This window comes from Acetobacterium sp. K1/6 (assembly GCF_034438075.1).
GTDB lineage: Bacteria > Bacillota > Clostridia > Eubacteriales > Eubacteriaceae > Acetobacterium > Acetobacterium carbinolicum.
This window is the reverse complement of record NZ_JAXQGA010000002.1, coordinates 1-230,686: the sequence shown is the minus strand read 5'-3', so window position 1 is coordinate 230,686 and position 230,686 is coordinate 1. Positions and strand designations below refer to the sequence as shown.

At 40.7% G+C, this 230,686-nt stretch carries 209 protein-coding genes, 3 tRNA genes and 5 riboswitches (1 of these 217 cut by a window edge); of the genes, 38 read left to right on the top strand and 174 right to left on the bottom strand.

Features of this window, described 5'->3' with window-relative positions; genetic code table 11:
* The 3 genes from U2P91_RS02925 to U2P91_RS02915 all read right to left on the bottom strand — a co-directional run.
* Positions 1 to 1,057, bottom strand: the start of a protein-coding gene (locus U2P91_RS02925; protein ID WP_111886711.1) for a methyl-accepting chemotaxis protein. 1,253 nt of this gene lie to the left of the window's left edge; the window shows 1,057 of its 2,310 coding nt (coding positions 1–1,057); the start codon lies at positions 1,055 to 1,057; its stop codon lies off the left edge, out of view.
* Between the two features lie 304 nt (positions 1,058 to 1,361).
* Positions 1,362 to 3,692, bottom strand: coding sequence for a methyl-accepting chemotaxis protein (locus U2P91_RS02920; RefSeq protein WP_111886710.1), 2,331 nt, complete (start codon positions 3,690 to 3,692; stop codon positions 1,362 to 1,364).
* 383 nt (positions 3,693 to 4,075) lie between these two features.
* The gene (locus U2P91_RS02915; RefSeq protein ID WP_111886709.1) at positions 4,076 to 4,480 is read right to left on the bottom strand and encodes a hypothetical protein; all 405 of its coding nucleotides are present in this window, start codon (positions 4,478 to 4,480) and stop codon (positions 4,076 to 4,078) included.
* Positions 4,481 to 4,723: 243 nt separating this feature from the next.
* Here U2P91_RS02915 and U2P91_RS02910 point away from each other — a divergent pair, with 243 nt between their 5' ends.
* The gene (locus tag U2P91_RS02910) at positions 4,724 to 5,401 is read left to right on the top strand and encodes a LiaF transmembrane domain-containing protein (RefSeq protein ID WP_111886708.1); all 678 of its coding nucleotides are present in this window, start codon (positions 4,724 to 4,726) and stop codon (positions 5,399 to 5,401) included.
* The gene (locus tag U2P91_RS02905) at positions 5,398 to 6,243 is read left to right on the top strand and encodes a DUF4097 family beta strand repeat-containing protein (RefSeq protein WP_111886707.1); all 846 of its coding nucleotides are present in this window, start codon (positions 5,398 to 5,400) and stop codon (positions 6,241 to 6,243) included. Before U2P91_RS02910 ends, U2P91_RS02905 begins: the two co-directional genes overlap by 4 nt.
* 52 nt (positions 6,244 to 6,295) lie before the next feature.
* On the opposite strand, the gene U2P91_RS02900 is transcribed toward U2P91_RS02905, so the two are convergent.
* Entirely contained in the window at positions 6,296 to 6,931 is a 636-nt protein-coding gene (locus U2P91_RS02900) for a flavodoxin family protein (RefSeq protein ID WP_111886706.1), read from the bottom strand.
* 182 nt (positions 6,932 to 7,113) lie between these two features.
* Here U2P91_RS02900 and U2P91_RS02895 point away from each other — a divergent pair, with 182 nt between their 5' ends.
* Entirely contained in the window at positions 7,114 to 7,770 is a 657-nt protein-coding gene (locus U2P91_RS02895) for a YczE/YyaS/YitT family protein (protein ID WP_111886705.1), read from the top strand.
* A 46-nt stretch (positions 7,771 to 7,816) separates the two neighbouring features.
* Here the strand turns inward: U2P91_RS02895 and U2P91_RS02890 are convergent, their stop codons facing one another.
* The 14 genes from U2P91_RS02890 to U2P91_RS02825 all read right to left on the bottom strand — a co-directional run bounded on the left by U2P91_RS02890 (position 7,817) and on the right by U2P91_RS02825 (position 27,909).
* Complete coding sequence (locus U2P91_RS02890; protein WP_111886704.1) at positions 7,817 to 10,090, bottom strand: PAS domain S-box protein; 2,274 nt, start codon at positions 10,088 to 10,090, stop codon at positions 7,817 to 7,819.
* 211 nt (positions 10,091 to 10,301) lie between these two features.
* Complete coding sequence (locus tag U2P91_RS02885; protein WP_111886703.1) at positions 10,302 to 10,847, bottom strand: hypothetical protein; 546 nt, start codon at positions 10,845 to 10,847, stop codon at positions 10,302 to 10,304.
* Positions 10,848 to 10,872: 25 nt separating this feature from the next.
* Positions 10,873 to 11,709 (bottom strand): 4Fe-4S binding protein, encoded by an 837-nt coding sequence (locus U2P91_RS02880; protein ID WP_111886702.1) that lies wholly within the window; start codon positions 11,707 to 11,709, stop codon positions 10,873 to 10,875.
* A gap of 187 nt (positions 11,710 to 11,896) precedes the next feature.
* Positions 11,897 to 14,326: an EAL domain-containing protein gene (locus U2P91_RS02875; RefSeq protein WP_322518993.1), complete on the bottom strand. Its 2,430-nt coding sequence runs from the start codon at positions 14,324 to 14,326 to the stop codon at positions 11,897 to 11,899.
* Positions 14,327 to 14,509: 183 nt separating this feature from the next.
* Positions 14,510 to 16,105: an ABC-F family ATP-binding cassette domain-containing protein gene (locus U2P91_RS02870; protein WP_111886700.1), complete on the bottom strand. Its 1,596-nt coding sequence runs from the start codon at positions 16,103 to 16,105 to the stop codon at positions 14,510 to 14,512.
* Positions 16,106 to 16,447: 342 nt separating this feature from the next.
* Positions 16,448 to 17,131: a CpsD/CapB family tyrosine-protein kinase gene (locus U2P91_RS02865; RefSeq protein WP_111886699.1), complete on the bottom strand. Its 684-nt coding sequence runs from the start codon at positions 17,129 to 17,131 to the stop codon at positions 16,448 to 16,450.
* A gap of 1 nt (position 17,132) precedes the next feature.
* Positions 17,133 to 17,825: a YveK family protein gene (locus U2P91_RS02860; RefSeq protein ID WP_111886698.1), complete on the bottom strand. Its 693-nt coding sequence runs from the start codon at positions 17,823 to 17,825 to the stop codon at positions 17,133 to 17,135.
* Positions 17,826 to 17,860: 35 nt separating this feature from the next.
* Positions 17,861 to 18,817 carry an LCP family protein gene (locus U2P91_RS02855; protein WP_162624377.1) on the bottom strand — a complete coding sequence of 319 codons (957 nt, stop codon included), beginning with the start codon at positions 18,815 to 18,817 and terminating at the stop codon, positions 17,861 to 17,863.
* Between the two features lie 73 nt (positions 18,818 to 18,890).
* Entirely contained in the window at positions 18,891 to 20,762 is a 1,872-nt protein-coding gene (locus tag U2P91_RS02850) for a polysaccharide biosynthesis protein (protein WP_111886696.1), read from the bottom strand.
* Between the two features lie 79 nt (positions 20,763 to 20,841).
* The gene (locus U2P91_RS02845) at positions 20,842 to 21,585 is read right to left on the bottom strand and encodes a tyrosine-protein phosphatase (RefSeq protein WP_111886695.1); all 744 of its coding nucleotides are present in this window, start codon (positions 21,583 to 21,585) and stop codon (positions 20,842 to 20,844) included.
* Positions 21,586 to 21,640: 55 nt separating this feature from the next.
* Positions 21,641 to 22,807: a nucleotide sugar dehydrogenase gene (locus tag U2P91_RS02840; protein WP_111886694.1), complete on the bottom strand. Its 1,167-nt coding sequence runs from the start codon at positions 22,805 to 22,807 to the stop codon at positions 21,641 to 21,643.
* A 22-nt stretch (positions 22,808 to 22,829) separates the two neighbouring features.
* A complete protein-coding gene (locus U2P91_RS02835) occupies positions 22,830 to 23,843 on the bottom strand; it encodes an NAD-dependent epimerase (protein ID WP_322518998.1) in 1,014 nt (337 codons plus the stop codon).
* Between the two features lie 224 nt (positions 23,844 to 24,067).
* A complete protein-coding gene (locus U2P91_RS02830; protein WP_111886690.1) occupies positions 24,068 to 26,095 on the bottom strand; it encodes a glycosyl hydrolase family 28-related protein in 2,028 nt (675 codons plus the stop codon).
* Positions 26,096 to 26,107: 12 nt separating this feature from the next.
* Positions 26,108 to 26,190: riboswitch (cyclic di-GMP riboswitch) on the bottom strand.
* 123 nt (positions 26,191 to 26,313) lie between these two features.
* Positions 26,314 to 27,909, bottom strand: a complete 1,596-nt coding sequence (locus U2P91_RS02825) for a glycosyl hydrolase family 28-related protein (RefSeq protein WP_111886689.1) — start codon at positions 27,907 to 27,909, stop codon at positions 26,314 to 26,316.
* A gap of 12 nt (positions 27,910 to 27,921) precedes the next feature.
* A riboswitch (cyclic di-GMP riboswitch) is annotated at positions 27,922 to 27,996 on the bottom strand.
* 49 nt (positions 27,997 to 28,045) lie between these two features.
* Positions 28,046 to 28,121: riboswitch (cyclic di-GMP riboswitch) on the bottom strand.
* Positions 28,122 to 28,593: 472 nt separating this feature from the next.
* Between U2P91_RS02825 and U2P91_RS02820 the strand changes: the two genes are divergently transcribed.
* Complete coding sequence (locus U2P91_RS02820) at positions 28,594 to 29,457, top strand: leucyl/phenylalanyl-tRNA--protein transferase (RefSeq protein WP_111886688.1); 864 nt, start codon at positions 28,594 to 28,596, stop codon at positions 29,455 to 29,457.
* A 27-nt stretch (positions 29,458 to 29,484) separates the two neighbouring features.
* Here the strand turns inward: U2P91_RS02820 and U2P91_RS02815 are convergent, their stop codons facing one another.
* The 19 genes from U2P91_RS02815 to U2P91_RS02725 all read right to left on the bottom strand — a co-directional run bounded on the left by U2P91_RS02815 (position 29,485) and on the right by U2P91_RS02725 (position 49,924).
* Positions 29,485 to 30,204 (bottom strand): WbqC family protein, encoded by a 720-nt coding sequence (locus U2P91_RS02815; RefSeq protein WP_111886687.1) that lies wholly within the window; start codon positions 30,202 to 30,204, stop codon positions 29,485 to 29,487.
* A 72-nt stretch (positions 30,205 to 30,276) separates the two neighbouring features.
* Positions 30,277 to 31,737, bottom strand: coding sequence for a lipopolysaccharide biosynthesis protein (locus U2P91_RS02810; protein WP_111886686.1), 1,461 nt, complete (start codon positions 31,735 to 31,737; stop codon positions 30,277 to 30,279).
* Positions 31,738 to 31,753: 16 nt separating this feature from the next.
* Positions 31,754 to 33,247, bottom strand: a complete 1,494-nt coding sequence (locus U2P91_RS02805; RefSeq protein WP_111886685.1) for a lipopolysaccharide biosynthesis protein — start codon at positions 33,245 to 33,247, stop codon at positions 31,754 to 31,756.
* Positions 33,248 to 33,389: 142 nt separating this feature from the next.
* The gene (locus U2P91_RS02800; protein WP_111886684.1) at positions 33,390 to 34,490 is read right to left on the bottom strand and encodes a DegT/DnrJ/EryC1/StrS family aminotransferase; all 1,101 of its coding nucleotides are present in this window, start codon (positions 34,488 to 34,490) and stop codon (positions 33,390 to 33,392) included.
* 1 nt (position 34,491) lies between these two features.
* Positions 34,492 to 35,361, bottom strand: a complete 870-nt coding sequence (gene aat / locus U2P91_RS02795) for a leucyl/phenylalanyl-tRNA--protein transferase (RefSeq protein WP_162624375.1) — start codon at positions 35,359 to 35,361, stop codon at positions 34,492 to 34,494.
* Positions 35,362 to 35,422: 61 nt separating this feature from the next.
* Positions 35,423 to 36,388 carry a glycosyltransferase gene (locus U2P91_RS02790; RefSeq protein WP_111886682.1) on the bottom strand — a complete coding sequence of 322 codons (966 nt, stop codon included), beginning with the start codon at positions 36,386 to 36,388 and terminating at the stop codon, positions 35,423 to 35,425.
* A 63-nt stretch (positions 36,389 to 36,451) separates the two neighbouring features.
* The gene (locus U2P91_RS02785; protein ID WP_162624374.1) at positions 36,452 to 37,168 is read right to left on the bottom strand and encodes a hypothetical protein; all 717 of its coding nucleotides are present in this window, start codon (positions 37,166 to 37,168) and stop codon (positions 36,452 to 36,454) included.
* On the bottom strand, positions 37,158 to 38,057 hold the full coding sequence (locus U2P91_RS02780) for an O-antigen ligase family protein (RefSeq protein WP_162624373.1): 900 nt from the start codon (positions 38,055 to 38,057) through the stop codon (positions 37,158 to 37,160). Before U2P91_RS02780 ends, U2P91_RS02785 begins: the two co-directional genes overlap by 11 nt.
* A 412-nt stretch (positions 38,058 to 38,469) precedes the next feature.
* The gene (locus U2P91_RS02775) at positions 38,470 to 39,657 is read right to left on the bottom strand and encodes a glycosyltransferase family 4 protein (RefSeq protein ID WP_111886679.1); all 1,188 of its coding nucleotides are present in this window, start codon (positions 39,655 to 39,657) and stop codon (positions 38,470 to 38,472) included.
* Positions 39,654 to 40,784, bottom strand: coding sequence for a glycosyltransferase family 4 protein (locus U2P91_RS02770; protein ID WP_111886678.1), 1,131 nt, complete (start codon positions 40,782 to 40,784; stop codon positions 39,654 to 39,656). The genes U2P91_RS02775 and U2P91_RS02770 overlap by 4 nt, the downstream gene beginning before the upstream one ends.
* 12 nt (positions 40,785 to 40,796) lie before the next feature.
* The gene (locus U2P91_RS02765) at positions 40,797 to 41,918 is read right to left on the bottom strand and encodes a DegT/DnrJ/EryC1/StrS family aminotransferase (RefSeq protein ID WP_111886677.1); all 1,122 of its coding nucleotides are present in this window, start codon (positions 41,916 to 41,918) and stop codon (positions 40,797 to 40,799) included.
* A gap of 29 nt (positions 41,919 to 41,947) precedes the next feature.
* Complete coding sequence (locus U2P91_RS02760; protein ID WP_111886676.1) at positions 41,948 to 42,508, bottom strand: N-acetyltransferase; 561 nt, start codon at positions 42,506 to 42,508, stop codon at positions 41,948 to 41,950.
* Entirely contained in the window at positions 42,505 to 43,587 is a 1,083-nt protein-coding gene (locus tag U2P91_RS02755) for a Gfo/Idh/MocA family protein (protein WP_111886675.1), read from the bottom strand. The genes U2P91_RS02760 and U2P91_RS02755 overlap by 4 nt, the downstream gene beginning before the upstream one ends.
* A 12-nt stretch (positions 43,588 to 43,599) precedes the next feature.
* Positions 43,600 to 44,904, bottom strand: coding sequence for a nucleotide sugar dehydrogenase (locus U2P91_RS02750; RefSeq protein WP_111886674.1), 1,305 nt, complete (start codon positions 44,902 to 44,904; stop codon positions 43,600 to 43,602).
* A 13-nt stretch (positions 44,905 to 44,917) separates the two neighbouring features.
* On the bottom strand, positions 44,918 to 46,171 hold the full coding sequence (locus U2P91_RS02745; protein WP_111886673.1) for a glycosyltransferase family 4 protein: 1,254 nt from the start codon (positions 46,169 to 46,171) through the stop codon (positions 44,918 to 44,920).
* Entirely contained in the window at positions 46,171 to 46,791 is a 621-nt protein-coding gene (locus tag U2P91_RS02740; RefSeq protein WP_111886672.1) for an acetyltransferase, read from the bottom strand. The genes U2P91_RS02745 and U2P91_RS02740 overlap by 1 nt, the downstream gene beginning before the upstream one ends.
* Positions 46,792 to 46,840: 49 nt before the next feature.
* Entirely contained in the window at positions 46,841 to 47,458 is a 618-nt protein-coding gene (locus U2P91_RS02735; RefSeq protein WP_111886671.1) for a sugar transferase, read from the bottom strand.
* A gap of 6 nt (positions 47,459 to 47,464) precedes the next feature.
* A complete protein-coding gene (locus tag U2P91_RS02730; protein WP_111886670.1) occupies positions 47,465 to 48,571 on the bottom strand; it encodes a DegT/DnrJ/EryC1/StrS family aminotransferase in 1,107 nt (368 codons plus the stop codon).
* 105 nt (positions 48,572 to 48,676) lie between these two features.
* Complete coding sequence (locus U2P91_RS02725) at positions 48,677 to 49,924, bottom strand: glycosyl hydrolase family 28-related protein (RefSeq protein ID WP_111886669.1); 1,248 nt, start codon at positions 49,922 to 49,924, stop codon at positions 48,677 to 48,679.
* A gap of 420 nt (positions 49,925 to 50,344) precedes the next feature.
* Here U2P91_RS02725 and U2P91_RS02720 point away from each other — a divergent pair, with 420 nt between their 5' ends.
* Complete coding sequence (locus U2P91_RS02720) at positions 50,345 to 50,665, top strand: nucleoside triphosphate pyrophosphohydrolase (protein ID WP_111886668.1); 321 nt, start codon at positions 50,345 to 50,347, stop codon at positions 50,663 to 50,665.
* Positions 50,666 to 50,756: 91 nt separating this feature from the next.
* On the opposite strand, the gene U2P91_RS02715 is transcribed toward U2P91_RS02720, so the two are convergent.
* The 19 genes from U2P91_RS02715 to U2P91_RS02625 all read right to left on the bottom strand — a co-directional run bounded on the left by U2P91_RS02715 (position 50,757) and on the right by U2P91_RS02625 (position 66,259).
* Positions 50,757 to 51,122 (bottom strand): YraN family protein, encoded by a 366-nt coding sequence (locus U2P91_RS02715; protein WP_111886667.1) that lies wholly within the window; start codon positions 51,120 to 51,122, stop codon positions 50,757 to 50,759.
* Positions 51,122 to 51,898, bottom strand: coding sequence for a ribonuclease HII (locus U2P91_RS02710; RefSeq protein WP_111886666.1), 777 nt, complete (start codon positions 51,896 to 51,898; stop codon positions 51,122 to 51,124). Before U2P91_RS02710 ends, U2P91_RS02715 begins: the two co-directional genes overlap by 1 nt.
* A 124-nt stretch (positions 51,899 to 52,022) precedes the next feature.
* Complete coding sequence (gene ylqF / locus U2P91_RS02705; protein WP_111886665.1) at positions 52,023 to 52,871, bottom strand: ribosome biogenesis GTPase YlqF; 849 nt, start codon at positions 52,869 to 52,871, stop codon at positions 52,023 to 52,025.
* Between the two features lie 2 nt (positions 52,872 to 52,873).
* Positions 52,874 to 53,401, bottom strand: coding sequence for a signal peptidase I (gene lepB / locus U2P91_RS02700; protein ID WP_111886664.1), 528 nt, complete (start codon positions 53,399 to 53,401; stop codon positions 52,874 to 52,876).
* A gap of 76 nt (positions 53,402 to 53,477) precedes the next feature.
* Entirely contained in the window at positions 53,478 to 53,822 is a 345-nt protein-coding gene (rplS, locus tag U2P91_RS02695; protein ID WP_111886663.1) for a 50S ribosomal protein L19, read from the bottom strand.
* A 112-nt stretch (positions 53,823 to 53,934) separates the two neighbouring features.
* Positions 53,935 to 54,627: a tRNA (guanosine(37)-N1)-methyltransferase TrmD gene (gene trmD / locus U2P91_RS02690; protein WP_111886662.1), complete on the bottom strand. Its 693-nt coding sequence runs from the start codon at positions 54,625 to 54,627 to the stop codon at positions 53,935 to 53,937.
* A complete protein-coding gene (gene rimM, locus U2P91_RS02685) occupies positions 54,624 to 55,139 on the bottom strand; it encodes a ribosome maturation factor RimM (protein ID WP_111886661.1) in 516 nt (171 codons plus the stop codon). The genes trmD and rimM overlap by 4 nt, the downstream gene beginning before the upstream one ends.
* A gap of 69 nt (positions 55,140 to 55,208) precedes the next feature.
* Positions 55,209 to 55,439 carry a KH domain-containing protein gene (locus U2P91_RS02680; protein ID WP_111886660.1) on the bottom strand — a complete coding sequence of 77 codons (231 nt, stop codon included), beginning with the start codon at positions 55,437 to 55,439 and terminating at the stop codon, positions 55,209 to 55,211.
* A gap of 16 nt (positions 55,440 to 55,455) precedes the next feature.
* The gene (gene rpsP, locus U2P91_RS02675) at positions 55,456 to 55,701 is read right to left on the bottom strand and encodes a 30S ribosomal protein S16 (protein WP_026394772.1); all 246 of its coding nucleotides are present in this window, start codon (positions 55,699 to 55,701) and stop codon (positions 55,456 to 55,458) included.
* 61 nt (positions 55,702 to 55,762) lie between these two features.
* The gene (gene ffh / locus U2P91_RS02670) at positions 55,763 to 57,100 is read right to left on the bottom strand and encodes a signal recognition particle protein (protein ID WP_111886659.1); all 1,338 of its coding nucleotides are present in this window, start codon (positions 57,098 to 57,100) and stop codon (positions 55,763 to 55,765) included.
* A gap of 9 nt (positions 57,101 to 57,109) precedes the next feature.
* Positions 57,110 to 57,466: a YlxM family DNA-binding protein gene (ylxM, locus tag U2P91_RS02665; RefSeq protein WP_111886658.1), complete on the bottom strand. Its 357-nt coding sequence runs from the start codon at positions 57,464 to 57,466 to the stop codon at positions 57,110 to 57,112.
* 126 nt (positions 57,467 to 57,592) lie between these two features.
* Positions 57,593 to 58,495 (bottom strand): signal recognition particle-docking protein FtsY, encoded by a 903-nt coding sequence (ftsY, locus tag U2P91_RS02660; RefSeq protein ID WP_111886657.1) that lies wholly within the window; start codon positions 58,493 to 58,495, stop codon positions 57,593 to 57,595.
* Between the two features lie 85 nt (positions 58,496 to 58,580).
* Complete coding sequence (smc, locus tag U2P91_RS02655) at positions 58,581 to 62,153, bottom strand: chromosome segregation protein SMC (protein WP_111886656.1); 3,573 nt, start codon at positions 62,151 to 62,153, stop codon at positions 58,581 to 58,583.
* 9 nt (positions 62,154 to 62,162) lie between these two features.
* Positions 62,163 to 62,828 (bottom strand): ribonuclease III, encoded by a 666-nt coding sequence (gene rnc, locus U2P91_RS02650; RefSeq protein ID WP_111886655.1) that lies wholly within the window; start codon positions 62,826 to 62,828, stop codon positions 62,163 to 62,165.
* A 150-nt stretch (positions 62,829 to 62,978) separates the two neighbouring features.
* Complete coding sequence (gene acpP / locus U2P91_RS02645; RefSeq protein WP_111886654.1) at positions 62,979 to 63,203, bottom strand: acyl carrier protein; 225 nt, start codon at positions 63,201 to 63,203, stop codon at positions 62,979 to 62,981.
* Between the two features lie 3 nt (positions 63,204 to 63,206).
* Positions 63,207 to 64,202, bottom strand: coding sequence for a phosphate acyltransferase PlsX (gene plsX / locus U2P91_RS02640; protein ID WP_111886653.1), 996 nt, complete (start codon positions 64,200 to 64,202; stop codon positions 63,207 to 63,209).
* Between the two features lie 123 nt (positions 64,203 to 64,325).
* Positions 64,326 to 64,505, bottom strand: a complete 180-nt coding sequence (gene rpmF / locus U2P91_RS02635; protein ID WP_084504954.1) for a 50S ribosomal protein L32 — start codon at positions 64,503 to 64,505, stop codon at positions 64,326 to 64,328.
* Between the two features lie 34 nt (positions 64,506 to 64,539).
* The gene (locus tag U2P91_RS02630; RefSeq protein ID WP_111886652.1) at positions 64,540 to 64,998 is read right to left on the bottom strand and encodes a YceD family protein; all 459 of its coding nucleotides are present in this window, start codon (positions 64,996 to 64,998) and stop codon (positions 64,540 to 64,542) included.
* 70 nt (positions 64,999 to 65,068) lie between these two features.
* Positions 65,069 to 66,259, bottom strand: a complete 1,191-nt coding sequence (locus tag U2P91_RS02625; protein WP_111886651.1) for an acetate/propionate family kinase — start codon at positions 66,257 to 66,259, stop codon at positions 65,069 to 65,071.
* Between the two features lie 149 nt (positions 66,260 to 66,408).
* Between U2P91_RS02625 and U2P91_RS02620 the strand changes: the two genes are divergently transcribed.
* The 3 genes from U2P91_RS02620 (at position 66,409) to U2P91_RS02610 (ending at position 72,053) form a co-directional block, all read left to right on the top strand.
* Positions 66,409 to 67,653, top strand: a complete 1,245-nt coding sequence (locus tag U2P91_RS02620; protein ID WP_322518992.1) for a nucleotidyltransferase family protein — start codon at positions 66,409 to 66,411, stop codon at positions 67,651 to 67,653.
* 73 nt (positions 67,654 to 67,726) lie between these two features.
* A complete protein-coding gene (locus U2P91_RS02615) occupies positions 67,727 to 69,283 on the top strand; it encodes a carboxylesterase/lipase family protein (RefSeq protein WP_111886649.1) in 1,557 nt (518 codons plus the stop codon).
* A 199-nt stretch (positions 69,284 to 69,482) separates the two neighbouring features.
* Positions 69,483 to 72,053 carry a chemotaxis protein CheW gene (locus tag U2P91_RS02610; RefSeq protein ID WP_322518991.1) on the top strand — a complete coding sequence of 857 codons (2,571 nt, stop codon included), beginning with the start codon at positions 69,483 to 69,485 and terminating at the stop codon, positions 72,051 to 72,053.
* Between the two features lie 91 nt (positions 72,054 to 72,144).
* On the opposite strand, the gene U2P91_RS02605 is transcribed toward U2P91_RS02610, so the two are convergent.
* A complete protein-coding gene (locus U2P91_RS02605; RefSeq protein WP_322518990.1) occupies positions 72,145 to 72,474 on the bottom strand; it encodes a Rieske (2Fe-2S) protein in 330 nt (109 codons plus the stop codon).
* Between the two features lie 174 nt (positions 72,475 to 72,648).
* On the opposite strand from U2P91_RS02605, the gene U2P91_RS02600 reads away from it, so the two are divergent.
* Positions 72,649 to 72,921, top strand: a complete 273-nt coding sequence (locus U2P91_RS02600; RefSeq protein WP_111886647.1) for a DUF5661 family protein — start codon at positions 72,649 to 72,651, stop codon at positions 72,919 to 72,921.
* 150 nt (positions 72,922 to 73,071) lie between these two features.
* On the opposite strand, the gene U2P91_RS02595 is transcribed toward U2P91_RS02600, so the two are convergent.
* The 6 genes from U2P91_RS02595 to polA form a co-directional block, all read right to left on the bottom strand.
* Positions 73,072 to 73,758, bottom strand: a complete 687-nt coding sequence (locus tag U2P91_RS02595; RefSeq protein WP_111886646.1) for an adenylate kinase — start codon at positions 73,756 to 73,758, stop codon at positions 73,072 to 73,074.
* Positions 73,759 to 73,784: 26 nt separating this feature from the next.
* Complete coding sequence (locus U2P91_RS02590) at positions 73,785 to 74,855, bottom strand: HD-GYP domain-containing protein (RefSeq protein ID WP_111886645.1); 1,071 nt, start codon at positions 74,853 to 74,855, stop codon at positions 73,785 to 73,787.
* Positions 74,856 to 75,124: 269 nt separating this feature from the next.
* The gene (locus tag U2P91_RS02585; RefSeq protein ID WP_162624372.1) at positions 75,125 to 75,952 is read right to left on the bottom strand and encodes a DUF1002 domain-containing protein; all 828 of its coding nucleotides are present in this window, start codon (positions 75,950 to 75,952) and stop codon (positions 75,125 to 75,127) included.
* Positions 75,953 to 76,134: 182 nt separating this feature from the next.
* Positions 76,135 to 76,221: transfer RNA gene (locus U2P91_RS02580), tRNA-Leu, on the bottom strand.
* A gap of 103 nt (positions 76,222 to 76,324) precedes the next feature.
* A complete protein-coding gene (gene coaE, locus U2P91_RS02575) occupies positions 76,325 to 76,930 on the bottom strand; it encodes a dephospho-CoA kinase (protein ID WP_322518989.1) in 606 nt (201 codons plus the stop codon).
* Between the two features lie 12 nt (positions 76,931 to 76,942).
* Positions 76,943 to 79,585, bottom strand: a complete 2,643-nt coding sequence (gene polA / locus U2P91_RS02570) for a DNA polymerase I (RefSeq protein WP_111886642.1) — start codon at positions 79,583 to 79,585, stop codon at positions 76,943 to 76,945.
* 204 nt (positions 79,586 to 79,789) lie between these two features.
* On the opposite strand from polA, the gene U2P91_RS02565 reads away from it, so the two are divergent.
* Both U2P91_RS02565 and U2P91_RS02560 read left to right on the top strand, forming a co-directional pair.
* Positions 79,790 to 79,987 carry a helix-turn-helix transcriptional regulator gene (locus tag U2P91_RS02565; protein WP_371414202.1) on the top strand — a complete coding sequence of 66 codons (198 nt, stop codon included), beginning with the start codon at positions 79,790 to 79,792 and terminating at the stop codon, positions 79,985 to 79,987.
* 4 nt (positions 79,988 to 79,991) lie between these two features.
* Positions 79,992 to 80,735 carry a DUF3169 family protein gene (locus U2P91_RS02560; protein ID WP_111886640.1) on the top strand — a complete coding sequence of 248 codons (744 nt, stop codon included), beginning with the start codon at positions 79,992 to 79,994 and terminating at the stop codon, positions 80,733 to 80,735.
* Positions 80,736 to 81,039: 304 nt separating this feature from the next.
* On the opposite strand, the gene U2P91_RS02555 is transcribed toward U2P91_RS02560, so the two are convergent.
* The 14 genes from U2P91_RS02555 to U2P91_RS02490 form a co-directional block, all read right to left on the bottom strand.
* Entirely contained in the window at positions 81,040 to 84,546 is a 3,507-nt protein-coding gene (locus U2P91_RS02555) for an FAD-dependent oxidoreductase (protein ID WP_111886639.1), read from the bottom strand.
* Between the two features lie 14 nt (positions 84,547 to 84,560).
* Complete coding sequence (locus U2P91_RS02550; RefSeq protein WP_111886638.1) at positions 84,561 to 86,312, bottom strand: NADH-quinone oxidoreductase subunit NuoF; 1,752 nt, start codon at positions 86,310 to 86,312, stop codon at positions 84,561 to 84,563.
* A complete protein-coding gene (gene nuoE, locus U2P91_RS02545; RefSeq protein WP_111886637.1) occupies positions 86,309 to 86,875 on the bottom strand; it encodes an NADH-quinone oxidoreductase subunit NuoE in 567 nt (188 codons plus the stop codon). The genes U2P91_RS02550 and nuoE overlap by 4 nt, the downstream gene beginning before the upstream one ends.
* A gap of 365 nt (positions 86,876 to 87,240) precedes the next feature.
* On the bottom strand, positions 87,241 to 88,398 hold the full coding sequence (locus U2P91_RS02540) for an iron-containing alcohol dehydrogenase (RefSeq protein ID WP_322518988.1): 1,158 nt from the start codon (positions 88,396 to 88,398) through the stop codon (positions 87,241 to 87,243).
* Between the two features lie 571 nt (positions 88,399 to 88,969).
* Complete coding sequence (ilvN, locus tag U2P91_RS02535) at positions 88,970 to 89,467, bottom strand: acetolactate synthase small subunit (RefSeq protein ID WP_111886636.1); 498 nt, start codon at positions 89,465 to 89,467, stop codon at positions 88,970 to 88,972.
* Between the two features lie 11 nt (positions 89,468 to 89,478).
* Entirely contained in the window at positions 89,479 to 91,122 is a 1,644-nt protein-coding gene (gene ilvB, locus U2P91_RS02530) for a biosynthetic-type acetolactate synthase large subunit (protein ID WP_371414201.1), read from the bottom strand.
* Between the two features lie 105 nt (positions 91,123 to 91,227).
* Positions 91,228 to 92,400 (bottom strand): DUF362 domain-containing protein, encoded by a 1,173-nt coding sequence (locus tag U2P91_RS02525; protein WP_111886635.1) that lies wholly within the window; start codon positions 92,398 to 92,400, stop codon positions 91,228 to 91,230.
* Positions 92,390 to 93,229: a S1 RNA-binding domain-containing protein gene (locus tag U2P91_RS02520; protein WP_111886634.1), complete on the bottom strand. Its 840-nt coding sequence runs from the start codon at positions 93,227 to 93,229 to the stop codon at positions 92,390 to 92,392. Before U2P91_RS02520 ends, U2P91_RS02525 begins: the two co-directional genes overlap by 11 nt.
* Positions 93,230 to 93,302: 73 nt before the next feature.
* Positions 93,303 to 93,749, bottom strand: coding sequence for a hypothetical protein (locus tag U2P91_RS02515; protein WP_111889651.1), 447 nt, complete (start codon positions 93,747 to 93,749; stop codon positions 93,303 to 93,305).
* Positions 93,746 to 94,243 (bottom strand): pantetheine-phosphate adenylyltransferase, encoded by a 498-nt coding sequence (coaD, locus tag U2P91_RS02510; RefSeq protein ID WP_111886633.1) that lies wholly within the window; start codon positions 94,241 to 94,243, stop codon positions 93,746 to 93,748. The genes U2P91_RS02515 and coaD overlap by 4 nt, the downstream gene beginning before the upstream one ends.
* Positions 94,206 to 94,802, bottom strand: a complete 597-nt coding sequence (gene rsmD / locus U2P91_RS02505) for a 16S rRNA (guanine(966)-N(2))-methyltransferase RsmD (protein ID WP_111886632.1) — start codon at positions 94,800 to 94,802, stop codon at positions 94,206 to 94,208. The genes coaD and rsmD overlap by 38 nt, the downstream gene beginning before the upstream one ends.
* Positions 94,803 to 94,810: 8 nt before the next feature.
* Positions 94,811 to 96,853, bottom strand: a complete 2,043-nt coding sequence (recG, locus tag U2P91_RS02500) for an ATP-dependent DNA helicase RecG (RefSeq protein ID WP_242988568.1) — start codon at positions 96,851 to 96,853, stop codon at positions 94,811 to 94,813.
* Positions 96,854 to 96,891: 38 nt separating this feature from the next.
* A complete protein-coding gene (locus U2P91_RS02495) occupies positions 96,892 to 98,505 on the bottom strand; it encodes a DAK2 domain-containing protein (protein ID WP_111886630.1) in 1,614 nt (537 codons plus the stop codon).
* Positions 98,506 to 98,517: 12 nt separating this feature from the next.
* Positions 98,518 to 98,862, bottom strand: coding sequence for an Asp23/Gls24 family envelope stress response protein (locus U2P91_RS02490; protein ID WP_111886629.1), 345 nt, complete (start codon positions 98,860 to 98,862; stop codon positions 98,518 to 98,520).
* A 138-nt stretch (positions 98,863 to 99,000) separates the two neighbouring features.
* Between U2P91_RS02490 and rpmB the strand changes: the two genes are divergently transcribed.
* Positions 99,001 to 99,189 carry a 50S ribosomal protein L28 gene (rpmB, locus tag U2P91_RS02485; RefSeq protein ID WP_111886628.1) on the top strand — a complete coding sequence of 63 codons (189 nt, stop codon included), beginning with the start codon at positions 99,001 to 99,003 and terminating at the stop codon, positions 99,187 to 99,189.
* A 167-nt stretch (positions 99,190 to 99,356) separates the two neighbouring features.
* Here the strand turns inward: rpmB and U2P91_RS02480 are convergent, their stop codons facing one another.
* The 13 genes from U2P91_RS02480 to U2P91_RS02420 all read right to left on the bottom strand — a co-directional run bounded on the left by U2P91_RS02480 (position 99,357) and on the right by U2P91_RS02420 (position 112,634).
* On the bottom strand, positions 99,357 to 99,992 hold the full coding sequence (locus U2P91_RS02480; RefSeq protein ID WP_111886627.1) for a thiamine diphosphokinase: 636 nt from the start codon (positions 99,990 to 99,992) through the stop codon (positions 99,357 to 99,359).
* Complete coding sequence (gene rsgA, locus U2P91_RS02475) at positions 99,992 to 100,879, bottom strand: ribosome small subunit-dependent GTPase A (RefSeq protein ID WP_111886626.1); 888 nt, start codon at positions 100,877 to 100,879, stop codon at positions 99,992 to 99,994. Before rsgA ends, U2P91_RS02480 begins: the two co-directional genes overlap by 1 nt.
* Positions 100,880 to 101,065: 186 nt before the next feature.
* A complete protein-coding gene (pknB, locus tag U2P91_RS02470; RefSeq protein WP_111886625.1) occupies positions 101,066 to 102,985 on the bottom strand; it encodes a Stk1 family PASTA domain-containing Ser/Thr kinase in 1,920 nt (639 codons plus the stop codon).
* Positions 102,975 to 103,721, bottom strand: coding sequence for a Stp1/IreP family PP2C-type Ser/Thr phosphatase (locus U2P91_RS02465; RefSeq protein WP_111886624.1), 747 nt, complete (start codon positions 103,719 to 103,721; stop codon positions 102,975 to 102,977). The genes pknB and U2P91_RS02465 overlap by 11 nt, the downstream gene beginning before the upstream one ends.
* Positions 103,718 to 104,749 carry a 23S rRNA (adenine(2503)-C(2))-methyltransferase RlmN gene (rlmN, locus tag U2P91_RS02460; protein ID WP_111886623.1) on the bottom strand — a complete coding sequence of 344 codons (1,032 nt, stop codon included), beginning with the start codon at positions 104,747 to 104,749 and terminating at the stop codon, positions 103,718 to 103,720. The genes U2P91_RS02465 and rlmN overlap by 4 nt, the downstream gene beginning before the upstream one ends.
* A gap of 158 nt (positions 104,750 to 104,907) precedes the next feature.
* Positions 104,908 to 106,233, bottom strand: coding sequence for a 16S rRNA (cytosine(967)-C(5))-methyltransferase RsmB (rsmB, locus tag U2P91_RS02455; RefSeq protein ID WP_111886622.1), 1,326 nt, complete (start codon positions 106,231 to 106,233; stop codon positions 104,908 to 104,910).
* Positions 106,230 to 106,931 (bottom strand): zinc metallopeptidase, encoded by a 702-nt coding sequence (locus U2P91_RS02450; protein WP_111886621.1) that lies wholly within the window; start codon positions 106,929 to 106,931, stop codon positions 106,230 to 106,232. Before U2P91_RS02450 ends, rsmB begins: the two co-directional genes overlap by 4 nt.
* Positions 106,932 to 106,989: 58 nt before the next feature.
* Positions 106,990 to 107,931: a methionyl-tRNA formyltransferase gene (fmt, locus tag U2P91_RS02445; RefSeq protein WP_322518986.1), complete on the bottom strand. Its 942-nt coding sequence runs from the start codon at positions 107,929 to 107,931 to the stop codon at positions 106,990 to 106,992.
* On the bottom strand, positions 107,928 to 108,368 hold the full coding sequence (gene def / locus U2P91_RS02440; RefSeq protein WP_111886619.1) for a peptide deformylase: 441 nt from the start codon (positions 108,366 to 108,368) through the stop codon (positions 107,928 to 107,930). The genes fmt and def overlap by 4 nt, the downstream gene beginning before the upstream one ends.
* A gap of 26 nt (positions 108,369 to 108,394) precedes the next feature.
* Positions 108,395 to 110,788, bottom strand: coding sequence for a replication restart helicase PriA (gene priA, locus U2P91_RS02435; protein ID WP_111886618.1), 2,394 nt, complete (start codon positions 110,786 to 110,788; stop codon positions 108,395 to 108,397).
* A gap of 12 nt (positions 110,789 to 110,800) precedes the next feature.
* A complete protein-coding gene (rpoZ, locus tag U2P91_RS02430; RefSeq protein WP_111886617.1) occupies positions 110,801 to 111,064 on the bottom strand; it encodes a DNA-directed RNA polymerase subunit omega in 264 nt (87 codons plus the stop codon).
* A 2-nt stretch (positions 111,065 to 111,066) separates the two neighbouring features.
* Positions 111,067 to 111,738 (bottom strand): guanylate kinase, encoded by a 672-nt coding sequence (gene gmk / locus U2P91_RS02425; protein WP_204355449.1) that lies wholly within the window; start codon positions 111,736 to 111,738, stop codon positions 111,067 to 111,069.
* Between the two features lie 17 nt (positions 111,739 to 111,755).
* Entirely contained in the window at positions 111,756 to 112,634 is an 879-nt protein-coding gene (locus U2P91_RS02420; RefSeq protein WP_322518985.1) for a YicC/YloC family endoribonuclease, read from the bottom strand.
* Between the two features lie 336 nt (positions 112,635 to 112,970).
* Here U2P91_RS02420 and U2P91_RS02415 point away from each other — a divergent pair, with 336 nt between their 5' ends.
* Positions 112,971 to 114,740: an Rqc2 family fibronectin-binding protein gene (locus U2P91_RS02415; RefSeq protein ID WP_111886616.1), complete on the top strand. Its 1,770-nt coding sequence runs from the start codon at positions 112,971 to 112,973 to the stop codon at positions 114,738 to 114,740.
* A 1-nt stretch (position 114,741) separates the two neighbouring features.
* Here U2P91_RS02415 and U2P91_RS02410 read toward each other — a convergent pair whose 3' ends face one another.
* The 51 genes from U2P91_RS02410 to U2P91_RS02165 all read right to left on the bottom strand — a co-directional run bounded on the left by U2P91_RS02410 (position 114,742) and on the right by U2P91_RS02165 (position 173,822).
* Positions 114,742 to 115,659 (bottom strand): RluA family pseudouridine synthase, encoded by a 918-nt coding sequence (locus U2P91_RS02410; protein ID WP_111886615.1) that lies wholly within the window; start codon positions 115,657 to 115,659, stop codon positions 114,742 to 114,744.
* 21 nt (positions 115,660 to 115,680) lie between these two features.
* Positions 115,681 to 116,418 (bottom strand): RNA-binding protein, encoded by a 738-nt coding sequence (locus U2P91_RS02405; RefSeq protein WP_111886614.1) that lies wholly within the window; start codon positions 116,416 to 116,418, stop codon positions 115,681 to 115,683.
* Between the two features lie 35 nt (positions 116,419 to 116,453).
* Positions 116,454 to 116,723 (bottom strand): YggT family protein, encoded by a 270-nt coding sequence (locus U2P91_RS17940; RefSeq protein ID WP_162624371.1) that lies wholly within the window; start codon positions 116,721 to 116,723, stop codon positions 116,454 to 116,456.
* Between the two features lie 7 nt (positions 116,724 to 116,730).
* Positions 116,731 to 117,219 (bottom strand): cell division protein SepF, encoded by a 489-nt coding sequence (locus tag U2P91_RS02400; RefSeq protein ID WP_111886612.1) that lies wholly within the window; start codon positions 117,217 to 117,219, stop codon positions 116,731 to 116,733.
* 14 nt (positions 117,220 to 117,233) lie between these two features.
* Complete coding sequence (locus U2P91_RS02395; RefSeq protein ID WP_111886611.1) at positions 117,234 to 117,881, bottom strand: YggS family pyridoxal phosphate-dependent enzyme; 648 nt, start codon at positions 117,879 to 117,881, stop codon at positions 117,234 to 117,236.
* 13 nt (positions 117,882 to 117,894) lie between these two features.
* Positions 117,895 to 119,016 carry a hypothetical protein gene (locus U2P91_RS02390; RefSeq protein WP_111886610.1) on the bottom strand — a complete coding sequence of 374 codons (1,122 nt, stop codon included), beginning with the start codon at positions 119,014 to 119,016 and terminating at the stop codon, positions 117,895 to 117,897.
* Positions 119,017 to 119,152: 136 nt separating this feature from the next.
* A tRNA-Pro gene (locus U2P91_RS02385) sits at positions 119,153 to 119,229 on the bottom strand.
* Between the two features lie 128 nt (positions 119,230 to 119,357).
* Positions 119,358 to 119,828: a SoxR reducing system RseC family protein gene (locus U2P91_RS02380; RefSeq protein ID WP_111886609.1), complete on the bottom strand. Its 471-nt coding sequence runs from the start codon at positions 119,826 to 119,828 to the stop codon at positions 119,358 to 119,360.
* Positions 119,828 to 121,597: an aspartate--tRNA ligase gene (gene aspS, locus U2P91_RS02375; protein WP_111886608.1), complete on the bottom strand. Its 1,770-nt coding sequence runs from the start codon at positions 121,595 to 121,597 to the stop codon at positions 119,828 to 119,830. The genes U2P91_RS02380 and aspS overlap by 1 nt, the downstream gene beginning before the upstream one ends.
* 88 nt (positions 121,598 to 121,685) lie before the next feature.
* Complete coding sequence (locus U2P91_RS02370; RefSeq protein WP_162624370.1) at positions 121,686 to 122,744, bottom strand: glycosyl hydrolase family 18 protein; 1,059 nt, start codon at positions 122,742 to 122,744, stop codon at positions 121,686 to 121,688.
* A 15-nt stretch (positions 122,745 to 122,759) separates the two neighbouring features.
* Entirely contained in the window at positions 122,760 to 124,619 is a 1,860-nt protein-coding gene (locus U2P91_RS02365; RefSeq protein ID WP_111886606.1) for a glycoside hydrolase, read from the bottom strand.
* Between the two features lie 30 nt (positions 124,620 to 124,649).
* A complete protein-coding gene (locus U2P91_RS02360) occupies positions 124,650 to 126,551 on the bottom strand; it encodes a glycosyltransferase (RefSeq protein ID WP_322518984.1) in 1,902 nt (633 codons plus the stop codon).
* A 24-nt stretch (positions 126,552 to 126,575) separates the two neighbouring features.
* Entirely contained in the window at positions 126,576 to 129,257 is a 2,682-nt protein-coding gene (locus tag U2P91_RS02355; RefSeq protein ID WP_111886604.1) for a polysaccharide deacetylase family protein, read from the bottom strand.
* 16 nt (positions 129,258 to 129,273) lie between these two features.
* Positions 129,274 to 130,593, bottom strand: coding sequence for a nucleotide sugar dehydrogenase (locus tag U2P91_RS02350; protein WP_111886603.1), 1,320 nt, complete (start codon positions 130,591 to 130,593; stop codon positions 129,274 to 129,276).
* A gap of 79 nt (positions 130,594 to 130,672) precedes the next feature.
* Positions 130,673 to 130,767, bottom strand: a riboswitch (cyclic di-GMP riboswitch).
* Positions 130,768 to 130,943: 176 nt separating this feature from the next.
* Entirely contained in the window at positions 130,944 to 132,395 is a 1,452-nt protein-coding gene (gene hemZ / locus U2P91_RS02345) for a coproporphyrinogen dehydrogenase HemZ (protein ID WP_111886602.1), read from the bottom strand.
* A 7-nt stretch (positions 132,396 to 132,402) separates the two neighbouring features.
* Positions 132,403 to 133,032 carry an MBL fold metallo-hydrolase gene (locus U2P91_RS02340; RefSeq protein WP_111886601.1) on the bottom strand — a complete coding sequence of 210 codons (630 nt, stop codon included), beginning with the start codon at positions 133,030 to 133,032 and terminating at the stop codon, positions 132,403 to 132,405.
* 19 nt (positions 133,033 to 133,051) lie between these two features.
* Positions 133,052 to 133,504: a D-aminoacyl-tRNA deacylase gene (gene dtd, locus U2P91_RS02335; protein WP_111886600.1), complete on the bottom strand. Its 453-nt coding sequence runs from the start codon at positions 133,502 to 133,504 to the stop codon at positions 133,052 to 133,054.
* Positions 133,505 to 133,513: 9 nt separating this feature from the next.
* On the bottom strand, positions 133,514 to 135,685 hold the full coding sequence (locus tag U2P91_RS02330) for a bifunctional (p)ppGpp synthetase/guanosine-3',5'-bis(diphosphate) 3'-pyrophosphohydrolase (protein WP_322518983.1): 2,172 nt from the start codon (positions 135,683 to 135,685) through the stop codon (positions 133,514 to 133,516).
* Positions 135,686 to 135,717: 32 nt separating this feature from the next.
* Positions 135,718 to 136,236, bottom strand: a complete 519-nt coding sequence (locus U2P91_RS02325; RefSeq protein ID WP_111886598.1) for an adenine phosphoribosyltransferase — start codon at positions 136,234 to 136,236, stop codon at positions 135,718 to 135,720.
* 12 nt (positions 136,237 to 136,248) lie between these two features.
* A complete protein-coding gene (gene recJ, locus U2P91_RS02320; RefSeq protein WP_111886597.1) occupies positions 136,249 to 138,354 on the bottom strand; it encodes a single-stranded-DNA-specific exonuclease RecJ in 2,106 nt (701 codons plus the stop codon).
* Positions 138,355 to 138,481: 127 nt separating this feature from the next.
* Positions 138,482 to 139,375: a protein translocase subunit SecF gene (secF, locus tag U2P91_RS02315; RefSeq protein ID WP_111886596.1), complete on the bottom strand. Its 894-nt coding sequence runs from the start codon at positions 139,373 to 139,375 to the stop codon at positions 138,482 to 138,484.
* Between the two features lie 13 nt (positions 139,376 to 139,388).
* Positions 139,389 to 140,657, bottom strand: coding sequence for a protein translocase subunit SecD (gene secD, locus U2P91_RS02310; protein ID WP_111886595.1), 1,269 nt, complete (start codon positions 140,655 to 140,657; stop codon positions 139,389 to 139,391).
* Positions 140,658 to 140,684: 27 nt separating this feature from the next.
* Positions 140,685 to 142,160 carry a glutamate--tRNA ligase gene (gltX, locus tag U2P91_RS02305; protein ID WP_111886594.1) on the bottom strand — a complete coding sequence of 492 codons (1,476 nt, stop codon included), beginning with the start codon at positions 142,158 to 142,160 and terminating at the stop codon, positions 140,685 to 140,687.
* A 76-nt stretch (positions 142,161 to 142,236) separates the two neighbouring features.
* Positions 142,237 to 143,169: a tRNA epoxyqueuosine(34) reductase QueG gene (queG, locus tag U2P91_RS02300; RefSeq protein WP_111886593.1), complete on the bottom strand. Its 933-nt coding sequence runs from the start codon at positions 143,167 to 143,169 to the stop codon at positions 142,237 to 142,239.
* Positions 143,170 to 143,313: 144 nt separating this feature from the next.
* A complete protein-coding gene (gene yihA / locus U2P91_RS02295) occupies positions 143,314 to 143,898 on the bottom strand; it encodes a ribosome biogenesis GTP-binding protein YihA/YsxC (protein ID WP_111886592.1) in 585 nt (194 codons plus the stop codon).
* A 36-nt stretch (positions 143,899 to 143,934) separates the two neighbouring features.
* Positions 143,935 to 146,319 carry an endopeptidase La gene (lon, locus tag U2P91_RS02290; RefSeq protein WP_111886591.1) on the bottom strand — a complete coding sequence of 795 codons (2,385 nt, stop codon included), beginning with the start codon at positions 146,317 to 146,319 and terminating at the stop codon, positions 143,935 to 143,937.
* Between the two features lie 145 nt (positions 146,320 to 146,464).
* Positions 146,465 to 147,736, bottom strand: a complete 1,272-nt coding sequence (gene clpX / locus U2P91_RS02285; protein WP_322518982.1) for an ATP-dependent Clp protease ATP-binding subunit ClpX — start codon at positions 147,734 to 147,736, stop codon at positions 146,465 to 146,467.
* 11 nt (positions 147,737 to 147,747) lie between these two features.
* Positions 147,748 to 148,365: an ATP-dependent Clp endopeptidase proteolytic subunit ClpP gene (clpP, locus tag U2P91_RS02280; protein WP_111886589.1), complete on the bottom strand. Its 618-nt coding sequence runs from the start codon at positions 148,363 to 148,365 to the stop codon at positions 147,748 to 147,750.
* A 27-nt stretch (positions 148,366 to 148,392) separates the two neighbouring features.
* A complete protein-coding gene (gene tig, locus U2P91_RS02275; protein ID WP_242988562.1) occupies positions 148,393 to 149,691 on the bottom strand; it encodes a trigger factor in 1,299 nt (432 codons plus the stop codon).
* 186 nt (positions 149,692 to 149,877) lie between these two features.
* Positions 149,878 to 150,582 carry an ABC transporter ATP-binding protein gene (locus U2P91_RS02270; protein ID WP_111886587.1) on the bottom strand — a complete coding sequence of 235 codons (705 nt, stop codon included), beginning with the start codon at positions 150,580 to 150,582 and terminating at the stop codon, positions 149,878 to 149,880.
* A 10-nt stretch (positions 150,583 to 150,592) separates the two neighbouring features.
* Complete coding sequence (locus U2P91_RS02265; protein WP_322518981.1) at positions 150,593 to 151,351, bottom strand: ABC transporter ATP-binding protein; 759 nt, start codon at positions 151,349 to 151,351, stop codon at positions 150,593 to 150,595.
* Positions 151,348 to 152,355 carry a branched-chain amino acid ABC transporter permease gene (locus tag U2P91_RS02260; protein ID WP_322518980.1) on the bottom strand — a complete coding sequence of 336 codons (1,008 nt, stop codon included), beginning with the start codon at positions 152,353 to 152,355 and terminating at the stop codon, positions 151,348 to 151,350. Before U2P91_RS02260 ends, U2P91_RS02265 begins: the two co-directional genes overlap by 4 nt.
* A 3-nt stretch (positions 152,356 to 152,358) precedes the next feature.
* Positions 152,359 to 153,264 (bottom strand): branched-chain amino acid ABC transporter permease, encoded by a 906-nt coding sequence (locus tag U2P91_RS02255; protein WP_111886584.1) that lies wholly within the window; start codon positions 153,262 to 153,264, stop codon positions 152,359 to 152,361.
* A gap of 71 nt (positions 153,265 to 153,335) precedes the next feature.
* Positions 153,336 to 154,487 carry an ABC transporter substrate-binding protein gene (locus tag U2P91_RS02250; RefSeq protein WP_242988561.1) on the bottom strand — a complete coding sequence of 384 codons (1,152 nt, stop codon included), beginning with the start codon at positions 154,485 to 154,487 and terminating at the stop codon, positions 153,336 to 153,338.
* An 88-nt stretch (positions 154,488 to 154,575) separates the two neighbouring features.
* Positions 154,576 to 155,217: an endonuclease III gene (nth, locus tag U2P91_RS02245; RefSeq protein ID WP_111886583.1), complete on the bottom strand. Its 642-nt coding sequence runs from the start codon at positions 155,215 to 155,217 to the stop codon at positions 154,576 to 154,578.
* Entirely contained in the window at positions 155,214 to 155,567 is a 354-nt protein-coding gene (locus U2P91_RS02240) for a cupin domain-containing protein (protein WP_322518979.1), read from the bottom strand. Before U2P91_RS02240 ends, nth begins: the two co-directional genes overlap by 4 nt.
* 12 nt (positions 155,568 to 155,579) lie before the next feature.
* Positions 155,580 to 157,775 (bottom strand): PBP1A family penicillin-binding protein, encoded by a 2,196-nt coding sequence (locus U2P91_RS02235; RefSeq protein WP_322518978.1) that lies wholly within the window; start codon positions 157,773 to 157,775, stop codon positions 155,580 to 155,582.
* On the bottom strand, positions 157,772 to 158,635 hold the full coding sequence (locus U2P91_RS02230; protein WP_322518997.1) for an RluA family pseudouridine synthase: 864 nt from the start codon (positions 158,633 to 158,635) through the stop codon (positions 157,772 to 157,774). The genes U2P91_RS02235 and U2P91_RS02230 overlap by 4 nt, the downstream gene beginning before the upstream one ends.
* A gap of 538 nt (positions 158,636 to 159,173) precedes the next feature.
* Positions 159,174 to 160,175: a 4Fe-4S binding protein gene (locus tag U2P91_RS02225; RefSeq protein WP_111886579.1), complete on the bottom strand. Its 1,002-nt coding sequence runs from the start codon at positions 160,173 to 160,175 to the stop codon at positions 159,174 to 159,176.
* A gap of 12 nt (positions 160,176 to 160,187) precedes the next feature.
* On the bottom strand, positions 160,188 to 160,766 hold the full coding sequence (gene rsxA / locus U2P91_RS02220; RefSeq protein WP_111886578.1) for an electron transport complex subunit RsxA: 579 nt from the start codon (positions 160,764 to 160,766) through the stop codon (positions 160,188 to 160,190).
* A gap of 12 nt (positions 160,767 to 160,778) precedes the next feature.
* The gene (locus tag U2P91_RS02215; RefSeq protein ID WP_111886577.1) at positions 160,779 to 161,369 is read right to left on the bottom strand and encodes an RnfABCDGE type electron transport complex subunit E; all 591 of its coding nucleotides are present in this window, start codon (positions 161,367 to 161,369) and stop codon (positions 160,779 to 160,781) included.
* A gap of 14 nt (positions 161,370 to 161,383) precedes the next feature.
* Positions 161,384 to 162,007 (bottom strand): RnfABCDGE type electron transport complex subunit G, encoded by a 624-nt coding sequence (locus U2P91_RS02210; protein ID WP_322518977.1) that lies wholly within the window; start codon positions 162,005 to 162,007, stop codon positions 161,384 to 161,386.
* On the bottom strand, positions 162,007 to 162,963 hold the full coding sequence (locus U2P91_RS02205) for an RnfABCDGE type electron transport complex subunit D (protein WP_111886575.1): 957 nt from the start codon (positions 162,961 to 162,963) through the stop codon (positions 162,007 to 162,009). Before U2P91_RS02205 ends, U2P91_RS02210 begins: the two co-directional genes overlap by 1 nt.
* 11 nt (positions 162,964 to 162,974) lie before the next feature.
* The gene (rsxC, locus tag U2P91_RS02200; protein WP_322518976.1) at positions 162,975 to 164,306 is read right to left on the bottom strand and encodes an electron transport complex subunit RsxC; all 1,332 of its coding nucleotides are present in this window, start codon (positions 164,304 to 164,306) and stop codon (positions 162,975 to 162,977) included.
* 325 nt (positions 164,307 to 164,631) lie between these two features.
* Positions 164,632 to 166,068 (bottom strand): aminopeptidase, encoded by a 1,437-nt coding sequence (locus tag U2P91_RS02195; protein WP_322518975.1) that lies wholly within the window; start codon positions 166,066 to 166,068, stop codon positions 164,632 to 164,634.
* 28 nt (positions 166,069 to 166,096) lie between these two features.
* Positions 166,097 to 166,270, bottom strand: coding sequence for a DUF896 domain-containing protein (locus tag U2P91_RS02190; protein ID WP_084633607.1), 174 nt, complete (start codon positions 166,268 to 166,270; stop codon positions 166,097 to 166,099).
* A gap of 30 nt (positions 166,271 to 166,300) precedes the next feature.
* Positions 166,301 to 167,623, bottom strand: a complete 1,323-nt coding sequence (locus U2P91_RS02185) for an aminotransferase class I/II-fold pyridoxal phosphate-dependent enzyme (protein WP_111886572.1) — start codon at positions 167,621 to 167,623, stop codon at positions 166,301 to 166,303.
* Positions 167,610 to 168,575 (bottom strand): tRNA (adenosine(37)-N6)-dimethylallyltransferase MiaA, encoded by a 966-nt coding sequence (miaA, locus tag U2P91_RS02180; RefSeq protein ID WP_111886571.1) that lies wholly within the window; start codon positions 168,573 to 168,575, stop codon positions 167,610 to 167,612. The genes U2P91_RS02185 and miaA overlap by 14 nt, the downstream gene beginning before the upstream one ends.
* A gap of 1 nt (position 168,576) precedes the next feature.
* Entirely contained in the window at positions 168,577 to 170,712 is a 2,136-nt protein-coding gene (gene mutL / locus U2P91_RS02175) for a DNA mismatch repair endonuclease MutL (protein WP_322518974.1), read from the bottom strand.
* 265 nt (positions 170,713 to 170,977) lie between these two features.
* Positions 170,978 to 173,365 carry an endopeptidase La gene (gene lon / locus U2P91_RS02170; protein ID WP_111886570.1) on the bottom strand — a complete coding sequence of 796 codons (2,388 nt, stop codon included), beginning with the start codon at positions 173,363 to 173,365 and terminating at the stop codon, positions 170,978 to 170,980.
* 37 nt (positions 173,366 to 173,402) lie between these two features.
* The gene (locus U2P91_RS02165; RefSeq protein ID WP_242988559.1) at positions 173,403 to 173,822 is read right to left on the bottom strand and encodes a MarR family winged helix-turn-helix transcriptional regulator; all 420 of its coding nucleotides are present in this window, start codon (positions 173,820 to 173,822) and stop codon (positions 173,403 to 173,405) included.
* A 295-nt stretch (positions 173,823 to 174,117) separates the two neighbouring features.
* Between U2P91_RS02165 and U2P91_RS02160 the strand changes: the two genes are divergently transcribed.
* Positions 174,118 to 174,876, top strand: coding sequence for a peptidylprolyl isomerase (locus U2P91_RS02160; RefSeq protein ID WP_322518973.1), 759 nt, complete (start codon positions 174,118 to 174,120; stop codon positions 174,874 to 174,876).
* 67 nt (positions 174,877 to 174,943) lie between these two features.
* On the opposite strand, the gene U2P91_RS02155 is transcribed toward U2P91_RS02160, so the two are convergent.
* The 3 genes from U2P91_RS02155 to U2P91_RS02145 form a co-directional block, all read right to left on the bottom strand.
* Positions 174,944 to 175,111 (bottom strand): hypothetical protein, encoded by a 168-nt coding sequence (locus U2P91_RS02155; RefSeq protein WP_162624369.1) that lies wholly within the window; start codon positions 175,109 to 175,111, stop codon positions 174,944 to 174,946.
* 178 nt (positions 175,112 to 175,289) lie between these two features.
* Complete coding sequence (locus tag U2P91_RS02150; protein WP_111886567.1) at positions 175,290 to 175,496, bottom strand: YjfB family protein; 207 nt, start codon at positions 175,494 to 175,496, stop codon at positions 175,290 to 175,292.
* Positions 175,497 to 175,693: 197 nt separating this feature from the next.
* Positions 175,694 to 177,070 (bottom strand): GntP family permease, encoded by a 1,377-nt coding sequence (locus U2P91_RS02145; RefSeq protein WP_111886566.1) that lies wholly within the window; start codon positions 177,068 to 177,070, stop codon positions 175,694 to 175,696.
* Between the two features lie 155 nt (positions 177,071 to 177,225).
* On the opposite strand from U2P91_RS02145, the gene U2P91_RS02140 reads away from it, so the two are divergent.
* A complete protein-coding gene (locus U2P91_RS02140; protein ID WP_111886565.1) occupies positions 177,226 to 177,642 on the top strand; it encodes a hypothetical protein in 417 nt (138 codons plus the stop codon).
* A gap of 53 nt (positions 177,643 to 177,695) precedes the next feature.
* On the opposite strand, the gene U2P91_RS02135 is transcribed toward U2P91_RS02140, so the two are convergent.
* Together U2P91_RS02135 and U2P91_RS02130 are read right to left on the bottom strand one after the other, a co-directional pair.
* A complete protein-coding gene (locus U2P91_RS02135; RefSeq protein ID WP_242988558.1) occupies positions 177,696 to 178,340 on the bottom strand; it encodes an HAD hydrolase-like protein in 645 nt (214 codons plus the stop codon).
* Positions 178,341 to 178,356: 16 nt separating this feature from the next.
* A complete protein-coding gene (locus U2P91_RS02130; protein WP_322518972.1) occupies positions 178,357 to 180,177 on the bottom strand; it encodes a PAS domain S-box protein in 1,821 nt (606 codons plus the stop codon).
* 372 nt (positions 180,178 to 180,549) lie between these two features.
* On the opposite strand from U2P91_RS02130, the gene U2P91_RS02125 reads away from it, so the two are divergent.
* From U2P91_RS02125 to hisIE, 9 genes are read left to right on the top strand one after another with little or no spacing between them, the layout of a single operon-like run.
* Complete coding sequence (locus tag U2P91_RS02125; RefSeq protein WP_322518971.1) at positions 180,550 to 181,806, top strand: ATP phosphoribosyltransferase regulatory subunit; 1,257 nt, start codon at positions 180,550 to 180,552, stop codon at positions 181,804 to 181,806.
* On the top strand, positions 181,807 to 182,427 hold the full coding sequence (gene hisG, locus U2P91_RS02120) for an ATP phosphoribosyltransferase (protein ID WP_322518970.1): 621 nt from the start codon (positions 181,807 to 181,809) through the stop codon (positions 182,425 to 182,427). It begins immediately after the preceding gene.
* Positions 182,428 to 182,482: 55 nt separating this feature from the next.
* On the top strand, positions 182,483 to 183,763 hold the full coding sequence (hisD, locus tag U2P91_RS02115; protein WP_322518969.1) for a histidinol dehydrogenase: 1,281 nt from the start codon (positions 182,483 to 182,485) through the stop codon (positions 183,761 to 183,763).
* Positions 183,763 to 184,827 carry a histidinol-phosphate transaminase gene (gene hisC / locus U2P91_RS02110; protein ID WP_322518968.1) on the top strand — a complete coding sequence of 355 codons (1,065 nt, stop codon included), beginning with the start codon at positions 183,763 to 183,765 and terminating at the stop codon, positions 184,825 to 184,827. The genes hisD and hisC overlap by 1 nt, the downstream gene beginning before the upstream one ends.
* Positions 184,817 to 185,404: an imidazoleglycerol-phosphate dehydratase HisB gene (gene hisB, locus U2P91_RS02105; RefSeq protein WP_322518967.1), complete on the top strand. Its 588-nt coding sequence runs from the start codon at positions 184,817 to 184,819 to the stop codon at positions 185,402 to 185,404. Before hisC ends, hisB begins: the two co-directional genes overlap by 11 nt.
* A gap of 14 nt (positions 185,405 to 185,418) precedes the next feature.
* Positions 185,419 to 186,027, top strand: a complete 609-nt coding sequence (hisH, locus tag U2P91_RS02100; RefSeq protein ID WP_111886559.1) for an imidazole glycerol phosphate synthase subunit HisH — start codon at positions 185,419 to 185,421, stop codon at positions 186,025 to 186,027.
* A complete protein-coding gene (gene hisA / locus U2P91_RS02095) occupies positions 186,024 to 186,746 on the top strand; it encodes a 1-(5-phosphoribosyl)-5-[(5-phosphoribosylamino)methylideneamino]imidazole-4-carboxamide isomerase (RefSeq protein WP_111886558.1) in 723 nt (240 codons plus the stop codon). Before hisH ends, hisA begins: the two co-directional genes overlap by 4 nt.
* Positions 186,740 to 187,498, top strand: coding sequence for an imidazole glycerol phosphate synthase subunit HisF (hisF, locus tag U2P91_RS02090; RefSeq protein ID WP_111886557.1), 759 nt, complete (start codon positions 186,740 to 186,742; stop codon positions 187,496 to 187,498). The genes hisA and hisF overlap by 7 nt, the downstream gene beginning before the upstream one ends.
* A gap of 11 nt (positions 187,499 to 187,509) precedes the next feature.
* Positions 187,510 to 188,130, top strand: coding sequence for a bifunctional phosphoribosyl-AMP cyclohydrolase/phosphoribosyl-ATP diphosphatase HisIE (gene hisIE / locus U2P91_RS02085; protein WP_111886556.1), 621 nt, complete (start codon positions 187,510 to 187,512; stop codon positions 188,128 to 188,130).
* 80 nt (positions 188,131 to 188,210) lie between these two features.
* Here hisIE and U2P91_RS02080 read toward each other — a convergent pair whose 3' ends face one another.
* From U2P91_RS02080 to gshAB, 4 genes are all read right to left on the bottom strand, one after another.
* A complete protein-coding gene (locus tag U2P91_RS02080) occupies positions 188,211 to 188,588 on the bottom strand; it encodes an arsenic metallochaperone ArsD family protein (protein WP_111886555.1) in 378 nt (125 codons plus the stop codon).
* A 220-nt stretch (positions 188,589 to 188,808) separates the two neighbouring features.
* A riboswitch (molybdenum cofactor riboswitch) is annotated at positions 188,809 to 188,932 on the top strand.
* A 249-nt stretch (positions 188,933 to 189,181) separates the two neighbouring features.
* Positions 189,182 to 189,418 carry a MoaD/ThiS family protein gene (locus U2P91_RS02075; protein ID WP_026395460.1) on the bottom strand — a complete coding sequence of 79 codons (237 nt, stop codon included), beginning with the start codon at positions 189,416 to 189,418 and terminating at the stop codon, positions 189,182 to 189,184.
* Positions 189,419 to 189,469: 51 nt separating this feature from the next.
* A complete protein-coding gene (locus U2P91_RS02070; RefSeq protein WP_111886553.1) occupies positions 189,470 to 191,269 on the bottom strand; it encodes an aldehyde ferredoxin oxidoreductase family protein in 1,800 nt (599 codons plus the stop codon).
* A 163-nt stretch (positions 191,270 to 191,432) separates the two neighbouring features.
* Positions 191,433 to 193,748 (bottom strand): bifunctional glutamate--cysteine ligase GshA/glutathione synthetase GshB, encoded by a 2,316-nt coding sequence (gshAB, locus tag U2P91_RS02065; RefSeq protein WP_322518966.1) that lies wholly within the window; start codon positions 193,746 to 193,748, stop codon positions 191,433 to 191,435.
* A 290-nt stretch (positions 193,749 to 194,038) separates the two neighbouring features.
* On the opposite strand from gshAB, the gene U2P91_RS02060 reads away from it, so the two are divergent.
* The 3 genes from U2P91_RS02060 (at position 194,039) to feoB (ending at position 196,742) form a co-directional block, all read left to right on the top strand.
* Positions 194,039 to 194,248 carry a FeoA family protein gene (locus U2P91_RS02060; protein WP_111886551.1) on the top strand — a complete coding sequence of 70 codons (210 nt, stop codon included), beginning with the start codon at positions 194,039 to 194,041 and terminating at the stop codon, positions 194,246 to 194,248.
* A gap of 10 nt (positions 194,249 to 194,258) precedes the next feature.
* Positions 194,259 to 194,480, top strand: coding sequence for a FeoA family protein (locus U2P91_RS02055; RefSeq protein WP_111886550.1), 222 nt, complete (start codon positions 194,259 to 194,261; stop codon positions 194,478 to 194,480).
* 117 nt (positions 194,481 to 194,597) lie between these two features.
* The gene (gene feoB / locus U2P91_RS02050) at positions 194,598 to 196,742 is read left to right on the top strand and encodes a ferrous iron transport protein B (RefSeq protein WP_322518965.1); all 2,145 of its coding nucleotides are present in this window, start codon (positions 194,598 to 194,600) and stop codon (positions 196,740 to 196,742) included.
* Positions 196,743 to 196,833: 91 nt separating this feature from the next.
* On the opposite strand, the gene U2P91_RS02045 is transcribed toward feoB, so the two are convergent.
* Positions 196,834 to 197,631: a TspO/MBR family protein gene (locus U2P91_RS02045; RefSeq protein WP_322518964.1), complete on the bottom strand. Its 798-nt coding sequence runs from the start codon at positions 197,629 to 197,631 to the stop codon at positions 196,834 to 196,836.
* Between the two features lie 388 nt (positions 197,632 to 198,019).
* Here U2P91_RS02045 and ahpC point away from each other — a divergent pair, with 388 nt between their 5' ends.
* From ahpC to ybaK, 3 genes are all read left to right on the top strand, one after another.
* The gene (gene ahpC / locus U2P91_RS02040) at positions 198,020 to 198,583 is read left to right on the top strand and encodes an alkyl hydroperoxide reductase subunit C (protein WP_322518963.1); all 564 of its coding nucleotides are present in this window, start codon (positions 198,020 to 198,022) and stop codon (positions 198,581 to 198,583) included.
* Between the two features lie 131 nt (positions 198,584 to 198,714).
* Positions 198,715 to 200,358: an FAD-dependent oxidoreductase gene (locus tag U2P91_RS02035; protein ID WP_322518962.1), complete on the top strand. Its 1,644-nt coding sequence runs from the start codon at positions 198,715 to 198,717 to the stop codon at positions 200,356 to 200,358.
* A gap of 324 nt (positions 200,359 to 200,682) precedes the next feature.
* Positions 200,683 to 201,180 (top strand): Cys-tRNA(Pro) deacylase, encoded by a 498-nt coding sequence (gene ybaK, locus U2P91_RS02030; RefSeq protein WP_322518961.1) that lies wholly within the window; start codon positions 200,683 to 200,685, stop codon positions 201,178 to 201,180.
* Positions 201,181 to 201,249: 69 nt separating this feature from the next.
* On the opposite strand, the gene U2P91_RS02025 is transcribed toward ybaK, so the two are convergent.
* Positions 201,250 to 201,326, bottom strand: a tRNA-Pro gene (locus U2P91_RS02025).
* A gap of 187 nt (positions 201,327 to 201,513) precedes the next feature.
* Between U2P91_RS02025 and rlmH the strand changes: the two genes are divergently transcribed.
* The 8 genes from rlmH to U2P91_RS01985 all read left to right on the top strand — a co-directional run bounded on the left by rlmH (position 201,514) and on the right by U2P91_RS01985 (position 209,558).
* Positions 201,514 to 201,993 (top strand): 23S rRNA (pseudouridine(1915)-N(3))-methyltransferase RlmH, encoded by a 480-nt coding sequence (gene rlmH, locus U2P91_RS02020; RefSeq protein WP_322518960.1) that lies wholly within the window; start codon positions 201,514 to 201,516, stop codon positions 201,991 to 201,993.
* A gap of 31 nt (positions 201,994 to 202,024) precedes the next feature.
* Entirely contained in the window at positions 202,025 to 202,918 is an 894-nt protein-coding gene (hslO, locus tag U2P91_RS02015) for an Hsp33 family molecular chaperone HslO (RefSeq protein ID WP_322518959.1), read from the top strand.
* Position 202,919: 1 nt separating this feature from the next.
* Positions 202,920 to 204,440, top strand: a complete 1,521-nt coding sequence (gene malQ, locus U2P91_RS02010) for a 4-alpha-glucanotransferase (protein ID WP_322518958.1) — start codon at positions 202,920 to 202,922, stop codon at positions 204,438 to 204,440.
* Positions 204,441 to 204,678: 238 nt separating this feature from the next.
* Entirely contained in the window at positions 204,679 to 205,845 is a 1,167-nt protein-coding gene (locus U2P91_RS02005) for an ABC transporter substrate-binding protein (RefSeq protein ID WP_111886542.1), read from the top strand.
* Positions 205,846 to 206,043: 198 nt separating this feature from the next.
* Positions 206,044 to 206,937, top strand: coding sequence for a branched-chain amino acid ABC transporter permease (locus U2P91_RS02000; RefSeq protein WP_111889645.1), 894 nt, complete (start codon positions 206,044 to 206,046; stop codon positions 206,935 to 206,937).
* Between the two features lie 14 nt (positions 206,938 to 206,951).
* The gene (locus tag U2P91_RS01995; RefSeq protein ID WP_322518957.1) at positions 206,952 to 208,055 is read left to right on the top strand and encodes a branched-chain amino acid ABC transporter permease; all 1,104 of its coding nucleotides are present in this window, start codon (positions 206,952 to 206,954) and stop codon (positions 208,053 to 208,055) included.
* Entirely contained in the window at positions 208,055 to 208,858 is an 804-nt protein-coding gene (locus U2P91_RS01990; protein ID WP_322518956.1) for an ABC transporter ATP-binding protein, read from the top strand. The genes U2P91_RS01995 and U2P91_RS01990 overlap by 1 nt, the downstream gene beginning before the upstream one ends.
* A complete protein-coding gene (locus U2P91_RS01985; RefSeq protein WP_111886539.1) occupies positions 208,845 to 209,558 on the top strand; it encodes an ABC transporter ATP-binding protein in 714 nt (237 codons plus the stop codon). The genes U2P91_RS01990 and U2P91_RS01985 overlap by 14 nt, the downstream gene beginning before the upstream one ends.
* Positions 209,559 to 209,611: 53 nt before the next feature.
* On the opposite strand, the gene U2P91_RS01980 is transcribed toward U2P91_RS01985, so the two are convergent.
* The 22 genes from U2P91_RS01980 to U2P91_RS01875 all read right to left on the bottom strand — a co-directional run bounded on the left by U2P91_RS01980 (position 209,612) and on the right by U2P91_RS01875 (position 230,607).
* Positions 209,612 to 211,147, bottom strand: a complete 1,536-nt coding sequence (locus tag U2P91_RS01980; protein WP_322518955.1) for a Ppx/GppA phosphatase family protein — start codon at positions 211,145 to 211,147, stop codon at positions 209,612 to 209,614.
* 2 nt (positions 211,148 to 211,149) lie between these two features.
* Positions 211,150 to 213,258 carry an RNA degradosome polyphosphate kinase gene (locus tag U2P91_RS01975; protein ID WP_322518954.1) on the bottom strand — a complete coding sequence of 703 codons (2,109 nt, stop codon included), beginning with the start codon at positions 213,256 to 213,258 and terminating at the stop codon, positions 211,150 to 211,152.
* Positions 213,255 to 214,805: an exopolyphosphatase gene (locus U2P91_RS01970; RefSeq protein ID WP_111886536.1), complete on the bottom strand. Its 1,551-nt coding sequence runs from the start codon at positions 214,803 to 214,805 to the stop codon at positions 213,255 to 213,257. Before U2P91_RS01970 ends, U2P91_RS01975 begins: the two co-directional genes overlap by 4 nt.
* A 210-nt stretch (positions 214,806 to 215,015) precedes the next feature.
* Positions 215,016 to 215,813, bottom strand: a complete 798-nt coding sequence (locus U2P91_RS01965) for a methyltetrahydrofolate cobalamin methyltransferase (RefSeq protein WP_322518996.1) — start codon at positions 215,811 to 215,813, stop codon at positions 215,016 to 215,018.
* A 24-nt stretch (positions 215,814 to 215,837) separates the two neighbouring features.
* The gene (locus tag U2P91_RS01960) at positions 215,838 to 216,491 is read right to left on the bottom strand and encodes a corrinoid protein (RefSeq protein WP_322518953.1); all 654 of its coding nucleotides are present in this window, start codon (positions 216,489 to 216,491) and stop codon (positions 215,838 to 215,840) included.
* Between the two features lie 77 nt (positions 216,492 to 216,568).
* A complete protein-coding gene (locus U2P91_RS01955; RefSeq protein ID WP_322518952.1) occupies positions 216,569 to 217,945 on the bottom strand; it encodes a methyltransferase MtaB domain-containing protein in 1,377 nt (458 codons plus the stop codon).
* Between the two features lie 32 nt (positions 217,946 to 217,977).
* Positions 217,978 to 218,373 carry a B12-binding domain-containing protein gene (locus U2P91_RS01950; protein WP_111886533.1) on the bottom strand — a complete coding sequence of 132 codons (396 nt, stop codon included), beginning with the start codon at positions 218,371 to 218,373 and terminating at the stop codon, positions 217,978 to 217,980.
* Between the two features lie 242 nt (positions 218,374 to 218,615).
* Complete coding sequence (locus U2P91_RS01945; protein WP_322518951.1) at positions 218,616 to 219,089, bottom strand: hypothetical protein; 474 nt, start codon at positions 219,087 to 219,089, stop codon at positions 218,616 to 218,618.
* Positions 219,090 to 219,105: 16 nt separating this feature from the next.
* Positions 219,106 to 219,726: a GTP-binding protein gene (locus U2P91_RS01940; RefSeq protein WP_322518950.1), complete on the bottom strand. Its 621-nt coding sequence runs from the start codon at positions 219,724 to 219,726 to the stop codon at positions 219,106 to 219,108.
* The gene (locus tag U2P91_RS01935) at positions 219,719 to 220,381 is read right to left on the bottom strand and encodes a cobalamin B12-binding domain-containing protein (RefSeq protein WP_111886530.1); all 663 of its coding nucleotides are present in this window, start codon (positions 220,379 to 220,381) and stop codon (positions 219,719 to 219,721) included. The genes U2P91_RS01940 and U2P91_RS01935 overlap by 8 nt, the downstream gene beginning before the upstream one ends.
* Before the next feature lie 13 nt (positions 220,382 to 220,394).
* The gene (locus U2P91_RS01930; protein ID WP_322518995.1) at positions 220,395 to 221,711 is read right to left on the bottom strand and encodes a PocR ligand-binding domain-containing protein; all 1,317 of its coding nucleotides are present in this window, start codon (positions 221,709 to 221,711) and stop codon (positions 220,395 to 220,397) included.
* 264 nt (positions 221,712 to 221,975) lie between these two features.
* Positions 221,976 to 222,134 (bottom strand): rubredoxin, encoded by a 159-nt coding sequence (gene rd, locus U2P91_RS01925; protein ID WP_111886528.1) that lies wholly within the window; start codon positions 222,132 to 222,134, stop codon positions 221,976 to 221,978.
* Positions 222,135 to 222,257: 123 nt separating this feature from the next.
* Complete coding sequence (locus tag U2P91_RS01920; RefSeq protein ID WP_322518949.1) at positions 222,258 to 223,178, bottom strand: ROK family protein; 921 nt, start codon at positions 223,176 to 223,178, stop codon at positions 222,258 to 222,260.
* Positions 223,179 to 223,196: 18 nt separating this feature from the next.
* On the bottom strand, positions 223,197 to 223,820 hold the full coding sequence (locus U2P91_RS01915; RefSeq protein ID WP_322518948.1) for a Yip1 family protein: 624 nt from the start codon (positions 223,818 to 223,820) through the stop codon (positions 223,197 to 223,199).
* A gap of 124 nt (positions 223,821 to 223,944) precedes the next feature.
* Positions 223,945 to 225,240 (bottom strand): ABC transporter permease, encoded by a 1,296-nt coding sequence (locus tag U2P91_RS01910; protein WP_322518947.1) that lies wholly within the window; start codon positions 225,238 to 225,240, stop codon positions 223,945 to 223,947.
* A gap of 12 nt (positions 225,241 to 225,252) precedes the next feature.
* On the bottom strand, positions 225,253 to 226,092 hold the full coding sequence (locus tag U2P91_RS01905) for a hypothetical protein (RefSeq protein WP_322518946.1): 840 nt from the start codon (positions 226,090 to 226,092) through the stop codon (positions 225,253 to 225,255).
* A gap of 68 nt (positions 226,093 to 226,160) precedes the next feature.
* Complete coding sequence (locus U2P91_RS01900) at positions 226,161 to 226,841, bottom strand: ABC transporter ATP-binding protein (RefSeq protein ID WP_111886523.1); 681 nt, start codon at positions 226,839 to 226,841, stop codon at positions 226,161 to 226,163.
* Positions 226,842 to 226,919: 78 nt separating this feature from the next.
* Entirely contained in the window at positions 226,920 to 227,744 is an 825-nt protein-coding gene (locus tag U2P91_RS01895) for an ABC transporter permease (RefSeq protein ID WP_322518945.1), read from the bottom strand.
* Positions 227,738 to 228,433 (bottom strand): ABC transporter ATP-binding protein, encoded by a 696-nt coding sequence (locus U2P91_RS01890; RefSeq protein ID WP_322518944.1) that lies wholly within the window; start codon positions 228,431 to 228,433, stop codon positions 227,738 to 227,740. Before U2P91_RS01890 ends, U2P91_RS01895 begins: the two co-directional genes overlap by 7 nt.
* Positions 228,414 to 228,803, bottom strand: a complete 390-nt coding sequence (locus tag U2P91_RS01885; protein ID WP_111886520.1) for a GntR family transcriptional regulator — start codon at positions 228,801 to 228,803, stop codon at positions 228,414 to 228,416. The genes U2P91_RS01890 and U2P91_RS01885 overlap by 20 nt, the downstream gene beginning before the upstream one ends.
* 127 nt (positions 228,804 to 228,930) lie before the next feature.
* Complete coding sequence (locus U2P91_RS01880) at positions 228,931 to 229,836, bottom strand: UbiA family prenyltransferase (RefSeq protein WP_322518943.1); 906 nt, start codon at positions 229,834 to 229,836, stop codon at positions 228,931 to 228,933.
* A 3-nt stretch (positions 229,837 to 229,839) separates the two neighbouring features.
* Positions 229,840 to 230,607: a polyprenyl synthetase family protein gene (locus U2P91_RS01875; RefSeq protein WP_322518942.1), complete on the bottom strand. Its 768-nt coding sequence runs from the start codon at positions 230,605 to 230,607 to the stop codon at positions 229,840 to 229,842.
* Between the last annotated feature and the right edge of the window lie 79 nt (positions 230,608 to 230,686).

The window sequence follows — 230,686 nt, the reverse complement described above, 5'->3', positions numbered from 1 at the left end:
GTTCCTGAACATCCAAATCAAAATCGAGATTTCCTTCTGATAAACGTCTTAAATTATCCGCCAGCCGAGTAATTTCGGTCTTCGAATAATTGTTAACACTCATCGTTCCGGTCGTATTAAACGAGGTTTCAACATAACCAATGGTGTCACCATGTTTATCAATAATTGGCGTCGTGTCCATACGATAATGACCACCACGATATGGAAACGGAAATTCAATTCGGCCTGTTTTTCGGTAAGCCTTGACGCCACAATCCTCATTTTTACACATGTCAAGGTTTGACTTGCAACAATCATCACCATAAAGTGTTTCCCGTTCGCCTTCTCTTCCGGTAGCTATTCTCAGGTCTTGAAGGGTTTTATTTATAAATGTCCACTTCAAATCTGTATCAACAACCGTAATGCGGTACGGCATCGCATCAAGAATTGCCTGAAAGTAATCGCGTTTGTCGGCCACCGTTTGGATGGCCTGGTTCACATGTTCGATCCCAGTTTTATAATCACCAATAATTTCGGGTTCCAGTTTATTTTCCAGGTCCGCTTCTTTTTTTACACGTTCAGGCAACTGCATCAGGTAATCATTCACCCTTTTTATGGATGACTGAATCTCTAGCAGATTGTTACCCAGCACATCCTTATCAGATAACGGCGAGATCATAACTGATAGATCACCCTTAGCTAATTTAACCGCCGCTTCAGACTGCAACTGCATATTCTTTGCCAAACCCGAAAGGGCATAAGCAACTTCACCTAACTGATCTTGAGGGGGGCCAGATTCGTAAACGACTTCAACGTCTCCCTCTGACAACCGATTGGCAGTCTCGGCCAGGCTGGTTAAGCGACTCGATATTCCCTTTATGCCAAGTACACTTACACCAACCATTACAACTAAACCAATGCCAAAAATCAGTACGATATTATTCTGGATCTCCCCAAACTGATTAAAATTTTGACTGACAACAGACATTGCAATGCCCGCCGTTGCGCAGAATATCAAGACTACCGGCAGCACAACTGTCAATAGAACTTTTGACAGCAAACTCTTTTTATGTTCCATTCTTTCCTCCTTGAGATTGAGATAATTTGAAGCTACTTCTTTTATTCTCCACCACTTTTCTTTGAAGGGTTATATCGCTAAACGATATTGCAATCAATACTGTTGCGTTTCACAGCTAGGGCGTTTCGCTACAATAATTTATATATGGACAACATTATATATGATATTTATAGTAAACTCAACTTCAAATTTTGTTTCACCTTAACTTTCTGGTGTTATTTCGATCCACTTATGAAAAAGAATAACATTAGGTAATTCCTAATGTTATTCAAAATGACTGAGGATAAAAGTTCTGATTCTATTTTTATCTCAGTTGAAACTGATCAATCATTTGTTTTAACAAAATTGATTGTCCTGAAAGTTCTTCGCTGGCAGCAGCACTCTGTTCAGCTGTCGCCGAATTCTGCTGCACGACCTGAGCAACCTGCTCAACACCCATATTAATCTGGGCGATGCCGGTGGCTTGTTCATTAGAGGCCGTGGCGATGTAGTCGACTAAGTCATTGACTTGGGTAATACCGCCTACAATTTCATCTAACGCACTGGCCGTTTCATCGGCAATTTTTGTACCGACCGCCACCTTGTTAATGGAACCTTCTATTAAAACGGTTGTTTCTTTGGCAGCGTCAGCACTACGGGCAGCCAGGGTGCGGACTTCTTCGGCTACCACAGCAAAGCCTTTGCCATGCTGACCGGCCCGGGCTGCTTCCACAGCCGCGTTAAGCGCTAAAATATTGGTCTGGAAGGCAATATCGTCAATTACCTTGATGATCTTGGAAATATCTTCGGATGACTTGTTAATTTCCACCATTGACTGCTGCATCTCGGTCATTTGATGGTTACCTTTATCAGCATTGCCCATCACATTTGTCGCCAATTCCCTGGCCTTGTTCGCATTGACGGCGTTGTTCTTCGTTTGGTCAGCTATTTCTGCTATGGATGCGGTTAGTTCCTGGATCGAGCTAGCCTGTTCGGTAGAACCCTGAGCCAGGGCCTGGCTGCTGTCGGACACCTGATTGGCTCCGGCGTTTACCTGCTCAGCGGCATGATTAATATCTCCAAGCAGTGAGTTCAGGGTTGCAATAATGGTATTAAGGGCATCAGAAATTTTATTAAAATCCCCTCCGAATGAGCTGACATTCTCTAAGTTGAGATTTCCATTACCAATTTCTTCTGTAACGGTGGAAATTTCTCCCACTATTTTTTCAAATCCGCTCCCCATTGAATTGACAGCTTGTTTTAACGTTTCAAAACTACCGCTGTAAGAACCATTTACACTCACATTTAGATTTCCGTTAGTTATTTCATCCATCACATCCGAAACTTCTTTGAGGGGTTTTGCTATTTCACCAAGAATGCTGTTCATCCCGCTGATCAGTTCCTGCCAAGAGCCTTCGAATTTTGTTTCATCGGCTCTGGCATCAAGTTGTCCCTCAATTGCTGCATGCGTTAGCATGCTGGCATCATCAATGAGATTACCGATAGTACTTTTAACCTCTGTTAAGCTGTCCCCAATTGCTTTAAACTGGTCATAGACTTCGTTAGTATATTGTCCCGGTTCATCTACATGCAAATCAAGATCAAGATTTCCCAATGATAATCGATGCAGGTTGTCAGCCAGTCGAACTACCGCTTCGCTCCGATAATTATTGACACTCATTACCGGTGTTGTATCATGAGATACTTCAACATAACCGATCTTTTCACCGTATTTGTTTATGAGGTTCATGGTATCCATCCGGTAGTATCGATCCATAAATTCAAAGCGATACTCGGCATAGCCAAGTTCATTCAGTTGATCCCCACTGCCATTTAACATCGTTACGCCACAGTTTTCGGTATGACACATCTCCAGATTACAGCTATGGCAATCCGCGCCGCGAATATCTTCTCTCTTTTCAGCCGTACCGGTCAACTTCATCAGATCTTCAAGAATTTTATTGACAAAGACCATTTTCATATTTTTGTCCGTAGTAGTCACACGGTAAGGCAGGGCATCCAGAATGGCTAAATAGTATTCCATATTTGAGGTGACTGTCTCCATAGCCTGATTTGCCTGCGCAAGTGCTTTTTTATAATCACCCTTCATGTCATTTTCAATATTCCGATCAAAATACTCTTTGTTCTCAACCAAATCCGGCATCATATTAAGATAATCGAGTAGTTTTCCCACCGACTTTTGAACTGCTGATAAACTATTTCCCATCTGGTCCTTGTCTGACTGTGGGCTGATGATTGCTGAAAAATCACCAACTGCCAGCTTAGCGGCCATTTCTGATTGAATTTTAATATTTTCAGCAATCAATGATAACGCATAACTGATTTCACCCAACTGATCCTGAGGTTTCTCAGATCCAAGTCCACTTTCAAGATCACCTTCTGCCATTCGGTTAGCAACCACTGCCAGACTGGCGATTCTGTTTGAAACTTCTTTCATTCCTAAAGCGATCACACCAACAATAACAACTAAACCGATTACATAAACTAATAATAAGCTGTTTTGAATACCTGTAAACTGGTCATAACTTTGACTTGTAACCATCATTGCAATACCTGCTACGATACAAAATACAATTGCTACAGGCAAAACAACCGTTACCAGGATCTTTGACAACAAACTCTTCTCATGCTTCATCCTTTTTCTCCTCCTAAATTTTACTTCAATATAATATAACGCTTATATCCTAATTTATACCCATCTTTCATCGAATAATTAAACCGCAATCCTCAATAAAAAAAAGCGTTGCTACCTTTTTCTTTATCGGCATCGAATAAGGCAGCTAACTCATGATCAATCGTTTAGCGGATTAATTGTTGAATTACAATTGTCATTTCATTTTTCGTATACGGTTATTTTCATTTGCCACTTATATACTATCGTCATTAACCCGGCTTACTTTAGTTCTATTTAATTTTTTACGATAATTTTATTGTCGTGTTTAAAAAAAAGAATAGCCAGCTGATGAGAAATTCAGCCGGCCTGACAAAATTTGTAGCGGCACCTAAAATTCTACTAAATTAATGAGAACTACTATAGACCAAATCGTTATTATTAAAATCGAAGGTATTATTAATATGTCTTAAAATAATAAGCACCTTGCTGAGGTTCTCATAATAGACCTCATCATATTTAGCACTGCCAATATCAAATCCTTTTAAAGTAGGTAACAATTCTTCTGCCCGCTCAGGATTGCTATCCACCGTGGTACATAGCCTGTAAAGCTTTTTAAACTGGTATTCTTCCACCAGATAAAACCGCCCATCATCAACCCCATTTTGAATATTTTCTAAGAACCAGCGATGAATCTGGTTCGTTTTTTTAAACCGACCCATCACTTCAGAAGCTACCGCCCAGGGCTTTAGCCGTAATTGTTTAAGATCTACTCCCCGGTCGCATTTATATAAAACACTCTCTAACCCCATGTTACTATCCTCCATTGTCGATCTCACATAATCGACTGCTCTCTGTTTTAAATTCAAAAGATCCTCTTTCGATTATCATCTATTCTTAGATCCTCTTTCTACCATTTTACCTACCCTATTTCATTAAGTCAATTACTATAAGCCCTCTGACTGAATTATTTTCTCACTTGAATAAATCCAGGAAGAATGAAATTTTATCAGAAGCGTGCTATAATAAAGTAACTTTAAAAAAAGGAGAGAAAAATGAGAAATCGAGTAGGCAACTTGTTGTGGGGGCTATTATTAGTCGTTATCGGCCTTGGCTTTGCCGGAAACGTATTTGGTCTGTGGAATTTTGAGCTATTTTTTGACGGCTGGTGGACCTTATTCATCATTATTCCCTGTGCTATCAGTATGGTGCAAAATGGCGTACAACTCTGGAATACTATTGGCTTAGGTATTGGTGTGTTATTATTTATTTCTGCCAGAGGCTATTTTAACGGTGCATTGTTGGGGGACCTGATCTTTCCGATCATTATTATTGCCATTGGATTGAGCATCATGTTCAAGGATCGACTCAGTAAGAACGCTAAATTAATTCAGGGTATGACAAAGGATGGACTTCCTGAGTATTCGGCTATATTTGGCGGTCAGGAGATTAACTTTCCTGGGGAAGCGTTTAACGGCGCTACTATTACTGCAGTTTTTGGCAGTGTCGACCTTGATTTGAGACAAGCCATCATCAACGAAGATATTTATATTTCGGCTACTGCTGTCTTTGGCGGTATTGATTTGATGGTTCCCAGCAATGTCCGGGTAGAAATGGCAACCACACCGATTTTTGGTGGCGCATCAAATAAGACTAACAGACCGCTGGACGAAAATCCACCGACGATTTACATCAATAGCACAAATATCTTTGGAGGGACTGAAGTCAAATGAGTAGTAATCAAAGTTGGATTAAATACCTGGCCATCGCTTTTGGTCTGGTGCTGGCATTAGGAATCATCGCCAGCATTGTCAATGGGGGCGTCGCCATCATGCGGGGTTTTGGTCTGATTGAAAACAAAAACCAAATCATCGAACAAGGTGAATCCAATTTTCGACAGGATTTTACTGGTGACTTAAAATCTGTTTTTGTTACTTTTGATACCGGTAGTATCACGCTTCAAAGCGGAGATGCCTTTGTCGTTGAAGGAACCAATGTCCCACCAAGTCTTAATGCCACCCTTGACAACGGCAAGCTTATTATTGAGGATAAAAAGAGCACCCAAGTCTTTCCGAATCTGTTTGGTAAAGATCGCATGACCAACCTTATCGTTACCATTCCCCGCAACACCCAACTAAAAAAGCTGGAACTAGAAATTGGTGCCGGCCGCGGTGAATTGTCTCAACTAGTTACTGATGAACTGGTCATCAAGCAGGGAGCTGGAGAAGTCGTGGCCGATCAGCTACTGGCTAATTCCGGTAAACTCAGCGGTGGAGCTGGAGCCGTTCATTTTACTAACGTAAAACTCAATGACTTTGAGATCAACGGCGGGGTGGGACTTATTAGTATCCAGGGGATTGTCACTGGAGAATTTGAAGTCGACTGCGGCGTTGGCCAGACCAATCTGGATATCAATGGCAATGTTGATGACTATTTCATCACTGTCGACCAGGGTATTGGACCCATTACCATCAACGACCGGAGTATTTCAGAAACGGGCGTCGGCACGCAATCTGCCCCTCATCGCATCAATATTGACGGCGGAGTTGGGCCGGTTTACATGACATTTAAATAACCAATAAAAAAACACGTTTAACGTGTTTTTTTTATTGACATTAACAACTTCTTTATCTGACAAAGTGCATATAAACTTTTTTAAAGGGATTTGGTTCCGCAACCACACCCTTGCCGTTTTCGATGAGACGCATCAGCCAAATCATGTTGGCTGCCGTAACTTCAATGGTCTGGGCGCCTTCGGTATCCTGGGAAGCTTCTCCGGCAGTGCGACCATGAATAACATTCCAGTAATTGCCCGTTGCCATTACCATCTCCGAGTAGGTAATATAGTGATTCAATTGATCAATACTTGCCACTCCACCGGAACGTCTTACCGCTACTAGAGAAGCGCCGACCTTATGCCGAAATAATCCGCCATTGGCGCCAGCTACATAAAACGCCCGATCCATAAATGACTTCATATTTCCGCTGATGCCAGAAAAATGAACAGGACTGGCAAAAATAACACCATCAGCCTCTTTAATTTTTTGAATCCCTTCGTTGACGACATCTTTAGTAAAGATACACTGTTCATCTTTATTTTTACTACAAGCATTGCAACCAGTACACCCCTGTACCGCTTTCATACCAACATCGAAAACTTCAAAATCGATGCTCTCCTGAGCAAATATTTCACCAGCAATACTCAGTGCTGTAAATGTATTGCCTTCTCCATGAGGACTACCATTAATGCCTAATACTTTCATTTCTAACCTCCCGAAGCAGAGTGCTCCATCTGTTCTGTTTTATTGCTTTTAGTATACCACATTTTTAAGTAAGTAAAACCTCTATCGCGCAATTTAGCAAAATTCAAACGCTGTACACTTTGATCTTTAATCGCAAATAAATTTATGGTATACTTATACTATTACCCTTTAAGGAGGGCCTTATGGCAGAATACATTTTACGATTTTTAAAACTGAATTTTGGTCTTTTTCTTTATGGATTGGGAATTATTGTTACCATGCGGGCAAATATCGGTTATGCGCCCTGGGAAGTTCTTCATAGCGGTATCAGTCAAACTCTAGGCGTCAGCATTGGTTTAATAAACACAGCAGTGGGTGCGCTTATTGTCGCCCTTGTTTTTCTGCTTGGTGAAAAAATAGGACTGGGTACTATTTTTAACATGTTTATGATCGGTTTATTTATGGATCTCATCCTTTTTTTAGACTTTATCCCACTTTTTAATCATTTTTGGATTGGAACCCTAGTGCATATTTTGGGTCTCTTTATTATTTCCCTGGGGACCTATTTTTATATTTCTTCGGCCTTTGGCGCCGGTCCTCGGGACAGCCTGATGGTGGCGATAACCCGAAAAACCGGATTACCAGTCGGTCTGTGTCGCGGTATTGTGGAAATCAGTGTTGTCCTGATTGGCTGGCTACTCGGCGGGATGGTTGGTTTAGGAACGGTTATTTCAGCTTTTTCAATTGGTTTTTGTGTACAGATTACGTTTAGACTTCTGAGATTTGACCCTACTCAGGTAAAACACGAAACCTTTGGTGTGATGTTTCAGAACCTCCGCAAGCTAAAAAAAAATAATTAACCTGGTCTTAATGGATCGACCGGGTTAATTATCGGGCTGGATTATGTTATTTTTCATTTTCAATCATCTCAATAAAGACTCTGGCAATTTCCGGATCAAATTGGGTGCCGGAACAACGACTGATTTCTTCAATGGCTTCTTCAGCTGTTAAATCATTCCGATGCAAGCGCATCCTGGTCATGGCATCATAGGCGTCAGCGATAGCGATAATTCGGGCTTCCAGGGAGATCTCTTCGCCTTTTAGTCCTTTAGGATAGCCACCGCCATCCCAATGCTCATGATGCTCCAAAATATGTTCCGCAATTTCGGCAAATTCATTAGCTGAACTCAAAATCCGGTAACCGATTTCAGGATGTCGCCGAATCTCATCCCAATCTGTTTCATTTAGTTTTTCTATCTTATCAAGAATGCCCTCCGCAATTCCGATTTTGCCGATGTCGTTCATCAGCCCGGCGGTTTGAAGATCATGGGAATCTTTAGAATTAAAACCGATTTTATTTCCTATCTCTGCTGACAATTTGCCAACCCGCTCTGAATGAAACATTTCTTTCTGATATTTGTCGAATAGGGTTTCAATCATCATGCCCACCGTTTTGTTCCGCATTCCCAGGCTTTCGGTCAGTTTACGGCGATACATATAGTCTTCAGCTCGTTTAAAAATCCGCTGAATATCTTCTTCCTCGTTAAACTTTGTTTCAAAACCAAATGAAATTGAAAGTTCAACGGTACCGACTTTTTCAGCTTTAGCCAGTTCTTCAATCCGATTGATAATTTCTTCCGCTTCTAATTGATCTGTTTTTGGCAACAGTACCACAAATTCGTCGCCGCCTAATCTTGCCACCACATCATCTGCTCGACAGGCTTTGACAATTGTCTTAGCCGCTTTTTTTAATAACTCATCCCCCATTACATGTCCAAAACTGTCGTTTACCAATTTCAGGCCATTAACATCACCCATAATTAGCGAAAACGGTAAGTTTCTTGGCGTATCCATACGACTAAGCTCTTCTTCGTAAAAGCGCCGATTGTAAAGCCCAGTAAGCTGATCATGATAGCTTAAATACTCGATCTGATCCAGTTTCTGCTTTTTTTCGGTGTAATCTCTAAATACCAGAACAACCCCCAGAACATCGCCGTTTGCGTCAATAATGGGAGCGGCACTGTCTTCAATGGTTCGTTCTATACCATCCTTAGCAATCAGCAGGGTATGATTATCCAGCTCCCTGATTTCTTTTGTCTTAATCACTTCTGCGACAATATTTCCAGCTTTTTCCCGATTACTATCGTTTATAATACTAAAAACGGTTTCGATCGGCTTACCCAGGGCTTCCTTCTTTTGCCAGCCTGTCAATTCTTCTGCCACCCGATTAATAAACAAAACATGACCATTTTTATCGCATGAGATGACCCCATCCCCAACGGAAACCAAGGTTGTTTCGAGTAGTTTGCTTTCTTTTTTTAATTCACTTTCCAGACGTTTACTCTCAGTAATATCAATCCCCACGCCGGTGAAATATTTTTTTCCATCCAGGGTCATTACCACACCATTCGAACGAATAAGTAATTTTTTTCCGCTTTTGGTAATCAGATTGGCATCTACCTCTCCATACCCCTTACTAAACACCTCCTCTACTGCCGCCATCACTTTGACCAAATCATCGCCCTCAAACCACTGATCAAGCGTCATATGAGCCAATTCATCGGCCGAATAGCCTGTCATTTCTTCATGTTTTTTATTCCACTTTATCAGTTTTCCTGCTTCGTCATAAACATAAAGATAACCTGGAATGCTTTCAAACAAGGCTTCGATAAAAAGCATCTCGCGCTTTAATTCTGCCTGCGCGGCGATTAGCTGTTCATTAAGTTCCTTCAGCGCATAGGTGCGTTCAGCGACCACTTTCTCCAACATCATGTTTTCTTTTCGTAGTGCATCGCTATCGAGCTGCAAACCACTGATGTCTGTCACAATCGAGAGTAAATAATCTGTTCCATCCAAAGAAACGGGACTTGAACGCACCTCGACGTCTCTGATTTCGCCCTTACGACAACGATGCTTAAAATAAAACTGATTACGCTCTCTATTTTTTGCCAGTTCCGCTTCTTTTTTAATTTGATCTTTACTAAGGCAATTAAAATGGGTAATCTTAAACGTTATCATCTCACTATGGGTTTTCCCGTAGAACAAACAGGCAGAATGATTGCAGTCTTTAATTTCAAGCGTGTCAATATCGATCAGAAGCATAATTTCCTGATTATTTCGAAAAAGGTCTTCGAAAAATGATTCTTTGCCTTTTACCTGTCCTATTTTTTGATCGTTCATATCTCCACCCACTCACCTTCACTTAGATAAACGATAAATTAAAGCACTACACGTCACGACAAACTGCTAATCTATGATTGACTGATATTATCTATCTACCCCAAACGCAATCCGCCAATCAAGGCTGCTACTTTTTGGAGAACAAATTTTTCCAAACAAAAATCGCGAGATATCCTTACCAGGAGATTTCTCACGATCGGTTGACGATAGTTTAATCAGTGCCAAGCGGAAAATAATCGCCATCTTCAGACATCCCAACTGGATAATAGCATCGCTTAAGCCAACTCTGAGTAGAAAGCTCAGGAATGGGTGGAAGTTTTAGACAATGCTCAAATCCTTCTCTGACAATATCGACAAGCTTCTGATCCATGTCGGTGGCCACAGAGTCAAAGACCTCCCAACCTTTTGGGGGCAGATGGAGCAGGATAATCTGGGTTTTGTCTCCCCTTGTCCAGACATCTAGTACCTTGAAATGAGAACCCGCTTCCAAAACACATAAGCCCCAATGGGTATCGTGCTCATAGACCCGCATATTATCATAGTGGTTTGACAGGATCGCCAGACGATGGGTCGTAACCATACCACCGCGACGCAAACTGGCGTCGGTAAACCCCAGCTCTTTTAATACCATTCCCACCTGATATTTTGACCCCAGATCACCCAGATTGCAATCCCGAATCAATAGCGCAATACCCGGATAGGTAAACTCAATGACTTTTTCTAATTCTTCTCGTTTCTTATATTTTTCTGTTAACATTACACCATCCATTGTAGTTTTCTAATTATTTATTTCGGCCGGGAATGCCGCTTTCACAAGGCACATTAACCTGACATTTACCACAACCATATCGGGGTTTAAACTTTTGGGCAGTTTTATCAAGAAAAATGCCGCATAATCGATGATCCTTACCTTTTTCAATGGAGATGGCTTTGACCGGACACTGTTTAATGCAGGCACCACACTGGGTGCAATAGGCATTATAAATTTCATAAGGCCGCTGACTGGGCTCTAACTTAAGTTCAGTTACCAGACTACCAAATCTTCCCGCAATTCCTTTTTCAGTGATCAATCCCTTTGATAAACCAAAGGTTCCCAAACCGCAAAGATAGGCAATGTGCCGCTCTGACCAGTTGCTAGTAAACGCCAGGGGCTCACCGCAAAGTTCTTCAATCGGTTCGGTAATGCTAAAAAACTTATTATCCATGGTTGGCACCATTGTGGCGTAACCAGCACGATTGATACTATTTTGCAGATGCAATAGCAAAGAACGCAATAATTTGTGCCCTTCAACTCGGCCAACTAACCAACCCCAGGAGGGCCAAATTTTTTGTTCCCGATTACTCCCCTTTACGGCCTCACTAAAGGGCAGAAAAAACGAGATCACCGTTTGAGCTGTCGGCATCCACTCCTGCGGGTTTCTAAAGTGACAGCCAATCACCTCCGGTTCCTTAAGCACCTTAAAGACATCGTCACTCGCTTCACAAAATCCAAAAATAGGTGGATCATATATTTTTTCCCCAACTAACTCATGAGGTGCATTACTTTCTAACTTTATCTGATTATCCAAAGAATTCGCAATAAATTCTTTGGCAGTTTGGATTACATCTTTTTTGTCCATTTATAGCCTCTCGATCCGATTCATCTTATCACCTTAATTATAAACCAAGCTTCTGGCTTTGTAAATTTTTTAGTTGCTCAACGCAAGCATAATTGTTAAATATTCTACAAACAAACCTCATTCGGGCATTCAAATCTTTAATTACTCTCTAACTTACCGCATATTTTAAGTAAAGCTGATCCAACGGTTACCCCTGCCGTCTTAGAATTTCTTCAATCTCTAGCGCATCAAGTGGTTTATAATAGTAGTAGCCCTGAATCAGGTCACATTGGGACGTTCTTAAAAAGGCTACCTGTTTTTCCTTTTCCACACCTTCTGCTACCACCGCCAAACCTAAACTTTTCCCAAGTTGGATAATCGCATTGGCAATGGATTGATCCTTATGGTTATAGCCGATACCATCGACAAACTGCTTGTCCATTTTCAGTCGGTCTAAAGGCAGCATTTTTAAACGACTCAATGAAGAATACTCCGTTCCAAAGTCATCAATAGCTATCGAAACGCCAAGTTCTTTCAGGCTGTTAAGCTTACCGATAATTTCACCGAATTCTAAAATGGCGGTACTTTCAGTAATTTCCACTTCCAGATATGCTGGACTTAGGCCAGTCCGCTTTAGAATTCCTTCGATCTGACTGATCAGATTTGGGTTTTTTAACTGACTGGCCGAAATATTAACAGCCATTAATATCGGTTCCATTCCCATAACCTGCCAAGCCTTGTTTTGTCGACAAGCAGTTTCAAGAACCCATTCACCGATCGGATTAATCAAACTTGTCTTTTCAGCCAATGGGATGATGACAGCCGGAGAGATGAGCCCTAATTCTGGATGCTGCCAACGCAAGAGTGATTCGACCCCAGTCACTCGCCCCGTACTCAGACACACTTGCGGTTGGTAATTGACAATTAACTCACCTTTTTCCAGGGCCCGGTAGAGATGATTCGTAAGCTGATTCTGGCGATTTACTTCTTCTTTCATTTCGGAAGAACAGAGCAGATATTGATTTCGGCCTTTCTCTTTGGCCTTTATTTTGGCAATATCGGCATTCATGATCAATTCTTCAGGATCTTTCCCATCAATTGGATAGAGTGCAATCCCCGCACTGGCCGTCATGAAAAATTCCTGTCCTTTGAGAATAAAGGGTTCATAAAAAAGATTCATCAATTTTTCGGCAATCAAAGCCATTTCACCTTTGTTTTCAATATGACTGATCATAATCAAAAACTCGTCACCACTGAAGCGGGAAACTAAATCCGTCTTTTTCATTAAATGTTTGATCTTTTCACCAACCAGATAGAGCAGCTCATCTCCCATTCCGTGGCCGACTGTATTATTAACAACTTTAAATGAGTCGAGATCTAAAAAAACAACGCCCAGATGGGTCTGGGTAAACTCCTGTTTAACAATACTAAAATAGAGAAAATTTGTAAAAAGATTGCGGTTTGGCAGCTTCGTGATTTCATCATAATGCGCCATAAAATTCAGTTCTTTTTCAGCATCAATCCGGGTAAGCGTATCACCTAATATATTTGCGATAATTTTCATAAAATTCAAGTGATCTTCCTGCCACTCTAAACTTTTTGTTTCCTGATCAAGTCCCCAAAACCCAATAATTTTTTCTTTACTGGTAATCGGTGCAATGATCTGAGCTTTAATCGAACTAATACCCATATTAAAAATTTCTGCATTAACAAATTGAGGGAGTTTACTGATATCCGATGCGACAAACAGTTCATTCTCAAGAATTTTTTCCATCCGCCAGTGATTGCGATTAATCGGCAAGTTTTGAATGAACTCCTGACCAGATTTTATGCCTTGACGACAATAATCCTGGATGCATGAAAATGTTTCACGCTCCTGATCAAAAAGGCAGATATAGGCACGATCAATCAAAAAAAATTCACTACTGATTTTTAATAAATTGTTGATACTCGCTTCAAAATTATGCTGATTAATGCCGACACAATCGGATGAAATCTGGGTGATCAATTCTTGAAGTCTCATCTTTTCTGCCGTTTCATTGAGTCTTAGTAAAAATAACTGATTAATATAATAGCACAGCCATATCCCAATACAAAACAAGCCAATTCTGAGCAAGTAATCAACACCACTTAACTTCACATAAACGAGCGGCATCATTACCCAGACAATAATTTGAGTTAAAATAATAGAGACGGCCATCATTCCCAAATAAACGATTTCTCTAAAGACCAGAAAAGGAATAATTAAAATAAAAGGAAATGCCCAAATCGTAATTGCCCCAAATTCCAGAAATTGCATCGTAACGATGGGTACCAATATCGCAAGCAGTGAAACATTGACAAAATCTTTCCACCGATCCGGTAACGCTAGCCGCTGCACAACCTGAATGATTAATCCAAAACCAATCAAAACGGAACTTAAAACCAATACGTCGGTAAGATTGGATTCCTTGCTCATAAGATACCGGGTAACAAAATTCAGTATCCCACCAAAAACCATTGCAATCGTAAGATAAAAATAGACCTTCTTCGTTGAAATAACATGGGGTAATTTAAAAAAGACATAGAATCCTGATAATATATAAAAGATAAAAAAGACAAAAAAGACAATTGATAATAAGAATACCAAGTTTTCCATGGAGCACCTCTATGTATTCATTCGAATTAACTTTCTGAATTATATCATTTTTATGGCAATTATAACAGTCATTTTAAAAACCGGGACATCAACGACGTAAAATAGTGATTTTATTGAATAAAAAAAGCACTCCTCTAAATGGACGATCTCTTTTCCATCATTAGAGGTGTGCTTTTATAAATATTAAGACAACGTTTTTTTATAGTTGATGAATTCATCATAGGTCGATAATCGATCGATAATGCCTTCTTCTCTGATTTCAATAATTCGATTGGCCACAGTTTGCATAAACTGGTGATCATGACTGGCAAATAGCAAGATGCCCTTAAAATCAATCAGACCATTGTTGACGGCAGTGATCGACTCCAGATCAAGGTGATTGGTTGGCTGATCCAAAACCAGCACGTTTGAGCCAAACATCATGATTTTTGAAAGCATACAGCGAACTTTTTCTCCTCCGGAAAGAACCTGAACCTCTTTATAAATATCATCTCCGGAAAATAGCATTCGACCGAGGAACCCGCGGATATAGGTTTCCGTGATTTCTTCGGTGTATTGCTGAAGCCATTGGCAGATATTCAGGGTACAGCCATTAAAATAGTCACTATTATCTTTGGGGAAATAAGACTGGGTGGTACTGACGCCCCATTTGAAACTGCCTTCGTCCGGTTCAATTTCTTCCATAAGTATTCTAAATAAGGTCGTCATGGCAATCTCATTCTCCGCCACAAAAGCAATCTTATCATCCTTATTGACCCGAAAACTGACGTTGTTGAGAACTTTAACCCCATCGACAGTTTTTGATAAATGCTCAACCGTTAGAATTTCCTTGCCCGGCTCCCGATCAATCTGGAAACCGACCCATGGATATTTTCGGGATGATGAGGGCATGTCTTCGATGTCTAACTTATCCAACATTTTTTTACGGGAAGTGGCCTGTTTGGACTTGGATTTATTAGCCGAGAATCGGGCAATAAAGTTCTGCAGTTCTTTGGCCTTGTCCTCATTTTTCTTGTTTTGATCTTTTAATAAGCGCTGTATCAATTGACTAGACTCATACCAGAAATCATAGTTACCAACATAAACCTTAATCTTAGCAAAGTCAATATCGACAATATGGGTACAGACATTATTGAGGAAATAGCGGTCATGGGATACCACAATAACCGTTCCTTCATAATCCATTAAAAATTCTTCCAGCCATTCCACCGCTTGAATGTCAAGGTGATTAGTGGGCTCATCCAGTAAGATAATCTCGGGCTTGCCAAATAAAGCCTGGGCCAATAAGACCTTAACCTTTTCGTTACCACCAAGGCTATCCATACTGGCGTCGAGAATATCAACCCCCAGACCAAGGCCCTGAATAATTCGGGAAGCATCGGATTCGGCTTCCCAGCCGCCCATTTCAGCGAATTCACCTTCCAGTTCGCCCGCCCGGATGCCATCTGCATCGGAAAAATCTTCCTTCATATACAGCGCGTCTTTTTCTTTCATTACAGCGTAAAGATGCTGATTCCCCATCATTATGGTATCCAGAACCGAAAACGCATCAAAGGCGTAATGATCCTGCTTAAGCACTGACATCCGCATGTGTTCAGGAATAAAAACGTTACCGGTTGATGGCTCAATCTCACCAGATAGTATTTTTAAAAAGGTGGTCTTACCAGCGCCATTCGCCCCAATAACCCCATAACAATTCCCCGGGGTAAATTTTATATTTACATTGGAAAAAAGATTCGTTCCGCTAAAATTTAAACTTAGTTCTGATACTGTTATCATTAATCGTTAATCCTCCACTGATTTATTTAGTCGGCAATCCAAGTTAAGTAAGCTCTGCACAGTTTTTTTAACTATTTATTAGTCATTCCGATGCACATCGCCTAATTTACGGATGTGATCTCGTCTACTTACATTTCAACTGGTTTTCTATAATTTGGTCACCTTTCCGTAAAGAAGAGGCCTTCATCAGAACACTGACAAATAGCCTCTATCATAAGCTGTTTTATTATATCCTTTTTAACGTTTATTTTCCACTCTTTTTGCTAAATATTATCAGATTATTCTCGAATTTTCCAGAATACTTGAACTAATACCCGGTATCGCATTTTGTTTCATGCGTGGTTACTTTGCTTTGACAGAATTATATCTGTAGTAGTTCGCATTTTTCTTAAACTTCACTTTTGTCAGGATCGCACCGATGACGGTTGCGCCCACCTTATCCAGATTTTTTTTTGCTTCAATAATCGTTGATTTTTTTGTTTGATTGGCAGCGATAACCAATAAAACACCATCAACCACTTTTGAAATGATGCTAGCATCAGCAAAACTTAGTACTGGCGGTGTGTCAATGAGAATTACATCGTATTCTTCTCGACATTGTTTGATAAAGGTTTCAAATACTTCTGAATTCAGCAGCTCCGTTGGTGAAGCATGTTTATTGCCCGAGGTCAGAATTTCTAATTTATCAAGATTTTCCATTTTGTTAACAAGTGACTCTAATGCCAAGTCATCCATAAGCAGATTGGACAAACCGTTTTTTCTTTTATTAATATTAAAAATTGCACTTATATTGGGTAACCTTAAATCGGCATCAATTAACAATACCCGCTTGTCAGCCTGAGCAAATGTTACTGCCAGGTTTGCAATTGTCGTACTTTTCCCTTCTTCTTTCCCGGCACTGGTTATAAGCATCACCTGATATCGGTTATTTGAATTTTTAAAATTTATATTTGTCCGTAACAACTTATAACTCTCAGTTATAAGTGATGTGGGGTCGCTTAGTGTGATTAAATTTAATGTATCCATGTTATCGAACCTCCCCTTTAAATTCCGGAATGTCACCCAAAACTGATATGTTAATCAAATTTTCGATATCTTCGTCATTTCTGACCGTATCATTAATCAGGAACATCAAAATTATTACAAACAATGCTATAAAAAAACCTAACAAACCGCCAATAACAGCATTTAGAAGCGTATTAGGTGAAACAGGCGCTTGTGGTACCAAGGCCTGATCCAGGATTCGAATATTCTCTACTCCAACAATTTGTAAGACGGCAACTGTTAATTGTTTAGCCAGTTCATCGGCAATCTGTTTCGCGACTTGTGGATCAGAGTGTCTAAATCCAACTGTAAAAAGCCGCGAATCCGAAACACTTTCGATAATAACATTTTCTTTAAATTCATCATAGGAAATTGTCAACCCCAGGTTTTTTATTACTTCATTGACTACCAATCGGGTTGCTGCAATTTGCTTGTAATCGACGAGGAGTTGACTATTCGCATTTAATTGACCCAAAGAAACATCAATTGACCCCAAACTCCCCCCTTCCTGACCAATGTACAAAACCGTATTCGCCTCATAGACGGGAGTCACATATTTTATCGTATAAACATAAGCCGCCCCGAAACCAATAATTGTCAGCAACAGGATCAGCCACCATTTCTTAATGATGATTTCGAAAAGTTCTTTGAAATTTACTTCTTTTGTCGTTTCCATTTCGTTTTCCTTTCTTTTAAAGCCAACTAAGTACTTCAGTTCCAGTTTTCCTGATTGATGTCTTCATTAACATTAAACAAATTAATAATCACATCCAAATCTTCCTGATTGTATAACTCATACCATAACCCATCGATAATTTCCGAATAAGTTTTTAAGCGGTAATTTTCAAAAGTAAGATTTTCATCGCCGCCACTCATATTGAGATACTCTTTGAGTTTAGCTATATTAGCATCCGTCTCAATCCCATTGTTATAATAGGTTTCAACCAATTGTAATTTCTTTTTGAGACTCATCGTTGATAAATTCCTCATTAACGCCTTAACCACTTCTTGCTGTCTTGCAATCCGACCATAGTCGCCATCACCATCGCTGCGGAATCTCACATAAAAGAGTGCATCTTTTCCATTTAATAGCTGTTCTCCTTGACCAATAACTAACTGATTCTCATTTTTATAAAAGTCCTTTTGTGCTATTATATTCACACCGCCGGTCGCTTCAATGATACTGGCAAATGTATCAAAATCCAGTTTTACTGAAAAGTCCAGCTTAATACCCAACAATTCCTCAATCGTCTGATCAATTAATTCTCTTCCCCCATAAGCATAGGCATGATTGATTTTATCAAGTCCATACCCGGGGACATTAACCCTTAAATCTCTGGGCAGTGAAGCCATTACCATTTTTTCCTGAATCGGATCATACATTAACACCATGATAATATCACTTCTACCCGTTTCATCGGAGCGTTCATCTGTTCCATAAATTGCAAAAATAACGGTTTTTCTCGTATCAACCAATTCCAATAAATCTTCATTATTTTGATTTAAAACATCCTCGATCGAACCTAAATCTGTTTCATTTTCTGAGTTAGAGTTCTGGTTATTACCGATCGACGATCTGTCATTCATATTTAAAAAGATGAACAAACTGACAACCATTACCAGGATTAAAACACTCCATAGAAATATAATTGATTTTCGTTTTTTCATGGCGTTTGATTCCTTTCTCAGTTTAACTTGCATGAATTGAAGAACTAAAACAGTTAACCAGACAATTCGATGTCTATTTTAGGTAATCCCCATTGTTATGATTAACTTCAGAATTGTCTTTATAGGTAGGGACAATCGTTTTAACCCTATTGATCAGCGCTTTTTTGTTAGATAAGTTAAGCAAGGGTCTCAGTTCTTCAAGTGAATTTTTAAGCTTGGTATAGTCAATATCACCCGGTTTACCTACTCTGATTTTTTCAAATCGGGTTTCTGTTAAGCCTTCTTCATCCATCAGCAGCTCTTCGTATAGCTTTTCTCCTGGTCTTAGCCCGATGATCTCAATCTCTATATCTTCATTAAGCTTTAATCCTGAAAGCTTAATGAGGTCAACCGCCAGGTCAAATATTTTCACTGGTTGGCCCATATCCAACACAAAGATCTCTCCACCTTTTGCGATAGCACCGGATTGTATTACCAATTGCGCCGCTTCTGGTATGGTCATAAAAAAGCGGATGATCTCTTTATGTGTTACGGTGACAGGACCGCCTTCCTTAATTTGTTTTTTAAACAAGGGAACAACCGAGCCGTTACTACCAAGAACATTTCCAAAACGAACAGCGGTAAACTTTGTTTTACTTTGTCGGGCCAGTCCTTGAATGATCATTTCACAAATCCGCTTGCTAGCACCCATAATGTTAGTAGGATTGACCGCCTTATCTGTCGAAACCATCACCAGGCGATCGACACCAAACTCATGGGCAGCTTCGGCAATGTTTTTTGTCCCAAAAACGTTGTTTTTGATCGCTTCCCAGGGTGAACGTTCCATCAATGGTACATGTTTGTGGGCAGCGGCATGGAAAATAACATCCGGATGGTAGGTTTCAATAATTGAAAAAACATCATCACGATCGCGTACCGAGGCAATGATTACGTCCAAATTAATCTTATCTTCATAATCATTAATCAGTTCATTTTGTATTTCATAAGCACTATTCTCATAATTATCCAGAATAATTAATTTCCCCGGGTTGAATCTGGCAATTTGTCTACACAATTCAGACCCAATTGAACCGCCTCCGCCAGTCACCATGATAATCTTCCCTTCTAGATAACTGACAACTTCTCGTATATTAAGATTAACCGTTTCTCTACCCAGTAAATCTTCAATCTCAACATCTCGAATTTTACTAAGTGAAACCTGACCATCAATCATTTCACGAATCCCCGGTACAATTCGAACCTTGGCAGCCGTACGCTTACACTCACTGATTATCATGCGAAGTGTTGTTGGGTCTGCTGTTGGGGTGGCAATAATAATCTCATTAACATTATACTTGTGTGCAACGCTGCCGATATCATAGTTATTTCCCAGAACTTTCACCCCGGCAATTGTTTTATTGAGCTTTGTCGCATCATCATCAATAAATCCGATTACCTGACCATAGTTTGACGCATGATTTTTTATCTCTGTTGCGATCAGTGTTGCGGTAGCACCACTACCAATAATTAAAATTTTCTTTTCAAGATCCTGTTTCATAAAGATTTTTCTGTTTTTAAGACTTCGCATCAATCGATAACTAAAACGCCCACTGCTGACAAATGCAATCTCAAAAAGCATACTTGTTATATAGATTCCAAAATATAGTCTTTCTCCCATATAGATGAGATAAATAATGCCAAATACGTTCGCTACTACTACTGCCAGGAGAATTTTTAATAACTCTTCTACCGAAGCATAGGACCACAAACTGTTGTATAAATCAAAATACCTGTAAATCAACAGCTTTCCAACCGTAAAAACAAAAACACTATTTATATAAATGCTAATGATTTCAGACGGTATATTTCCCTCATAATGTAAAAATAAAGTCAATAAAAACGCCGCATTTACTGCCACTATATCAGCTACAATAAGAAATAATTGTCGGCTTAATTTTGTTTCCATGGGTTACCTCACTTTTGGCAGATTAATTATGACCTTTACTCCGATCATTTGAAAATTTCATTGATTTAAGTATTTTTTATCAATGAAACCAGAATCTTTTCCTTTTATTTAGAGCCGGCACCATCAATTCGCAATCTTGGATTATCATTCCCGGATTCTCCGTAAAGAGCATTTGTCCACATTCTTCACCAAAAGCTTTTATCACCGTTTCATAAGCCATTTTCATAAAAGGTGGGCGTTTGATCATATCATGTGCATCCGAAGCAACAATATGAATTAATCCGGTTTCGATCCACTTAAGTGCCTTTTTTCTGGTTTTGCTTTCCATAATATAACGCGATGTAAGTTGTCCATAAATACCGTTCTTACTCAAATACGCAAATTTTTCCGGTTTTTTTGAAAATATTTCATACCGTTCGACATGAGCTAGAACTATTTTATAACCTTTTTCCTGGAGCTCGAAAAGCATTGATTCGTGAAATGGATAATAATGATAATAGGGGAGTTCAATCAGTAAGTATCGACTGTCACCCATGGTATGGGCTTTTCCTTGATCGATCCCAGCCATGCTTTCTTCACTAAGATAAATCTCGTTACCTAAATGTAGCTTAAAATCAATCTTTTCTCTGACAATATATTCTTTTAGCAATTGATACTGCTTGTCCACCTTTTGATTATGATAGGCCGGCATATTAAAATGGGGTGTCAGGATCATCTCATTCACCCCTTCATTCATTGCCATATGCATCATCTGAACTGAAGTTTCTAAATCTTTCGCACCATCGTCTACTCCTGGTATCATATGTATGTGTGTATCAATCATTATCTCACGCTTTGAGCATTCCTTTCAATGGGATCTAGTACATTTCAAGCCCTTTTTAATCGCGACTAAACAAGTCCCGTGTATATACCTTATCGACAACATCTATTATCTCGTCCGAAAGGCGATTAGCAACAATGACATCAGCAATTTTTTTGAATTCATCCAAATCTCTTATCACTCTGGAATTAAAGAAATCACTTTCCTCAAGAGTTGGTTCAAACACAACCACTTCAATTCCCTTCGCTTTAATTCGTTTCATGACACCTTGAATAGCCGACTCACGAAAATTATCAGAATTCATCTTCATTGTTAACCGAAAAATGCCGACAATTTTAGGTTTTCTTTTTATGATCATATCTGCAACATGATCTTTTCTGGTACGATTTGCATCCACAATTGCCGACATAATGTTTTGAGGAATGTCGGCGTAATTTGCCAGCAATTGTTTGGTATCTTTCGGCAAACAATAGCCGCCATAACCAAAAGACGGGTTGTTATAATAATTGCCAATTCGAGGATCCAAACTTACACCCTGAATAATATCGTGAGTATTGAGACCTCTTACCTCTGCATATGAATCGAGCTCATTAAAATAAGCGACTCTTAAAGCCAGGTATGTATTGGCAAAAAGTTTGATTGCTTCTGCCTCCGTAGAATTCGTGTAAAGAATTTGAATATCTTTTTTTAACGCACCCTGAGCCAGTAATTCCGCAAAGACTTGTGCACGTTCTGAGCGCTCTCCAACCACAATTCTTGACGGATAAAGATTGTCATACAAAGCATGCCCTTCTCTTAAAAATTCTGGTGAAAAGATAATATTCTCTGCTTCAAATTTTTCTTTTATGGCCTCTGTATAACCAACTGGGATGGTAGATTTTATAATCATCACCGCATCTGGATTGATGGCCAAAACGTTTGCAATAACCGCTTCAACGGTTCTGGTATTAAAATGGTTTTTTTCCGGATCATAATTTGTTGGTGTTGAAATAATCACATACTCGGCATCTTTGTAAGCTTCATAGTTATCAGTTGTTGCACGTAAATTAAGTTGTCTGGTATTTAGATATTCTTCAATTTCACTGTCAATAATCGGAGATTTTTTATTGTTGATCATCGCAACTTTTTCTTTTATAATATCAAGTGCAATAACCTCGTTGTTCTGAGCCAATAAAATGGCATTTGACAACCCCACATAGCCGGTTCCGGCGATTGTTATCTTCATTTTAATATCCCCCGTCGTTATCTTATTTATTGATCTTGTAATATGATTTATACCATTTCACAAACTGAGCCAAACCCTTTTCAATACTTGTACTCGGTTTAAAACCAATATCTTTCTCAAGATCGCTGACATCCGCATAGGTTATCAACACATCACCTGGTTGCATCTCCATAAATATTTTTTCCGCTTTCATCCCCAGTTGATCTTCTAAGATCGTAATGAAGTGCATTAAATCTACCGGACTGTTATTTCCGATATTATAGATCTTATACGGTGCAAAACTTGTGCTTAAATCATCTACGCGTTCATCCCAATTCTCATTGGCAATGGGAATTTTATCAATTAATTGGCTGATACTCCGTACAATATCGTCTACATAAGTAAAGTCCCTTTTCATTTCACCGTGATTAAAAACCTTTATCGGTGTTCCTGACAAGATATCCTTAACGAAGGAAAAATAAGCCATGTCCGGTCTTCCATACGGTCCATAGACCGTGAAAAACCGCAATCCCGTTGTTGGAATATTATATAAATGGCTGTATGTATGTGCCATCAGTTCGTTCGCTTTTTTTGTTGCCGCATAAAGGGAAACCGGATGATCAACATTATGGTTCGTAGAAAATGGCACAACTTTATTTCCACCATAAACAGAACTTGACGAAGCATATATTAGATGCCTAACCGGGTAATTGCGACATGCTTCAAGTACATTCATAAATCCGATGAGATTTGAATCAAGATAGGCATAGGGATTGCTAATCGAAAAACGAACTCCCGCCTGGGCTGCCAAATTAATTACATACTCTGGACGATGTGTTTCAAAAATCTTATCAACTGAAGGCTTATCTTTTAAATCAGCCTTGTAAAATAAAAATTGTTTATGTGCTTCCAAAATTGCTAATCGATCTTTCTTTAACGATTGTTCATAATAATCGTTCAGATTATCAACGCCTACAATTTGATGATTCTGTCTAAGCATTAAATTCGCCAAATGAAAACCAATAAAGCCTGCTACCCCAGTAATTAGTATCTTCATTTTTACAACCGCCTTTATTATCGACTTGTTTTTTTTGATAGATAATTTATATTTTACCCTTTTTGCTCCCATCTTACCAGTTTTTTAATTAATATTCATTCCGATAAAATAGTTTTCCATTTTTATATTGTTTTATCATAACTTAAAAAAAGCCCTGTTTAAAACAAGACTTTTCAAAACTTTTATTTTTGAGATTGTGTGAAATGATTTTGATCGATCGTTCTCTAGTCAACTTTTGCTGTCAAAAGGTTAAAGTTGTTGGCAACTACCGAGAAATCAGAACTGGCATTCAACCGCTGAAATCCGCTATACGAATTATCAGATACTTGAATTGACGTTCCTTCCGGGTTGTAAATCAAATAAGAATACGCCGTACCACTGTTCGTAAAGGTATTATTTCGAAGGACTGCCTGCGATCCCACGCCTCTGAATCCGATGCCATATTTATCAATGCTTTTGTATTTAAAGTTTGAATTTTCAACAACGACGTTGGTCGTTTTTGATGCGCTGTTAGCACTTATTAAAGGAATTTTATCCACATTCGTTACGTCCATGCCAGAAATATTTGTATCCTTTACTTCTCCGATTAACCAGAATAGTGCTCCTGCCATACCGGTTGAGTCGACAGTAACATTTGAAATATTTGACTGCGAACTGTTACCAATGCTGAACGCTCCAATATCGGAGGTCGATGGTATGGCTCCGCTGATATTTACATCGTTTATGCTTAAGTTATTTGCATTTACAATTTTGAATCCCAGACTACTGCCTTCGATGCTTAATCCTCTGATGGTAACGTTATTCGCACCGGTATTGATGTGCATACCGACGACACTGTTTTTAATACGACAGTTCTCAAAAACGATATGATCAGGAGCGGTAGGGAATTTGTCATTGCCAGCCACCGCAATTCCTCCTCCAGAAGCATTGTTAAACTCGACATTTCCAAAGTAAAAATGACTGTTATCACCGCGGATGTATGCCGAATGTAACCATTTTGTTCCGCCCTCGCTCGAATTCAAAACACTGTCTGTCATCGTAAAGTTATTGGTTCCTGAAATTTGAATCGGCATGCCAGATTTATCAATTTTCAGATTGCTGATGGTAATTCCAGTATTTCGAGTACTTCCAGATTGCCCCATTTTTATGCCAACATACATACTGTCCATAGCGACATCTTTGATCGTCAGGTTACTGATCCCCTGAAAAAACATCCCCTGCACATTACTGATCATGCTGTTTGCATAATAATCGGTTCCAGCGATCGTGTTTTGAGATTTTAGTGTCAATCCTTCAATGGTTACGTTTGAAATATATGATGCGGGATTCGACCATAGAATATTTGCAACTGCTGACTGCTGGGGCGCCATGTATAAAGTCGCGCCATAGCCGCTAATTTTTGTATTATTCTTTAATTCCAGTTGACTCGTAACCATATAGGTTGCAGCAGGCATTGTTAAGGTTACATTTTTACTACTTGCCTCGTTAATGGCTTTTTGTATCGCTGATGTATCATCACTGACACCATCGCCTTTCGCACCAAAATCTCTGACGTTGACTTCCTGACTCACTGGTGGGGTTGGTTCTGTGACTCCTGGGTCTGTGACTCCTGGGTCTGTGACTCCTGGGTCTGTGACCACTGGGTCTGTAACCACTGGGTCTGTAACCACTGGGTCTGCGGGTTCGTTGGCTACTCCAGCTGACTGCTTTTCAATGATGATTTCAATTGCCTCTAAGCGCAGACTTTTTCCTTCCGAGCCTGAGAGTGCCCCGTCTGACACCCAACCTTGAACCCAACCTTCATTTTGAATATGGGTTCGGTATTTAACAGAATAATTTGCTGCATTCTCACCGGTTAATCTAATCTGGATTCCTTCCAGCCGAAATCCTTCGCCTTCAGATCCTGAAAATTCTCCGTTTGTAGCCCATTCCTGCTCCCATCCCTTATTTTGCACATGTGTCCGATATTCAATTTCTAACCCTGAGGGGACGCTTCCAGTCAGATTTATTTTTATTCCCTCGAGGCGATATCCCTTTCCTTCTGAACCGGAGAGTTCACCACTACTCATCCAGCCCTGTGACCAACCTTCATTTTGTATATGGGTCTGATAGGTGACTCCAGGTAATTCAGTCGCTTCGGTATCGATGGTTGCTGCTAAAACGTTCGAAGAAAAAACGCTACTTAACATCAATAGGATTACCACCACACTTACACAAATTTTCTTTGCGCGATGATCCAAACTATAACTCATTTTTTTGCTCCTTTCGGCAACCGGCTACCTTTCTCTTTGAGTTAAGGCCCTTAGTTTTGCGTCCCAACTTTTCAATTGGTTTGCCTTTATCGTGGACAAAATTGTTAATATTCGACCACTTTAATTTGTAAAATAAAGCCTTGTTCAAAAGAGCAAGGCTTTTAGTAATTGCTTTATTGAATTAATACGATAAACGATATGTCCATTTTTAAAATCGATTAGTCAACTTTTGCTGACAGAAGGTTGAAATTATTGGTAGCTACTGAAAAGTCCGAGCTGGAAGTCAAGCTTTGGAATCCGCTGTAAGAATTGTCAGATACCTGAATAGCTGTTCCTTCGGGATTGTAGATCAGATAAGAATATTCAGCACCGTTATTTACAAAGGTATTGTTTTGAAGCACTGCTTGTGAACCAACGCCTCTGAAACCAATTCCGTATTTATCGATATTGTTATATTCAAAACTGGAGTTTTCTACAACAACATTGGTCGTTTGAGACGCGCTGTTGGCACTAATCAAGGGAATCTTATCCACATTCGTTACATTCATTCCAGAAACGTTAGTATCTTTTACTTCACCAATTAGCCAGAATAAGGCTCCTGCCATACCATTGGCATCGACTGTAACATTTTCTATATTTGCTTGATAACTATTATTAATAATGAATGCACCAAGATCAGTAGTTGATGGCATCGCACCGCTAATGTTTACATCTTTGATATTCAGGTTGTTTGCATCCGTTATCTTAAACCCCAAACTGCTTCCTTCGATGGTTAAACCTGAGATACTCACATTGTTTGCACCAGTATTGACGTGCATACCGACAACACTGTTTTTAATACGACAATTCTCAAAGACAATATGATCGGGTGCAGTGGGGAATTTATCATTGCCAGCTACTGCAATACCGCCACCAGGGGCATTATTAAATTCAACATTGTTAAAAAGGAAATTACTGTTATCGCCTCGGATGTATGCTGCATGAAGCCACTTCGTTCCGCCAGAATTGGCATTCAGAATGCTATCTGTCATGATTAAATCGTTGGTACCAGAAACCTGAACAGGCATGCCAGTTCTATCGATATTGAGGTTGCTGACAGTAACTCCCTGATTCCGGTTGCTTCCAGATTGTCCCATTTTTAAGCCTACATACATACTATCCATCGAAACATCTTTGATCGTCAGGTTACTGATGCCCTGAAAAAACATCCCCTGAACGTTGCTGATCATGCTGTTTGCGTAATACTCGGCACCTGCAATCGTGTTTTGAGATTCTAGTTTCAATCCTTCGATCGTTACATTAGAAATATACGAATCTGGATTTGACCATAAAATATTGGCAACTGTTGACTGCTGGGGTGCCATGTACAAGGTTGCACCATAGCCGCTGATTTTTGTATTGTTCTTCATTTCCAATTGACTCGTAACCACATAGGTTGCCGCCGGAATTAACAAGGTGACATTTTTACTGCTTGCCTCGTTAATGGCTTTTTGAATGGCCAAGGTATCATCGCTGATACCATCCCCTTTCGCTCCAAAATCTTTGACGCTGACTTCCTGACTGACAGGTGTCGTTGGTTCTGTAACTTCTGGTTCTGTCACTATCGGTTCTGTGACTACCGGTTCTGTGACTACCGGTTCTGTCACTACCGGTTCTGTCACTACCGGTTCTGTCACTACCGGTTCTGTCACTACCGGTTGAGTAATTCTAATCGGTCTTCTTGGGGGTCTAACTCTGGCAGCAAACGCTGAATTTACTGGCATCGCACTGAATAATACAAATAGTGTGACTAAAAAAACAGATAACTTTTTCATGATGGTATTCCTTTCGGTAGCTGGCTGCCATTTTACAGGCCCTTAGCTTTGCGTCCCAACTTTTCAATTGGTTTGCCTTTATCGTTGGATAACGATGAATTCAGAACAAAAATAATTTCAAATAAAAAACTTCCCCTTCGGTAACTGGCTGCCATTTTACAGGCCCTTTAGTTTTGCGTCCCTGTTTTTCAACAGGTTTGCCTTTATCGTTGGAAAGTTATTCCACGATACTTATTAACTTAACTCTGTTTTTTTGTTGATACCTTCCTTTCGTTAGCTACCTACCGACTTATAGGCACTAAACTTTACGCCACTGAATTTTAACAGGTCCGTATTTACTCCTAGAAAATAAAACTGTAATTAATACAACTCAATCATTAGTTGTCATCTATTAAACGTCTCTTAAACCTATGCATTTGATAAATATGCGATCATTTTTTGTAACTATTAAAATGAAAGCAGGAGAATATTCGAATATTAAAGTATTTACTTTTACGAAGTCACTATATCACATATCCAGAGATTAGTCAATACCTGTTGGATGCTTTATATTAATAATATTTTAATACTTAATTGATTTTCCTAGATTCTTGCGTAATAATCAATTTTTGGGGCAAATAAAGAGTATATAAAAAATATCCAATAAATCCGAACTCAAAATATTAATTTATAGGAGTAAAATCAGTGCTAAAAAAAATAAAATTTCTACTCATTACAATGGATAAACGCTTTTTTAAAGGCATTTTCAAAGCATTTTATACACGTCATTTACAGTACCGAGGAAAAGCATACTGTCTAACCAATGAATTATACTTTCCTCCTCATACATCTTCAAACAAGAACATACGTATTGGACCTGCTGGAGAATTATTGGCTATCGGTGGCGATTTAACTCCAGAACGAATTATTTACGCTTTTAAAAACGGAATCTATCCATCATCACTCATTAATCAGCCAATTCTCTGGTGGACATCAGAAATTCGTTGTGTGCTGTTTCCTGATCAGGTTCATATTTCAAAAGTTATGTGGCGACTAATCAAGCATAATAGTTTTTATCTGACGGTAGACAGAGCTTTTATTGACGTTGTAAATGGGTGCACTGAATCAAGAGAAAACTACACTTGGCTAACACCTGAACGTAGAAAATCCTGCTGTGTTTTGCATGACTTAGGTTACAAACACTCCATCGAAGTTTGGTATAACAAAAAACTGGTTGCCGGTTTGTTTGGATTCGCCTTTGGCTCCTATTTCCATATTTCCTCAATGTTTACACGAATTAATCACGCTTCAAAATTTGCAATGATCGCTCTAGCCATTCGACTGGAAGAATTGAATTATGCAATCCTGGACTGCGGAACTTGGCCAACTGATCACCTGAAAAGTATGGGCGCTGTCATTATTGATCGTGATCAGTTTCTTGAGCTGTTGGACCAAAGTATTAAGGCTCCTGAAGTCATCGAAGATTGGGAAAGCTTGTTTGAAGATTGGGACTTTTGCCAAGCCGTAAAAAACCACTTTGTCAAAAATAAGCATGATACAATTTCATAAATCTGTATCAAACCTTGCCTAAAAGCGCTAGCCCCTGCCGTCAATTAGATCATATTCCGTTAGTAGCGCTTTAACCTGCGTCAATGAATTAAACATCAGCACATCTATGATCGATAAATTGGGAACAAATGTATTGTAATACTGCCGATAGTGTAGCGATTCTCGCGTTTTAATAAACTTTAAAAGAATTCCGTTTTTTTTAAATTGCTCTGCTGAATAAAGATCCATTCCACCAATTGAATTTATATAACGATTTGCTTTGAGTTCTTTGCATACGTAGATAACAGAATCCTGATAGTTCAGTTCAGGTGAAAGCTTGAAACTCGATTCGATGATCATCTCTGTCTTAATATCCAGATATGCACAAATTTCCGTAATGCTATTTATTAAATATTTTGCCACATTATTATCATCATAATTTATGATTGTTTCAATAAGTGGATAAACCGTTTTAAATTCCGGTGCCTTACGATAAGAATTCACAATCTTATTCAGAAAGGTAGACCTCCCCTTTGTTCCTTCCTGAATTGCGAAGCTGCGCTCATTGATTTTTAGGACGTAACTATCTTTATTTAATGGCAGCGTAATCATCGACGGCGCTCCATTTAATAATATCCGGTTTCTGTGAATCCATCCTTGTTTTATAAATTGCACATCATCAGCAATAACGAAACAATCCGAACAATTGATCATTTGATAATACCCAATGTAGGGGAATAGATAGGGTTGCATTATTGAAATATCCACTTTATTTCCTCACTTTTTTATTCAGACTGATTTTTTCCTAGCCGCTAAAGAAACTCCCTTTATATCGTCAGCTTATTTGCGCTTATTTCGATTAACCAGCAGTTCTTTTCCGGTTACTAATAAATATGTTAAGCATTCAAAATTTAATAATTTTGCCATCCCAAAATAAAAGCTAATCCCAATAGTTACCTGAATTATCAGGGTTAATCCAGGCGTCATATTGAACCATGAAACAAAGTAAATAATTATCCCCATTACCACCGACAATAGAAGTGAAGGCATCACGTCTTTCATCTGTTGCATATAACTATAATCCAACAGCATTTTGTTAGGATAAGCATTTATAAACGATGAGGCGACACTGCTAAAAAACATTCCGGCCGCAATGGCATAAATACCATAAAAAAGAGAGATCCCCAAAATCACCAGGCTGACTGCATTTTTAATAATTTCCAGTTTTAGGAATATATCACTTCGCCCTAAGGCATTAATTGCCTGAAGATTAGCCGTATGAATCGGGAGTAAAGCATAAGCAGCACAGGAGATCTGTAAGAACGGAACGCATGGCAACCATTTTTCAGTCAATAAAATGATTACCAGAGGTTCTGCAATCACCGCCAGCCCAACCATCATAGGAAAGATAAAAAACGCACTGGTAACGATCGCTCTTCTAACCATTTCTTTAACGCGATGCAAATTATCTTGTTTGAGGGCAAGGGCTGGGAACATAACCGATTGGATTGAGCCATTAATATTTGCGACAATTAGTGACGGAAATTGTTGCCCGCGGTTAAAATAGCCCAACATGGCCGGATTATATATTTTTGCGACGAATAAACTTTGGATATTGGTGTATAACATATTGATGAGCGCTGAAACTAATAACTTCCAACCATATGAAAAAAGCCCCTTTAAACTTGCTAAGGAGAAAATAAAACCTGGCCGCCACTTCACTGTAAACCATAGAATCAAAGCCACAATGAATTGATTAGTTAGCTGCTGAGCCACTAACGCCCATGCTCCAAAGCCATTGTAGGCCATTGCAATACCGACTATCCCAGAAACCACAACCGCCCCTAAACTGCTGTAAAACAGTTTTCTGAATGCCAGATTTCTGGCGACCACTGCATTTTGAATTGAATTCAAGCCGCCTAAAAACAGTGTAAGTGATAAGACCCGAAGTAGTGGTGTAAGCATTTTATTCTCAAAATATCCAGCCATCAGTGGCGCCCCAAAAAACAAGGCCACATAAAACACCCCGGCAACGGCTAGACTTAAGAAAAACACGGATGAGAAATCCGATTCATTTGCATCTTTCTTTTGTATCAACGCAGTGTTAAATCCGTATTGAACAAACACATTCGCAAATGAAATAAATATTGCAATTAAGGCAATTGTTCCATATTCTTCTGGCAAGATAAGACGGGCCAGGATAATTTGTACAATAAATTGTATTCCCTGAGTTCCCAGTCGCTCCAAAAATTTCCAGACTAAAGATGCAATCACTTTAGATTTTATTTGCTTATCATCCATAATCCCTCTTCCAGATTCATTTATTTGATCTGTTATTTTTAGCTACAAACTTTCTAATCATCTGATCTTTTACAATATTAATAAAATCTCTGAAATCTTCAGGCATGTATTTAAGTATAAAAAACTTAAACGCAACAAGATACATCAAGCCCACTGCTAGAGTCATGACAATCAGCCTTAACAGAGCAGATGGCAAATTTGCCACTGGGCTACTTATCATATAACTGATTGCGCCGATTAGTATGCTGACAAGAATAATCGGGGCCAGATATCCTAACAGTTCCCGCATTTTTAATGCGACTAAGTGTCCAATCAGCAACGTCATAATAAAATAGTTGATAATAATCGCAATTGTGGTTGTCACAGCAACACCTGCTATTCCCCATTGTTTACCGATATATGCACCTCCAATAATCAGGGTTGCATAAGCAATCTGTACCCATAACCGTTTGTAGATAGCACCTAAAGAACGTACCAATGCGTCACCAATTTTATAAGCCATTCTAAAAAACAGACTTATTATCAGTATCTTAAAGGGCATTATGGTCTGCTCCCATTTCGGCCCTAAAACCACTTGCACTAAATCGGCTCCCATCGTCAGCGACACAATCGTAATTGGAAAAGCCAGAATGGCAATCAGGGCTGTTAAATTCAATACCACATACCTGATTTTTTCATGTTCATCCTGATACCTCGCCAAAAGCGGAAACAAAACCCGTTCCATCACTGTTGCAATCAGATTTGTGGGCACTAATAACAATTGGTATGCCCGGTTGTAAAACCCTAAAGCCGCACTTCCAAGCGTTTGACTTACAACAAAATAGTCACCCTGATTTGCGATGTTATTAAAAACTTTTGAAAGAGCGAATCCGGTGCCAAAATTAAGCAGTTCTTTTGCCGATTCTTTTTCGATCCGCAAACGAAATTTGATAGGCTTATTGATTAGCGACAGGATTGTTTGTATCATTACACTAAGAATCTGTGCAAATACCAACGCCCAGGCGCCAAATCCATTAAAAGCAAGTGTTATCGCAACGATTCCATTGGTTAAAGCAGCAACCGTATTAATGATACTGATCACTTTAAATTGCATTTCTTTTTGAAGTAAAGCTTCTGACACCCCTGAAATACTGTGAATGACAAACACGATCGAAAGTACTCGCAGCATGATCACGTCATCTGATCCAACAATCCCGGCAATAAAGGATGCAAAAATGAAAATAGTCGCATAAATAATGAGACCCAGGATCAGGTTTAAAGTATTGCCAGTTGCAATATAATCGTTATTTAACTGTTTTTTTTGGACAATCGCACTTCCTACCCCCATCATCCAAAATATTTCCGCAAAACTGATGATAATCTGGATTGTTGCCACCTGCCCAAACGCTTCCGGTCGTAATAATCTGGATAAGGTCATTGTGATAAGCAACCGGATAACAACACTGGTCAGTCCCATAATTGTCATCCAATAAACGCCTAAAAATGCTTTATCTTTATTCGATTCCTTCATCGCTTATACCTGCCTTCACTTTTTGCTTATCGACTGCTTAATTATTCCTTGTTAATGCTATTTATGTTTTAATATCGATATTTTAAGGGAACTCAGAACCTATCAATCCATTAAAACTGTTCATCCATTAAAACGGCCTTGTTCATAATAAGCTCTTAATAATCCCACAAATTCGATCAACATCCTTTAACTCTAAATCCGCATAAAGCGGTAGCGTCAGAACGCGTTCAGCCGTTTTTTTTGCGACTGGCGTCAGACTCGAATCAAATTGGCTGGCATAGCATTCGTAGTCAGTGATCAGTGGATAAAAGTACTTCCGGGGAATAATATGATTATTTTCCAGCGCCTCGAAAATACAATCCCGTAAATTTTCTTTTCCATCGAACACGATTGGGAAGTATGCGTAATTGCTCTTAACACCTGATTGTGGTTTGATTAGCTTAAGCCCTTTTACATTTCCCAGATTCTCTTTATAGCGTTTATCCACTTGCTGACGTTTTCTGATTTCTTCGTCGATATGTAAAAGGTTACAAATCCCCATTGCGGCCTGAAATTCATTCATTTTAGCATTGCCGCCAACAAACTCCACGGATTCGGGTCCCGTTATGCCAAAATTCTTAAGAAAATACAGGATCTTCTTTAGTTCCTCATTGTTATAAGTTACGGCGCCACCTTCGATGGTGTTAAAAACCTTTGTGGCGTGAAAACTAAAAATTGATGCATCACCAAAATTTCCAATTCCGATATTATTTAGCGTTACCCCGAAAGCATGTGCTGCGTCATAGATTACCTTTAAATTATATTTTTTAGCAAGGCTATCAATCGCTTCCACATCACAGACATTTCCATATAAGTGAACGGGAACAATTGCACATGTTTTTTCAGTAATTAAAGCTTCGATCTTTTTCACATCAATATTATAGTCGTCCTCATTAATATCACAAAATACTGGCTTCAAGCCATTTCTGACGATTGCATGGGTTGTCGATGCAAAGGTAAAAGGCGTCGTAATCACCTCTCCTTGTAAATCAAAGGCAGCAATTGCACATTCAAGAGCAAGATGCCCATTTGCCAATAGTGTTACCATGTTTACATTTAAATAGTCTCTTAAACACTTTGCGAATTTCTTGTGCTTTTCGCCCATATTTGTCAGCCAATGCGTCTCCCATAGATCTTTTATTTCTTCCATGAACTCGTCAAATTCTGGCATTGATGATCGTGTTACGTTAATTAGGTCTTTCATGTCATACACCTTCCCTCTGTGAAGTCAAACCATCAAAATGATTTTGTACTGCTTGATTTAAATCCCAGTTGTCTAACAAATGATCCCAATCCTCTATTACATCAGGAACGTCCTTGCTTCTATCCAAAATCTCAAGAAACTCATCCCGCGAAATAACAACGGCGCCCAGGCTTTTCATATGTTCCGTTGGCCAGATACCACAATCCATAATGGCAAAGTTCATTTCTGCTAACCGAACAGACAATGCAATATAAGCCAGTTTTGAAGTATGACTCACCCGTGCAAACATTGACTCCCCATGAAAATAAGACCCAAATGAAATTCCGAATAATCCACCGACCAGTTTTTCATCTTGCCAGACCTCAACCGAATGTGCAAATCCCAACGCATGAAGTTTATGAAAAGCTTCTACCTGTTCATGAGTTAGCCAGGTATATTTTTGTCGCGTTTCTGAGCAAGCACTAACAACATCGTAAAAAGCTTTGTCAATGGTTAATCTAAATTTATTCTGGCGGATAAGCGCCCGCATATTTTTAGGGATATGAATGTCTTTCGGATACATGACACAGTGATTCTCTGCCGTCCACCAAAGAATCGGCTGGTCCTTAAATACAACTGGATATACGCCATTTTTATACGCAAAAATGATTCGTTCCGGCTCCCAATCGCCCCCAACTGCCAATAATTCACCCTCTGGTCCCATACGGATGTCTTTATTTGCCGTATTATGGGGCGGGAAATATAAATCCTGCGTTAAAACGTATGCTTTCCCTCGATATTTGATGCGATGACTGTAAAAAGCTTTAAGTCTTCCCTTAAGGATAATATCGTCGAGTTTCAATAGTCCCGACTTAAATTTTTGTAGCGTCACCTTCACTCCTCCACTTCCATTCACAACTTTTGCCAAACGACACAATCATCAGGTTTTTTAGTCACTTAAGTCGATACTTCTTTCTCAGACTTTTATATATTTTAACTGTATGTGGAAAGTATTGTTTAATTAATATTTTAGTTTTTTCTTTCTTCCCTAACTTCTTGAAAACAGATTTAAATTTTTCCTCTTTTAATTCTTCATATCTTTCTTGTGCGATCATAATTTTAAACCGATTTAGACTCTTTTTGTTATTTATAGCCTCATTATATTGGTATTTGGTATGTTCGTTTAGATCGTCCAACATTATGTCGGTATTGTCAACGTGTTTAATTATCTTTTCAAGGTTTGACTGTTCTGTCGTTGTCCAGGAACCGCTAACGCCCTTCCGATAAGCAGCCATGTACGCATCGATGTAATATACTTTTCCTTTAAGGGCAAGATAAATAGTCAGGGGATAATCCGTTACCGGTGCTTTTTTATAAAAATCTGGTTTGCCCGCATCCAAACAGCGGGGATACATTATCGTATTTGTCGCAAACAACCCACCGCCACCTTCAATTATTTCTTCAATCGTAAATATTTTATTGCCCACATTGGGTCTAACCGATTTTATTTTACGTCCCATCACGTTAACAATATATGCCGCATGAACACAAAGTGTGCAATCAGGATGACTCTCCAAATAATCAACTTGTCTCTGAAGTTTAAGTGGGTCGGTCCAATAATCATCACCTTCACACAAGGCGATGTACTTTCCTTCTGCTCTTTCGGTATTTAAATCATCCACATCCACATCTTTGGAGTATTGATTTTCTTTTTGATAGATCGGTTTTATTAAATCCGGATATTTTTTTTCATACTCACGAATAATATCCGCCGTTCTGTCAGTCGATGCATCATCATGGATTAATATTTCATAATTAAACCTTGTTTTCTGCATGATAAAACTTTCTAAAGCCTCGGCGATATATTTCTCATGATTAAAGGTGATACAACTTACACTGACCAATATTTCATTTTTCACTAGCTAACCCCCTTACTTAAGTAATTTCGCTTTTAAATCATCTTAAATGAGCCGCGAATTCCATTAAACATCTGGCTGTTTCATTCCCTTTATATAATTTTCAAGAAGCAATACGTTTGTCTCTATCGATCCTTGGGTATTAACGGTAATACTTTCCAAGTCAAGTTCTCTGATTATTTTTCTGATTTTATTAAAATTGTTCTGCTGCATTATCAGTGTATGCATAGCGGTATCTTTTTTTAGCTTCTGTATTCTTGAAATATTTCCTTCTCTTCTTGTTAAGCGCTCAAATGACTCATTGATATCAAGATCAATATTGACAATGAAGATGCCCATATCTTTTTTTTGTGTGTATCGAATTAGTTTTTTAACATATTTTTCCGCGATCAGTTCTGACTCGAAAAGCATGGAGACCATTTGTTGCACCATGCCCTGATCAACTAAGATCACTTCTTCATCATTAGCGAGACTCTTTTTTTGATAAAAATCGAAAAGTACGATTAATGAAATTACCCTTAACCCGTTTTCGTGATTGAGTTTTTTATTTGTAATGAGGTACATCAATGCCAAATATCCGATCTTGAAGCTTGAAAGTTTTATGCTAAAAAGATATCTTACCAAACGTTTCAAATTATTCCTTGTCGGTTTTTCAATTAGCTGATGATAGGACTCAACCGTATAACTAACACCTTTCATATTCTCAATCACCCGATCAGAAAGCGTTGTTTTTCCCGAACCGGGAATGCCGTTAAACTCCAGAAAAACTACTCTATTTTTCATTAATCGCTCCATTTCCAGGCCGCCTTAAATCTTTAGGGCTATCATAATCAGCCATAATCAAAGTGCAGATTATCAAATAAAAAATGAAATTATCTCTAAAAAATAGATTTATCCCAAACCCTCGAAAAATCAGAGCCGCTAAAGGCAAAAGACATAGCATTCGTCCTTTGATTTTTACTGAAAATGGTTTAAAGATTGAGTTTAGCACATTTAAGTAGATCATTGTTCCGACGATCCCCAGATGCACCAGGAGTTCAAGAAAATAATTATGTGCTTGTCTTAAATTGTAAGCCTCAACAGAGTAACCCACTCCAAAAATGAAAATTCGCCAGTCACTTAGATACAGCTTTAAATAATCTGACCAGATATCGGAACGACCCGTCGTAAGATCCGATAGACTTTGATCAACAAAACCACCAGCCCCTAATCGTTGGAAATAAATATCCATATAAGGTAGATTGCTAATTTGAGAAATTACAATTATTGTTAAAACGATAACTAAGGTCCCTCTCAAAACAACGTTTATGTCAAAGGATAGTCTGGTTAACCGGAATATTTTGTATATGAGATAGAGTAGAAAAACAAAGGCCATTGAAAGCATAAAAGACAGACTCAAAGAGAGTACACCAAAACCCAGTAAAACAATCACCAGAAGATAGTCAAACCATCGATGTTTTTTGCTACCAATGAAATATAAAAGCGCGGCGATTGCGATGGTTATATCCATCGTATAGAAGTTCGGATTTGTCTGAATGCCTGAAAACCGCCCCACTATATCACCATCATCTAATTTAATTCGGGTCGCTCGCATAAAACCACTTAAGCCAGGTACCCAGTCGCTAAACGTTCCTAAAACTGATGCAATTAAGATGCCGGCTACAAAAAACATCAGCAATTTCCTGACATTAATATTCTGCTTCGAGTTCATAACTAAATATGCCAACACAAAATAAATAATCAGATCTACTAATTTGATTAAATTTGAGCCACCAGTATTGAATAGGGAAAAAATAATAAACGCCAGAATCGAGAGGATTTGATAAAATGACAGTTTGGATTTTTCATTTAAAAAAATCATTCTCAGAATGTAAACGGCAACGAGAATATTAAAGAATGTGTTCCCACCCGGGGAAAACTTCATTATTGGGGAAAATGGCAGTATAAAAAACAAACCATAAATTCCATCCTCGCCACTGATGAAGATATAGCAACTCGCAATAATTATTCCAATTACTAAAAACAGATCATTCGAAAGGCCGAGAATAATAAATATTAGTGATAATACGAGTATCACGATGGAATTAGTTGATTTCCTGATTATCATTATGAACCTCTTTTTCGTCATCAATCATAGTGTTAATGAATCGTAAGATTCGATCAGTCCGATTGTTTATATGATACTCTTTTGACTGATCATAGGCGTTTTCTGCCATTTTTTTTCGCCGACTCACATCAGTTTTTAACGATTTAATTGCTTTGGCGATAGCAATAATATCCCTACTATCCACTCTTAGGGCATACTGGTCATTTAGAATATCGTCATTAAAGCTGAGGTCAGAAGAGATAATCGGCAACCCACAGGCCATTGCTTCAAGAATCGCGTTGCTGCATCCCTCTGCCAGGGTTGGCAGAACAAAGACATCTGAACTATTTAAATACTTACAAATCTGATCATGAGGAAGCTTTCCCATAAATAGAATTTCATCACCTTTAGGGATGAGGTCACCCGATCCAATATAGACTGCCTTTGCTTGATCTACCAGTTTTAAGGCATCTGATAGTCGCAAGATTCCTTTACGTTGATCAAATGAACCCATGAAAGATACGATAAAATCGTCTTTGGGTAATCCCAGATTTTTTCTCACTTCACCTTGGTCCAATTTATAAAACTTTTGGGGATCAATGGCGTTTGGAATCACGACCATCTTATCCAGTGGAGCAAGTTTCAACTCAACGCTTTCGTTCATATTTTTTGTCGACACACAGATCACACCGTCAATATCAATGAGAGCTTTATCAATCATCTTGCGGGTATAGAGACTTTCAACCCAAATCTTACTTTCACCTGTTGCAACGAAGAAAGGAATGCCATATTTTTTGCTGAGCAGACCAGCTGTTACACCCGAATGCCAAAAATGAGCATATAGAATATCGGGCTTTGGTATGATTTTTGAAAAAACCCTCATCACGGCCTTTTGGGCAAAATGTGCCGAAATATTTTTTCCGAAAATTCTAAGATTTGAAAATGACAGAACTCTGGGCTGATAAACATCCACCCACACCCCATCTTTAACGTAATCTTGCCAAAATTGTGGCCGGGCTGATTTTTTTTTCAGGAGCTTTCTTGTTATGCTTTGCGGGGCGATTACCGAACACCGATAGCCTTGCGTAGCAATTGAGCCGACAAGCTCTCTAACAAAGGTATATACCGGATCATTTTGTGTAGGATAGTTTGGTACAATAAAGCATATCTGTTTTTTTTGCATCATGGCCTACCCTCACCTTCTTTAAAATCTTTTTTTTTAATTGCCTCATATATCTTTTTATATTCCTGATTAATGTCTGACCAGCAGAATCGTCTGGCATTATTTATTGCATTTTGTGACAAATTATTGTAGTTCTTTTTTATTTGGATAATCTTATCGGCAATCTCTTCAGCATTGAAACAATCTACCGCAAATCCAACCTCACCATCTGTAAATTGACCATCAAAACCTTGTCCTTTTGTATAAATCACCGGCAATCCCTGACTCATCGCTTCGGGATAGACAAGACCAAAAGTTTCAGTGATAGAAGGCATCACAAATATATCATTGTTTCGATAAATCTCAATCAACTTTTCTTTAGAACAATGAGAAATGTATCGAATAAATTCTTCTTTTTCGATTTGATCATAAATTGCTTTGTCGGTGACTTTTCCGACAATCGTAAACGTCACATCATAGCCTTGCTGTATCAACCGCCTGATTGCTTTGATTGTTGATGGAATATTTTTTCTTTTATTGATCAGCCCAACAAATAGAAGGTTTAGTTTATCACTGGCTTGCTTTATTTTGGGAGCACCCAAATTATCCAGCCAATATTTATCGATACCATTTGGAATAACTGCACACTTGACAAACATTTCTTCATGTAAATGATCGGGCAGATATTCTTTTATCACTGCATCTCGATAGGTTGTCGATAAGAATATTATTTTTGAAGCCTCTTTCAAAATATTAATCCCCAATTTTCTCAGCCAGACCAGGCGTTTAAAAAATACGTTTACATCGGTATCTCTCACGGCAACGAGATAGGGAATGCCAACGTCTTTTTTTATCCGCATGGCTATATATCCATTGGAAAATAGTGAATGGGCGTGAACTACCGAATAATCATCAAGTTGATATGTTTTTTTTATATCTCGATAGATTTTTGTATGTTTTAAATGGAACAAATAACGATCATACCGTTTATGGTTAATCCTGATCGTGGTATAGTTTCCCAGATCGCGGGTTACCGGAATCGGTGTCGGTACATAGACATCGATTGCCATTCCCATTTTTATCTGTTCATCATATAAATGCTTATAAAAAGACCCTTGCGCATAATAGGAATTCACATGTAAAACTTTCATCTTTGCGATCCTCTAGACATTCAGAATTATCTTGCAAACTTGATCGATTTCTTCCTCTACAAGATAGGGGTGCATCGGCAACGATAACACCGTATCACAAAGCGCATTAGCGACCAGATAGTTGGATTCATCATATTCCCGGGAGCGAAAAGCTTCTTGTTTGTGCATGGGTTTCGAATAATAAATCATACTCGGTATCTTATGCTCACTTAATCTGGTTTTTAAGGTGTCTCTTTTTATTTTATTTTCAAGTTTGATGGTATACTGAGCGAAGCTGGAGTAATAACCCTCCGGTATTATCGGGACGCCGACAATGCCTTCTAATCTTTCATGATATCGTTTATAAATCTGGTTGATATCCGCAAGCTCATGTTCAATAAATGCTGTTAATTTAACATTTAAAACAGCTGCCTGAATTGTGTCCAACCGGGAATTGAGTCCAATCCTGACATTATCATATTTATTTGTTCCCTTACCATGAACCTTATACGAATTGAGCAGGTTGGCTAATTGATCACTATTTGTAAAAATTGCACCGCCATCTCCATAACAGCCGAGTGGTTTGGCCGGAAAAAATGATGTTGTGGCAGCATCACCAAAACTACCGGCCTTCTGTCCGTTAATATTTCCCCCAAAACCTTGGGCGGCATCTTCTAAAACCAGCAAATCATATTTTTGGGCAATCCTTGCAATTTCATGATGATCGGCAGGCAAACCAAATAGATCCACCGGAATGATCGCTTTTGGTTTTTGTTTACCTGCTTCAATCACGCTTTTGATGGCTTTTTCCAATTTGCTGGTATCAATATTAAATGTATTGGGATCAATGTCAACAAATATCGGTGTTGCCCCTCTTAAAGAAACAACTTCGCCAGTTGAAAAGAAAGTAAAATCAGGTACAAAGATCGCATCATCTTTTTCTATCCCCCAGGCCATTAACACCAATGTCATCGCTTCAGTACCATTGGCACAGGAAATACAATGTTTGACACCAACGTACTTCGCCAGTCGTTCTTCTAAAACATGAATTTCTGCTCCACTGATAAAGTCAGCCTTCATCAAAACTTTTTGAATGGCTCCGTCAATTTCATGTTTGTATTTTTGATACGGTATTTTTAAATCTCTGAACTCCATTGAAATCACTCTCCATTCGCAATATTTTCTTATTTCTCAATTAATTGATTATTCTCAAGCCTATATGTTCTTTCACAAATTTCACAGGATAGTCCTTCTTTTAATGGTGTTCCGCATTCGCAAACCCAGCCGATTTGTTTTGCCGGTATCCCCGCCATCAGAGCATAGTCTTTGACATCTTTGGTTACCACTGCACCAGAAGCAATCATTGCCCAACGACCGATGGTGTTGCCACAAACGATGGTTGCATTCGCACCGATTGATGCGCCATAGCTCACCAAAGTCTTTTTAAAGCCACCTGGACCTTTTGGATATTTACTTCTCGGGGTCAGGTCATTAGTAAAAACCATCGATGGTCCACAAAAAGCATAGTCTTCCAGTTCAACCCCTTCATATACTGAAACATTGTTTTGAATTTTTACCCCATTGCCAATTATTACACGACTGCCAATATTAACATTTTGTCCCAGTGAACAATTTGTGCCAATATGCGCTCCTTCTTGGATATGGCAAAAATGCCAGACCTTTGTTCCATCTCCAATTTTAACATCTTTATCGATATAACTGCTCTCATGGACAAAATAACTCATTTTTCAAATCTCCCTTTAAAGTCTGTGGTACTGCATTTTTCTAATGGCAACTTTATCCGCTGTCCTTCTGCGGCAGATTTGTAGATTGCTAAAACAAGCTCCACTGCTCTGCGACCGTCTTCTGCCGTGATGGATGGTTCCCGGTCATTTTTTATCGCGTCAATCACATCGGCATAATAGGGCGTATGGCCATAACCGTAGACACTAGGCGGGTTTTTACTAAACCGTTTTTTAACCTCCCCGGAGTCATTCAGGGCATCAGAAAATTGCCATTCTTCAATAATATTGACCGATTGACCGGCTGCTTTGACCGTTCCCTTTTCGCCAAACAGGTAAAGTGTCTCTTCCAAATTTTTGGGATAAATAGTCGTCGTTCCTTCAATAATACCATAACTGCCATTTGCAAAGCGGATTAAGGCAATTCCAAAGTCTTCCGCTTCAATATAGGGATGGTTGAGATTATCAGTCATCCCCACGACTTCGATGATATCATCTCCCATCATCCACCTCAGCAGATCAATATTGTGAATACATTGATTCATCAGGGCACCGCCATCGTGTTCCCAGGTCCCCCGCCATTTCGAACCAGCATAGTAGTCGCTTCCCCGGTTCCATCGAATATGCGCAGTTCCGTAAAATAGTTTTCCAAAACGTTTTTTGTCCAAGGCTTCTCTAATTTTAATAACTGACTGATTGAAACGGTTCTGATGACAAGCGCTGACCTTTATTCTTTTTTCTTTGGCTCGCTTGATGATCTCATCGGCTTCTTCAAGCGACAGGGCAATCGGTTTTTCAATAATTAAATTGCAACCAGCATCAATAAAATCCAATGCGATCGAACCATGCTTGCCATTTTCGGTGCAGATTGCAACCAGATCAAGTTTTTCATTTAGTATTAACGCTTGATGATCGGTATACTGATGGATTGTGTCCGACAGTTCAAATTTTTCCATTAGTGTGTTCATACTATCCGGGTAGACGTCACATAAAGCGACTATGTCAAGATCATTAGCCCTAGCAGCAGCAATATGATTGGCTGAAATCTTTCCGCATCCGATTATCGCATATTTTAAACCCAAGATGATACCTCCTTAAAGCAGTTCAATATTTTCTCGATCCACACTATTTTTCATGGCATTTTTTGTATCAAAAATTACTTTTGCATGTTTTTGAATCATATCATAATCAATATTCGTATGAGCAGTTGTAACGATGACCAGATCAGCCGATTCAATCAGTTCGATGGTTAGTTGTTCCTCACCTTTTCGTACTTTTCCATGTTCCTGAAATTCAGGTACAAATGAATCATAGTAACATACCTCTGCCCCTTCGTTTTCGATTTCATCCATTAATTTAATTGCCGGACTTTCTCTATAATCACCAATATCCTGTTTGTATGCGACACCAAGAAACAGGATTTTGGCGCCTTTTAATGTTTTTTTATGCCAATTCAAAATCTTACTGGCGCGCTCAGCACAATACTCGGGCATCCGGTCATTTACCATCATCGACGATTCAATCATTGATGTATGAAATCCGTACTCCCGGGCTTTCCAGGAAAGATAGTAAGGATCTAATGGAATACAGTGCCCACCAACCCCCGGGCCGGGATAAAAAGCCTGAAATCCATAGGGTTTTGATTTGGCGGCATCAATTACCTCCCAGATGCTGATCCCCATTTTATGGCACAACATGGCTAGCTCATTTACTAACCCAATATTAATATTACGATAGGTATTTTCAAGAATCTTTTCCATTTCTGCTACGGCTGGTGAGGAAACCCGATAAATGGGAGCCTGCAAAATACTCTCATACATAGCAGCGGCAACTTCGGTACACTGGGGGGTGATGCCTCCGGTCACCTTAGGTGTGTTTTTTGTTTTGTAGATCAGATTTCCGGGATCAACCCGTTCAGGTGAAAAAGCCAGAAAGAAATCCTCTCCGCATTTTAATCCGGACGATTCAAAAATTGGTTTAAGCAGTTCTTCTGTTGTCCCAGGATAGGTGGTCGATTCCAGAACAATCAGCATTTCTTTATGCATGTATGGAACAATGCTCTCCGCCGAGGATTTAACATAGCTAATATCCGGCTGCTGGTGTTCATCAAGGGGTGTTGGCACGCAAATGCATACGCAATCGGCTGCTGCTACCTTTGAAAAATCCGTTGTAGCCGAAAGCAGGCCTGACGTCACAATTTCTTCCAGATCTTCATTCACCACATCCCCAATATAATTATTACCAGCATTAACCATGTCAACTTTTTCTTTTTGGACGTCAAAACCAATGGTTTTAAAACCAGCTTTGGCTTTTTCCACTGCCAGTGGCAGCCCCACATAACCAAGACCGACTACACCTAAGATTGCTGTTTTAGAAATTAATTTCTCTTTGATCGTCATTTTATAACTCCCTTTAAATTAATTCGATAAGTTTTTCCGTTAACCGCTGATAATCATAGTCCTTCGCAGCCTTTAAGGCATTTTCACAGTATTGCTGATACTCGCTTCCCGGCATATTGCTAAAGTGGATAATCGTTTTGGCTAATTGTTTCGGATCGGCCTGATCAACCACCACTCCGCAATGGTACTTTTTTATAAGATCATAACCAAACTCACAGTCAGAAACCGTAGGTTTTCCACTGGCAAAATATTCAAACATTTTATTGAGACTGGCCCCGTACTTTTTTATTTGATTGTCTTCAAAGTGAATGATATTAAGATTTGATTTACTTAAGACATAGGGTATTTTATTTTTGCTGACATAACCTTTAAACACAACATTGTCAATGTTATTTTTTTTACAAAAATCTTCCAGGTTTTTTTTATCACTGCCATCACCATAAATAAGGAATATAATCTGATTGACCGTTTCATTTTTGACAACTCGAGCTGCATCAACAATGGTTTTTATGTTATTCACAAGGCGAATTGACCCGGTATAGATGACTTTAAAGGTTTGCTCATTGTCTAAATCCCGGTCTTCCAATTTATAAATTGTCTGATTTCTTTTAAAAGCAGCTAAATCAACGCCATTATTGATGTGATATACTTTTTTAAGATCAATAGAGCCACCATTTTGTTTACTCCACCCGCGTTCAATGATGTAATCAGTCCCACCTTCCATGGTAAAGATAAGTTTGTCTGCCTTTTCATAGATCCATTTTTCGCCGCGATAAAGCACTTTTGCAATCAGGCTGGTTCTTTTTAAACCGCTATAGGCCACAATACTTTCTGGCCATAAATCCCGCACTTCGCAAATACAGGGGACTTTAAACTTCTTTGCGATTTTTATGCCCGCAATCAGGGTGAGAGGATGAACACTTGACGCCAGAATGACATCCGGTTTTTTATTTTTTTTTGCATATTCTTTTGCAACCGGGAAGAGATTTTTATAAAAACGCATCATGTTATAGAGCCTTTTTCTTGCATTTCCAACATAATCAGGTGTTTTTATAATCACAAAAGGGATCTCATCGATTACATCCACCCGATAATTATTCTTTTCAATCTCAATATTTTCATTCGAAAAATGATTGGTTGAGGCACAGAAAATAACAGGATTGTAGCCTCTTTTCCTTAGATTTTGTGCAAAAGAGTAATGCCTCCCGGCACGATCCTTATACATACTTGTGGCATAATGGTTCCAAATCCAAACAGTCTTTTTCATCAACGAATACTCCTTGCCGGTACGCCCACGTAGGTTCCAGATTCGGTTATATCTTTTACTACAACCGCCCCAGCACCAATTTTACAGTTTGCTGTAACGGTCAAATTATTACTGACAACACTGCCAATGCCAATCCAGCTTTTTTCACCAATTTCAACCATCCCTGCCAAATGCGCCCCAGGCGATACATGAACATAGTCTGCTATTCGGTTATCATGATCTACCGTCGCCGCCGTATTGATAATACAGCCTCGTCCGATTCTTGTTGCACTATTGATTACAACCCCGGCCATAATAACAGAGCCAACCCCAATCTCAACTTCCGATCCAATAATCGCCGCTGGATGAATTAAAACCGGTAGCTTTGCCCCTGCTGATCCCAACGTTTTGTGAATATTCTCTCTTATCGCGTTGTTTCCAACCGCGACAAAAATATCAGCTTCATCGATATAGTTAACGGCATCGACTGTTTTTCCCACAACACGATATCCCATGCAAGTCGTAATCGATACATCATCATCCAAAAAAAAGATGTGCTTCCAAATATTCATTTTGATCGCAATATCGACAACTACCTTTCCATGGCCACTTGCCCCGATGATCATTAATTTCTCTTTCATAATGCCATGTCTCCCTCTGGTTAGTATGATGAAATTTCAAAGACAATTCTTAGTCTGTAAGTTTTGTTCCTTGAAACAACTCCATCGTTGTCGAATCATTTGCGTTTATTCCTTCTCTTTTGAAAACTTTTTTCATCGTGAGAAAAATAATTTTCCAGTCACCAATAAAACTGATCGTATCAACATACGCAACGTCCAAATTAAATTTTTCTTCCCAACTAATCGCATTACGACCATTGATCTGAGCTAAACCTGATAAGCCAGGTCTGACCTCGTGTCGTCTTTTTTGTTGCTCATTATAAAGTGGCAAGTATTGGACCAGCAAAGGTCGTGGACCAATGACAGACATATCTCCTTTTAACACATTGACCAGTTCCGGTAACTCATCCAGACTGGTCGACCTTAAAAAATTGCCAAACCTGGTCAACCGCTTATCATCAGGCAATAACGCGCCTTTTTCATCTCGTTGATCAGTCATAGTTCTAAATTTATACAGTGTAAAGATTTTTTCATTTAGACCAGGTCTTTTTTGTTTAAATAATACCGGACTGCCCAATTTTTTTTTGATTGTCAACACTAAAACAACATATAGTGGCGATAGTACAATGATCGCCGCCAAAGATAAACAAAAATCCATTGGTCTTTTTATAAATCTTTTGTAAAGCATTTATTATCACAATCCTTTAATAATTTTGCAGATGCGTTCCTGATCTGTATCTGTCATCTTGGTATCAGAAGGCAAACAAACCCCTGATTCAAAGAGTCTTTCGGACACGGTTGTGCCAATATAATCACACCAACTAAAATAAGGTTGTTGATGCATGGGTTTCCAGATCGGCCGGGATTCAATATTCTCTTCTTCCAGAGCATCCATTATCTCCAGCGGTTTTATTTTACTATCCAGGGTTATACAACTTAGCCAATAATTAGGTTCATTCCAGAGATTGACAGGCATAAATTGAATTCCTGGCAATTCACCTAATTCTCTTTTGTAAAACTCAAAGATCTTTTTTTTCTTTGCAACTCTCAGATCCAATACTTTTAGTTGACCTCTGCCAATCCCAGCTGAAATATTGCTCATGCGATAGTTAAAGCCTAATTCACTGTGCTGATAATGTCTCGCTGAATCTCTTGACTGCGTCGACCAGAATCTTACCTTTTGTATCTTCTCTTTATTGTTGGAAACAAGCATTCCACCGCCAGAAGTGGTTATAATCTTATTCCCATTAAAACTAAATACACCATACTCACCAAAGGTGCCCGTCTGTCTGCCTTTGTATAAGCTTCCCAGAGATTCAGCTGCATCTTCGATCACCGCAACGCCATGACGATTACAAATTGCCATGATTCTATCCATATCAGCCGATAAACCATAAAGATGAACGACAATCACAGCTTTCACATTGGGATATTTCTGGAAAGCTTCTTCTAATGCCAGTGGGCACATATTCCAGGTTTCCTCGTCACTGTCAATAAATACAGGAATCGCTTTTTCATAAATAATGGGATTTACAGTTGCCGAAAATGTGAGCGTCGGACAAAAGACAATATCACCTTCCCCTACACCAACCGCTCTCAAGGCCAGGTGAATAGCCGCAGTCCCGGTATTTAATGCCGCGGCGTATCTCACCCCCACTTTTGATGCAAACTCTTTTTCAAATTCATTAACATTTGGTCCAAGCGGTGCAATCCAATTGGTACTAAACGCTTCTTTAATATACGCCATTTCAAATCCTTCATCACTCATATGCGGCGATGCCAGATATATTTTCTCTCCCATTGCGGTCTGCCTCCTAAACAGTGTTGATTGATGTCATCTTAACTCATCGCTGAACAAATCTTAAGATGCCACTAAACGAATTTGCTTATTCTAGTCTTTATTAAATCACTCAATAATCAGGTTCTTTATTTTTGCCGCACTCTCAACGCTGTATAATGGAATATTTTTTACCTCACTTGATTTAAAAGATGACAATTTTAAATCCTCAATATCTCCAATTAATTGACATAATGACCCTGTCATATCGCTGGCGTCAATTGTAACACTTGAAATTGTCGATTGATTAACATTTTCAATACTGAATCCGCCATGGTCATTCTCTTGCTGTTTTGATCCACTGATGTTCACGCCATCAATGTTTAATTCGGATGCATCGTTTATTTTAAAGCCCAAGCTACTACCTTTTATAATCAAACCAGATATTGTAATGTTTGTAGCACCACTATTAATATGAACGCCTACTACACTATCCTTGATACGACAGTCTTTAAATACCATATTTTCTGGTGGATGACGATACTGAGGATTCCCTGCTATTGCGATACCGCCACCAGAGGCATTATTAAACTCAACATTCTGGAAATAAAAATTGCTGTTGTCTCCTCTCAGATAAGCAGAATGCAGCCATTTGGTACCGCCATCATTTGAATTCAGCACACTATCAACCATACTAAAGCCATTCGTGCCGGAGATCTGTATCGGCATCCCGGAGTTATCGATCCTTAAATTGCTTATTTTTATATCTTTATTTCTCAACTTACCGGCCTGAGATATTTTCAAACCAACATAGACATCCTCCATAAAAACATCACTTATTTTCATCGTGTCTACGCCTTGAAAATACATGCCTTGAACATTGCTAACCATACTATTTTCATAATAATCGATACCTATAATCTTATTTTCAGATTTCAAAGTCAGGCCTTCAATTGAAATATTTGAAACCATGTCGTCGGGACTTGACCATAGCATATTTCTGATTGTGTCTTCTTCCGGAGCCATAAATAATGTTGCACCATAGCCGCTTATATGCGTGTTTTCCTTCATGACAAGCTGTTTTGTTATCAGATATGATTCACTCGATTCTGGTATCACCAACAGTGCCTTTTCTTTGCTTGCATCATCAATTGCATTTTGCAAGGCCGTTGTGTCATCCGTTAAACCATCTCCTTTTGCCCCATAATCTTTTGCATTTATTTCTTTATCAAGCGGCACCAAGACTTCTTTTATTTGATCTGGATTTGATGATAGCTTTTCAGAGGTGTTCAAAATTTCGGGACTTATGTAGTTAAACGCAAAAACACCAAGGCTGATGACTGCCAGTATTACCACTGATATCGTTAACTTACTCATAAAAATCTTCCTTCCGATATTAAACTAAATAACTATCCATCTTTAAAGATCTGGTCGTCCTGGCCAAAACCAAACCTGTAAATCACTGCTTAAAATAGAACTATTCTAATTATAATAGTATTTCTTTAACAAAATTACAAGTATTAGTTTCATTTTAGTAAATGGTCAATCTTTTTAATTATTAATCGTGCGCTTCTTCAAGTTACTTAAGATATATACCCAAGATTCCTCAAATAACGCAGAGATTCACAGCGCCACATGCTGCTCTTCCACCTTAAATTGCGCCCCCCCTTTTTAACTCCTGGATGATTTATTATATCATAAAGCAAATTGGAATCAGCGGAGGTTTTCTTAAAAATATCTTATCCCTCTTGTTTTTAAATAGACTGATTGGGTATAATATGTTTGAGGTGATAGATTATGAAAGTTGAGTATAATAAAATTGTTCGGGATAAGATTCCAAAAATCATTAAAGACAGTGGACGTACCTGTGAGTACAAAATCTTAGGTGAATCAGAAGTTCGAGATGCATTAAAAGAAAAGCTTCTTGAAAAAGCTCAGATATTTTTGAAGCGACCCTCGGAAGATGAACTTTCGGATATCTACGAATTGCTGGATACAATTGTGGAGACCTTTGAATATGAGCCACTTCATATTGACTATTTAAAAATTCAGAATAAAGAGACTAAGGGTACCTATTCTGAAAAGGTGTTTCTGATCTCAGTGGATGACGGCCAATAGTATTTAAAAAACAGGACTGAGGTCAAATAAATCTGATCTTAGTCCTGTTCTTTCAGATTAATTGAATTCCTCTCACACTAAATCCATTGCATTAAAATGAAAATGCGTTTTCAAAGTGATTAATCACTTGCTCGCCATCTAAGCCGTAATATATTTCAATGACATCAAAGCGAACGCTTACGTCATCTAGCTGTTTCTCCTTTAAATACCAAAGCGCCGTTTTCGCAATGCGTTTTTGTTTAGCCCGATTCACCGCTTCCCGGGGATATCCGTAATCCAGATTCTTTCGATACTTCACTTCGACAAAAACCAGGGTATCACCATCCTGGGTAATAAGATCAATTTCACCAGACGGTTTTTTATAATTCATTTGACAAATCCGATGATTGATATTTTCTAAAAATGTTACCGCCAGTGCTTCCCCGGCCTTTCCTTTTTTGAGATTGTGTGTCTTCATTACAAACCGATATTTTTTATGAAGCTTCGACGGTGAATGGGCGTTGGTCCATGCTTATAAAGGGCTTTTATATGTTCGGCGGTACCATAACCCATATTGTGATCGAAACCATATTCGGGATACTCCTCGTGATAAATCTGCATCAGATTATCCCGGTAGACCTTGGCAACAATGCTCGCCGCGGCGATGGTATAACTGGTGGCATCGCCGTGGATAATCGATTTTTGGGAAATTTTGGAGTCAATTTGGAGGGCATCAATGAGTAGCAGATCCGGTTTTGTGGATAATGTACTTAACGAATCAGTCATGGCTTTTTTAGTGGCATTTAGAATGTTGAGACTGTCAATCCCATCATTATCGACCTGGCCGATGGCATAATCCAACGCGTCTTCAAGCAGCTGCTCGCATAAACTTTCCCGCATTTTTTTTGAAACCTTTTTTGAATCATTAACATACAAACGATTGGAATCCGGCTTTAAAACAATGACACAGGTTACCACTGGTCCCGCTAACGGACCCCGTCCAACCTCATCAATACCACCAATTTTTTTTATCCCATTGTTGTAATAGCTTGTCTCAATCGATTTCATCCTTTTAATCCGTTCTATTTCGATCATTCTAGCGTCAACCTTTTTTTCCAAAGATTTTGCGATTTTTTGAACTGCTTGACGTGTATCGCGCTTTAGATCGGGAATCAGGTCCTGGTACGCTTTTATATCCAGTGTTGAAATATAGTCTTTAAGTGACGTAATGGTCATGTTTTGAAATGAATTCATACTTACCTCTTTTTGTTTTTTTACGTATCTTTGGATATTATACTACAGAATTAAAATAAAAAAAACAACCATCTTCCTGACAAACAGAAAGTGATTGTTTTAAATAAGCTATCGCGTACTTTTTTTAAAAGTTATTATTTGGTCGTTCCAGAGTGATACGTCCAATCCGACCATTTTTAAAATCATTGAGTATCAGCACACTGGTACGCGCATAATCGTACTCGCCACCTTTAATCAGCAGTCCCCGACTCTTAGCAATAGCATCGAAAACCTCGGGAAGATTTTTTCCTTCAATCTCGATTTTATAAATCGCTTCCAGTTCATCAGGATAATATACCAACAAGTATTTGAGCAAATCAGCCGCAATATTTTCTTTTTCATAAATCGTATCTTTGATGGAACCTAACCAGGCTAAATGCAGCCCCACTAGTGGATCATCGAATTTTGGCCATAATATCCCCGGGGTATCCAAAAGCATCAGGTGATCCGGAGTACTAAGCCATTGCTGCCCCTTTGTAACGCCCGGCTTATTGCCAATCTGGGTTTTCTTTTTTCCAATGAGGCTGTTAATAACCGTCGATTTCCCGACGTTGGGAATTCCGCAAACCAGGCATTTTACCTGCGCTTTCTCTTTGATATTAAGTTCATGAATGGTTCTGACCAGGTCGGTTTTCATCCGCCGATCGAAGGCATCAAACAGTACAACCTTCTGAATGTCAGTATTTTTTTTAAACCAGTCCATCCATAAAAGACTGACTTCCGGATCCGCTAAATCCGACTTATTTAGCAACAAGATGTGCTGCTTATTCCAGGTATACTGGTTAATCTCGGGATTCTTGCTCGATAACGGCAGTCTGGCATCGACCACTTCGATCACCACATTGATGAGCTTGAGTTTTTCTTTTATTTCTCGATTGGCCTTCGCCATATGACCCGGATACCATTGTATGTATTCAATTTTCTCTTCTGACATTTTTATACCAGTCCAATTTCCGAAAGGGGCCAAATTCTAAAGATCACTTTGCCGTCAATGGCATCTCTTTCGACAAAACCCAGACTCGGATAACGACTGTCCGAACTATTTGCGCGGTTATCCCCCATCACAAAATAAGTACCAACTGGAACGGTGACTTCTGAAAAATCTTCGTACGCTTCAGTGTTGATATACGCTTCAGATAAGGGCTCACCGTTCCGATAAACAACCATATCTTTTATCTCAATGGTATCTCCGCCCTTTCCTATTACCCGTTTGACATACTCAACGCTATCACTATAACTGAGGATCACAATCTCGCCATAATCTGGCTCACCGATGGTATAGCCGATTTTATTGACAATCAGGCGATCACCCCCTACCAGGGTGGGAAACATCGAACTTCCCTGGACCATGACAAAGTCAAATAGAAACATTTTTATGATAAAAGCAAGAACAATGGCAATCACTGCGGATTGTATCCATTCTTTAAGTTCCAAATTACCCTTAGAGTCCTGATCTTCTTTCATTTCTTCACTTCCTTGCTAACAACTCGTTATTTTAAACAACCAAGTTAATCAAAAAAGAGGCTTGCCAGCCTCTGAATTATACTCTTTTTTCTTTGACTTTTGCTGCTTTACCGACGCGATCACGAAGATAGTTAAGTTTAGCTCGACGGACTTTACCATGTCGAACCACTTCAACTTTTTCGATCTTTGGTGAGTGGACCAGAAAGGTTCGTTCAACCCCAACACCCGAAGAAAGTTTACGTACTGTGAATGTTTCACCCACACCACCATTTTGTTTTTTAAGCACAATGCCTTCAAAAATCTGAATTCTTTCACGTTTACCTTCAATAACTTTAACATGAACTTTGACCGTGTCACCAACGCTAAACTTAGGTGGCTCTGCCTTCATATTTTCTAATTGAATCTTTTTAATAATGTCCATTTTTTTTCTCCTTAATATTCGATTTCCGACGTTCATGCATCATGTACAGAGGACCGTCTCCCTTGATAACATACTGACATATTATACACTTTGCTAACTCTTTATGCAAGTTTTATTTATTTATATTTTGATAGTGTTCAAATAAATCTGGTCGGATTAGCCGGGTGCGTGTCTCTGCCTGGCTTAAACGCCACTTTTTGATCTCGGCATGATTGCCTGAAAGTAGCACTTCCGGTACTTCCTGACCTTCAAAATCCCGCGGCTTGGTATAATGGGGATATTCGAGCAAATGACTTTCAAAAGATTCTTCCGCCAAACTATCACCATTGCCCAAAAAACCGGGAATATGGCGGGCCATCGCATCAGCCAGGGTCAGAGCCGGTAATTCTCCACCCGTTAAGACATAGTCCCCCACCGAAAATTCCAGATCCACGTAAGCATCGATAACGCGCTGATCAATGCCTTCATAATGGCCACAGATAAAAACAATTCCCGGATATTTAGAAAGTGTCATCCCATCTTTTTGTTTAAACGGTTTGCCCCCCGGCGTTAAATAAACGACTGGATAAGTACGAAAATCGGGAATACTTTTTAAGGCTGCAACAATCGGCGGAGCTGCCATCACCATACCAGCACCACCTCCATAGGGGGTATCATCAACCTTATGATGCTTATTACCGGAGAAGTCGCGGATATTGATCACAGCATAGTCAATCAAACCCGCCTTGACGCCGCGACCGATCATTCCGGTTTGAAAATACGTTTCAAAGATTTCCGGAAATAAGGTTAAAAAATAAAATTTCATAGATCCAATATTTCCTGTGGGATACTGGCATCAATTCGTCCAGTTTTGACATTGATTTCATTGAAATAGAGTTTTCTCGCGGGAACACAATAGACTTTCTTGCCTGCGGTGATAATATAAACATCCACCCCTCCGGCTTGCATCACATCGGTAATTTTTCCTAACAGTTGGCCGTCATTATAAACCGGTAAGCCCAATAATTCTTCGATAAAAAACTCATCTTCTTCCAATGTAACTGCCAGTTCTTTTGGGATACCGACTTCCCAACCCGTCAATGCTTCGGCATCATTACGGTTGGTGATACCTTCGAGAAACAACAACACGTTGTTTTTATGAAGGCGGCAATTGGTAATCTTATAGTCCACTTCACTTTTGCCATGGATCAGGGTGACCCCATCCAGGTCATAAAAACGGCCCGGATCATCGGTTAAAGGTAATACTTTTAATTCACCCTTGATGCCATGAACACCAAGAATACGGCCAACGATGATTAAACGATTATTATTTTCCATTGTTATCTCCTGTTTTTTTGCCCTGAAAAAGACACGAAAAAAAAGAGCTGTATACACAGCCCAATGCCTTTATTGGATGATTTCCAACATGACACGTTTGTCTTCTTTCGTGGCAGCGGCTTTTATGACGGTACGAATTGCTTTTGCGATACGCCCCTGTTTTCCAATGACCTTGCCCATATCATCGTCAGCGACTTTCAATTCCAAAACAATGGATTGTTCGCCTTCAACTTCTGAGACAGATACCGCATCGGGGTGTTCAACAAGAGCTTTGGCAATAATTTCCACAAGTTCTTTCATCATTTACCTCCTGGTACTACTCGATTACGTTTTCTCTTTTTAATAAATACTTAACGGTGTCCGTTGGTTTTGCGCCATTGGCCAACCATGTCTTGGCTTTGTCTGCATCTACTTTTACGAGTGCAGGGTCAACACAAGGGTTGTAGTATCCAATTTCTTCGATGAACTTACCATCACGTGGTGCCCGTGCATCAGCAACAACGATTCTATAAAAAGGTTTCTTCTTCTTACCCATTCTTTTTAATCTGATTTTTACTGCCATGTTCGTTCCCCCTTTCTTAACTTCTTTATCTAATGACATAATGTCCTTGATAACACTGATTTTACATAAACGGAAGCTTCATCCGTCCTTTTTTGGCCATGTTCGGATTTGACATTTGCTTCATCATCTTTTTGGACTGTTCAAAACCCTTTAATAACCGGTTAACATCCGCTACCATAGTACCGCTTCCCAACGCGATTCGTCTTCGTCGGCTGGCATTGATGATCCCGGGTTTATGGCGTTCTTCCTTGGTCATCGATAAGATGATGGCCTCGGTTTTTTTTGTATCCGCCCCCGATAAATCGACATTTTTCATGGCTTTCTTACTGGCTCCCGGCATCATTTCCAGCAAGCTGCTAATCGAGCCCATGCTTTCGATCTGCCTGATCTGATCCAAAAAGTCATTCAGATCAAAATCCTGATTTCTGAACTTTTCTTCCAGTTCTTTGGCTTTTTCATCATCCATCATACTTTGGGCTTTATCAATAAAGGATAGTACATCCCCCATTCCCAAAATCCGCGATGCCATCCGGTCCGGATAAAAAAGTTCAATATCGGTCAGTTTTTCACCGGTGCCGATATATTTGATCGCCTTGCCAATCGTATAGGTAATCGATAAGGCCGCCCCGCCACGGGTATCGCCATCCAACTTGGTCAGGATTACCCCTGAAATATCAAGCAGGCGATTAAACTCATTAGCTACATTGACCGATTCCTGTCCGGTCATCCCATCGACCGTTAATAAAATTTCGGTAGGATTAATGACTTCTTTAATATTAACCAATTCATCCATTAGCGCTTCATCGATTTGTAATCGACCGGCCGTATCCATAACCACCAGATCATAATGGCCTTCAACTGCTTTTTTAAGTCCCCGTTTGGCAATGCCGACCGGGTCTTTTATATCATGTTCAGAGTAAACGTCAATTTTTAATTCATCCCCGAGAATTTCAAGCTGCTTAATCGCTGCTGGACGATAGACGTCACAAGCAACCAGCAAGGGTTTGAATTTTTTCTCTTTGCGCAACAGGTTGGCAAGCTTAGCTGCTGTGGTTGTTTTACCAGCACCCTGGAGACCCACCATCATATAAACATTCTGGCGTCCCTGGATAAAGTCCATGCGCTCAATTTCACCGCCCAGAAGGGTTGTCATTTCATCTTTTACAATCTTGATAAACTGCTGTCCCGGAGTCAGGCTGCTAAGTACCTCTTGGCCGATGGCGCGCTCACCGATATTTTTGGTAAACTGTTTAACGACTTTGAAATTGACATCGGCTTCTAAAAGAGCCATTTTTATTTCCCGATTGACTTCCTGGATGTCTTTTTCGTTTAATTTTCCTTTGCGCTTAAGTTGGGAAAATATATTTTGAAATTTTTCATTTAATCCTTCAAAGATCATCTGTCACCTCTAGTTTTCTTCACTGACTTTTTTCAGTTTTTCAACCACCAGCATCAATTCAGATTGTAGCTGCTCGTCTTTTTCACGATCAACACAGTCCAATAGAACTTTCTCAATTTCTTCCAGAATAATTTGAGATTTTAAAAACTTGGCGATGAGTCCCAGTTTTTCTTCATAGGCTTCCATCATGGCTTTAGAGCGTTTAATCACATCAAAAATACCCTGACGGGTAACTGCCATTACCTCAGCAATTTCAGCCAGGCTATAGTCATCATCATAGTAATACTCTAAAATCTGCTTCTGCTTAGCGGTTAGCAGTTCGCCATAAAAATCAAATAAATATTGTTCCCCTACTTTTTTTTCCATATGCACCTTCGATATCGTCGTAAAGGAATTTTACTTGACGACTTAATTATTGTAAGTCCTGACAGTAAAAAAGTCAAGCTTTTATTCGCGCTCTTTGGGACATTTCGTTAAAATCTTTATAAACCTTTATTCAAAGAGCAAATCAACAAATTTCTTTGGATCAAAATCGATGAGATCTTCTGATTTTTCGCCAATACCAACGTATTCAATGGGAATCTGCATTTCATCGATAATCGAGATTGCGATACCGCCTTTGGCGGTTCCGTCGAGCTTAGTCAGCACAATTCCCTTAATTTCGACACACTCATGAAACACCTTTGCCTGGTTAATCGCATTTTGCCCAGTAGTAGCATCTAACACCAATAAATTATGAACCGTGAACCCTTCACCTTCCCGGTTAATCACCCGACTGATCTTTTCAAGTTCTTTCATCAGATTAACCTTATTATGCAGACGTCCCGCCGTATCACAAATCAGAATATCGGCTTTACGGGCCTTGGCTGCACCAATGGCATCAAAAACCACCGAGCTCGGATCGGCACCGGTAGTACTTTTGATAATATCCACGCCAACCCGTCTGGCCCATTCATCGAGTTGTTCCACCGCCGCCGCCCGAAAGGTATCCGCTGCTGCAATGACAACTTTTTTGCCTTCTTTTTTATAGCGCTCAGAGAGTTTGGCAATCGAGGTGGTTTTTCCGGCCCCGTTGACGCCAACAACCAGCATAATCGTGGGTAGCTGCGGCTTTTTTACTTCCACCAAAACCATATCGACCAGGATTTCTTTTAGAAAGCCCATCACTTCTTCCTTGCTTTTAGACCGGGTTTCTTTAATCTTTGCCCGCAGCGCCGCCGTGATTTTCACTGAGGTTTGAGCCCCTAAATCCGAGAGAATCAGAGTTTCCTCCAGCTCGTCAAAGAAATCATCATCAAAGCTCCCCATATACATGACATTTTCTATTTTTTCCTTGAAATTGTCAGCCGTTTTAACCAGCTTGTTACGCATCCGTTCATATAAACTTAATTCCATCGTTGCCTCCTTCGTTTTAACCCCTTAGAGCCTTGCCTAAGTGAGTTTATTTGGGGTCAGTTTGTAATTTCTCCTGACCATCATTTTAAGCGTAATCCGTCAGTCGAACCGACACCAATTGGGACACCCCATCCTTGGACATCGATACCCCATAGAGATTGTCGCACACTTCCAGGGTAGTACGACGATGAGTGATCGTGATGAACTGATTATGTTCCGCTACTTTTTTGAGGTAGCTGATGTAACGGTAAATATTATGATCATCCAAGGCAGCGTCTACCTCATCGATCACACAAAAAGGGGACGGGTTAATTTCCAGAAAGGAAAACAGCAGAGCAATGGCAACCATTGACTTTTCACCACCAGAAAGCAGAGAAATATGCCGCAGCCGTTTACCCGGTGGCTGAGCCACCAGTTCAATTCCCCCTTCCAGCACCCCAGTAGGGTCCGTAAACTCCAGATAAGCCCAACCGCCTTCAAATAGAATGCCAAAGATCCGCGTAAAATTCTCCTGTAGCTTGATAAAGTTTGCCTTAAACTGCTCGGTCATGGCGTCATACAAGGTATTAATAATATCTAACAGCTCACTTTTCCCAGCTTTTAAATCATCCATTTGTTCTTTCATAAAATCATGTCGGGCGATAATTTCTTCATACTCTTCAATGGCACCGAGGTTCACATTCCCCAGTGCGCTAATTTTTTCTCTCAAGGTACGCTGACGTTCTTCAGACAAATCAAGCTCATCAAGGCTGTGCTCCGCCTCCAACTGCTGATAGGCATCTTCAGCCATTAAATAGTTAATTTCATAGCTCTTATAGATATTCTCTTCCCAATGGTTCATCTGTAGCTGCAGACTGTTTAGTTGAGTCGAAATGGTATTTTTTCTGTCGTTGTCAATAATCAATTGGTGATTGTCATTTTTTATTTCTTCCTGTAGCGTCTCCAGCCGCTGGGCATTCGTTTTTTGCAGTTCCATCGCTTGTTTATTTTTGTCACGATGGGATTCAATTTTTTTGCTTAGCAGCTGATGATCCGCCCCCAGTTTTTCCTGAAGTCGGATCAATTCGCGGGATTCATTTAGGTAACCCGCCATTTCAGCTTCCAGAGTCGTTTTTCTGGCTGTCTGGTGGCTTAATTGTTCCTGCATCAAGACGATTTGCTGATCAAACCCAGCGATTTCTCCTTTGATCTGAGTGATAACCATTTGGCTTTCTGATATTTTTAACCGCAAATCGTCCAGTTGTTGTCTGATCATATGAGCCTGATCATCAGTTTCCTGACCTTTTGTGGCTTCCTTGGCCTGATTATATGATGCTTCGATTTTAGTCAGCTCAATATTTAACTGTTCCAGCTTCTGACTGAGTGCCTGAAGCTTTTGCTCCTGAGACGAAATCGACTGCGTACTTTCACGCTGTTTTCGGCTCAAGTCCTCAATTGTCTTGTTCTTCTCCCACAGCGCTTGTTTGCAGCGGTTATACCCCGTTTCCAGTTCCTTTAATTGATCGACTACCTGGGTCAGAGATTTTTGCACCGTCACATCCTGGTTTTTGATCGCATCCAGGGCTTTTTTTTGCTGATCCATTTCTTTTTGCAAATTCTGGATTTCAATCTTCTTAGAAAGCGGCGACTGCCGGTTGTCCTTGCTTTGTCCCCCGACAATGGCTCCGCCAGGGTAAAAGATTTCACCTCCCAGGGTTACAACGGTAAACTTAGAAGCCGTTTTCTTCTGGATATCTTTTCCCGAAGCAAAATCTCTGGCGACGATGATTCGTCCCAAAAGACTTTTAATGACCACTTCATAAGCCGCATCGGTTTTAACCAAGTCACTGGCAATCCCCTCGACTCCGGAAGTATTTTTAAGCACTGCCCGGGTTTTTTCATCAACTAAACTGTATTTTAAATTATCCAGGGGCAAAAATGTTGCCCGACCAAGACGCTCTTTCTTGAGCAAATTAATACAATCACTGGCAACCTTAACGCTGGCAACGACAATATTCTGACTTTTAGCACCTAAAGCAATATCAATGGCCTGAAGATATCTGGCCTCAGTCGAGATGAGTTCGCCAACCGGCCCAAAAACCTCATGGATCACCGGGCCGAGCAGCTTTTCTGATGTCATCAGTTTACGAATGGTTGGGAAGTAATCCTGATAATTTTTTTGAATATTTTTTAAATACTCTACCTTGGAAGCATTAACTTTCAAATTATTAGAAATCAGGTGAACCTGATTCTGGAGTTGCTTTTGTTCGTCCAAACTGTGTTGATACTGGATTTGCAACTTCTGGTACTGGTCTTTCCGTTGCTCTTTTTCTGCCAACAGACTACTCATCTCTTGTTTTTGCTGCTTTAGATCCGCAGCGACTTGATCCTGACTGGCTCCTGTTTCATCCAGGTACTTTTTGATAAAAGATGACTCCGTCTTTGCTTCCTGAATGGCCGTTTTAATTTCTAAACGCTTCATTTCGAGTTTTTCGCAAAGCGATTGCTGATTTAGAACGGCCTCTTGAGTTGCTTTGATCCGATCTTTTTCCTGCTGTTCTGCACAGAGTAAAAGATTAAGGGTATTTTCCAGTTCACCTCTGACTGCCTCTTTTGTCACGAGGTTCTCTAGCAAGACATTTTTCTCCAGTTCCAGTCCATCAATCCGCTTAAGTGTTGCCGCAATTCGGGAGGTCAAGCTTTCACCTTCGTTTTTTAAGCGTTCCTGGGTTATTTGATTCGCTTCCAACTGACTTTTACAACGGATATCTTCCCGCTGAACCCGATCGAAATCGGCTCTGAGCACCGATAGATTTTTCTTTTCCGAGTCCGCTAAAAGGTCCAATTCACGATTCTCAATGGTCAGTTTTTGATACAATTCATCCTTTTTTCTGATAATTGCTTCGATTTGTTCACAACTTTTTAGTTGTTCCTCAAGATTTTTTTTTAATACTTTCAGTTCCGTGACCGCGCCGCTCATTTTTCGATAGAAAATCACCAGATCGACAGTCTTTAACTCCTCATAGAGGGTTAAAAAGCTTTTAGCCTTCCGAGATTGGTTTTTTAAGGGGCCCACCTGTTTTTCTATTTCTGCCATAATGTCTCGCAGCCGATCCAAGTGTCCCTGAGTTTGCTCCAATTTTTTTTCGGCTTCGTTTTTTTTAGTTTTATAGGAAACAATACCTACAGCCTCTTCAAAGATATTCCGCAGCTCAGTGGGACTACTCGATAAAATATTTTCGATACTCCCTTGGCTGATTAATGAATAACCGTTTTTCCCCAAACCGGTATCCATAAAAATACTGTGGATCTCTTTTAGTTTACAGCTTTTTTTATTAATGGCATAGTCACTTTCGCCGGACCGAAATAGTTTCCGTGAGATCGCTATTTCCTGGGGATAGTTTTCCAACGAACCCTCTTTGTTGTCTAAAATCAAAACAACCTCGGCATAACCGGAGGCTTGTTTTTTTTCTGTTCCTGAGAAGATGACATCTTCCATTTTTTTACCCCGAAGGGATTTAATGCTTTGTTCACCCAAAACCCATTTGATGGCATCAGTGATATTACTCTTTCCGCTGCCGTTAGGGCCCACAATTGCAGAAATACCTTCTGAAAACTCAAGGCTTACAGGGTCTGCAAATGATTTAAACCCCGACAATCGCAATTTTTTTAAATACAAGCCCTCACCTCAATTTAGTCTTCTCGTCTTAAGCAAATAGTTTTTAGCGGCGTCCTGCTCCCCTTCTTTTTTGCTTTTACCGATGCCATGACTCACACAATCGCCATTAAAAATCAATTTAATATAAAAGGTTTTGTTGTGTTCCGGTCCTTCAGAACGGTCCAGGACATATTCAATAACATTGTCATTGTTCTTTTGAATATACTCCTGAAGTTCCGTTTTATAGTCTTTTACCAGCGCACCGGACAAAGCCAGAGCGATATTACTTTCCAACACTTTCAGAACAACTTTCCGGGTTATTTCAAAATTACTGTCTAAAAATACAGCCCCAATCAGGGCCTCAAAGGCATTGGCAAGGTTCGATTTCCGTTGCCTTCCCCCAGTTACAATTTCACCCTTTCCCAAGAAAATATGATCTCCCAACTGGAGTTCATAGGCAGCCTTGGAAAGAGACTCGGCACATACAATATTGGAACGGATTTTCGTCATTTTACCCTCAGATAATTTGTGAGACAAAAATAAATACTCACTGATAATCAGTTCCAATACTGCATCCCCCAAGAATTCAAGTCGTTCGTTGTTGGTCGAATTTCCTGAATGTGAACTATGCGTTAAGGCAACTTTTAATAACTCTTTTTTCTTGAAACGGTAATCGATTTTTTCTTCGATTGTCACTTAATATCCCCCCTTATCGATTACGAGAGTTCGCCTGAGCGTTTCTCGCTATTCCCCATGAAAAGAAGCAAACCAGAAAAGATAACGCACAGTCTCCTGAATAAGGAGAAGGTGGGTGCCATTGTTTCTCAGCGACACCCTTTAATCTTCTTAGGAAATTGCGTTGATGATATCTCCTACAGTTTGGATATTTTCTAATGCACTTTCGTCAATTTTAGTTCCAAATTCATCTTCAAACGCCATAATCAGCTCAACCACATCCAGTGAATCTGCTTCCAGATCGTCAATGAGTGAGGTTTCAAGGGTAATTTTTTCAATATCAACATCCAATTGCTCTGAAATAATTGCCGTAACTTTTAAAAATCGTTCATCCATGACTTAAGCCTCCCTGTTTTTTGCATTATCAGTAATTTTTTTCAACACATCATTCTCAATAAACTTAATACTCTGTCGCACCGCATTTTTAATCGCAAAAGCATCACTGCTACCGTGAGCTTTGATAATACCACCTTTTACACCTAAAAAGGGAGCACCGCCATACTCGGCATAGTCAAATTGTTTTTTGAAGCTTTTCAAATTATCTTTAATCAGCATTCCTCCAATTTTACCCTTGGTGTTACTCATGATTGACGTCTTCATTTTTTTAAGCAGATAAGCAGAAATACCTTCGGTTAATTTCAATACGATGTTGCCCGTAAATCCATCGCAGACTAACACATCAGCCTTCGTTTCGGGAATATCGCGTGCTTCAACATTGCCCAAAAAATTAAAATCCCCAGCTTCCAAAAGCTCATAGGCCGCTTTTACAAGACTGTTTCCTTTTTTTGCTTCAGCACCGATATTAATGAGTCCGATCCCCGGATCTGTTTTACCTAAAACATTTTCTGAATAAATTTTTCCTAATTGGGCAAACTGTTCCAAATACTCCGGTTTACAATCGGCATTGGCACCGGTATCAATAAGAACAAATACGCCGTCACTTTTGGGCAGCGTTGCTGCCAGAGCAGGACGTTTGATTCCCTTAATCCGGCCCAGTTTTAATAATCCCCCGGATAAAAGTGCCCCGGTACTTCCAGCTGAAATCAGCACTGCATTTTCTCGGTTCTTCATTTCATCAAGTGCCACAACTAAAGACGAATCCGGTTTTCGCCGAATCGCCATGGCGGGATCTTCGGTATTTTCTATGACGGTTTCGGCATGCAGAATTTCAATTTTGTCATCAGGGTAATCGTATTTTGAAAGCTCTTCTAAAATAGCCGGCCGGCGACCCACCAGGGTCAGCTTGACGTCATATTCCTTAACCGCATCAATGGCACCCTTTACGATTTGATAGGGCGCGTCATCGCCACCCATGGCGTCTAAAAAAATATTCAAACTAACGCCCTCCTTTGTATCTGTCTATTATCCCAGAAAAAACCGATTCAGTAAATACAATCAATAAAAATATCCGGGCCTAAAATAATCCCAGATAGAGAAAAAACAGAGTCTAGACTCTGTTTATTCGTTAAAGCTGATAACGCTAACGTCTTTGTATGTGCCACAAGACTTGCAAACTCGATGAGGCAATTTAATTTCACCACATTTTGGACAAGTACTCATTCCTGGAATATTTAATTTGTAATGTGTTCTTCTTTTGTCTCTTCTGGACTTAGAAGTTTTTCTCTTTGGTACAGCCATCACTCACACCTCCTAAATAGTAAAGTCATTTCACTTACAATAATTTTTTCAACGCTTCAAATCGCGGATCATAATCACCAAATTTGTCGCATTCGCATTGCTCGTGATTTAAATTGTTGCCGCATTTTGGACACAAACCCGCACATTCTTCACTGCACAGTACACGGAAAGGTTCATTAATATAAATGCATTCTTCAACGATGGGCAATAAATCAAGTATTGCTTCATCCTCTTCAACCGTTACCGTATCCGTATAGTCATAAAGACAATCAATGGGGGTTGGTTCTAGGCAACGCGCACAGGGAAAGATCATGGTCATCTCAAGGGTGAAATTCACCAGAAAATTACCTTTCGATACTTTTTCGATGGTTCCACGCACGAAAGCGCCATTTTCATCCAGTTCTCCCTCTATATCATTTAAATCCGTATTTTTTACAACAAATTCAAAAGGGATTATTTTTTCCTGCAATAGCTTATTGATTTCAAAATTCATTTTATCACTCCAAACGGGCAATCATCATTATATAGACGATTGCCCGTTTTGTCAAGTGAAATACTTTACATTATTTAGCTAACGCTAAGGTGTCTCTGGCAATCATTAATTCTTCATTGGTTGGTATAACCATAACGGTTGTTTTAGAGTCTTTATCAGAGATAACAGTCGCTTCGCCGCGCTTGCTGTTGGTAACAGGATCAAGCGTAATTCCCAAGTATTTTAAACCACCACAAATTGCAGCTCGCGAAGTTGTTGAGTTTTCACCTAAACCAGCGGTGAAGATAATGCCGTCTACCCCATCCATGGCCGCAACATAAGCGCCGATGGTAGTACGAACCCGATAGTGAAAAATATCCAGTGCTAACTGAGCCCGTTTATTACCACTGTTTGCGGCACCTTCAACATCGCGGAAATCTGAACTGATTCCAGAAACGCCAAGCACACCAGACTTTTTGTTCATGATATTATCAACTTCATCTACTGTATAGCCTTTATTAACCAGGAAAGGAATGATAGCAGGATCAATGTCACCGCAACGCGTTCCCATTTCCAATCCGGCCAGTGGAGTCAATCCCATTGAAGTGTCAACCGATTTTCCGTTTTTAATGGCACAAAGACTGGCACCATTACCTAAATGGCAAGAAATCAGTTTCAGGTCTTCAAGTTTTTTACCCATTAATTCAGCCGCAGCCTGGCTCACAAATTTATGGGATGTTCCATGGAAGCCATACTTTCTGATCTTGAATTTTTCATATAATTCATAAGGGAGTGGATACATGAAAGCTTCGCCCGGCAAGGTTTGATGGAAAGCGGTATCAAATACTGCTACCATTGGTACATTTGGCAGTAACTCCCGACAAGCATTAATTCCAATCAAGTTAGCAGGATTGTGAAGCGGTGCTAATTCTGAGCACTCTTCCAAACTTTTAATAACCGCATCATCAATAACGACTGAATCAGAGAAAGTTTCAGCACCATGCACAGCTCGATGACCGACAGCAGAAATTTCTTCCAAAGACTTCACTACTCCATGAGCAGGATCAACTAAAGCTGCCATGACAAGATTCAAAGCTTCTTTATGGGTCTTCATCGGTTGTACCAATTTCACCTTGTCTTGACCTGGCGCTTCGTGAACCAAAACAGATCCTTCAATACCGATTCTTTCAACTAAACCTTTAGCTAAAACCTCTTCAGTGGTCATATCAAGCAATTGATATTTTAGTGAAGAACTACCGCAGTTAATAACAAGTACATTCATTAATAATTACTCTCCTTTAGTTTTTAGATTGATTACACTTCATACGTTCTATATAATAACAGTAATATGCTAAGAATACCATTATTTTTTTGTCATATTTTGATAATAAGTGAAAAAATTGCTATTTTTTTAACAAGAGAGAGGCTAATATGAAAATTCTTGGTATTATCGCTGAATATAATCCATTTCACATGGGACATGCCTGGCAAATTGAAGCATCAAAAAAAGAGAGTCAGTGTGATGGTGTGATGGTTTTAATGAGCGGCAACCTGACCCAGCGTGGCGATTTTGCACTACTTAACAAATGGGAACGCGCCCGACTGGCCTTGTCTTCTGGTGTTGATCTGGTCTGCGAACTTCCCTTTGGTTACGCCTGCCAAAGTGCCGAAGCCTTTGCTTATGGGGGAATTAAAATTTTTAACGCCACTGGGGTTGTTGATGTTCTTTCTTTTGGTTCCGAATTTGGGCATATCCAGCCGCTAACCAGTCTGGCTGAAATACTCGTTCACGAACCCGCTGAATTTAAAAGCTTCCTTAAAGAGGCTTTATCATCCGGTGTTTCTTTTCCTCGAGCCAGAGAATTGGCCATCCGTTCCTATTTAGGTCACGAAGCTGGCGATCTCTTAAAAACTCCCAACAACATTCTGGCCCTGGAATATCTCAAAGCCCTTCATAAAACTCAAAGCAATATCCGTTCAATGACGGTTAAACGACAAGGTGCCGATTATCATAGTCTATTGCCGTCAAGCTTTCTCAGTGCCAGTGGGATACGAAAGATATTATTTGATGCGCTTGCCAACCCGGAGTCAGCGTCTGCTATTCTAAAAATGCTTGATCACAAACTTCCTTATTTAAGTGAAGATCTGATTCTGCCATTTAAAAAAAATTTTAACCCCAACGGCGACGACTTATTTCTTAATGCATTACGGCTGCTGATTCTTTCTCATGATGTAAAACATCTAAAAAACACCCCCTACGTCAGTGAAGGCCTGGAGCATAAAATTCGAGATACTCTAAAAGTTGCCACAACCCTGGACGAATGCGTCAATGGTATTATTTCTAAGCGTATCCCTAAAACCCGGGTTCGCCGGATCTTATGCAATCGGCTCCTGGAACTTGATAAAGAGCTCTTAAAACTTTTCCTAACTGAATCCTTTGTTCCTTATCTACGGGTACTGGGGTTTAATGAAAAAGGCAAAACTATCCTGAGAGCGATTAAAGCTCGCGGACAACTGCCTATTTTAACAAGTTTAAAAAAGAGTCGGTTTTCATTGACCCCCACCCAAAGAAAAATGTTATACTACGATTGTCGAGCGACGGACTTTCATAATCAATTTTACGAAATAAACTATTGCTATCATCGGGATTACATTCAAGGCCCCATTCAATTTTAAATCGCGCGTACCCGTTCACAATCATTGCGAACTGTTTCGCTACAACTTAAGTTTCACTAAAAAGGAGAACACCATGTCATTTTTCACCACTGATAAAACAGCCTTACCAAAACGACCAATCCTCAGGCCCCACTGCGGGCCTGTTCAAGGACAATTCCGCCGGGGACTGTCCTACTATAAAGGAATTCCCTACGCGATGCCGCCGATCGACAACCGGCGGTTTAAAGCGCCCGAACCAATGCCACCCTGGGAAGAGGTCCTTGACTGTTCAAAATACGGTAATTCCTCGCTTCAAATGGGGGGGATAACCCTTGATTCCCCCGGCACCTATCAAATGGACGGCAAAAGCGAAGACTGTCTGTTTTTAAACGTCTGGACGCCAGCGCTAACGCCAGAGGATCGCTATCCGGTTTATGTGTTTATCCACGGTGGTGCTTTTTCCTCGGGCTCCGGCTCTGAAATTGTTTATGACGGCGGACGAATGGCTCAGGAAGGGGTGGTGGTGGTCACCATTAACTACCGGCTCGGTGCTTTGGGATTCCTCGCTACCCGGGGGTTGCTTGAGGAAGCCGGGACCACTGGCAATTACGGATTACTGGATCAGATCCTGGCCCTGCAATGGATTCAGGAGAACATTGAAACCTTTGGCGGGGACCCCCATCAAGTCACCATCGGCGGTCAGTCAGCCGGTGCATATAGTGTCACGGCCCTGATGCTTTCCCCGCTGGCCAAAGGTCTTTTTCACCAGGCCATTGTTGAAAGCGGATCGATCTTCTCAATTTCAGCTTTTTCTGCGCTTAACCGGGGTGATTTGGAAAAAACGATGGATAACGGAAAACTCTTATGTAACTTATACGGCGTCGAGGATTCTTTAAATGGTCTGGATCAGCTAAGAGCCCTTCCCGGTGACGTTTTTGCCGCCCTCTCAATGGTCAAAGCAGACCAGTCGAGTGTTCCCAAAGCTTTCGGTTTCTGGCCGGTATATGATGGCGTAGTTCTCCCCAAAGATCCTGTTAAGGCGCTCAAAAGCGGTGACGTCAATACGGTTAAAATGCTGGTCGGGTACAATACTGATGAATCTTCCTTATTTATAAAGGGCCACACCAATCTGGGTATTTATCAGATGCTCTGCTATCATACCTTTGGTCCTGAACGTGCACCAAAAGCGCTGGACCATTTTTTTGTCGACGATGACCACTCACCTCTCGATCGAGCCCTGGAAATCTATACCTATTCGGCTTTCCTAATTGGAATGGTGATGATGGCTAAAGTATACGCACAGTTGGGAGAAGATGTCTATTTTTATAATTTTGATTTTGATCCGGCCATCCTCAAAATTGTCGGACTTAATACGGCCCATGGCATGGAATTGCCCTTTGTCTTTGGTAACGGAATCGGACAACGGCGAACAACTAAGGTCAGTAATTTATCGTGGATCATGCAACAATCCTGGGTCAATTTTATTAAATTTGGTAATCCCAATTTCAAAGAAGAATATAAGGGACAGATCGTCTGGCCAAAATTTGACCCGGAGAACAAATACATCATGGTTTTTGACGCCCGTCTTTCCAGTAAAAACCTCCCCAATCAGGATGATCTGGATTTCCTAGAGATGCTGATGTTTAGCTAGAACACGCTTTTCCCCATCGATTTGAGCGCAATCAGTTATTTGCCGAAATCGTATTGAGTTCCGCTATTCTTACCATAATTGACTTGCAAAAGAACCAAAAAAATGATACATTTAGCCGATACTAAGATTAAACGAATGATGCTTAACTCGGACTGATCATTTCAGAAGGTGTCATATTATTTTAACGAGGAGATTTATGATGATTATATATAAGCAAAAAGATTTTTTAAATTACATGCCCGACGTCCAGGAATGCAACAAGAGCATTTCTGATCTGAATGACCAGTGGGATAATATTAAACTACTTTCAGAGATCAATTGTCCCATCCAATCAAAAAGTGTTCTCCCCAATATGACTAAAATCCAAAGCGGTTTTATCGATTTACAAGAAGAACTGATTGATACCCTTGTTTCTGAGAAGTTAAAAAAAATGGAACAAAAAATCATTTCAAAAACCCAGGTAGCCATCGATATTCTGATCCGCAACCTTTTTGAACGAACTGCCGACATTGGTTTCCTGGCAACCGATGATGACATCCGCCGCTTCGTCGAAAATACTGACCGTAATGAAAACGACCGCAATATGATTTTATCGCGGATGCGGGAGTATGTAGCCAAGTATTCCGTTTATGAAGACATCATCGTTATGGATAATAATTATCGGGTGCTGGCAAATCTTGATGAACAAAACAATATTCTCGGCAAACAGATTAAAGGCCCCAATCTGGTCAAGACAATGGATGGCGAACAGAGTTTTGTGGAATACTTTAAAAACTCAAAACTGCAATACGGCAATAAGAACTCCCATATCTTTTCCAGTCGAATCTGTCGGGAAGGTACAACCCAAGCCATTGGCCTGATCTGCTTGTGTTTTCGCTTTGAAAATGAAATGACTCAGATCTTTGAAAAACTGACCAATGATTACGATGGTTCCGTTATGACCATCATCGACGATGACAATATGGTTATTGCTAGCAGTGATGAAAATCACGTGCCAATCGGGATCATTGTTGAACCGGTTGAGTCCGGGGTCAATGGTGTTGTCTATTATCGCGGTGCGGATTATATTTCTAAGACCATTGCCACCCAAGGGTACCAAAAATATTATGGGCTTGGTTGGAAGGGTCATGTTATGATCCCTCTTAGCCTAGCTTTTCGGGATAATCGCAATCTCAAAAGCATTGACTCCTCTGTCACAACCGGCCTGATGCATCAGGCCGATTCGTTCTCCACTGAACTCAATGAAATCATCAATAAAACCCAAACCATCAATGGCTCACTAAAACGGATCGTATATAACGGTCAGATCATTGCCCGAGATGACAGCATTGATGCTGAGTACTCCCGTCTAAAACCAATTCTTCGCGCAATCGGACGGATCGGTACCAACACCAGTAGCCTGTTTCAGAGCTCAGTTTCTAATTTATTTTCAACTGTCGTATCAACCAGCCTTGTAGACACCAGCTTTTTGGCCTCGCTTTCTGTTGATATCATGGATCGAAATCTCTATGAGCGAGCCAACGATTGTCGTTGGTGGGCACTTGATTCAAGCATTCGACGGATTCTCGCCAAAGATGATATAACCGCATCGGATAAAAAACAATTAACTGATATTTTAATTTATATCAATGAACTCTACACGGTTTATAGTAATTTATTTGTCTTTGATCAAACCGGCACCATTATCGCCGTGTCCAACCCCAAGCGCAGCGAAGATATTGGCAAGACCCTCACCGACCCCTATATCAATGAAATTTTATCAAATGCAAAACCAGAAAAATACTTTGTTTCCACTTTTGATAAAACCGAGTTATACGATCATCGTTACACCTATATCTATGGTGCCTCGATTACTGATTTTAGCAATCACAACCGCACAGTCGGAGGGATCGGGATTGTGTTTGACAGTGAATACCAATTTAAAACTATCCTTGAAGAATCCCTTCACTCTGATAACAACACCTTTGCGGTGTTTACCGATCGTAACAAAATGATCCTCTCAACAACTAATGATACCTATAAAGTAGGTGAAACCTTAACTTTACCAGACGAGCTGTTTACCGTACCGAACGGCAAAACCCGTTCCGAAATCTTAGTTTATGAAAACAGCTATTATTCGATCGGTTGTGCCTGTTCATCCTGTTATCGTGAATATAAAAATTCAGATGGCTATCATAATGATGTCCTTGCCTTTGTTTTTGAAAAAATGGCAGACTATGCAGAAATCACGGTAAGTAAGTCTAATGATAAAGAAATTGAACAATCTGATTTTGCCTTCTCAATGACTAATGAGTATAAAAAGCTGGCCACCTTTATTATCAATGGACAAGCCTATGGTCTGGAGCAATCCTATGTAGTTGAAGCCTTAGAAGCCAGTAAGGCCATTTCTGTCCCAGGTACCAATACGGTTATTCGGGGTGCTGTGGAATTTAATGATCGTTATTATGCCGTGGTGGATGCGCTAGCACTATTTGATAAGAATCAGCCCAGTCGCAACGCCTTACATGTATTGATGCTTCAACTGTCTGACGATGAAATGATCGCTATACAGGTTGAAAAACTGGTAAGTGTTCTTGAAGTTAATACAAATGACATTCAACCCGTAGAAATCTCATCAGCGATTACCGGCATTATCTGTTTAACCGATGGTTCCGAACGGACGATTTTGGAAATGGATCCTCAGATCATTCTTGAAAAGCTGGTTGAAAACCAGGTCGATGAAAATCTGGAAGCCGCACTTCCTTTACTGGAATCAATCGATAGCAATTAAAAATCATTCGTATTAATAAATCAGAACCCGGATCAAACAAAAAGTCCCAGGTGCAAAAAAGTTACAATGCAGCTGGGGCTTTTTAATTATTTTATGTTATATCAATCAGTATATTACGGTCCTCAATCTTAACCGGATAGCTACGATCATCTTCTAATTTAAATTCAAAAAATAAAATCTTCGGTTTCTTTAGACCTTTACCAGTCTTTGCATCATATTTGGCACCATGTCTTGGACAAGTGATGACCCCGTCCTGTAAGTCACCTTTAAATAACGATCCTCCCATATGCGGGCATTTGTTGGAAATAGCATAATATGCACCCGCCACTTTTGTCAGCAAAATGGCTTTGTCGTCCACTTCAACCAGTTTTTTTTCATTCTCTTCAAAATCTTTTATTTCTGCAACTTTTTGAAATCCCATTTTTTCCTCCATTTTTTCAAGTTTTGTTATTTTATTTACCCTTTTACTTAACTTCAAAACAAATCCCTCTGGTCCTTGATTGACAAATTTAAAAATTCTGCCTATAATGGGGTTAAATCATTATGAAACCAACCAGAATCGTCATATTTTGAAATTTTAAGAAGAGGTGATCTTATGTCTGCAAAAAAAGTATTTACGACCGAACAAGCAAAAGAAACGGGTAGAATGCTTGGAATTAGTTGGAACAAATTTGACATTGAACAGTTTCGAATGGGCATGGATGTTGAGCTTGAGCATGGCACGGATAATTCCCGCACAAATGTAACCGGCGATGATCCTTTCGTCACTGGTAAAATTGCCTTGGCTCATTTAAATGAGTTTCCCGATTATTATACCCGTCTTGAAAAAATGGAAGAAGAGGCTGAAGCTTTTTGGGAAGGTAAATAACTAGTTATCCTTCCTGTTGCCAGCACGTTAAAAAGAGCGTCCCAGAACTTAGGGATGCTCTTTTTATGAACTTTGCAACTTATTAAACAAGCCGTTTTGGGACATTTTTAAATCTGATTGTCAAACATACTGCTTAACCCGATCCGAAAATCAAAGTCTTGGAGGACTCATTTCCCAAGGTGCCTTTTTTTGCTCTTTTTCTATAATCTCACTGATTTGGGAAAATATTTCATGGATCCCGCTATCACCTTTTATTTTATGAAGAATCGCTTTCTTCTCATAAAATTCCAGAATCGGCTGTGTTGTTTGATTATAAATATCCAGGCGCTCCAAAATAATTTCTTCCTGGTCATCCGCCCGGTGAATCAATGCGGTTGAGCAAACATCGCAGGTTGCCGATATCTTTGGTGGATTATATTTAATGTGATAACTTTCTCCGCATTTTGGGCAGACCCGTCTCCCTAAGATACGATCGACAATAATTTCTTTGGGGACATCGATTAGAAAAACATAATTGATCTGTTCACTCTTTTTGTTCATAAAAAGATCTAGAGCCTGCGCTTGCTTTTTATCGCGCGGAAATCCATCCAGTAAAAAGCCCTCTTGGCAATCTTCTTTTTCTAATCGTTCCTCCACAAGCGCAATCGTGATACGATCTGGGACAAGCTGCCCTTTGCTGGTATAAGCACTTATTTCTCTTCCTTCTGGCGTTCCCGATGTTATTTTCCCACGGAAAATATCTCCGGTCGAGATATGCGGAATATTAAAACAATCACATATCAATTTCGCCTGCGTTCCTTTTCCACCGCCGGGTGTTCCTAATAAAATAATTTTCAAATAACCAACCTCCAAAATTTGTTGTACTACCTGATAAAATCGACAACGGTAATATTTAAGGCCCGACGATCGGCCAGGCAGATATCAAAGGGTTTTACATTCTCATCACCATTTTTAAATACCCGAATATTCGGGCGCATGCAGTAACTTTCAAAATTGTCAGTCACTACACCCGTCATACCATTGCTTAATTTAACCGAGGTTCCAATCGGGTATGGCGCGATTTTTCTGACAAACAGACTAACGAGATCTGGATCAAATAAGCTTTCAGTTCCGCCCATGATGTACTCGATCGCTTCTGATGGAAGTAACCCTTTTCGGTAAGGCCGATCCGATGTCAGGGCATCATAAACATCGGCGATTGAGATAATTCTTCCATAGAGTGAAATTTCCTCGCCTTTGGCATTATTGGGGTAACCACCACCTGAAAACTTTTCATGATGATCCAAAATACCGGTCTGAGCTCCAACACTTCCTACATATTCATTTGTCAGATATTCAAACCCTAGATAGGAATGCTTTTTCATTTCTGTAAATTCACTATCAGTCAATGGTCCTTGCTTATGGAGAATATACTTCGGAACAAAAACTTTTCCGATGTCATGCAGTAATGCACCAAATCCCAGATTACATAAATCTGTTTTATCAAGGCCTAAAGCAGTCCCAAGGCCAATCGATAAAACCGCTACATTGACCGAATGAAAATAGGTATAGTCATCAAATACTTTCAGATCAACCATATTGAGCATCATTTCTTTGCTTTTAAGAATTGCGTCCACAATCGTTTCAACCTGGTTCTCCATTTTTGTGAATTGTTCTTTTGGGACCGACACGTTATTCTCTTTGCAAATAAATATTTCTTTAATACCATTGACCGTCTTCATTCTCACATTGCTGTTGATCGTGTGTACGATGGGTATATTTACTACCTGTTCTTCTTCGACATACAGGCCACTACATTTATACTTACGAATTTTATTAATTAATGCTGCATCTAAAACAGTTTTTCTTGCCAGAATCAGCTCTCCTTGTTCCCCAAAAAAGTCTGAAACAATAACCATCCCTTCTCGCAAGCAAAATATTGGCACAAATCTCATGGTGTCTTCCTTCCACCGTAAACAATATAAACCACTCCGTTTTGAATGATTTGTTTTTTATTTAGGAACTATTAAAAAGCTAGTTTCTTATTGATTAAAGTTTGTTTCTTTAAATACGATGATAACTTTTTACTTAATCTTTGTCAATCTAAATTTGCAAACGTTTGTTGCCTGAGATAAAGCTAAAACGTCATCATAATCCACCGGACTACAATGACGTTTTAATTCTAATTCTTTCTTAGTTGATTAAATAATCCGACTCGCTGTCCTTAAAACAGGTTGCGAAAAAAGTTACCAATTTCCTCGAAGAAGGTCGATGCTTTCTGAAAAAAACCCTGAGTGCTCTGGCCGGCTTCGACCAATTTAAGAAATGTATCCGGGTCCATATTCAACTCATTAAATTTGTTGACAAGACTCAAAATCTCTTCAATTTGCTGGTCATCCAAAACAGTGTCATATTTGTCTGCGGTCTCAACAATCAGCTCCCGAATTTCATCATCATTCATTGTCTTCGTTTGGGCAATCTCGCTCTTTAAGCTATTAATAATGTTAACTGCATCATCGCCAATGGCATCCTGTAGTTCTCCAACGACCACCACTTCTTCAACTGCCGTCGTTTTTGCTGTTTCATCAAGACGGGTATCGGTTGCCACTTCATAGGCTTTATAAATGCCGGTTAAGGCACCTGTACCGGATACCGGGGTATAGGCTGCGACGATTACTTTCGCATTTTTGATACCGGCCGTTCCCAAAGCTGATTCATACATCTTATCGGTTACCCAATCAATATTATGGGTTTCCAGATCGATTCCTCCCGACGATTTTTCTTGAACATAAACACTGGAAAGGGCCAGCGTTCCAATTTTATCAAGGGATACCAAACCTTCTAAATACTCCCGTTCATCCGCATTGGTTACAACAGTTTCTTCAACATCGCCTCTTTTAATCTTGAAATAGTCATAAACTGTTTTTAGTTGCGCTTCAGTATTATCAGCTCCAATCGCGACACCGGCGCTTTTTGAATCTGCCAGTACGGGACTCACCATTACCATTGATAACACAATCGCTAAAATTCCTGTTATTATTTTCTTTTTCATTCTACACCTCATATCCTTACTGTTTTTTTATAAAGTCAACTTAAAACAGCGGTATAATCATAACAATTAATCCTATTTTTTAACTTAATTTTGTGAACGCACGAGACGAATTACCGAAGTCTCGCAGCTTCAAAAAAAAGAAAAGCCGACTGCTTGCGCAATCGACTTTTTGTTCTAAATAGTGGTGCGAGAAAAGGGATTTGAACCCTCACTGCATTGCTGCAACAGATCCCTCAAACCTGCGTGTCTGCCAGTTCCACCATCCTCGCATAAGTAACAGGTGTTTTGACCCTGTTTTCTTATTATAAAGGAATGAAAGAAAAATATCAACTATTTTTTTATTTTATTTACTAACCCATTCTGTTTTGATATTTATTTAACCAGAAGCTTTCGCCTGGTAAAATAAGCATTCGTTGTGATCAGAAGATCATCCAGACTACCATTGTTCTCAATGATCGTATCAGCCAGATTGATCTTATCCTCGTCAGACATTTGCATCTCAATACGTTTTGTAGCCTGTTCTCTGGTTAGTTTATCTCTTTTCATTATCCGGTTAATGCGAATCTCTTTATCGGACACGACCAGAATTGTTTCATCGACACAATTTTGCAGATTCGTTTCAAAAAGTAGCGGACAATCATAAAAAACTGTCGGGATCCCAGATTTTTTATAAAAAGCGATTTGCGAATCATACAATTTCTTTATTACTGGATGAACAATGGCATTTAGTTTTTTTCTGGCCTGTTCATCATTAGCAATCATTTCTCCTAACAGACTGCGGTTTAGTTCACCGTTTTCTTTGATGACTTCCTGTCCAAAGACTGCAGCTATTTTTATTAAACCGGGACTCCCTCTCTCTACGGCCTGTCTGGCTAATTGATCAGCGTCGATGACAATATAACTAAACCGTTTTTTTAGGATGTCTGTGACAGTGGATTTACCTGAAGCAATCCCACCGGTTACACCTATTACTCTCATCACCGGCTCCTGCTATTTCACATCATACCAGGACATCCCGGTGTTCACATCAACAGTCAGCGGCACAAAAAGCTTAGCCGCTCCTTCCATTTCTTCTTTAATCAGACGTTCTACCCGCTCATGTTCATTTTGAGGGGTATCGATGATTAACTCATCATGCACTTGCAAGATCAATTTGGCTTCCAGACGCTCCACTTTTAAACGGTTATACACCTTGATCATAGCAAGTTTGATAATGTCTGCCGCACTCCCCTGGATGGGCGTATTTAAGGCCATTCTTTCCCCAGCCTGAACCAGCATGGCATTTCTGGAGTTCATTTCCGGAATGTAACGTCTTCTTCCCCAGATGGTGGTGACATATCCTTCTTCTTTGGCTTGGCTCTTGACATTTTCCATATAGGCCTGTACCTTTGGATAGCGGGAAAAGTAACGGTCGATATAATCCTGGGCTTCGTTTCTTGAAATTCCCAAATCTTTCCCGAGACTAAAGGCCTGCTTGCCATAGATCAGGCCAAAATTGATGGCTTTGGCCTGGCCGCGTTGGGTTCTTGTGACCGCATCCAGGGAAACGTTAAAAATCTCCGACGCGGTTCGGGTGTGGATATCCTGTTCTTTTTTAAATGCATCAATCAGATTCTCATCACCGGAAAGATGGGCTAAGACCCGAAGTTCAATCTGAGAATAATCAGCATCCACCAGCATTCGATCGGTCGCCGATGGCACGAATACCCGTCTGATTTCTCGTCCCATTTCGGTTTTTACCGGAATATTCTGTAAATTGGGATTGGAACTGCTAAGTCGTCCGGTTGCTGCCACGGTCTGATTAAAGGTCGAATATATTTTATGGGTTTTGGGCTCAACAAAAGCCATCAAACCCCGACCGTAGGTTGAATCCAACTTCGACAGCATCCGATATTCGATGATTTTTTCAATGATTGGATGAAAGTGGATGAGTTGCTCCAAGACATCAATATTGGTGGAATAGCCTGTTTTAGTCTTCTTTATTACTGGTAGCTTTAATTGTTCAAAAAGAACGGTTCCTAATTGCTTGGGCGAATTAATGTTAAAATTTTCTGTTTCAGCTAACGTATAGATATCACTGGTGAGGCTGGTAAGCTTATTTTCAAATTCGCTGGATAAAACTTCCAGCTGGTCTAAATCAATTTTAAAGCCCAGCTCCTCCATCGACACCATCACTTCCAGCAAAGGCATCTCAATGGTTTTAAACAAGGTCATCATTTTTGTTTCATTGAGTTCTTTTTCCAGAACGGTTTTTAAATCTTTAATGGTTTCACAGTTTTTGATCATATAATCAGCCAGTAACTGCTCATTGAGTTCTTTGGCTTTTTGCATTTTTTTACCTTTTCCAAACATCTCCTCATCATCCCGAAGGGTCCGATTGAGATATTGATAAGCTGCCGATTTTAAATCATATCGCTGATCTCCGGGGCTTAAAAGATAGGTGGCGATATAAGTATCAAACGCTTCGGTGACTTCGAAAATGTCATTTTTATGAAAAATATGGATCAGATTCTTTAAATCCTGACTGATGATCGCCAATGTTTTAATCGTTGGAAGTTTTTTGAGTTTCTCAAAAAATTTCAAGTCATTAACGGCCAAACAATCCAGATAATAAAAACGGTCTGCAATTCCCAGGGCTAAATAAATCTGCGTCTCCTCCCGATGATAATAAATGATCACTTCTTTAGTGTTTTCGAGATCATTAAACAAACCATCCATATCTGAGTCAGTTTTAACCCAGCTAAACGCCACTGATTTTTCAATGGTATCCACTGTTTCGGCGACATCTATTTTTGACAACAACGTATTAAATTCCAATTCTTTGAGCAAGGTGATACTCTCCGGATTAAAAATATTATGAAAGGCCAGTTCTTCAAAATCGCCTTGCCAGGGAACATCCAATTTAATGGTTCCCAGCATTCGGCTCATAAACGCATCCTCTTTTCCGGCGATTATTTTTTCCTTTTGCTTACCTTTTTGCTCGTCGATATGCTCATAGATCCCTTCCAGATTTTTATATTGTTGAACCAGCTTAACTGCTGTTTTTTCGCCGATTCCGGCAATACCGGGAATATTGTCAGATTTGTCTCCCATCAGAGCTTTTAAATCAATCAAATCTTTAGGCGTCAATCCGTACTGGTCTTTGACCCAGGCTTCATCCACCTCTTCCAGTTGGGAGATCCCTTTTTTTGTATACAACACCTTAATTCTCGGTCCAACTAACTGAAAGGCATCCCGATCGCCTGTGATGATTTCTGTATCAATCCCTTTTTCTGACCCAATGCTTGCCAGGGTCCCTATAATATCATCGGCTTCAAAGCCTTCCAACTCGACAATGGCAATATCCATCTTTCTAAGCAACTCTTTTAGAATTGAAAACTGCTCGGCCAGAAGCTCAGGCATATTTAGGCGCCCACCCTTATAGTCGTCATAGGCTAAATGCCTGAAGGTTGGTCCTTTTAAGTCAAAGGCAACGCCTAAATAATCCGGTTGGTATTCCTCTTGAATTTTAACTAATATATTAACAAAGCCATATAAGGCATTTGTCGGTACGCCCTTCGAATTTGACATTTCCCGGATGGCATAAAAGGTCCGGTAAAAAAGACTGTTTCCGTCGATTAAGATACTTTTCATTTGATCTCTCTTTCTATCTTTTTCTGCTTAATTAAACAAATATTATTATACCAAAAGTATCGCGAATTGAACATTGAATAAATCCAAATTCCTCACTTGACAACTATCTTTGTCAGATGTATACTATTAATGACAACTTTATTTGTCGTTTTGACAATTTTATTTGCCAAATTTAAGTTTGGCTTAGGAGGTACAAGCATGGTATTGGAAAATCGTTTAAAAGAATATCGGGCCCGAAACAATCTAAATCAGTCTGATTTGGGAAAGCTGGTCGGTACATCCCGGCAAACCATTAGCCTGATTGAACGCGGCGATTATTCGCCATCTGTTATTTTAGCGTTAAAAATCGCCAAGGTTTTTGGTGCAACTGTTGAAGAACTATTTTTATACAAAGAGGAGTAAACTTATGAAAAAACTAAATTCGACGATCAAATTTTTTATTATCCTGGTTTTATCTGCTTTTATCGGCGGCCTATTGGGAGGTAGTATTGTTTATGGTGAGGCTGCAATCAACAGAAGTCTTAACAGTTTTCAAAATTTTATAATTACTAATAACTTGTTAATCCAGGCGATTCTTCTTGGACTCTGTGCGATTCTTATTTTAATTTTATATTTCTCGGCCAAACTTAAGGTGAAACAATTGGAAGAAAATAATGATATACTCTTTGATCAGATTGACCGTCAGCTGGGATTTCTTGTTCCTTTTATCTCGGTTACCATGATTACCGGATTCTGCCTTTTCGGTATTACCATTGCTAATACCCTTGAAGATTTTGAATTTTTAGGCTTCTTTATCTTTTTGGCAAATACTGCATTCACCTTGATTATGACAGTCCTTACCATAAAATTGACAAAGGTTTTATATCCTGGAAAAAAAGGAAACCCGCTCGACTTTAACTTTGACAAAGAATGGGTTAAAAGCTGTGATGAAGCTGAAAAATTCATTATCTACAAAGCGGCTTATCGATGCTATCAACTCATGAATATTGTTTATTGTGGTGCCGTGACACTTTGTATGCTTACTTCCATTGCTGTTAATATCGGTATCTTTCCCTATTTACTGATTGGATTTTTATGGATAACCCAGACCTTAATTTATGCGATATCAGCCAATCGATTTCAACACGGACAATTAGATAACGGACAATAATTATATTCCAATAGGAGTAATGAAAAAAAACAACCCATCCTTTGAAGTGCAAACTTGCATGTTAATGTCACCCGAGAAGTATTTTTGATAATCTGTAAAGAAGATTAGCAAACCCATCGTTGCTCTCTAATTTTATTACTATTCGATCTCAAAAAAAGTACCGTTCTGATATGTAAACGATCAAAACGGTACTTTTTGTATGAAAGAAAGCTCTGGTTATTCAGTTTATCTCAATTATATTGCAAGCAAATATTTAGTACTTGTAATTACTAAAACGATTCAGAATTTTAAAATGAATAAACTTTTAGTGTTTTATAACTTGATTCAACTTCCCTTGAATCTCATTCATCAGGTAATCAGTATAAGGAATCTCGGTAAAGAGCCGTCCTTTACTATAAGGCTTAAATTCCACCCTGACCGCATCCGGATCTTGGGTGTTTAGAATCTCACCAATGTCAACGTTTTTAAATGCTGGGGTTGTTTCCCCAATAGCCTTTAGAATTTTTCCTGGACAAACTGAGCCAAGATCCTCCGCCAAAATTTCAGCAATTGCCTGAACCATCTTAATATTGTTAATTCCCAACGGATTTTCTACTGACTTTTTCACCTTAAGGAGTCGGCCTTCTGTGTTCACAAAGGTACCGTTCACTTCCGCGAAAGCCAGTGCCGGCAATACCACATCGGCATTCTGGGCAGCCGAACTCAGGTGAGTATCCTGAACCATTAAAAATTCGTATCCGCTTAGATCTGCATTGGGTTCCTCACCGAAGAGCAGCAGCGCTTTCGCCGTTTTTAGAACCGTTGGTGTGTTAACAACCCCCAGCGCTTTTAAACCCCGGCTGTTGTTCTTAACGGCTACTCTGAAAATGCCACTACGTTTACCATCAAATTTGCCAAGGAGTCCGAGGATATCGCCAACCAGGGCCGAAGCTTCTGCGGTGATATACTTATCACCCATAACGACGACCAGGTTTTTAGCATTAACCAGGCCTTCACCAATAATTTGAGCTTCATCACCGATTTCAAAATCCGCAAGCGATGCTTTTAATGTGTCCAAATTTGTCACATCCGCTTTCAGTTTACCATTTTCAAGGACATACCTGGTGATTTCTCCCAGGAATTCAAGATCATCACATTCAGTAATAAACTCATCCGCGATATGATCATAACCACTTTCTAAGTGGTTAATGACAAAAATATTGGCGCCTTTTTTTGATGCCTGAGTCAGTTTATATTTGACAATGGGGTTGTTCACTGGTAACAATCCGAGCACCAGAATGGTATCCGCGGTCACAATTGCATTCATGTCGCCAATTGCATCGTTGCCAGGCAGAACCGTGTCTTCACCCTGTTCCCGATTGGAAAAACTAAAGGTCTCTGCTCGAAGCACCTTAGCCAGTTGAGTCATGTTAAAAATTTCTTCATTTGTATATTTAGGTGATATGCCCATTTTTACGGCATCACTTCCGTATCGAGCAGCAATGCTCTGGGATTTTTTTGCAATCATCACAAAGGCATCGTACCAACTGGATTCTTCCAGTTCACCCTGTTTATTGCGAATCAACGGGGTCGTCAGTCGATTTTCCCACTGCACCAGATTGGTACCGAATCGCCCCCGACCGCACATAACACCTTGATTGATATCCTGGTGGTTTTTCTGCGGAATGGCCTTGATAATGGTATCGCCCTTCGACTCAATGATAATTTGGCAACCGGCCGAACAATAACCGCAGGTCGATTCGGTTTTATCTGTATCCATGGGCACTTGTTTAATGCCAATAAGCCCTTCTCTTAAGGCGCCTGTGGGACAAACAGCAATACATTGTCCACAACTGACGCAGCTTGTATCTTTAAGAGGCTGGCGCAGGGCCGGTTCCACAATGGTCTCAAAACCACGATCCACCAGACCTAACGCTGAAACGCCGATAATATCCTCGCAGACCCGGACGCAAAGGCCGCAGGTAATGCACTTGCTGTTATCCCGAATTACAAAGGGGTGGTCATCCTGGATTTTTGCTTCCGGGTTCTTGCCTTTAAAGCGCTCTGGCTTAACCTCATATTCGTTGGCATAGGCGACCAGCTTACATTCGAAGTAATCCTGACAGCCACATTCAAGACAACGCTTTCCTTCTTCCACCGCTTGAAGCGGGCTGAATCCTTCCACCACTTCCAGAAAATTATCATTACGGGCATCTGGTGCCAGGTGAGTCATCACCGGTCGTTTGTTTTTCTTAATGCTTTCCAAATAGTCCTGATCCACCGATTCACGAATCACAAAGTAGGGTTCATGGTAAGCAATAGCTTCTCCACTTAAGTATCCTTCGATAAAAGGAACCGCTTTTTTGGCATCGCCGACGGCTTTAATGACAATGGAAGCACCGCTGTTAATACAATCTCCACCAGCAAAAACGCCGTCTAAATTCGTTCGGAAGGTTTGTTCATCGGCCAGAACGGTGTTCCATTTGGTCAGTTCCAGGTCATCTAGTCCTTTGGGATTGATCCCCTGGCCGATGGCCAGAATCAATGTATCGACATCAATGATCTCTTCTTCACCGTCGATAGGAACTGGCGATCGACGACCGCTGGCATCCGGTTCTCCCAGGGCCATTTTTTGAAGTCGAATTTTGACGATCTGTCCATCCGTCCCTTTAATAACTTCAATGGGGTTGGTCAAATTTTTAAAGATAACCCCTTCTTCTTCAGCTTCGATAATTTCAATTTCTTCCGCCGGCATTTCTGCTTTGGTTCGACGATAGATATTATAGACTTCTTTGGCACCAAGTCGCAGTGCGGTTCGGCAGGCATCCATGGCGGTGTTGCCACCACCGACGATGGCAACTTTTTCGCCAAGCACAATGGGTTCGTTATTGGCTACCTGTTGCAGCAATTCGATCCCACCGATGACCCCTTTGGCGTCAATGCCTTCACACCGTAGTCCGGAACTCGTCCAGGCACCTAATGCGACATAAACAGCATCGTGGTTTTTACGGATGGTTTCAAAGGGAATATCGACACCGACCCGGGTGTTATTTTTAAAGACAACGCCCATCTCTTTTATCAATTCCACTTCTTCATCCACCACCCCTTTGGGTAATCGATATTCAGGGATTCCATAGCGGAGCATCCCCCCCATTTTGGGCATAGCGTCATAGATGGTAACAGCGTGACCGGATTGAATCAGATAGTAGGCAGCGGTAAGTCCGCCCGGTCCACCACCGATGATCCCGATTGTCTTGCCACTCGCTTTTGCGATTTCGGGCATAAACATGTCATGAGTCATATCGAAGTCAGCGGCAAAACGTTTGAGCCAGGCGATGGCGATGGGTTCATCAACTTCGCCCCGGCGACAGGCCGTTTCGCAAGGATGTGGACAGACCCGGCCAATCGCCCCAGGCAATGGCAATTGTTCTTTGATCAGCTTTAAGGCTTCGGCAAATTCACCATTGGCGATTAAGCCAACATACCCCTGACAGTCAGTGGTGCCGGGACAAGCCCGTTTACAGGGTGCTACACAGTCCCCAATATGTTTTGAGAGCAACAGCTCCAGATTGGTTTTTCGGGATTCAATGACCCGGGGGGTCTTCGTGTTTACCACCATATTATCGGTGATTTCGGTGGCACAGGCTTTTAAAATTTTGGGGATGCCAGCAACCTCTACGACACAGAGTCCGCAGGACCCATAAATCTCCAGGCGTTCGTCATAGCATAGGGTGGGAATATCTATTGCATTTTCCCGGGCTACTTCTAAAATGGTTTGTCCCGGACGACCGGTTACTTCTTTTCCATCGATGTTCATTTTATATTGTTTCATTCTCCCACTCCTTTCTAGTCAATGATGACAGAATCAAATTTACAGACAGAGAAGCATTTGCCACACTTGATACAAATGTCCTGACTGATTTCATGCACTTTTTTCTTCTCGCCGGTAATCGCATCCACAGGGCAATTCTTCTTACAGGCCCCACAACCGACACATTTTTCTTTATCAATCGTATAGGTCAATAGCGGCTTGCAGCTTTTAGCGGTGCATTTTTTATGATAAATATGATCTTCATATTCGTTTCGGAAATATTTGATGGTGGTTAACACCGGGTTAGGCGCTGTCTGACCCAAACCACACATGGAACCATCCTTAATCTTATAACAAAGTTCTTCTAGCAGTTCGATGTCACCGTCCAGACCCTCGCCCTGAGTAATTCGATTGAGGATTTCCAGCATTCTTGTGGTACCAACCCGACAGTAAGTGCATTTACCACAGGACTCTTTACAGGTGAAGTCGAGGAAAAACCGGGCCATGTCGACCATACAGGTGTTTTCATCCATAACCACCATCCCACCGGAGCCCATGATCGCGCCGGTTTTAGTGATTTCAGCGTAGTCGATCTGGGTATCAAGGAGACTCGCCGGGATACATCCTCCGGATGGTCCTCCCATTTGAACGGCTTTAAAGGCGATATCTGCTTTAATCCCCCCACCAATCTCGTAAATAACATCTCTTAAGGTTAGTCCCATGGGAATCTCTACCAAGCCACCCCGTTTAACTTTGCCCGTTAAAGCAAAAACCTTAGTCCCTTTGCTCTCAGCAGTACCCAAAGCCGCGTAGGCTTCGCCACCGTTTCTAAAAATCCAGGGAACATTGGCAAAGGTTTCGACGTTATTGATATTGGTTGGCGCATTCCAGTAGCCTTTCTGGGCCGGGAAGGGCGGTTTTAATCGGGGCATGCCGCGTTCGCCTTCTAATGAAGCAATCAGCGCCGTTTCTTCACCACAGACAAAGGCACCGGCACCGGCTTTGATACGCAGATCAAAGTCGAATCCGGTTTCAAAGATGTCATTACCCAAAAAACCATTTTCCCGTGCCTGATCAATGGCTTTTTGTAAACGTACAATCGCCAGGGGATACTCAGCCCGGACGTAGATAACCCCTTCATTGGCGCCAATGGCTTTAGCACCGATTAGCATTCCTTCGATCAAAGCATGGGGATCACTTTCAAGAACAGATCGGTCCATGAAAGCACCGGGATCGCCTTCGTCGGCATTACAGACCATGTACTTGGTTTTTCCGGGTGATTTTCTAGCGGCGTCCCATTTGAACCAGGTCGGAAATCCGGCACCGCCCCGACCTTTTAAACCCGCTATTTTAACAGTTTCAATAATCTCTTCCGGGGATAGTTCAGTGAGACATTTTTTAGCAGCTAGGTAACCATCTACCGCCTGATAGTCTTCAATCCGCTCGGGATCGATGATGCCGGAGTTACGCAAAACAATCCGCTTTTGTTTTCCGATCATGGTAAGATCAGAATCCGAGATCTGCAAATCTTTCAGCTCATCCTCGCCCAGCACATAATCCTCAACAATTCGTCGGGCATCGGCAGTTGTAACATTAACAAAGGTTAGTTTTTTACCGTCCTCAGTAATCAGGTCAACAATTGGTTCCAAGTAACAAGTACCAATACACCCCGTTTGTTCAATGGTCAAGTCCAGGTTTTTTTCAGCAAGGATGGCTTCAAAAGCAGTCTGCACCTTGTGTGCTCCGGCAGCAATCCCGCAGCTACCAGCTCCAATTACAATTTTCATGCTGTCACCTCCTGCGCAAGCTGTTCTGCTCCGTTGGCACCGCTGCTGGCATTTTCTTTTAGCTCAGCCAGAATGCGGGTTACCTTTTCTTTGGTCAGTTGTCCATAGGTATCATCATTGATCATCATCACCGGAGATAAGCTGCAGCACCCCAGACAAGCGACGTTGTTGAGGGTAAACAGACCATCTGCTGTGGTCTCACCTTCATTGATCTCCAGGTAATCCATCACCGCTTCTTCTACCAGTTTGGACCCGTTGACATGACAGGCAGTTCCCTGGCATAGCATGATCAGGTATTTTCCTACCGGTTCAAACCTAAACTGGGTATAAAAAGTAGCTACCCCGTAAACTTTAGCAATGCTGGTATTGGTTTCCACCGCAATATGACGCATCAGAGCAACCGATAAAAAGCCGTACAGTTCCTGAGCTTTCTGCATGATGGTGATCAGACTTCCGGGGATGTCGGCGTAGTGGTCCAAAACCGGATCCAGTTCCTCAAAAGGCTTTGGTTGATCTCCATGACAACCACAGCTACATCCATGTTCATGTTTTTCTTGATTCATGTAAAACTCCTTTCGGGTTCAATTAATAATTGGCATCAGCAAACACTAATGCTAGTAATAAACGTTTTTTTTAACATACTCCCTACGGACTAAAAAAAATACAGATTTGAAGACGATTCGCCTTAAGGAGTGTCCATGGTTAGTTTACCATATTTACCAATAGTTAAAAGCAAAAAAGAAAATTTTCTATTAAATTAATTCTCTGGTTACGGTTTCATAATAAACAACTGGTTCGTGCGGTAAAAATTTCAAGCGGGTCACCCGTTCCCGAGCACAATTTTTTATCAGCTTGTGCATCGGTACGAATCACCCGCAATTGTAATTCTATCAGTATTATTTTGTTATCTTTAGTATTTTTTTGTTAACTAAATTTCTAAAGCCGATGTTCCATAAAAAGCGCATTCATAGATTTTTTTCACATCTTCCGGGGATGACTGTCTGGGGTTCGTCAATGTGCAGGGATCTCCAAAAGCATTTTTACTCATTCTGTCAATCACTTCAAGGTATTCTTTTTCATTGATTTCAACTTCATCAACTTCTTTTAGCGTCAATGGAATGTTTAAACGTTTATTTAAATCTTGAATAGCGACCGTTAAGTTTTCAATTCCTAATTGTTTTTCCAATTCTTCAACTTTATTGGTTGCTTTTCGATTGTAATCAATAATATATGGCATTAATATCGCATTTGCAAGGCCGTGGGTAATTCCAAATTCACCACCAATTTTATGTGCCAGACTATGAATAAGACCAAGTGAAGCATTTGTAAAGGCCATCCCGGCAAGTGCTGAGGCATTATGCATATCTTCTCTGGCTTTAATATCATTGGGTTGTTTAAACGCCACTGGCAATTGTTTTAATACCAGCCGAATCGCTTCATAAGCTAATGGATCTGTAAAACTTGTGGCTTCTGTTGAGACCCAAGCTTCCACAGCATGAGCCAATACGTCCATGCCCGTATTGGCTGTAATATGAGCTGGCATTTTCGAGGGAATGACAGCATCTAGTAAAGCGATGTCTGGCGTCATTTCATACGATACCAAGGGGTATTTTATATGGTTTTTAGTGTCGGTAATCACTGAAAAGGCGGTAATTTCTGAGGCCGTTCCGCTGGTTGAAGGCACTGCGATAAATTTTGCCTTTGTTCTAAGCTTTGGAAACTTTCCAGCAACCAGATCTTCAAAAACAGTGTCCGGATATTCATAGTATACCCACATGATTTTAGCCGCATCTAATGCTGATCCACCACCAATGGCAACGATCCAGTCCGGACCAAATTCTGCCATTTCCTGGCCCCCACGAACGACTGTTTCAATTGATGGATTTGGCTCAACGCCATCAACAATAGACACTTCCATGCCTGCTTTTTCGAGCTGTGCTTTTGCTTCATCCAGGAATCCATTCTTTCTCATTGAGCTGCCACCAGTGACAAGTGTCGCTCTTTTACCTTCAAGCCCCGCTAAATATGAAAGTGCTCCTTCCCCAAATACGATGTCTTTTGGAACTCTAAACCAATTTAATCCCATTTTGTTTCCTCCTTATAATTTTTTTAATCCATTATCCCTAAATCTTACCACTACTTTGTTGACATATTCTAATCGTCATTTTCGTTTAAACAATCATTGGCTAATCTAATCCAGGATTGGATACGTCTGTAAAGCACATTCCCTTTAGAATAACCACCTGCCAGCCTATTCGTATAATCGATTACATCTTTAAGTCTCGTCACATTTAAACTGTGCACCGCAAGTTCACCTCTTCCTCCTTAATTTCATGGTAACACCGATTTTATCATTTTTCAATGAAACCTTTACCATCAATACATATCTATTTTGTTGTTGTTCTATATCATATTTAATATCCCTCTTAACTCGGTCCTGAATAACTTACACTTACTTCTTCTTAATGACTTCTTCAGCTGCCTTTTCGTGTTCCTATACCTTATTAATGGGGCACACCAAAAACCGATGGCCGCCATCCACGTTTTAACGATTAAAATTTGCGCACTTAAAAAGACCCTTGAAAAAATGTCTTCAAAGGGTCTTTGTTTTATTAATAAGGTTTATGTTTTATTAAGATCTCACAAATGTTGACTATTTAGACCGAAAGAATCTTTCCGCCCCGCTGCAAACCAGTATCTCCAGATCGGACGAACTCTAAAATACCATAGGGTTCAACCATTTCAAAGAAGCCTTCAATTTTATATCGGGTACCGGTAATTTCAATGACCAGACTTTCTCTGGATACATCAACAATATTGGCCCGGAACATATTGGCAATCTCGACAATCTGAGAACGGGTGGTGTCATCTGCCTTCACCTTAATAAAAACCAACTCTCGAATAATGGAATCATCGGGTTTAAGTTCAATAACCGTAATCACATCAATGAGTTTATTTAATTGTTTCTTTATTTGGGTTAGAATTTGATCGTCTCCGGTAACAGTAATGGTAATCCGGGAAAGCTCGGCATTCTCGGTAGTACCTACTGTCAAGCTGTCAATATTATAACCGCGTCGTGCAAAAAGCCCTGAAATGCGGCTTAATACACCAAAATTATTTTCTACCAGTAATGATAAACAGGTTTTTTTCTCCATAACCATTCTCCCTATATTCTTATGAAATCCGGATGAACCTGGCATTGAATCAAGGTCGGGCCCTGGTGTTTAATCGCTTCCGGTAGCACCTTGTTAAAGTCGACGTTTTTATCAACCTTATAATTTTTTATACCATAGGCTTCAGCCAGCTTCATAAAATCAACGTCAAAATTAATATCCGTTCCGCTATAATGTCCTTTTCCATAGTTATCAAACTGTAGCTGCCGTACCATCCCCAGCTTGGAATTGGTAATCAGAATGATATTAACATTTAACTGATGTTCAGCAATGACTCCCAGTTCACCCATACTCATCTGGAAACTGCCATCACCGCAGACGATGAAAATTTCCTTAGGCTTGTCTAGGGTTGCGAAAGACGCACCGCAGGCTGCTGGAATACTGTAGCCCATCGTCCCTAATCCACCAGAAGTATAGTATTTTCGGTTTTTAATAATCTGGTAATACAAGGCCGACCAGATCTGATTTAATCCCACATCACCGACAACCGTCGCGTCATCCGCGGTCATTTCAGACATATCCTTAAATAGTATTTTTGGATTGATCAGATCGCTACAAGGAGGATCGGCATCATAAACGAGCGGATTTTCACTGCGAATGTTTTCGATTTCAGCAAGCCAGGCGTTATGTTCTACTAAGGTATCTTTTTGAATCAGCTCCGATAAAACAGTCTTTGCATCCCCAACAATCGGAATATTTGTTTCCATGTTTTTGCCAATTTCCGCTGGATCGATATCAATATGAACAAAATCGGTGTCTTTTTCAAATTTAGTCAGATGGGATGTGGCCCGGTTGGACATTCGGGCACCAATATTAATGATTAAATCGGCACCGTTCATTACAACATTGGAATACTTATAGCCGTGGCTACCGACAATACCACAGTATAGTGGATGATCTTCCGGAAACGCACCAATCCCCATCAGTGAGGTAATTACCGGAATCTTGTTTTTCTCAGCAAAAGCAAGCAGTTCCTTTTGAGCCTTTCCCAGCACAACGCCACCACCAGCATAAATAACTGGTTTTTCCGCTTCTTTAATCTTTTTGATGGCTCGTTTAATCTGTCCGCTGTGGCCGTTTAAATTGGGTTTATACCCCATAATGTCAACCTTGTCACAAGTCAGCCCGGTTTTAACATTTTCAAGCTGAACATCTCTGGGAATATCGATCAAAACTGGCCCGGGACGACCTGTTGACGCGATGTGAAAAGCTTCTCTAATAATTCTCGGAATGTCCGCCGCACTCTGAACAAGATAACTATGTTTTGTAAAGGGAGCGGTTGCACCAGTGATATCTGCCTCCTGAAAGGCGTCTGTTCCGATCAGCGCCCGATCCACCTGGCCGGTGATGGCGACAATTGGAATTGAATCAAGGTAAGCGGTTGCAATACCTGTTACCAGATTAGTTGCACCAGGTCCGGATGTTGCTAAACATACGCCAACACGCCCAGATTCTCTGGCATATCCACTCGCATAATGGGGTGCTGTCTGTTCGTTGCGCACTAAAATATGCTTTACCGGAGATGTTCTGAATGCTTCATAGAGAGGCAGCAAGGCACCTCCCGGATAACCAAACACATACTCAACATTTTCTCGTTCGAGACATTTTAAAATTAATTTTGATGCTAACAGTGGAATCACTCCCTTTTTAAGTATTTCAAAATATCATATTAAAATTTACGTATTTTGTCAATGCTTTTTTCTCTTTAAAGAGAAGATATTTTGGACAAAAGCAAATGAAAGTTAGTCTTTATAAATTGTTAATTTTCCCAGGAGTGGCGTTTTGACTGAAATAGCGCCGACCGGGCACATTTCCTGACAACAGTAACAGCGTATACAACGGCTGTAAAAATACAACGGATATTTTCTGCGCTTGCGATTAACAATGCGGATGGCTTTTTTCTCAACCGGACAGCTCGCTTCGCAGATGCCACAACCGATGCACTTTTCCTTATCAACCACCGGCTTTTGAATAATAAAATCCTGTATCGGTTTAAAAAACGAAAGGGTCGATGGTTCACCTTCATGGACAGGAATCCGAACCACATCAAAGTCAGGCTTATAAAATTTTTCGAGGGGTTCTCCCAACATTTCAATGTTTTCTTCGGTCCAGTAGCCCAGCTCCATTTCTTCACCATAGGTAATGGTTGGGATAAAGGTGGGATCCAGATTGATCATTCTGGCAAAAGTCGCATCTAAAGCAACGGGATCGTCAGATACAAGCAACACCTTCATGGGAACGGGTTTTCCCGATGCCGGCCCATTACCTTCCATGGCAACAATTCCATCCATCACAAAAAGCCTCAGCTTTGGGATCAGATAGCGATTCAAATCTACCAACATTTTTGAAAAAATTCTGACATTCGGATAATGGGCATGGGACATCCCTTTATTTAATCCGTAGACGCAACCGAATTGGTTTTTGATCGCCCCGGTGATCCGGGTCAGGCCATGGGTTTTCATTTTTGAAAGACTGATGATGGCATCGCTCTCTAAAACCCCCTGGGCGATATCAAATTTCTTGGTTCCGATGCCAAGCAGGAAATCCATCTGCTGACCGCTACTGAAATCTTTTAAGGGTACCTCATACTGCGCCGCAATGGCCGCGAGACCGCTTTCTTTCGCAGCTCCGGCGGGAGAACCAAAGCCAGGCGAATCGCCATAGAAAAGGCGGTTGTAATCTGCCTCTTGTAGCAATCGGATCATCGCTTCAAATACTGCTGGATGTGTGGTAACCGCAGCGTCTGGCGTTTTTCCTCTGAGTAGATTGGGTTTGAGCAAAATCCGCTCTTGCCTGTTTACGAATTGTTCAATCCCGCCAAGAAGTTCCACAGCTGACTTTAGTTTTTCATAAACCAGTTCATTGTCATAGGATTCACACCCCATAATAACGACCCGGGATTTTTTATTTTCCATTTTTCTCAATGCCTCTTTCTGTTATCCTGATTTTTTTCTCTTTTAATAATTTACCCACCGCACGCTTAAAAGAACTCTTACTCATATTAAATTCTTTTTTTATTATAAATGCATCGGTTTTATCATTATACGGCAAGAAACCTTGACTTTCGTTTAACTTTGTCAGAATAACAACAGCATCTTTAGGTATTTCTTTATAAGCTTTTTTATTGGGACTCAAGACCAGTTTTCCGTCGTTTCGGATTTCGGATACCCGGGCATGGATTTTTTCCCCGCAATGTATGTCTGAATTTGCATCTTTGATCAGAATTAAGCCGTGATACAGATTATCAATAGCCACAAAAGCACCAATTTCCGGATTAATCTGATACACATAGCCTTCAATCCAATCCCCCAATTTGTAGGGCCCACCGACTTTCAGTAGGGGATAGATTTTCATGGTCGCACATAAGCGGTCACTTTTATCGGCATACAGATTAACCAGGTAGTCTCGGCCTTTTTGCACCTTGACGGTTTGCTCATTGTAAGGAAGTAAAAGATCTTTCTCCAGTCCCCACTCCAAAAAAGCGCCTACTTTGGTAACATCTGCAACCTTAAGCACTGCAAATGAGCCTAATTGGATTTTCGGTTCTCGAGTCGTTGAAATCAGACGATCCTTAGAATCCCGGTAAATAAATACGTCGATTTGATCACCAGCTTTAGCATTCTTTTGCACTTCTTTTTCTGGCAACAAGACCACGTCGGTTGTATCAAATCCATCCGATAAATATGCTCCAATGGGCGTTATCCGTTCAATTGTCAATGTTTGTACTTTTCCTATTTCAATCATTTTTTCACCTCTTATACTTTAGTAGTTAGGCATAAAAAAGGCCGTGTTCATCACACAACCCCTGACATACCAATTATTTCATATTTTTTAATTCACGCCGATTCTGTTCAATTTGATCGTTTAATTCTTTTAACTGTATCTGAAAACTATAGAGTAGCTTATCAGCATAGTTTTGCGTGCCTGTTTTTAAAGCCTTCGCACTTGTGTTTGCGTTTCGCATAATCTCATTAGCATTAGCGGTCGCGGTTTTTGTTATTTCATTGGTGTCAATTAATTCTCTAAGTCGCTTTTCAGCCTCAGCTTTGATATGGTCAGCTTCACTTTGGGCTGCAAAAATAATTTTTTTCCGCTCGGCAACAATTTTTTTTGCTTCTGCCAGTTCTTCTGGCAGTGAATCCCTGATTTCATCAATAATTTCGATCACTTCTTCAGGATTTACTAACGCTTTTGATGAAAAAGGAAGCGTGTTTCCTTTTTCCACGACTTCTTCTAATTCTGCTAATAAGTCAAGTACCCTCATTTCATACATCCTTCCTCATACTTCTTTTGTATCGCTTTCTCTACACTTTTTGGTAAAAAATCAGATACGTCGCCCTGATATTTAACAAGTTCCTTTACCAACGTCGAGCTTAAATACGAATGTTTATTACTTGTTATCATAAAAAATGTTTCAATCTCATTATCAAGATGCTTATTGGTTAATGCCATTTGAAATTCATATTCAAAATCCAAAAAAGCCCGAAGCCCCTTGACAATGATATTGGTTTTTCTCATTCTGACATAATCGATCAGAAGTCCGTCATAAAAATCAACCTCAACGTTTTCGATTCCAGAAAGAACATTTTTAATCAACGCGACCCGTTCTTCACAGGTAAAAAGATAATTTTTGCTGCTGTTAACCATCACACAAACGATCACCTTATCGAATATTTTTGCTGCTCTTTCAATCATGTCAAGATGACCTTTGGTTATGGGATCAAAACTCCCGGGGTAAACTGCAATTTTTGTGTTCATAATTCTCCCTAGAATAATAACTAATTGTCGTGATACCATACTTTTTTGATTTGTAACACGTTAATTTATTTTTTACTAATGGCATTATAACAGATTTTTCTGTTTCTATCACTAATTTTCCATTTTCAGTCAGAATTTCTTTTTCAGAAATCATTTCAAGTAATTGGTAAATCTCATCGACCTGACAGTAAGGAGGATCCATAAAGATAATGTCACACTGGACCTGATCGCGGGTCAGCATTTCCACCCCACTGCGGGCAGACTGATTAAATACCCGGGACCGGTCTTCATAACCCAACAGATCAATGTTTTTTTTTGTTGTTTTTATACTTTCACTGGAGCAATCAAAAAAATACCCCAACGCCACGCCGCGACTCAACGCTTCCAGACCCATCGCCCCCGTACCCGAAAACAAGTCCACAAATACGGCTGCTTCTCTAATTTCATTCTGGAGACTATTGAAAATTGCCCCTTTGATTTTGTCTGCTGTTGGTCGGATCGTATCACCAGTGATCGTCACCAATTTTTTTCCACGCTTCTCCCCGGCAATTATTCGCATTTTTCCTCCTAGTTAAATGATATATCTGCTATCTCAATATAAAATGATTTTAATACGTCGTGTTGAAAGGTCATCATTTCCTGACTGGTAGATTCAAAAATAACCTCGGCGATCTCTTTTGTTCGTTTAATCAAGACCAGTTCCTGGGTGGGATCAAGTAAACCCAATTTGGGCAAGCCGTGCTGTTTAAACCCAAAATAATCTCCTGGTCCCCGCAATTTAAAATCCTCGTCGGCAATCTTTCGTCCGTCACGATTGTTTACAATCACCTTCATCCGGGCCAGGGTATCTTCGCTTTTAGAATTGGTGACCAGAAAGCAAAAAGACTGATGATTTCCCCGCCCCACCCGACCACGCAGCTGATGGAGTTGGGATAGCCCAAATCGTTCGGCACTGAGAATAATCATTGTACTAACGTTAGGCACGTCAATACCAACCTCAATAATACTGGTTGCCACCAGACAATCGATCTGACCCTGATTAAATGCCTGAATGATCGCTTCTTTAGTCTCACTTTTTAGACGACCATGAAGGCATGCCATTCGATATTTCGGATCAATTTTTTGTAGTAATTCCAAATACACCGATTCCGTATCGCGAACCTCTAGAAGCTCATCTGATGCCTCGATAAATGGACATATCACAAAGGTCTGCCGACCTTTTGACATTTGCTCCTCGACAAAGCCCAGAATTTTATACAGTGACGCTTCATTATAGCAGTAGGTTTTAATCGGTTTTCGGCCTTTGGGCAGTTCATCGATATAAGAAACCGACAAATCTCCGTACAGGATCAAAGCCAGGGTTCTCGGGATTGGCGTAGCACTCATAACCATGGTGTGGGGCTTTCTACCTTTTAATGCTAACTGACTCCGCTGCTTTACCCCAAAACGATGTTGTTCGTCGGTGATCACCAACCCCAGGTTATAGTATTCCACCGACTGTTGAATCAGCGCGTGGGTGCCGATAATTACCGATACTGCTCCCTTTGCTACCCGCTCAAGAATTTCGCGCTTCTCTTTGGCTTTGAGACTTCCGGTTACCACTTCCACAGTAATGCCGGCGTTTTTTAAAAGGTCAGCAAAGTTACGACCATGCTGCATAGCCAATATCTCAGTTGGAGCCATGTACGCTGTCTGATAGCCATTTTGTGCCATCAGACAGGCCGCAATCACCGCAATAACGGTTTTACCAGATCCCACATCACCTTGAACCAGCCGATTCATGACCTGGCCGCTTTTTAAATCAGCAATCATGTCACCAATTACTGAGCGCTGACTGGCAGTCAGATCATATGGCAAGCTGCCAATAAAGGGCTCTAAACCGGCAAACAGATTAATGTCAATATCCGAGTACCTTTTTTCCCGGGCCCCGGCCATGATCCCCATATTTATTTTTAGTGCTTCATTGAATTTGAGCCGGTCAATCCCCCGAACAACATCTTCAGGCTTTTTCGGAAAATGAATCGCCTTTAAAGCACTTTTCATATCCAGCAATTTTTCAGAGGAGCGGATTTCCGCCGGCATCGCGTCAGGCACCTCAAGTTCGGCCGTAAAGAGTTGACTCAAGGTTTTGGGTATAACGCTACCGGGAAGCCCCTGAATCTTGCGATACACTGGTGTCAACTCAAAGAAATTACCCGGATGATTGGCACTCACAAACTGCGGATTAGTGATCTTTATATCCCCATGGTTTTTTTTCACCTTGCCATAGAAATAATAATCCTGATTCTCCTGGAAGGACCCTTTTAAATAGGGTTGATTAAAAAACACCGCCGCGATTTTTTTTTCTTCCCATAGTAGCGGCACTGAAAAAATCGATAGATTTCCCCGTATTCGATTGAGCCGACCACGATCTAGAATAGTCGCTTTAATCGAAATTTCCTGATCCTCATAAACTTGTGCCGAACTCCCAAAGACGTTTCGATCAATGTATCTTCTGGGATAATATGACAGCAGATCACCCACTGATTTAATTCCGGCCTTCTCCAGGGCTTCACGCCGCTTGGGTCCGACTCCTTTTATTTTTTCCAGTGAATCTTCCCATTTCATCATTTTTCCTCATATTTATCTTGTACTGGCCCGATTTAAGACTACTCCACTGACACGATATAATAATACAGGGGTTGTCCACCGTAATGCATTTCTACATCGCATTCTTCAAAACGATCGGCCAGTTCCTCAGCCAGTGCATTCGCGTCGTCTTCGGAAACATCTTTTCCGTAATAAATCGAGATCAGCTCGCTATCCGCGTTTACCATATCACTGAGCAGTTCTTTGGTAACGTCCTCAATATTTTTCCCGGTGAACTTTATTTCGCCCCCGCTAATCCCGATAACATTGGATTTCTTGATTTTTAAGCCATTGATTTTTGTATCTCTGACGGCATAGGTTACTTCCCCAGTAGCGACTTGTTTAATCGCTTCTGACATGGCCGAAGCATTCGCTGCGGCGGCTGTTTCAGGAGAAAACGCCAACATCGCAGCGATACATTGGGGAATATTTTTTGATGTGATGACGTGAACCTGCTTATCCGATATTTCGCTGGCTTGCTTGGCGGCCATAATAATATTGCTGTTGTTGGGAAAAATAAAAATGGTTTGGGCATTCAGTTTATCCACTTCGTTCAAAAAATCCTGGGTGCTGGGGTTCATCGTCTGACCGCCGGCAATAACCCGAGTTACCCCAAGGTCTTTAAAGAGCTTGGTTAGTCCCTCTCCAGGTGAAACAGCAATAAACCCATAGGGTATTAAGGTGTCATCTGCTTTTTTTCCCTTGGCCGCAAATTGTTCCCGCATGTTGTCAATTTTAATTCGGATTAAGCCCCCGAGACTTCCAGCCCGCTCCAATGCCAGGCCTGGATTGTCGGTATGCAGATGGACCTTAACGATCGCATCATCCTTGACGACGACGACGCTGTCTCCAAGCGTATTTAAATACGTTCTTAATTCTCCTTCATCCACTTCTTCAGCTTCTTTAATAATAAACTCAGTACAATAGCCAAAGGTAATATCTTCTGGTTTCATATGCGAGTCATCGACAAACTTGTCCAGATTACTTGGCTTAATCTCCAGCTCCACACCCAATTCTTCGTTTAACAGGGCTTTTAATGCTCCTTCGACAATACAAATAAGGCCCTGTCCCCCTGCATCAACTACACCCGCTTCTTTTAACACCGGAAGTAAATCCGGAGTTTTTTTAAGGGTGACCTTACCGTGAGCAATGACATCCGTCATAAAGTTTTCCAGGTTGTCGTAAGTTGAGTATTTCGCCATGGCAAACTCGCCCATTTCCCGAGCAACGGTAAGAATTGTGCCTTCGGTGGGTTTCATGACGGCCTTATAAGCGACATCTGACGCCAGTTTTAAAGCACCAGCCAGTGATGGGATATCCAGGTCTTCCCGGGCTTTGCAGCCTTCTGCAAAGCCTCTTAACAATTGTGAAAGAATGACCCCCGAATTTCCTCGTGCACCAATCAAGGCCCCTGACGAGGCTGATTTGGCCACACTATAGACATTCAATTTTTCTATTTTATCAAATTCAGAAACCGAATGACTAAAGGTAAGCGACATATTTGTTCCAGTATCACCATCCGGCACCGGAAAAACATTGAGTTCATCCACTATTCGTTTATTGATTTCTAAATTTTTAGCCCCATAACGAAACATTTTTATGAGCATTTCACCGTCAATTGTCTGGGTTTTCATTCTGTCCTCCATCTACACACGCACGCTGACTACATTTACAGAAATACGTTTTACTTTTAGTGATGTTTCTTTTTCAACTCGATATTTTACATTGGATATGATATTTTCAGCGACAACTGAAATTTTAATCGCATACTCGACAATGACATACAAATCAATCACTAATCGATCATCTTCGATGATTACACCGACACCTTTATTGGCCTGATCACCTGAAAGAATTTCAATCAAGCCGTCTTTTCCCCGTTTATGTGCCATTCCGACCAGACCATAGCACTCCATCGCAGCGTTTCCGGCAATATCTGCAATTGCTTTTCGGGTAATATCAATATATCCTAATTCACTATTTACTTTCATAAAATTGCTCCTTCTTTTGTTATTTATCTATTTTACATAATAATTCCACTTAAGTCAAAATTTCTGTTGCTTTATTTTTTATTTTCATGATATAATACACCTTGTTTTATAAAAGGTAAGCGTAAGGGAGGTTATGTCATGGCTAAAGAATGTTTTGTATGTAAAAAAACCGTTGTTAGTGGCAACCAGGTTAGTCATTCAAATAAACACAATAAACGAGTTTGGAAACCCAATTTGCAAAGAATTAAAGTTGTAATTGAAGGTACACCACAACGAATTAGTGTTTGTACACGTTGTTTGAGATCCGGTAAAGTCGAAAGAGCTTAGGCTCTTTTATCTTCGGAACAATAGTTGAAGAGTCTTTAATGAGACTCTTTTTTCTTGTGTCAAAGCAAAATGCCAAACGAGCACACTGCTCGTCTGGCAGCTGTTTGACAGCGATCTAATTTCCACGCTGCTTAACATCTTACTGTTTGTACATTCTTCTCACTTTTTTAATCTTTCGGAATAACCATCAACAGCGTTCCCTTTTTTAAAATGATCTGCTGAGTGCTTTTATTTGTCACATTGCTGATGCCATACGGTTTGTCCATGACCATTTGTCCTGCAGTGATGGGATACTCAAATCCGGTAATCGTCAGCTCCTCGACATCGCCATCAATTGGCAATAACGAAATAATCGTACCGATCGGAAAGTGAAATTCTGTTGTTCTACCAATTAAGCGAATGCGATTATTTTCATTAACTATTTCAGCTTCAATTCCAACATCCATAAAGCGCTTCAGCAAATAGATATTGGCAAGGCTATGATCCATCCGGGAACCCAGGCCACCAAGGATAACAACCTCACTTGCCCCTTTTTCTATCGCATGAGAAATTGCCAACTCAGTATCTGTTTCATCTTTTTTAGGCGGATACGACGCATACCTGGTTTCTTTATAAAATGCTTTTGTTTCCGCCGTAATCGAATCCATATCCCCAATGATAATATCAGGGTAAATGTTTAGTTCTCTGGCGTAATTCGCTCCACCATCAGCACAGATCAGATAATCTGCCTTGATTTTATTTACATAATTCGCGTAAAAAACTTTATTATGATACTCACCATTTGTAAAAATGATCGCTTTCATCAGTATTGATCCTTTTTTATTTCATCCAATAAACTTAAATAATGTTCGTATCGAACGGCACTGATTTTTCCCGCCGCAACAGCTTCTTTTACATCACAGCCTGGCTCTTCTTTGTGGAGACAGCTTTTAAATCGGCATTCCCCGCGGGAGAATTCTGGAAAGTACTCCCGCAATTCTTCCGGTTTGATCATTTCCGAAATCTGGTAAGATGAAAACCCAGGGGTGTCTAACAAGAAACCACCGTTTTTAGTTTCTAACAATTCCACATGACGGGTCGTATGTTTCCCTCTTTTTAATTTCTGACTCAGGGTGCCGGTCTCCATGGTTTGGTCTGCACATAAGTAATTTGCCATGGTCGATTTACCAACTCCTGACGGGCCGGCCATAAAAGCTGTTTTACCGCCTATTTCGCCGATAATCTCATCCATGGTGCCGGTATCATTGTGACTGAAAAAAAACAGTTTATACGGCGTTTTTTCGTAGATTTCTTTAATCGCCGTTTCGTCCACAGAACTTGTCAAATCTCTTTTAGTAAAGCAGACAACCGGTGTAACATTTTGAATCTCCGAACTAATTAATAGCATATCAAGAAGTAATAAATTCGGTTTGGGATGTGTCATTGAAAACACAATCAGGCCAATATCAACATTGGCCACAGGGGGTCTGATAAAGATGTTTTTTCGCGGGAGAATCGATTCGATCATCCATTCTCCAGGGTTATCGGATTGAATCATCACTTCATCACCAACGGTTGGTATGATTTTCTGGTGCCTTAAGACACCTCTTGCCTTACACTCCAACACCTCATGGCCGTGATTTGTTTTAACATAATAGAATCCGCCAATGCCCTTAATAATTTTTCCCGTTACCTGTTCGTTTGATATCAATCTAATCCTCCTTGCGCAACTTTTCTCTCTTCTGATATCGCTACATCTGAAAATTAAATACGGGTCTGTATAATCAATTGAAACATTGTTCCAGTCGAACCTTTCATGGAAATGTACGAATTGAATGCTTAATTGTTATATAAACCCGTAGTATCAGTTCAGTTTTAATCAACCAATTATTTATCTTTAAAAATCAATATAGCCCGTTCCAACGCTGGATCCATCAATAAATACCTCATAGGTTTCGCGATCAATACCCTCGACATTGACTGAAAAGACGTCGTCAGACAGATTTGTTCCTTCATAAATTACCGTTTCGGTATTATCTGCCGCAGTTAAAACAACTCTAACCTTAACCGATTTTGCTGGAGTCGTTTGAATATACTCACTTAAATCAATGGTCAATTTCTGCGTCGATTTCTTCCCGCTGCTGATAACAATCGCTACATTTGATCCGTTAGCAACCTGATTCCCATCGGTGGGAGACTGTTTCATAACCATTCCTTTGGTATAATCACCACTGGTTTCATAGCTAATTGTTCCAACTGTCAACCCCGCCTTCGTAATGGTATTTTTAGCATCGGCTTCCGTTTGACCAATTACACTTGGTACAGTGACTAGATTTTCGCCCTTACTTACGTAAATCGTAACCTTCGTTCCTTCATTGGCCGTCGTATTTGCGTTGGGATTCATTTGAAAAACAATGTCCGCATTATAATCGCTGTTGAACTCTCTCTTTATCTCACCAACCACAAAATTAGCCGCTTCAATTGCTTTTATTGCCTCTGTTTCACTCATCCCGATAACGGTCGGGATATTTCCGGTCTTGACTCCTTTGCTGACTGTTACCTTGACTGTTTTCCCACTTTGCAATTCCTTGCCGCTTTCCGGATTCTGAGTAATGATCAATCCCGCTTCTACTTCTGCATTATAAACTTCTTTTTCAATTTCCAGAACCAGATTTAATTTCTCCAGCGTGGTTTTCGCTTCTGTGGTCGTTTTCCCCGTTATATTCGGGACATCAACAGTTTTTCCTGAAAAGAAGGCATATGCCATAGCACTTATAGCCAGAATGCCCACAACAGCCAACACTGAAAGAAGCACCATCTTACGCTTCTTTTTTCTAGCTGCCGTTTCTTTTGGTGTTTCATAATAATATTCGTCATCATCCTCATCATCATCCGGATTAATCGTCGCATGACTGCCAGTGTTCTCAACATGAAAAAGTCCTTCTCGAATGATGTGGGTGTCATTACTCAGATGATTGCCATCACCTGCCCCAACACTTAAGTTTTCTAACAGTGCTTCAAGATCTTCCATAAGTTCATCGGTATTCTGATAGCGCTCGTCCGGTTTTTTTTGAGTCAGCTTGATGACAATCTGATTAACGCGTTCTGGTATTTTGGGCTCCAGCAACTTGGGTGGGACAATCTCTTCCTGAATGTGTTTGATCGCAATGGTGACGGTATTTTCTTCGTCAAAAGGAAGCTTTCCCGTTAACAGCTCATAATATAAAATCCCCAATGAATAGAGATCCGATCGCTCATCCACAAATCCACCCTTGGCTTGTTCCGGCGAAATATAGTGAACCGAACCCATCGTTTGATTGGTCATGGTGACCGTTGAACTGGTAATCGCCCGGGCGATTCCAAAGTCTGCAACCTTGGGAACCAGATCCCGAGTCAAGAGAATATTATGTGGTTTAATATCCCGATGAATAATTTTGTTCTCATGAGCACACCGCAGAGCATTTGATATATCCATTACAAAGCGGGTGGCCTCAATATAATCAAGGCGTCCTTTTCTCATTAAGTATTGTTTCAGGGTAATCCCATCGACATATTCCATGATAATGTAGTAAATATTATCCTGAACGCCAACGTCATAGACGCCGACAATATTAGGATGAGATAGACAGGCGACAGCTTGAGATTCCCGATCAAATTTTTTAATAAACTGTTCATTTTCAGTATACTCTTCACGTAGCACTTTAACTGCCACATAACGATTCAGTTTTAAATCCCGAGCTTTATAAACATAGGCCATCCCACCTCGTCCAATTAATTCCACAATCTCATAACGTTTTCCTAAGGTTCTACTTAGCATTTGGCACCCCTTCCAGAGGCTTAAATAGGACAACGGTGATATTGTCCTTGCCTCCGTTTATGTTTGCCAGATCGATGAGTTTTTTTGCTGCATCTTCCAGACTATTTTCCAAAATAACGGTCTTCATATCCTGGTCGCAAACCATATTAAAAAGACCATCCGAACAGATCATATAGATTGCTTCCGGATTGATCTCATAACGATAAAAATCAACATTCACTGAGTTATCGGTTCCCAGAGCCCGGGTAATTACATTTTTCTGGGGATGTATTTCTGCTTCCTCTTGGGTTATTTTTCCTTCATCAACCAGGATTTGAACAAGTGAGTGGTCTTTCGTCAGGCGGATAATTGCATCCTCTGTAATACTGTAGGTTCGGCTGTCGCCGACATGACAAATACACAAATAATTTCCATCAACGATACACATGGTCAGGGTTGTTGCCATACCCAAACGTGCGGGCTCATCGTCACCATTTTTTTTAAGTTCTAAATTAATGGCTTTTACAAAAGACATCATCTCTTCGGGATCAAAATAATTTTTAATTCCCGATAAATTATTCTTAATAAAATCGACCGCTGTTTTACTTGCTATTTCACCGCTGCGATGCCCTCCCAGTCCATCTGCCACTGCAAAAACATAAGAAAGACGATCAACATTTTTTATGGTTGCTGCCAAGTAGGCATCTTGATTTACCTTTCTCAGTGATCCAACATTGGATCCATAGGCACATTTCATACACTCACCTTATCCTCATATCTTTTTTTTCGAAGCTGACCACATGCAGCGTCAATTTCTCTTCCCATTTTTCGCCTCAACGTAACATTAATGCCGTATTTTTCCAGCTCCCCAAGGAAGTATTTTAATCGGGGACTCTCTTTATAATCCGTTTCCTGGATCTCATTTAAACCAATCAGATTCAAATGGTTTTGACTTCCTTTTAACAGTTTGATCAATCCCACGATATCTTCATCACGATCATTATAACCGTCGACTAGGGCATACTCATAGGTAATGCGTCTTCCGGTTTTTTTGAAATATGATTTACAGGCCGCCATCAATGGCTCAAACTCATAGCGACTTGCGATTGGCATCAACACTTTTCGTTGCTCTGAAAAAACAGAATGCAGCGATATGGCAAGATTAATCTGCAAATTTTCATCCGCTAAAGCTTCGATCCCCGGAATAATTCCACAGGTGGAAAGACTGATCTTACGTTGACCGATTCCAAAGCCCGTATTGGCAATACGAATAAACTTGATCACTTCATCATAATTATCAAGCGGTTCGCCAATCCCCATGATGACAACATTAGAAATTCGCATATTTTCTTCTTTTTCTACTAAATAAATCTGATCCAATATTTCTCCGGCGCTTAAATCTCTGATTTTACCGCCCCTTGTGGAGGCACAGAATTTACACCCCATGTTACATCCAACCTGTGTTGACACACATAACGAAGCGCCATGTTCATAGTGCATTAACACAGCTTCAATGTATTGACCATCTTTTTGCTCAATTAAATATTTTTTTGTACCATCATGATGATCTTCCTGCTTGGTTTGAATGCTACCATGAAATAATTCATATTTTTTTGATAACTTTTCTCTTAAACCGCAGGAAAAATTGGTCATCTCACTAAAGTTTTCACATTTTTTCTCATAGAGCCATTGATACAATTGTTGCCCACGATACCTGGCTTCACCAAGGCCGATCATGAGTCCTTCACACTCACTGATGTCTTTGCCAAAAATATTTTCCTTCATGTTTTACTCCTATACTATCAGAGAAGCATTACACTAAACGGGATGCTTTACATAGATTGTATTATTATATCAAAACAATTGAACAAATTCAATTTTTTCAAAATTCTTTTTCTCTGGTTATTGTTTATCAAAGCCCGCCCGTTACAAAACCAGCCTTGCTATTTTTTTAATAAACACATAAAAAAACTGTCGCAGCCATCGATTAGAGGGCTGGTATAGGTATAGTCATTGCCTTTGTTATCGGGAATGATCTGCAGTCGGGGAAATTTAACCAAAAGCTTTTTTATTTGATTTTCATTTTCATCTTTGTTAACGGTGCAGGTTGAATAAAGCAGCTCACCACCGGGTTTTAGATAGCGGACGGCATTTTCAAGTAAGATCGCCTGCATCTTTACCAATGCTTTGCGGCCTTCTTTGGTACTATGATATTTTATCTCCGGTTTTCGTCTGATTACCCCAAGACCTGTACAGGGAGCGTCCAATAGAATTTTATCAAATGAGGCTTCATCGGCTTGCGAAAAATCACAGCCATCCTGATCTTCAAGACTGATATTTGTACAACCCAGCCGCTGCATGCTTTGTTTGATAAGCTCCAGACGACTGGCGTATACATCCCGACCAATGATCTGTCCCTGATTTTTTATCATCTGACTCAGATAGGTTGTTTTCCCGCCCGGTGCCGCACACATGTCCAAAACCCGATCCCCCGGTTTGGGATTTAACCGCTCGACCGTCAGCATCGCGGCCTGATCCTGAATTAGAAAATGGCCATCTCGGTATAAATGAAAATTTTCAATGTTACTCTCAAAAATCCCCAGGTTAGTCAGGTGGATGGCATTGGGCGACAAGGTTCCGGGTATTACATCGACCCCGGCACCCTGAAAGTCTTTAATCAATTGATCTTGTGATGTTTTCAAAGTGTTACAGCGCACCGTAAATGGCGGTTTTTCATTTAACAGGGGAATGATTGCCTCGGCTTTTTCCACACCAAAAACTTCATAATACTTATGGACAATCCACAGTGGCACCGAATAGCGTATTGACAATGCTTCCTTTTCATTTCCCCAGTTCTCAAATTTAAATTCTTTTCCATCACTTTCAATTTTTCGCATAATGTTTCGCAGTACACCATTAATGAATCCTTTAGCCTGCGGCTGAAGCTCTGCGGCCAAATTGACTGATTCATTGACAATCGCATAATTGGGAATCTTATCCAAAAAATAGAGTTGATAGATGGCTATTCTTAATATCTCACTAACCTCTTTGTGCAACTTATTTACGGGTCGACTACTTTGCTGTTTGATTAGATAATCCAAATAAATCTGATTTTGAAGACAGCCATAAACAATATTTAAGTAAAGGCGACGGTCTTCGTCTTTAATGACAAGGCATTGCAAGGTTCTTTTGATTTCCAGATTGGAGTAGGCTCCATCATAGTCAATTTTCAGTAGTGTTTCTAAGGCAATTTTTCGAATATTTTTCAATCTCTTGAACCTCTTAATACGAGTAACCGAATCAATGTTAACAAAGCCATTAGCGCAGCCGCAACATAAGTGAGCGCCGCTGCTCTTAAAACCTTTTTAACACCAACTTCTTCTCCCGGCTGCAAGAGATTATTGTCAACGAGTGCAGTAATGGCACGCTTGCTGGCATTAAATTCCACCGGTAAGGTAACGATTGTGAAAAAGAGACTAAATGAAAAGAGAATGATTCCCAGATTCATAAACGTCACTCCCCAACCAGAGGTTTGTCCAAATAAAAGCCCGATAAAAAAAAGTGGCCAGGCTAAATTTGAGGCAAAACCAGTGATGGGCACAATAAAACCTCTAAACCGCAACGGCCAATAGCCTTCCTTGTCTTGAATTGCATGACCCGTTTCGTGAGCGGCAATCCCGACTGCTGCGACGCTTGCCTGTTGTCCTACTCCGGAAGACAAGCGCATGATTTTATGCCTTGGGTCGTAGTGATCGGTTAAATTTCCTGCCACGTTTTCAATATTGATGCTATTTAATCCATTAGCGTTTAACAGTAGACGGGCTGCGTCTGCCCCAGTCATCCCATTTTTAGTTGGCACCCTGCTATAGGTTTTGTAAGCGCTGCTTACCTGGTGCTGAGCATAGGCCGCAAAAATGATTCCCGGAACAAGTATCAGCATCGTCCAATAATACTCTAAAAAAAACATTGCATATCCTCCTTTATTTTTTAAAATCTTAGCATCGTTTCCTAAAGAACTGCTTAGACTAGTTTAAAACTGTTCCAGTCTCCATTTTTTTCCCGCGTAAAAAAACAGTGGTTTCCATCCGCTTTTTACCTGGTGCTTGCACGGAACCAATCTTTAAAGCGCCATCCCGGGTTTTCACCGCTAGTCCGCTGCGATCACTGGCGATAACAATGGTTCCCGGTTTTTCTAGCCCTTCCCAGGCGATAATCTCAGGAAGAAAGCATTTTATTTTTTGATCCCGATAAACCGCATGTGCCCCTGGCACAGGATCCGTACCGTTAATCAAAAATAGTATCTCTCGACTGCTTTTTGTCCAATTGATATGACCGGTATCTTTAAGTATTTTCTGGGCATAGGTGGCCAAGGCATCATTTTGGGGCTCCGGCGTCAGCGATCCTTCAATCAGATTTTTTACCGTTTCAATAAGTAAAGCTGCGCCTAAAACTGATAGATCACGATAGAGGCTAAAAAAAGTTGTGGTCTCCGTAATTGGACATTCCGCCTTTGCCAGCATATCTCCGGTATCCATACCTTCGGCCATTTGCATAATGGTAACACCTGTTTTTGCTCTTCCGTCGATGATCGCCCGTTGAATTGGTGCGGCGCCCCGATATTCCGGCAATAACGAGCCGTGGATATTTAAGGCGCCATAGACTGGTATCGCTAAGATTTCTTTAGATAGGATCTGTCCATAGGCCGCAACGATAAAAATATCCGCGGCAAAACGCTTTAATTGGTCAATGAATTGAGGTTCCTTAATGTTTTCAGGTTGTAAAACCGGGATTCCCAGCTCTAATGCTTTGGTTTTTAACGGAAGCATTTCAATTTTTTTACCTCTTTTGTTGGGTCGATCCGGCTGACAAATTGCTGCGACGACCTCATATCTGGCGGCTATCAAACTTTCCAGCGCAGGAACACCGAAATCGGTTGTTCCCATAAATATCACCTTAATATTTTTCATTTTTCAACTCGATCAATAAATAAAATTCCATCGAGGTGATCAAGTTCGTGGCAAACTGCTCTTGCCAGCAGATCTGAACAGAAAAGTTGAAAAACAGTGCCTTCCAGATCGGTTGCTTCAACAACTAATGATTGTGGTCGTTTGACTATCCCCGACTGTCCCGGAAGACTGAGGCAAGCTTCTTCATCTTCTTCTTCACCTTCAGTAGAAATGATAGTCGGATTAATAAAGGTCATGGGTCCATCCCCTACATCGATAACAAACAGCCGTTTTAAAATACCGACTTGGGGGGCAGCCAAACCAACCCCATCGGCTTCTCCCATGGTTTCCACCATATCGTCATTTAATATTTTTATTTTTTCATCGATTGCTTCGATAACCCGGGACTTTTTTCTAAGAATTGGGTCCTCATCAATTCTGATTTGTCGAATTGCCATTTTATCCTCCTGATTCATTGAGTCTTTTATAAATCTATATGAACAGATACCTTCGATTTTAACGCTTCTATTATACCAAGCTTAATGATTTTTGGCATTAAATTTTGAAAAACCTCTGCCTTTAATGTCTTGAGCACAATTTGATAGGTAATGTTTCCACCTTTAGTTGCTCCGACTCGCACCGGCTTGTAAACTGTATGCCCATCGCCAAACATTTTTAATTCATTTTTTATGGCAACGTACAACGAAAACGCATCGTTTTCCGCTTCTTTTTCATTCTTTTGAAAAACACTAAAACTAACCATGTTAACAATTGGCGGGTATTTCATCAGTTGACGATAGCGTATTTCACCCCGGTAAAACTCCTGGAAGTTTTCATTCTTGATGGAATAAATTGTTTCATTTTCAGGCTCATGGGTTTGAATCAGTCCCTTTGTTGTACCATCCATGGCTTTTACAAAAAAACGACTGTATGTCTGATAGACTGTTTCTGACGCCTGATAGTTCCCCTGATTAAGATCGCGATCAATCAAAACAGCGGCAGCAACACCAACATTGGTAAAATTAAAGTGTTTGATGATAACCTGGGTTCCAATTAATATATCGATCTCACCGTCGCTGATCGCCCGATTCATTTTTTTTATTTCAGTACGATTCATCGCCCCCTGGACAATTCCAATTCGCGCGTCTGGTAAAACTTTACTAAGATACTCTTCTAACTGATCGAGCCCAAAACCCATGTGTCTAATTTTTTCGCTGTTACATTTCGGACACTTTATTGGAACCGCTTTTTTGTAGCCGCAGTAATGACAATGCAATGAATGATCCTGATTGAAGTATTTTAAAGCGACGCCACATTGGGGGCATTTCTCAACATGGCCACAGTTACGGCATAAAACACTGTTGGCATAACCCTTATTATTAATAAATAAAACACCCATGCGTTTATGTAATAAGCTGGTTGTCAAATATTTAACCAGGGTTCGGCTTAAAATACCCATGTTTCCCTGGTGCATTTCCTTTTGCATATCAACAATTTCAATGGCCTGTCGAAGCTTCTGTTCGACACCAATTTGGATCTTGGCGATCTCATTTTTTTCGATTTGGTACCAAGTCGCCACCCGTGGCGTATCATCCGCGATAAGATAAGTTGCACCCATTAACGCACTCACTTTTTTAGCAATATCGGCGATATGAAACCGCGGTGTTGAGATACTGATATGTGACGGGTCGTGGTCATCATCAATAATGATCAGACCCAGATTTTGGTATGGTAAGAACAGGGCCGTTCGCACACCAATGACCACTTTAAGTTCCCCATCGCGTACTCGCCGATACAGATCTGTGCGTTCTTTTGGGGTGAGCTGCCCATGAAAAACCCCTACTAGGTCACCAAAGTACTTGTAAAACATTTCCATTCGCGAAAACGTCATATTGACTTCCGGAAAGATAACGACAGCCGACTTCCCGGATTTTAGCTGGTCTTCAATTGCTTTGAAAAACAGTCGATATTTGCTGGTCCCATCAAACACATGAAAAAAAACACCTGATTTCGCTTTCGTCAGTTCCAGGTACCGCTTGTAATTAAGCTGCTCATGAGCTGTTAAAACAACTGATCGTCTTTGCTTTTCAAATCGAGATGAATTGTGTGCGTTTTGATGAGGTGAAGCCTCATATTCAATCACATAATTTTTTAAGATCAATGGGTTTAGGCTTTTTTTAAATTGTGCCGATAGCATTTTTAGATCTGCTGCCATCATATCATTATTTTGCAGACTTTTTAGTAGTTCAAGTTGCTTTTTGCCCATCCTTTTATTGCTGTCAATGGCTTCGCGTCCAAGATCAGTTAGGTGATAGCTTATTTCTCCCACAGTTTCTGCGGCAGTGGGATCACTCAGAATTCTCCATCTTTTTTTTGCAGCGAGTATTTTTCTCTCAACCAACTCAACCAAAATAACTCGGTCTTCCGGTTTTACTTTTTTTTGTCGAAGGGTCTTTTGATCTTTTGGATAATAATGCTCCAAAAACCAATTTTCTTTCAAATTCAGGTCAAAACTGCCCAGGTTTTTGTAATAATAGGTCTCATCTTTAACTTGTATTGACATCGTAAAATAAGAAAGGGCTTCATAAAATAAAGAACAATAGGTGGTCTTCATCCAAAGACACAATTCTATTTGTTCTTTATTTAAAATTGGTTGACTATCAATAATTTCCGTAATTTCTTTGATTCTACCGGTAAAATTAGTTGTTTCTTTAATTGATATAATAAAACCTTCAACCCGCCGATTTCCGATCCCGAACTGTACAACAACACGTATTCCTGCTTCAATGACTGATTCTAGCTGTTGAGGAATACGATAGTCATAGGGATGATCGATACGTTTGTTGGTCTGGTTTAAAAAAACTTCGGCAATTTTCACAGTCAGTTAATCCTATTCTGCTAATAATGCTGTGTCCTGATTATCAGCGGCCTTTAAAGAACTCAAATCCTCATCCGGTTCATGAACTTTATGTACACAATGGATCATTTCTTCCGAAATCTCATTGGTTGCGATTGTAACCGGATTATCGATTTTTATTTTCACCAATGGCTCATCACCTTCTACTATTTCTCTCGCCCGTTTAGCTGTTGCCAATACTAATGAATATTTATTGTCCGCTAATTTAATTAAGTCATTTAATGCAGGATATCGCATTGTTACCTCCCAAGTATATCTTCAATTTTATTTTTTAGTCTCTCAGTTCGGCATTTTTCAGCCGTTATGATACTTTGTACCCGTTGTGCCGCATCGCCCAGATCATCGTTGATGACGATATAACTGTAATCATCGGCATTCTTCATTTCTTCATAGGCGCAATTTAAACGCATATCCATTTGTTCTTTACTTTCCGTTCCCCGCTCTTCAATTCGCCGTTTCAATTCCTGCATCGATGGCGGAACAATAAAAATGTAAATACCTTCTTTATAGTTGGTTCGAACCTTAGCTGCGCCTTGGATATCAATTTCCAGAATGACATCAAATCCAGATTCCAATAGATCTTCCACATAATCTTTAGGTGTTCCATAGTAGTTTTCATAAACTGTTGCGTATTCCAGATACTGTCCTTGCTTAATTCTTTCTTCAAAAGCGGCCTTAGAAATATAAAAATAATCTCGCCCATGCTTCTCACTGTTTCTTGGCTGTCTCGTGGTTTCAGAAATTGACAGCCTGAGATCTGGGTTCTTTCGACAAATAATTTTACATACACTACCCTTACCGGCGCAGGAGGGTCCTGATATTACAATGAGAATACCCTTTTCTCGTTCGAAAAAAGATTCTGTTAAATGTTCTTTTTTTAATTCCTGGTTTACTACTGGACAATCACTCATAGATTTATTTAACACCCCTACTCAATATTTTGTATTTGTTCTCTAATTTTTTCGATCTCACTTTTAACATCAACAACACTATTAGCAATCGCTAAATCGCTGGCTTTTGATCCAATGGTATTGATCTCACGGTTTACCTCCTGGATCAGAAAATCCAATTTTCTGCCAACCGGTTCAGTTTCTTCGACCATACCTTCCAACCGATCCAAATGGCTTTGCAGACGGGTTAATTCTTCGTCGATGTTTAACTTGTCGGTCATCACAGCGACCTCAGTTAATAAACGTTTTTCGTCTATTTCAACCGACTCGACGTAGGAAGATATTTTTTCCCGCAATTCACCTCTGTAGCGTTCCAGCATTTCCGGGCTTTTCTCTCTGATCTGTTTAACATAATTTTGAATAACAACACAGCGACTGACAACATCAGCTTTTAAGGCACTTCCTTCACGTTCACGACTGGCATCAACTTCTTCAAGGGCCTTTATTAAAATCGGCTGAATTTTTAGCCAGATGCTCTCATAGTCATCGATATCTTCTTCAATTATAATGACATCTGGAAATTTAGAAATTAAGGATAAACTCAGGTCATCCCCTATCATTGAATCAAGTCGACGAATTTCATTTAATACTGAAATGTAATTTTTAGCAAGATCACGATTAAAGACAATTCGACGATTCTTGATCCCGAATTCCGAATATTTTATAAATATCTCGATTCGTCCTCTGGCAATACTTTGCGAAACTGTATTTCGGATTTTTTCTTCGATTGGATTAAGGGTTTTGGGAATTTTAACAAAAAAATCTCTGAATCGATGATTAATTGTTTTTATTTCTATTGAACAATCAAATTCCTCATCACGATAATCTTTTCGCCCGAAGCCTGTCATACTTTTCATGATGTTTCTCCATTTCCATACACCTAGTAAATTTCAGCATATTTAAAAATCAAACTCATATCCTGGCCACTGCTTTTCTTGTAATTTATGCATTATTTAAACAAAAGATTATTAAACACTATGGCACAATTTTTATCATAGTTGTTTAATCAATACACTATATCTAATCCTTATAAAAATGTCAACGATTCCCTACTCATTAAACACTAAATAGATTTTGGTTACACTTTACTTAATCAATTCTTATTTCTTGATTTTAAAAACCCTTTTATATCGGTGAATAACATGATAAAATCATCCTATCACGATCTGACTACTTGAAAGGAGCATTTTTATATGGCTTATGATGGCGTAACCCTGTATCACTTAATCGAAGAATTTAAACCCCTCTTAATTGGAGGTCGAATACGAAAAATTTATCAACCGGAGCTCGATGAAATCCGGCTTTTAGTTAACCATGGAAATCAAAAACACCATCTCTTACTTTCTGCCAACACCGGCAATCCCCGCGCCTATTTGACAGAAAAAATGAAAGAAAACCCCAGTGCGCCGCCAAGTTTTTGCATGGTATTGAGGAAATATATTCTCAATGGTACTATTGTTGCGATTACCCAGCATGAAACTGATCGCGTCATGGAATTATCTATTTCATCCAAAAATGATTTCAATGAAACGGTTGTCCGAAAATTACTGGTTGAAATAATGGGTCGAAACAGCAATATTATCCTGGTTGATGAATCCATGAAAATTCTCGATTCGATGAAAAAAGTAGGTTCGACTTCCAGTCGTTACCGTCAAATTCTGCCGGGACGAGATTACGTTTATCCTCCGGAGAATAATCGCCATGGATTTACTGGAATTGACGAGAAACATTTTTATGAACTCTTAACCAATCATCGCAACTTGTCAGTAGAAAAATTTTTTATTCAGGCGTTTCTCGGTATCAGTCCCAACATCGCTAAAGAGATTGCCTTCCGCAGCGGTGTCGACCCCCATTCTAATGGATCCGATCTCACCAAAAAGCAAACGCAATTTTTATATGCAGGATTTGCTCAGGTTGTTAACGAAATAGAACAACACGCTGTCCCTGTGATTCTCTATCTGGGGCGGAAAATGGTCGATTTTTCGACCGTTGACCTCCACTATTTACGGGCCGATCATCGCAGTGAGACATATCCGTCTATTTCAAAAATGCTTGAAGCCTATTACTTTAAACGGGATAAAGCGCTACGCTTCAAAACTCGGGCGGCCAATCTTAGTCAGCAGCTTGATCTTCTGGTCAAAAAAAATATTAAAAAGCTGGCCAACCTCCAACAGGATGTGGAGGCCTCCCACAAAAGCGAAAAATTTAAACTTTACGGCGATTTAATCACCGCCAATATTTATGCCATCCAAAAAGGTCAGGAAATTGCGACTCTGATTAACTACTACGATCCCGACTGTCAAACCCTCGATATCCCGTTAAAAGTCAATCGTACCCCGGCTCAAAACGCCCAACACTACTATAAAAAGTACAACAAAAGCAAAATTGCACTAAAACATCTCGTTGGTTATATTTTAGAAACTGAAGAAAAAGTCTATTATTTGGAGAGCTTGGTCAACAGTTTAAACCAGTCCACTGAGTTAGCCGAACTGGATGAGATCCGCCATGAATTTCTCCATTCTGAATTTAACAAAAAGGCGCTTTCGAAAGAAGATAAGAAAAAACAGGTTCCTTCAAAACCCTTGCATTATATTTCATCCGAAGGCTTCCATATTTTTGTTGGTAAAAACAATTACCAGAATGATTTCATATCCACTAAAATGGGCAAAAACGAAGACTGTTGGCTTCATGTCAAAGATGCTCCTGGTTCCCATGTACTGATTGTGGCTGGTGGACGCTTCATCACTGAAAAGACACTACTGGAAGCTGGCAATTTGGCGGCATGGTATAGCAAGTCAAAAGGTTCAAGCAATGTCGCCGTTGATTACCTTGAGTTTAGGTACCTCAAAAAACCCAGTAAAGCCAAACCGGGCATGGTTATCTTTACCCATCAAAACACCATGTATGTAACTCCAACTCAGGAAGCTATTGAATCAATGGACGTTTTTGTCGATTCGGTTTAGCTTATTTTAGATTCTTTAATACCAATTTAAACGCTTCTGGAAGCGGTGTTCTAAAAACTAAACGTTCACCCGTTCGAGGATGTGTAAAACCCAGAGTATGAGCATGGAGACATTGACCTTCCGTCTTAAAGGGGTTGTTCTTGTCTCCCTTCCCGTACAATGGATCTCCTACCAACGGATGGCCGATTTTTTCCATGTGTACTCGGATTTGATGCGTCCGGCCGGTTTCCAGCTGAAAACGCAGGAGGGTATACTGGGCATACCGCTTAACAACTTCAAAATGCGTAATCGCTGATTTTGAGTTTTTTTCCACCACCGCCATTTTTATTCTGAGCTGTTGATGTCTGCCAATGGGCATGTCCACCGTACCGCGATGGGGCTTAACACTTCCTTTTACCAGACCGTAATAGCGTCTGAGGATACTATGCGCCTTAAGCTGCTCTGATAAGCTGTGGTGTGCTACATCATTTTTTGCGATCATCAATAAGCCAGAGGTATCCTTATCAATCCGGTGAATAATCCCCGGTCGCATTACCCCGTTAATATTCGATAAGTTCTTGGTGTGAAAAAGCAATCCGTTAACAAGGGTTCCACTGCTGTTTCCGGGAGCAGGGTGAACGACCATTCCCTGGGGCTTATTAACAATGATCACATCGTCATCTTCATAGATGATGTCAAGTGGTATGTCTTGAGCTTGCATATGACATGGGACCGGATCTGGAATCGTTAAGGTGATGTTTTCTCCTGATTTAACATGATAACTTGCTTTCTTTTTCTCTCCATTAACCAAGACATCTCCAGCCGTGATCAATCGCTTAATATATTCTCTTGAATAATCTCCTGGCAGCGCGCAGCAAAAATGATCCAGTCGCTGCTCTGTCTCTTCTGGTACGCAATATTCAATTCGCTGTTTAGTCATAAAGCACGCTCCCCTTTTTTATCATATGTATCGATCCACTTCTAAACGAATATTTCCTTTTTTAGTTCGCTCATCCATACTGATTATTTTCGCCTTACCTTTGCCGCGTAGTGAAAGAACATCGCCGGGGTTCAGTCGAAAATCATTTTTACTAATCTCTGTATAATTCACCCGCACCTTACCCTGCTTAATAAAAACAAGACTGTTCTGTCTGGAAAACCCCCATATTTTATTAATAATCCCATCAAGTCGGTTCGAAGCCACAACCACCGAGATCCGCTTGAAGTTCTTTTCAACGCTCTGGATCTGCTGATAATCTTTAATCTCTTTTTTTATTTCTCTACCTTTTACCTGATTGAAATTAATCCATAAAAAATCCCGTAGTCGTTGATGCGCAATGATCTGCACCTTCTCCTCGCCGACATCGATATCACCAATGCTCTCACGGGTTATTCCCAGATGCATGAGTTCCCCGAGCACATTACGATGATCTAAAGGGATTGTTTTATTAAACGCAATGGCAAAAATTGGCCATTCTAGGTCATCTGAGCATACATAATCCGGATAGATACAGAGCATTTTTCGTTCAGCATCCGGATGTCCTCCAAAAAATAGATAAGGGACACCACTTTTTTTAATGGTGTCCTCAATTTTCTTTTGAAAAACTTCATCATAAAAATCAAAGAATCGGGGTTCGAAATTTTTCTCACAGGCATCAATGATGCGTGATAATAAAAAAACATCTTTTTTTTCGGTCATAAGACATCCCTTCAACATTTACGTATGAATTTAATTTAAAATATAAGCATAATCAACATTTTATAAAGCGGAAACAACACCATTTGCAAGATTAGTATTGCTGCAAACGCCGACAAATCCAATGAGCCGATGACTGCAAATCGTCGCAACGGTGATAAAATAGGTTCGGTTAAACCATAAATCGTCTTAACGACAATATTATCCGGATTTGGTCTTATCCAACTAAAAACAATGTTAATAATAATTAGAAATGTTACCAATCTTAATAATAAGTAACCCGCCTGAATGAGAATCCCCTGAATCATAGACGTCCTATTCCATATCCTCATCCCACTCTAAAATAGGGGCATTGAAATCCAAATCATCTTGCTGAGGATTGGTCAAAACAGCGACAGCTTTAGGCGCTAAAATGAATACATTATCGGCTATTTTATTGATCGATCCATCTAATGCAAATAAAGCCCCACTTAAAAAATCAAATATTTTTCGTCCGTTTTCATAATCGGTATTTTTTAAATTCAGTACCACAGTCTTATTGTTGCGAATCTTATTACAAATACTTGGAGCATCTTTAAAAACCTCAGGCTCTAATACTAAAACTTCTGGCCCATCGTCAAGGGATAATTCATTTCGTCTTGAAGGAATCGTCTTTTTTGCCTTTGGCGCACTGAAGGCACTTTTCGAATCATCGGTGTCATCATCGTAAACATCTTCCTCATAAATTTCGTCATATCCATCCTCATTATCCACTTCCATGCCAAAAACCTTAATAATTTTATCCTTAAATTTTTCTGCTGCCATTGTATATCTCCTAACTAACTAAATATTTTGCGTCCAACTCGTATCATATTGGAGCCTTCTTCTATTGCAATGGTATAATCATCAGTCATTCCCATGGATAGGTAATTCATTTTAATTACCTCACCCCAAGATTCCTCTTTTATTCTATCATAAATTCGTTTTAATTCCATAAAAATCTCACGAATTTTTTCATTATTTTGGGTTAATGGTCCCATTGCCATCAGTCCTTTGACTCTGACAAACTGACAACTGGGTATCACTTCTAATACCGCATTTAGATTTTCAGCAAGAATTCCTGACTTACTGTCTTCCCGAGCCAAATTTAATTGGAGCAAAACGTCCGTAACAATGCCCTGCTTTTTACTTTCCTTTTCGATTACATTCACTAATTCAATTGAATCAACTGAATGGATCAAAAATGTTTTTCCAATCAGATACTTTACCTTATTTTTTTGCAAATGACCAATGAAATGCCATCGCGAACGATCCCCAATAACCTCATATTTTTTGAGGAAATCCTGAACCCTGCTTTCACCAAGGTCATGGATACCCGCATCCAGTACCGCCATGGTATCTTCGATACTTTGATATTTGGAAACAGCCACAAGGGTAACATGATCCGGTATCTCTGATTGTATTTGTTTAATATTTTCTGAAATCACAGTTTTCCCATCCTTATGGATAAATACTAATACGCATACCACTACTTAGCTTTGGATTATCCACCGTTTTAAGAATCGCGTTACCACCATTATATTTTTCTACCACAACTGGCAATGACTCATTGAAATACCCCTTAGTCACTGTGTTGATCATCGTTTCTTCATCTTTTTTATAAACAGCACTTTTGGGTATTTCATAGGCACTATAGTCCTGAATGTAGACCTCGGTTTTACCAATTACGACCTTTGCAAAATCATTGACGTAATCTTTAAGCATCAAAACGATGATTTTCTGATTTCCTTCCTCAACAACATCAACAAAATAGCCGGAGTATACTTTTTCTTCATATTCAAATCGAAGTTTTGGAAAATAGTAAAGCTGATCCACTCGTTTGATCAGAAAATCATAGTATTCCTGATTGATTCCACTGTCAGCCGTACCCATTAATTCAGTTTTAAAAGAAATGACTTCTTCTTCTCCCATAACTATTGTATCACTGGGCATGGAGAAGGCGACATAGATATGGTCGTTATTAACAACCTTCAAAACTTTTTCTGATTCCTGATCGACTTTACCGGCTGTTTTAAGGAATGTCGTATTAACATAAGGAAGCATGCTCTCGCTCAACGCTTTTTCAACGGGTTGTATCGATGTGTAGACATATCCACTTGACAACAGTCCCAATTGATTAAGGGCGATATTCCGGGCTTCTCCACCCAGTAATCCCACCAGAGTCTGCCGCTTTTGCTGAAGTGCCGATAAATCAAGTCCCATGTATTGGACCGATTCAATCAAAAACTTTTTCTTCTCCCGCTCAGTTTCTCCAATCTGATTAGTAATACTCGAAATCCCCTGATAATTCGACACGATATCACCAACAATCCGGCTCCAATTGTTATAATACTCTTCTTGAATAATTGTGTCAATCACTTCGATTTGTTCATTCAGATAGTTCGTATTTACAACCTTGGGTGTATTCGTCAACGGTTTGTATCCATTCGCCTTTTCGCCTTCAATAAGCGAAAGATCCGATCCCTGAAAATCATCGATCATCCGGTAATCAATATCTTTAAAAAAATACATCTCTGTTTTATATGATTCGGTATATTCTTTTCTCTCAAGCAATAAGCTCATATTACCTCGATAACTCGAAATAAAAATTATTGCTACAATAAAAAAAAAACGATGCCAACAACAATTTTCTTTAAAGAATTGACTCGTCTATTATTTTTTCTTTTAATTTGTCCCATATATTCACCTTAAATAGAAATGGTCTGAGTGAGAGGATTTGAACCTCCGGCCTCTTGACCCCCAGTCAAGCGCGCTACCAAGCTGCGCTACACCCAGACAGTAAATATATTATAATGATAAACGCAGGATTAATCAAGCTTTTTTTTATTTAATTCATTTAAACCGATTAAAATACATCAAAAATTAAGGGTATCGACGTTAATAAAACGTCGATACCCTTAAGGTTAATTTCCCATCCGCTTTTCCAGGGGTGTGGAAACAGTGTCAACTTTTTCAACAACAGCAATAATCACCGGCTGATATTTACTGCTGAATCGTCCCTGTCGATCAATCTGTCGAATCACCAGATAAGCAACAGCCGTCAGACAAATGCCAGTAAAAAATGAAGTCAGGACTTGATCCCATCCAAGATTTAAACTGCCCACCAAATAATACGCGCCACCACTCCCCAAAATAAAAGCAAGTAGCGGTATTCCATACATAATAAATGCCGCCACAAAAACATTGGCAAATTGCATCTCAACCTCAACGGTTTCACCGCTTTTTGCATGGATTGGGTTTTTGGCTGTTGTCAGCATAACCGATTGATCTTTACTGACATGACAGGCTCCGCAATCACCACAAGCCGAATTGCGTTTAATCTCAACTTCAGCCGTGCTACCCCGAAGCGTTTTTACGGTCCCTATTTCTTTCATTACAATTCATCCACACTGATACCCAAATCAATGAGTTGATCAAGACTCGCACTAGCTGGCGCATCCATCATCAGGCAACCATGATTTTGAGTTTTTGGAAAAGCGATGACGTCGCGGATGTTATCATTGTCAGTAAGCAGCATCACCAGACGATCCAACCCGAAAGCTAAACCACCATGAGGCGGTGTCCCATATTTAAGCGCCTCAAGCAAAAATCCAAATTGCTCCCATGCCGATTCCTGGGTAAAGCCAAGGGCTTTAAACACTTTTTCCTGAATATCCTGATTATGAATACGGATGCTTCCACCGCCCAGTTCAATCCCATTCACAACCATATCGTAGGCATCTGCCCGAACTTTCAAGAGATCTATTTCCAAATACTGCAAGTCTTCTTCTAAAGGCATGGTAAAGGGATGATGTTTCGCTGTGTAGCGGCCAGCTTCCGGATCGTATTCGAGCAGCGGAAAATCAGTTACCCAGAGAAAATTATATTGATCGCTTAAATCAAATTCCAATTTACGCGCCAGTTCCAGTCTTAGTTGGCCTAAGGCATTACAGACTATTTCATTGGTATCGGCAATAATGAAAACTAAATCCCCCGGTTTGGCATCGGTTTTCGCAAAAATCGCTGCTTTTTCTTCGTCTGAAATGAATTTCAGAATTGGTGATTTCATCTCGCCTTCAGATACATCAATCCAGGCCAGGCCTTTGGCCTTATAAATCTTTGCAAAATTTTCCAGTCCTTTAATGCCCTTTTTGCTCAATTTATCCTGGGCGCCTTTTGCATTAATAGCACGAACACTGCCGCCTTTTTTAACTGCGCCGGAAAAAACTTTAAATTCCGAGTTTTCCACGATTTCAGATAAATCAATCAGTTTTAAGTCAAATCGGGTGTCCGGTTTATCTGAACCATATTGATCCATGGCTTCCTGATAAGTCATCCTCAACATTGGTGTTTGGACCTCTACCCCTTTTACTTCCTTCATGATTTTAGCAATCATGCCTTCGTTAATCGCAATGATATCATCTTTATCAATAAAGGACATTTCCATATCAATTTGAGTAAACTCCGGCTGACGGTCCTGTCTTAAATCTTCGTCACGAAAGCATTTTGCAATTTGATAATAACGGTCAACTCCGGAAATCATTAAAATTTGTTTATAAAGTTGAGGTGACTGAGGCAAACCAAAAAATTTTCCTTTTTGTACCCGCGATGGCACCAGAAAATCTCTGGCTCCCTCAGGTGTCGGTTTGGCCAGTATTGGTGTTTCGACTTCCAGAAAACCTTTTTCATTTAAAAAATTTCTGGCAATGGCAGCCGCCTGATGTCGCGTTCTTAGTATTTTCTGGTATTTGGGTTTTCTCAGATCAAGGTAACGATATTTAAGTCGCACAGCTTCATTCGTCTGATCGTTGTCTTCGATATAAATCGGTGGTGTTTCTGATGAATCCAGAATTTTCAACTCCATAATTTCGACTTCAATTTCACCGGTCGGGATATTTTTGTTGACATTTTCCGGGCTTCGCAAGACTACCTTGCCTTTGACCGACAAGACATATTCATTTCTGACCTTTTCGGCAATCGCAAAGGCTTCTGGTCGTTCTTCGTTAACAACCAGTTGAATCTTTCCAGACCGGTCTCTTAAATCAATAAACAGTACCCCGCCGAGATTTCGGCGATTATCTGCCCAGCCAGCCAGTTCAACAACTTGATCGATATCACTTGCCGTTAACTCGCCACACATGGTATTTCTATAATAAGTATTCATTCTACCTCCGATAGCTTAAATTATTTTATCTTCTTAACCTTTATATTATAATGAAGATGTCGGGGTGATGTCAAGTGGGAAAAAGTAGTTACACTATTGTTGATATATTAACATTTCCTCCCAGTCGCCAAATTGATATTCCAAAAGTTCCGTTCTCCTCGATTGTTTTTATCCAGCCATTTAGCGTTATATCATCTGCAAACCATACTTCATGCAGGATATCACTTTTATCTGAATATTTATAATTCAAACTACCACTACCAGCATCTCTTTGGACATTTGATCCGGATTCATTAAGTAAGCTAAATGCTTGCTCTTCAGTCAATGCTGTAACTTTCCCATCTGAACTCCAGTCAAAGCCGCCTGTTGCCAAAGCAAAATTCTTATCACCTTGGATAGTTTTCATGTCTTTAATCAGGTTTTCGATAAATTCAAAATCTGCTTTAGGTCCAGGGTCATTGTGAGTCCCATGTAAGTTGTAGCACATCATTACATATTCAGGGCCTTCGGGAAATTCAGCTTTATCAAACGGAGTAGTTGGTTCTAATACTATCCTCAATTTTAAACCTTCATTTTCACATCGTGCATTCAATTCTATTATAAAGTCAATGAAAAGTGCCCATAAGTCATAATTCTTTCTAATTCTTTCGTAATCAATTTCTAAACCTTCATATCCATTTGCTTTAGCCAGGCTTATAATATCATCTATATGCTGATTTCTCGTTGTTTCATTTTTTAGCAGTTCTTCTAAAAGATTCTGATCTTTCAATGACGATTTCCCATTTGACAAGACTTTATCATTAACAATCGTCAGGTATTCTATTAATTCATTTTGATTTTTATCCAGGTTGATTTTTTTTTTCAATTCGTCAATTTCGTCTGGAAGTATCAATTGATTTGATTCATTAAAATATGCTGCAAAATAACAAACTTTGTTAATTCCCTTAGAATTGAGCAGTTCATTTTTTCCATTTTCTGCATCCCAATACACCATCCAGGCTAAAAGATCACTTCCTTCTTTTTCTTCCTTAATTAATTCCGGCTCTTTTTGCATAATAACCGATACTTCCTCACTCTTACTACAAGATATAAGAAAAAACGATATCACGATAATAAATGCAATACCAATACTTAGTTTTTTTTTCACATTCATCTCCCACATTTAAAGCGTTTTTATAAACCAGTTTATAATGCTGCTCCATGCTTTTTTGATTTCGGATAGCCATAATTCTGCTCCATGCATATTAGTTTCAAAAATAATTGTTCCATTCTCCGCACCGAAAACAGAACCATTCTCAGTAATCATAATTTTATCAAAAACGCCATCGTATACATCATCTGTTAAGTTTCGTTGGCTATATCCATACCCACCCCAAGCTGACTCGAGATAAAAGGCTCCATTTGCAGAGTTGTCAATCTTTATTTTATCAACAACCAGCTTATTATCAACTTTTACGGACAGTGTATCTTCATAAATTGAAATATCCAGCTGTCGTTTTCCATTTTCTCTAATATCTATCATCGGTTCGTAAGCCATAGAACCGTCTTCTACCGTACGTGCTTCCTCCTGCAATTTCCGATTCAACAGTTCCGTAACAGCTGTGGCTTCATTTACACTTGAAGCATATTGAATTTTTGTTTTTAAGGCTTCAATTTCAGCGTTCTTTTTATCTTCTTCAATCGATTGGATTTCAGTCCCGTCAATACCTTTTAGTTTAATGTCTGCTAAAATGGTCTCTGCATCATTCGATTTTTCTTTGAGAATGAGTTGATCATTTGTTATCTCTACCGATAATGCCGACGCCAAGTCATCATCCGCTCTGAGATATACTTTTTGAACACCAAATACATTCCCGAGTAAACTCATTGATACGTCAATGTTTCTAAAATTCTCACTATTATTCAAGCGCATCAGTCCGGTTCGTTCAGGAAGTGAGGTCAATATAATTTTTTCATCTAAAAATTCACTTGCACCACAAATTATTTCCCATTTCGATTTTTTATCGGCATTTCCTGAAACATAGTCAATGTCTTGCTGCGTATCATTTTGTATTTTCATTAAAAGATGATTTGTTGACCAATAAGATTGCGGTTGCAAACGAGTTAAATCATAAATCGAAGAATCTAAACTGTTGCAGGCATTACCCTCACGATTGTAATTCATATCGAACAACTCTTTAATCTTTTTCTCATTAATTATACTAACCTTGTCATTTGATGCAAATTGTCCTGTGTTAGAATGCATTAGAATGTATAACTTAGGTAACTCACCTGTTTCTTTAGTATAAATATTTGCCATTTTTTCGTAATCATTACTTACTCTTTCCGACATTTCTTCATAAGTTTCCGTTGGTATATCATATTCATCTCTTAAATAATCCATTAAATAATGATTGTAATCCCGTCCTAAATAGTATGATACGTTTGCAAACTCCAAGGAATCTAATTGACCTAGATAGTTATAGTAGCGGTCAAAAACATTGATATATTCCAATCGGTAGCCATTTGTTCCAAGTTCCCAAAATGTACTTTTTTCCATTTGAATTAGATCATCCGGTGATAGAAATTTAGGATCTCTTTTTTCGAATTTGTCGGCATAGGTAAGCATTGTTGCTTTAAAATTATACTTTTCCATAATTTCCTGAGCAAAAATTGCAGTATCACGTCGTCCATCTTCAAAAATCAGAAACAGAGCTTTCTCCGGCAATTCTTTGCCATTTTTGTAGTAATCCAACACATCCTGTTGACTAATCGTCACGTAACCTGTTTTATGCAACGATTCCAGATGCTGACTTAACAACTTTGTACTAATTAACGTATCATCACCAGTTTGATCAACACCAAAGTAGGAAATCGCAATAAAGCCGTGATCTCCATTAATGCTATTTTGTGAAGCATCCGCATACTTTTTTAAATTAAAGGTCGCGTTGATGATCAAGACAGAAACCCCAATTAAGACAATAGCTTGTATGATACTTCTGATAACTTTTCTTCTATTCTTATTTTGAACTAAATTTTTCATGTCTTCCCTAAACCATTCTATTATCCAGCATTATTGACTATCAGCAATATCTTCTGTTGATCTTTTTGCTTCTCTTTTTTCTCTTTGTTCATCTTTTTTTCTTTGTTCTTCAATATCTTGAGGGGTCATTCTTGTTCCCCAGGTTGATTTCCAGAAAGTAACCCAGGCAATCGGCATTTGCCATAGTAAAATTGCTTCATAATATAAACAAAACAACAAACCAAACACCCACGTTGTACTTTTTCTCATGAACAACTGCATCAAACTCATTAGTAAAGCCATCATTAGTAATCCGACGAAAAATGTTGTCGGAAAAACTCGCAAAACAAGTGGGATATAAATAAGATTATAAATCACGACAATAGGGGCGGCAATAGGAACAACTAACCCCATATAGAAAAAAACCGCCATAAATGGTTCCTTCTTCCAGATAAAAGAACCTGCAATCAATGACTCTCTCAGCCATGAGCGTTTCCAACGCATTTGTTGCTTTAAAAAGATATTATAGCGATTTGGTACAATTGTTGAACATACCGCACTGTCTTGATAACTTGTTCGATGATTTTGAAGCACAAAATTTGTCATACTACGATCATCCCCAAAAGTCGCTTTTTGTCCAAAAAATGTTTGATTTAACCATTGTTCTTTATTATCCAAAACGATTTTTTTTCGATAGCATGAAAGTGGGCCGGACAAACAGGTGACAGCATCGAAATATGCTTCTGCTGCTTTCATAATCCGAAAAGAAATGTAATATCGAACCGCTTGCATTTTTGTTAGTCCGTTTGTATAGGTGTTTGCAACATCTGTTCTTCCTGCAACACCACCCATTTTGGGGTCCTGGAACGGCTGCACAATATTGCGAATTGCGAACGGATCAAGAAAGCTGTCTGAATCTACAAATACAAGCAACTCATGCATGGCCCTCTCGGCACCCCAAGCTAAAGCATCACGCTTTCCTTTGTTTTCACTTTGAACTAGATATTTTAATCTATCTCTGGTTTGATACCGATTCGCTTCCTGATACAAGATTTCAACTATTTCTTTAATCTTTTCAACCGATTGATCATTTGAACAATCATCAACAATAATTACCTCAATTCTATCCGCAGGATAATCCTGATTAATGCAACTTAAAATACATCGTTGAATCCATTCTTCTTCATTAAAACACGGAACTATAATTGTGACACCCGGTGTGAATTCCGGATTAATAGGCACCTGTTTATACATAACCCCAAAAAGGTAACGGCTTAATAAAAAAACTGCTGCGATAATACTATATAAATAAAGTGCTTTATTAAATTTGAAATATATTACGCTTTCAGCACGCATCAATATGATAAAAATTGAAACCGCGAGCAGAAGCCCACTCGCAACAACCAGAGAATAACGATCCTTTTTTTTACTGGCATACTCACTCAATGTCTTATTAAACTCCATGCCGCAGATAATTTTGTTATCCGCAACAGCCCTTCTCCTTACCATCTTCGCCTTGATGTTAACTTTCATTTCATAGCCTTCTGGCATCGATCCCGGAATAATTTCGAATTTCAAAGCATACCATTCAAATTCTTCAATCCGCTTACTGTCTTCTTCCGTAAGTATAATTGATAATCCCGTAGAGGAAATATCTTCAACTTGACAATGAATTGTTTGTTTTTTTCGGCCACTTTTACCACAAACTAACAGTGCTTCAAAATCTACCTTGAAACGTGTTCCGGCCTTCTTTCCCTGAGATAATCGTTTTATGTCATTTCCATCTCCGAATATTTTTTCACCCCGTCGATCAACGTTCGATCTGATTTTTTCAACATCAGGTACATTAGAGAGTAACCTTCGATCGCCGTTCTCCGCTAATAAAACATCTTCAATATTTCTACTTTTTTTCTTTGAGAAAATCATGTAATTTTTTCCATTTCGATTATTCACTCCGCTTCTTTTGTTAAGTAATCATCACTCTTCATTCAGATAATCGCTCAATTTTGCGAACTCGTACCGTTCTTCTTCTGGTTTATTCGCATTTTCCGTGAGAAAAATATCCAGCCCTTCCGCTGTAAATCCGCTTTGATCATTCATATGTAGGATTACGATGCTTCCCGCACCAATCTCATAGGTTCCATTTCCATATTCTAATGTATTAAAAACCTCCTCAGCACTTGTACAGTCATAATCATGTACGGAAAAATCTCCACTGATGCTTTTTTTATAGCCACTTTCAAAAACAGTTTGTAAGCCTGTTTGCGATACAGCAAGTGTTGGTGGTCTAAAAAAGAGTTTCGGTTCAGCAATATCACCAACTATCATTGAAAGTGTTTTATAACTTCTGACAAGTTCATGTTGAAGGGTTTCTTTTTGTTTAAGGTCATCATCAATATCAATTAGCATATGAAAATAGTTATGACTGCAAATATCATGACCTTTCAGTGCCATTTCTCGCAGCAGATTAGGATTCGGACTGACTTGCTCTTCTTTTGGCAAATCTTCCTGATCGATATCAATATTCTTGGCGATAACGAAAAATGACGCCTCAACTTGATGTTTTTCTAAAACATCGAGAATTGACATAATTACTGGATCACCACCCCAATCATCAAACGTTAAATAAATGACGTTTTCGCTATTTTCATCAATTTTACCAGTTGTGTCAATACCGGTTGTATCGATAAAACCTTTCAGTTGCGAACCTGATACGCTTGGATTACCAATATAGTTTGAGTAAATCATTTGATCCGCAGTTTCTGAATCAATCTTATCAATCTCAACCGCTTCGCTTGGTGACTGAATTGAGTACAACCCTCTTGTACCAGTTTCAAAATTTTCATAGGTATTGATCATGTGAGATAAAGGTAGAATTTCAAAATTAATAGGAATTTGTCTTGTTTCAAATTTCGAATCTTCTTCCGTACTATCCACACAAACTGATACATAGCCGTTGAAAACATAATTCTCAGCAACCAGACTGACGAGTTCTCCTACCATTTCCGCGTTGTCATTAAATACAGTCGAATCCATGCGGAAATACGCGATATCACCACGCTTAAGCGATTTATAAACATAGACAGGCAAACATGTTTCTATGATTTCGTCAGCAGGCATCGTGGAAAAGGAGTTTCTAACCATCGAGACAGTATAAGTTATTAAATTGTATTCTTTTTCACCATTACTGATAACCGAAACGGCCTCTCTGATATTTCCTTCTGTATATCCATAGCCAGGCATATAATTGTTCGAATTAACCCCTATGCTTGTCAGCAGTAAATCGCATCTGTAGATTTCTTTGCAGACTTCTTCTACACTGAGATTTTGCAGATGTGAATCCTGAGTAACCCCGCCATTTCCTAATTCATGACCTTTTTCGATTATTCTAGCGATTCGACTCGGATACGCTTCAATTTCTTCAGCGGTGACAAAAAATGTTGCTTTGGCATTTCCCATATCCTCCAATTCCCCTAAAACATTATCAAGAACTACTTCATTACTGATGCCTCTAAATGTGAAAACGACTCCTTTTTCCGAGGTGTATAAATGACTGACGACTGGTGCTTTCTTTTGTTCGTTTTTTTCAATCATGGGTTTAAAATCAGGGTAGTCAATTTGATCTGTTTTGGAATCATTGTTTTTTTCTGGCAGCTTTGTTTGTGAACTCGATACTATCGGTAATCCTAAAAAGGCTGCAGTTTGACTTCCTTGTGATGAACCCTTACTTTCTTGAGAAGTTATTATCGCTGCTGTTGTTAAAGCGTCATCATCAACAAATACAGTTCTTACACCATTTTCTTTGAGAGCTTTCAACAACCATGTAATCATTTGAATCAGCTGCTCTTCCTCAGTGACACTCTCTTCTGTACTTTTTTTATCAAGTGTTTTCTTATCAATAGCGGGCTGAATAGGTTGATTTGACTTCCTATATTCGGATTCATCTAGTACATCATCCAGTTTTATTGAAACAATGGTTCCAGTTTTAATATTTCTTATATAGTTTGTCGTCATCTCGTATGATGAAAAACTTTGATAGCTAAGGTACTGATTCGATAAAACAACCTTATTCAAATTACTTGCATATGCTGATTCAAGGATTGAATCACCATAATGTGTTGTATTGCATTTCAGTAAAGTTGGAGTAATTCCCAATATGCTCTTCAAGACTAGGTTAGCCCTGCATAAATCTTCAATCTGTTCCTGCTGTGAAAGATTCATAATGTCTTTTGATCCGGAAAGTGTGTAGTTACCAACCATTTGATTATTTGTAACAATATTCTTCACAGCTTCACCATCTTCTGCAGCTTCTATTCCCGAAACAAAAAATGTTCCATTCATTTTATTTTCATTCAGTAAAACAATAATTTTATCCATTGTTTCCCGGTCTGAAAGACCGTCAAAGGTTAGTGCTATGACACCATTATTTGTTTCTGTACCTACTATAATGTCGGCTTTCTGACGATCATTGCTTAATCTGGTTAAAGCGTCATCAATCTCTTTTGAAGCATCATACTGAATTTTATTTACGATCATTTCACTTATCAGAGTACTTGAATCTTTAAAAAGAAAGTAAAATACTAAGGTAAGTAATAAGATCAGGAAAACTGCTACACTTATGATTTTAATCCCATTTCCAACATTTCGAAAGCTTTTCAAACTCAATCCCCTTTATCTACAGATTCCAATACTGAAAGCCAAAGTTTTCAGCCTCTTTTTTATTGAATATACTTTTTATATCAATCAATACTTTACCAGCAGTTTCAATTTTGCGATACATCTTTTTAACTTCATTCAGGGAAAGACACTTAAAATCATCATGTGCAACTGCGAAAACAATACAATCAGCATCACTTATCTGATCAACATCAACCAAACAACATTGATACTCTTTATATACTTCTTCCTTATCTGCAGTTGGATCGCATATCATTGGATTTAAATAATACCCTTTTAATAATTCAATAATATCCCATACTTTTGAGTTTCTTAAATCTTTGCAATTCTCTTTAAACGTAATACCTAAAACATAGATATTTGTCTCTTTGATACTAATATCCGCTTTAATTAATTGTCTAAATACTGCTTCAACAACAAACTTGCTCATATCATCATTGATTCTTCTTCCAGCAGATATAATTTGTGAATTATAGCCAAGTTTTTCTGCTTCATATATAAAATAATATGGATCTATGCCAATACAATGCCCCCCAACTAGGCCAGGGTAAAAATTCAGTGCATTCCATTTTGTGTTCATTGCTTTGATGACGTCCTCAGTATTTATATTCATATGATCAAAGATCATTGCTAATTCATTCATAAATGCAATATTTATATCTCTTTGTGCATTTTCAGCAATTTTAGCCGCTTCTGCTACCTTGATAGATTCAGCCTCAAAAATATCTGCTTCCACTACCAATCGATATACATTAGCAATTATTTGGCGCGTTTCAATATCTAATCCAGCAACAATTTTGGGTATGTTTTTTAGTCGATGTTGCTTATCTCCCGGGTTGATTCGTTCAGGCGAATAACCGACTGAAAAGTCAATTCCCGGAATCAAGCCTGATTCCTGTTGTAATATTGGTATACAGATATCTTCGGTAACTCCCGGATAAACTGTAGACTCAAAGACAATTATGGTATCTTTCTTCATATATCTACCAACCATTTTACTTGCCTCAATCACCGGATTTAGATCTGGCCTTTTATCTTGAAAAATTGGTGTTGGAACTGTAATAATAATGAATTTAGCATTTGCAATACATTTTTCGTCACATGTAAAATCTAATGCTGTCTTTTTTATTCGCTCATTTCCGACTTCATTTGTCGGGTCAATTCCGTTTTTATACTTGTCAATTTTAGTTTTATCAATATCAAAGCCGATAACATCAACCTTCTCCGAAAATCCAATCGCCAAGGGGATTCCTACGTAACCAAGGCCAACAACAAGAATTTTCTCCTTCTTTTGACAAATTTCCTCAAATATGCCCATAAATACCTCTTTCATATATTTGTAATAGACTTAAACTGCTGCAAATAACAATTGCGAACAAAAAAAAAGCTACCATAATTATGGTAGCTAGACTATCATAGTCGCACAATTACATGCGACTTTAGACTCTATGCTTTGCGTCTTCAACTTTCGTTAAGTTTGCCTTTACTTAATATCACACTATGCAATTCTTGGAGCAATTAATAATAGCATGAGCATTTACAAATTGTCAATATAATTTTGAATAATATTACAACTACATTACAAAATATCTTTTTCCGTTACTATTTAGGAAATTACAGCCTATTATTCTTTAACCGTTAGTAAACATCTTAATTTGTCAAACCCGTTTAAAGTGTTTGTTTATAAGCTTCACACTTCTTCTCCACAATCTCCTCAAACCGTTCATTATAAGTCCTCACGTCCTTAACCGTAAAGACCTTTCTGATATTATCGGTAACTGGATCATAGAGGTTTCCCGTTGCTCCGGCTCCGATACCGATAGTAGACTGGCATTCAGCCATCATCAGAATATTATAAATCCCTTCATGTCCCGGCTTTGCATACCCCGTATTCTCACTGTTATCTCTGGTGTATTTTAAACGATACAGATAATAGGGTTCAAAACCTTCACCACTTAAACGGCTCTTCACCGCCTGATAAAAGCCTTCACCATAGCCCTCTTTAACGACAATCCCGTTTTGATCTTTGATTCTGGAGCCCTTTTTAATCGATAGATTATGGATCGTTATATTTTCTGGTGCAAGTGCAATAACAGCGTCCAGTGATCGTAAAAAATCATCCGGTGTTTCATTTCCCAATCCCACAATCAGATCCATGTTCAAGGTTTTAAAGCCGAAGGATTTGACGAGTGCTACCTGTTTCTCGATCAGTCCGGCTTCCCATGGTCTTCCCACACTTTGCAACGTTTGCGGATTCATCGATTGGGGATTGAGACAAAGCCGCTCCACGCCATGATCTTTTGCAACCTTTAGCTTATCTCGGTTAATGGTTTCTGGTCGCCCTGCTTCTAAGGTATATTCTCTGAGATGGGATAAATCAAGGGATTCTTCCAACGATGACATCAGCGCATCCAACTGAATGGCGCTTAACACCGTCGGCGTTCCACCACCAATATATAAAGTATCAATCCGTAAATCTGAAGCGCTTAGTATTTCGCCAGTTTTTTTTATTTCAACAAGCAAATGATCAAAGTACTGTTCAAGATTTTCACCCTTTTTGTCGACGATCGTGGATACAAAGGAGCAATAATCGCATTTGGACGGACAAAGCGGAATCCCCACATATAGACTAATCAGGTGAGAATTTGCACACGCTTGTACAGCGGGAATAAAATCAGCTTGTTTTTTTGCAATCCGCATCAATAAGTCCGTGCGGTCACGACTGACCCGATAGTATTTTCTGAATCGATTGTTGATTTCTGTTGGACTCCACCCTTGTTTTACATACTTTTGCACCATTTTAACGGGTTTGATTCCTGTTAATGTTCCCCACTGCAGCTGCCTGTCAAAATACTCAGATAAAAAATCATAAAGAAACCCCTTGTAAATACTATTTTCAAGAGGATCATCACTGTTATTAACTTGAAAGGCCCGAGTTAATGTTTTTCCATCGTCCCATGTCAGGGTCAGAATGACTTGATTCCCCCGCTTTCTTTGAGATAATACACCATCAGCAGCTCCCGATACGACGTTTTTTACGCCTGGGTCAAAGGCCTGATATAATTCGTGGAAATAATACTCCAATTCCGGTCGTTCTAAATCAAAGCGAAGTACTCTCATCGGCTCTCTAAAAACGCCCCTTTAAAAAAGGATTGTTCGTTTTTTCGTACCCAATGGTCGTATTCTCGCCATGTCCCGGCAATACAGTGGTTGCATCGTCCAGAACAAACAATTTTGATTTAATTCCATTTAGCAATTCATTCAAATCACCATCGGCAAAGTCAGTCCGACCAATGGAGGTATTAAAAAGGGTATCTCCGGCAAAAAGCTGATCCTCTGCCAGAAGACAGATACCGCCCTTTGAGTGGCCTGGTGTATGAATCACCCGGAAAGCAATATTACCTAAGGTAATGGTCTCATTTTCATTTAAAAAACCATCAGCCGGTTCCAATATCATCGACATGCCTGCCAGAACCGAAAGGTTACGTCGCGGATCAATAAGACAATCAGCATCATTTTCATGAATGAGAACCTTGGCACCGGTTAACTTTTTAATCTGATTGACACCACCAAGATGGTCAAAATGACCGTGAGTCAGCAAAATATAATTCACCTTCAGTTTGTTTTCATTAATGATATCAGATATCCGCTGATCCTCAAACCCGGGATCAATGACTGCTGCTTCCAACGTTTTTTCATCCCAGACCACATAGCAGTTCGTTCCCATCTGTCCCAGGGATTTTTTTATTACTTTCATCTGTTTCTCCCTAATTTATCTAAAATTTCTTTTCACTGTCAAGTAACAAAGTTACCGGCCCGTCATTGACGATTAAGACTTCCATTTCGGCCTGAAAAACACCGGTTTCAATTTTCTTTATTGGCTGATCTTTCAATTTATCAACAAAAATAGCATATTTTTTCTCGGCCTGGTCCACTGGGCCACTTCGGGTAAAGCCTGGGCGCCGCCCTTTTCGACAGTCACCATAAAGGGTGAACTGAGAAACCAGCAAAAGTTCCCCATCCACATCAAGAATGGACCGATTCATTTTTCCATCAGCATCTTCAAATATTCTCAGGTTGACCAGTTTATTAATAATATAGTCCATATCGGTTTCGGTATCGTCTTCTTTAATTCCGAGAAGTACATTGAGTCCTTCGGCAATTTTTCCCACCGACTCATTACCAATCCGTACTTCTGAAGCGGATACCCGCTGTATGACTGCCCGCATAACGTCTCCTTATACTCGGTAAATCTGGATAATTTCTTTTATTTTGTTTAAATTTTTAATTAATAAATTTAGTTCCCGACGGCTTTTAACTTCAAGGGTGGCTGAAAAAAAGTCGTATTCATTTTTTTCATTTTTGGCATTGAGCGCGGTCACGGGTATGCCCATATCGAGAAAAGTCTTTGAAATCTGGATGATCGTTCCAGGGGATTCCTTAGCTTTGATGTGAATTTCTGCTGTAAAAGAACCCGTACTGTATTTATTCCATTCCACTTCCACAATCCGATTGGGATCGGTAAGGTTTAAAACATTAGAACAATCCGCTCGATGAACAGAAATACCCCGCCCTTTAGTAATGTACCCAACTATTTTATCGCCGGGCACCGGATTACAGCATTTAGCAAAATGAACATCAATTTCATTATGTCCGGCAACAATGACGGTGCTACTGGTTTTCTTGGCATCCTTGGTGGGCTTTTTTAAAACAATTTCTTCAACTTCTTCAGGAAATTCCTTGGGAAAAAGCAGTTTCATTTTCTGAAAAACAGTTCCAATTTTTATCCCATTATAACCAATGGCAGCATAAAAATCATTGAGGTTTTTAAAACTGCATTTTTCAGCCAGAAGTTCCAGGTTATTCAAGTTCAAAAGATTAGAGTGTTGCAACCCCTCACGCTTGATTTCCCGTTCCAGAATACTTCGACCCTTTTGCACATTTTCGTCTTTTTCTTCTTTTTTAAAATACTGCTTAATTTTATTCCGGGCGTGGGCACTTTTGACAAAGGTCAACCAGTCCCGACTGGGGCCGTTGGAATTTTTAGAAGTCATGACTTCGACGATGTCCCCGCTTTTTAAAGGGCTGTTCAGTGGCACAATTTTATTGTTTACCCGAGCCCCGACGCAGCTGTTTCCGATATCACTATGAATCCGATAGGCAAAATCTAGGGGACATGATCCCGCCGGCAACGGAACCACCGCACCTTTGGGTGAAAAAACATAGACCTCTTCGTTTAGCAGATCCACCTTGATGGTTTCCACTAGTTCCCCGGCGTCTTCCGAATCACGCTGGAGTTCAAGCATTTGGCGCAGCCAGGACATCTGTACTTCATACTTGTTGTCCTTGGCATCCATTCGGCCTTCTTTATACTTCCAGTGAGCGGCAATCCCATACTCTGCGGTTTCATGCATTTCTCTGGTGCGAATCTGAATTTCAAAGGGCTCCCCTTTGGGGCCCATAACCGTTGTATGAATGGATTGATAGAGATTGGGTTTAGGCATCGCAATATAGTCTTTAAACCGTCCCGGAATCGGCGTCCATTGAGAATGAACCACTCCCAGGACGCCATAACAATCTTTTAATGAATCCACAATAACCCGAACTGCAATCAGATCATAGATTTCATCAAAGCTGCGGTTCTGATTCTTCATTTTTCGATAGATGCTATAAAAATGTTTAGATCGTCCGTAAATTTCAGCATGCGTGCCGACTTTATCAATTTCTTTAGCTAAAACATCAATTACATCAGCAATATAAGCTTCCCGGGCACTTTTTTTAATTTTAATTTTCTGAACCAGATCATAATATCCCTCTGGGTCCAGATACTTTAGTGCTAAATCTTCAAGCTCCCACTTGATCGTAGAAATTCCCAGCCGATTTGCCAAGGGTGCATAAATATCAAGCGTTTCTTTGGCTTTTTCAAGCTGCTTTGCTTCGCGCATGTATTCCAGGGTCCGCATATTATGTAGCCGGTCAACCAGCTTGATTAGAATAACCCGAATATCTTTCGACATCGCCAGAATCATTTTGCGAAGGTTTTCGGCCTGACTTTCCTCTTTGGATTGAAAACCAATCCGTCCAATTTTTGTGACACCTTCGACCAAATCTGCAATATCTTCATTAAACTCTTCCTTGATATAATCATAGGAATAGATGGTATCTTCAATTACATCATGTAAAATGGCAGCAACAATTGTTTCTGTATCCATTTGCATTTCAGCTAGAATGTAAGCAACAGAAACCGGATGAATTACATAGTCCTCTCCAGACAAACGTTTCTGATCTTTATGGGCTTCCCTAGCCAGGTCATAGGCCTTATTGATCATATCCGTTTCGGCATCTGGATTGTTAGCTTTTACCAGGTTTATTACATTGTCAATTTTTCCTTTTACTGCGTCATTATCCATATCGTTTCTGCCTTTTTAATTAATGAGTACTTTTAGTAGGGGTAGGTCACAATCGAGTGTACAAAATAATTCTTAAGCAGCTCGCGGCCGCCTAAATCTGTCAGTTCAATCAGCGTAATAATACCTGAAATTTCCCCACCCAGATTTTCGATCAGTTTAGTCGCCGCCATCATGGTTCCGCCGGTGGCCAATAAATCATCGACGATGATAATCCGGTCTCCCGGCTTGATGGCATTTTTTTGCATCTCCACAACATTTGATCCGTATTCCAAATCATAGGCTTCTGATGAAATTTCACCAGGTAATTTACCTGGTTTTCTTATCGGCACCAGACCCGCTCCGATTAAATAAGCCAGTGGCGTGCCAAAGATATAGCCCCTGGCTTCTGGAATTACGATGATGTTTGCATCCAGAGCTTTTGCAACCTTAGCCATCTCGTCAATGACATACTGAAAAGCCTTGGGGTTTAAAATCAGGCTGTTAATATCCTTAAAGCTAATGCCTTCTTTTGGAAAATCTTCATAAATGCCAATATTCTCTTTTAGATCCATCTTAAATCTCCCTTATCGTTCACTAATCATTTTTTTTAATTTTATCATTAGTTTCGTGTTTTGAATATCCTTTTTTTTCCTTGTTTCTATTATTTTGGAAAAAAGCAAACCATCCTTAAATCCATACGCAATCAACCCGACTTCCCTTAATACTTCACATGCCATTAAAAAATGAAATGGCGATAGGTCAGGATTCTTTTTTGAGTAAACGGATATCCCACTTCCTGACGCATTACCAAGGATAAGATAAACGTGTTTGACCGTCTCTCGCAGTAAATGCAAATCTCCAGGATTAATGTTATCCGTTGCCAAGTCAATTAAAGCTCCTGGATTTTCTGATTGGACAATCGCTTTTACTAAACGCTTGGCCGTTTCCAAATTCCAGATGGGATTCAACCTGATGTCTTTTACCAACAATTGCAGGGTTTTATTTCCCCGATATTCATTTGCGTCTAAACGACATAACAATTCCACGCCCTGATAACCAGTCAGCGCTAAATCCGGCTGCGTGCGATAAAAATCACCAAACCCAAAACCAACGCCCTTGATATCATTTCTCAAGCTCAAACGTAAATGATTAGCTTCCTTCCCCATGGTTCCCATTGAAATAATGTCTGGCTTGTCAATGACAAACTGTACCCCGGGATTACCAAGACCGCAGGGTTCAAAACGAGAACAGACTTCAAAAAGTTCCCAGGTGATTTCATCTTCACTGATAATGGCATCATAGGGAATTTTTCTGATCAGGTGCTTTTTTATTCCAACAGACTCCCCGTAATTTTTGATTTTTTCAATCATTGTTCCAATATTTTGTGCTTTAATACTAAAACCAGCAGCTTGATCATGGCCGCCGTAACTGCTGAAATATTCGCCACAGGACTTAAGCGCCTCAAAAATATTAAACCCTTCAACACTGCGACACGATGCCTTCCCAATACCATCAACGACGCTGATAACGATCACCGGGCGATAGTATTTCTCCTGAATCCGGCTGGCTACAATACCAATCACCCCGGAGTGCCAGTTCTCACCCACAACGATCATGATATCATCCTTATTCAACTCCTGCGATTCGACTAGCACAAGGGCGTCCGCCAGGATAGCCAGCTCCAAATCCTGACGTTTACGATTCTCCTCACTTAAAAACTTAGCCAATTCCATCAGCTTTACCGGGTCGCTTCCGGTGAGTAAATCAACAATGTGATGTGCTTCACCTAAACGGCCGGCGGCATTAATCTTAGGACCCAAAACAAATCCAAAATGCCAGGCCTTTAACTGCGTCAATTCACTGGCTTCTATGAGTGCTCGAATGCCAGGATTTCTAGGACTAGAGTTTAAATACGCTAGTCCCAGAAAAACCAAGCTTCGATTCTCGTTCTGAAGCGGAACCAGATCAGCAACGGTGGCCAAAGCCACACACTCTACAGCATTCTGTAAATCCAGATCGACGTTTAACCGGATACTTATTGCTTGGGCCAGCTTAAAGGCCACACCAGCACCACATAATTCTTTAAAGGGATAGTTTGAACCGGGCACCTTGGGGTTAATGATTCCAAGTGCTGCCGGAAGCGTCCCATGACACTCATGATGATCGGTAATGATCACGTCCATTTTATGTTGATTGCAGAATTCGACTTGATCGTTGGCCGTAATGCCGTTATCGATCGTAATCAGCAGGCCTACCCCCTCGTCAACTAATGTCTGCAATGGCGTCGTATGAAGTCCATAACCTGTAATCAACCGATTAGGAATAAAATAGGTGACATTAAATCCATTGCTCTTAAGAAAGTGAAGCAGAATCGATACTCCCGTTGTGCCATCGGCGTCATAATCACCATAGAGACATATCTTTTCATTGGCTTCCTGCGCTTTTACAATCCGCTTTACAACTTTTTCCATATCATTAAAAAGAAACGGATCATGCAAATCATCATGAGAGGGATTGAGGTAACGTTTGGTTTGTAGAATCGAGTCCATCCCACGATTAATGAGTATTTCGGCAGCACGGCTTCCCAAATCCAAATTTTGCATTAACTGCTTTTTTAAACTTTCATAGTCTGATGGATTTAAATGACTGTTTTTATTTTTCCTCAATATCCATTTGGTTTTATCTGACATCTTTACCTCGAGACTGAATCCAAAATAAACTTCCTGAATTCTTTAACACCTAAAACGAAAGCGTCAGGGAGTTGCCTCCATGACGCCAAATCATTCTTAAATCACGTTTGTTATCTTTTTTGTAACACTAGTTTTTGAGCGCTGTTTTCTTGCTTGCCTGAAATTCTTTGACCTTACACCAAAGCGTACTGGCAACAAAGATCGACGAATAGGTTCCGCTTACAATCCCTACCATTAACGGTAATGCAAAATCCTGTACTGCCGGGACCCCAAAGACATACAAGGCGCCGATCGCCAGTAAGGTAGTAAATGACGTATTGATACTTCGTTGTAGCGTTTGAGATACACTGGTATCAACTAAGTTAGCGAAATCATATTTGCCGAATTTGGGACGGTTTTCCCGGATTCGGTCAAATACAACAATGGTATCATTGATGGAATAACCCAAAATCGTTAACAAGGCTGCGATTAATGGCGAATTGACTTGAATCTGGAAGATCGAGTAAACACCCAACACGATGATCAGATCATGGATTAAGGCAACCACTGCTGCTAGTCCAAACATAAATTCAAAACGAAAGGTAATGTATACCAGCATCAGTAAAACCGCGACAACAGCAGCAATCATGGCACTGTTGGCCATCTCCGCACCGATTGAAGGGCTCACTGTATCAATCGATAACAAGTCGGTATCCTCTAAATTGTATTTTTCCTGAAACTTAGCAAATAATGCCTGTCGGTCATCAGTTGATAAGTCTTTTTTAGTGGAAATAATCACCTGAGTTTTGGCTTCACCGGCATAGGTCACATCGGCACTTGAGTCATACTCTTCAATCAATGCCTTGGCATCACTGGTTTCAAAGGGTGTATTAAGTTCAATGGTTACAATGGTTCCGCCAATAAAGTCAATGCCGAAATTTAGTCCATTGATAAATAGCGAACCGATACTGATGGCAATAAGTATCAATGAGAAGGCAAACCATATTTTGCTTTTTTCTACTACTTGAATGTTCTTTTTCATTATGGTCTCCTTTCTATATTCCGTAAAACGTATTGCTTTTAAACAATTCCGTTTTTACAAGTAAAATAATCAGTTGCTTGGTAATCACAACGGCGGTAAACATACTCACCAGTATTCCTAAAATCAAGGTGACGGCAAATCCCTGGACACTCCCACTTCCTAAAAAGAAGAGGACAAAACCGGCAATTAATGTGGTCACATTTGAATCCAGAATCGTTTTAAACGCTCTTGAAAAACCATTGTCAATCGCTGTCAGCAAGGATTTCCCTAATCGTGCCTCTTCTTTGATTCGCTCAAAAATAATAACATTGGCATCTACTGCCATCCCAATGGTGAGAATCAGACCAGCAATACCCGGCAGTGTCAAAGTGACATTGAGAGCTGTCAAAATAATCATAAAAAAGATGATAAAGATAACCAGTGCCAGATCGGCAATAATTCCCAGACCACGGTAAAAAACGAGCATAAAGATGAGTACCAGGCCAATTCCGATCATCCCGGCATAAATGCTTTTATCGAGGGAATTCTGACCTAAGGTTGGTCCCACTGTTCTTACTTCAATGGGTACCAGTTTGACTGGCAGGGCCCCGCCACGAATGAGTGAGGCCAGATTTCCCGCTTCATCGATGTTTCCAATGCCTTCAATCACAGCTTCTCCGTTAGTAATTGCCACGTTAACCGTTGGTGACGAAATAATTTCGTCATCCAGTTTAATCTTAATCGCCTGTCCAATGTATTTTTGGGTGGCATCAGCAAAAAGCTTTGTACCTTCATCGCTGAATTTTAAGGTAACAACCGCTTTTTCTAAGCCTGAACTATCTGTTTGCATAACACCCTTGGAATCAACAACGTCTTTCCCAGTTAGGATAACGGTTTCGTCAGGTCCCACAAATTCCAACTGGGCTGTTTTTCCGATGAGTGTCAGTGCTTCTTCCTGATCACTAACTGATGGAATCGAAACCCGGATCCGGTTATCACCCTGTTTGGTGATCGTTGGTTCTGAAACGCCCAGGGTATCAATTCGCTGCCGAATCGTTAGCATGGCGGACTCAATTTTTTCTGCCGTCACTGGGTCATCATCCGTTGCTTCAGCTTCCAAGACTACATTTACCCCGCCGGTTAAATCCAAGCCGTAGTTGATATTATTGCCAACATTACCGATGTCATAAACACCCACTGACACCCCACTAAAGAGTATATATCCCACTAACGCAATAAACAGTGTAATCAGGATCAATTGAATGCCGCTTTTTCTCTTATTATTTGATTTTTGCTTACTCATGTGCTTTCCTCCTTTGTTTTTAATTTATCATTGCATAATCGATGCAACTGACTTGATTCGGCTTAAAACCTCATCTTTTCCCAATACATCCATAATTAAAGTCAGATCCGGTCCATGCATTTCCCCTGTGATCATGATCCGGGCTGGCATAAAGAGCATCTTTCCTTTTATTTTTTCTTCTTTTTGAATTTCTTTGAGCATCGCTTTTCCTCGGGCGGCGTCCAGTACTTCGGTCGCCTCGATTTTAGCAATAAGGGCTTCATAAAGGCGTTTTGACGATTCTTCGTGTAATAATGCCAGCGCTTCCTCGTCCTCAATGATAAAATCATTTTTAAAGATCAATTCCAGTTCCTGAGGTGCCTGGGCAAAATATTCAATCCGATCTCTTAAAATCTGTGCAACCTTGAATAGCCATTCCTGTTTTGCTGCTACTTCTTCCTGAGTAATCACCGCGGCATCGACTAAAAAAGGCGTCAGATGACTAACCAGCGCTTCGATTGGTAATTCTTTGATATAATGGGCATTCATCCAGTTGAGCTTGGCCCGATCAAAAACAGCTCCAGATTTATTGATTCGTGAAAGATCAAACGCCTCGATCAATTCCGCCATGGAAAATATTTCTTGTTCATTCTCCGGACTCCAACCAAGTAATGCCAGAAAATTAACCAACGCTTCCGGCAAATACCCTTTCGCCAAAAAATCACCTACTGATACGTCACCCTGGCGTTTGCTAAGCTTTTTACGGTCATCATTTAAGATATTGGGCAAATGAACAAATTTGGGCGGTTCCCAGCCAAAACATTCATAAAGATAGGTGTGTTTTGGTGTTGATGGCAACCACTCCTCTCCCCGAATAACGTGGGTAATCGCCATCAGATGATCATCAACGACGACCGCCATGTGATAGGTCGGGAATCCATCTGCTTTTAGCAGCACCTGATCATCCAAGTCGTTGGTATTCATCTCAATGACTCCCCTAACCATATCATCAAAGGTAATTACATGGTTTTCCGGTAATTTCAATCGGACGGTGTAGGGTAGCCCCGCTTCAAGCTTAGATGTGATTTCCGCTTTTGATAATTCTCGACATTTGCCATCGTACTTAGGGGTTTCGCCCTTTTCCTTTTGGCTATTTCTGACCTCATCCAACCGATCTTTAGTACAGAAACAATAATAAGCTTGTCCCTGATCCAGGAGTATCTCAATATATTTTTTGTAGATATCCAGGCGTTGCGACTGAATATAAGGGCCATGCTGACCTTTTTGAATGACCTTATGATGTTCTTTTATTAAGCCTTCATCGGGAATTACACCAGTCATGTTCAGTGCATCCAGTAAATTATCCACCGCACCTTGTTCTAACCGTGTTTGATCGGTATCTTCAAGACGAAGCAGAAATTCTCCGTCCATTTTTTTCGCATATAAATAGTTGTACAGTGCTGTCCGTAGGCTTCCAACATGAACATTCCCTGTTGGGCTCGGTGCAAAGCGATCTCGTATCATTTTTCCTCCATGTTTAACTAAAATAAATATAAAAAGTTCTTTAACTTAATTATTATAACACTTAATCTGCAATTATTCATGCCTTTTTTAGGATTAGTTGGGCATTTCGCATAAGATTTTTTTTACCCCGCCATCCACTTGCTGTTTTTCCATAACGAATTTTATAGTCCCTGTTCGTCAACATCAGAATTTCTGACAGCGGTGGCGAGGCGGTCTCTGCTTCAATCCAAAAGGCTTTCTCCCGCGTTTTCTTCAGGTCCTGGTTGTAGGGACACACCTGCTGGCAAAGATCACATCCATAGAGATAGGTGCTGATCCGGTTTTCTTCATCGGGTGTAAGGGATTTCTTTTGCGTAAGATATGAAATACATCTTGACGGATCCAGGCTGAAGCCTTCGCCGAGGGCTTGATTGGGGCAAACATCCAGGCAGCGTCGACAAGTACCACAGCCATTTTCAACCAATTGGGGTTTTGTAAAGGTAATGTAAGTATCCACCAGTATTTGTCCGATAAAGAAAAACGAACCGAAATGGTGATTGATCAGACAATTGTTTTTACCGAAAAAGCCCAAACCGGCACGGTAAGCCGATCCCCGATCAACTAACGGACTATTATCAACAAACACCTGATAATTCATCGGTAATTCTCCTGAATTTTGCCGTTCATCGTTTATGGCTTGCATCAATTCATTCATTTTTCGCCTCAACACCCGATGATAATCTTCTCCCCAGCTAACTGAAGCAAAATGACCACGCAGTTGACCATCCACGATTCCCTCAAAGGTCTGATAGTTATTGACACCGATAACAATCCCCGCTTTTGCAAACGGATAGGCGCTGCGATAATCAATCCTTTCAATGGGCACTCCCCCCTCAAAACCAGTGGATAATCCAGCCTGGTGACGCTTGAGCAAATGAGGTAGACATTCTGTTAGCGGTTCCACCGCAAAAAAACCAACAAGATCGATTTCGAGTTGTTTTGCCAAACACCGAATTTTTTCTTCAGTCATCGTTTACCTCATTTCTAATCACCGCAGAACTGGAAAAAGCTTCCTGCTAATAGGAAGCTTTTTCCAAGACAACAACGCAAAGTTCAGATCAGTTCGATCATTCTAACGTAGTCATCTGCTTGTATCCCATCAGGAAGCCCTTTTTTACTTTAAGACCTTTTCAATGTGTTCCCAAACTTCTTCCTTACCCAGCTTTGTTTCTGCTGAAAAAAGAATCACTTCCCGGGAACTTCTCAGATTCAATGATTTGGCAATATGGCTAAGTGATTTTTTTTGATTAGTTTTTGATATTTTATCCGCCTTGGTGCCGATAATCATGGGATTAAGACCGTAATGGACCAACCATTCATACATCAGCAAATCGTCTTCGGAAGGATCATGCCGGGAGTCAATAAGCTGAAAAATCATTGCGACATTTTCTCTGTTTCTTAAGTATTTCTCAATCATTTTTCCCCATTTTTCCCGTTCCGTTTTTGAAGCTTTGGCATAGCCGTATCCGGGCATATCGACAAAGTGAAACCGGTCATTAATCCGATAGAAATTCATGGTTTGGGTTTTTCCCGGTTGAGAGCTGGTTCGTGCCAGTCTGCGACGTTCAATCAAGGTGTTAACAAAGGTTGACTTTCCAACATTTGAACGCCCCAGCAGCACTATTTCTGGTAGATTGTCATCCGGGTACTGAGCTTCCGCCACAGCACTGATGACAATCTCTGCTTTTGTTACTTTCATTACGTTCTCCATTTCCTGGGAGTCTGGTCAATCTCTTTATTGTAACTGTTTAAAGACGATTTTTGTAACCTCGCTCATTTTTGAAACAGACTGAATATGTAAAGCCTCCAAAACGACATTTGGGACATCTTCCAGATCTTTTTCATTTTCTTTTGGTAAAATAATTTCTTTGATTCCGGCGCGATGGGCGGCTGTCAATTTTTCCCGCAGTCCACCAATTGGCAGAACTCGACCGCTCAGAGTTATTTCCCCGGTCATCGCTAAATTTTGCGGCACTGGCGTATTGGTCAGTGATGAAATCAGGGCTGTCGTAACGGTGATCCCTGCCGATGGACCATCCTTAGGGACGGCACCCTCTGGCACATGGAGATGAATATCTTTTTTAGAGTAAAAATCTGACTCGATCCCCAACACCGCAGCCTGAGAACGAATGTAACTAATGCCCGCTTTGACAGATTCTTTCATGACATCACCAAGCTGACCGGTAATTTCAATCTTTCCAGTCCCATCGACAACAATCACTTCAATTTGCAGGGTATCGCCACCAACTGGTGTCCAGGCTAAACCATTGACCAGACCGACTTCTTTTTTGTCACCAACGGTATCAAAGGAGTAACGATGCTTTCCTAAGAATTTTTCCAGGTTCTTCTGGGTAATGCTGATACTTTTTTTCTTATGCTCAACAATTTCTTTGGCGGCGACCCGACAAACCTGGGCAATTTTTCGCTCCAGTTCCCGGACACCGGACTCTCTGGTGTAATACTCAATGGTATTTTTAATCACCGCTTCACTAAATTTACAGGTCGATTTTTTTAACCCATGAATTTCTAATTGTTTTGGAATTAGATAACGCTGCGCTATTTCTACTTTTTCACTTTCAACATAGCCGTTTACTTCAATGATTTCCATACGATCCAGTAGTGGCCTGGGAATACTTGATAACGAATTGGCCGTTGTCAAGAAAAGTACCTGGGATAAGTCAAAAGGCAGTTCCAGATAGTGATCGGTAAAGGTATTATTTTGCTCTGGATCTAACACTTCTAAAAGTGCTGAGGCTGGGTCACCATTGAAATCCTGTCCCAACTTATCAATCTCATCCAGCAAAAACAGTGGATTCCGGGTTCCGCATTTTTTAATGTTGTAAAGAATCCGTCCGGGAATAGCACCAATATAGGTTCGTCGATGACCTCGTATTTCAGCTTCATCCCGCATCCCGCCCAATGACATCCGAACATATTCACGGTTAAGTGCCCGGGCAATAGATTTTGCGATCGATGTTTTACCCACTCCAGGTGGTCCCACCAGACAGATTATTGGTGATTTCAAGCTTTTTGAAAGCTGGAGCACTGAGATATACTCCAGTATTCGCTCCTTTACCTTTTTTAAGGCGTAATGATCTTCATCCAATATTTTTCTGGCAATTGAAACATCGATGGTTTCTTCGGTTAATGTATTCCAGGGAAGATCGAGTATCCATTCCACATAAGTCTGAATTAACCCCGCTTCAGAAGAACCCTGTGGTACTTTATTTAATCGGTTAAGCTCTCCTAAAACCTTATCCCGAACCTCATCGGCAACATCCAGGGCGGCCAATCGTTCCCGATAAACATCCAGTTCATTTTGAACGTCGCCTTCTCCTAATTCATTTTGAATCACTTTTATCTGTTCCCGAAGATAATACTCCCGCTGGTGCTTATACATTTCACTGCGAACTTTTTCGTCGATATTGTGTTCAATCTTAATCATTTCCACTTCTTCGACTAAAATTTCATAAGTCAGCACCAATCGTTTATTCACATCGGTTTCCTGAATCAGTCGCTGGCTATCTTCCAGATCTAAAAACAAATTGGCACCGATAATATCGATCAGCTGATCGGGATCATCTAAGGAATCCATTGCCAGAATCAGATCGGTAGCGACCTTCCGGGTCACATTCATATAATTGGCAAACGACTCTCGAATCATTCGGACTAATGTGCGATTCTCTTTTGTATCATAGTACACCGAACGAACCGGTCTGGTGGTAACTAGAAAATAGGGATCCAAGCTTTCAAATTCGACAATTTCCCGTCTTTCCTGAACTTCAACCAGAACTCTGACAAGATTATCTGGCATTTTAAGCAATTGTTTGACCTTGACTCTGCAACCAATACGATAAAAGTCATCCGGGTTGATATCTTCTTTGATGACTTCCTTTTGGGTGACTAAAAATGCCATCTGGTCCCGCTCCATCGCAGCTTCTAACGCTTTGACAGACTTTTCTCGGCCCACATCAAAATGAACCACCATACCTGGAAACACACTCATTCCCCGTAGCGGTATGAGTGGCAGGGTTTCTTTTTCCTGAACAAATAGCTCCGGTTCAGTCAGACCGATCGGGTCAGTATTTTCTTCCGGAATTTCTTTTTTTTCGATACTCAAATTAATCAACTCCTTACCGCTTCTATTATAATAGTATTTTACTATTTCTGATAAGCCAAACTTTAAAAAAAGCCGCGCAAAATTTCAAATACACGGTATTAAATACCAAAGAGTAGTTGGTCTTTTGAACGGCCCTATAATAAATCTAAGATACTACATCATTTTTATTAGTTTTGCTATCATTTTTTTGTCCTAAAATCATAATCGGTTCAACTTGTTTCTCAACCACTTCTTTAGTGATGATTACTTTTTCAATATTTTCATTGGAAGGTACTTCAAACATAATATCTAGCATAATATTCTCGATGATCCCCCGAAGACCTCTGGCACCAGTTTTGGTATCCATGGCTTTTTTGGCAATCGCTACCAGGGCATCCTGATGGAATTCCAACTCAACCCCTTCGATTCGAAACATTTTAATATATTGTTTTACCAATGCGTTTCGCGGTTCTGTGAGTATTTGAATCAATGACTCTTCATCCAGGTGTTCAAGTGAGGCGATCACCGGGATTCGTCCAATAAACTCTGGAATCAGTCCATACTTTAGCAGATCCTGGGGTTGCACAGAACTTAGATTATCATCTTCGATTTTCTCTTTGGAACTGCGAATGTCTGCTCCAAAGCCCATCGAACTTTTTTCCGTTCGCTGTTCAATGACCTTATCCATGCCATCAAATGCCCCACCACAAATAAATAAAATATTATTGGTATTAATCTGGATAAAATCCTGATGGGGATGTTTACGTCCACCTTGAGGCGGAACATTAGCCACTGTGCCCTCTAATATTTTTAAAAGTGCCTGTTGAACACCCTCACCACTAACATCTCGAGTGATCGAAGGATTATCACCTTTTCTGGCAATTTTATCGATCTCATCGATGTAAATAATACCTTTTTCAGCCTTGGCAACATCAAAATTAGCGGCCTGAAGAAGTTTTAACAAAATGTTTTCCACATCCTCACCAACGTAGCCCGCTTCAGTTAACGAAGTGGCATCAGCAATTGCAAAAGGAACATTTAAAACCCGGGCCAGTGTTTGGGCTAAAAGGGTTTTTCCAGATCCAGTAGGTCCAATTAAAAGAATATTACTTTTTTGCAATTCTACTTCCGCATCATTTTCGTCCATCGCGGTAATCCGCTTGTAGTGATTGTAAACAGCCACTGCCAGCGCTCGCTTGGCGTGATTTTGAGCAATCACATACTCACTCAATTTTTGCTTAATCTCTTTCGGTTTGGGAACATCGTCAAAGACAATGTCTTCAGGCATACTGTCCACATCCATGATTTCTTCACAGAGTTCAATACATTCATTGCAAATATAAACGCCTGGTCCTGCAACCATCCGTTTTACCTGAGATTGGCTTTTACCACAAAAGGAACATCGAGCATTTTCGATGCTATCTTCATTTCTTGCCATTTTTAAGCCTCCTATCTCGACACAATGATCTCATCAATCAATCCGTAGGCCTTGGCTTCGTCAGGATCCATAAAATTATCGCGATCAGTATCTTTAGCAATAGTTTCCAGGGGTTGCCCGGTCTGCTCGCTAAGTATTAAATTTAGTTTTTCTCGTGTTTTGATCAGACGTTTTGCATAAATTTCCACATCCGTACTTTGACCCTGGGCACCCCCAAGAGGTTGATGAATCATAATCTCACTATTTGGCAGGGAAAAGCGCTTTCCTTTTTCACCGGCCGCCAATAAAAACGCCCCCATCGATGCCGCCAAACCCACACAAATAGTGGAAACATTACAGCGAATATAGTTCATCGTATCGTAGATGGCAAGCCCCGCTGTAACTGACCCGCCGGGACTGTTGATGTAGATTTGAATATCTTTTTCAGCATTATCTGCTTCTAAGAAAATCAATTGTCCAACAATCAGCGACGACAAATTTTCGTTTATTTCGCCATTTAAAAAGATAATCCGTTCTTTTAACAACCTTGAAAACAGATCATATGATCGTTCGCCCCGGCCTGTCTGTTCAACGACCATGGGTACTAGATTGTTAGAAATTAATGATTGTGTTGTTTTACTTGTTAGCATGAATACATTTTCCTGCTTTCTTATTTATTACTCAGAAATATTAGTAGTAGCTACATCTACCAGCATTTCCACTGTCTTTCTTCTAATAATGTTTGCCTTGATATAGTCTAGCATTCTTTCCTGAAGGCCTTTTTTATAGTCTTCAAAGTCATGACCATAGGCATCTGCAAACACTTTTATTTCTTCATCCATTTCTTCATCAGTTGCTTCTAACGCTTCTATTTCACCAATTTTCGAAAGAATCAATTCGGTTTTTATATTTCTTTCCGCATCTTCTTTCAGATTTTCTCTAAACTCATCGCGATTAACATTGGTAAATTTAAAATAGTCATCTAACGAAATTCCCTGTTGTTTCATTTGCGATTCAAAGTTTTGCAGATTATTGTCCACTTCTTCTTCAATCATTAAATAAGGAACATCAATTTCGGCATTTTCGACGGCAAAATTAACCGCTGCTATTTCTGCCGCTTTTCTTAGTTCTGCAGTCTTAGCGTCTTTCAAACGCGCTTCAACATCTGCTTTGAGTTCATCCAACGTGTCAAATTCGCTGGTATCTTTGGCGAAATCGTCATCGAGTTCCGGCAATTCTTTTTCTTTGATTCCCTTGACTGCTACTTTAAACACTACCGCTTGACCTTTAAGGTTTTCAGCATGGTATTCATCCGGGAAGGTCACATTAACGGTTGTTTCTTCACCGATTTGGACGCCAATTAATTGCTCTTCAAAACCTGGAATAAAGGCTCCACTACCAATAACCAGCTCATGATCGGTATCTTTACCGCCAATAAAAGGCTCATCATTTAAAAATCCTTCATAATCAATGGTTACTGTTGCACCATCTTTGACTTCGCCGGTTTCTAAGGTAACCAAGCGAGCATTTTGATCTTGCATTTTAGCCAGCTCTTCAGCCATCTCTTCGGCGGTAATCACAGCTTCTAAAGAATCCACTTCAGCGCCTTTGTATTCACCCAGTTTAATCTCAGGTTTAACACCAACCTTAACAATAAAAGTAGCACCTTCTTCTTCACTGATCTTTTCAATATTTTCAAGATCAGGGCGGGTTACCGGTTTAATTTCGGTTTCTTCCAATGCACTGGTATAAGCTGGCGCAAAGGCAAAATCGATGGCATCTTCCATAAATACATTTTTACCATAATAGGATTCAATTACCTGTTTAGGAACTTTTCCTTTTCTGAATCCTGGAACTGAAAAACGTTTTTTATTTTTATCATAGGACTTTTTGACAGCCTGTGAGTATTCCTCCGGACTAATTTCAATTTTTAAGGTGGCGATATTTTTTTCAATACTTTCTACTGTAGCACTCATGTTATCCTCCGTATCTTTCACTATAAATTATATTCACATTCAATTTTAACAGTATATCATAGGTATATTTCCATATCAAGGATGAAAATTAAGGTGTTTAAGAAATATTATCGGTGTATGCAGTCAATTTTATCAAAGATGAAGCACCTCATTAAAAAACTGCCTCGATTGAGACAGTTTTTTCGCTCAGCCGCCTAAGTAAGCTTGCTGAACTTCCGGGTTGACCAGCAGATCTCTGGCATTACCAGAAAGTTTGATATATCCGGTTTCCAGAACATAAGCGCGATTGGCAATATGCAAAGCTTTGTTAGCATTCTGTTCCACCAACAATACGGTCGTTCCGGCATCATTAACTGTTTGGATCATATTAAATATCTCATCAACAAGCAGCGGAGCCAATCCCATTGACGGCTCATCCAGAAGAATCAGTTTGGGTCGCGTCATCAAAGCCCGGCCCATCGCTAACATTTGCTGTTCGCCACCACTTAAGGTTCCGGCAATTTGTTTAATGCGCTCTTTTAGCCGTGGAAAATTCAGAAATATTTTTTCCATATCCTCCTGAATCGAAATCTTATCTTTCCTGATATAGGCGCCCATCTGAAGATTCTCCAAAACCGTCATTTCGGCAAAAATTCGTCGTCCTTCCGGAACATGAGCGATTCCCATCATTGGTATCTGATGGGCCGGTACCTTGTTGAGATTCTCTCCCTCAAAGGATACCATCCCTTCGCTAGGTTTTAATAGTCCCGAAATAGTCTGTAGAATGGTGGTTTTACCGGCGCCGTTGGCTCCGATAAGGGTAACAATCTCACCTTCATTCACCTCAAAACTAATGCCTTTAATGGCATGAATTTTCCCGTAGTGTACATTTAAATCTTTTACTTTAAGCATCTGCGGCCTCCTAATCACCTAAATAAGCACGAATAACATCAGGGTTGTTCTTGATTTCATCCGGAGTGCCTTCGGCAATCGTTTTGCCATAATCCACGACAATGATTCGTTCACAAATCCCCATCACCAACTTCATATCATGTTCAATAAGCAAAACGGTAATATCAAATTTATTTCTAATAAAGTGGATGGTTTCCATCAGTTCGGTCGTTTCATTGGGGTTCATTCCCGCCGCTGGTTCATCTAACATCAATACTTTTGGATCAGAAGCCAAGGCTCTGGCTATTTCAAGCTTTCGCTGCTGTCCATAGGGCAGGTTTTTAGCCAATGTATCGGCATACTCACCCATATCAAAGATATCAAGCAGCTTCATACATTCTTCTTGAGCTTTTTTTTCTTCCGCCCAGAATTTTTTGGTTCTGAACATTCCCTGAATCATATTGTAATCGATAAAATTGTGATAGGCTATCTTTACATTTTCGACTGCTGTCAAATCTTTAAACAAACGAATATTCTGAAAGGTTCGACTCGCACCCAGTTTGACGATTTCGTGGGCCGATTTTTTAATAATACTTTGATCATTCAGAAAAATCTCGCCCACAGTTGGTACATAAACTCCAGTGAGCATATTGAAGATGGTCGTTTTCCCAGCGCCATTGGGTCCGATTAGGCCAACCAGTTCGTTGGCGCTCAGATCGAGATTAAACTGATCAACGGCAGTTAAACCGCCAAATTGCATGGTTATATTTTTTGCTGATAAAACGGTCATGATGCTTCACCTCCGTCAATAGAATTCTTAACCTTTTTTCGTTGGATCAGTGATTCAATAAAAGCTGTTAGTGAGAATTCAGATCGTCCAAAAATTCCCTGTGGCCGGAAAATCATCATGATAATCAAGACTAGCGAATAAATTAGTAGCCGATACTCGGAAAAACTGCGAAGCATTTCCGGTAATACTGTCAAAACAATAGCTGAAATAATCGAGCCGGTGAGGCTTCCCAGTCCTCCTAAAACGACAATCACAAACATTTCAATGGAGAACATGAAGCCAAACTTACTGGGCTCCAAAAAAGATTGGTAGTGCGCATACAAAGCACCGCCAATTCCGGCAAAAAACGCTGCCAACGAAAATCCCAATACCTTATATCGCGTTGTGGGAATTCCTGCCGCTTCGGCAGCAATCTCGTCTTCCCGAATCGATATAATCGCTCGCCCCTGTTTGGATCGTCCCAAAGTGAAGATCAGAATGGCGACCAGAATTGTAATCCAATAAACATTATGAAAATTAACCAGTCTGGTAATCCCTTTTAAACCGGCCGCCCCACCAGTTGGTCCGAAATTGATAAAAAAGATTCGAATGATTTCAGAAAAACCAATCGTAACAATGCCAAGGTAGTCACCGCGCAACCGCAATGTTGGTGTCCCGATAAGGAAGCCAAAAATACCGGCTACAACACCACCAACTATCATGGCTAAAATAAGAATAAATAGCTTTGGCAATGGCAGGCCGCTATCGACCAGAGCCATCGAAAAAATGGCCGATGCATAAGCACCAATGGCCATAAAACCGGCGTGTCCTAAAGCCATTTCTCCTAAAAAACCGGCAACAATATTCAAACTCATCGCCATGATAATCATAATGCAGGTCATAATAGCAATTCCCACAAAATAATTATTCATGGTTTTCGTTTGAATTAACACAAAGAATACGAGATAGGTGGCAACAATGGCGATTGTATTAATTAAATATGCTTTTTTCTTATTGTGATCCATTGTCTATACCTTCTCTCTTGTATTTTTACCCAGAATACCGGTGGGTTTGAAAAGCAGTACAATGATCAAAATAGCAAAGACGATGGCATCTGCCCAGGTTGTCGAAAGATAGGCTTTTGTCAAAGTCTCGACCATCCCAATGATAAACCCACCTAACATTGCTCCGGGTATGATTCCGATACCGCCTAAAACAGCCGCGATAAATGCTTTTAGACCAGGCATAACACCCATCGTCGGGTAAACCTGAATATACGCGACACTAAAAAGAACCCCCCCCAATGCGCCAAGCGCAGAGCCCACAGCAAAGGTGAGTGAAATGGTCCGATTAACGTTAATACCCATCAGAATCGCAGCATCCTTGTCTTCTGATACGGCACGCATGGCACGACCCTGTTTCGTTTTTCGGATATAGAGATCCAACAAAACCATAAAAAACAATGACAAACCTATGGTAATCAGAGTGGTTGAACTGATTTCGATTTCACCTAATTTATAAATCGTTTCAGGAAAAATCTTGGGCATAACCTTTGGGTCCGGCTTAAAAATAATCAGTGCCAGATTCTGTAAAAACAGACTTACACCAATGGCTGTAATCAGGGCTGATAGTCTGGGCGCATTTCTAAGTGGCCGGTAGGCAACGAATTCGATCGTCACACCAATAATGGCCATAATAACCATTGAAGATAAAAGAACCGCCCAAACCGGCAATTGAAAACTGGTAGCGGCAATGAATGCAAAATACGCACCGAACATCATGATTTCACCATGGGCAAAGTTGATAAGTTTTATAATGCCGTATACCATGGTATAACCGATTGCGATGAGCGCATAGATACTCCCTACGTTTAGCCCGTTAATCAGCTGTTGCAGAAATAAATTCACGATGTATCCTCCTTTGTAGAATAACATAAAATGGATATAGAAGAGATGTGTCTCTCCTATATCCCTTTTGTTTAGTGTAATAATAAATTTATTAAAGACTAGTTATTAACCACTGTGGAATCAAATTTTAATTGACCGTCGTCAATTTTAATAATGGTAACTTCTTTGTCTTTGGGATTGCCTTCTTCGTCAAACTTTAAGGTTCCAGTAACGCCAGCATGATCAGTGGCATTTAATGCCGTGATAATGCCTGCCGCCTCTGTTGCTCCCGCCGCAGTAATTGCTTCTACCATGGTATAAACAGCATCATAACCTAAAGCCGCAAACGAGTTTGGCACTTTATTATACTCCGCTTTGTAGGCCGTAATAAAGTTCTGAACGGTTTCTGAGGGTGAATCGGCTGCATAGTGATTTGTGAAATAATTTCCCTGCGCGGCATCAGCATACTCTTCCTGTACGCCATCCCAACCATCCGCTCCGACAAATTTTGCGGTAATGCCCATTTCTTTAGCTTTTTGAAGAATGGGACCAACTGTTTGAACATAATCTGGAACAAACACAACATCCGGATTCATTTCCTTGATCTTTGTTAATTGAGCACTAAAATCTTTATCCGCTGTTCCATAAGATTCGCTGCCGGCAATGGTACCGCCTTTGGCAGTAAATGCAGCCTTAAATGCTTCTGAAACACCTTCTGAATAGGGATTACCAGTTCCAATTAATAAAGCTGCTGTTTTGGCACCTAATGTTGTCGCTGAGAAGTTTGCCGCAGCTTGTCCCTGATAATCGTCCAGGAAGCATGCTCTAAACACATTTGGCGCTTCTTGCGTTACTTCAACCGCCGTAGCAGTTGGCGATAATACTGGCATATTATCCTGTACCATGATATCTTTCATTGCTAAGGTCTCACCACTTAAGGTTCCCCCAATTACAGCAACAACACCATCCTGGTCTCTTAATCGGTTGTAGGCATTGATCGCTTCGGTTTGATCAGCTTTTGAATCATAAGCAACCAATTCGACGTTTTTCCCATCAATACCACCAGCCGCATTGATTTCCGCTACGGCTAATTGGGCCCCCTCTTCAGCTGAGCTCCCGTAGATGGCCGCATCGCCAGTCATTGGTCCAATAAAACCAAGCTTGACAACATCTGCGTCTGCACTACCACCGGATGTAGAACAACCTGCAAATGCAAAAATAGAAGCGGTGAACATCATTACGAGTAAAACACTAATAACTCTTTTCTTCATTTTTTCCTCCTTTTTCTTTTCAATGATTATTTATAGTGATTATCATAAACCATTCTTAAGAAAAACACAAGAAATAATTGATCACATCCTACGCTTCTTTATTATTTCCCCTGCCAAAATTACAGAGGCTTCGCAGCATACAACCACTGCAATTGGGATTCCTTGCCGTACAGCATTTTCTACCATGCCAGATCAACCAATGATGGGCCTGAGACCATTTATCTTTGGGGATGTTTTTCATCAATTCTTTTTCAACTTCCAGCACATTTTTCCCTTGGGCTAAGCCAATTCGTCGGGAAACCCGAAAGACATGGGTATCCACTGCAATCGCGGGAATATTAAAGGCATTGCTCATTACCACATTGGCGGTTTTGCGACCAACGCCTGGAAGCGTAAGTAGTTGCTCCATTTGATCAGGCACCGTGCCATTATATTCTATTAGTAGACGGTGGCAGGTCAAGATGATGTTTTTCGCCTTTGTTCTTGCTAAACCGCAGGTCTTAATTTTTGTGAGCAGGGCTTCCTCTCCCAAAAGTAGAATCGCTTCAGGTGTCTTGTAGTTTTCAAACAAATCTTTAGTGACAATGTTCACGCGAACATCCGTACATTGTGCCGAAAGGATGGTCGCAATCAGCAATTCAAAGGGGGACTTAAAATCTAAGCCACACTGTTCCTGGCCGTATCGGCTTTCCAGTGTGGCTAAGATTTGTTCGATCTTCTTTTTTGTCATGCGTTTTCATTAAGTATCAGTGCCATAAACACAAGATCTTCATCACCGGTATTGATAACACTATGGCTGCTTTGATCAGGAGTCACCATCACGTCTCCGGGCCCAATTTCAGCCTCCTTGCCATTGTCGATAACGATGCCTTTTCCCTGTAAAAAATAGAATACTTCCCGCTCATTGATGTGCTGATGCTCCCCAATGGAATCTCCAGGTTTCACCGTAATCTGGGCAAAGAGGCGACAATTTTTACCCAGAATTTCATTATTGGTGATATGAGTAATTTCAATATCACCCTTGCCACCCCGCATGTTTTGTTTAATTTCCATTCTTTTTGATTTGCTTTGTTCAATCATCATCTTCCTCCGTTAGGTAGTAGGCGTTGTTGGTTCGGTTGGTTCGGTTGGCTCCGTTGGTTCCGTTGGCTCTGTTGGATCGGTTGGATCAGTTGGTTCTGTCGGTTCGGTTGGCTCCGTCGGTTCGGTTGGCTCCGGCGGTTTGACAGGCTCAGTCGGTGTTGTCGGCTCAGTCGGTGTTGTCGGTTTCGTCGTCGGCGTTTCCGTTTCAGTCTTCTTTTCCTCTTCTGTTGTCTTTTTGGTCGTGCCTGCGTCAATGGTAGAGGCTCCCGATGTTTCGCCTTCGTTCGACGTTCGCTCCATTTCTGTGATCGTCAGCAGATCCTGATTGATGACAGAACTCATGTAATTCCCATAAATACCTGCCGCGATATAGCTGCCACCCGATAAGGCATAATTTTCAGGACTACCAATCCAGACTGTCGTGGTCAAATTACCCGTAATACCGGTAAACCATAAATCTTTATTATCGTGGGTTGTACCCGTTTTCCCGGCAGTTGTATAAATCTGAGATGCGGCGGTACCGGTACCATAACTGACAACCCCCTCCAGAATGCCCATCATATTAGCTGCCGTGGTATCGGTCATAACTTTTCTGGTCGTCGTACTGGATGCATTTTTTGTATAAAGAACCTCACCATTGATCTGTTCCAGTTTTGTAACATAATACTGTTGATTGTAAACCCCGGCATTGTTAAAAACATTAAAGGCCGCCGCCATTTCCACCGGTTTAATCCCATAGGTCATCCCACCAAGGGCAGTTGCTAAATTATAATCAGTATCTTCAAAGGTTGAGATTCCCATCGTCTGCATAAATGCGACGGCCGCTTCAACTCCGACCTTATCGTACACTTTAACCGCCGGAATATTATAAGAATTTATTAACGCAGTTCGTACCGTCACGGTTCCATGATAACCACCATCGTAATTTCTCGGAGCATAGCCACCAAAATCGGTATAGGCATCGAGAATTGTCGTTGACGGCGTAATCAATCCCTTATCCATAGCCGCTGCATAATAGAGCGGTTTGATGTTTGATCCCGGCTGTCTTCGCTCATCTGCCATATCTATCTTAGTGTTCCCTCCATAATAAGCTTTGACACTTCCATCTAAATCCACAGTGACAACAGCTCCTGTTTCTTCATTCATTCCATAATCATCAAGACCAGTATATAGACTGTCAATGGCATCCGCCTGCATCCGTGAGTCAATCGTGGTATAAATGCGGTACCCGCCGCTGGCGATGTTCTCTTTTATATAATCAATGGCCTGATCTTCTGTAAGACCACGCTCCTGCATAACGGATGAAGCTTTCATCCGAGCATATTCATCCAGAGCCTTTCCTACAAATGCTTCGTAATTATCCAAAATCTGATCGTCATTACTGATCGTTGCCGGATCTCTGATTACTAATTCCAATGCATAGGCGGCATCTGCTTCTTCCTGAGTAATGTACTTTTCTTTAACCATTCGTGTCAGAACTTCCTGCTGACGCTTTTTGGCTGCTTCAAAATTAGAATTAGGAGCATAGGCACTAGGTGCCTGGGGCAAACCTGCCAACATCGCAGCTTCAGCAAGGTTAACCTGCGAAACCGGTTTGTTAAAATAAGTTTGTGCTGCTTCCTCTATTCCATATGCGCCGGAGCCAAAATAGTATTCATTAAAGTACATCTCCAGAATCTGCTCTTTGGTATACTTTTCTTCTAACTGTAGTGCAATCGATATTTCCTTTAGCTTTCTTATCAATTTCTGATTAAAATTCTGTTCCGTTGCAATATCCGGCAAAAACAGAACTCGAGCCAACTGTTGGGTAATGGTACTGGCTCCTTCACTAATGCTACTGCTAGCAATGTTTGCAAAAAATGCTCGGCCAATCCCCAGTACATCAATCCCGAAATGATCGTAAAAACGCGAATCCTCTACGGATACCAGGGCATGTTGTAATTGTACCGGGATCTGATCGATGGTAATGTTGGTCCGATTTTTTGTGTACAACTCAGCAATAACGGCATTATCTGCTGAATAGATCTCGGTTTTGTCCTTTGCCTGATACTGATAGCCTGAAATATCCATGCGATTTGCAGCATAGATGGAATACATGACTCCGGCTCCCAGTATTCCCAGCACCAAAAGAACAATGAGTATTTTTGCTCCAATATGTTTTTTCTTCTTACGTCTTCTTATTCCTTTTTTTTGCTTTTCACTCATTCCATCACCTTTTTCTCTTTATTCTCTCTTAAATGTTTATGAAGTTCCGTCAAGTTTTTGCTGTATTCAGCCTGAACGTGCAAATTTTTTTTACTGGGAAGTGATAGTAAAAGACGATGCGCATGAAGTGCCTGATGCGGCATTTCAAAAGAGCCTGTTTGCATACACTCGCCATGATACAGAGGATCACCAATAATCGGGTTTCCCAAATGCTTCATATGAACTCTTATCTGGTGTGTCCGTCCTGTTTCCAAAACCAACTCTACCAACGATGCATCCTTAAATTCATCCAGCACCTTATAGCGGGTTACCGATGGTTTCCCATCTTCCATAACAACCCTGTGGATACTGTTTTCATAAGGTTGACCAATGGGCGCATTAATAATACCTTCTTGATGGGGAAGCTTTCCATGCACAAAAGCATGATAAACCTTAATCACCTTACCTGAATTCGTTTCTTTTTGAACATAATGATGCACATATTTATTTTTGGCAATCGCCACAATACCCGTTGTATCTCGATCCAATCGATTGATAAAACGGATTTTTGCAGAAACACCGCGCTCACTCCAATAATAGCTGATATAATTTGCCAGGGTATCCAATTGATGCGTTTTCGTTGGGTGTGTTACACAGAAAGGCGGTTTGTTAATGACTAACAATTCCTCATCTTCGTAAACGACATTAAGGTTCCCCGATACCGGTTCGCCATCAATATCTTCGCAAGGCATCTTAATCTCAATGACATCTCCTGGTTTAATTTGCTGTCCCAGAAAACACTCGCGCTGATTTAAACTGATCTTTCCAATCCGTTTAATTTCTCTGATAAGACGGCTAGAATAACTGTAACGCTTGACCAGTTCCTCTCTGACCAGCTTTTCATGATTTATTGATATTTGATATGTATAAACAAGACTGATAATCCTACCCCCGGTTCTAACTCTACTAAAATATTTTTTATGACTAATTAATTTAATTCTATTTTTTCTGCTTTATTTTACAATACCCGGATTCATATGATGCTACTTTAAAACATGCATACTATTATACCCCAATTCGCCCCGAGGCGTTAGATATTTTTTTAGATTTAAGGTAATTACAGACGTTTTTCATGTTTAGCAACTCAGATATGACCGACAACCAAACATAATCTGATTCATTGCTGAAATTTTGATTGACTCGTCAGCATTAATTTTGATAAAAATTTAAACCTATGTCTCCTCATGTTAGCAATATTACTATTTTAACAACACCGCAATTTATTTTATACATCTTTCCTAAAATTCTCATTAAAATTTTAATCAAATCATGAATTGTCATAAATTCTTAATAAAAACGGCTCCTCATTTTTCAATGAGGAGCCGTTTAGAACATCTTATTTATCTGGTTCTACTTTATTTATTTGGTCTTATTTGGTCTCATTTCAATCGCATTTTTCCTGCACTTATCAAAACAGATTCCACAGCCAATACACATATCATGATCAATAACGTAGGGTGGTTTTTTAATCTCCCCAGTAATTGCATTAACGGGACAATTTTTCGCACACAACCCGCAGGCAATACAATTTTCTTCAATAATATATGCAGTTTCTTTGCCATATTCCACATCACCCGTAATACAGTTCATCGGACACTTGTCGACGCACTCATAACATTGTCGACATTTATCATAGTCGATTTTCGCGCAATTATTCTCGATCGTGATCGCATCAAAGCGACAGGCTTTTTTACAAGCACCACAAGCAATACATGCAGTTGTACATGATAGACGGGCAATCTTTCCTTTGTCAAGGTTATGGCATTTAATAATGACTTCCTGAGTTGCCGGCACCAGGCTCATAATGGCTTTAGGACAGGCATCCACACATTTGCCACAAGAAGTACATTTGTCCGGATCAATTTTCGGCAGTCCGTCTTCTCCCATAACAATCGCATCGAAGGGGCATACCGCTTTACAAGTTCCTAATCCCAGACATCCATATCGACATCCTTTTGCACCACCAGAAGCAATCATCGCTTCTCGACAATCCATTTCGCCATAATAATCAGCGCGATTTGGTGCTGTTTCACAGGTTCCCTGACAAATGACAGTGGCAACCTTTTTAACCGCACTTCCGGCTTCCATACCCATAATTTCGGCAATGGCAGCGGTACAATCGGCTCCCCCAACCGGGCAGGCATCGATGGCTGCCGTTCCATTGACTATCCCTGATGCCAGTGCATCACAGCCAGGCAATCCACAACCACCACAGTTTGCCCCGGGAAGAGCAGCTCTTACCATTGGTACCCGCGGATCTTCATATACTTCAAATACCTTTGCCGCAATGGCAAGGCCAATTCCAAACAGTAAACCAAATACACCGAGGATACCGACAGGAACTAAAATCGCATTTAACATTTCTGTATCCTCCTAACCTAATTTCATTCCGGAAAATCCCAAAAACGCAATCGCCATTAACCCTGCAGTTAATAATGCAATCGGGAATCCTTCAAGAGATTTTGGAACTGCCGACGTTTCGAGCCGCTCACGGATGCCCGCAAAAAGCACGATGGCAAGCGTGAAACCTAAGGCCGCCCCAACGCCGTGAAAAATCGTTTCAATAAAATTATATTCAAACTGAATATTTAAAAGCGCAACCCCTAAAACTGCACAGTTTGTTGTGATTAAGGGGAGGTATACACCCAGTGCCTGATACAGCGATGGGCTGGCTTTCTTAATAATCATTTCAACCAGCTGAACCAGCGTTGCAATTACCAAAATAAAAGCAATTGTCTGCAGGTAACCAAGACCTAATGGATCAAGAATTGAATATTGAACTACATAAGTAATTGCCGAAGCCAGTGCCATAACAAAGGTTACCGCAACCCCCATTCCAACCGCAGTTTCAACTTGTTTGGACACCCCCAAAAACGGACAAATACCTAAAAATCGTGATAGTACAAAGTTGTTGACAAAAATTGCACTAATCATTATAAAAATTAAAGTCATTGATATCTCCCCCTATGCCTTTTTCGTTTTCCAGTTAATGAGACCAATCAAAAGACCTAGAGTTAAAAATGCTCCAGGAGGCAAGATCATCAATAATACCGGTTCATAAGCAGCTCCGAATAAAGAAAATCCAAAAATACTTCCTGCCCCTAGAATTTCACGAATTGATCCAAGAATTGTTAACGCCAGGGTAAATCCTAACCCCATCCCCAATCCATCCGCAAATGAATCAGCAATTCCATTTCCAAATGCAAACGCTTCTGCTCGACCCAGGATAATACAGTTTACTACGATCAAGGGAATAAATAATCCCAACGATGCATCCAAAGATGGTAAATAAGCTTTCATTAACATTCCGACAATGGTAACAAACGACGCGATAATAACAACAAAAGCCGGGATTCTAATATTGTCTGGAATCACCTTTCTAAGTGCCGAAATTACAACGTTTGAACAAATGAGTACCGCACATGTTGCCAAACCCATACCCATACCATTAACCGCTGATGTAGTTACCGCAAGAGTAGGACACATCCCCAGCAAAAGCACGAAGATCGGATTCTCTTTTATGATACCCTTTTTTAGATTTTGTATAAAATTCATCTAATACACTCCCCCTATTCCGACAAAGTCTGGTAAACTAGAATCGATGTATTCACACCTTCAGTAACTGCCTTGGAAGTAATGGTAGATCCAGTTATTGCTTGAATTTCATTACTGCTTTCTTTAGCCGTCCCTTTTACAACGATCAACTCTTCGGTCGCCGATTTTCCGGTAAATTGATCATTCCATTCACCGGTGGCCAGCGCACCCAAACCAGGTGTTTCATTATGTTTAATGATTGTGATTCCAGTAATGACGCCATCCGTCGAGATTCCCGTTAACACTTGTACTTCTCCACCAAAACCACTGCCCGGACCGGTCTTTACTGTGTAGCCCGTAATTTCACTGCCATTTTTGCCAATATAAATTTCTAACAACTCTTCAGGTTTTGCCATGCTGATTTCTGTGGCTATTTTCTCCACATCCGCAACTGGCACTTCTTCAAAATCAGTCGCTTCCGGCAGAACTTCCTGACGCGCTTCAGTGTTTGCTTGAATGTTCATTTCCTCAATCGTACCGGCCGTCACATAATTGGTTAATGCCAGACAGCAAGCTGCTACCCCTGAAATAAGAAGTAAAATAAAACCTAATTTAAAAACAACTTTCCAATCAATCTGAATTTTTTCTTTTGTTTCCATTATGCTTTAGCCTCCTTCTTGGTTTTAGTCACACCATAGATTCGCTCTTTGGTGAAGCGTTCAATAAGAGGTGTTGCAACATTCATTAGTAGGATTGAATAAGAAACGCCTTCAGGATAGCCCCCATAAATACGAATGATCATGGTAATTAACCCACACCCCAATGCATAAATAATCTGACCTTTTGGTGTAACCGGCGATGACGCATAGTCCGTCGCCATAAAGAAAGCGCCCAACATCACACCACCTGATACAATATGCACAATTGGATCTTGTCCAACCAGAAGGGCAAAGATTCCCACTGTTAATAAATAAATGGTTGGAATTCTCCAGCTAATAATGCCTTTAAAAATTAGATACAATCCGCCAAGCAGCAAAGCAAGGGCTGAAATCTCCCCGATACATCCATACACGCCGTTTAAACCGAAGAATAAGTCCATGGCTGAAGGCATGCTTGCCGCTTCACCAGCTTTTAATAAGGCCAATGGTGTTGCCGTCGTTACCGTATCCGATACTGGCAGATAAGCTGTTGCGGTCATATGTCCCGGCCATGAAGCCAGCAAGAAAGCTCTTGCCGCCAAAGCTGGATTAATGAAGTTTTGTCCTAAACCACCAAAACACTGTTTAACAATAGCAATGGCAAAAACAGAACCGACAACGGCAATCCACCATGGCGCATTAATCGGTAAGTTGAATGCTAAAAGCACCCCCGTGACAACCGCACTCCAGTCATTAATCGTTACTGGTTTCTTAAGCAGTTTTTGAATAACCGCTTCTGTAGCAACTGAAGAAATTATACAAATTGCTACTAATGCCAAAGCCCATATCCCAAAAACAAATCCTGCGACAGCCAATGCAGGTAACAAAGCAATAATGACATTTTGCATAATATTGGCTGTGGAATGTTTTGCGCGGATATGAGGAGATGATGACACTGTAAGATTTAATTCATTCATCAATATTCCTCCTAATTTCCTTTTCTTCGCTGCGCGATAATCTCGCGTTTAGCCACACGAATCGATGATGCCAGGGTTCTTTTTGCCGGACAGATGTAAGAACAGCTTCCGCATTCAATACAATCCATGGCGTTATTTGATTCGCATTTATCCCAATTATTCCGCTGGGAATATTCGGCGATGTAAAGAGGCTGCAGGTGAATTGGACAGACTCCCACACATTTGCCGCAGTGGATACAGTTTGATGGTGTGGAAATTTTTGCTGATTCTTTGGTTAGACATAAAATTCCTGATGTTCCCTTCATAACAGGGATCGCCGTTTCAAACTGGGTAACCCCCATCATCGGTCCACCAGAAATTACTTTTCCCGGTTCAGCCGAGAAGCCCCCACATTGGTCAATCACCGATTGAAATGGTACCCCTACGCGAATTTCAATGGTTTGTGGGTTTTTAATGGCATCGCCAGTACAAGTCAGGTAACGTTTGTACAAAGGCATTCCTGTTGCCATTGACTCTGCTATTTGAGCTGCTGTTCCGACATTCATAACAACAACACCCGCATCTGCTGGCAACCCGCCCGACGGTACTTCTCGACCAGTGATTGCCGCAATCAGTTGCTTTTCAGCTCCCTGCGGATACTTTGTGTGTAATGAATAAACTTCCAGTCTGCTATCGTTTCCAATTGCTGTCACAAGTGCTTCAATGGCGTCGGTTTTATTATCTTCGACACCAATAAAACCTTTTTCAACACTTACCGCTTTCATGACTGCTTTTAATCCCATGACAACCTTTTCAGCTTGATTCAGCATCAAATGATGATCAGCAGTTAAATAAGGCTCACATTCGGCACCATTTAAAACAACGCAATCAACCTTTTTGTCCGGTGGAATCGCCAGTTTAACATGAGTTGGAAAGGTTGCCCCACCAAGACCAACAATCCCGGAATTCAGAATCATTTTTTTGATTGACTCCGCATCCATTTCTTCTAAAGTACCATAGGGTTTAATACTTGGATCGATGGTATCCAAACCATCTGATTCAATCACAACCGACATAATCCGATCCCCTGATGCATGTGGACGTTCCTCCACCGCAACAACTTTTCCGGATACACTGGCATGTACTGGAGCGGAAACAAAACCATTCGGCTCGCCAACTTTCTGGCCCAGAAATACCTGATCGCCTTTTTTCACAATCGGTGTACAAGGTGCCCCAATGTGCAACGACATGGGTATGATCACCATTTCCGGCTTTATGCCAAAGCCCAACGGAACTTCAGCTGTACTTTCCTTTCTATAGGGTGGGTGGATTCCCCCCTTAAAGGTTCCATGTTTTACATTCATCTTACGTCAAACACCCCTCAAATTAAATTTTTTACACAAGAGAAACTGTATACTTGTATATATAGGCAGTATCATAACATATAAATTATTTTTTTTCCATACGAATTAATAAATTTGTTTAAAATAATACTGTACCCACCGGGCCCAGAAAAAAAATGGTAATATATAGCTCTAAAAATATAATATTTAGACTATAACTACCATTTCAAAGTGACCATTCATAGGGACAAAACGATTAATGCACTAAATGGCATATGTTAATATATTAACATATGCCATTTAGAATAACCTTTCTGTCTTAAAGGGTATTATCTTGTCATTTTTTTTAAGCCAAAAAGGTTTTATACCCTTTATAGCACATATACAAATCAACCTTAGATGCTAACTCGAAGGGCGAGTGCATGCTCAGCAGTGCCGGGCCACAATCCAGTACATCCATTCCATATTCTGCCAGAATATGGGCAATCGTGCCACCGCCGCCAAGATCCACCCGGCCGAGCTCACCCATCTGCCAGATCACACCGGCAGTTTCGAGCGTTTGTCGCATCTTCCCCATAAACTCAGCATGAGCATCATTAGAACCTGATTTCCCGCGGGCACCGCCGTACTTTGACAAAACCATTCCCTTTCCAATATATGGGGCATTTCCTTTATCGTGGGTACCTGTATAATTAGGATCGACGCCGGCAGTGACGTCAGCAGAAAGCATTTCTGAACGCATTAAGCAGCGACGAATGGCTATTTCGGGCTTTTTAACCGCCATCAAATCGATTAGTTCTGCGACCGCGCCCTCAAAAAAGCGCGAATGCATGCCCGTATTACCGACGCTGCCAATTTCTTCTTTATCAGCCAGAATCACACAAAGCGTTCGCTCCGGTATCGTCTCCTGATCAAGAATCGCCCGCAGTGCTGTATAGGCGCAGATACGATCATCCTGACCATAGCCACCAATCAGGCTTTCGTCAAAACCAACGTTTCGGGCAGCTCCTGCCGGCACTACTTCTAATTCAGCGGTGGCAAAATCTTCTTCCACCATACCATATTTTGTGTAAAGATGATTGAGAATATTGAGCTTAACCCCGTCTTTTAAATCTTTTTCTGGATAGGGCTGGCTGCCGACAATAATATTAAGCCCTTCCCCGGTGATTCCCTCGGTCATTTTCTTGGTGTTTTGTTCCTGAGACAAATGAGGCAATAGATCGGTGATGCAAAAAACCGGATCTTCTGGCGCTTCCCCGATGGAAACGTTAATCGTTTCGCCATCTTTTTTTACCACGGTCCCATGCATGGCCAGGGGGATCGTCACCCAATGGTATTTTTTTATGCCGCCATAATAGTGGGTCTTGAAAAAAGCCATATCATCACTTTCATACAGAGGTGATGGTTTTAAATCAAGACGAGGTGAATCAATATGGGCACCAACAATAGCCATTCCCTCCTCAATCGACTTCCTACCGGCCACAAAGAAAATCACGGTTTTGTTTTTGTGAACCGTGTAGAGTTTATCCCCGGAACTAATTTTCCCGGCTTCCGAAAAAGAATCCAGTGGCTTGAATCCAGCTTTTTCGGCCAGATCAACACTAAGTGTTACACACTGTCGTTCGGTTTTTCCGGCGGTTAGAAAGCGGATGTAATCATCGCTGATCTCTTTTACTTTGACAAATTCTTCTGTGCTGAGGTCTTTCCAGGCCAGTTCCCATTTTTTACCCAGCTGCTCCTGAAGCAGCGTCCCAGGACTTTTTTCTTTCTCTTTATTTTTCATAACAATTTGCTCCTTTGCTTTTTTTATATTACTTATCGACGATTTCGATGTTATCCAGTTGCGCTCTTAAATTTGTTCTGACAGCCGACAGATATTCAGCCCGCAGTGTCATTTGCTCATCCGATTCGTCTTCGGTCAATCCACATTCTTTTTTCTTTCGGGCCAGTTCATTGATTCGATCAATTTTTTCCTTTGTTATCATGATTCTCCTCATTATTTCTAATCTTAATTTTTAAATTTTCACAAGTTGTTTATCGAGTAGGCGTTGGAGGCTGAGCAATACACCCAGCTTACCGTGAAAATGTGTCAGACCGCCTTGAAAATAAACATAGTAAGGTTCCCGCATCGGGGCGTCAGCCGAAAGTTCGATGGAAGAACCTTGAATAAAAGCACCGGCTGCCATAATAATGGGATCCGAATAGCCGGGCATATCCCATGGTTCAGGGGTGGCCTGGCTGTCCACCGGAGCCGCTTCCTGAATCGCCCGACAAAATGTTTTAACCGCTTCGGCGGTTTTTAAACAAACACTCTGAATGATATCACTGCGATAGTCCATCACTTCGGGGCAAACGGCAAAACCCAGCTTTTTATAGCAAGCGGCCAATAGCACCGCCGACTTAATTGCCTGGGCCACCACCGTTGGAGCCAAAAACAGACCTTGCAGCAAGGTGCGGTTTATTCCCAGGGTGGCACCGGTTTCTCTGGCTACTCCGGGAGCCGCCAGACGGCAGGCGGCCAAATGGACCAGATCCGCTCGACCAGCGACATAACCGCCGGTCGGCGCTAAGCCGCCACCGGGATTTTTGATCAGCGAACCGGCCATTAAATCGGCACCGATTAACACTGGTTCGACCCGGTCCATAAATTCGCCATAGCAATTGTCGACAAAAACAATCACATCTGTTTTTACTGCTCGAATTTTTTTAATCATCTCTGCCATCGCGTTGATGCTTAGTGCCGCCCGCCAGCTGTAACCCGTGGATCGCTGCAGATAAATCATTTTCGTATTTGGGGTAATGGCAGAAAGAATCGCCACTTCATCAAAACTGCCATCAGCCAGCAATTCGATCTGATTATAGGTGACTCCAAATTCTTTAATGGTTCCCTGCCCAACACAAGTCTCTTCCAGACCGATCACGGAGCGGATGGTATCGTAGGGCGAACCGGTAATGGCCAGTAAATGGTCGCCGGGGCGAAGGACCCCATACAAAGCTAATGCAATCGCGTGGGTTCCCGATGAAATATGCGGCCTCACCAAGGCATCTTCTGCTCCGAAAACATCGGCATAGATGGTTTCAACCACTTCCCGTCCGACATCGTCATAGCCATAGCCAGTCGAAACAGTAAAGTGTCGATCACCCAGTCCCGCCTTTTGCATCGCTTTGATGACCCGATACTGATGAAGCTCTGACAGATCATCCCGTTCTTTTAGTTGGGAGTGAACCTCATTTTCGACTTTTTTTACGAAATCGATGACTTCTGCTGAAATCTCAAATTCCTGTTCAAGATAGGTTTTAATGTCTTTTTGTATGTTCAAACAATTACTCACTTTCATTTATTGGTTCAAATTGAGGAAGAATCAGCTTTAGACACGCCTCAACCTGGGTCTCCAAGTCTTTGGCCTCACTCATTTTCAGCCACTGGATGCGCTTATCTTTGCGAAACCAGGTCATTTGACGTTTGGCGTAGTGTCGGGAATCCCGTTTTAGAATGGTTACCGCTTCTGCCAAGGTGGACACCCCTTCCAGGTAGGGTTTTAGCTCTTTATAGCCAATTGCCTTTAGTGCCGTCAAGTTCCAGTCATAGCCCCGCTCAACCAGCATCTTTGTCTCTTCAACAAGACCTTCCTCAATCATCCGATCAACCCGATGGTTAATCCGATGATAGAGCGTCTCGCGGTCCCAGTCCAACCCCAGAATAATATAATCATAAGGAACTTCCTGTTTTTTTGTCTCTTCATCAAAATGGGATTTCGGCTTGCCAGTGAGCTCATAAATTTCCAACGCCCGGATAATCCGATTTTGATTATTGGGGTGAACACTTTCTGCCGTAACCGGATCCACCGATTTTAGCCGCTGGTATAAGGCTTCCTTCCCCAGGACTTCGGCTTCGGCCGTTAGTCGCCACCGTATTATTTCATCACTGTCCTTTTTTTGAAAATCCCAGGGCAGACTAAGACTATTAATGTATAATCCTGTCCCCCCTATTATAATAGGAAGCTTTCCTTTTGAAAGAATGGCTTCGATGGCACCCAGTGCGGCTTTCTTATATTTTGCGACACTGAATTCTTCATCCGGGGACACACAATCTACCAGATGATGAGGTACCCCCTGCATTTCTTCTAAGGTGACCTTGGCTGTACCAATGTTCATATATTTATAGATTTGCATGGAGTCCGCAGAAATAATCTCACCATTCAATTTTTTTGCAAGTGCCACCCCCAATGCGGTTTTTCCGCTGGCAGTCGGTCCTACCACGACGAGTATTTTTGGTTTTTTTGTTTCCATCTTATACCACCCGCTTGAATAATTTCATTAATTCATATTCCTTTAATCTCATGATGATAGGGCGTCCATGGGGACAAGTATAGGGATTACTGAGACGCCTCAAATCTTCAAGAAGTTTTCTAATTTCAGCCTGGGTCAAAGATTGCCCGCCTTTAATGGCAGCTTTACAAGCCATCATAATGATTTTATTTTTTACTTTTTCTGAAAAAACCGTGTTGCCCTCAGTATTTTCGTTACTTTCAAAAAGATGTTCGTCAATCATCGCTTTTAATAAGTCCGGGCTCTGGGGTTCCCCTAATAATACCGGGACACTACGAACAAGCAAGGTATCATCTCCAAAAACATCACAGTCATAGCCCAATCTTTGATACTCAGCCAACGCATTTTCGATCAGGGTTAAATCTTTGGGACGAACTTTTAAAGGTATCGGTGTCATCAACCCCTGACTGGGAAGACCTTCATTGCGATTAAAAATTCCCATCAGCTCCTGGGTTAAGAAAGCTTCGTGGGCCGCATGTTGATCAAGAAGATAAATTTCTTTTTCACCCTCCAGAAGAATATATACATTAAACAGCTGTCCGACAATTCTCATTTTTGCCAGGTCCTGAACATCTTTTTTAAATCCTGGCACCGCTTTCTCATCATGATCAATTGTCCCGCGATTGATAACATCGCTATTAAAACTAACCGACGCTTCGGCAACACGATTAGAATTGTCGACGACTAACCTCCTTTTGTCCTTAGTCTCAAGAGGCGCTATATCAATTTCTTGCCCTTCTCCCGCGAGACTCACTTTTGTGATCAGATTTGTATCTGCATTCGGAGTCCTAAGCGAATCAAATTTGTCATCATTATGGACTTCAGGCGCTACCTTACTATTTCGTGGCAAGACGGCTTCTTCTCTTTTGATTGGGATATTGGGGGGACTGAATTGACCCTGATATTCAAGTGCTTCCGTTTTTTTTACGAAATCAATGTCATCTTCCATCGAGGACGCTTTTTTAGTTGATGCCATAGTGTCAATGCTGGTCTGATCTTCCAGAAAACTTCTTTGCACACGTGTGTGTTTCTCAACACGTTTTGTATCTATCCCGACGCGATCAGTTTCGAATTTTTTAGCTTCTTCCGTTTGATCATCAACCGTCCCCAGTTCAACGATCAAATTGGTATTTCTGAGGGTTTCCCTGATCCCCTGTTTAAAGAGCAGACAGACCAGGCTTTCATTTAGAATTTTTATTTCGGTTTTAGCCGGATGGATGTTTATGTCAAGCATTCGGCCCGGTAACGTCATAAAAATAATACCGAGGGGGTGCTGATGTTTCATGCTATAGCCCTCATAGGCTTCATCTAATGCCTGAGCCAGTCGATTATTTTTAATATAGCGTCCATTAATAAAAAACACCTGATCGTCGCGATGATTTCGCATGGTTTTGAGGTTTCCCACAAAACCCGCCAGCTTCATGGGTTTGTTTTCATAATTCAGAGCGATCAAATTAGCCGCCACATCAATCCCATAAAGCCCCGCAACCACATCGATCACCTTTCCGGTACCTGGGGTATCAAGCACAATTCGCCCGTTGCAGCTAAGCTGAAAGCGAACCCCCGGATGGGAAATAGCAATTTTTTCTAACAGATCCCGAACGATCATTTCTTCTTTTTTGTCCTTTTCCATATGTTTTCGTCGGGCCGGCGTATTGTAGAAAAGATCACTCACTGTGATTTCGGTGCCGCGATTATAGGCACAAACCCGCTGATTAATGAGTTTTCCACCTTCAAACAAGGTTAAACTTCCAACCTCTTCATTCGTAAACCGGGTAGTAATCTGCACCTTGGCGACTGCTGACACACTGGATAATGCTTCGCCTCTAAACCCCAGTGATTCAATCGATTCCAGATCGTCGATAGTTGATAACTTACTCGTGGCATGGCGTTTAAAGGCCAGCGGAATCTCATTATAGGCAATCCCGCAGCCATTGTCCTGAACTGTAATCCGGTTTTTTCCACCCGCTTCAATGATTACAGTAATCTGGTTGGCGCCAGCGTCAATGGCATTTTCCACCAATTCCTTTACTACTGACACGGGCCGGACAATCACCTCACCGGCAGCTATTTTATTAATTGTTTCATTATTTAGCATCTTAATTTTCATAGAAAATATTATATCATAAGAAAATAAGACCGTCGACAAAACCTAGCAGAAAAAAAGGGAGCTGTCATCTGACAGCTCCCTTAATGATGGAGCGATTTGCGCTAAACGTCACCTTCCATATCAGGTGTCCATCCCTCAAGCGAAAAAAGATGGTGATTGCTGACCCGCAGGTTCAGACCTTTGCCGCAACAACACTTACGAACCTGTCCGGTTCTGCTTAGGACTTGTTTCTACACCTTTAGTCTATAGTATTTTATTCACCAACCATGCTCAGCTGCACATTGGAATCGCCTATTGGTCGATTAAGAACCGGTTTGCATTCTGGCAGCTCAATTCCCAATGCTTCTCTTAACACTTCTTCAATGGTTGAAACATGAATGATGGTTAAAGCATTTCGCACTTCTTCAGGAATATCACTGACATCTTTTTCATTGTCTTTTGGCAATAAAATTTTAGTGATACCGCTACGCTGCGCTGCGATAACCTTTTCTTTAATGCCACCAACTGGTAGTACCTGACCGCTTAAGGTAATTTCCCCGGTCATAGAAAGTTTAGAATCAACCGGTTTGCCTAAAATCAAGGATGCCAAAGCCGTCGTTAGCGTCACCCCGGCAGATGGTCCATCTTTTGGAGTTGATCCCGATGGGACATGAATGTGGGTATCATTTTTAAAATAGTCAAATCCATTGGCCAAATCACCCAATCGTGAGCGAATCAGGCTCATCGCAATGGTGGCACTTTCTTTCATGACATCGCCCAGTTGACCGGTTAGGGTCAGCTTGCCACTGCCCGGCATCAGGCTGGCTTCGGTAAAGAGAATTTCTCCGCCGACAGCGGTCCACGCCATTCCGGTTACGACACCTGGTTTATTATTTTCACCCGCTTTTTCATGACGTCTGGTTTTATTACCCAATACTTCGCTGATATTTTGAGTTGTTACAATAAACGGCAGTTCAACTTTTTTCGAAACGATTTTTTCAGAAACTACTCTGGCAATTTTTGCCAGTTGTTTGGTCAGGCCACGGACGCCAGCTTCAGCGGTGTAATTTTCGACAATCGCTTCAACAGCTGTTTCTTCAATCTGAAGCATCTCAGAGGTTAAGCCGTGATCATCTAAAACACTTGGCAACAGATGATCAATAGCAATCCGTTTCTTTTCACCGTTGGTATAGCTTGACAGCTGAATTATTTCGGCTCGATCCAAAAGTGGTGCTGGGATCGTGCTAAGGTCATTGGCTGTCGCAATAAAAAATACCTCGGATAAATCATAGGGAATTTCCAGATAGTGATCAGAGAAGGTACAATTTTGCTCAGGATCTAAGACTTCCAGGAGCGCTGAACCAGGATCACCCTGATGAGACATGCCCATCTTGTCAATTTCATCTAAAATGAAAACCGGATTTTTAGCTTCGGCATTGGCAATGCCTTTAATAATACGTCCCGGCATTGCACCAAGGTAAGTCTTGCGATGTCCGCGAATCTCGGCTTCATCCCGCACCCCGCCTAAGCTGGCACGTACATATTTGCGATCAAGGGCTTCGGCAATGCTCTTACCCAAACTGGTTTTTCCGGTTCCCGGAGGTCCCACTAACAATAGGATCGAACCTTGTTTGTCTTCTTTTAACTTCATCACGGCCAAATGTTCAATGATTCGTTTTTTTACATCGTCAATACCAAAGTGATGGGATTCAAGTACCTGTCTGGCGTGTTCAATATCGATTTCTTTTTTCTCACTGGTCCAAGGGAGTTCCAAAAGCAGATCAAGGTAATTCATGATCACATTGCTTTCACCTCCGTTTGGCGGCGAATTTTCAAATTTGCGGACTTCTTTTAACGCTATTTTTTTAATGTCTGCAGGCATATCTGAATCCAGAACTCTTTTTCGATAATCGGCTTCTTCTTCTAATTCTTCATCCAGTTCACCTAATTCTGCTTTAATATTCTTAAGTTGTTCCCGAAGCATCGCTTCACGATAGGTTTTATCCTTACGTTGAGAATATTTTTTACTAATTTCGAGTTGCAGGTGTACGGAATCCTTTTCCCGGATGATATAGTCAATAAAGCTCAGCGTTCTTTCTTTGATTGAATCAATTTCCAGAAGAACTTGTTTGCTTTTTAAAGGAATACCCATCATGGGAATAGTGTAACCCATAATTTCTTCTAAAGAAGGTAATCCTTCCAGAATACTGACAAAGTACTCAGCACCCTTAAAATTATGACTTAAATCTTTCATTAAGCCTTTAATGTACATAATCATTTCCTGTTCTTCGTCAGCATTGATATCCAGAATATCTTCCTGAATGGTATAAGAAGCATTAATCTGTTTTTCTTCAAAGCTGAAGTCCAGAACCTTAACCCGATTGATGGTGGTGATATCAATAACAAAACCATTATCGGACTTTTGGATATTATCAAATTTCATTAACACACCGATACGATAAAACGAATCAGCGGTCAATTGAACGAGTCCTTTATAATCTTTTGTTGATAGACCAATGGCCAAGGTATTATTCTTGATAATCAATTCTTTGATATTGTTTCCAATATCCTCATTTACAAAAATACGATTTGAAATCCCTGGATAAATCACTGTTTCTGTGATCGGAATTAATGGTGCGTTTTTAATTTCTAGTGTGTTCATTTTTCTTCCTCCTCATCCTTTAACAATTTAATTTTTATTAAAGAATTTTGTTTAGTAAGGTGATCAATTGATCCAGCTCATCTTCGGTGAGACTGTTTTTAATCCGTTCAATAACTTGAATCTGGGTTCTTTCCTCGGATCTGGCAATTGATTGTCCCTTTGGTGTAAGATAGATAAAATACACCCTGCCATCCTCTGGCGAACGTTCCCGATACACACAGCCCATGGAAATAAATTTACTAATCAATTCGGTAATCGTCGGTTTCGAATTCTTTGTTTCCTGAGCCAACTGGCTGAAGGTTACCCGATAATTCTTGTCGATGATTTTAAGATAATATTTCTGTTTTGAGGTTACATCTTCCGCCTGACACAAGCAGGTTTCATTTTCATGGAAAGCTGCATTGAGTTTAAGCAGTTTATGATAAGCCTCATATAGTTCATTTTTCTTACATATCATATTATCACCCAACTTTTTTATTAGTTAGCACTTACCTAACTACTTGGTATAAGTATAGCTCCGGTTGCTTATCTTGTCAATAAAAGGTTATGCTTATTCGGAATCGTTAAGTTTTACTTAATTTTTTAGCCGCTTATCGACTTAAAAGATGATCACATTGATCAACTTCAGACAGCTATTTTACTGCTTCAATCGATTATATTTATATCCCCCGCTCCTTCGTCTGTTGACAAAGCCTCTTTAAAAGGCTATGATTTTAGAATAATAAATTATTTTAGACTTAAAGGAGACCATTATGGAAAAAAAACCGTTGGCTACCGTGGATGGTAAAACGATTTACACCACGGATTTAGATGCCTTAATAAAACAATTACCTCAGGAACAGGCAAATCAATTCACCTCAAAAGAAGGACGACGTCAATTACTAGAAGAACTTATTGCCCAAGAGCTTTTTTACTTAGAAGGCAAAAAAGCAAAGGTTGATGAAAGCGAAGAATTCCAGAAAATGCTCATCGATGCAGAAGAAAAGCTTCTAAAAACCCATATGATTGCAAAATTCATGATGGATATCACCATTCCAGATGAAGAAGTGCAAAAATTCTACGATGAAAACCCAAACCAGTTCATTGCACCAGACAGCATTCGAGCCAGCCACATTCTTTTACCTAATGAAGAACAAGCTTCGACAATTATTGAAGAAATCAAAGCCGGCAAATCCTTTGAAGCAGCAGCAAAAGAATATTCAATTTGCCCTTCTAATGATAAGGGCGGCGATCTAAGCTATTTTTCTAAAGGCCAGATGGTTCCAGAATTTGAAACTGCTGCCTTCGCACTGGAAATAAATGAAATGACTGAGCTACCAGTAAAAACCCAGTTTGGTTACCATATTATTAAGCTGACGGATCGTAAGATTGCTCAAACCATTCCCTTTGATGCAGTAAAGGAAAATGCTCGAAATTACTTATTAAGAGAAAAACAAAACAAAGCTTTTATCGGCAAGGTTGAAGACCTTAAACAAAAATATCCGGTTAAAATGGAAACTACGATTCTATAACAAAAAGACCAAAGCAACGGGTTTGCTTTGGTCTTTTCTAATTGCTAACTCCAGACGATCTGTTATTTTATTCTTCGTCCTGACTTTTACAGCAGCCTTTACCCATAAATCGGTGACCGATGACAAACCCCACTATTGTAAAGGTAATTGTAAGTGCAACCAAGGCACAAGGGATAATTTTATCCTTATGTGCCATCATACAGCATTGGCTATCTTCATTTTTATTACAACACATATTACTTCCTCCAGCTTTCTTTGTTATATCTAATTTATACCCCTGTTTTTGATTTTAAATCAGGGCTTTTTAGACAATCCGCAATAGTTTTCAACCCGACTACAGATCCGCTTATTCTTTTTTTTGCATTTTATCTAAAAAAAAGAATCCAGCCAGTCACCTACCGGCTGGATTCTTCTTAAACAGAAATGTCCAGTAGTTGTCCAATATTGGGGTCAGGTGAGGGGCCAGCAGTCGTAGCAACTGGGGTACTTGTTTCCACCATTGCCATCATATCGGTCATTTGCTCAGTCCCCGTCTCCATTGCCATCTTCATCACCGATACACTAGCCTGTTGGGCGACCTGCATTTGACTCATTCCCATCGAAAGTGCTGCAATATCCATGTTCATTCCACCTTTCTTTGAGATGATTCATAATTTTTATGAATCTTCTCCCTTATTTTAATCGCTATCATTTATTAATGTGTGCAACACATCTATATCTGTTATCGTATTAATTCTAATTTACTTTACTATTATATCATAATTTGTAACACAAACCTTTAATTCACATCCGTTTTTAAATATTATCAGGATTTAAACTATAATAATATCTTTGCTAATATAAATATCGCGGCCATCGCTGTCATCCCCATAATAAAGGTCACTATTGTTTGTGTTTTATAGCCATCCTGGGTTTCCATTTTGCTAAAGTTAGTCACCACCCAAAAGTAACTGTCATTTGCATGCGACACGGTCATCCCTCCGGCTCCAATGGCCAGCACGGCCAAAACAGCGGCCATCGGACTTGACAAACCTAAAGCAGACATCATTGAGGTCGGATCTGAATAGACACCCATAATACCCGCTGTGGTCGTGATTGCAACGGTTGAAGATCCCTGAGCGGTTTTTAAGATCGCCGCAATTAAGAAAGGAAAAAAAATGCCGGCCCGGGAAATAATGCCCGCATTTACCTGAATAAAATCAACAAAGCCAGCTGCCACAATCACCTTACCCAAAACTCCGCCAGCAGCGGTTACAAAAAGAATCGGCCCGACAACCTTTAATGTTTCATTGGTCAGTTCGTAAAAATCAGACATCCTTTTCGTCGAAACTAAGAGCCCCAATGCGCACAGCAAGCCAACCGTCAAGGCAATCATCGGAGTTCCTAAAAAAATCATAATTTGTCCGGGAAGTCCACCAATCGCTAACAGACTGGCAAGCGAACCAAGTGTCATCAGTATAATCGGTACCAGAATAGGCGAAAGCGATGCCATACCACCGGGAATTTCCCCGTACTCTAAAACCAGTTCCGCCACACTTTTTTGATAATCCCAAACACCCTGCTCTTCGCGTGATTTAACTTTTTTCGCAATGTACTTCGAAAATATCAGAGCTGCAAGTAAAGTTGGTATCGATACCAGAGTGCCCATCGCAATAACCATTAGCAGGTAATTAGAGACACCCAGAGACCCTGCTGCCGCAATGGGGCCCGGTGTTGGTGGAATAAATACATGCGCAGTATAAAGTCCTGCTGACAAAGCCACTGTCATAGCAACTGACGAGGTTCTTGTTTTAGCCCACATTGCTTTGCGAATTGGATTCAGAATCACAAAACCACTGTCGCAAAAAACTGGCACTGCCACAATCCAGCCCATTATCATTAAAGCGAGCTCCGGATTTTTGGGGCCAATTACTTTTACCACCATGTCTGCCAATTTAATCGCTGCTCCTGTTTTTTCCAGAATCAGCCCAATCAAAGTCCCCAGGATGATCACAATGCCGATGCTTGTGAAAATCCCAGCAAAACCAGATCCTAAAATTCCGGGTATCTCCGAAAGCGGTAAACCAACAATTAAAGCAAGCATTAATGAAACGCCCATAATTGCTATAAAGGGATGCACTCCCCAGCGGGAAATGGCCAGAATCATCAAGCTTATTGCAATGACCAATGCAATCATCAAAGCTAACCCCGTCATAAGGTCTCCTTTCACAGATGCTCTTTTTTTAAATTGTGAAACGCTTGTTATTTTCATTTGAATCAGCATTTCTTTTGCTATCAATCTATGTTATGATAAAAAGAGTACTCATGCACTAAAAAATGGATTATAAAAAAATAGTTAGGAGAATCGTCTTGAAAAAGAAACTGCTTTTATTAGGCACTTTTATCCTTTGTATCATAACTCTTGCTGGTTGTGTATCCTCCTCTGAAAAAAAATCCGATACCATTGATCTGGAAACCACTGACCGCTATGAACTCCTCATTGGACTAAATGATGTGACCACTGGCAAGCAGGTCATGGACACCCAGGAAGCCATCGAAATCGTTAAGCTAAAATTACTAAGCCATGTCAGCGGTGTTACTGTTACAGTATCTAATGGTTACTATTATGTAGGTGCTTTTATCGTCGACGAAACAACACTAAATTGTGTAATTTATGGTGCAAATGATGAAGCCATCGCCGCCGTTGTTGCTGAAATTAATGATGATCTCAATGTCTCCGTACTCGTCTCAAAAACCCCCAGCCAATACCGCTTAATCACACCATAAAATGCGTAGAAAAGCTTTTTTCTTCACGCGTCTAGTTAGCGAGCCAATCTCATTTAAGGTTTGTTGTTTGTTCTAACAATATCAATGACATCCCATATGGTATCAATCATAAAAGTGGGCTTACATTTTTCAAGTGCAAAGGGGGAATTGTATCCCCATTTAACAGCAACCACATCCACCCCGGCCTTTTGGCAGGCTTCTATATCACGAACCTCATCCCCGATATAAAGCATTTCGTCAGGCTTAATGTCATGCTTTCGCAGAACTTTCTTGATTTTTTTTGACTTGGACATGAGTGCGGAACACATGATAAACTCAATCTCATGACTAATATCATAGGTTATTAAAAAATCAGAAACGGTTTTTTTAATATTGGAGGTAAGTATCCCAATATGATCGGTTTCTTTACGCAGTGCTGTAAAAAAATCATGAATATCCGGAGCGAAAGCATGAATTTCGCTTGATTCTTTTCTCATCATCTTTTGTCCATCCCGGATTGCCCGGGGGAATTTGTAAAAAGGGATATCCACAATTTCCTTGATCTCTTTGATGTGAAGATTTTTGATATGCTGTAATTCTTCCATAGTGACTGTGCTGTACTTATATTTTTTTGCCAGACTGTTATATATATTAAAGGCTTTCTCCTCAGTATCCGCAAGGGTACCGTCAAAATCGAAAACCACACACTTATAGGTCATAGATGACTCCTCAAATTTAGTTGTTTAGTTCATATCCATTTACTTTACTTTTTAATTTCTTTCCTAGGGAATCGTGATAAAAATAGCAATCCAGATCCAATCGCTGGGCTTCATGCATCGCAGCACTGCCAAAACGGATCAAATCTTCTTTATTTGTAGCGTGATCCGGATATTTGGAAACACCAATGTGGTTTCTTAAAATAAAAGCGTTTCCTTCAATAATGAAGGGATTACTAAGTAAGTCCGTAATCATCTGACAGATTTCAAGAATTATTTTTATGCTTGAATCACAGGGATAGAATAGCGCAAACTGATCCGAGTAGCGACGAACTAGCAACCCATACTTCCCAATAACATCATATAATTGTTCACTTAAAGATTGGATCAACTGATCTTCAATCGTTTGACCAAAAGCATCACCGACTGCGTGAAGTCCCTCAAGATGAATAAAAATCAAAGCCAGATGCTTTTCCGAATTATTTTTGCATTTACTAAAATAATTCCCCAAAACCTGTTCTAATTTATAACGATTGGGGAGTTTGGTTATCGGGTCTTGGACAAAAGCCGCTTCCAAAGCTTTTCTCTTTTCAATGGTGTCGGTAACGTCGATTCCAAGCAGAATATTGGTATTTTTTCCATCTCTTCTGGTAAACGTCGCATGATCCCATTGGATATAGTGAACATTCCCTTTGTGATCCTTAAAAGGCAACGGTTTTTTGAAATCCAGGTTTTCGTTTACGAATTTTCGATGGAGACGTTTGAGATTCCCAAAAATATCCCGTAAGTTCTTATCTTCAACCTCATCATAATTTATTCCGCTTAATTGATGGACCACATGATTAATACTGAGGACTTCAAAAGCATTATTGAATTCAATAAACAAAAGCCGGCTATTATTTAGAACCTTATCTGTAAAAACAAGCTGGGCATTCAATTCTTCTCGCAAATCAACCTGTTTTGTGACATCCTGGAGAATCCCAATTGTTCGCTGATGTTCATTATCTTTTGTAAAGTAATGTCGTACTCTTAAGTAAATGTCCCGAATTTCTCCGCGATTATTTTTTATGCGATAATGAGTATCAACCTTCTCCTGAGCTTGAAATGCCCGCAGGAATGCTTTCCAAACGCGGTTTTGATCATCCTCATAGGCCATCCAATAAATGATGTCAAGATTAGGTTCAACTTCCCCTTCTTCATAACCCAGTATACTATAAAGTTCCCTTGACCAGTAAATTTTTTTTGTTAAATAATTCATTTCCCAGTAACCCAAATGGGCAAGACGTTGAATTTCCAGGAGTTCTTCTTTTTGCTGGCTGATATATGTATCCTTCTCATTGGCCTTTTTTAAATCTTTGCCCGTTATAATCATATAGCTCTTTTCGCGCCCTTTTTTGTCACGCATTTTTAGCGGTTTAAAGACCAGATGAATCGGGATCACTTCGCCGCTTTTATGAAAAAATTTGATATCTCTTTCATAAACACCCTTTTGCGCAATCGCCTTATTCAGTTCATCCCGTTCCTCTTCAAAAACATAATCCATCGGAATACGCTGGATGCTTTTGCCAATAATTTTATCTGCTGGTTTTCCCTGATAATTTAAAAACGTATCATTCGCCATGAATATAATCCCTTCATTATCAACAATAATGACACTATCAGTAACCTGGTTAAAAATACCCAGATACATTTTTTCAGTTTGTTGCCATTCTTCACGCCTTTTTTTCATTTTTGTAAAGTGATAGCCTGCGCCACCAACCAAACTAAAAAAAACAATGGTTAAAATCACCGCCATCGTTATCAAATTCTCTTCTGAAAAAACATTTAACTCATTCAGCATTCTGAACACCTTACTTTCTGATGTCTTAATGTTATTGATTTAACGCACATCGCCATATTTTCACTAAAGATGATTCTTTTGTATATTTGCCTTCAATTCATAGATATATTATAATACAATCTGTCAACAAAATCCATTACCGACCCTTTTTATTTTGAGTATTATAAAAAAAGCGATTCTCATCTGAATTTGACACCATTTTTCGGGTACGGAATCAAAAATTATTTTTGTGGATACGCTTAAATGGCGAATTCATAAAATAATTAAAAAAACCGCATAAATGCTTTGACAAACCATAAATAAATGTTACAATTAATACATCACTTTATCAGACTACAGTATTAAAGCACAACATTGAACAAGGAGGTTCATATGCTTTTTAATTATTCCATCGACGGCTTTGAAAACATCCAACACCAGGATTATTTCGCCCTGCAGCAGATCAACGCTAAACTTATGTCACTTTACCGTTCCTTTGGCTATCATCAGATTTCCACCCCCACCTTTGAAACCTATGATCTATACGTCAATGAAGATTCCATTCCCAGCGACGGTCTTTTCAAGCTGGTCAATCATCAAGGTAAGGTTCTTGTGCTAAAGCCGGATGCCACCCTACCGGTCACCCGAATGGCCGCCATGAATCATCCTAATTCTCAAGAGATCATCAAATTCTCTTACCAGACTAATATCTATCGGAATTTTTCATCACCGGAGATTATTAAGAAAGAAATCACCCAAATTGGGATCGAATATTTTGGCAACAACAGCCCGGAATGCGACGGCGAAGTGATCGCCCTGGCGATTCGCTCACTGCTTGAAAATGGCATTGAGGACGTCCACATTGATTTGGGCCATGTGGGGTTTATTAATTTTTTATTTGATGACCTGGCCTTCTCCTGCAAAGAAAAGGCAACCCTCTTTAAATACATCGAAAACAAAAACATTGGCGATATTGCAAGTTATTTAGAAAAACTGGCCTTGCCTGATGCTAAAAAAGCGGTCATCCTTAAATTGCCGCTTCTCTACGGCGAACCGAAAACCGTCTTAAAAGAAATGAAAGCCCTATGCATCAATGACAAAATGCAACAGGTTGTAAAAAATATTTCTGAAATCTACGCCCATCTGGAAGTCATTGGCCTGGCCGGCTATGTCAGTTTTGATCTTGGATTCACCAATCAGATGAACTATTACAGCGATATCAACTTTAAAGGCTATATCAACAGCTGCGGCGAACCGGTGATCAGCGGCGGACGTTACAACAACCTGTCAGAAAAATTCGGTATTCCCCGTCCGGCCTGTGGTTTTGCCATTGATCTACTAAAAGTGATTGATTACATGGAGCAACACCAGCTACTCCCGCGAGATGATCAAAAGACCGATGTGATTTTTTATGAAAATTCGCAAAAATCCGATGCCTACAAAATGGCGGAGCAATTACGAACAAAAGGATCAATCGCTGAAGTGTTTCTGATGACCGAAACGAAAGAAACACATGTGACATCTTTTAAAGAAAATGCCCTTTATAAAAATGCCGTACTATACTTCCTGATGGATGGCAAACTCTTCTCTGAAATGGACGGGACATTCTTAGAAATTAAAACAATTGGTTCAGAAAGTGAGGTCGTGTAAATGGTGATCCGATTCGCCCTGGCCAAGGGCCGTGTGGCCAAAAAAGCAATTGAGCTGTTATCTGATCTGGGTTATGTTTTTTTAGACTACTCAGAAAAAAGCCGAAAACTGATTTTTACTGACACTACCGGGACGATTGAGTTTTTTCTGGTGAAATCACCGGATGTTCCTACCTATGTCGAAAAAGGCGCTGCCGATATTGGCATTGTTGGTAAGGATGTGCTGTTAGAACATCCTGCCCAGGTTTATGAGATGCTAAACCTTGACATCGGCAAATGCAAAATGTGTGTGGCTGGCTTTGAAAACCAACCGATCCCCTATGGCAAAAAAATGATTGTGGGCACCAAATACCCAGTCATTGCCAAGGATTATTTTCATGCCAAGAACCAACTGGTGGATATTATTAAAATCAACGGTTCGGTGGAGTTGGCTCCGCTGATTGGTCTGGCTGACTGCATTGTCGATATTGTCGAAAGTGGCAATACCCTAAAAGAAAACGGGCTGTCGGTACTGGCAGAAATCTGCGAGATCAGCTCCCGACTAATTGTCAATCAGGTGAGCTTAAAAACCAAACGGGATATGATTGATCCCATTATCAAGGCATTTGAAAACCAGTTATAGCTATTAGTGAGCTATCGACAAAAGCTGGTTGTTTAAAAAAATGGAGAGGAATATAATGAAAACTATCATCTATAAACAAGACATGGATCTTGATACGATATTAAAACGCAACGAAGATGAGCGCGAGGATATTCGCAACGCTGTTCTGGAAATCATTAAAGGGGTAAAAAATGATGGCAATGCTGCTCTTTTGTATTACACCCAGGCCCTTGATCACTGTGTCCTCACCCACTTGCAGGTCACTGAAGAAGAAATCGAAACCGCCTTTTCCGCAGTTCCTGACGAACTTCTGGATATCATCCGGGAGGCGGCCCAAAACATTCGTGATTTTCACGAAAAACAGTTAGAAACAACCTGGACCTATTCGCCTAAACCGGGAGTCATTCTGGGCCAGCACATCACCCCGATTGAGCGGGTCGGTCTTTACGTCCCCGGCGGCAAAGCCACCTACCCCTCGACCGTGCTGATGGATGCCATTCCGGCACTGGTGGCCGGGGTAAAGTCCCTGGTGATGGTGACCCCACCGGGACGGGATGGAAAAATCAACCCCACGATCCTGGCTGCGGCCAAAATTGCCGGTGTCCACGAAATTTATAAACTTGGCGGGGCTCAGGCGATTGCCGCCCTGGCCTACGGCACTGAAACCATTAAACCGGTTAATAAAATTGTTGGGCCCGGTAATATTTATGTGGCCACCGCTAAAAAAGAGGTTTTTGGCAAGGTCGATATTGATATGATTGCCGGACCCAGCGAGGTGCTAATCATTGCCGATGAAAATGCCAACCCGGTTTATGCCGCTGCCGATCTGCTGTCTCAGGCCGAACACGACGAACTGGCGATGCCGATTCTGGTGACCACCTCAGCCGAACTGGGAGAACAAGTCATTGAAGAAGTCTACCGCCAGATCAGTAAAGACTTAAGCCGCAAAGAAATCGCCAAAAAATCAGTCGATGATTATGGCTTTGTCTTTATTGTCAAAGATCTCGATGAAGCCTTTGAGTTGTCCAACCAGATTGCTCCCGAGCATCTGGAACTGCTCATCAAAGATCCTATGGCTTCGCTGGAAAAGGTAAAGAATGCTGGCGCCATCTTTATGGGCGCTTACACTCCAGAACCTCTGGGTGATTATTTTGCCGGACCTAACCACACCCTGCCGACTTCCGGCACAGCCAAATTCTCCTCACCTCTGGGAGTCTATGACTATCTCAAAAAATCCAGCATTCTCTCCTATGATCAGGCCGCATTGCAAGCAGTCTATCCAAAGATTGCCGCCTTTGCCCGTTGTGAAGGATTGGATGCCCATGCCAAAGCAGTTGAAAGGCGGTTTGAAGACTAATGAAATCACTGATACGAAAAAACATCCAGCAATTAATTGCCTACAAGGTCGATGCCCCGCAGTTTGAGATCATCGTCAATGCCAATGAAAGTCCCTATGACTTTCCCATGCAACTCAAGCGAAAATTCTGCGACGAGATCTGTAATACTGATTTAAACCGCTACCCGGAGGCTTGTTTTCCGGAACTGATCGAAGCCATCACCGACTATACCGGTGTCCCGGGCGAAGGCATTGTCTGTGGCTCCGGTTCTGACGAGCTGATTGCCATGATCAACCAGGCCTTTGTGGATCCCGGTGATGTGGTGGTCTCCCACTCGCCCTCCTTTGCCATGTATGACATCTGGGCCACCATTGCCAATGCCAGCCATATCATGGTGCCCGATCTGCCGGGACACATTCCCGATGTGGAAGGCATGATTACGGCCGCAAAAGAAAATCAAGCCAAACTGCTTTATATCTGTAACCCCAACAACCCCACTGGCTATATTTTTAGTCGCGCGGATATTGTAAAACTATTGGATTCGGTCCCTTCGCTGGTGATCCTGGACGAAGCCTATATCGAGTTCTTCGGTGAATCGGGTGTTGATCTGCTGGAAAAATACCCCCGCTTGCTGGTGCTGCGAACCTTTTCCAAGGCCTTTGGTCTGGCCGGCATCCGCTGCGGCTATGCCCTGGGAAACAAAGGTGTTATTGATATTCTTTACAAGGTTAAGGGGCCTTACAACCTCAATGTTCTGACCCAGAAATTGGCCGTCATCGCCTTGAAAAACCGCGATGCGATCCTTAAAAATCTGGAAATTTTAAAGGCAGAGCGACAAAAAGCGATACGTGTGCTGAAAACCTTCCCCGGTGTGACCCTTTATCCATCCGGCGCCAATTTTGTTTATTTTGAGACCGACCGGGCTGAAGCCATCTATGAAGCGCTCCTTGCGCAAAGCATTCTAATCAAACGTTTTATAAAAACGGACGCCACTCCCGGCAGTATTCGTTTTTCCATCGGAAAACCCCAGGAAAACCAAAAGATTCTGGATATTATCAAGGAGGTCGTGTACAATGAAGCGTAAAAGCACATTAAACCGGTCCACCACCGAGACCGAAATTTCACTTTCACTCAATATTGACGGATCTGGAGTAGCCAAGATCAACACCGGCGTTGGTTTTTTTGATCATATGCTGACGCTCTTCACCAAACACGGAAGATTTGATCTCTCTATCGCTGCCCACGGTGACGAAGCGGACAACCACCACGCCATTGAAGACATTGGTATTCTGCTGGGAAAAGCTTTTTATGATGCGTTGGGGGACAAGGCCGGCATCAATCGTTATGCCTTTGCCTTCACCCCCATGGATGAGGCCCTGTGCCGCACCTGTGTGGACATCAGCGGCCGCAGCACCCTCGTTTTCGATGTCCCCCTCAACCGGGAGTTTATCGGCGACTTTGAAACTGAAATGTTAGAAGAGTTCTTTCAGGCCTTTACCAGCAACAGTAAAATAACCCTTCACGTGACTTCCCTCTACGGCAAAAATAACCACCATATTGTGGAGGGGATTTTTAAATCGCTGGGGCAAACACTAAAAGATGCCTGCACGATCGAAGCGGGTAATACCGAAATTCCATCCACTAAAGGAATAATAGAATAACAGGAGGACAACCATTGATCGCAATTGTCGACTACGATGTCGGAAATTTAAAAAATGTCTATACCGCACTCGGTGATGTCGGCCTTTCCGGCACCATCACCCGCGATAAAAAGGTCCTGGATGCGTCTGATGCCATCATTTTGCCCGGGGTTGGAGCTTTCTCCGACGCCATGGACAACCTGAGGAAATTTGATCTCATTGATGCCCTTAATGACAATGTCAAAAAAGGCAAGCTCCTGATGGGAATCTGCCTCGGGATGCAACTACTTTTTGATAAAAGCTATGAGGACGGTGAATTTTCCGGACTCTCCTATATCCCCGGAGAAATCGTCAAATTCGACGCTCCCGGGATAAAAATCCCCCATATGGGTTGGAACAATCTGGTGATCAACCAAAGCAGTCCGCTGGTCGCAAACATTGGAACCAAAGACTATGTCTATTTTGTCCATTCCTACTATGCCAATCCGGAGAACTTTGATGATGTCGTCGCCTATGCCGAATACAGCGTCAAGGTCCCCGCGATTGTTCGCAAGGACAACGTCATTGGGATGCAGTTTCATCCGGAAAAAAGCTCCAACGTGGGCTTCCAACTACTAAAAAACTTTAAGGAGATAATATCATGATTGTATTTCCAGCCATCGATTTAAAAAACGGTAAATGCGTCCGCCTGATGCAAGGGCAGAAGGATGCTGAAACCATTTATTTTGACAACCCGGTGGATGTCGCCCTGAATTGGCAGTCCAAGGGAGCCCAGTATCTGCATCTGGTCGATCTGGATGGTGCCTTTGACGGCCAGCCGAAAAATCTAAAACTGGTTAAAGACATTGTTACCGCTCTAGATATTCCGGTGGAACTTGGCGGTGGTATTCGAACACTGGAAATTGCCAGGGACTATATCGACAGCGGTGTTACCCGGATCATCATCGGTACCCAGGCCGTTAAAGATTTCGACTTTATTGTTAAACTCCTGGATCTCTATGATGAAAAAGTCTGCGTTTCCATTGATGCTAAAAATGGTTTAGTCTGCACCGAAGGCTGGGTGCAAAGCAGCAACATTGAAGCGCTTGAACTGGCCAGCAACTTAGAAAAACTGGGTCTGTCAACGCTGGTTTACACCGACATATCAAAAGACGGCATGATGACTGGTCCTAATTTTGAGATGCTCAAAGTTCTCAATGATAATTTAAAAATTGATATCATCGCTTCTGGCGGCATCTCTAAATCAGCAGACTTGATCCGTCTTCAGGAAATGGGGCTTTACGGCGCCATTACCGGAAAAGCTCTGTATGAAGGAGCCATCGATCTGGAAAAACTGTTGCAAGAGGAGCTCAAATCATGCTGACTAAACGGATCATCCCCTGCCTGGACGTGGATCACGGCCGGGTGGTAAAAGGTAAAAAATTTCAGAATATTCAGGATGTCGCCGATCCGGTCGAACTGGGGCGGTACTACTCCGACCAGGGCGCCGACGAACTGGTTTTCTATGATATCACCGCCAGCTATGAAGATCGCGATATTTTTATTCATATTGTTGAAAAAGTGGCTGAAGCCATCCGCATCCCCTTTACCATTGGCGGCGGTATCAGCAAGGTCGAAGATTTTCGCAAAGTGCTGATGGCCGGCGCCGATAAGGTTTCGGTTAATTCATCGGCCGTTAAAAACCCCCAGCTGATCCGCGAAGCCGCCCTTCGTTTTGGGGCTCAATGTGTGGTTTTATCGATCGACGCCAAGCGCAACAATAAGGGTTCCTGGGATGTCTATGTTAAAGGCGGCCGGGAAAACACTGGCATTGATGCCATTGAATGGGCCAAACAGGGTCAGGATCTGGGTGCCGGAGAGATCTGCATCAACTCCATCGATACCGATGGGGTTAAAAAAGGCTATGATCTGGAGCTCAACCAGAAACTCTCCCGTCTTCTGACCATTCCGATTATTGCCTCCGGCGGGGCCGGAAAAATGGAAGACTTTGCCACAGTATTAAAAATCGGCGCCGATGCAGCGCTGGCGGCATCCGTTTTTCACTATAAAGAAATTCCCATTGTTGATTTAAAAAACTTCTTACACGATCAACAAATACCTGTCAGACGGGTATAGAAAGGTAAACCATGGATTTGGAAAATATAAAATATAACGAGGCGGGCTTGGTTGCTGCCATCGTTCAGGATTATGAAACCCGTCAGGTACTGATGATGGCCTGGATGAACGAAGAAGCATTGAAATTGACGCTGGATACTAAAAAAGCCACCTTTTACAGTCGCAGTAGGCAAGGCTTATGGATCAAAGGTGAAACGTCCGGCAATACCCAAACCGTCGTAAAAGTTGATTATGACTGCGACGGCGACACGCTGCTACTTCAAGTTATTCCTGCTGGCCCAGCCTGCCACACCGGCAATACTTCCTGTTTTTATCGTAACCTGGCTGTAAATCCGGAAACAAACCTGGGCAATATGGAAGTACTGACGATGCTTTACAATCTCATTGCCGACCGCAAAGTAAACCCGGTTGAAGGGTCTTATACCAACTACCTGTTTGAAAAAGGAGTCGATAAAATATGTAAAAAAATAGGCGAAGAATCTGCTGAAACCATTATTGCCGCCAAAAACAACGATCCTGCAGAGCTGATCTACGAAGCCTCGGATCTGATCTACCATTTGCTGGTCTTGCTTAATAACCAGAATGTGGATTTAGAATCACTATTCCAGGAGCTGACTAAACGGCATCAATAAACCATATTATTGATGCGCATTTAGTTTGCTAAAAAAATAACGAATCTAAATGGGGCGTGTTTCACGCCCCTTTTTGGCACTTAACAACAATCGCCTCCACAAAAACTACGATTTGACATTTTTGCTTTCATCAACATCAATACTAACTCGTCTTGGGTCATCCCCGACCAGGTGGCTAAATCCAAATTTGATGGATAAGTGCCAATTTTTACAATTTCACCGTCCACCACCGTGATTGGTAGAGCGTCTGGTCCATTTTTCAAGACAATTTCACTGACTTCTTTATTTCTGGCAAAAACCTCCGGATTTTCAATCAAACCATATCTCAGTACATTTTTCCCTTCATTTGTTAACGCCTCGACAATGGTTCGTATCCGTAATACTTCCCGGTCTGCTCCTGAACCACAGCCATTTCCAGTATTTCCTATTTCCGACACATATATCTCAATTGCTTTCATCGGTTCCTCCGTTTCTTTAAACGCCTCTTGCGATCAGCATTGCTCACATGAACACTCTGTCATATGAGCTTGACTCTAAAATAATCCAGTTTCAATCATCTGTCAAGTTATATTGAAGTTTCCTTAAACTATTTTTTAAATTTATCGACTGCCTTTTCTTTTAGTCGCAAAAATTTGTAATAAACGACTTTTTTTATTGCGTTCTCATCTATTATCATGTATAATATAATCACTCCGAAGTTTAAAGTTTCTAAGGCTTGTTGCTATGAACTTAAACCCGTAGGGTATAATCGGAAACGGTTATGTCTCCCATTGTGGAAAAGGGGCTTGACAGAATTATTTTTCTTGTCATTTTGCATTTTTTTAGTGCAGAAAAAAAAGGCCATTCCTAAAGGAGTGGTCTTTTTTTTCCCTGAACGTCCCTGAATTTTATTTATTTGTAACCGAAATAATATGAATCAGGACACTTTCTTTGAAGCCAAAACCGGACTAACCAACCGGTTTTGGTTTTTTTATCGTTTTCTTATTCTTAGATAAGAAACAAGCCCTGAAGATCATTGTTGACTCAAGGCTTATCTTTTCTAAGATTAGGATCAACCACCAGCAACTGGTGGAAAAATCGCCATATAGCCATCTTCCTTAATGGGAACAGCGAGCATGGCATCAACCTTTCCATCAACCCCATCGACAATAAGTGCTGCAATTTCCGGGGCGGTAATACCCAAACTGTCAATAACATCTTGTCCGGTCATCCCTGGGGTATAATCCATTTCTACAATCTTTCCCCGGCCCTCGCGAAAGTTAGCAAATAATTTAATCTTGATTGCCATATTTCCTCCTAAAACGAAAGGGACGATCATCGATCGTCCCTTAAATTTATTTTATAATAAACCTAATTTTTCAAGACGTTCTTCCGTAGGAATACCATCTTCATCCCAACCACGTTCTTTATAGTAAAGTGGAAGTAATTCATCCAGTTTATGAACCCAACCTTTGGTTGGTCCCTCTGGCATTTCTTCTTCCAGAAAACGCGGTGGCAATGTATCTTCTTCTGACGAAATACCCGCTTCTAAATTGAAGAGTTTTTCCAGATTCCAGATCCGTTCTCCAGCTAACAATACATCATCGGCGGTCCAATCGGTACCTAATGTTTCATTTAACATATCAGCATATTCTTTAGCGCCAAGTGCAAATGAAGTAAATAAACATAAACCGGTTGAGTCAATAACAGCGGTCAGATCCTGGAATATTTTTGCCCAGGTTGGTTTTCCAGCTAACTCAAAACGATCCAATTTTTCTGGTAAACCAAGGATTTCAGGAGAAATCAGGTAGCCACGAACATGACATCCGCCACGGTTAGAGGTTGCATATTGTAGACCCATTCCCTGGATTCCACGAGGATCATAAGCTGGTAAGTCTTGCTTCTTAACAGACATGGAATATTCAGGAACCCCAAAGAAATCAGCTAATCGATAAGAACCTCGAGCTAATAAATCGCCAAAGCCTTCCCGGTTACCCATTTTTTTGAGCCAGTGAATAACAGACTCAGCGTTGCCAAATTTCAGGATTACTTCGTCATCCAACATTTCGTCAGTGATATAACCACGTTGATACAATTCCATCGCAGCTGCTAAGGTTGCCCCAGCCGAAATGGTATCCAGACCCATTTCATTACACCAATAATTGGCATCAATAACGATATCCATATCGTCAATTCCAAGATCGCCGGCAAATACCCAAAGGGTTTCATATTCCGGTCCACCAATTCCATCAGGGCTATGTTCGCTTTTAACCCAACGGCCACAACCAATTGGACAATGATGACAAGGATTACGCTTGATCAGATATTTTTCTGTCATGGTTTCGCCGCTGACAGCTTCAGCATCCGGATCCTGACCGCCCTGGAAGTTATTAGTTGGATAAACACCATGTTCATTGATAATATTAACCAATACGGCTGTTCCATAGGTAGGTAGACCACCACCGGTGACACCGTTTTCTTTTAATAAGGTACGACATTCTTTGGTAACTGCTTTTAATCCGTCTGGATTCGCAATTTCCGGTTTTAAGTTCCCTTTAACAGTAATGGCTTTCAAATTCTTTGAACCCATAACCGCACCAACACCAGAACGACCAGCGGCCCGATCTTTTTCATTCATGATCGCTGCCATCTGAGACAATTTTTCACCAGCAGGACCGATGGTTAAGACTTTGGACCCAGGCTGTTTTTCTTTTAAGAGATCGCTCGTTTCAGAAACCATCTTACCCCACAGATCAAGAGCTGGCAAGATTTCTACCTTATCTTCATCGATACTAAGGTAAACCGGCAGACTTGCCTTACCTTCAACAATAATCGCATCATAACCAGCATATTTCAGGTAGGCTCCCCACTCTCCACCAGAGTTTGAAGAAGCAATACAGCCTGTTAGCGGCGATTTTGTAACGACCATGTACCGACCACCGGTAGGTGTCGCTGTCCCCGACAACGGACCATTGATAAAGACAATCTTATTTTCTGCGGCAAAAGGATCAACCTGTGGATCAACCTCATCCATATACAGCTTTGTTCCTAAACCACGACCACCAATATATTTTTTTGCCAACTCAAAATCCAGATCTTCAGTTGTCACTTCATTGGTCGTCAAATTGACACGTAAAATTTTTCCCATGTAACCAAACATTTCGTACGCCTCCTAAATTTTATTTATTTGTAACCACTATCATTATACCCAAATAGTATCCGTTATTCAATGGGTTAAAGGAAAGATAATCACAAGCGCAAAAATTTATAGCAATTTTAGCTTACCAAGGCAAAATTTGATCATTTTTTGAGCATATATTTTCTCATTCTACCAAACCAATGGTTTTTAAGATGTTATACCCCAGTCGTCGCTCCTGACCTTCAAAAGGATAGGCGTGCATAACAATCATTGGATTAAAATTTAACTCAATAATTCCGAAACTTGAATCGGGATTGCAATAGTCTTCCAAAATAATATCAATGCCACAGAATTTCGCTCCAAATGCTCTGACCGCTTTTAACGCAATCTCTGAAAAATAAGGGTGCATTTTCTGTGTAAAATCGATACTGTCTCCACCAGTGCTGATATTAGAATTTCCGCGTAAAAAAATCATTTCATTACTTTTGGGGATTGATTGACTGGTTAAACCCTGCTTATTAAGATACATGAGCGACTGATCGTCCAGCACAATTTTCTTTAGCGGGCTGGTTTGGCCATCGCCCCGGTAAGGGTGTTGATTTTTTTTATCAATCAGTTGCTGGATCGAGGAAACGCCATCGCCAACCACATTCGCTGGGCGACGATGAAGCACGGCCACCACCTCATCTCCCATCGTCAAAAAGCGGTATTCAAGACCTGGTAAATAGTCTTCTATTAGAATCGTGTTATCCTGTTCAAACGCAATCCGAGCCCCTTTTAATAGTTCATCAAGGGTTCCGCCCTGATCAAAAATACTGATTCCCAATCCGAAGTTGGTGGATTTTGGTTTAATCACAACGTTTCTTCCAACATATTTGATTAGTTTTTTCTTTGCTTCAACGAAAGAAAAAAATTCTTCCCCATTCGGAACTGGTAGTCCATTCTCCTGAAGAATTTTTTTTGTGACCACTTTATTCTCCATGAGCAACGGGGTGATATAATTATCCACACTTGTTTTTGTCGCTTGTTTTACATATTCTCGGCGGCCATTTTTTTCCAGCCGCACAATGTTGTCCGCGGCATCCATGGGAATTACTTTTATCCCCCGAGTCAAGGCTTCTTTTATTAATACCTGCGTTGACATTTCCCAGTTTTCAAAACCTTTCAGGCGGTAGTGATCTGCATCTGACTGTCTTTTATAATCTTTAGCGATTTTTAGATTCGCATCAAGACAACCGTTTTCCTGCATTAACAATTTCAAGCGGTAGGCATAGGTCGTTTCTGGCTGTCTGACCCGGCTTTGCATTTCTTTAATACACTGATCCTGTTCTAAATTCAAATATTTATTGATCTCCGCTACCTTTTCCAAAATATCCTCAGCCCAGGCTGTTTTAAGCGTCCAATGGCGATGATCGAGCAATTCCAAATCCGGTTCCAGCCCACGTTCAGCGACCGTCACCTCATTGATAAGGGCTTCCTGCTGCCAGGTATCAAAAAATTCTTCGCCTTCTAATAATAAAAAAAGCATAAAAACATTCAAAAACTCCAGATCGATTTTTGCAATCCCACATTTATCGAAAACATTGAGGTCGATGGTGCGAATTTCCAGGTACTGAACACCATCCTTTGCTAAAGAATCTAAAGTATTGCGATAATCCCTTGGTTTTAAACGAATCTGCGCATATAACTCTTTGGCTTCTGAGATGTCACCCCGTTCCACAAACGCATTAATACTTTTGATATACGACTCGATTGAACGATAATCCGGGTAGAGATCGATCTCGTTTTTATATCCGCTGCAATTACCATTTCGGGCCGAGGTTCCGCCAGGGCTGAGAAAGGTTTCATTTCCGCAGTCTCCCATACATTGCAGACATTCTTCTATATATGAATTGTGTAATCCGGGGGTACATCCCATCAAATAGATAAGCAACCAGCGATAACGCAGATAATTTCTCAAAACCTTTAAATAAATACGATCTTTGAACGCTTTAAATGACTCCCGAGAACCCAGCTCCTGCCAGATCGTTATTAAAAAATCATCGCTAAACGAAAAGTTGTAGTGGATTCCAGAAATGAGCTGTCGCTTTCCTCCATATTTAGCCATCAGTCTTTCGCGATATTGTCGCGGCTCTTTACCTTCTTCGCCCTGATAAGTGGCAATCGGTATTTGTTTATCATCAGGAATATGACAAGGCATGGAGTAGGGCCAAAAAAGCTCATTATTTGTGCCGATTTCTCCGATCACAATGTCCGTTAACGCTTCCAAAAAATCATAGGTTTCATCAACTGAAAAAAACACCGGCGTAACCAGTTCAATCTGACTTTCGGAAAAATCGGTGGTAATATATGGATTCTTTAATTTATCGCCAAAAATAGGCGGATGCGGAGTCATCGCAAGTTTCCCCTGTTTTGTAACCCGAAGGCCTTCTCTTTCGACTCCAAACCCTGAGGTTAAAATACTTTCTGGTGTCATTTTATTTTTTAATATTTCAATCATGCATATAACCTTTCAGTTTCGCTACAGACACTTTTGTGAACTGTACAAATTTTTTTAATTATACCATAAAAAGGATTAATTCTAACTAACTAATTCCCCATGTTTACTGGGGAATAGACGTATCGCGGCAAAAGCCGTTGTTAATATCCCGCCAGGATTATTTAAGTACGTATTGCTATCAGGTATTGACAAATAAAACAGATAATGTTAGACTTTTCTCAGTGAGTTAGTAGTTGCTAACTCACCGAGAAAATAACGCATACTATTTTTAACCAATCAGGAGGAAAACCATGTTACTATCAATGGCGACACCCGGAGAAAAAAACTCCATTAAGAAAATCACCGGCAAGGATACAACGCATCAATTTTTAGCGCGTCTCGGTTTTGTGGAGGGAGCTGACGTTACTATTATATCAGAACTTTCTGGCAATATTATTTTAAATATTAAAGATACTCGGGTTGCCATTGATAAGAGCATGGCCAACCGGATCATCATTTAAGGAGAAAAACATGAAAACACTAAAATCAGTGAAGTGTGGTGAGTCTACCACAGTGGTCAAACTACATGGTCAAGGACCGATTAAGCGTCGAATCATGGACATGGGTATTACAAAAGGAGTTAATATCTTCGTTCGCAAGGTTGCTCCACTGGGAGATCCCATCGAAATAACTGTACTGGGTTATGAATTGAGCATTCGAAAACGGGATGCCGAGTTAATTGAGGTTATCTAAAATCCAACTGTTTTTTCGCTTGCATAATCCTGCAGAGAATCTGTACACATCGGCAGCATTGGCTGTCAATTTTTTAGCTAAACTGTTAGTTAGAACTACCAATTAAAAGGAGAACCTATGAATCTAAAAATAGCATTAGTTGGAAACCCCAACTGCGGTAAAACAACCATGTTTAATGCCCTCACCGGCAGTTCCCAGTATGTCGGAAACTGGCCAGGAGTGACCGTAGAAAAGAAGTCCGGAAAGCTTAAAAACCACAGCGATGTCGAAATCGTTGATTTACCGGGAATTTACTCCCTGTCCCCCTATACGCTGGAAGAAGTTATTTCTAGAAATTATTTACTCAATGAAAAACCTGATGCCATTATCAATATTGTTGACAGCAGCAATATTGAGCGTAATTTATACTTGACCACCCAACTACTGGAAATGGGAATCCCTATGATTCTAGCCTTGAACATGACCGACATCATCCGAAAAAAAGGGGACGTTATCAATCTTAAAGCCCTCGCTAAGCGGTTGGGCTGTGAGGTCATCGAGACTTCTGCCGTTAAAAGCGAAGGATGTGTCGAAGTTGCGCAAAAAGCCATCGCCCTTGCCAAAGCAAAGCAAAAGCCAACACCACTTCAGCTCTTTTCGACCGAGGTTTCAAAAACGCTTAAGCAGATTGAATCTACAATCCTTGAGAGCAAGCCGGTGGAGCATGCCGATTTCTATGCAATCAAACTCTTTGAACGGGATGAGAAAGCGATTGAACAACTAAACCTGCCAGATTCTGCGCTTAAAAAGATAACCGCCCTCACTGAAGCGTGTGAAGAAAGCATGGACGACGATAGTGAGAGCCTCATTACCTTTGAACGTTATCAGGCCATTGGTCGGATTGTTTCAGACACAATAAAGAAGAAAGCCAGCACTGGCATGACCACCTCTGACAAGATTGATCGGATCGTCACAAATCGGTTCCTTGCCCTTCCCATTTTTGCCGGAATTATGTTTCTGATGTATTATGTCTCCGTCTCGACAGTTGGTGCCTGGGCTACCGATTGGACCAATGATGTTCTTTTCGGTGAAATCATTCCTCCGGGAGTTGAAGGCTTTCTTTTGTCAATTGGCACTGCGGATTGGTTAAACTCCCTTATTCTTGATGGCATTATTGGCGGGGTTGGTGCCGTCCTTGGATTTGTACCGCAAATGTTTGTTCTTTTTCTTTTTCTTGCTATTCTGGAAGATTGTGGTTACATGGCCCGAGTTGCTTTTATCATGGATCGGGTTTTTCGAAAATTCGGACTTTCCGGAAAATCGTTTATCCCATTACTCATTGGCACTGGCTGCAGTGTTCCTGGTATCATGGCCTCACGAACCATTGAGAACGAACGGGATCGCAAAATGACGATTATGACCACCTCTTTTATTCCCTGTTCAGCAAAATTACCCATTATTGCTCTAATCGCTGGTGCACTCTTCCCTGGATCAGTATGGGTTGCACCATCAGCTTATTTTATCGGTGTTGCAGCAATTATTATCTCTGGTATCATTTTAAAGAAAACCCGCGGATTCTCCGGCGATCCCGCTCCCTTTATTATGGAGTTGCCGATTTACCATGTTCCGGGCGTTAAAGGTGTTTTGATTCATATGTGGGAACGCGGCAAATCCTTTATCAAAAAAGCCGGAACTGTTATTTTTGTCGCCAGTATTGCAATCTGGTTTCTTAGTTCATTTAACTGGGCACTGGAAATGGTGGATACCGGAGACTCCATCCTCGCTTCCATTGGCATGATCATCGCTCCGATCTTTACACCGCTTGGGTTTGGCAGTTGGGAATTCACAGTCGCAACCATTACCGGCCTGATTGCCAAGGAAACTGTCGTTAGTACCTTTGGTGTATTATTTGGCTTTGCCGAAGTTGCTGAAGATGGTGCCGAGCTCTGGCCAATGCTGCAATTATCCCTCAGCCAGCTAGCCGCCTTTTCTTTCCTGATCTTTAATCTGCTTTGTGCACCTTGTTTTGCTGCCATTGGCGCCATCCATCGTGAAATGGGAAATGCCAAATGGACGTTGATCGCCGTCGGCTATCAAACTGTATTTGCTTATGTGATTTCTCTGATTGTCTATCAAGTCGGTTTATTTTTCACTGGTAACGGCTTTGGCTTTGGTACCATTGTCGCAATTTTAATGATTGCCGTCCTTCTTTATCTGCTCTTTAGAAAACCGGCAATGCAAAAAAAGCAGGAGCAACCACTTACCGCCGTTAAAGAGGTTTGATTCTTTTAGTGTATTAAAATTATAACATCACCCTTTTAAAAAAACAGCCGGACGAAAGCATGCTTTCGCTCGGCTGTTTTTATAGAAGGTATCACCTTAAATTCAGGTGCACTTCCGGCATCACTCGATAACGATTCGAATAAAACTGAATCCCTGCCATCACAACCAGACAAACCATTCCCACCAGGGTTGATATCGCCAGGAATTGATGCGTTCCCTGCCCCCCGTTCATCGCCATTAATGACTGATAAATTCCGAAATAACCCCATGCCACGGGAATTGGAACGAGTGCATTTGTAGTGGTTAGTGTAACCACCACCGTCAGCGCTACCGCAACCATGATCATAATGATCCCCCAATATTCAGGTAAAATGCCAAAGCCTTGCCACTGGATCTTCACCAGCCAGGCTGCTGTATTGACGACGCTTGCAATCAGAAGCCATCCGGTATACATGCCAAAAGCTGCTGGTATGAGCCAATGATTACCCGTTTGAATTTTTGTTATCTCTTTGAGAATCAGGCTCAGTGTAATGGAAAAAGCTAAAATCACAATTACTGATAGTCCAATAAAGGTAAAAGAAAAGCAAATGATCCAGAGCATATTTAAAATACTTGAAAACCAAAATAGATAACTGATGCCATCGATTGTTTTTTCATAGTAGGGTTCCTTACTCTTGATGATCATTACCACCGCAGCTGCAATCAACAATATATAAATGACACTCCAGATACTAAACGTAAATGGTGCCGGGGTAATCAACGTTGCGTATTGATCTGAAACATCTTTTTGTGTTAATCCATTAAAAAATCCGAATGCACCCAGACTATTAATAACCAAAGTACCTATTAACAGGATTAAACCAATCCCTGCTTTCATTCTCTTATTCATACGATTCACCTCAACTCTTAATTTTTTTGTCAATAATCGTTTTAGAAATTTAAGTCGTCTCAATTATCAAAAACAATCATTGCTTCCTAGATACCCGCTTTATGCCTCTATAAACCTGAGAAGTGAATACAAAAAAAAGGATTTTAAAAACACTGCTGTAATAATAAGACATCCTTAGTCAATGCTTAGATAATTGTTGACTTACTATCTATCAACCAGTTTTATCGAGTCATTTTTGCAAGTCAGATTAAAATGAATTTTATATTGGAATTATTATAATTTACTCTTGCATTACAACTACATTTGTGCTAATATAATATCAAGTTAGACACACATAACTAAACACAAGCAATTGCGTAATCAATACAATTAACAGGAGGATTTTATTATGTCATTAATCGGAAAAGAAGTTGCGGATTTTACTGTTCAAGCCTTTGCGGAAAATGAATTCAAAGAAGTGAAGAAAGAAGATATCTTAGGGAAATGGTCGGTCTTCTTTTTCTATCCAGCCGATTTTACCTTTGTTTGCCCTACCGAGCTCGAAGATTTAGCCAACAAATATGAAGAATTCAAAAAAATCGGATGCGAAATCTATTCGGTTTCCTGCGACACGCATTTTGTTCATAAAGCATGGCATGACGCATCAAAAACCATTCAAAAAATCAAGTACCCGATGTTAGCTGATCCAACCGGTGTGATTGCCCGAGATTTTGATGTGATGATCGAAGAAGTTGGACTGGCTGAGCGCGGGAGCTTTATTATTAATCCCGAAGGAAAAATTGTCGCCTATGAAGTACTTGCAGGCAATGTTGGTCGAAATGCCGATGAACTATTTAGACGTGTACAGGCTTCACAATTTGTGGCCGAACACGGCGACCAGGTTTGCCCGGCAAAATGGACACCAGGAGCAGAAACCTTAAAGCCAAGTCTTGATCTGGTAGGTTTAATCTAGTACGCCCTTAAAATATTGCAATACAAGTGGACGTTAAAAGGATGTTGTAATTTGCGACATCCTTTTTAAATACAATCATTTAACTGAGAAAATCGCAGTAGTAATAATCTGTTAAGAAAGAGAGCAATCAAATGGAAAAATTATATGATGTGATTGTGGTTGGAGGTGGACCAGCTGGACTGTCAGCAGCTATTTATGCCGCCCGGGCACAATACCGAGTATTAGTGATCGAAAAAGAAAAAATTGGCGGGCAGATTACAATTACTTCAGAAGTAGTCAACTATCCCGGTTTAATTCAAACTGATGGTAAAAAAATGACTGAATCGATGCGTATTCAAGCTGAGAATTTTGGGGCCGATTTTCTCATCGCCGAGGTGAATGAATTATCATTAGATCAGCCGATCAAGTCGATAAAAACGGATAAAGGTAGCTTTGAAGCATTGGGGGTTATTTTAGCTACCGGAGCAAACCCCAGAAAAATCGGTTTTACCGGTGAGCAAGAATACCAGGGTCGCGGCGTCGCCTATTGTGCGACCTGTGATGGAGAGTTTTTCACTGGAAAAGATGTTTTTGTTTTAGGTGGCGGCTTTGCAGCCGCAGAGGAAGGTATGTTCTTAACCAAATATGCCAAAAAAGTCAGAATGATTGTGAGGGAACCTGAGTTTACCTGTGCTAAAAGCATTGCTGATGAGGTATTAGCTCGGAAAGATATGGAAGTGCATTTTAATACCGAAATAACTGAAGCTTATGGTGATGAAAAATTAAAAGGAGCCCGATTTATTAATCGAAATACTGGAAAAGAGTGGGATTACAAGCCGGAAAACGGCGATGGTTTTGGCATTTTCGTTTTTGCCGGTTACGCACCAGCAACCCAATTAGTAAAGGATAAGGTAGAATTGGACGAGTTTGGCTATGTTATCACCGATATCAATAAGAAGACAAACATTGATGGTGTTTATGGCGCCGGCGATGTTTGCATTAAGAATCTGCGACAAGTTGTAACCGCCGTTTCGGATGGAGCTATTGCCGCCACTTCTTTGGAAAAACACATTGCTCTGATGTATGAGAAACTGAAGCTCGAAAAAAAAGACGTAAAGAAACGAAGCGTACAGCCAATTCAATCGGAAGCGAAAAATCATGTCAACAATCAGGCAACCGGGTTTATTACAGAAGAAATGAAGCATCAACTGATGCCACTTTTTGATAAATTCGAAAAACCTGTTTGGCTTAAATTCTATATCGATGATCAGCTAATTTCAAAAGAAATTGAGGCGTTTGCTGCAGAAATTTTATCGCTGACACCCCAAATAAACGGTGAAGTAATAAAAAAAGAAGACATCACAGACGAACTGATTTATCCGGCCATTCGTTTCTTCAATGATCAAAATCAGTTCACCGGCTTCGAATTTCATGGCGTTCCCGGCGGTCATGAGTTTAATTCATTTATTGTCACACTATATAACGCTGCTGGGCCGGGACAAGCCATTGATCAAACCATCCTTGAGCGAATCAAGTCCATTCGTCATCCCGTTGATTTGAAGATTATCGTTTCATTATCTTGTACCATGTGCCCCGATCTTGTCATGGCTGCAGGTCGAATCGCATTAGAAAATACTAATGTGACAGCGGGTGTTTTTGATCTGATGCATTACCCCGATTTAAAAAATCAGTATCAAATCATGAGTGTTCCTTGCATGATTATAAACGATCAAGAAGTCATTTTTGGTAAGAAAGGAATCGCAGAAATTTTAGATCTATTAGCTAAGATGAGATAGTAATTGCGTTTTCTAACTAATCTAAAGAGTACCTCTCTTCAAAGAGTACCTCACTTGACCACCGTTAAATAAAGAGCGTCGGCTGTAAACATCTGACGCTCTTTATTTTTGATTGCCAACGCGTTAACTAATGAGACTGTGCTGTTCTTAAATCGAATAGCCCGATTCAATCATTAGGAGTCATTAAATTATAGAAGCAAAAAAGAATAATCTCTGATAAAATAGTCAAAACGAAGAAGATTTCTGGGGTCGCTAAGCATCCTTAGATTTCGTAATCAGCTAAACACGTCTCACTTAAATAAGTCTTAAAGGAGAACCCGAAAATTGGCGAAACAACAAGAGAGTAAAACCAATGCGATGCGCATTCTGGATAAATTAAAAATCGATTACCAGCACCAGTTCTATGCGTGCAATGAATTTGTGGACGGCCTGCAGACTGCGGACCTGTTAGATTTACCCTATGAACTGGTCTACAAGACCTTGGTAACGGAAGCAAAAAGCAAGAATTATTTTGTCTTTGTCATTCCCATCGACAAAGAATTGGATCTCAAAAAAGCGGCAAAATCAGTTGCCGAAAAATCAGTTGCGATGATTCACTTAAAGGACCTGACCACAATCACTGGCTATGTCCGGGGCGGATGTACCGCCATCGGTATGAAAAAGCAGTTTAAAACCGTCATCGATACGACCGCTAAAAACCTTGATAAAATCTATATCAGCGGCGGCAAAGTCGGGCTGCAGCTAAAACTAAGTCCTAGTGATTTCTGCAAGGCTACACATGCGATTTATGAGAATATCATTAATGATAATGCTAACAACTAAAAGAATGCGATCAAAACGAACGACAAACAAAAAGACAACCGCGAAGCGATTGTCCTATTATGCAAAAACTGGTCGGAGTGAGAGGATTCGAACCTCCGGCCTCATGATCCCGAACCATGCGCTCTACCAAGCTGAGCCACACCCCGTTATAGCTTGCATTTGTACCTCATCTATTGTAAACTAGAATAGACAAAATTTCAATCTTAAATTTAAATTTTTTAAGATAAAGGAGGAACCCATGCACAAAAAAAACCCCATCTACCGTATTGGCGCACTGGTTTTAGTCGCTGCGCTTATTCTTAGTATTCTTGTTGTTTACACTCTCTAAGTGAGATGAATATTCGTATTATCGCTGTTGGGAGAATTAAAGAAAAATTTTTAACCCTGGCCATCTTGGAATATGCAAAGCGTTTGAATGGCTATTGCCGTCTGGAAATCATTGAAGTTAAAGATGAAAAAATTCCGGAAAATGCCAGTGAAGCGCAGAGGCGAAGGGCGGTGGAAATAGAGGGTAGCCGAATTCTTTCCTATTTAAAGGACGAGGAAATTCTGGCCACCCTGGAAATACAGGCCGATCAACTCGATTCGTTATCTTTTGCTAAAAAAATTGAAAACTTTGGGATCCAGGGAAAAAGTCAAATCACCTTTGTTATCGGAGGGTCTATCGGACTTTCCCCGGCGATCACCAATCGCTCACAATGGAAATGCTCTTTTTCCAAAATGACCTTTCCCCATCAGTTGTTTCGGGTGATGCTTCTGGAACAGATTTACCGCTCATTTAAAATAATCCGTGGGGAAACCTATCATAAATAACATCTTCAAATAAAAAATAAAGAGGTAAACTATGCCGGACTATGTATTAAAAGCCACCGCAGGAAACGGACAGATTCGGGTCTTTGCGGCAACAACAGGGGGGCTCGCCGAAACAGCCCGGAGACTTCACCAAACCAGCCCAGTGGTTACAAAGGCGCTGGGCCGATTGCTCACCGCTGGTTCTCTGATGGGTTCGATGATGAAAAATGCCGATGAACTGATCACCTTAAAAATCGCCGGCGATGGCCCCATAAGCGGCTTACTGGTGACTGCCGATGCTAAAGGCAATGTGAAGGGTTATCCCTATGTCAACGACCTTTTAGATACCCTTGAAGCGTCCATGCCTGTATCCGAAGCTATTGGCGAAGGCACCTTGAACATTTTAAAAGATATCGGCCTCAAAGAGCCCTATGTTGGTTATTCGCCGCTGGTCAGTGGTGAGCTTGCCGAAGATCTAACCTATTACTATGCCCAATCTGAACAGATTCCCACCTCGGTTTCTTTAGGTGTTTTATTAAACGACGATGGCACCGTCCGGCAAGCGGGTGGATTTATTATTCAATTAATGCCAAACACTGATGATGAGGTCATCGATGCCCTCGAAGAGGCTCTGTCTGATACACCTTCCTTGACCAAACTTCTGGATGAAGGAAAAACGCTGGAAGCCATCATGGACGATTTATTTAAAGACCTTAGTTTAAAGGTTTCTAAAACTGAGATTACCCGTTTTATCTGCGATTGTTCCCGTCAACGGATCACCAAAGCACTGACATCCATTGGAAAGAACGATCTTATCGAGATGATCTCCGACCAGGAGGATATTGAAGTCAATTGTGATTTCTGTAAAGAAAAATATTCCTTTTCCCCGGAAGATCTACAGTCCATCTTAGATCATCGTACTGATTCTAGAGAACAAGAGGGATAATATGTCATTAAAATCGCGTTCCAGCGGTGTTCTGATGCCAGTTTCGGCCTTACCCGGCGACTACGGCATCGGAACTCTGGGGCAAGAGGCCCGCAGCTTTATCGACCGCCTCCAGGCAATGGGCTGTACCTATTGGCAAATTCTGCCGGTCGGTCCTGTGGACGCCTGTTTCTCGCCTTATAAAAGCACCTCGGCTTTTGCCGGAAATCCCTTTTTGATCGATTTGGAGCTTTTATCGGATTGGGATTTATTAACCGCGAATGAGCTGAGCGCAAGCCGCTCTGCCGACCCACCCTATTCTATTTATTATCCCAACCTCATTCGCAATCGTCAAACTATCTTCAAACTTGCCTATACACGATTATCTGACCAATTAAAAAAAGACATCCAAGACTACAGTGATGCCAATCAAGACTGGCTTCCAGATTTTTCTCTGTACACGGTTCTTTCCCAGCATTTCTTAGAAGAAGACTGGACCAAGTGGAATAATCAGGATCTGGTCAGACGCACACCCGACGCCCTTGCTTTGGCCCGACATCGCTATCATGAAGAAATCAGTTTTCAAAACTTTCTGCAATATGCTTATGACCGACAATGGTCGACACTTAAGACCTACGCCAATACCAGGGGTATCCAAATCATCGGCGACATGCCGATTTATGTCGCCCATACCAGTGCTGATGTATGGTGTCATCCTGAACTTTTTCTCCTCGATAAAAGGGGCTGTCCCACTGAAGTCGCTGGCGTCCCACCGGACTATTTTTGCAAAGACGGTCAGCTTTGGGGCAATCCATTGTATCGCTGGGATGTGATGAAAAAAGACCACTATGCCTGGTGGATGCTACGGATAAAAAAAGCGCTAACTAGCTTTGACAAGGTCCGAATTGATCACTTCCGCGGCTTTTCTGCTTATTGGTCGGTACCAGCACGTGAAAAAACAGCCCGAAATGGTCGTTGGGTTCCCGGCCCAGCGATGGATTTTTTTAGTCAGCTGAAGATGTCCTTTCCCAATCCCGGAATTATTGCCGAGGACCTTGGTTTGCAGGACCATGACCTGGTCAAGCTGTTAGATGATACCGGATTTCCCGGCATGCGAATTATGGAGTTTGCTTTTATTGATGATGATAATAATATCCATCTACCGCACAATTATACCACTAACACGGTTGCCTACTCAGGTACCCATGATAACAATACCCTGCTGGGCACATTTTTTGACTATTTTCCAAAAAACCGGCAATATGCCTTTGATTATTGTGGTTATACCGACGCCTGGGAAAATCAATGGCAGATCGGCGGCCACCACAGCCCTTCCTGTCGAGCCTTTATTCGCACGCTTTTTCAGAGCGCCGCTAATTTAGTGATCCTACCGATTCAAGATGTGTGTGGATATGGTAGTGATACCCGGATGAACGAACCCGGAACGATAAAAAACAACTGGGTTTTCCGGATGACCCGAGAGGGTCTATCTTTGATTGATGTGGACTGGTACTCACATTTAAATTTGCTTTATCATCGATAAACACGATCAATGTGACGGTGTCATCTAATTACGGACTCTTGCCAGGAAAAAAGACCACGCTTTAATTCATCACGTTAGCGTGCTGATGCGACTCACGCAGGATTCTGGAATCAGCGTGATTAAAACAAGTGTCCGTATCCTTCAAACATTTCTTAATATAAACTTGCAATAAAAGTGTAACCTTTGGTATAATAGCCACAGGTAAAAATTAGGAAAAAAGAAAAAGGAGGACTTTACCATGAAAAAAACTTTATCCGTGTTGTTGTCTCTTGCCTTGGTTGTCACCATGGCCGCTGGTTGTTCAGGAGGAACAACCACTTCTTCAGAGGATAGTGACGTCATTAAAATTGGCGTGTTCGAACCCTTAACTGGTGCAAATGCTGCCGGTGGAGAATTGGAAGTTGAAGGGGTTGAATTGGCTAACCAATTACGTCCCGAAGTATTGGGCAAAAAAGTTGAGCTGGTCATTGCTGATAACAAATCAGACAAAGCCGAAGCGACCACTGCCGCCGCCCGATTAATTGAAAAAGACAAGGTTGTTGCAATCCTGGGTTCCTGGGGTTCTTCACTCTCCATCGCTGCTGGGGATGTTGTTAAAACCAACCAGATACCTGCTGTAGCACTTTCAGCTACCAATCCACAGGTAACCGCCGGAAATGATTACTATTTCCGCGTATGTTTCCTTGATCCTTTCCAGGGGACTGTCATGGCTAACTATGCGTACAAAAATCTAAACGCTAAAAAAGTTGCCATCATCCAGGAAGTATCCAATGACTATTCTGTCGGTTTGGCTAAATTTTTCACCGATTCATTTGTTCAATTAAGTGGTGATCCCAATGCCATCGTGGCAACTGGTAACTATAACACCAACGACCAGGACTTCAATGGCATCTTAACAAATATCAAAGCTTCAAACCCTGATGTTATTTTTGCCCCTGGTAACTTCACCGAATCGGCATTGATCATCAAACAAGCCCGTGCGTTAGGCATCACTGCGCCATTTATCGGTGGTGATACCTGGGAAACAAATGAATTTATTACCGTTGGTGGTGCTGATGTTGAAGGCGCTGTTATGTCAACCTTCTTCGACGATACCAACCCACTGACTGAAGCAGGAAAAACATTTGTTGCTGAATATAAAAAGACCTATCCGGACCGTGATAATATTGCCGCTGTAACAGCGCTTGGCTATGATGGATACATGATGACTCTGGATGCCATCGAACGTGCCGGATCTGCTGATCCTGTTGCGATTCGTGACGCCTTAGCTAAAACAGCAGACTTTGAAGGCGCTACCGGGATGATTACCATTGACGAAAACGGTGATGCAACTAAAAACGAAGCGATCATCAAAACTGTTAAAGATGGTATCTTCACCTACCTTGATTCTGTAACAATCGACTAATCGCTACCACACAATAATCATAAGGAGAGCATGGCTACCATGACTCTCTTTATCTACGCAAAGGCGCGTACTATCGAAACAGAACGATATTTCTGCTGCGCGCCCTTTTCACACGGAACAAACATTGAGGGTATTTGTTATCAGATACCCTCAATTTAAATTAAATGATATAACGAGGTTTTAATTATGGTCGTTGGAATGACAATGGAAACATTCTTACAGCAACTTATCAATGGTTTATCAGTGGGAAGTTTGTATGCCTTAATTGCCATAGGCTATACCATGGTTTATGGTATCCTGAGACTGATCAACTTTGCCCATGGCGATATCTTTATGATGGCTGCCTATTTCACATATTTTGGGATTGCAGTTTTTGTTCTTCCCTGGTATGTCACGTTTATTATCACGATTGGTTTAACCATGTTACTGGGAGTCACCATCGAGCGGGTCGCCTATCGCCCTCTGCGGGAAGCACCCAAAACATCACTTTTGATTTCAGCAATCGGGGTTTCATTTTTACTTGAAAATGTTGCCACCTACCTGTTTTCTGGAAAGCCACAGGCTTTTCCTGAATTCCCATTAATGACAACACCTTTTTTTATCGGTGGTTTGTCCTTTCAGCCGGTTTCTATCGTTATTCCAATTGTCGCGTTTGTCCTGATGTCTGCACTACTTTTTATCATTAATAAAACGAAAGTTGGCATGGCCATGCGGGCTGTGGCTGTTGATTATGACACCGCCAAACTCATGGGAATTAAGATCAATGGGGTTATTTCTTCAACCTTTGCAATCGGCTCTGCCCTTGCTGCGGTCGGCGCTATTCTATGGTGTATGAAATACCCATCGGTGTTACCCCTCATGGGTGTTGTCCCTGGACTTAAATGCTTTATTGCTGCCGTCATTGGTGGCATCGGCAACGTCAAGGGGGCCGTGCTTGGCGGTCTGATCCTGGGCTTTTCCGAGGTTCTGATGGTCGCCTTTTTTCCAGCGCTTACTGGTTACCGGGACGCCATCGCATTTGTCATCTTGATAATTATTCTACTGTTTCTTCCCAATGGTCTTCTTGGTAAGAAACATGTGGAAAAGGTTTAGGGGAGGTACCAGAAATGAAAGAAACTCAAAACAACATCGGTGCCTACTTAAAACTTCACTGGAAAACAGCCGTCTTTTTGGTGGTGCTGCTAATTGGGATCGGTTTAGCCGACAATTTTGTTGATTCCTATGTGCGGCGGTTACTTAATTTATGCGCGATTTATGTCATCGTCAGTTTAGCGATGAATCTGGTCAACGGTTTTACCGGACAATTTTCATTGGGACAGGCCGGTTTTATGGCCATTGGCGCCTATACTGTAGCGGTCTTTACCGTTCCCATCGAGTCGCGAGCAGCAATTTTTTATCTTGAGCCGATGGTACCATTTCTAGCCAATATTGAATTACCCTTTATTGTCGCTTTGATTCTGGGTGGCCTGGCTTCGGCTGTAGCGGCCTTTTTCATTGGCTCACCTTGCTTGCGACTCCGAGGAGATTACCTGGCCATTGCTACCCTTGGTTTTTCTGAAATTATCCGAATCGTATTCACCAATACCCAATCCATCACGAATGGTGCACTGGGCATTAAGAGCATTCCGACCATCAGTAGTCTCTGGTGGACTTATGGGATTGCGATCATTATCATCATTGCAACGATCCTGCTGATTAACTCAACCTACGGGCGGGCATTTAAATCCATCCGTGAAGACGAAATAGCTGCCGAAGCGATGGGCGTAGCACTCTTTAAAACAAAGATGACCTCATTTCTGATTGGTGCGTTTTTCACCGGCATCGGCGGCGGATTATTTGCTGCTCTACTGGGAACGGTTGACCCCAAACAATTTTATTTTATCCTGACATATAACTTTTTGCTAATCATTGTTCTTGGTGGCATGGGTAGTATCTCTGGAACCATCATTGCCAGCTTTGTCGTCACCTTGGGTCAGGAAGCTCTGCGTTTTCTGGATGAACCGATGGCCTTCGGCCTGGATCTGCCCATCTTCAGACCGGGGCTAAGAATGGTTGTCTTCTCATTCTTACTGATGGTCATCGTCCTCTTCTACCGAAAGGGCTTAATGGGTACCAATGAGCTCACCTGGGATTTCATTGCAGAGAAATACCGGACTATCAAGAAAAAACTAAGCAAAAAAAAGACCTCAACTGAAGGAGGTGGCAATTAATGAGTCTTCTAAGAACAGAAAATGTCATCATGCAATTTGGTGGTGTAGTCGCCGTCAATGACTTAAACATTGATATCAAAAAAGGCGAATTGGCCGCTTTGATCGGACCCAATGGCGCCGGTAAAACCACCGCTTTTAATGTTATCACCGGTGTTTATACCCCCACCAATGGGAAGGTTTTTTTTACCCCAACAGATAAAACTGACAACGTCGCCGAGATTGATATAACCGGTAAAAAGCCCGATAAAATAGCTGGCCTGGGCATTGCCCGAACCTTTCAGAATATCCGGTTGTTTAAAGAACTCACCGTTCTTGAAAACGTCCTGGTGGCTACCCACGTCAATGCGAATTATAGCTTTCTTTCCGCGATACTCAGAGCACCGAAAGCAAAAAAGGGCGAACGTCAGGCTAAGGCCGATTGTGAATTCTTACTGGAGCGACTGGGACTCGTCGATCTGAAAAACGAAAAAGCCTCTTCCCTGCCCTATGGACAACAACGGCATCTGGAAATCGCCCGGGCCCTAGCAACCAAACCGCAACTGCTTCTTTTAGATGAACCAGCTGCGGGGATGAACCCTCAGGAAACAGACGAATTGACGGCCCTGATTTTTAAATTGAAAACTGATTTTGATCTGACCATTTTTATGATTGAGCATCATATGGATCTGGTTATGGAAATTTCTGATCATATCTATGTCTTGGATTTTGGCTGTACCATCGCTAAAGGAACGCCTGACGAGGTTCAAAATGATCCAAAGGTTATTGAAGCATACTTGGGGGTAGACGCCGATGTTGAAGATTAGTAATTTGCAAGTCGCTTATGGCGGAATTGAAGCGGTAAAAGGCATTGATCTGGAAGTGCCGGAAGGTAAAATTGTAACACTGATTGGAGCGAACGGTGCTGGAAAAAGTACCACCCTCCGTGCCATCGTCAATCTGGTTAAATCAAAGGCTGGGAGTATTACCTATCACGGTGACGAACTTCTGGGTCTGGACACTACAAAAGTTGTCGATAAAGGCATCACCCTGGTACCGGAAGGCCGACATGTATTCCCCGATCTGACAGTTCTGGAAAATTTAAAAATTGGTGCTTATATGCGCAAAGACAATTTGGATGAGGATATCCAGAGAATCTACGGTTTGTTTCCCCGGTTGGAAGAACGTTCCTGGCAACACGCCGGAACCTTATCTGGTGGCGAGCAGCAAATGCTGGCAGTTGGGCGAGCGATGATGAGTCGGCCAAAACTACTAATGATGGATGAACCTTCGCTGGGACTTGCTCCGCTGATTGTTCAAGGTATTTTTGATATCATCGAAACCTTGAATAAAGAAGGTATGACGATTCTCTTAATCGAACAAAATGCCAATATGGCGCTGCGAGTAGCCGATTACGCCTATGTACTGGAAACTGGAAAAATCACGAAAGAAGGTTCCGGTAAAGAACTTTTGGCTGACGAAAGCATCAAAGAAGCTTATCTAGGTAAAAGCCATCGTAATAAATAGCAATCTGATAAAAAAAGCCACCAATTCTTCACTCGGAATAATTGGTGGCTTTTTTATCGTTTGGAAATAATGACCTTATTATTAATCGTCAACGTTTTGTTAAACACTCGCTTAAATTTCTTACCACATTCATTGACAATCATGTTATCAAATACCGAATGACCGGTTGTCAGTACATTAAGCTGGACTTCTTTTTCCATAATAACACAATTCACGTCTTTTACTACCCCATCCATGCTGCGATCCAGATACTCGGATATCTGCAGAAATAGACTCAGCTGATCAATGAGATGCCGCTCATTATCCTGAAGCAATCCGAAGTATTTTTCCGAAATCTGAATTTTTTTATTGGTGCGATGATTGAGGGCAATAAACGCACTCATCAGTAATTCTTTTTGCTCAATCCCCAAAAGACCTGAGTTTAAGATAATATAAAAACTATGTTCATGATGGTTTCCAAATTGTAGCTTAATCCCCACATCATGGAGCATCGCACTGGCGCGGATCATTTTACGCACATCCCCTTTAATGTTATGTAGCGGTTTTAGCTGCTCAAACAGATTTTCTGCGAGTTTAAGAACATGATACGCATGGGGAATGTTTACATTAAAGTTAAGCATAATATTAACCAGCGACAGTTCAAAAATATCATAAACCAGATTGTCTTCGTTATAACCAAAGTAATCATAGATAATGCCGTCCCGCAAACCGGCATTACTGATAATCAATTCGGGTGAATCGATGTGTTTCATAACCCGTTCCAGGGTATGGCTGGAACCCACAAAAATATCGATCCGGCCTTTTGACAAACCTTTGAGATTCGACCGCTCCGCTAAATTCATGCCGGCGGCCATTTCACAGATCCGTTTCACGTCATTTGATTTCATCCGATAGTTATGGGCGATTTCTAGTGGATAATCAACAAAGCTACGATGAATCCGACCAACATTGCGAATGGTTCCGCCCACGCCGATCACTGGCAGACCAGCGGCTTTTTTCAGTATTGGCATCTCGTTGAAAGCTTCTTTTAAAAATTCATCCAAAGCCTTAAGTTTTTTATCTGTAACCTCATCTGTCAAATCAAATTTTTCAGCCAAATCAATGGACCCGAAGGGCAGACTGACGGTATCCACTTTTTTTCGACCTTTAATGAGAACAAACTCAGTGCTGCCACCGCCGATGTCCATGAGCAGAGCATCCTTAATGTCCAGTGTATTGATCGTCCCCAGATAATCCATGGAGGCCTCAACCTCGCCGGGGATGATGGTTACTTCCAGTCCCACTTCGGCCTTGATTCGTGCCACATATTCGGCTCCGTTCGTTGCTTTTCGAACCGCTGCCGTTGCCACTGCAATGACCTTTTTAATATGATAAGCCTTACACATGCTAACAAACATACTGAGGGTTTCAATGCCAAAGTCCATTCGATCCTGTTGGAGCTCTCCCGTTTCTTCCAGTCCGTCATTTAAGCGAACGTTCACCTTTACATCATCAATAATTTGAAAATATTCATTATTATAGTATTCGCCAATCACCAGATGGACACTATTTGAGCCAATGTCAATAACACCAATATTTCGTCTTTCCACGTCTATTCTCCCTCAATATTCTGTAATAAAACTGCTTGATTCCTGGCCTGTTCAAATTCTTGCTCTGCTTTATTGCAGAAGTAGTCCTGGCAGGAGATCAGCTCTTTTCCACGTTTGTCAATGCGTATGTACGATCCGGTTTCGGTCATTAACCGAGTTTTAACGGTATCTTTTAAGGTAATATCCAATATATGTTTGATTTCTTTCTTGAGGCTCTCTTCCTCGACTGGAAAGAGTGTTTCGATTCGCCGATTCAAGTTTCGTTCCATCCAGTCAGCACTCGAAAGAAAAATATCTTCCTTGCCCTGATTGTAAAAATAATAAATTCGGCTATGTTCCAGAAAGGTTCCCACAATACTAGAAACAGTAATCTGTTCGCTGATCCCCGGCAAGCCCGGCTTAAGCGAACACATCCCGCGAACAATCAGTTTAATTTCAACTCCAGCCTGAGATGCTTCATACAACTTATTGATAATGCCTTCGTCCACTAGTGAGTTCATTTTTGCAATAATCTTTCCTTTTTCACCCATTTTAATGTTCTCAATTTCACGGTCAATGGCAATATAAAAAGCATTTCGCAGGGTTTTAGGCGCCACTTCAATTTTTTTCCAAAGCGCATAGTGACTATATCCGGAGAGCAGATTAAAAAGCGTCGAAACATCAGATCCATAGCTTTCCTTGGCCGTAAACATCCCCATATCAGTATAAAGACCTGCAGTCACATCATTGTAGTTTCCCGTACCCAGATGCACATAGCGTCTGATCCCATCAGATTCTTTTCTCACCACCAAGATCATTTTACAGTGAATTTTTAGTCCTACCAAACCATAAATCACGTGGCACCCGGCCTGTTCTAATTTTTTTGCCCAAACAATATTATTGGCTTCATCAAAACGAGCTTTAAGTTCCACCAGGACGGTTACCTGTTTGCCATATTGAGCCGCCTGGATCAAGGCTTCAATAATAGGAGAATCGCCGCTGACGCGATAAAGTGTTTGTTTAATGGCCAGCACATCCGGATCGATCGATGCTGCTTTAACAAAATCCACCACTGTTTGAAAAGACTGGTAAGGATGGTGGAGCAAGCGGTCTTTTTTTCGGATCACCTCAAAAATATCAGCCGCTCCATAAAATTCATTGGAAATCATCGGAGTATAGCGTGGTTCCCTCAGTTCACTAAATTCACTACGGCTCTGAAATTTCATAAAACAGTTCAGATCTAAATTCCCCTTAAGCTCATACAACTCACTTTCAGCAATCTCCAACTCATTCATGAGCCATTTTTTCATTTTTTTGCTCATGTCTTTCGTAACTTCGAGTTTGATACTGGCCCCCCATTTACGCTGCTGAATGGATTTCTCAATTTCGATCAGTAGATCTTCGGCTTCATCCTCATCGATGGCCAAGTCACCATTTCTCGTAATTCGAAATTCGCTGACCTGTTTGACATCATAGCCAGTAAACAGCTCATTGACAAAGGGACTGATCAGATCTTCAACAAAAATATAATTAAGAATTTTGGAATCTTCAGCTCTGGGCAACGCAATAATCCGATCCAAAACCTTGGGAATCTCGAGGATGGCCAAAAAATCCTTTTCATCCTTTACCTTTGCTTCTGTATCATGGAGCATAATACAAAGATAAACCTGGTTGTTTTTCACCAAAGGAAAGGGACGGCTGTTATCAATCGCCTGAGGGGTCAAAACCGGGTAACATTCATGCCTGAAATAATGAAGGGCAAAATCCTTACCCTCTTCATCCAGCTCATTATAACTCAAAAAAAAGATATTATTCTGATTCAGTTCCGGTATGATCGACTTTGATAAACAGGTATATTGTTTGGCCATCATTTCCTGAGTGATGCCATTGAGAATTGTTAATTGCTCAGTGGGGGTTAAGCCATCCACCGTTTTTTTGTTATAGCCCACATTAATCTGATCCATGATGCCGGCCACCCGAACCATAAAAAACTCATCCAAATTGGATGCTGTAATGGCTAAAAATTTAAGCCGGTCCATAACCAAATTACCTTTATCATAGGCTTCTTCCAGGACCCGATAATTAAAATCCAACCAACTGATCTCTCGATTTATCAATAAACTACTCTTCATGATTCAACCCTCTTAATCTTTAATATCGGTTTAATGCCATAGACATTTTCCATGGTCATTCGGCTTGCCTTAAAAAAATACTCTTCCAATTGAAAATTTTTCCCGGTCGTCAAGCTGATCACTAATTTTTCATCTCTGACGAGACAGGAAATATTCTGAATTTTCTGCTGATAACTTTTATCAAGGGCAATGGCCAGTTTGAGAATTGCCGCCAGTTTAGCAACCAGCAACTGCTCTTTTTCATCATTTGAATGCATTTTTTCTTCTTCTTTGATGAAATTTGTCTTAACCGCCTCTGCCACCATTCCCATTACGGCTTTCTCTTCCTCAGTAACCCCGATGATATCAGTCGTTTCAATAATATACCGGCTCTGAACCCAAAAATTCTTATGGTCGATGAAACTCCCCACTTCCATGAGATAACAAAGCATCGATAAAAGCTGGCGTTCCCTTTTTCCAAGTTGATGGTATTTCTTTAAGGAGTCAAAAATCTTTAAGCTGATTTTTTCGACAAACTCCGAATGCTTGTGACTGGTGTGATATTTTTTACCGATGGTTTTTGCCGATAGATAACTGCCCGCTTCAATCCATTCAATAAGTTGCTGTCTTTTAGTAATTTGAAATTGAAAGTCTAAATAGGCATCCCCAATGACCATCGGAATCAGTATAAACGTATCCACCCCCGTTTCTGCCAACAGTTTTAGATAAAGCATCAGCGTATGATTCAGGGTTTCAGCCTCATTTTGATCCAAGAGCGGATACTTCTTCAATAATTGATTAACGGTCAGATCGCCAGCTGTTTGGCATAACTCGCCAAATTCTTTGGCATTTACACGGTAGTAGTCCTGACGCTCGGTGTAACCACAAAGTTGTGCAATTACATCGACTTCATGGGAGGATACGAAGAGCCTTTTAATCTGACGCTTTCTGATATTTTCAACAAAGTCCTGGGTATTGATGGAGATAAACTCCATGAGCAGGGTTTCGAATCGCTCCGAATTTTCTTCAATGGACTTAAGGATTTCCTTCATTTTGAGATAACCCAACTGGGCGGTCTGATGATAGTCAATAATACCATTTTTTAACAGCGCCACCGACACATTCCCACTAGAAATTGATGCCAGCATCTGGTCCGCTTTGGTCTCATTGATAATGTCAAATTCCGGATCACACTTTAACACCATGTGACGATAAATAAGATGCGTTTCTTCTTCCTTATCGAGAATTTCAACCTCATAGCCGCCGGTATTAATTTTAATCTGCTCGAGGATATAAAGCCGATTCCTCGCTTCACGAAGCGCTGTTGTACCAAATATTTTTATCGATTCAACGCCATAAGTTTTAGACATTTCGATATAGGCATTAATCGTTTGACATAATGCATAAACAGATTTAAATGAAATCTCACCCTTTGTAAAACTCTGACTACCGAAATTAATGGGAAACATGGCTCGATCTAATATTTTAATGCACCCTTTTCCCCGCTGTCCCACGATTAGTTCACACCGGATAGAGCCAATATAAATTACTGAAAATCGCTTGATCATAAACGTCACCTCACATACTTTTTTCTATTTTATCACAATTTCGAAAAATTTAATGTTAAAACTCATCGAAATTTTGATTTTTTAGGTAAATCATTTCTTTAAATCCGCTTATTGATCGAATTACCATCTTTTATCCCATTAAAAAAAGCCGGCAGTTAGGCCGACTTTTTTTGATAGGATTCGATTGGAGTAAATCTCAGATATTAAATTCTAGCCAAGTAGGCCTTTTCGATGGGCTTTAATGTAGCCGCCGCAGTAATTATCCATACCCAGCAACGCTTTAGCGGTGATAATATCGGCCATGGTTTTGTCGTTCGTTGGATCCAGAACATAGCCATCCATCCCCAGTGTCATGGTCTGAACAACGAAGAGCCGATTAAGAATCGCTCGATTCGGGAGACCATACGAAATATTACTGAGTCCACACATGAAATGTACGTTCGGATATTCCATTTTCGTTTTTTTGATGGTTTCTAATACTTCGACCCCAGCGGTCGTCACACTGCTGATCGGTTTTACCAGGGGATCAAAATACATATCGTCTTCCTTAACCCCTTCCTGAGTCAGTTTCTCATGGAGTTTATGAACAACCTTCATGCGATCTTCTGATGTTACAGGCATCCCTGTACTGTCCATGCAGAGCACCACAATTTTCGCATCGTATTTACCAATTAGCGGTGCTACAGCATCATATCGTTCCTCTTCATCCGATATGGAATTGATCATGGGTCGACCATACTTACAGAGACTTAAGCCGATGCCCAGTGCTGAAGCGCTTGGACTGTCGATACATAGGGGTATTTCAACAGCACTTTGGACCGTATTTACCAGCCATTCCATGATTTCATCTTCATTATTGATCATATTCCCACAGTTTACATCAATATATGTAGCTCCGGCCTTGGCCTGACGGACGGCAAGATCAATGATCAGATCTTTATCCCGATTATTAGCGGCTTCTTTTACAGCGGGTCGACTCGTATTGATTAATTCACCTACAATTGTCAGCATGATTGTTGTCTCCTCCTATTATTATGCGCTTAATTCTTCCGGACTGCTCATCATCCGGTCACACAGTTCAACTGCTGTGGATGCATCCATTGAATAACCATCAGCACCTATATCATTTGCAAATTCCTGGGTTACCGGAGCGCCACCAATGATAATTTTAATTTTATCCCGGAGTCCATCTTTTTTAATTTGCGCAATGGTTGATTCCATCTTCATCATTGTCGTTGTTAACATTGATGACATCCCAACAATATCAGGATTGTGTTTTTTAATGGCGGCCGAGAAATCTTCTTCCTTAACATCAACACCAAGATCGATAACAGTATAGCCGCGGCTTTCGACCATCATGATTAAAAGATTCTTGCCGATATCATGTAAATCACCATTAACGGTTCCAATGATCATCTTTCCTTTACTGGGAATGTCACCGTCCATTATCAAGGGTTTTACCAGTTTCATGCCTTCGTTCATGGTATCGGCTGATTCCATGACTTCGGGAACAAACATTTCACCACTTTTAAATAATGGTGCGACAATGTTCATGCCGGCAATCAGGCCCTCATTAATTATTACAATTGGTTCTGTGCCATCATCAATAAGTGCTTGAACCAGTACTTTTATGTTATCTAAATCACCTTCCAAAACACATTGGGATACTTCTTGTAAAGTTGCCATATTAATCCTCCTAAATTTCACATTTCGATTTTTTAATCATTTTCACACAATTTGAATTATTTGTTTTAGCAAAAGAATTATAAGCCGTATTCACTCGGGATGAATTTATCCATGTTAAGTACCGATTTCATTTGATTGTAGAATTCATCAGGATCGTCAGGAATACTGTCGATTTGTTTTTCCATTTTATCAAGCCACTTCATATCACGCTTGTCACTTTTTACTTTTCCTTCAACGATCGCTTTTTTAAGCTCGGCAACCGTTAACTTCGCCGCTAATCGCGTTTTTAAGAAATGATTCTGTTCTTTTACTAACTCGGTACTGATTCGTAATACCACATCTGGTCGTAACACATAGGCTTGAACATCCAGCGGGGAATCCGATTGAACCAATAAATCCCGGAACATTAATTGTTGTCCATTTTTTGTGGCTGCATTCATCAGACGGACATCATAGATAAGTTGTTCAATTGCAACAATCGGTGCCATGTCAGACAACAATCTGATCTGCTGAATAGACTCATTACTCCAGGTGTCTGCTAGTGCTGCAGAAATATTTCCGACTGGGCTTAAATGGGCACCTGCTGCGCTTTTACCTTCCATAGCGATGGGACAACCGGTGATGGCTTTGATGTAAGGTCCTTCATAGGCGCAGTCTTTGTCTGGACCAACTGCACCCTGTTCAAAGGCTACCAAAGCTCGTGGAACAGCCGCTACTCGAATCACGGCAGCAAACACATGAGGGATAAAGCCTTTTTCTGCAAGGACCATGGCGGTATTAGCAAATCCACAACCCGAATCCCCAGCTGCAAAGCTTCCATGTTTTTCTGAAATGTCGACAATATGTTTCCATAAGAATTCCATATCATTACAAGCAAGTATACCAAGGGCAAAAACAGCGATTCGAATATCTGCTTTTACCAGAGCATCATCATGAACTTCTTTTCCACCGGTTGATTCAATTGAGAAGAAGTCAGTCCCGTCTTTGGCACATTGTTCGAACAATTCCAGCATGGTTTCCCAGTATTGTCCACTACGCATAACTGGCGGACGGTCAAACTCTCTTAAATCATTAGGGGTGGTTCGAAGGGCGGATTTTAAGCCATATTTTTCAGCTGCTTCTTTCATTCCATTTTGCAAAACACGATTAACTTCAATACCATATTTAGGAAAATGGGTAAATTCCGGCAGTAATTCAAACTCAACCAAAACGCCTTCAGAATATAATTCTGCTGCCCGTTTCAATACCCCGTCGATGATATCCGTATAAATACCTACCGCTTTAGGCAAGGTTGAATCATCAACATCCATGCCTGGTAAGGTGAAGTTAATTTCGGGATAAACAATACCACCACCAATAACCATGCCACTTTTAGTTGTTACCGGATTGGGGCAAGCCCCGTATACAAAATCGTCTAAGTTTTTAATTGCTAATTGATCAAACTTCTTTACCATTTTTTCCTCCTAATTTTAAATTAATTCCCCTTTTATGAGACTTTTGCTCTGGATTTAATGACTGTGAAGCCAGCCAGTTGTACAATTTTAGCTAAAACAATCTCTCCTGGTTCAGGTACATCTCCAAATACCGATCCAAGGGTAATGCGGCCAGACTTAAAACTCCTGATATCCTCACCAATAATCGGTTGCAATTTTTCTTTTATTTCTTCTAAAAGTGCTCCTGCAACTAATAAATCACTGACGAAATATTCTCCTCTTTCATACAAAACGCCAACTTTTTCAGTACCCATCTGACAAACTTTCATCACGTCGATCCCTTCATCCCTTGTTGGATTAGAAGCGACGAAATCATCTATTATTTCTACGATCTTATCACCATCAAGATTTTCTATGCAACAGATTAACGCTTTATAATCGATCATCATTTTTTATAGTCTCGAAAGAACTAATTTACCCCTCCTTGAGTTCGATTTAAATTTTAGTACCTGCAGGATTTCTAAAATTCATTTTATATTCTTATCATACGCTTGTTTTCACTCTTCGTCATTAGACGTTTTTTGTAAAATTTGGTACTATATTGCTTTTTAGTTTTATTTGCGGCATAAAATAAGCATAATTGATGTTTTTTATTGTAAATAACATCAATTATGCAAATCATTCAGGTTTATTAGTTATGGTGGTGACTATTACAGATTGGGCAATCATCACCATCGCCATGATCATGGTGATGATGACTTACTGGTCGTTCTTGTGTGTTCTCAATTGTGATACTGATAATCGAATCTCGCTTTTCTAAGGATCTACATGACCGTTCAAGAAAAACACGGCTTTCATTTTCGCTGATATTCGATACCAGCGAGTTCACAATCATATTTATATTAAAGACTTCTTTGTGCTCTCCATGAAACTTACTGTTAATCACATTGTTACTACTGACACAGCTATACTTAATAAAATCATGCTCATCAATCTGCGCCAGTGCCTTAATATGTCCGATCATGTGCTCTTCGTTTTTACAAATCTGGTCAACATATAAATGTAGTACATCATAAATCCGTGACCGCCATTTTTCGACTGGCAAAGCCTGATTCGATGAAAGCCGGACGTTAAAAACCACCGGCAAAAATTCATCCTGATACATATCTCTTCCCTGCTTTCTAAAAAAATTGTTTAAATTCCCGGCTCAACTCATTATTGATGTTCATTTTGAATGTTCTAATCCCGGGCTTAATCGCCATTATCATCTCTACCACTGCACCAATCTCCTCCTCATTCACCTGATCGATCTTGTTAATCACCACGCATTTCGCCAGACTGATCGAATCGTTCAAGAGCTGGTTCAGACGTTTTTGATATAAAACAATCCGGGTCGGATCAAAAATAAAGATATTCTGTATCTCATCCTCATGATAGCCGCAATTAGTAATCGTCGGATACATCGAAGATGGGTTGGCCATACCTGAGGGTTCAAATAGGATATAGTCCAGATCCTCATACTTCTCCAGCAAATGATTAATGGTCACTTCCAGGGTCACCTTCATGGTGCAACAAACACAGCCACCAAATAAATCCAGCACGTCATAGCCAAGCATTCGCATCTGCCGATTATCAATTCCCACATCACCAATTTCGTTAATAATGATGGCACATTTTTTATCTGCCGCAGCCAGCATTTCAATGGTCTTTAGCAGCATCGTTGTTTTACCCGAACCGAGAAAGCCGGTAAATAGAATAATCGGTGGTCTACCGTTTAATAACTCGTTCTTTTTATCACACATTGAAATACCCTACTTTATTTCCCAATAATTTATTGACAATATCGATTGCTCCGAAAACATCTTTTCCATAGCCATTTGCCCCAATCTCTTCCACATAATCCTGAGTAACCGGTCCGCCACCGACAACTATTTTAATCCGATCTCTGATACCTTCGTTAACAATCGATTGCGTCACATACCTCATCTCACCAATTGTCGTCGTTAAAAGTGCCGACATCGCGAGAACATCCGGCTTATATCTCAGAATCGCCGATACAAATGATGAGGCTGGCACGTCAATTCCCAGGTCAATAACCTCATAACCATCGCCCTGAAGCGTCATTGACACCATATTCTTGCCAATATCATGAAGATCTCCGGCAACAGTTCCAATGATAACCAACCCTTTTTTTCGTTTGATTTTGGATTCAACAATCAGTGGCTTTAAAACATATAAACTTGCGTGCATCGCCCGGGAAGACATCAATACCTCCGGAATAAATATATTCCCGTTTCTAAACTCATTGCCAATTTCTTCCATCATCGGAATAAGGGCATTCGCCATGATCACATCTGCCGAAATTCCCATATTCAGGGCCTGCTCCGTTAAGTTTTTGACCACTTCTGCATCCCCTTCAATTAAACCTTCTTGAATTTCTTTTATATATCCATCCACTGTGATTCTCCTTTTATAGATTTTGTCTGAATTGTGTCGGTGTCATTCCTTCATTACGACGAAAGACCTTGGAAAAATATGAGCCATCGCTATAACCCAGAGACATCGCAATTTCTTCAATTTTATAACGGGGATTACTGAGCATTTTTTTTGCCTCATCCAGTTTTACCTTGGTAACATAGTCCATGACCGTCATATTTTGGCTTTCTTTAAAGATTCGACTGACATAAAAAGGACTGAGATAGACTGAATCTGCAATTTCTTCCAAGGAGTTATTTTTGGCATAGTTATTTCGAATAAATCCTTTGATCCCTTCAACAGCGGCCCGATTTTTTGATTTGCTGTGATGATGAATTTCATCCAAATACCGTTCCAGCAGAGAATTGGCAACAATATTAATTTCCCGGATACTATAGCAATTATTCAGTTCTTGTAATAAATTGGCATTAAATCCCATTGACTTTTCAATATCAACCCCAGCTTCTACACAGGCCCGGGACATGACCACCACTAATTCGTAAACGCGGCCTTTCATGGTCAAAAGCTTTTCCTCTTCGCTGGAGAAAATATCAGCTAACATGACCTTAAAGAGCTTCCGACACTCCTCCAGGTCGCTAAGCTTAATTTTTCCGATTAATGCTTTTTCTTTTTCCAGAAAAAAACTAAGGCTCTGACTATTGAGCTTTTCTTCCAAATTCTTGCGGGTTTGAATTTCCTCATTTAATAACAGTTGTTGCAATTCAATTTCTTTTTTATGGTGCAAACTTTCTCCACCTGTTTTAATAATGTAGTTGGCAATGACATGGAGCAGCGATGCTGCCCCCTGAACCTTTTCTCCTGATACGACCTGGAGTTTTTTCGCAGCTTCAAACAAAGCTGTAAAATCATCGGTTAAAAAACGGTTCATTTCTTCTAACTCAATCCAAAAAAACTCTTCCGGTTCCCACATCAATACCTGTCCACAAATAATGGTACCCAGATGTTCTTCATCAAAAATAATTGGTGCTGCCCACTCGATCAATCCCGCCGGACAACGAAAAATATAGGGTTCATCAAAAATAGCGGCCTGTTTTCCAGCCCGGGCATAGGCCCCAACACATCGCCTGATTCCCTTTTGCTTTTCCATTTTCCAAATCATATGGCAAAATTCGCAATTTTTCTGGGCATCTTTTTTAGAAAAGATGGAGTGCCCTTCAACATCGACGATGTTAGCAGTTAATCCTGTAACATTGGTAAACGCATCTAATATTTTGATAATGATTTCTTTATCCACTAGTTGGATTAAATGCGCCCGGCTGGATGCGCTTCCGCACCTGACGCTACTAAACACTTCTTTCAACGTTCTCCCCCCTTTGTATAACAAATGTAATCGTATAAACACCTTCTATAGTTAAGAGTATAACATATCGGCATCAAATAATAGGTACTATATTGCTATTTTAGGTATTTTTCTGTATGGAATGTCCGATCTTTAAGAGAATACCGTGCAATAAAAAAAAGTGTAAAATTTAAACCAGATTTGGTTTAAATTTTACACTTATGAAGCCACTTTTGAACGTGTCGCTTCGCTTACTTTTAATTTACTTAACTTTGATTAAACTTCCGAAAAAGCACTTTTATCAACGCCACATTCTGGACAGACCCAATCTTCTGGAATATCAGAAAAAGCAGTTCCTGCTGCTACCCCGTTATCTGGATCACCTACTTCCGGGTCATATACATAACCACAGATATCACATTCAAATTTTTGCATTGCATTTCTCCTTTATCATAATATGACTTAATTCTATTATAATCATTCTTACTTTTATTTCAATGATTTTTTTTAAAAATTCAATCATTTCACACTTTTTTATTCACCGAAAAACAAATTGCCTTAAATGAAACGACTAAGATGAGCGGCCCCAATCATACCCGCCTCATTTCTAAATCTGGCTAACACAATTTCTGGTATTGCATATGCAGGGTAGGTTAAACGACTTTTTGTCTCAGCAATTATTTTACCCAGTAAAAAGTCTCCGGCACCCGATAAACCGCCGCCGATGGTAAATACTTCCGGATCGATAAGATCATTAATATTCGCAATGGCCCAGCCCAAATATCGGGCCAGACGATTAACCGCGGCCAACGCCAAGGCATCGCCAGCTTTGGCCGCCCCGAAAATTTCTCTAGCATCAAAGCTATTCATATTTCTTAAGGTTGAATCCATGCCATCATCCAATTGTTTCTGACAATACCGGATCAGTGCTGTTGCCGAAGCAAAGGTCTCCAGGCAACCATTTTTCCCACAATTGCAGTTATAAAAATTTTCTTCCATGATCATATGACCCACTTCCGATGCCACGCCATGAGCACCAAATATGACCCGATCATTGATGATCATCCCACCGCCAACACCGGTACCAAGGGTCAGCATCACCGAATTTTTTTTCCCCAGGGTGCTGCCAAAAGCTGCTTCGGCAATACAGGCGGCGGTTGCGTCATTAACCAGCCGTATTTCAAGCCCAAGCCTGGTTTCGAGGTCTTTTTTTAATGGCTGGTTTTCCCAGTTAAGGTTGGGACAGGAAACAATGGTTCCGCCATCCGGTGACAGGATTCCCGGAATACCGATTCCCACCACCGTTTCTTCTGGCGAGAGCTGATGCAGTTCTTTAATTAATAACCCTAGGTCGTCTAGTACCTGATCATAACCCATATGCGTTCGGGTTTTTTTATTTCGTTCTTCCTGAATCACTCCCCGATTATCTACGATCCCGCCTTTGATGGCCGAGCCGCCTAGATCAATACCGATTCCCATCCTTTTCCCCCTGTTTTTCTAGCTGATTGCCGTGGGTTGTAATCCAGCTACAGAATTAAGGCTGATCAGTGATAACCCCAGGCTCAGTCCTGCTGCGACGACTTCTAGTCCGATCACTGGAATGGCCGTTTTTTTGTAGCTTACGCCATAAAATATAGCCAGACCAATGATCGTCAACACAATCTGCCAGATATTAAAGACATTGATGATCCCGCCCAAAAAAGCGATCCAGTCCATTTCATAAACCTTGGTTATGTCAACCGGTTTTTGAAAGAAAATGTTGAGAACACTCTGGAAAATCTTGGGGAAATAGTTAAGCCCCACCACATAAAAGGCGGTTTTAAAAGAACCTTCCCCACCCATTTTTTTTAACACCAGGTTAAAAATGGCAGCCTTGACCACCATGCCAACCGACACGCCGATTATTGTGAAAATAACCGCTGTGACAATACTGATCGTCTTAATCATTCCCATTTGATCAGCGGGAAGCTCCATGCTGCTCGCCGTGTTTGCGGCAATCACGCCGGTTAACCCCCCGATGATAGCAATAATTAAAATCGGGATTAACAGTGACTGTTTTTCTTTTTCAGCAGCTTGTTTAAAAAATTTCACAGGATTAATTAGTAAGTTTAAATAATTCATGGTTACTCCTTCTCTTTTTCAGTTTTATATTGTTTTAGTTGATAAATCCTTCACACACTTAAGCACTTCAGCTACAGTCAATGATACTTTTTATTTCATTATTATAATCTGACTTTATCCGCCACTATTCACTGCGAATTGCATCCAGAGAGCTAAGGTTCGCCGCTTTGATCGCAGGTCTTACCCCCGATAGAAGCCCCACCAGGGCCGAAAACACCAACGCAAAGAGCACCAATCCCGGTGTAATGTAGGAGATCGTTACCCCACCACCGCCACCAATAAAAAGACCGGCAATGAGATTAATCAACACCGAAAGAAGCAGGCTGATCACAATTCCCACCATACCGCCAATTAGTCCAATCATGGTGGATTCAGCAATAAACATATTGCGGATATCCGTAATGGATGCCCCGATGACCTTCATAATTCCGATTTCCTTGGTGCGCTCATAGATGGACATGGTCATGGTATTGACGATCCCAATGCAGGCAACTAAAAGTGCCACTCCCCCGATACCGCCCAGAAGAATCTGTAGCATCTGGAAAACTGAGCCCATGGAATCAAGAATTTGTTGCATTGAAAAGACCGTAAACGACATTGTCTCAATTTCACTCGTAACCTCATTAACAACCGACGAATCTTCCACTGTCACCAGTGCCTGGGTGTAACCTTGTTTCTTGACATTGGCTTTCTTCCCTGTCTGCCACTCATTTAAATCGGTCACCAGTTGATAATCAGCAATGATCGCATAGTCCTCGTTGCCACCAGTGGATTCCAGTACCCCGGTCACCCTCAGTTTCTGGTTTTTTATCTCCTCTTCACCATTTTCATTGGTGCGCCGGATGATGAGATTAACATTCTGACCAATCAGATCTTCCGGTTTTATCTCGCTTTTTTCCGCTTGAGCCGATGCCCCGGTATAGGTAAAGCTAGTTAGCACATCTTTCCCCAAAATAACACTGTTTTTATCATTCGAACCGGGTTTTCTGCCACTGGTAGTTTCGTAGCGCATATCTTTTAAAACACCGTAATCCACCCCCATCAGCGACACCCCATACTGTTCACGCTTGACCTCAATGTTTGCACCACTGAGATTCACGACTGGCGTCACCGTCACGACGCCATCAATTTTTTTCAGATCTTTGATGGCATCATCGTTGAGAATCAGCTTATCGTCTGTTTTTCCACCGCCCATCGAAGTCACTCCCATGGAGGAAAGATCCTGATAAACCTGTAGCGTCGTGATTGAACCAATCCCAGAGAGTTCATCCGTAATGCTTTTCTGAGCGCCCGTACCGATGGATACCATTACGATGATCGATGAGGTGCCAATAACCACCCCAATAATGGTGAGAATGGTCCGAAATTTCATCCGCCAGAGATTCTCCCAGGATAAGCGCAGGAGTTCTTGCTTATTCACACCCTCACCTCTCTATGAACCAATGCCGAAAACTACCCTAAGGAATTTTTCAAAAAAGTTCTCTTCCTCGGTATTATCCCCTTTTGCTACTGCTTCTTCCGATACAATAGTGATCGCTTTTTCGACGGTGCGTTCATTATTGAAGCTGTCCATAAATTTCAAGGTAATAACGCCGGGAAACTCCCCGGTTTTATCTGTTGTCACTTCGGTTGAAAAATCGTCACTGTCTTCTTTTTCAAAGGTTCCGTAATACTGATAGGTGTTGCTAAAGTCTAGACCAGCGCCAGCCACACTCACCTGAACCCCCCGTACCGGATTAGAACCGAAATTGGCAATTTCAAAGCCAATTGTTGTCAGACCCTTGTCATCTTTAGTCAGCACATAGCGTTCCGGTGCGATAATTGACATCGATTCACTTTCATTGATTACAATGCCAACCGTGGCCGTAAAATTATAGACATCGCCATCATAGTCTTCACAATTGAGCTGTAGATTGAGATTATAGTTTTTTGCTTCAGCACTGGGCGAAGATACCATCGGTATTTCAATAACCGCACTTTCCCCTGATTTAATTTTTTCGACATAAAAATGACCGCCGGTACCAACCATGGAAAAAACGCCCAGATCGTTAGCTCCTGCTTGTGATAACACATCCAGGGTCACATTGTAGGCGTGGTACTCACCGTGATTGGTCAGGGTGACCAGCATTTTAAAGTCCTTTCCCGGTGAAACGGTAGCCGGATCAAAGGTAACGGCACTAATTTGGAGCAATGGCTGCTCCGGGGCTGCCATCGCAGCCGGTGCAAAACAAAATAATAGCAGCAAGGATAAGAACAGTGTTGAGCACGTCATCTTGACCCTCTTTTTTGATACCTCTTTCATGATTTCTCCATTTCCTTAATTTTTTTCCTGCTCAGCACTTATTGGCTGACTTCAGATTCAATCAGGCCATCCTGCATATGAATAACCTTGGTGCAGTATTTGGTTGTATCCGGATCATGGGTGACGATGACAAAGGTCTGATTCTCTTCACGATTCAGTCGATAAATCATCTCCATAATATCCGCACTGGTTTTCGAATCCAGATTCCCGGTCGGCTCGTCGGCGAGAATAATCTCCGGATGGTTCACCAGTGCCCGCGCAATACTCACCCGTTGCTGCTGACCCCCCGATAGTTCGCTGGGCTTATGCCCCATCCGATCTACCAATCCGACCACTTCCAGAGCTTCGATTGCCCGTTCTTTGCGGATTTCTTTTTTGACACCAGCAAAGGTCAGAGCCAGAGCCACATTTTCCATCGCAGTCATTGTTGAAATGAGATTGTAAGACTGGAATATAAAACCCAGATGCTCCCGTCTAAAAAGACAAAGCTCATTCTCCGTCATTTCGCTGATCTGGTAATCCCGGATTAGAATCTCCCCTGAGGTTGGTGGAACCAATCCCCCCAGAACGTTCAAAAAGGTGGATTTACCCGATCCAGAAGGACCAAGCAGGGCCACCATTTCCCCTTGTTCAATATCCAGATTGATTCCCTTGAGGATATGAATATCTTCTTTCCCCAACTTGAAATCTTTGTATAGCTCTCTGACTTGAATAAAAATTTAGATCCACCCACTTTCTTTTTATTCTCTGGCTTAAACCATTCAATTGCTGATTATTATAACACAAATCAACGTAAATTATTCCAGATTTAAACGATTTTTCATAATATATTGAGTCACATAATAGAACGCCGCACCAAACACCACATTAAGAATCGTTGACCCATTAATCAGCCATTGGATGGTTGACATAGCAGAACGACCGTTTAATATCAGAATATCCAGATTTCCAATAGCAAAAACAGCCATGAAAATCGACCCAATGATCTGTAGTACAATGGTGATCACAATATAGGCTCCAAAAGCTGCGACGACCCGATGCTGACTGAATAATTGTCCAATGGCAATGGCAACATAAATCATCAGTATTGATGCAACCGTATTAACCGCTAAAAATAATGCCAGTTCAGCTATAAAAAGATTGAGATTCATGCCAGTTTCAACGAAAAACGTCTGATAAGCTGCCTGGATAGCCTGGGTCAACTCCATCATCGAAAAAGTTCCCAGCGAAAAAATGACAAAGGTTAGGACAATCATGACGGTACAAACCGCTGACCAGAGAAGCCCCACCAGAAGCTTTGATAAAACCAGCTCCCAGGTTTTTACCGGCAGCGAAAACATCAAATAGCCCTCATCCGTAAACAGATTTTTATAGAACCGTTGAATAATCATTACCAGGGTCATCACACTAATACCAACGATTAAGATAAAATAAAGCGTAAAGCTGATCCATAGAGTAATTTCCGCTATTGTGTTATTAGATGCTGCTTCGGAAAAAAAATCCGGAGCACCAATGGCCATTACCAGTTTGGTAAAAATTGTTAAAATCAGCAAGGCACCGTAAAGCGGTAAAAAAATCCGGCTGGTTGCCCTTGTTTCGTGTTTGATTAGTTTCCCTAACATTTAAAAACCTCCCTGAATAGTCCATCCACTGACTTATTATGAGTTTCTCGTATTTCATCAACGCTGGAACTAAGCACCAGTTCCCCCTGATTAATAAACATAATATCATCAAGAATCTGCTCAATGTCCGCAATGAGATGGGTTGAAATAATCACCGATGCCTCTTCTTTATAGTTGGTAATGATGGTATTTAGAATATAGTCCCGGGCTGCCGGATCGACTCCACCGATGGGCTCATCCAGTAAATAAAGTTCGGCTTGCCGACTCATCACCAAAATCAGCTGGACCTTTTCTTTTGTTCCCTTAGACATCGTTTTAAGTCGATCGTCAGGATTAATAGCCAAATCTTTAAGCATGTTTTCGGCCTTAATGCGATTGAAGTCCTCATAAAAATCTTCAAAGAAGACGAGAATTTCGCTAACCCGCATCCAATCACTGAGATAGGAGCGCTCAGACAGATAGGAAACCTTAGCTTTGGTCAAAGCCCCGGGTGCCTGTCCATCAATAAATATTTCACCGGATGAAGGCACCAGTAAACCGGCTGCCAGCTTGATAAAGGTACTTTTACCACTGCCGTTTGGTCCCAGTAACCCGATGATCCGCCCCCGGGGAACTTCCATATTAATTTGGGATAAGGCTGCTTTCTTCCCATAGGACTTGGTCAGATTGTTAGTGTTTAAGATGGTCATCTTCTTTGTCCCCTTCCTCTATCTTTTCCATCAATGCCAGTATTTCATTTCGGCTCATACCCAATTTCTTCATTTTTTCAAGAAATGCGCCAATCTCTTGAACTGCCAGTTTCTTTTTCGCTTCTTCTATCACTTTTAAATCCTCCGTAATAAATCTGCCGCTGGTTCTTTGTGCAAAAACGAGTTCCATTCTTTCCAGTTCTGCCAATGCTTTTTGCATGGTATTGGGGTTCACACCTGCATCCATTGCCATCTCTCGCACTGATTCAAGTTTGTCTCCTGGTGAATAAACACCGGAAATGATTCTGAGCTCTATCTGTTCCACCAACTGTTTATAGATGGGGCGATCTGAATCGATGATCCACTTCATGGCTGTTCTCCTTTGTATTATTGTATTATCTTATTAATACAATAATACATTCTCGGATTGATGTCAAGAAAAAAAACAGAATCCATGGATTCTGTTCCATGGATTCTGTTTTCTTGTGAATGATCGTTTATTTAAAGATCACCCCTGCTATTAAACTAATAATCACCGGAATCACCATGATCCCGAGGTTTTGTACACTCAGCGGAAAAGTGCTTGATTTAGACTGTTGTTTTCGAAAGATTTGAATATTTTTCTGAACTGGGATTAAACCAAATACAATAATCAGTCCATATGTTGGCACAATTCTAAATAAAACCATAACTATAATTGACGCATAGCCTAAATAATAAAGTGCTGCAAATAGATTCACCGCATTTTTTACGCCTAAATAGTAAGGTAAGGTAAAGCGGTTTACGGCAACATCCGCTTCAAGATCACAGGTATTATTGGATAGCATAATATTTGCAATACCGGTCATCGCCGGTATTGCAACAACGCCTAACTTTAGCATATTCAATACATTAACAGAAACGATAAGAATCCAATTCGAAAAATCGTAGTCGATCAAGCTCTCTTTTGGCGCATTAATATAAACCACTAAAAAGGGGATCAATAAGCCCATGAATAAACCCGAAAAAATCTCGCCCAAGGGCAACCGCGAGATTGGAACCGGACCAAAGGTGTAGAAGATCCCAACTCCAAAACATAAGGCCCCAATAGCCAAAACAATGAGCCCGGTATAAAATACCAGCGCCAAACCCAAACAACTTGCCAAAATCAAAAGAATCAGCACTATCTGCTTTGCTGTCTTTTTTGAGAATTCCAGTATTTTACCATTTGTTTTTACATCAATATAGTTATTTAACGCGGTTGTTGCCATATCAAAGCTCAGCATTGAGGCAAAAAACAACAAGGTATTTAAACGATCAAACCGTCCATATGCATAAATAACATAAGACAAGCCGAGCAGAAAAGGAAGTACACTGGCCATTTTTGTCTGAATCTCAACATACTTTAGAAATCGTCCTACCATCCCTTAATTCTCAACTTTCCAAATTCTTCCAAGGATTTCATTCATTAACAACTTTTTATTTTCTTCCGTAAGAGTATTTATCATTTTTTTTGTCTTTAGATAGTATTTTTCTGCCACATCCCGGGCCATTGATACCCCACCGACCTTAACAACCTCGGCAATAATTTCATTAATCTCACCCGGTGACAGCTGCTGACGGCGGATATGATGCTTAAGTTCCGGTTTTTTAAGAAAGGCATAAATAAGCGGCAAGGTTACCACTTCTTCGGCCAGGTCATGTTTAACCGTCTTTTTAGTTGCCGCAACATCCGATTCATAATCCGCACAATCATCCAATATCTGAAATGCCATACCCATATTATATCCAATTCGTCCCATAAAGCGCGCTTCTTTATCACTACATTCATTTATAATCGCACCGGAATACATCGCCAGCGAAAAAAGTGCCGACGTTTTTCCTGCTATTATTTTTAAATAGTTCATCACACTGAGCTCGGTATCGGAATTATGTTTAAATTGGCGAAGTTCTCCCAGGCAAATTTTTGTCATTGCCTGGGTATACACATTTAATTTTTGGGAATAATGATTTGAAATCTCAGCTACCATCGCAAGCGATATGCAAAAAAGGTAATCACCACAAATCACGGCTTCTTTTTTTCCAAACTGTTTTTGCAAACTGGCATGTCCCCGCCTTATCTCGGCCTCGTCGATAACATCATCATGCACCAATGTGGCAAGATGAAGAATTTCTACCGCTGCACCGGCAATCACTGTATAATGTACACGCTTGTCAAGACACGAAATCAGAAATATTTAGATAAATCTCCTTTCGCATTTTGATCAGGCAGCC

What these genes read in the sequence shown, in the direction of transcription:
- U2P91_RS02540 (WP_322518988.1), bottom strand. Translation starts at nt 88,398, where the DNA reads ATGGGATTAAATTGGTTTAGAGTTCCAAAAGACATCGTATTTGGGGAA.
- U2P91_RS02875 (WP_322518993.1), bottom strand. Translation starts at nt 14,326, where the DNA reads ATGGAAAACTTGGTATTCTTATTATCAATTGTCTTTTTTGTCTTTTTT.
- U2P91_RS02715 (WP_111886667.1), bottom strand. Translation starts at nt 51,122, where the DNA reads ATGAAGACACACAATCTCAAAAAAGGAAAGGCCGGGGAAGCACTGGCG.
- U2P91_RS02870 (WP_111886700.1), bottom strand. Translation starts at nt 16,105, where the DNA reads ATGATAACAGTATCAGAACTAAGTTTAAATTTTAGCGGAACGAATCTT.
- U2P91_RS02400 (WP_111886612.1), bottom strand. Translation starts at nt 117,219, where the DNA reads ATGGCAGCAGAAAAATTTAAGGATAAAATTATTAAGGTTTTTGGCATG.
- hisF (WP_111886557.1), top strand. Translation starts at nt 186,740, where the DNA reads ATGCTGACTAAACGGATCATCCCCTGCCTGGACGTGGATCACGGCCGG.
- recJ (WP_111886597.1), bottom strand. Translation starts at nt 138,354, where the DNA reads ATGTCAGATAAAACCAAATGGATATTGAGGAAAAATAAAAACAGTCAT.
- U2P91_RS02465 (WP_111886624.1), bottom strand. Translation starts at nt 103,721, where the DNA reads ATGAAATGTGCCTATGGATCCAATGTTGGATCACTGAGAAAGGTAAAT.
- U2P91_RS02070 (WP_111886553.1), bottom strand. Translation starts at nt 191,269, where the DNA reads ATGTTTGGTTACATGGGAAAAATTTTACGTGTCAATTTGACGACCAAT.
- U2P91_RS02775 (WP_111886679.1), bottom strand. Translation starts at nt 39,657, where the DNA reads ATGATGCAAAAAAAACAGATATGCTTTATTGTACCAAACTATCCTACA.
- ahpC (WP_322518963.1), top strand. Translation starts at nt 198,020, where the DNA reads ATGTCATTAATCGGAAAAGAAGTTGCGGATTTTACTGTTCAAGCCTTT.
- U2P91_RS02880 (WP_111886702.1), bottom strand. Translation starts at nt 11,709, where the DNA reads ATGGACAAAAAAGATGTAATCCAAACTGCCAAAGAATTTATTGCGAAT.
- U2P91_RS02130 (WP_322518972.1), bottom strand. Translation starts at nt 180,177, where the DNA reads ATGCTGAATGAGTTAAATGTTTTTTCAGAAGAGAATTTGATAACGATG.
- nth (WP_111886583.1), bottom strand. Translation starts at nt 155,217, where the DNA reads ATGACAAAAAAGAAGATCGAACAAATCTTAGCCACACTGGAAAGCCGA.
- U2P91_RS01915 (WP_322518948.1), bottom strand. Translation starts at nt 223,820, where the DNA reads ATGAATTATTTAAACTTACTAATTAATCCTGTGAAATTTTTTAAACAA.
- rsxA (WP_111886578.1), bottom strand. Translation starts at nt 160,766, where the DNA reads ATGACTTTAATTTTTATAATGATTAGTGCAATTTTTGTCAACAACTTT.
- U2P91_RS02630 (WP_111886652.1), bottom strand. Translation starts at nt 64,998, where the DNA reads ATGAATTTTGAAATCAATAAGCTATTGCAGGAAAAAATAATCCCTTTT.
- U2P91_RS02600 (WP_111886647.1), top strand. Translation starts at nt 72,649, where the DNA reads ATGTCTGCAAAAAAAGTATTTACGACCGAACAAGCAAAAGAAACGGGT.
- U2P91_RS02045 (WP_322518964.1), bottom strand. Translation starts at nt 197,631, where the DNA reads ATGAATAAGAGAATGAAAGCAGGGATTGGTTTAATCCTGTTAATAGGT.
- U2P91_RS01895 (WP_322518945.1), bottom strand. Translation starts at nt 227,744, where the DNA reads ATGTTAGGGAAACTAATCAAACACGAAACAAGGGCAACCAGCCGGATT.
- U2P91_RS02075 (WP_026395460.1), bottom strand. Translation starts at nt 189,418, where the DNA reads ATGGCAATCAAGATTAAATTATTTGCTAACTTTCGCGAGGGCCGGGGA.
- rlmN (WP_111886623.1), bottom strand. Translation starts at nt 104,749, where the DNA reads ATGAAGGAAAATATTTTTGGCAAAGACATCAGTGAGTGTGAAGGACTC.
- mutL (WP_322518974.1), bottom strand. Translation starts at nt 170,712, where the DNA reads ATGCTAAATAATGAAACAATTAATAAAATAGCTGCCGGTGAGGTGATT.
- U2P91_RS02560 (WP_111886640.1), top strand. Translation starts at nt 79,992, where the DNA reads ATGAAAAAACTAAATTCGACGATCAAATTTTTTATTATCCTGGTTTTA.
- U2P91_RS01970 (WP_111886536.1), bottom strand. Translation starts at nt 214,805, where the DNA reads ATGATCAAGCGATTTTCAGTAATTTATATTGGCTCTATCCGGTGTGAA.
- recG (WP_242988568.1), bottom strand. Translation starts at nt 96,853, where the DNA reads ATGATGAAATGGGAAGATTCACTGGAAAAAATAAAAGGAGTCGGACCC.
- U2P91_RS02830 (WP_111886690.1), bottom strand. Translation starts at nt 26,095, where the DNA reads ATGAGTTATAGTTTGGATCATCGCGCAAAGAAAATTTGTGTAAGTGTG.
- U2P91_RS02585 (WP_162624372.1), bottom strand. Translation starts at nt 75,952, where the DNA reads ATGAAAAAGAAAATAATAACAGGAATTTTAGCGATTGTGTTATCAATG.
- U2P91_RS02785 (WP_162624374.1), bottom strand. Translation starts at nt 37,168, where the DNA reads ATGAAAAATAGAGTAGTTTTTCTGGAGTTTAACGGCATTCCCGGTTCG.
- U2P91_RS02865 (WP_111886699.1), bottom strand. Translation starts at nt 17,131, where the DNA reads ATGGATACATTAAATTTAATCACACTAAGCGACCCCACATCACTTATA.
- U2P91_RS02805 (WP_111886685.1), bottom strand. Translation starts at nt 33,247, where the DNA reads ATGAAGGAATCGAATAAAGATAAAGCATTTTTAGGCGTTTATTGGATG.
- hisA (WP_111886558.1), top strand. Translation starts at nt 186,024, where the DNA reads ATGATTGTATTTCCAGCCATCGATTTAAAAAACGGTAAATGCGTCCGC.
- U2P91_RS02250 (WP_242988561.1), bottom strand. Translation starts at nt 154,487, where the DNA reads ATGAAGAAAAGAGTTATTAGTGTTTTACTCGTAATGATGTTCACCGCT.
- U2P91_RS02590 (WP_111886645.1), bottom strand. Translation starts at nt 74,855, where the DNA reads ATGAGATTTGTGCCAATATTTTGCTTGCGAGAAGGGATGGTTATTGTT.
- U2P91_RS02365 (WP_111886606.1), bottom strand. Translation starts at nt 124,619, where the DNA reads ATGAAAAATTTAGTTCAAAATAAGAATAGAAGAAAAGTTATCAGAAGT.
- U2P91_RS02730 (WP_111886670.1), bottom strand. Translation starts at nt 48,571, where the DNA reads ATGGGAGAGAAAATATATCTGGCATCGCCGCATATGAGTGATGAAGGA.
- U2P91_RS02850 (WP_111886696.1), bottom strand. Translation starts at nt 20,762, where the DNA reads ATGGAAACAAAATTAAGCCGACAATTATTTCTTATTGTAGCTGATATA.
- lon (WP_111886570.1), bottom strand. Translation starts at nt 173,365, where the DNA reads ATGAACACACTAGAAATTAAAAACGCACCATTAATTCCGATCACAGAA.
- U2P91_RS17940 (WP_162624371.1), bottom strand. Translation starts at nt 116,723, where the DNA reads ATGATTCAGGGGATTCTCATTCAGGCGGGTTACTTATTATTAAGATTG.
- malQ (WP_322518958.1), top strand. Translation starts at nt 202,920, where the DNA reads ATGTCATTAAAATCGCGTTCCAGCGGTGTTCTGATGCCAGTTTCGGCC.
- U2P91_RS02555 (WP_111886639.1), bottom strand. Translation starts at nt 84,546, where the DNA reads ATGAAACAATATAAAATGAACATCGATGGAAAAGAAGTAACCGGTCGT.
- coaD (WP_111886633.1), bottom strand. Translation starts at nt 94,243, where the DNA reads ATGAACACAAAAATTGCAGTTTACCCCGGGAGTTTTGATCCCATAACC.
- U2P91_RS01995 (WP_322518957.1), top strand. Translation starts at nt 206,952, where the DNA reads ATGAAAGAAACTCAAAACAACATCGGTGCCTACTTAAAACTTCACTGG.
- U2P91_RS02720 (WP_111886668.1), top strand. Translation starts at nt 50,345, where the DNA reads ATGAAAGTTGAGTATAATAAAATTGTTCGGGATAAGATTCCAAAAATC.
- hisG (WP_322518970.1), top strand. Translation starts at nt 181,807, where the DNA reads ATGGTGATCCGATTCGCCCTGGCCAAGGGCCGTGTGGCCAAAAAAGCA.
- hslO (WP_322518959.1), top strand. Translation starts at nt 202,025, where the DNA reads ATGCCGGACTATGTATTAAAAGCCACCGCAGGAAACGGACAGATTCGG.
- U2P91_RS02215 (WP_111886577.1), bottom strand. Translation starts at nt 161,369, where the DNA reads ATGAATTTTATACAAAATCTAAAAAAGGGTATCATAAAAGAGAATCCG.
- U2P91_RS02845 (WP_111886695.1), bottom strand. Translation starts at nt 21,585, where the DNA reads ATGATTGATACACACATACATATGATACCAGGAGTAGACGATGGTGCG.
- hisB (WP_322518967.1), top strand. Translation starts at nt 184,817, where the DNA reads ATGAAGCGTAAAAGCACATTAAACCGGTCCACCACCGAGACCGAAATT.
- U2P91_RS02000 (WP_111889645.1), top strand. Translation starts at nt 206,044, where the DNA reads ATGACAATGGAAACATTCTTACAGCAACTTATCAATGGTTTATCAGTG.
- U2P91_RS02265 (WP_322518981.1), bottom strand. Translation starts at nt 151,351, where the DNA reads ATGACCGTTTTATCAGCAAAAAATATAACCATGCAATTTGGCGGTTTA.
- U2P91_RS02325 (WP_111886598.1), bottom strand. Translation starts at nt 136,236, where the DNA reads ATGGATCTAAAAGAGAATATTGGCATTTATGAAGATTTTCCAAAAGAA.
- aspS (WP_111886608.1), bottom strand. Translation starts at nt 121,597, where the DNA reads ATGAATACTTATTATAGAAATACCATGTGTGGCGAGTTAACGGCAAGT.
- U2P91_RS01960 (WP_322518953.1), bottom strand. Translation starts at nt 216,491, where the DNA reads ATGGCAACTTTACAAGAAGTATCCCAATGTGTTTTGGAAGGTGATTTA.
- U2P91_RS02495 (WP_111886630.1), bottom strand. Translation starts at nt 98,505, where the DNA reads ATGAAAACCCAGACAATTGACGGTGAAATGCTCATAAAAATGTTTCGT.
- U2P91_RS02205 (WP_111886575.1), bottom strand. Translation starts at nt 162,963, where the DNA reads ATGAATGAATTAAATCTTACAGTGTCATCATCTCCTCATATCCGCGCA.
- U2P91_RS02915 (WP_111886709.1), bottom strand. Translation starts at nt 4,480, where the DNA reads ATGGGGTTAGAGAGTGTTTTATATAAATGCGACCGGGGAGTAGATCTT.
- clpX (WP_322518982.1), bottom strand. Translation starts at nt 147,736, where the DNA reads ATGGCAAGAAATGAAGATAGCATCGAAAATGCTCGATGTTCCTTTTGT.
- pknB (WP_111886625.1), bottom strand. Translation starts at nt 102,985, where the DNA reads ATGCTAAGTAGAACCTTAGGAAAACGTTATGAGATTGTGGAATTAATT.
- rpmF (WP_084504954.1), bottom strand. Translation starts at nt 64,505, where the DNA reads ATGGCTGTACCAAAGAGAAAAACTTCTAAGTCCAGAAGAGACAAAAGA.
- U2P91_RS02835 (WP_322518998.1), bottom strand. Translation starts at nt 23,843, where the DNA reads ATGAAGATACTAATTACTGGGGTAGCAGGCTTTATTGGTTTTCATTTG.
- U2P91_RS02860 (WP_111886698.1), bottom strand. Translation starts at nt 17,825, where the DNA reads ATGGAAACGACAAAAGAAGTAAATTTCAAAGAACTTTTCGAAATCATC.
- dtd (WP_111886600.1), bottom strand. Translation starts at nt 133,504, where the DNA reads ATGCGGGCAGTCATACAGCGGGTATCCGCTTCAGAAGTACGGATTGGT.
- rplS (WP_111886663.1), bottom strand. Translation starts at nt 53,822, where the DNA reads ATGGACATTATTAAAAAGATTCAATTAGAAAATATGAAGGCAGAGCCA.
- hisD (WP_322518969.1), top strand. Translation starts at nt 182,483, where the DNA reads ATGAAAACTATCATCTATAAACAAGACATGGATCTTGATACGATATTA.
- U2P91_RS02610 (WP_322518991.1), top strand. Translation starts at nt 69,483, where the DNA reads ATGATTATATATAAGCAAAAAGATTTTTTAAATTACATGCCCGACGTC.
- fmt (WP_322518986.1), bottom strand. Translation starts at nt 107,931, where the DNA reads ATGAAAAATATTAAGGTGATATTTATGGGAACAACCGATTTCGGTGTT.
- U2P91_RS01905 (WP_322518946.1), bottom strand. Translation starts at nt 226,092, where the DNA reads ATGACGTGCTCAACACTGTTCTTATCCTTGCTGCTATTATTTTGTTTT.
- U2P91_RS02240 (WP_322518979.1), bottom strand. Translation starts at nt 155,567, where the DNA reads ATGATTGAACAAAGCAAATCAAAAAGAATGGAAATTAAACAAAACATG.
- hisC (WP_322518968.1), top strand. Translation starts at nt 183,763, where the DNA reads ATGAAATCACTGATACGAAAAAACATCCAGCAATTAATTGCCTACAAG.
- U2P91_RS02450 (WP_111886621.1), bottom strand. Translation starts at nt 106,931, where the DNA reads ATGTTTTTTTTAGAGTATTATTGGACGATGCTGATACTTGTTCCGGGA.
- U2P91_RS01920 (WP_322518949.1), bottom strand. Translation starts at nt 223,178, where the DNA reads ATGGGAATCGGTATTGATCTAGGCGGCTCGGCCATCAAAGGCGGGATC.
- U2P91_RS02735 (WP_111886671.1), bottom strand. Translation starts at nt 47,458, where the DNA reads ATGCTTTACAAAAGATTTATAAAAAGACCAATGGATTTTTGTTTATCT.
- U2P91_RS02225 (WP_111886579.1), bottom strand. Translation starts at nt 160,175, where the DNA reads ATGTTAAATGCGATTTTAGTTCCTGTCGGTATCCTCGGTGTATTTGGT.
- U2P91_RS01985 (WP_111886539.1), top strand. Translation starts at nt 208,845, where the DNA reads ATGTTGAAGATTAGTAATTTGCAAGTCGCTTATGGCGGAATTGAAGCG.
- gshAB (WP_322518966.1), bottom strand. Translation starts at nt 193,748, where the DNA reads ATGATTGAAATATTAAAAAATAAAATGACACCAGAAAGTATTTTAACC.
- U2P91_RS01885 (WP_111886520.1), bottom strand. Translation starts at nt 228,803, where the DNA reads ATGAAGTGGATCATCGATTCAGATCGCCCCATCTATAAACAGTTGGTG.
- ylxM (WP_111886658.1), bottom strand. Translation starts at nt 57,466, where the DNA reads ATGGAAAAAAAAGTAGGGGAACAATATTTATTTGATTTTTATGGCGAA.
- U2P91_RS02330 (WP_322518983.1), bottom strand. Translation starts at nt 135,685, where the DNA reads ATGGATAATGACGCAGTAAAAGGAAAAATTGACAATGTAATAAACCTG.
- miaA (WP_111886571.1), bottom strand. Translation starts at nt 168,575, where the DNA reads ATGGAAACAAAAAAACCAAAAATACTCGTCGTGGTAGGACCGACTGCC.
- U2P91_RS02490 (WP_111886629.1), bottom strand. Translation starts at nt 98,862, where the DNA reads ATGAAAGTAAATAGTGAATTAGGATATATTGATATTACCCGAAAAGCA.
- def (WP_111886619.1), bottom strand. Translation starts at nt 108,368, where the DNA reads ATGGCAATTCGACAAATCAGAATTGATGAGGACCCAATTCTTAGAAAA.
- U2P91_RS02515 (WP_111889651.1), bottom strand. Translation starts at nt 93,749, where the DNA reads ATGAGGGTACTTGACTTATTAGCAGAATTAGAAGAAGTCGTGGAAAAA.
- acpP (WP_111886654.1), bottom strand. Translation starts at nt 63,203, where the DNA reads ATGGATGAACGATTTTTAAAAGTTACGGCAATTATTTCAGAGCAATTG.
- gmk (WP_204355449.1), bottom strand. Translation starts at nt 111,738, where the DNA reads ATGAGTGATTGTCCAGTAGTAAACCAGGAATTAAAAAAAGAACATTTA.
- U2P91_RS02145 (WP_111886566.1), bottom strand. Translation starts at nt 177,070, where the DNA reads ATGACGGGGTTAGCTTTGATGATTGCATTGGTCATTGCAATAAGCTTG.
- U2P91_RS02760 (WP_111886676.1), bottom strand. Translation starts at nt 42,508, where the DNA reads ATGAGTTATTTTGTCCATGAGAGCAGTTATATCGATAAAGATGTTAAA.
- feoB (WP_322518965.1), top strand. Translation starts at nt 194,598, where the DNA reads ATGAATCTAAAAATAGCATTAGTTGGAAACCCCAACTGCGGTAAAACA.
- U2P91_RS02825 (WP_111886689.1), bottom strand. Translation starts at nt 27,909, where the DNA reads ATGAAAAAGTTATCTGTTTTTTTAGTCACACTATTTGTATTATTCAGT.
- rd (WP_111886528.1), bottom strand. Translation starts at nt 222,134, where the DNA reads ATGCAAAAATTTGAATGTGATATCTGTGGTTATGTATATGACCCGGAA.
- U2P91_RS02005 (WP_111886542.1), top strand. Translation starts at nt 204,679, where the DNA reads ATGAAAAAAACTTTATCCGTGTTGTTGTCTCTTGCCTTGGTTGTCACC.
- ffh (WP_111886659.1), bottom strand. Translation starts at nt 57,100, where the DNA reads ATGATCTTTGAAGGATTAAATGAAAAATTTCAAAATATATTTTCCCAA.
- rlmH (WP_322518960.1), top strand. Translation starts at nt 201,514, where the DNA reads ATGAATATTCGTATTATCGCTGTTGGGAGAATTAAAGAAAAATTTTTA.
- U2P91_RS02190 (WP_084633607.1), bottom strand. Translation starts at nt 166,270, where the DNA reads ATGATAACAAAGGAAAAAATTGATCGAATCAATGAACTGGCCCGAAAG.
- nuoE (WP_111886637.1), bottom strand. Translation starts at nt 86,875, where the DNA reads ATGAATCAAGAAAAACATGAACATGGATGTAGCTGTGGTTGTCATGGA.
- U2P91_RS02135 (WP_242988558.1), bottom strand. Translation starts at nt 178,340, where the DNA reads ATGACCTATAAGTGTGTGGTTTTCGATTTTGACGGTACCCTTGCGGAT.
- lepB (WP_111886664.1), bottom strand. Translation starts at nt 53,401, where the DNA reads ATGAAAGAAGATCAGGACTCTAAGGGTAATTTGGAACTTAAAGAATGG.
- secF (WP_111886596.1), bottom strand. Translation starts at nt 139,375, where the DNA reads ATGAAAAAGAACATTCAAGTAGTAGAAAAAAGCAAAATATGGTTTGCC.
- ftsY (WP_111886657.1), bottom strand. Translation starts at nt 58,495, where the DNA reads ATGGAATTAAGTTTATATGAACGGATGCGTAACAAGCTGGTTAAAACG.
- U2P91_RS02195 (WP_322518975.1), bottom strand. Translation starts at nt 166,068, where the DNA reads ATGAAAAATAAAGAGAAAGAAAAAAGTCCTGGGACGCTGCTTCAGGAG.
- U2P91_RS02885 (WP_111886703.1), bottom strand. Translation starts at nt 10,847, where the DNA reads ATGTTAACAGAAAAATATAAGAAACGAGAAGAATTAGAAAAAGTCATT.
- U2P91_RS02855 (WP_162624377.1), bottom strand. Translation starts at nt 18,817, where the DNA reads ATGAAAAAACGAAAATCAATTATATTTCTATGGAGTGTTTTAATCCTG.
- rpmB (WP_111886628.1), top strand. Translation starts at nt 99,001, where the DNA reads ATGGCTAAAGAATGTTTTGTATGTAAAAAAACCGTTGTTAGTGGCAAC.
- U2P91_RS02905 (WP_111886707.1), top strand. Translation starts at nt 5,398, where the DNA reads ATGAGTAGTAATCAAAGTTGGATTAAATACCTGGCCATCGCTTTTGGT.
- U2P91_RS02060 (WP_111886551.1), top strand. Translation starts at nt 194,039, where the DNA reads ATGTTACTATCAATGGCGACACCCGGAGAAAAAAACTCCATTAAGAAA.
- ilvN (WP_111886636.1), bottom strand. Translation starts at nt 89,467, where the DNA reads ATGGAGAAAAAAACCTGTTTATCATTACTGGTAGAAAATAATTTTGGT.
- U2P91_RS02235 (WP_322518978.1), bottom strand. Translation starts at nt 157,775, where the DNA reads ATGAGTGAAAAGCAAAAAAAAGGAATAAGAAGACGTAAGAAGAAAAAA.
- U2P91_RS02765 (WP_111886677.1), bottom strand. Translation starts at nt 41,918, where the DNA reads ATGGAGTTCAGAGATTTAAAAATACCGTATCAAAAATACAAACATGAA.
- U2P91_RS02270 (WP_111886587.1), bottom strand. Translation starts at nt 150,582, where the DNA reads ATGCTTAAAGTAAAAGATTTAAATGTACACTACGGGAAAATTCATGCC.
- U2P91_RS02035 (WP_322518962.1), top strand. Translation starts at nt 198,715, where the DNA reads ATGGAAAAATTATATGATGTGATTGTGGTTGGAGGTGGACCAGCTGGA.
- U2P91_RS02255 (WP_111886584.1), bottom strand. Translation starts at nt 153,264, where the DNA reads ATGTTATTCTACAAAGGAGGATACATCGTGAATTTATTTCTGCAACAG.
- U2P91_RS02340 (WP_111886601.1), bottom strand. Translation starts at nt 133,032, where the DNA reads ATGAAAGTAATAAAAAAATCCCTGGGACAGATGGGAACGAACTGCTAT.
- U2P91_RS02920 (WP_111886710.1), bottom strand. Translation starts at nt 3,692, where the DNA reads ATGAAGCATGAGAAGAGTTTGTTGTCAAAGATCCTGGTAACGGTTGTT.
- U2P91_RS01890 (WP_322518944.1), bottom strand. Translation starts at nt 228,433, where the DNA reads ATGACCATCTTAAACACTAACAATCTGACCAAGTCCTATGGGAAGAAA.
- U2P91_RS02910 (WP_111886708.1), top strand. Translation starts at nt 4,724, where the DNA reads ATGAGAAATCGAGTAGGCAACTTGTTGTGGGGGCTATTATTAGTCGTT.
- U2P91_RS02260 (WP_322518980.1), bottom strand. Translation starts at nt 152,355, where the DNA reads ATGGATCACAATAAGAAAAAAGCATATTTAATTAATACAATCGCCATT.
- U2P91_RS01950 (WP_111886533.1), bottom strand. Translation starts at nt 218,373, where the DNA reads ATGATGATCGATTATAAAGCGTTAATCTGTTGCATAGAAAATCTTGAT.
- U2P91_RS01940 (WP_322518950.1), bottom strand. Translation starts at nt 219,726, where the DNA reads ATGTGTGATAAAAAGAACGAGTTATTAAACGGTAGACCACCGATTATT.
- U2P91_RS02680 (WP_111886660.1), bottom strand. Translation starts at nt 55,439, where the DNA reads ATGAAAGAACTTGTGGAAATTATTGCCAAAGCTCTTGTTGAACACCCC.
- yihA (WP_111886592.1), bottom strand. Translation starts at nt 143,898, where the DNA reads ATGAAAGTAACAAAAGCAGAGATTGTCATCAGTGCTGTGGCGGAAGCT.
- U2P91_RS02480 (WP_111886627.1), bottom strand. Translation starts at nt 99,992, where the DNA reads ATGAAAGCGATCATTTTTACAAATGGTGAGTATCATAATAAAGTTTTT.
- rpoZ (WP_111886617.1), bottom strand. Translation starts at nt 111,064, where the DNA reads ATGCGATATCCTGCATTAAATGACTTAATTAAATTAGCGGACAATAAA.
- U2P91_RS02780 (WP_162624373.1), bottom strand. Translation starts at nt 38,057, where the DNA reads ATGTTTTTTGTAGCCGGCATCTTAATTGCATCAGTTTTAGGAACGTTT.
- U2P91_RS02740 (WP_111886672.1), bottom strand. Translation starts at nt 46,791, where the DNA reads ATGAAAGAGAAATTAATGATCATCGGGGCAAGTGGCCATGGAAAGGTA.
- U2P91_RS02620 (WP_322518992.1), top strand. Translation starts at nt 66,409, where the DNA reads ATGAAAATTCTTGGTATTATCGCTGAATATAATCCATTTCACATGGGA.
- U2P91_RS02745 (WP_111886673.1), bottom strand. Translation starts at nt 46,171, where the DNA reads ATGAAAAAGACTGTTTGGATTTGGAACCATTATGCCACAAGTATGTAT.
- U2P91_RS02710 (WP_111886666.1), bottom strand. Translation starts at nt 51,898, where the DNA reads ATGAATTCATTTCAAAACATGACCATTACGTCACTTAAAGACTATATT.
- U2P91_RS02210 (WP_322518977.1), bottom strand. Translation starts at nt 162,007, where the DNA reads ATGGAAACAAAAGAAAAAATTCAGATTGATTGGAAAGTTGTTTTTAAA.
- queG (WP_111886593.1), bottom strand. Translation starts at nt 143,169, where the DNA reads ATGACTGAAGAAAAAATTCGGTGTTTGGCAAAACAACTCGAAATCGAT.
- U2P91_RS01955 (WP_322518952.1), bottom strand. Translation starts at nt 217,945, where the DNA reads ATGGTAAAGAAGTTTGATCAATTAGCAATTAAAAACTTAGACGATTTT.
- rsxC (WP_322518976.1), bottom strand. Translation starts at nt 164,306, where the DNA reads ATGAATGTAAAACATGGAACCTTTAAGGGGGGAATCCACCCACCCTAT.
- U2P91_RS02420 (WP_322518985.1), bottom strand. Translation starts at nt 112,634, where the DNA reads ATGAAAAGTATGACAGGCTTCGGGCGAAAAGATTATCGTGATGAGGAA.
- hemZ (WP_111886602.1), bottom strand. Translation starts at nt 132,395, where the DNA reads ATGAGAGTACTTCGCTTTGATTTAGAACGACCGGAATTGGAGTATTAT.
- U2P91_RS02415 (WP_111886616.1), top strand. Translation starts at nt 112,971, where the DNA reads ATGGCTTATGATGGCGTAACCCTGTATCACTTAATCGAAGAATTTAAA.
- U2P91_RS02800 (WP_111886684.1), bottom strand. Translation starts at nt 34,490, where the DNA reads ATGAAAGACCTAATTAACGTAACACGATCATCAATGCCAGAATTTGAC.
- polA (WP_111886642.1), bottom strand. Translation starts at nt 79,585, where the DNA reads ATGAAAAGTATCTTAATCGACGGAAACAGTCTTTTTTACCGGACCTTT.
- U2P91_RS02125 (WP_322518971.1), top strand. Translation starts at nt 180,550, where the DNA reads ATGCTTTTTAATTATTCCATCGACGGCTTTGAAAACATCCAACACCAG.
- hisIE (WP_111886556.1), top strand. Translation starts at nt 187,510, where the DNA reads ATGGATTTGGAAAATATAAAATATAACGAGGCGGGCTTGGTTGCTGCC.
- U2P91_RS02615 (WP_111886649.1), top strand. Translation starts at nt 67,727, where the DNA reads ATGTCATTTTTCACCACTGATAAAACAGCCTTACCAAAACGACCAATC.
- coaE (WP_322518989.1), bottom strand. Translation starts at nt 76,930, where the DNA reads ATGAGAGTAATAGGTGTAACCGGTGGGATTGCTTCAGGTAAATCCACT.
- U2P91_RS01945 (WP_322518951.1), bottom strand. Translation starts at nt 219,089, where the DNA reads ATGTATCAGGATGAATTTTTGCCGGTGGTTTTTAACGTCCGGCTTTCA.
- rsmD (WP_111886632.1), bottom strand. Translation starts at nt 94,802, where the DNA reads ATGCGAATAATTGCCGGGGAGAAGCGTGGAAAAAAATTGGTGACGATC.
- ylqF (WP_111886665.1), bottom strand. Translation starts at nt 52,871, where the DNA reads ATGTCAGAAGAGAAAATTGAATACATACAATGGTATCCGGGTCATATG.
- tig (WP_242988562.1), bottom strand. Translation starts at nt 149,691, where the DNA reads ATGAGTGCTACAGTAGAAAGTATTGAAAAAAATATCGCCACCTTAAAA.
- U2P91_RS02810 (WP_111886686.1), bottom strand. Translation starts at nt 31,737, where the DNA reads ATGGATGATAAGCAAATAAAATCTAAAGTGATTGCATCTTTAGTCTGG.
- U2P91_RS02725 (WP_111886669.1), bottom strand. Translation starts at nt 49,924, where the DNA reads ATGAGTAAGTTAACGATATCAGTGGTAATACTGGCAGTCATCAGCCTT.
- rpsP (WP_026394772.1), bottom strand. Translation starts at nt 55,701, where the DNA reads ATGGCAGTAAAAATCAGATTAAAAAGAATGGGTAAGAAGAAGAAACCT.
- U2P91_RS02350 (WP_111886603.1), bottom strand. Translation starts at nt 130,593, where the DNA reads ATGGGCATATTTGAGGAAATTTGTCAAAAGAAGGAGAAAATTCTTGTT.
- U2P91_RS02840 (WP_111886694.1), bottom strand. Translation starts at nt 22,807, where the DNA reads ATGAAGATAACAATCGCCGGAACCGGCTATGTGGGGTTGTCAAATGCC.
- U2P91_RS02185 (WP_111886572.1), bottom strand. Translation starts at nt 167,623, where the DNA reads ATGAAAGTGAGTAATTGTTTGAACATACAAAAAGACATTAAAACCTAT.
- U2P91_RS02890 (WP_111886704.1), bottom strand. Translation starts at nt 10,090, where the DNA reads ATGAACGATCAAAAAATAGGACAGGTAAAAGGCAAAGAATCATTTTTC.
- U2P91_RS01880 (WP_322518943.1), bottom strand. Translation starts at nt 229,836, where the DNA reads ATGGTAGGACGATTTCTAAAGTATGTTGAGATTCAGACAAAAATGGCC.
- U2P91_RS02525 (WP_111886635.1), bottom strand. Translation starts at nt 92,400, where the DNA reads ATGGAAAATAAAAAATCCCGGGTCGTTATTATGGGGTGTGAATCCTAT.
- U2P91_RS02080 (WP_111886555.1), bottom strand. Translation starts at nt 188,588, where the DNA reads ATGAAAGCAATTGAGATATATGTGTCGGAAATAGGAAATACTGGAAAT.
- U2P91_RS02750 (WP_111886674.1), bottom strand. Translation starts at nt 44,904, where the DNA reads ATGACGATCAAAGAGAAATTAATTTCTAAAACAGCAATCTTAGGTGTA.
- secD (WP_111886595.1), bottom strand. Translation starts at nt 140,657, where the DNA reads ATGAGTAAGCAAAAATCAAATAATAAGAGAAAAAGCGGCATTCAATTG.
- U2P91_RS02770 (WP_111886678.1), bottom strand. Translation starts at nt 40,784, where the DNA reads ATGAAAGTTTTACATGTGAATTCCTATTATGCGCAAGGGTCTTTTTAT.
- clpP (WP_111886589.1), bottom strand. Translation starts at nt 148,365, where the DNA reads ATGCTAACAAGTAAAACAACACAATCATTAATTTCTAACAATCTAGTA.
- U2P91_RS02550 (WP_111886638.1), bottom strand. Translation starts at nt 86,312, where the DNA reads ATGAAAATTGTAATTGGAGCTGGTAGCTGCGGGATTGCTGCCGGAGCA.
- U2P91_RS02405 (WP_111886614.1), bottom strand. Translation starts at nt 116,418, where the DNA reads ATGACCGAAAAAAAAGATGTTTTTTTATTATCACGCATCATTGATGCC.
- U2P91_RS02410 (WP_111886615.1), bottom strand. Translation starts at nt 115,659, where the DNA reads ATGACTAAACAGCGAATTGAATATTGCGTACCAGAAGAGACAGAGCAG.
- U2P91_RS02605 (WP_322518990.1), bottom strand. Translation starts at nt 72,474, where the DNA reads ATGGGATTTCAAAAAGTTGCAGAAATAAAAGATTTTGAAGAGAATGAA.
- gltX (WP_111886594.1), bottom strand. Translation starts at nt 142,160, where the DNA reads ATGATACGAGATCGCTTTGCACCGAGCCCAACAGGGAATGTTCATGTT.
- U2P91_RS02155 (WP_162624369.1), bottom strand. Translation starts at nt 175,111, where the DNA reads ATGTGTTGTAATAAAAATGAAGATAGCCAATGCTGTATGATGGCACAT.
- U2P91_RS01975 (WP_322518954.1), bottom strand. Translation starts at nt 213,258, where the DNA reads ATGAAGAGTAGTTTATTGATAAATCGAGAGATCAGTTGGTTGGATTTT.
- U2P91_RS01990 (WP_322518956.1), top strand. Translation starts at nt 208,055, where the DNA reads ATGAGTCTTCTAAGAACAGAAAATGTCATCATGCAATTTGGTGGTGTA.
- U2P91_RS02625 (WP_111886651.1), bottom strand. Translation starts at nt 66,259, where the DNA reads ATGAATGTACTTGTTATTAACTGCGGTAGTTCTTCACTAAAATATCAA.
- rimM (WP_111886661.1), bottom strand. Translation starts at nt 55,139, where the DNA reads ATGGAAAATAATAATCGTTTAATCATCGTTGGCCGTATTCTTGGTGTT.
- U2P91_RS02150 (WP_111886567.1), bottom strand. Translation starts at nt 175,496, where the DNA reads ATGGATATTGCAGCACTTTCGATGGGAATGAGTCAAATGCAGGTCGCC.
- U2P91_RS02055 (WP_111886550.1), top strand. Translation starts at nt 194,259, where the DNA reads ATGAAAACACTAAAATCAGTGAAGTGTGGTGAGTCTACCACAGTGGTC.
- U2P91_RS02380 (WP_111886609.1), bottom strand. Translation starts at nt 119,828, where the DNA reads ATGAAAGAAATAGGGACCGTAAAAACGCTTCGGGGTAGCACGGCTGAA.
- U2P91_RS02520 (WP_111886634.1), bottom strand. Translation starts at nt 93,229, where the DNA reads ATGATTGAAATAGGAAAAGTACAAACATTGACAATTGAACGGATAACG.
- U2P91_RS02165 (WP_242988559.1), bottom strand. Translation starts at nt 173,822, where the DNA reads ATGATATGTAAGAAAAATGAACTATATGAGGCTTATCATAAACTGCTT.
- U2P91_RS02160 (WP_322518973.1), top strand. Translation starts at nt 174,118, where the DNA reads ATGGAAAAAAAACCGTTGGCTACCGTGGATGGTAAAACGATTTACACC.
- U2P91_RS02390 (WP_111886610.1), bottom strand. Translation starts at nt 119,016, where the DNA reads ATGAGCTTATTGCTTGAGAGAAAAGAATATACCGAATCATATAAAACA.
- U2P91_RS02900 (WP_111886706.1), bottom strand. Translation starts at nt 6,931, where the DNA reads ATGAAAGTATTAGGCATTAATGGTAGTCCTCATGGAGAAGGCAATACA.
- U2P91_RS02895 (WP_111886705.1), top strand. Translation starts at nt 7,114, where the DNA reads ATGGCAGAATACATTTTACGATTTTTAAAACTGAATTTTGGTCTTTTT.
- trmD (WP_111886662.1), bottom strand. Translation starts at nt 54,627, where the DNA reads ATGAAATTTTATTTTTTAACCTTATTTCCGGAAATCTTTGAAACGTAT.